Below are 230,686 nucleotides of genomic sequence, written 5' to 3'. Positions count from 1 at the left end.
CAGAAGGAGTTTACAAACCTCTGAACAATGCTTTCTTCGAGGAGTTTATGCTGTACTTGCGCAGCCGCATGGGGGCTCGCCTGATAAAGATGAAAGACACGTTGCGTGACTTTGCAGCCAACCGAAACAAACCCCGTGTAGTTGCCATGCTCTCTGACCAGACACCACTCCGAAGTGAGATCACCTTCTGGACCACCTTTTTGAATCAGGACACTCCTTTTTATGTAGGCGCCGAAAAGCTGGCACGTAAGTTTAATTACCCGGTGCTGTTTTTGGATGTTTACCGTGTTAAAAGAGGCTATTACAGGCTTGCTTTTGAAGTAATTTCAGATGGCAGCCCATTACCGGATACTGGTACCGAATATCCAATAACAGTTGCCTTCGCCCAAAAGTTGGAAGCTGCCATTCGCCGCGCGCCAGCCGACTACCTCTGGACCCACAAGCGTTGGAAACATCGCCGCGAAGCGACAATTACGAGTGCTGAGTCCTGAGTCTCGAGTCATGAGTTTAAAATATACTTTAATTAGCAAAAAACTCATAACTCAGCACTCGAGACTCAGAACTCTTTAAAGGTACTGCTCAATATCCCCGGCACCTTCTCTGAGCACCTCAAAATTGTTTGAGGCGTCCACTACCGTAGAAGCCACGTTGTTGCCATAGCCTCCGTCAATTACCAGATCTACCAGGTTTCTATACTTTTCATAGATCAGCTCCGGGTCAGTGCTGTATTCTACAACCTCGTCTTCGTCGCGGACAGAGGTAGAGATGATGGGGTTGCCCAGTTCGGCTACAAGTGCCAGCGCAATTTTATTGTCGGGTACCCGTATGCCTACCGTCTTCTTTTTAGCAGTCGCATACTTGGGTGCATTGCTGGTAGCGTCCAGCACAAAGGTGAAAGGGCCGGGCAATGCTTTTTTCATTACCTTATAAGTAGGCGTGTCGATCCGGGCGTAATCAGAGATGTGGGTAAGGTCTGAGCAGATAAAGGACAGGTTTACCTTGTCAGGCTTTACGCCCTTGATCTGGCAGACACGTTCTATCGCGCGCGCATTGTGAATGTCGCAGCCTAGCCCGTAAATAGTATCGGTAGGATAAATGATCACGCCGCCTTTGCGAAGAATTTCTGCTGCTTCCCTGATCTTGTTCTCCTGCGGATTATCCGGGTGAATTTTCATGAAGATTGCGTTGGCCATAGTTTTATACTTGTTTTAAAAGTAGCAATTTAAGATAGGCATACTCTTTTACCGGGGCAAACGTTTTCGGAGTGTACATCATACCTTGACTTGCCAATCTGCTCTGGAGCACTGTTTAAGCGGATCAGTAAAGATAATTCGCTCAATCACACACCCACTCATTCACAATTAGCAACATAAGTGTTATTTTTGGGGCTTGAATAACAACCGGCGCGTTGCTTTGTGCTGCTGCGCCTTTACCAACTATGGCTACAACCACTCCTAAAAAAAGAAAAGAGAAAAGTAAACTGATACCGGGGCTTATTGTGCTGTTCCTGTTCCTGTTTGTCAGTTTTTCCTATTACGCCTACCAGATCGTGTACACCCCCAACGTAGACACCAAAGGCCAGGAAACTTATGTGCATATCCCGACCGGAGCCACCTACTCACAGGCGCTTGATTCGGTAGAAGCAACCGGTACCATCATCGACAAGTTATCGCTGCGCTTTATGGCCAAGCTCATGGACTATGACAAACTGGTAAAGCCAGGCCGTTACAAGCTCGAAAATGGCTGGGGCAACCGCCAACTGATCGGGGTGCTGCGCCTCGGGGAGCAGGATCCGGTAAAACTGACATTTACAAACATCCGCCTGCGCAGCCAACTGGCCGAAAAGCTGGCTGCCGAAGTAGAGCCGGAGCAGAGTGAGCTGGACAGCCTGCTCAATGACCAGGCCTACCTGCAGACACTCGGGTTTGATACCGCCAACGTGGTAAGTATGTTTGTCCCGAATACCTACGAGGTATACTGGACCATAACAGCGCCGGAACTGATGCAGCGCATGAAGACCGAGTATGATAAGTTCTGGACAGCCGAGCGCAAAGCCAAAGCCGAGAAGCTGGGGCTGTCGCAAAAGGAAGTGTCTACCTTGGCTTCCATTGTGCAGGCTGAAACCATCAAGAACGACGAAAAGCCACGTGTGGCAGGCGTATACCTGAACCGCCTGGAAAAAGGGATGTTGCTGCAGGCTGACCCGACCGTGGTGTTCGCCGTGCGTGATTTTACCATCCGTCGGGTACTCAACAAACACCTGGTATTCGATTCTCCTTACAATACCTATAAGTATAAAGGCCTTCCTCCGGGCCCGATCAACATGCCGAACATATCCAGCATCGACGCGGTGCTGAATCCGGAGCAGCACGACTATATCTACTTCTGCGCAAAAGAAGATTTTTCCGGATACCATAGTTTTGCCGTAACACAGGCACAGCACCTGGATAATGCCCGCCGCTACCAGCGCGCCCTTACGGAAAGAAACATCTTAAAGTAATTGTTGATTGTTAATTGATGATTGTTTTTTCTCCTGCTTTGCTACATGAGGTACAAGCATTGTTTAAGTATAACTGAGAGAGCAATCAATGATCAACAATCAACAACCAACAATCAGCAATTAACATGTTCGAATCAGAGGTACAGATACGCGTGCGGTATGCGGAAACCGACCAGATGGGTTATGTATACTACGGCAATTACGGCGCCTACTACGAGGTAGCCCGTACGGAGGTGTTCAGAAAGCTGGGCATACATTACAAGGAGATGGAAGCGACCGGTACCATGATGCCGGTGCTGGAGCTCAAATGCAAGTACATCCGGCCGGCAAAGTACGACGATCTGCTCACGATAAAGCTGTTGCTTAAGCACAAGCCGCACGGTACCCGTATAAAGTTTGAGTACGAAGTATACAACGAGGAGCAGACGCTGCTGAACGTAGGCGAAACCACAATGGTGTTTGTCGATATGAAGACAGGCAGACCTACAGCAGTGCCGGAGCTGATTCACCAGAAGTTGGACGCGTATTTTACCGAATGAGGCTAAACCAGCAATACCTGAAGCGCCGCCGTGCGTACCGCAAATTTATCGTGTTCCTGAAGAAATGGCGTTTTAACAACGGGCAATCTTCGGTGTACGAGGTAGCGGACGTTCTGTTGGGCGAGCTCCGGCTCGATTCTGTTACCAAGCGGGCTTCGTACATGGCCTTCAACTTTACGCTGGCCATCTTCCCGACCATCATTTTCCTTTTTACGCTGATCCCCTACATCCCCAGCATCCTGTCGCTGGATTTGGGGGAGAGTATCCTGAGCTTTCTTTCGGATTTTCTGCCGGAGGAGATGTATACCGTAGCTTACGGAACGATCGACGACATTGTGAACAAACCACGCGGGGGCTTGCTATCGTTTGGTTTTTTGTTTGCGCTTATACTTTCCACCAACGGCATCATGTCGCTGATGGACGCATTCGATAAGAAGTATCATACCTTTTACAAGCGCACCTACTTCAAAAAAAGACTGATCGCGACGTTGCTCACAGTAGCCTTGTCATTTATACTTCTGCTGGCGGTTTCGGCCATTTTCTTCGGGCAATGGATACTGGATGTGCTGGTGTTTTACGAGGTGGTGACCGAGACCTATACTTATACTTTGATCGTGATCCTGAAGTATATCGCGATCATCCTGCTGTTCCTGCTTGCCACTGCGCTCATCTATTATTATGTGCCGGCTATCCAGGACAAGTGGCCTTTTATTTCGGCAGGAGCGGTAGTGGCTACCGGGCTTATTTTTCTGGTGTCGATGGTGTTTTCGCTCTACATCAGTGCTTTCGATACTTACAACAAATTCTATGGCTCCATCGGCGCGCTGATCGGTCTGATGATCTGGCTCGATTTTATTTCGATGATCCTCATACTGGGCTTTGAAATCAATGTAAGCATCGACACCGTCACCAAGCGCCTTACCCGTAAAAGCATCCGCACCAGCGCGAAAGTAACCAAGTAATATCTGGCATACTGCCCTGTTAGGGTAAGAGTACGAAAGAGAAGCTAAGATTCATACTTTGGAAGGTATAAACCGGCAGTCAGGTAAATTTCCAGCAGTGAAGTAGTAATGGAAAAGGAAAAGCTATACTGCAGCTTGTGTTAGACTGCTGCTTTTGCTGCAGGTAAAATAAATGGTTAAAAATTTTCTCTTTGACATTCAAATGGTTGTAGATTATACTGCAAAACTGGCGAAAAATATTATCGTATAGTTTTGAAAATTCAGTCGGGCACTATACTTTTGTGCAAGATTAATTAGAGAGTTGGCGGAGTGGTCGAACGCGGCGGTCTTGAAAACCGTTGACTGTAACAGGTCCGGGGGTTCGAATCCCTCACTCTCTGCTGGTAGCGATACTACAGAAAAAAGCCTGCAAACGATAAGTTTGCAGGCTTTTTGTTTTAAGTAGCTTGTCGCTTTCGCAAAAGCCGCAAGCCACGAAGCACCATCCGGTGCTTCGTGCTAAATTCTCCTCTTATACTTAGTAAGCTATACGAAAGCCTGTTGATGTTGCTCCTGCCGCTTCGGTTATAACTTGAACTGCAGGGTTACATAGTAATTTCGCGCATCTGACGGGATAATGCCAGGGCCGGGATAAGCTGTAGCACGACGCGTGAAGTAGCGGTTATCGGTCAGGTTATTGATACCAGATTCCAACGTGAGGCGCTTGTAAGTATAGCTTCCTGACAAATCCATTACCCAGTAAGCCGGAATCTCACCAAACACAGCGGTTAAGTCTATATCTCCCGGGTTACTACCTGTGTTTTCTGCATCGGTATACTGGCTGGAAGTGTAGGCGTACTGGTAAGACAGCTTGAAGTTTTTTTGCCTGAAAGACAAACCAGTCTTGGCAATGAACGCAGGTGCCAGTTCCACTTTATTACCATCGATGGCTTTGTTCGGGCTGGTATACCTAGTGTCTACCAGCGTCAAGTTGGAGAAGGCAGAGAGCCCGGTACGATGCTGCTTTCCGTAGATCAGCTTCAGGATATCAACTTCGGCAAATGTCTCTATACCTCGGTTACGTGCCTTGCCTATGTTTTGGCGTAGCAGGTAAGTTCTGTACATAACAGTATCTTTTTCCGATTTCAGCCCTATGCGGTTATCATACATCAGGTTAAAAATACTAAAGTCGAAGTTGATCACGTCTGCAATACCACCGCGCACACCCAGATCAGTACTATATCCCTTCTCGTCCTGAAGATAAGGGTCAACCTGTATGTTGGAGTTCACGATCCGCATATCGTTGAAGTTGATCGCGCGGTAGTTCTGAGAATAGTTGCCGTATACTTCAAGGTGATCGGTTTGCTTGTAACTAACTCCCAATCCGAACAGCACCAGCCCGCGCGTATTGGTGCGGCTTTCCGGTATACGCTCCTCGTACAGGATATTACCCGCCTGGTCTTTGCTGATCACATCGTAGCGACCTTCTGCTTTGGTTTTGATCCACTCGTAGCGGACACCCGGCGTTATACTTAGCTTTGGAGTGATGTTGAAAATGTTCTCTGCAAATACAGACAGGTTGCGGCTTGGGTAGTCGTAGTCAGAAATGTCGGGGTTGCCGTTGTCGGGATAGTACCTGAAATCAGCGTCGGATCCGGCAGAGCCATAGCCTTGTTTCTGATCGGTAAAGCCGTGGTAATAGCGCGTACCCACCAGAAGGGTAGAGAAACTGCCCAGCAGGTCGTAGCGGTGAATCAGGCGCGTTTCGTTGCCAAAGTTGCGGAACTTGTCCTGCAACAGCAGGCGCTCCTCCATCGGGTCAGGCCGGTTGATCTTCTCCAGGTATCCCAAGGCATCGCGCTGTGCCACCAAGCCGAAATTGCGCACGTTCAGCTTGGTGCGCTCGCTCAGGCGGTAGTCCAGCGTCAGGGCCAGTAGATTCCAGTTCACCTTAAACCAGTTGCGCTCCCGCACCGATTGCCGTGCATCCTGCTTAAAGGCCGCATCCGTCAATCCGCCCGGCTGCTGCGCCAGGTAATCCATGTAGGTATAATCAAAGCCGATCTCCAGTCTGTCGTTTGGCTTGTAATGTATAGAGCTGAAAGCTGTGTGAGCGTTAAATTCAGAATTGTCGCGCCAGCCATCGCCGCGTTTGTATTGGTAGTAGCCGTAGTAATGAAACTTGCCTTTGCTGCCGCCTATGCTGTTAAAGGTGTTCAGAAAACCCCAGGAGCCGACGGTCTGGCGGCTAGTCAGCTCGAATGGCTTGTCTTCGGGGCCTTCCTTCATCACAAAGTTGATCATGCCGCCGAACTGCGTGCCATACTGCAGCGATGCCGCACCGCGCACTACCTCGATCCGGTCCAGCGCCTCGGTAGGAGGGGTGTAGTAACTTTCGGGGTAGCCAAGTGCATCGGCAGAAATGTCGTAGCCGTTCTGGCGGGTATTGAAGTTGGAGGTACGGTTCGGGCTGAGGCCGCGTCCTCCGATGCCGAGCTGCAGACCGGCACCGTCGCTCTCCCAGATATTAAGGCCGGCTACCTTGGCAAACACCTGGCGGCTGTTGTTGGTGGCTTTGTTGGCTGTGATGTCGTTTAGCACCACCACTTCGCTCTTTTTGCCTTCGTAAATGGCAGCTCCTTCCACGGAGTTCAGGCGGGTAATGCCAAAGGTCTTCTCGCGCTCCCCTTTTACTTTTACCTCGCTTAGCTTTCCTTCCAATGGCTTCAGATCGAAGTGCAAGGTTACATTGGCATTGCTGATGGTTACCTGCTGCGTTGCGCTGCCCAGCCCCAGGCTATAAGCTGTTAAGGTATAAGTGCCGGAGGCTAAGCCACTGATCGTATAGTTGCCCCTGGCATCCGCTTTCGTGATGCTTCCGTTGTTGGTAAGCAGCACTTCGGCAAGCGGAACAGGTTGTTTTGAATTGGCATTCGAGATAGTGCCGGAGATACTATAGGTTTGAGCCAGTGTGAGTTGCAGGCTGCCTATTACAAGTATAAATGTGAGCAGTAAGCGCATGTTTATTCTTTTTGCCCCACAGCTTCGGGCTGCAGTGCTTTTTCTTCAAAAGGTAATATCCAGTATTTGGGCAGGAAGCTTTCTTCTTCGGCTGCCAGGTTTGTCTGCGGGTTAATCAGGAGCCTGCTGCCACGGCCGTTCATGCTGACGTATGCTTCGGCGCGTACCTGCGGAGCAGGCATGCCTTTGGCTTTAAAGTCATCGCGCAGCATGTGGGCAAACTGCAGCAGCATGTCCGGCTGGGTGGCCATCATCTTTTCCTGGTTCACCGTCAGGTAATCCCGGTTGTGGATCTCTGTTTCCCGTCCGGTTCGCGGATCGCGCACATAAAAGAAGGCAGTCCCTGTTTTTTCCATCAGCATCACGCGCCACGAAAAACGGTAGCCCTGCTCGGTCCAGAATAGCTTATCCGGGTAAAGTAGAAAGCGCCAGGGCACCAGCACCTGCAACACAAAATGCACAGCCAGCAGCGTAAGCAGTATGCTTTGTACTGGTCTGAAAACGGGTGCAAAGATCGTGTTTTCCGGCGACTTTACCCTTGCAATGCTGCGCAATAGATTAAGGATCTTTTCATGAAAGCCAGCAGAGAAGAATACCAGCGTGCTTAGCATCATGATATAAGGGAACATGCCGATCTGGAACAGCACTGCCGTAAGTACATGAAAAACAACAACAGTAAGGTACGCCAGTGGCCTGCTTTTGCGCCAGCTCAGGAAGAAGGGGATGGTCAGGTCGTAAAAAGCGCCGAACCAGCAGAAAACGTACGCCACCCATACTTTATCCAGCAACGGCCCGATAAGGGGCAGGTGCGTGTGCGCCGGCAGCCAGAAGCGCAGCGGCATGGCCTCCAACAGCCAATCGGTGTTAAGTTTAGCTACGCCCGCATAAAAGTATACCAGGCCGAGTTGCAGCTGAAAGATCAGCACCGTCCAGCGCGGTAACTGGCTCACCCAGAGCTGCGGCCTGCGCAGCACATCCAGGGAGAAGTGGCGGTGCGCCGGCACCAGCATCATCAGCAGGGCCACTATACTTACAAAGTAGTAGTGGTTCAGGTAATTGGTTTTGTCGATGAGCTCGACATAGGTAAAACTGAGGAAGAACAGCGTAGCCGACCAGCGGTAAAACAGCCCGAGCATGATTCCCAAAGCCGAAAGGGCCATCAGCCCAAACAAGGTATACATCCCTGTTTCGCCCAATGGTTTTACCCATTCAAAGCCATAGTAGGGGAAGTATACTTTCGGCATCACATACAGATCGTACACCCAGCCTTTCGCCATAAAGCGTACGATACTGCCCAGCATCATCCCTCCGAAGATGATGCGGAATACAGCCAGCGGAGCGGCAGATACCGGGGCAGTTACGTATGACTTCAGCTGTTGCAGCATAATTTATACTTCCGGAGTAGATGCGGGTTAATCGCCGTCGTTATCGGTGTAAGTGATGGTTACACCCAGTGCGGCTGGCATGTCCGTTTTCGTCAGGATGATGAGTTTCTGCAGTTCTTCATACACTTTGCTTACAGCCTGCGGGTTGCTGGTCACAGCCTGGGATAAGGGCCCTTGCACGGCAGCTACAGCAGCCAGGGTAGCATCGTACTGCTGCGCGATAGCCGCCGAAAGGGTTTGGTTGTTATACTTGGCGCCCACGTGGTCCAGGTAATCGTCCAGTCCCGGGCCGTTGACGCCTGTGGCAGACTGCCCTAGGAAGATCGCCTTCTGAGCTTTCAGGTTTCTTTCCAGCAGCGCCAGCGAGGTGCCACTGTAATATGCTTCTACTTTGTCTGGCAGCGGCGTGCCAGCATTCGTTTTGCCTGCCGGGATACCTACTTTGTAGCGCTTGGTAATGTCGATGTCTGAGTTGAGCTGGTTAACCAGGTTGCCTGCCGAGCTGCCTACTGCTGTGCCTGCCGCTTCCTTGAAGGTTTTAGTGGCAGTTCCGGTGCTCCAACCAGTATAGGTAGCCTCTGTCTGCTGCTTGATCAGGGCTGCTACATCCTGCAGGTATTTTTTACGGTTGGCAGCACTGGCTGCAGTGGTATACTGGTCAACTACCGCGGCTTCGCTGGCCTGCCCGTAGAGCAGGTAATCGAGCGCCGGAAACCCTTTTGCCGATAAGTTTGTCGAAGCCTTCAGATCATAGGTGCCTGCTGTAATGTTGCTCTCGATCTGGGTAGTGGTGGTTGGGTAAATGTTCAGGTTGTTTCGAAGCATCTGCTCATCGGCCGGCCCGAACTCATAAACACTTACATCCTGCCAGGCCAGGTACGCTTCCTGGTATTCCTTTCGGGCATCAGCCAGTGTCGTAACGGATGGAGTGGTCGTGAAAACGCTTATGGCCGTTGTCATCTCGCCTACTTCTTTGTTAAAAGCCTGATAGCCGGGCACGATCAGGTTATCGGCATAATTGTTCAGCATGGCCTGGCGGTCATAATCTGAGCTTGGGCCTGACTCGTTGTCGGAGTTACAGCTTGCCAGCAGGGCAAGGCAGGCCAGTGCCGAAAGCGAATATTGTTTTATCTTCATCATGCTTTATAGTATGAAAAGAGCAGCAGCCAGGGCATATAGTATGCCGTAGCTGCTGCTGAGGTTATCTTTTATTTATTCGTAAAGGCGCAGCCACTACAGCTGAGATTTGATGCTATCCATGCCATAAGCTGCGCTCAGGATGTCTATTGCAGCTGAAATGTCAGCGCCGGTAGTGTTGTAAAGGTTGGTGCCGATTTTGGCCAGCACTTCGTTGTACTGTGCGTCGGTTAGCTTACGATCCGTCTTGAATTTAAGGCCCATTACAAAACCGATTGCCTCTGACAGGTAGTGGCTCTTTTTAGCCTGATCTGCCTGGTTCGTCTTCGCTGCGTTCAGTTCATGTATAGCCGAAGCCACTACAAGGCGCTCCCACTCTGTGCGGATGGTCGCGATGGCGGCGTCTTTGCCTTTCATGTCTTTTGCCGAGATAGCCGCACGTCCTTTCAGGAAAGCATCCATCAAAGCTTTGTTGCTGCCCAGGGCGGCATTTACCTGGTTGCTGTAGTTAGCCCAGTATTTCAGGTTGTTCAGGTTGGTCGGGAAGTCGGCAGGAGCGCCGAAATAACCAAAAGCCTCGTCAAAATGATGCTCCATTTTAGTGCCTTCGCCTTCGGTAACGGTGGCGTTATCAACGGCTGCACCTGTTTTATCGGCTGTCAGGTAAACGTCAACTGCTTGGTAGTAGAAAACAGCTCCCATCATGCCTTTTGAGATCACTTGTCCCAGTTCTACACCGTTGGCATCTACCAGGTACGGCTTGTTATCTGCTGTGGTAAGTATACCGGCTTTACCTTTCAGGGCAGGGGTGCCGGCCGATAGGCTCGCATTGGCAACCGCATCAAACAGACCTTCGAATACCGGCTGAGCCGATACAACGGTTTTATCTTTCAGCTGCTTGCCAGAAGTATTCAGCGCCGGATCAGTGAACGGTGCGTTTGCGTTCGCATACATGTTCTTTAGTTTCTGCGCATTCAGGACCTTGCCGTTATTGCCGGTCTTGATATACGTATCCAGTTCTGACAACATACTTATCCGGGCAGTCTGGCCGGAATAATTCACATTTTCGAAGTTGTAAGTGGTTGGTACGTTATAGGAAGCCGTTTCTTCTTTATCGTCGGAGCAGGAAGAGAAAAGCGTGCATGCCGCAAGAGCTGCCATTGCAAGCGTTCTGAACTTAGGTGTTGAAAGCATATGGTGTAGAGGATCTTTTTATTTAGACTGATTATAAATATGCTGCAAAGCTAATAGGCAGTTCCAAGTCGGGCAAGAATTATTTAGAATAATTTTAAATAAAGTTCATGCCCCCTTTATAAGTAGCTGTGACACTTACTGCTGAAGTGTTTGCATGGTTGCTATAGTAGAAGGGAAGGCTGTATGATAATGTTCTAAAGCTTAGGCGTGGCATCTGGCGAGTTGAATAAAAAAACCGCTCCAGTAAGTAGAGCGGTTTTTACAGGTGCCAACAGGCTTTGGTTATACTTTGCTTCAGCTTGTGTCGCTGCGCTTTGTAGGGGCAGCTAGTTTTGTTTCTTCTGCTGGTGCCTGAAATATAGAACCAGCAGTGTAAGAAATGTTAAAAAGATGAAAAGATAAACCAGTTTCATACTTTCAATTTGATCTTACCGATTGAAGGTGCTGGTAAATGCAGCTTATACTTAATCAGGTCTGTTGCTCAAAAAACAGGTATACCGCCCGGTAAGTTGTTAACGGGCTGATACGGTTGTATCCGCATTTTCTGTTTGCTTTTGCAGTTTGCTGTGTTTGCGGCCGTACAGGAAATAGATCGCGATACCGATAGCCATCCACACGATTAAACGCATCCAGGTATCAAAACCGAGGTTAACCATCATGTATCCGCAAATCAGAATACCTAAAATGGGTACAAGCGGTACAAAAGGTGTTTTGAACGGACGGTTCAGGTGCGGAGAGGTACGGCGCAGCATGATGATGCCTGCGCAAACAATAACGAACGCCAGCAGGGTGCCTATACTTACCAGTTCGCCCAGCAAACCGATCGGGAAGATACCGGCAATAACAGCAGCAATAACGCCTGTGATGATAGTGGCCACGTAAGGCGTGTTAAAGCGTGGATGCACTTTACCAAACAAAGCCGGCAACAAGCCGTCGCGTGACATTGCGTAGAAGATGCGGGGCTGTCCCATCAGCATTACCAGCACCACAGAGGCTAAACCGGCTATAGCGCCTATGCCCGTAAAGAAGTATAGCCACTTAAGCGCAGGACCTGCAGCTGTAAGCGCCACAAGTACCGGATCCGGAACGTTCAGGTTCTCATAAGAAGTAAGACCGGTAAGCACCAGCGACATCAAAATATAAAGTATCGTGCAAATGCCAAGGGAAGCAAGCATGCCGATCGGCATGTCTTTTTGTGGATTTTTGGCCTCCTGGGCTGCAGTACTTACGGCGTCGAAACCAATGTAAGAGAAGAACACGATAGCTGCACCCTGCACGATGCCGCTCCAGCCGAAACGCGTGGTGCCGTTTGGCAGGATCTCCATTTTAGGGATAAACGGCTCCCAATTCGCAGCATTCACATACTGAAAACCGAAGGCGATTACCAGCAACACAATTGCGATCTTCACAACCACGATCACGTTGTTTAGCTTGGCAGATTCATGTATGCCAATTATCAGCAAAGCAGTCAGAGCAAGGATCAGGATAACAGCAGGCAGGTTGACAATGGCCCCTGTCGTAGTAATAGACGAGCCATCGTAAGCCAAGGGCGCGCTGGCAATTGCTTCCGGTATGTGTATGCCCAGCGATTTGATCAGGCTCACAAAGTTACCGCTCCAACCAACAGCCACTGTAGCCGCACTGAACAGGTACTCAAGTATCAGGTCCCAGCCAATGATCCAGGCAATGAATTCGCCCAGTGTAGCATAGCCATAGGTATAGGCGCTACCGGCAACCGGTATCATGGACGCAAATTCGGCATAACACAAGCCGGCAAACAAACAACCCAAGCCTGCAATAATAAAGGAGAAAACAATAGCCGGACCAGCAGCATTGGCTGCAGCCGTACCGGTGAGTACGAAAATACCTGCTCCAATAATTGCCCCGATGCCCAGCATGGTCAGGTTGCCGGCACCAAGCGTTCTCTTGAGCGTGTGTTCGCCGCTCTCCGATTCGTTGATAAGTTTATCGACTGATTTAGTCGCAAATAGGTTTTTAGCCATTTTAAAGGTGTTATGAGGTAAATAAATTAGCACAGCCATCAGGCTGCAGCGATCAAAATGCCTGTAGCAAGTTCAGGCGTACCAACATAAAAATGGCTAGGGAGCGTTGGGCAGTATCCGGTATTGTTCAGATAAAGAAGAAAAGCCAAGTATGGCTTTTGTAGGCTTCAGCGCCTGGTAAAATAAAATGGACAAGAGCAGGCCGCAGGCCAGCAGCAGGAGCGGAGCTTCCAGTTCTGGAACGGCGGCGGCTGCGTAAGGAGCAGTTGGCTCTGCCCAGGCTACCGGCGTTCCCTGCTCCTGCTGTTTTAACTCTTCTGTAGCATCAAGGTAATTGAAGTTGTATGCCTCAGGCAGTGCCTGGCCTGGTGTGAAAGAAACAGAAAAGCATAGCAAGGCTGCCCACAATTGTAGGAGAAGTACAGTCGCTATGCTTTTTACCTGATTCAAACTTCTTGTATCAATCTTGTGACACTAAAGGTGATTCTGCTTTATGAAGCCTGCTGTTCCGGTAACCATAGGCAAAATAGATGATGAGGCCAAGGAAGAGCCACGCCAGAAAACGGCTCCAGTTCGTGATGCCCAACTCCGTCATCAGGTACAAATTAGTGAGCAGGCCCAGCACCGGTATCAGGGAAAGATTGCGGGTAAAGGTAAGCACCGTCATAACAGCAGCAACGATGATAAAGCCTATCAACGGCAGTTTGTGCTGGAAAACCTCCCAGCCACCTTCCATACTCAGGAATGAGCTCACCTCCGCTCCGTTGTAGCTGAAAAGCAGTGCTACGATCGCCAGTACGATCAGCGGCAGCGTATACTTTCCGTTGATGTAAGGCACGCGGAAGCCTCTGTTTGTTGCGGCAGTATTTTCCCGTCTTTGGTCGAGCAGCAGTATGCCGCCGCACACCAGCACAAAAGCAAACAGCGTTCCGATACTTGTCAGGTCAGTTACCTCGGTCAGGTTCATGAACAGGGCAGGTACAGCTACTACAAACCCTGTTACGATGGTAGCAAAAGAGGGAGTTCTGTACTTTGGATGGATGCGGGAGAAAACGCTTGGCAGCAAACCGTCACGGCTCATTGTCATCCAGATACGGGGCTGCCCGTACTGAAACACCAGCAGCACACTGGCCATGGCTACAATGGCGCTCATGGCTACAATGCCGGCTATCATGTCCAGGTTCACTCTCGAGAAAACGTAGGCCAGCGGGTCACCTACAGCCAACTCGCTGTAAGGAACCATACCCGTAAGCACTAGGGCCAGTATCACATAGAGAACAGTACAAATGATGAGTGCATAGATCATGGCACGGGGCAGGTCGCGCTGCGGATTCTCACATTCTTCGGCCGTGGTAGAGATGGCGTCAAAACCAATATAGGCGAAGAAAACCGCCGATACCCCTTTCAGGATACCTGATATGCCATTCGGCGCAAAAGGGGACCAGTTGTCGGTGTTCACGTAAAACGCACCAACCGTTATCACCAGAAGTATAACTACAAGCTTGAGCAGCACCAGCAGGTTTGCAGTGCGCTTCGATTCTTTGATACCAATGTATACCAGGTAGGTAATCAGCACCGTAATGCCCAGCGCCGGAATGTCGGCAACCAGTTTGATGCCTCCTATGGCAGGAGCCTTCAGCCATGCCTGGTAAGCTTCCTGTATATTGCCCGGCAGGCTGGACAATGCCTGGCCTTGGGCGAGCGCTTCCATGGCTGTTGTATAGCCACGCGAGGCACTCAGAAAGTCCATTGTCAGGTATTCGGGTATGCCAATGCCAACCCCCTGCAACACGGCCGTAAAGTAATCAGACCAGGAAATGGCAACGGCGATGTTACCGATCGCATACTCCATGAGCAGGTCCCATCCGATGATCCAGGCCACCAGTTCTCCAAAAGAGGCATACGCATAGGTATAAGCGCTCCCTGACACAGGTATGGAAGAGGCAAACTGAGCGTAACACAAGGCCGAGAAACCGCAGGCAATGGCTGTAAAGATAAACAGCAGCGATACCCCCGGTCCGCCTGCCGCACTTGCATTGCCGATGGTACTGAAGATGCCAGCACCTATGATGGCGGCAATACCAAAAGAAACCAAATCCTTCAGTTGGAGGGTGCGCACCAGGTTGGTGCCATGTACGTTGTCTTCCGGGTTAAAATCTGCAAGCAGTGCTGCGGCACTTTTACGACGGGTGAGGTTCTGAAATAGGTTGCGCATATAAAGCTTTTATAAAGCTGTTTCTTCGTTTGAGTAATGAGGCTGTTCCAATGTTTCAGGTGGGGTATTGCCAGCAGTATCCTGACTGAATACATTGGCCGCCCACTTCGGAAAAATTATAGCACCGATCACCAAATATAAGTAATAAGTTAATAAACGGTACAGCAACACGACAATAGCGGTAAAACTGCCAATAAAAGTGCCAAAAAAAGCCGGGAAAGCGATTTCGGCAAAGCCTGCTCCGCCCGGTGTTATCGAAACGAACAGTACGATCTTGTAAATAAGGTTGCGTGCAAAAATAATCAGCTGATCGAACAGGGCAATATCTGCGAAGGCAGCGATCAGGCAGCCGATAATGATGTAGCGTGCCGTCCAGACGAATGCCGTGGAGATGCCCGCATGCAACCAGTACGAAAGATTTTTGGTGCGCATGTGCATCGAAGCGATCATCAGCTCGTTTGCATGCCTGAACAGGGTTCTTTTCCAGCGCTGGAACGGTTTCAGATGCCCGATCCTCATCAGTAGCCTTTTAACAGCCCGCGGGTTGATGAACAGGGCATACGACATCAAAAAGGCATAGCAGGCAATGAGCAGGTAAGAAACCACAAAGGCTACCATTATACTTTCGCGGAGCGTTTCGTTCAACCCTTCCATTTCGGGCAGTACCTGACCATGCGTAAACAGCAGCACCGGGGGTACTGCCAGCACAAAGTATAAATTATCCAGCATGGCTGTTACCATTACCTGCGCGATCGATCTGCCCAGCGGGATTTTCTCTTTAAACAGGATATAAGAGGCGATGGTAGTGCCTCCCACCACCGAGGGCAACGCGCAGGACGCAAACTCCCACAGCATGATCACATTGAAGCTCTGTTTCCAGCTCAGCACCTTGTCTGTTACGTACCGGATGCGGTACATGTAGCCAAAATCCCGCACAAAGAGCACCAGCAGCGCCATGCCAATCCAGAAGAGGTTTGCCTGCAGCAACGTCTCGAGCTGGCCGGGCTCGTAGTTTTTATACAGCATATAGCCAACTACGCCCAGGCCAAGCAGTATCGGCAGGATGATCTTCCTGGCAGAGAATTTTTCCTGCAGCTGTTCTTTTGTTAAAGCCATATGCGCTGTTTGTTAATGGTTATACTTTTACCCGCTTTAGCTCAGGCAACTGTACAGGCATGATGATGAGGGGCACTTTCTCTACTTTTACAGAGCTGGTATCCAGGCCAAACCACTTGCTTTCGGAGCTGGTAAACTGCTTGATGTTGAAGTACCACTCCATGATAATACGCTTTAAAAGCGGAAGATCGTTCTCAAATGACAGAAACTTCTCCAGCACCACAAACCTGAAGTCACCGATAAGGTGTTGTTTGTTCAGGGAAGGATAGCGGCTGGTAATGTCCACTTCGCCGTTCTGCACCAGTTCTTCCACCACTTTCCGGAAGAAGAGGTTAATGCGCTGCTGCACCCGGAAACCCAGCCTGAAATCGACGCGGAACACGTTGCCTTCGGCCAGTTTGCGCACTTTATACTCTGTGGTGTAAGGCTCATCGGTAGTTTCCACGTGTACGAACCAGTAAATATCCGCACGCTTGGGCCGCTTCTGGAAGATCGAGTAGATCACTTTTGTCTCGATCTCCTTCGGGTGCGGCGCACTGCTCATAAACACCAGGTGCGTGGTGTACTTGGGGATGGTCTCATCGGCACTGAGTGCCTGCAGGGCCGGAAGGTAATCTTTCAGGCGCACGTATTCGGTAAGGCTGCGCTTGATCTGGAAGGCATTTATCCAGATGTACATAATGGTAAGCAGCAAACCGCCGATCAGCAGCGACACCCAGCCGCCGTGCGGGAACTTGCTCAGGTTGGCAACCAGGAAAGCGGCTTCAATGGCCACATAAACAGCGAGGAACAGGCTCACGAACGTCTTTGATTTATACTTCGTGAAGATGTAGTAGCTCATCAGGATGGTAGTCGACAGCATGGCCATGGTGATGGCCAGCCCGTAAGCTGCCTCCATGTGCTCCGATTCCCGGAAGTATAGCACAATGCCCACACAGCCCAGCCACAGCAGCCAGTTTATACTTGGTACATACAACTGCCCCTTCATGTTGGTAGGGTATACCAGCTTAACACGCGGCCACAAATTTAGCCGGATGGCCTCGCTGATCAGGGTGAAGGAGCCGGAAATAAGTGCCTGGCTGGCAATGATGGCGGCAATGGTTGCAATGGCTATCCCGAAAAGGAGGAACCAGCCCGGCATGATGCCATAAAACGGGTTCTCTTTCAGCAGCCTGCCTTCCTGTGTCATCAGCCAGGCTCCCTGGCCCAGGTAGTTCAGCAGCAGGCAGGTCTTCACAAAGGTCCAGCTCAGGCGGATGTTCGGGCGGCCGCAATGGCCCAGGTCCGAGTACAAGGCCTCTGCACCTGTTGTGCACAGGAACACAGCGCCCAGCAGCCAGAAACCATTCGGGTAATTTACCAGCAGGTCATAGGCAAAGTATGGGTTCAGTGCCTGCAGGATCTCCGGATGATCGATCACAGAAATGGCGCCCAGCGAACCCAACATGGTAAACCACAGGAACATGATAGGACCGAAGGCTTTGCCCACTATCTCGGTGCCAAAGCTCTGCATCAGGAAGATGGCCGTAAGTATGGCAATGACAATGGGAACCGTCGGGATGCCCGGGTAAAGTATACGTAGCCCCTCAATGGCTGAAGAAACCGAAATAGGAGGGGTGATGATCCCATCGGCAAGGAGGGCAGCGCCTCCTATCATGGCAGGTACGATCAGCCAGCCAGCCCGGCGCCGGATCAGGGTGTAAAGCGAGAAAACGCCTCCCTCGCCGTTGTTATCAGCCTGCAGCGTCAGCAGCACATACTTTATGGTGGTCTGTAACGTTAATGTCCAGAAAACGCAGGAAATGCCGCCGTACACCAGTGTTGCAGAGATCGGGGCGTTTCCGATAACGGCTTTCATTACGTACAGCGGCGATGTGCCGATGTCGCCGTAAATGATGCCAAGAGAAATCAGCAAGCCGGCTGTAGATACAGCACTGGCCTTTGTGTTGCTACTCATGTAAATAAGAATAAAATAAAAGCTGCCTCACCTGGAGCGGGGCAGTATTAAAGTATGAAGATGCCGGGTGGTTAAACTTAGAGTCTGGCCTTGAAACGCTGCTTTGCAATCGTGAAAATTGGAGGCAGCAACGAAATAACAATGATACCAAGCACCAGCAGCGAGAAGTGACGTTTCACCGCTGGCAGGTTGCCAAACATATAGCCGATCATCAGGAAAAACACTACCCACAGCAGCGCTCCGATCACATTGAAGTATAAAAACCGCTTGTAGTTCATTTTGCCCATGCCTGCCACAAAGGGCGCGAACGTACGCACGATTGGTATAAAGCGGGCATAGATGATGGTGCGGCCACCGTAACGGTCGTAGAAATGCTCAGCCTGTTGCAGGTGCGATTGCCGCAGAAACCAATAGTCTTTTGCATATACCCTGCTGCCGAACTTGATACCTGTCATGTAGTTGAAGGAATCGCCCAGAATGGCAGCCGTAATAAGCAAGCCCAGAAGGAACGGCACGTTCAGCCCGGAAGCAGGTATGGCTGCCAGTGCACCCAACGCAAACAGCAGCGAATCGCCGGGCAGGAAAGGCGTTACCACAAGCCCTGTCTCACAAAAAACAATCAGAAAAAGGATAAGGTAGATCCAGTTTTCGTACTCCTGCAGCAACTCTACCAGGTGCTGGTCAATATGAAGTATAAAACTGATCAGGTGCTGTATAAGCTCCATAAAAGTAATTAAGTAAAATAAATGAATGATGGAAGTATGATCAGAAGTGTTGACGGCCAGCCTGTTCGAGGAAAGCTGAAGGCACAACAACTTCGGATACAAAAAGAGTTTACAAACGATGACGAAGGCTAGGGACCTTTGGTGAGTATGGAATGCAGGGCGCTCTCACAAGAGAAAAAATTACAGAAAGCAGGTATGGCTTCCGATATAAAGTGTCTTGTATACTGCGGCTGTAGAGATGGCTGTAGCTGAGGCGTATACAGATCTTTATGAAGCTGTAGCACAGCCTGCGGGGTTCCGGCAGTTATTTCGCCGGCGCTCAGCGTAAAGGGTGCCGGATCATTGTCAGCAAGATACGCCTGCCGTACTGCTTCCGAAGCAGCAGTTTCTGTTACAACAGGCATCGCTAAAGCTGCCAGGCTACACAGGAAGAAAGTTAATAACAAGCCCCACTTTTGCAGCAAACGTGTCTCTGTCGTTTTCATCACAACAAAGGAATATAGTTGTAGTTTGTAAAACAATAGGTTAGCAAAAGATTATTTTCAGGATAATGCGGTTGAGGGCTAGATGTTGCTTTTCAGTTTTAGGTTTGCGCAGCCAATTAGCGAGGCGTAGTTAAGCTTAAGGACTACACTTTGTTATTGGCTGCTATAGTAGATGTCATCTAAGTCTAGTTAGAGTGAAAGCTCCCCATACTTACTTTTGCACTTCCTTGATCTTTATCAATGTATCAATTGCTAACTTTAATTTGTTTGCCACATATTCTTCATTAAAATCATTGACGATAAACTCTTTGCTGTCATTTGTCAGGAGAATAAGGCGGAACATAGACGAAACCGCTGAACCATGTTTTACTCTTTCGGTTTTTAACTTACAGACTTCTCCGAAGTGAAATACTATAGGTTTACGGATCTTTTTTAGGAGGGCGTTTGTAGGCGTGAAAACAAACAGCTTATCGTGTAGATTTACCTCTACCTGGTTTTCAGCCTTGATAATATCATAGAAGGCATACCCAATAACAGCAAACCACACAAACAAGACATAGTAGTTTACTTCCTCAGGTGTAAAAAACCATGCTACTGCAGGAGCAAGAAGTACTGCTAAGAGCAAATAATTAGCCCAAAGACTGCTCTTGTTCTGCAGTATAAAGCCATCCTTTGTTTTTAAGATACCGCCCTTCAGGTTTTTTCTTTCGAGCAAAGTGAAAATACCATTAACTACTTTTTCCTCTCGATTCATAGATGTAAATGCATACAACTTATATATAAAGTAGTTCTGTGATGGATTCAGGTCATCCTCTATTTAGGACTTCGGAAATTGCATGTTCAGTGCCGTCCCAACAAATGTTTTGTGCCTTGGTAATATAGCAACTACCTTAAATAGGTGAGAGATGTAGGGTACTATAGCCTCAAATATCTGCCTCAATATAATATTGCAGGTTCTCTTTGGTGATGATATCCAGCGGTAAGTACTTGATGGGGTTGTTTTTCTTTTTGAAGACCAGGTGATCTGCCAATCCATAAATACCCCAGTAGCCTTGCCCTTTCGGGTTCTGGTTGATCAGGAAGTCGATGGTTTCGCTGTTGAGGAAGTGCAGGTTCTTCTCGATAAGGTCGTAGCCGATGAGCCGCACATGGGTTATTTGCCGTTTCTGCAGGTAGGTGGCTACAATATTGGCTTTCGAGTTCGTAACAAAAATCCCTTTGATTTGGGTCTCCTCTTCAAAAAGACTGTCTAACTGCTGGGCTATAGTATGTTGTGCGGTGGCTTTCAGATCCTTCTGTATTACGGTATAAAAGCCTTCTTGCCCGTGAGACGAGAAGTAGTCTACAAACCCTTGTTCTTTGTGGATCAGGTGCGTGGAGTTCTGGATATCCTCTTCGATGTGGGCTACCACAAAGGTTGCTTTCTCGCGGCAGCCGTAGTGCATCAGTTTTCCTGCCAGCACGCCGCTCTGGTATGAGTCCTGGCCGATGTACATCAGGGGCTCGTAGGCAGGGATGTGTGTGTTGAACTGCACAAAGGGCACCTTGCTGCTCTTCCATTTGTTCAGGAAAGCCAGCGACTCGCGGTAAAAGATCGGAGCCACCAGGATGCCGTCGAAAGCTAATTCCTCCACCTTGCCAGCTGCCCGGGTAAAAGATGCTGCGTCAAGAGAGTCGTAGATAAAGTGTGTTACCCGGATGCCGTAGCGCTTGAGTTCTTCCTCTGCCTTGTCGATGCCGCTCTTTGGGGCCTGCCAGTAGCTGTCGGCCTTGGGGTCGGGTATGATGGCGGCGATGTGGTATACCTTGTTGTTAACAAGTGTTCTTGCCAGCAGGTTTGGCTCGTAATTCAGTTCCTCAGCAATTTTTGTAACACGCTGTCGTACATCTTCTGCTACCCTGCCCCGGTTATGAAGCACACGGTCTACAGTGCCGGTCGATACATTCGCTCTCTCCGCAATATCCTTTATCCTGACGATCTGTTTTGTCACGTTATTGGTAAGTTAAGAAATCTGCTGTTTCACTGCGCGTGCATACTTTCCTCTAAACCCTTACTGGCAGTGAGCTAATGACCACAAATCTACTTAATTATCTTTTAATCTTACTTACCTGCACCGGCCGTCTGCAACAGGAACAAACATCTTGTTGGATTAATTATACTGCAGTAGCCATTGAGTGCAACGTTGAAAAATATTTGCGTGTTCGAACACATTTTTTTGTCATGTTCTTTGGAGAATGATTTTTTTCCTGCTAAGTTTACTTACGATTCATCATTTTATGATGTGGGTTATTAAGGTGTATTTTACCTGCAGGCATTGCTGCTAATTCGTCCGTTAGCAGTTATGCCTAAAAGGTAAAATTTTCTCCCTTCCTCGCTTCTCCCGAAGCTGTTTTTTCTCCTCTCTATATTTTGTTTTTACAGAGTATCAGTTGTTTGCTGTAGCATACTCATTTTGCTTGTTCCCCTTTTGCATTAACTGCACTGCATACACTTCCTTTTTAATTGTCTGAACCGTCGATAGCGTTATTCTAAGAAGAGGCACGTCGTGTAGGGAAGTATGACCTGTTTTGAATTGAGCACCAAAGCTTGCGTGTGTTTGAGGGGACGTGCACGCAAGAGCGGAAGTATAAATGCATTTGTACTTGCAGCTGCGTTAGCTCGAATCCTTTATACTTTGATAGATGAAGTATGGTGTTAGCCTTTCCCGAAAAGACCTTTTAGCTTATCAACCCATTTGGGGTCTTCTACCTCGTTTTGCAGCAGAAAGCCGTAGGGGTGAAGCTTCTGGACATGCTGGCTCACAATACGAACAACAGCAAACAGGGGCTCGAACAGGATCATGCCCGGAATGCCCCAGATCATTTCGCCGAGCACAATGGCTATGATGGTGAATATCGGGCTCAGGTTCAGCTTCGAGCCCATCACCAGCGGCTCAATGATGTTGTTGTCGATTACCTGGGCTGCTACAAGTATGGCAAAGGTAGGCAGCACCATACTCGGGGAACCGCTGATCATGGCCACAATTAACGGAAACACGGCGCCGACAAAGGCACCCACATACGGTATAATTGTGGGCAGTACCGCAATTATACTTACCAGCACGGCATTTTTCAGGCCCAGGACAGAGAGGCCGATGCTGTAAAAAATGGCCAGGAACAGCATCGACATGAGCCTACCGACCAGGTACTGCGCTGCCACCTGCTTTATTTCATTTACAACCTGTTGGGCTTCCGGCCTGTTTTCCGGCGACACCAAGCGCAACGTAAATTCTTCAAACTTTTCGCGCTTCCACATCAGGAAGAACATGTAAAGCACTACCAGCACAAAAGCGCTTACCAGGCCCAAGGTACCACTGAGCACGGTCGTAAAATACTTGTTAGCCGACTGAGATAATGAGCTGATCTGCTCCCGGACGAAGGTGATCTGTTGCTGTGGCGATGCACCATACTTGTGCTGTATCCACTGCTGCAGGGTGTCAAGCAGCTGTTCCAGCTTTTTCTGGATCTGGGGCAGGTCTTCTGAAAAACTGACAAGCTGTGCTGCAATAACAGCGGCTATAGCTGCCAGAAAAAGCATAAAGATCAGAATACACAGCAACGTAGCTACCCCACGGCCAATGCCCCACTGCTCGAGTTTGCGGCTTACTGGGGTCATCAGCATAGAAAGCAACGCAGCAAAGCCAAGCGGAATGAAAAAGATCCGGCCATAGTACAGGGCGATTACTAACAGAATTCCGAACAGAAGTATGGCGCTGGCGCGATAGATAGAGATACTCTTCATAAGGGCTATCAAGGGTTGATTTTGCTGCAGCTATACTTCTGCTTCAGCAATGGGTAAGTATAGATTGCCTCTAATACATACTTTGTGTCCTGTTGGTTGTGATGGTGCACACCTGCACCTGGTATACTGGGTTAGAAAAGAGTTATCTCTAATCGGTAGGGCAGGAGGTACAACTACAGATTTTCTTCAGAATCGGGTAGTAGAATAACCCTGTTGATCCCATGCACTATGAAAATACCACTACTATTGCTGTTGTTCCTGTCCGTTGCTCCGGCGCGGGCACAATATTCGGAGCTAAAAGCTCAGGATTCACTAAGTCTTCCAACCGCCACTGCCGCAGCAGATACCAATACGTTGCTGCTGGAGGTAAAGCACAACCTGCACCCGCTGGTGCGCAAGTCTATCATGCCTAGCGTGCTTATTGGGCTGGGGCTGATGCACCTGGATGATGAAGGCTTTTTTGAAGGCAGCCGGGGAGTACGCAATGTGGTACAGCGGAACTACAGTAACTTTAGCACGCGTGCCGATGATCATACGCGTTTTGTGCCGGTATTAATGGCGGCAGGTCTGAACATAGCCGGCGTAAAGGGAGAACATCATGTGGTCGATCAGGTATTTCTGGTAGGTATGACCTATCTGCTAAACCGCACCCTGAGCAATAATCTCAAGAGCCTGACAGCCATTAAACGCCCCGGCAATGGTACAGAAGACGCCTTTCCCTCAGAACATACCAGCAGTGCTTTCGCTTACGCTACTTTTTTTCATAAAGAGTATGGGCGCCGGAGTGTGTGGTACAGCGTTGCCGGGTATTCTTTTGCCACCGCCACAGGCGTGATGCGCATCCTGAACGACAGGCACTGGCTCTCGGATGTGCTGGCCGGTGCAGGTATAGGCATTCTGTCTGCGGAGGTTGTTTACCTGGTTTACCCTGTGCTGCAGCGTAAAATCATCAGCAATTACAAAGAGAAGCACGGCTTCAGCATAACGCCTTTCTACAGCCAGGCAGCCGGCGGCCTTGCCCTGCTGTACCGGCTGCCATAAAAAAGCCCTGCCGGCAGTGATCAATCAAAACACTACCGGCAGGGCGCAGCTTTAGGTTATACTATAGACTATATTCCTTTCGGATACTTCACAATCACACCGTTGCCTTTTTTACCTCCTTCGCTGGCAATGTATAGTTCGCCGTTAGCGCCAAAAGTCATTCCTTCAGGTTGCGAGAGCAGGTTTTTGTCCAGGGTGGTCGTTTTTTGTATCCGGCCCAGTTCATCTAATGTATGCAGGCGCGAGTTTGCGGCATCCAGCACGTATAACTCACCGGAGGTTGGGTGCTTCTCCAGGGAAGATGGCTGCAGGACATCATACTTGCTCTTCTGCTTTTTCTTGCCAGCGGATGCTAATTGTTCCTGCGTAAGCGGAATGGTAATGGCCGGCTTGGACTCCATTTTTTTGTCTGCCAGCGTGAAAGCGTAAATGCCTTTATTTTCTCCTAGTTTGCTGTCGAAACCTTTGCAGGCGATCAGCAGGCGGTCGTTCTCTTCGTCGTAGGCGAGGCCTTCGGCATCCTGGGTAGCAGCCAGTACCGTTTTGTGCTCCTTTACAGCAGGGCTACTGTTCCTGAAATCTGCTACTTCAAAGAGGGTACCGTCGCTGCGAAGTATAAAAGCATCCTTGCCTGCCACAGCAATGCCTTCGTAGTCGCCGGGGCCGGCAAAATCGATTTTCTGTACCACTTGTTTTTTGCCCAGGTCATAGAGGTGAATGGCGCCTTCCTCGTCCTGCACACAAGCGATCAGGTCATCAGAGAGCAAGGCGATGCCCGATACTTCGCGCAGGTTACCCGGTAATTCCCAGCGGGCCTCCGGTTCGGTCAGGGGGCTGTTTGCTGCGCTGCCCGGGCTGCCGACAGGAATCAAGGATGCGGTTTCGGAAGTAGTGCCTGCTGTTGCTGTCGTTTGCTCCTGCAGCAGGGTGCCTTTGTTATCGAAGCGGAGCAACACATCCTGGTTGTTATCCTCCAGCTCCACTACATAGGTAGCTGTTTTGTTTTCGTGCACGCGGTAGGCTTCCTCTACCTTAAAGCTGCCATACTGCGTCTGCAGCAAACTACGGATCGGCTCAGGCAGGTAGCGTTCCTCCAGCTCCTCGCTGTAGGTAAGCAGTTTGCCGTCGGCGCTGAATAGGGCGGTACGCTCATGGCCGCTGATCTTGAATTCAGCTTCAAAATTGCCTTGCTCTTCTTCCCATTCCACATGCTTTACACCTGGATACAGCTCTGTAAATTGTATCTGAACAGGCTCCGGAACCTTTACGTTGTCCCAGATGGGCTCACACGCACTCCCGGCCAGTAGCGTGGCTAGTGTCATTGCATAAAAATATGTCTTCTTCATCGTTTCAGTTTTTTGTACTTCTGCAAGTATACTTCCCGATTCTGAAGAAATTCTGTAGCTGCTTATTTTGAGGAAGATGCCGTGTTGAAGCGGATACAGATACTATGCACGCCATCGGTGTAAGTATAAGTTGGTGTCATTTGATACATGGCGCAGATGCGGCTTACCAGCGCCAGGCCTATGCCAAGCGAGCCGGCATTGTTGCTGCCGCTCATAAAGCGCCCGAACAGCTGTTCTGCAGACCCCTGAGGTGCCTCGCCTGTGTTGCGGATGCAGCACTGCGCCGGCGTAAGGGTAACTTCGATGGTGCCACCTTCCTGGTTGTGGCGGATGGCGTTGAGCAACAGGTTGGAAAGCAGTACCTCGGCCAAGCCACGGTTCATGTGCACAAAAACAGGCTCCAGTTGGGGAGGCAGCAAGGTTAGCCCGTGCATGTCCACCATCTCCTGCAATTGCTCCAACTGTTTTTCTATCAGCTCGTGCAAAGGTACTTCCTCGTTTTCCCGGAACTCCCGGTTCTCAATGCGGGTAAGCAGGATCAGGGACTTGTTGAGGCGGGCCAGCCTGCTGACAGAAGTGTGCATTTCTTCGAGCATGCGGGCCTGTGGCGGCGTCAGGTTGCCGGTCTGCATGAAGAGCTCCAGTTTGCTGTTGACAATGGCCAGGGGCGTTTGTATTTCATGCGAAACATTCTCGGTAAATTCCTTCAGGTTGAGGTAATCCGAATGGATCTTGTCCGTCATGGACTGCAGCACTTCGTTCAGCTCCTGAAACTCGGTGGTGTTGGAGGGCCTGAGCTTAAGCGGGTCGTGCCTGGCCAGGCTGTAGCGCTTTATCTTGCCCAGCGTATCGTAGAAATGCCGCCAGGTATGCTTGTTGACGTAATAATTTACAAAAGCCAGCCCCAGGAGCAACATCAGAAAGATCCAGGTCATAGCCAGAACGGTACTTTCAAACAGGTCATCAAAATCCATCAGCGATTTGAGGATGGTGTACTGGTAGTACTTCCCGTTCTGCTGCGTGGTGAAAGTGAGGCGGCGGTAGGGGATATGCTCCTCGTCGTAAGCGCTGTAGAGCAGCGTATCGGAAATGGCTTCGAGCACTGGGCTGGCATCGGTCACCTGCTTTACAAGTATGGCTTCGGATATGCCCGAGGTAACGTTGGGCAGGCGGTTGTTCTGCCGGATGTAAGCCAAAATGTTTTCCTTATCGGTAAAAAGCTGGTCGTCCACCTCATCGTAGATCTCGACCTGCATGATCTTGTAGTAGCCGAAACCACCCACGAAAAACACTACCACCGACACCAGCAGGTAATACAAACTTGTTTTGGTAAGTATCCTCATTAGCTGCTGAATTTATAGCCTATGCCGTACACCGTCTGGATGTAATCTTCGCCACCGGCTTCTAGCAGCTTGCGGCGCAGGTTCTTGATGTGTGTGTATACAAAGTCCAGCGAGTCCAGCGCTTCTATGTGGTCGCCCCACAGGTGTTCGGCAATGGAATCTTTGGTAAGCACCCGGTTGCGGTTGGTAATAAAGTATAGCAGCAGATCGTACTCTTTTTTGGTAAGCGTCAGCTTCCGGCCATGTACCTGCGCTTCCGCCGATTCGGGGAACACCTCCAGGTCGCCGGCACGCAGGGTTTTCTGCCCATTAAACTGTCGTCGCCTGATCACAGATTTCAACCGCGCGTTCAGCTCCGACAGGTGGAAGGGCTTGGTCAGGTAATCATCGGCGCCCAGCTCCAGCCCTGTTATTTTATCATCCAAAGCATTTTTTGCCGATATAATGATAATGCCGGTTTCGGGCGTGTTCTCCTTCAGCATCCGTACGATCTCAAGGCCATTGCCGTGGGGCAATGTCAGATCGACCAGCACACAGGTATAAGGCAGGTCTGCCACTTTCAGCTTTGCTTCCCTGAGGTCGTATGCCACATCGCAGGTATAGCCTTCCTGCTGCAGGTAGGTAACAATAGAGGCGTTCAGTGCCTGCTCATCTTCAATAATCAGTATTTTCATAGGCTATACTTCCGGGCGTGTGCAACTTAGCGGCAGATTCTGTAGGAAATCTGTTGGCACAGACCGCCTGCACCGGTTAAGTAGAACAGGGAATAGGAAGGATAGGTTACGGGGATAGGGATATTGAATAACTGAATTTTGAATGAGTGATTGTGTGAATAAGTGAATCAGGTAAAAAGTAGAGAGGTATAAAAGTAGAGAAGTATAAAACAGATCCTGTAAATCCTGATTCAGACAATCAACAATCAACAATCAGCAATTCAACAATAAAACCATTCACTCAATCGCTCATTTACTCATTCAAAATTTAAAAAGGCTGAACTCAGCCGGCCACAGCCAGAGCACGAGCAACCCGCCGGTAATGGAGATGCCAAAGAGAACAGCTATGCGCCTGAACAGGGCTTTGCCGCCGAGCATGCCAACCAGAACACCTTTAAAGGCGATGTTGGAGAGTGCAGCCGTCAGAACGATGCGCCAGCCGTTGTGTATTTCAATGCTTTTAGCATTCATCAGTCTAGCCGTTGAAAGCGTGATGGCATCTACATCGGTAAGGCCGGAAATGATGGCAACCAGGTAAAGGCCGCTGCTGCCCAGGTAATCTTTGGCAGCCGCCGTGGCAAGTATAACAGCGGCATAAATGGCCCCGAAAACCAGCGCGGTTTTAAGCTGGGCAGGGTTGCCTTGTTCGGGCATCCGTTCCTCCCCGTTCCGGTTAAAGAAGAAGATCACAGCTGTTACGATTGCCATCAGCAGGAAAACAGCGCCCAGCGGAGGACCAACCCTGGCGATGGTGGCAGGCGCCACTACCGATAATTCTATGATGATGCGGAGCAAAGAAACCGTAGAAGCAATAAAGATCACAAGCGCTGCCAGGGCACTGTTGCCATCGTCTTTTTTAGAGCGGCGCGCATAACTCACGGTGGTAGCTGTACTGGAGATCAGGCCGCCCAGCACCCCGCCTAGAAAAGTGCCGGCCTTTTCTCCGAACAATTTATAGGCATAGTAACCTGCCAGGCCAATGCCCACGATGAGCACCACCATCAGCCAGATGTTGTGTGGGTTAAGTACTTTGTAGGGGCCAAAATCACGGTCGGGCAACACCGGCAAGATCACCAGCGAAACGATGACAAACTGCATACCGGCAGCAAGGTCTTTTTCCCCAATCCGCTCTACAAACTGATGCAGTGGCTCTTTCAGATGCAGCAGCACCGCGACGGTGGCCCCAACGGTTACAGCTATTGTCGTCTGCCCATCCACCAGGTAGGCGCCTACTGCAAACATAAGCAGGGCAGCGGCCTCCGTGGTTTGCCCTGCATCTACGGGAGGGGTTTTGCTCTTAAGTACGTTGGCTACAACCATGATACCCGCCAGGCTGATCAGGCCTGCCGCTACTACCCAGCCACCATATTCCTGTGCCAGCATACCGCTGAGCGTTCCAAACAGTGTAATCAGGGGAAAGGTGCGGATACCTGCAACCCGGGTATTGTCACGCTGGCGCTGTAAGCCGACCAGCAGGCCAAGCCCTAATGATATTGCAAGTGTCTGGAAAAGGTCGTGCTCCATAGATTCTTCCTAATATAAGCAAGGAGCAGGCAATTGCAAAGGGCTATAAAGTATAAAAGTATGGCGTTGGCCATACTTTTATACTATGCTGTAGTTAGCTGTCGATTCTTTTATTGGAAACTAAGTGTTCCGGCGATCTCTTTCAGATTAACCTCTGCCAGTTTAGCTTGGTATTGGGCATTGGTGAAACGAACAGTGGCATTAACAAAATTAAGCTGTGCATCTCTGAATTCTACAGGAGCAATACTTCCCAGGCGGTACTTTTCCAGCGTAATGTCAAGGTTTTGCTTGGCTATTTTCTGATTCTTTTCTTCCAGTTTCACAAGCGATAAACTGGTAAGATAGGTCTGGTAAGCGGCTGTTAGCTGAGCATTTATACTTTGGTTTAGCTGTGCCAGTTCTAACTCCGCATTTTTAGTAGAGATCATGGCATTCTCTTCGCTACGGCGCTGCAGAAAGCCGTTAAAAATATTAACAGAAGCCGTTACTCCGTAATTTAATCCGTTACCCGTTGATAAGGTGGTAAACCCAAGCGCTGACTCGCTCCGGTTGAAGTTATAACCTGTATTAAGGCTAAGTCTTGGGAGACGGTTAGCTTTTACCTGTTTCAGGTCCAGGTCGGCCACGCGCTTGTTAATAACGGCAGCCTGCAAGGCCGGATTCTGCTGAGCGGCTCTCTCTGATAACTGGGCCAGCACCAGTTGTTCATCAATTTCAATGGTATCCACTACACGAAAGCGCTGGCTCACGTCGCGTGCTAAAAGTTCATTTAGTTGCGTTTGGGTGTTTTGGTAGATCTCGTTTAGCTGCAGCGTTCGGGTTGTATCAGTGTTGTAATCTACTTGTGCATTCAGTACCTCCAGGCGGGCTGCTTTGCCAATTTCAAATCTGTTCTGGGCAGTTTGAACGCGCAGGCGTGAAATAACCATTGTGGTATCCAATGCTCTTAACTGTTGCTGTTGCTGTACCAGGTTATAATATACACTGATCACGTCAGCAACGCGGGCAAGTACGGTTTGCTGCAGGTTAGCTTCGCCTAATTTTTGGAACTCCTTCAGTTGCTCATAACGGGCAAACATACCCATGCCGTCAAAAATGGTCCAGTTCAGGCTGACGCCATAGTTCAGGTTAGAGCCTTTGGCACCATTGCGCTCTACTTTTGCACCGCTTTCGCGGGTCTGGGAGCTGTTCTGTATGGTATTGTTCTGCGAGAGATTACCGGTCACAACGGGCAGCATGCCGGCATTGGCTCGGTTTGCATTGTTCTTATCTATCTCCAGGTCGTTGGCAACCAGCTTTATGTCATAGTTCCGCTCTAAGGCAATTTTAACAGCATTTTCCAGCGTCAGGACTTCCTGAGCATTGGTCTTGCCACTTGTAAGTACAATCGACAGGACCAGCGCAAACAGGAGGGCAATTTTATACTTCATATAAGTATGAAAAAGATATGTTCAGTTAATTAAATACTTGCCTTTTCGTAGGCTTCGATCTCTTCGAACTCAGGATGGTGCTTGCGCTCTCTCGACCACATGGAGTAAATGGCCGGGATTACAAACAGCGTCAGAATCAGGGAGAACATGGTGCCACCAACAATCACAATACCCATACCCATGCGGCTCTGAGCAGCGGCACCCAGGGCAAGCGCAATTGGCAGGGCACCCAGTGCAATGGCCAAGCTTGTCATCAGGATTGGGCGCAGGCGGGCCTCCGAAGCCTCCAGGATGGCCTCTATTTTCGGCTTGCCCTGTTCCCGGAGCTGGTTGGCAAACTCCACAATCAATATACCGTTCTTCGTCACAAGCCCTATGAGCATGATCGTACCGATCTGGCTGAAGATGTTCCAGGTCTGGCCAAACAGCCACAGCGACAGCATGGCACCGGCCACCGCCATTGGTACGGTAAGTATAATGATGAGCGGATCTACAAAGCTTTCGAACTGAGCTGCAAGTATGAGGTAAATCAAAAGAAGGGCAAGGCCAAAGGCAAACATCGTGTTCGATCCACTTTCCACGAAGTCGCGCGACTCGCCACCCAGGTCGGTAGAGAAAGATTCGTCCAGTACTTTTTCCTTGATGCGGTCCATGGCCTCGATGCCGTCGCCAATACTCATGCCCGGTGACAGACCGGCCGAAATGGTAGCCGACATGTAACGGTTGTTGTGGTAAAGCTGCGGCGGGCTGCTGCGCTCGGTCATGGTTACCAGGTTATCCAGCTGCACAAGTTTGCCGTCTTTGCTGCGCACATAAAGCGAAGTCAGGTCAAGCGGATCGTCACGGTCCGGACGGTCAAACTGGCCCATCACCTGGTACTGGCGGCCGTTCATCAGGAAGTAGCCAAAGCGCTGGCCGCTCAGCGACAGCTGCAGTGTTTGCGCCACGTCAATAACCGATACACCCAGGCTTTGTGCCTTTTCGCGGTCTATAGAGATGTTGATCTCCGGCTTGTTGAATTTCAGGTTGACGTCTACGTTCGAGAAAGTAGGGTCATTGCTCGCTTCTTCCATAAACGCCGGTATTTTTTCCTCCAGTTTCTGGAAGTTTGGCGCCTGAATGATGTACTGAATCGGTTGGCCGCCACGGCGGTTTACAGAAATGGTGGGCTGCTGCGTTACCATGATCCGGCCTTCAGAATATTTCCGTGTCACCTTTGTCAGGTAGTCGGCTACTTCCTTTTGAGAGCGCTCGCGTTCGCCCGGCTGTTTCAGGGCAATCCGCATCATACCGTTGTTCACAGAGCCTGCACCGCCCCAGCCAGGAGACGTAATCACCAGGTTTACCGCTTTTTCAGGTACCGAATCGTTTACGAGCTGCGTCAGCTCCTGCATAAAGCGGTCGGTGTACTCGTAAGAAGAACCTTCCGGCGCATTTACCATCACGCGCAGCATGCTTCTGTCATCGTAAGGGGCTGTCTCTTTCTGAAGGATCGTATAAAATAAGCCGATCAGCACCAGGCACAGCATAATGATCGGGAAACTCAGCCATCTGCGCTTCATAAAACCACTCAGGGCGCTGGCGTAGCTGGCATTCATTTGCTGGAAGTATGGCTCCGTGAAGTTGTAGAACCTGGTTTTCTTGTGACCGCCCCCTTTCATCAGGTAAGCGTTCAGCATTGGGGTGAGCGTAAGCGATACAAAGGCCGATATGAGTACCGCGGCCCCGATCACCACACCAAATTCACGGAACAAACGGCCTACGAAGCCCTCCAGGAAGATTACAGGTAAGAACACGGCAGCCAGCGTAATGGAGATCGAAATTACTGCCAGGAAGATCTCATTGGAACCTTTGATAGCCGCCTGGATCGGCGACATGCCTTCTTCCACTTTCTTAAAGATGTTCTCGGTTACCACAATACCGTCGTCTACCACCAGACCGGTTGCCAGCACGATCGCCAGCAGCGTAAGCACGTTCACCGAGAAGCCGCAGAGATACATGATAAAGAAAGTGGCAATCAGCGACACCGGAATATCGATAAGCGGACGGAAAGCAATGCTCCAGTCGCGGAAGAACAGGTAAATGATAAGTATAACCAGCACCAGCGCGATCAGAATGGTTTCGGCAACTTCTGTAACGGACTGCTTGATAAAGATGGTGTTATCCATCACAATATCCAGTTGCAGGTCTTGTGGCAGGTCTTTCTTCAGTTTCTCGAACTGCTCATAAAAGGCATCGGAGATATCGAGGTAGTTGGTGCCCGGCTGCGGAATAATAGCAAGGCCTACCATTGGCTGGCCTGATTCGCTCATTTTTGTTTCCAGGTTTTCAGGGCCAAGCTCTGCTGTGCCCAGGTCGCTGAAACGAATGATCTTGTTGCCGTCTGACTTTACGATCAGGTTGTTGAATTGCTCGGCAGTAGACAGGTTGCCCAGTGTTTTTACGACCAGCTCGGTGTTTTCGCCGCTGATCTTACCGGATGGAAGCTCCACGTTTTCGCGGTTAAGCGCGGTACGCACGTCGCCAACAGTCAGGCCATAGGAGGCAAGCTTCACCGGGTCGAGCCAGAGGCGCATGGCATAGCGTTTCTGCCCCCAGATCTGCACGCTACTCACACCCGGAATGGTCTGCAAACGCTGCGAGATCACGTTTTCGGCGTAATCGCTTAGTTGCAGCTGGTCGCGGCTGGCGCTGCGAACCGTCATGGTAATGATCGGCTCCGAGTCGGCGTCGGCCTTGGCAACTACCGGTGGCGCGTCAATATCCTGCGGCAGGTTTCTTACCGCCTGCGATACTTTGTCGCGCACGTCGTTGGCTGCCTCTTCCAGGTCTTTGTCGAGGTTAAACTCGATGTTGATGTTGCTCCGGCCCTGGTTACTCGACGAGGAAATGTTGCGGATACCATCGATGGAGTTGATGGCTTTCTCGAGTGGCTCCGTTATCTGCGACTCAATGATATCGGCGTTGGCACCCGAGTAGCTGGTGCTAACCGATACAATGGCCGGGTCGATGGACGGATACTCGCGTACCCCCAGAAAGCTATACCCGATAAAGCCGAATAAGATCAGCATCAGGTTTATAACGATCGTGAAAACGGGACGCTTTATACTTGTGGTGGATAAACTCATACTTCTCGCGCTTTATCTACTAATTCTTTCCAACTGCTTTATTGCCAACAGCTACTTTAACAGGGCTACCTTCTTTCAACGTCATGATACCTGTAGTCAGCACCGTATCGCCGGGCTGCAGGCCAGATGTGATCAGTACATCCTTTTCGGTACGGGTAGTCGTTTCTACCATTGTTTCTTTGGCTTTACCGCCTTTGGCTACAAATACTTTCTTGCCGTTTTGTACAGGTATAATGGCTTCACTCGGTATAAGCAGGGCGTCAGATATAACAGCCAGCGGCAACTCAATGTTCGCAAATGAGCCTGGCAACAGCTCACCACCCGGGTTAGCGGCACGGGCACGCAATTGCAGCGTACGGCTGCTGGCTTCTATACCCGGCTCTATAGCATAAACGGTGGCGGTATATTTTTTGTCAGAGCCGGCTACCGTAAAGCTCAGCTGTGTTTTTTTCTTAACTTGTGAGGCATACTTTTCCGGCACGGCGAAGGTGATTTTAACAGGATCCGTGCTTACCAGGTTGGCTACCACTGTTTCCGGTGAAAGGTAGCTGCCTTCCGAAACAGAGCGCAAACCAATGCGGCCTGAGAACGGCGCCCGGATCGTTGTTTTGGCTAATTGTGCCTGTATCAGTTGTGTTTGTGCCTGGGCAGATTTAAGCTCGGCGCGGGCAACATCGTATTCTTCCTGGCTGATTGCCTCCTTTTTCAGGAGCAGGCCAGCACGGCGCTCGTTTTCAGCGGCAAGGCTCTGGCGGGTCTGAGCCTGTGCCAGTTGGGCACGCAGTTCAGAATCATCGATCTTCAGCAATACTTGTCCTTTGCTTACTTTGCTTCCCTCTTCAAAAGAAATAGAGCGTACCAACCCGGAAACCTGTCCGCGAATGGCTACCTGCTCGTTTGCTTCGATAGAGCCGGTAACAGCAAGCGAGTTGGAAAATGCTTGTGGCTGCACCACTACGCCATCTACACGCATGGCTGGCATTGCACCGCCTTTACCAGGTCCTCCTGGCCTACCACCCGGTCCGCCGGCTCCTTCGCTCTTGTTCTGCTTTATGCGGTAAGCTATCAAGGCACCAAATCCGAGTATAAGTATGGTGTAGACGATGTATTTAATCTTCATTTGTGTTTTGTGTTTTTAGAGTAGTAGTGTATCGTAAGCCGGATTTAAAGTAAAACCTTTTATCTTGACCAGCACCTCCACAGTTGGAGTGCGGAAATAATCAATGTTTTACCTTTTGCCTTCGTTCCCTTTTCAGTCGTAAAAGTTGCAGTTTACCTGCTCTTTTTGTGCCTGGTAAGGCAGGCAAAGTCGGTTAATTTGACTGTGCCACCTGGTAAAGGTTTAATTGTATTTTATTTCAGGTTGTAAAGGCAGGGGTTTATTTTAAAAATCATTTTTTAACTGCCTGAAAGGCAACACGGAAATGATTGTAAAGTTTGCTTGCTAACTTCCGGATTATTGATTTTTTCTCCTGTTTTCCATGAAAGACCTGCAGCTCTAAGCTGCAGGTAGTGCTCCGACACCTTTACACCGCAAGCGGCCGTAAAAGCTTTTTCGATCAGGCACAGGCAGGCGTAAACATCATGGGTTTAAAGTTATAACGTTATCAGGTTATATTGAAACCAGGACATGTGATTCTCTACTAACAGGTACTATTGCAAGACAAACAACATCTTTGTGGCGTTAAAATGTTACTTAGGAAAAGACTGAAACTATGAGTGAAGGCAAAAAGAACTTTTTTGAGGATGTGTACCAGGTGGTTAAACTGATCCCGAAAGGGCGGGTAACCTCTTATGGTGCCATTGCCAGCTACTTAGGCTCGAAAGGATCTGCCCGCATGGTAGGCTGGGCTCTTATTGCCTCACACCCAATGACCCAGATACCGGCGCACCGGGTCGTGAACCGCATAGGCATGCTCACGGGCAAGCAGCACTTCGACGAGCCCAACGCCATGCGCGACCGGCTGGAGCAGGAGGGGGTGAAGGTAGAAAACGACCAGGTAGTGAATTTTGAAAAGCTGTTCTGGGATCCGGCAAAGGAGCTGTTGTGAGTTAGAGAGTTGGGGAGTTAGAGGGTTAAAAAGTTAATATTTGATGCTTTATAGGCAGGATAATCTGATAGCTGGTTTACCCCGCCTTTTTGAGGCATCAGTTAAAAACTTCAAGATCCTTCTTTATCTTCGTAGCCCATTCCTTTTGCCTGGCGATATTGTTCCCCCCGCGTGTTTCCCGGTCGTAAAATGCCTGGTAATCGTTCATAGCCTTGTTTACCTGGATCAACATCTCCTCTGCCTTCGCCTTTTGCTCCTCGGGTTCTTTCATGGTGTTAAGCTCTAGTTCCAGGGTCTCGGCATAGATGTGTGCTATGTCAAAATGCAGCTGTTCGTGCGCCAAAGTATAGGCGTCTTTGTAGGAATCTTTTACCCACAACTCATTTCTGAATGCCATCGCAAAGGCATCGTAGGTTATCTTGCCCGTCCAGAAATTCACTTTCTTCACCCGCAGGTTGATGGTTACTGCGATCTGAGCACCTTTCGACCTGTCAGAAAAGTTAGGGGTACCTTTAAAATCCTGCCAGCTTAATTTCCGTTGCGGGCTATAGATCAAGGTGTCGCTCACATGGCAAAAACCACTTGTGGATACGATCAGACAGAACAAAAGCAGAAGAATACCTTTCATATACTATATATACAAGCTATCGGTGCTGTACTATACATTTATCATACCAATTAATAACGAAAACTGCAGCAGCAGGTAATATGGCCGGTTTAAGTATAAAGCAGAAGCGTACCGATGCCGGCAGTCGGCTATACTTTTTATTCTTTACGTTATTGGGCAAGTATAAATTGCTGCTTGCGTCCTAAGTATAGCCAACTGTCTAAAAGCTGCTGCAGCCGAAGCAGTTAAAGTACAGAAATCGTACCTTTGCAAGATGGAAGTTAAGCTGAATCAGGCTCAGGTGCTGGAGGTAAGAGCATGGAGCCTGCCTGATGTCCGGGAAATTACTAAAAACCGATTGCTGTTGCACGTGCTCTTCTGGGCTGTGTACGTGTGCTTCTTCGGTTTGCTCTACGGCAGCTACATCGACGATTACTACAACGCCTTTATGGTTGAGTTTATCGAGCTGCCCTTCAAAATGACGCTGGTATACTTTAACATGTACTTCCTGATGCCGCAATACCTGCTGCAGAAGCGCTACATGGAGTTTGCCGTCTACCTGTCGCTGATGATGCTGGCCATTGGTACGCTGATGCAGTTTGTGCTGCTGCCCGTGCTCATACACCCGCTCATCTGCCCCACCACCTGCACCGAAGACAACCTGACGCTTTACCGCTTTGTCAAAAACATCGTGAACCTGGGCTACCTGGTGTCTATTTCGGCTGTGGTATACCTGCTCAAGAACTGGTACCGGCACCAGCAGGCGGCGCAAAACCTGGCGCAGGACAAGCTGGAAGCCGAGCTTAAATTCCTCAAAGGCCAGATCCATCCGCACTTCCTCTTCAACACACTCAACAGCCTGTACTCGCTCTCGCTCAAGAAATCGGACAAGGCGCCGGAAGTGGTGCTGAAGCTGTCGGGGCTGATGGACTACATGCTCTACGATGCCGCTGCTGCCAAAGTGCCCCTCGAAAAAGAGCTGAGCTACATCCAGAACTACATTGCCCTGGAGCGCATCCGCTACGGCAATCGCGTGGACATTTCTTATACCGAATCCGGAAGTATGGCTGGCAGGCAGATCGCGCCCATGATGCTGTTGCCCTTCGTGGAGAATGCCTTTAAGCACGGCGTAAGCACCGAAACCGAAAATGCCTGGATCAGGATAGATGTAAAAGTGCAGCAGGACATGCTGGTGGTGTTGGTAGAAAACTGTAAGTGCCACGATAAAGCCAGCAGCAGTAACCGCGACATGGCCTCCGGTATTGGCCTGAAGAATGTGCGTCGTCGCCTGGAGCTGCTCTACGAAGGGCGTTATACGCTGGAAGTAGAGGATGAGCCGGACAGTTACGGGGTGCGCCTGGAGCTGAACCTGCAGGATGAAGTATAAAACTGAACGAATAGACAGATGAAAATAAGATGCCTGATCGTGGATGACGAGCCCCTGGCGCTGGATGTGCTGGAGACCTTTATCGAGCGTCTGGACAGCCTGGAGTTGGTGTGCCGCTGCAACAATGCCGTGGAAGCCTACAACTGCCTGCAAACCGAGCAGATCGACCTGATCTTCCTAGATATCCAGATGCCCAAGCTCAGTGGCCTTGAATTCCTGAAGTCTATCCCGAATCCTCCCAAAGTTATTTTCACCACCGCCTACCGCGACTATGCCGTGGAAGGCTTCGAGCTGAATGCCGTAGATTACCTGCTCAAGCCCATTGCCTTCGACCGCTTCCTGAAAGCCGTGGCCAAAGTACAGCAGCCGGAACCCAAAGCAGCGCCTGTCGCTCTAGCCGCTCCACTTGCCATAGAACCCGCAGGTACCAGCTTTAAAGATGCCTTCATTTACCTGAAAGCCGACAAGAAAATGGTGAAGGTCATGCTGGCCGACATCCTCTACATCGAGAGCCTGAAAGACTATATCCGGGTGAAGACGGAAACAAAAGAGATCATCTCGTATCAGAAGATCTCCTTTCTGGAAGAGAAGCTCCCCGCCGGCAAATTCCTGCGCATACATCGCTCTTTTATCGTTTCACTCGATAAGATACAGGCGTTCTCTGCCACCGCCGTCGACATTGGAAAAACCGAGATTCCGATTGGCCGCTTCTATAAAAACGATGTGTTGCAGGTGCTGGGCCAGAACAACCTGCTCGAAACGTAGTTTCGAGAATTATGAATTCCGAATTAAGAATTACGAATGGTGGTTATATAGATGGGAGTTCGCAACAATGCTTATATTTTGCAAAAGGAAACAAAGAACTATAGCCGCCAGATCGAAGTATAGTTTCCTGCCCGGCTTCCCATTTGTAATTCGTCATTATTAATTCGTAATTAATTAAAGTGGAAATCTCCAAGAAGAAGCAATTTTACTCTATTGCTACCTGCCTCCGCAAATACCTGCACGCCTACGACCGAGAAACCAAGCTGCCGGTGCTCTACGAAGACCTGGTGCACTACACCGACTCCTTCCCCTACTACGACAAAAAAGGGCACGACACGCTTTGGGAAACTGTGATGTTTGACCAGCAGTCGCAGGCGGAACTAAACCGCGGCCTGACCCAGATCTACGCCCTGCTCAAAACGGACGGCGATATGTCGGTGATGGAGCACCTGTACGTGTCGCGGGTAGATTACTGCACCTTCGGCAATTCCAACCCCTTCCGGGTGCAGATCATGAACCAGCTCAACGACAACTACGACTACTTTTATGTGAAGCGGGCCGATGCCTCACGTATCTATGGGCTGGAGCTGGAGTATATTCTGTCGCCGAACCGTATCAACTACCTGGTAGACGGCGACACGCTTATTGAAGAGCACATTGCCGGCATTCCGGGCGATATCTTTATCAAGGAGTTTCTGAACCGGCCCGGCTCCAACAAGGTGCGAATTGCCAAAGAGTTTGTAAAGTTTAACGAGCGCTGCTTTGTGCGCCTGCTCGGCGATATGCGCTCTTACAACTATGTAGTAGACATTACCCCGGATTTTGAGGACGAGCAGTACCGGGTGCGCCCCATTGACTTCGACCAACAGTCGTACGAAGGGAAAAAGAGCATGTACCTGCCCCAGTTCTTCAAAGACAACAACCTGATTGTGGAGCTGGTGCTGAAGCTGCTGAAGCCTGAAACCGTGAGGCAGTACCAGAATGAGGAGCGCACGCTCATCTTCAGGCGTCTGCGCACGGCCCGCTACCGCCTCAAAGACCTCATCGACTGCATGCGGAAAGACACCATCTCTACGCCCGAGAAAGTTAACCAACTAAAAGCGGAGCTGGCTAAACATCATAACTCTGACGAGTTCCTGAAATGCAAATGCATGGGGGACCTGGTAAGGTTAAATCTGAAAACGGTGCTGTTGAAAGCAAAGATCCGGTAAGGTTGTTATTTCGAGCAGCGCGAGAAATCTGAATCAGTTTTATAGCTGAAGTTTATACTTGCAGCTGGCAAGCCTATTGCTATCGTAGTTACTTCTGTTCCTCAGTCTTACTCATCTATACTTTCACAGTTAGCTTTGGCGCGCTCGCGGCCGCGGGGCCCCGTTTCTCTGCATCGCCGCTGTGTATCTTTCCTTTGCTACCCTTCGGTCGCAATGCCTTATCAGGCACCGGAAACCTACAAGGCGGCTCAACAGAGAAACTGCTACTGACACTGCTTAGCTGACGACCATGCAACAGGAACCCATTTGTAGGGACAGGTTGCGACCTGTCCGTGCTATACCTGCAGCTATGAAACTCATACTTTAAGTATAGCAAAAGCAGAGATTCCCCTCTTGAGAGGGGTAGGGGTGTGTTTATACTTTAGCACGATCAAAATCTCTCGCCACGGCGCTAATGCTCTGCCATTTCCTGTCCCTTCGGGCCAGTTGAGTCACAGACTCAACGTTACTACTTAGTCACGAATCTGGAGATTCGCGCCAGAAATAGTAAAGCACAGCACTGCTCTCTTTTTTAGGAGGGAAGGAAAGATAAAACCTCCTACAGCCGCTCCAGATTCGTTCTGGTCCGCTCGTTTGGCGCCAGGTTGCCGGTGTTTACAGTGGAGGCCGGTTCGAACAACAGCACCTCCGCTTCCTCGTTGGCTACCGGCCGGTGCTCTACGCCACGGGGCACGATCAGGAACTCGCCTGGGTGCAGTGTAACAGTTTTGTCGCGGAACTCCATATCGAAGCTGCCTTTTACCACCAGGAAGAACTCGTCTTCGTGCTCGTGGTGGTGCCACTCAAAAGGACCTTTGAACTTAGCTAGTTTAACTTGTTGCCCATTCAGTTCGCCGGCTATGCGCGGGTTCCAGTGGTCGGGTATCTGATCAAATTTAGCAGCGAGGTTTACTTTATCTATACTTTCCATAAGTGCTCATGCTTTGAAGGTGATAATATCATCTAATTTTATTTGGACTGATTCTAAACAAGCCTTACTTTTGTAGCATACTTTAGAAGCAGCCTCAGCGAAGATAGAAGAGAAGATGCAAGCAGCAACCGAATTACGCGAAATTTATATTACTCCTGCCGGCGCAGTATACCAGTGCGACCGTAAAAACCGCCTGATGGTAGATTTTGCTGGCACTCTTTCAGTACTTAAGATAGATACGTTTTTGCGCCTGAAACATGCTATCGACAAAATAGACCTGCAGGCCATGGTAACCAGCACCGACCGCTCTTCTGATGTAGAGATCATCTCGGTTTTAGGAACCGACAAAGTATACGTGCTAACAATGCCGGAATTACATGCTTTTAAAGAGCTGCTGGCGGGAGCCCGGTTTGTGCTGGAGCTCAACAGCATGCTGCACGAGTGCCTGAACGCTGAGCTGGCGTAACAGCAGGTAAAGCACACAGATAGTCTATGCACAGCCACCAGCTGTGCATTTTTTATTTAGACTTTTTCCATATTTTAAAACTGGTTCGCTATCGTAAAACCTATTCCTTAAATTAAGGGTAACAAGAAAAGGAGCTCTGTTTCTGAGCCATTAATTAACCGACTAAAACACCCTATACTTTATGAAGGATTTACTTAGGCTACGAACCTCTCTTACAGAAGAGATAGAAAAAGTGCTGAACGACCAGATCAAGATGGAAGCAGAATCTTCGGCAATGTATTTGGCCATGTCTGCGTGGTGCGACCGCAATGGTTTCGATTTCAGTGCCGGGTACTTTAAAAAGCAGTCGGATGAAGAGCGTGAGCACATGCTGCGCCTGTTCAAGTATGTTTCGGACATGGGCGGCAGAGCCATTTCGCCGGATGTGATCAATACGCCTGTCGAGTTTGAATCATTCAGAGCCGTGTTTGAGCAGGCATTGATGCAGGAAATTGCAGTAACGCAGTCATTTAACCGCATGGCCGACCGCTGCCAGAAGGTAAAAGATTATGTGACGTTCTCTTTCCTGCAGTGGTTTCTGAAAGAGCAGATCGAGGAAGAATACATAGCCCGCCGTGCCCTGGAACTGTTTGAAGTGATCGGGGAAGAAGGAACCGGCCTGTATGAAATAGACAAGCGCGTTCCGAAGATCACGTATGAAAACACGTACGAAGATTAAGTATAAGTATAAAGTATGAAAGAAAAGCCTTTGGAGTTATTCCAAAGGCTTTTCTTTTTTATCTGTTTTGAGGATGTGCTCCCGGAAGGCCTGCTGCGCCTGTTGTTCGGTCACCTCGTGTAGCCAGGCATTGTCCGGCTGAAAGCTCATGACAGGGGCAAAATCGCAGCGGTCGGTGCATTCGGTTTTTACGACTTCTACCTGCCCCTTTAGGCCCATTTCCTTGATCATTGTTCTGAAAAGCTTGCCAATATCTTTGCCGCCTTTCTTTTTGCACTTGCTACCCGTGCATACATAGATGACCTTATCGGGTGCTTTAAAGGTTTTGCTCATGTAGTTATTCTCTCCGTTGCTGTTCCTTTAAGTGGAAAAGCTGTCAAATAGTTTCAAGTAGGCAGTATAGCAGAGGGCTGTGTACTTTCCAGGTGCAAAATACAAAGCCCGCTTGGCTGGTGCTAAGCGGGCTTTGAAGTGTAAACAGGATGGGGTTCTTATACTATAGCGCTGCCGGTTTTGCTTTTGGCAATTCCTTGCGCGGCATTTTCTTGTCGCGCATAGCGGTGTGGTACACAAACGTTGCCACGATCACGGAAGCCTGCTTCAGGTCGTCGGCCTGCAGGCGGTCGTAGCTGTCCTGGTTGGTGTGGTGCGTACGCGTGCCGTAGTCGATCGGGTCCTGGATGAACTGGAAGCCTGGCAGACCTAGTGCGTCAAAAGACAAGTGGTCGGTACCGCCGGTGTTGCGCAGGGTTACGGTTTTGGCATCCATATCGTGGAACGGAGCGAGCCAGGCTTCGAAGATCGGTGCTGCGGCTTCGTTGCCCTGTGCGTAGATACCTCTGATGCGGCCGGTGCCGTTGTCCAGGTTATAGTAAGCAGAGAATTTCTCGTGGTCTTTTGTCAGCTTCATGGTAGCCGGGTCGCCGAGGTTCTTCTTCACATAGCCTCTGGAGCCGTGCAGACCCTGCTCCTCTGATCCCCACAGGCCAATGCGGATGGTGCGCTTCGGCTTCACGCCTAGTTCCTGAAGTATGCGCATGGCTTCCATCATTACGGCTACACCGGCAGCGTTGTCGGTGGCGCCGGTAGAGCCGTGCCAGGAATCGATGTGAGCACCTACCATCACTATTTCGTTCTTCAGTTTGCGGTCGGTGCCTGGTATCTCAGCAATCACGTTGTAGCCTTTCAGGTCGTCTTCTAGGAATCTGGTTTTTGTTTCCATTTCCAGTTCCACTTTCTGGCCGGCCTGCAGCAGGCGCACAATGCGGCCGTAGTCTTCCAAGCCCATTTCCAGTTCCGGCAAACCAGGCTTGGCATCTTTGGCGTAAGGGGCACCGTTGCTGGTAAAGTGCGTGCCGTGCATGCCGCCGCGGCCACTGGAGTTAAGTATGGCTACGGCTCCTTCGGCTTTCACCATTTCCGCTACTTTGGCACGAAGCGCCATCATGGCACGCCATTCTTCTGATCTTCTGTTCTGGCCTCCGTTAGCGTTCTGCTCGGCTGGTGCAGCCATTTTTGTCAAATCCTCTTCGGAGTGACGGCGGGCATCGGCTTCGAAAGTAGTTTTTGCTTCACGCGATAGTGGCGTCAGCACGATCTTGCCCTGCAGCTGACCTTTATACTTGGCCAGGTCCTCTTCCTTCTCCACGTTCACCAGCACCGCCTGCGCTTTTACAAGACCATTGGTGCCCGGCGTCCATGCTTTCGGTGTTGCAATGATCTGCTGGTAGTAAGGAGCGGTCATGGCGATGTAGGACTTTTCATACTCCCAGCCTTTACCGAACTCGCCCCATTCTTCTACGCGGGCATTTTTCAGGCCCCAGGCTTCCAGTTTGTTTTTGGTCCATTCGTTGGCACGCTTCAGGCCGCTGGAGCCGGAGAGGCGGGAACCGTTCACGTCGGTCAGGTAAAAGGCCGTTTCCATTACTTTGGAGTTCTGCAGGCCTTCCTGCTTGATGCGTTCCACCATCTGCTGGTCTAAAGGCTCTTGCTGGGCCTGTGCCGCAACGGCAAATTGCAGCAGGAACGCTAGTAAGAGTACTGGTTTTCTGGTCATAGAGGATTAGTTTGTGGTTAGGTAAAAGCTTTTGCCTTGGATTGTTTATTGAGGGTAAGGTTTAATCATGGTATACATACTTAGCTATACTTTAGAGTATAAATTAGTCTAAGCTGGCTTGCCCGATTACTAGTTTGATCTGGCCGTCCTGCCGCTTCGGGTACGTTACCGTGGCAGGTTTACCCGCGATAACAGTGGTTCCCATTTCTTTGGAACCGATGTAAGAGTTGCCGTCTCTACCCATTTTTCCTGTTTTGCCTGCCCCGCTCAGGATCTGGACAGAACGTGCTTCTCTTTTCAGACCGGGACGTGGCGTGTGATTAAAATTCAGCACAAAGTCGTCGGTGCTATAATATAACTCAGGGTAAGGTTGCCGCCATCGCCACCCGCGCCGCCAGGCGTGCCGGCCTCCCCATTGGTGCCGGTGCTTACCTGATCCGTTTTATGTACAGTGTAGGTTTTGCCGCTGGAGTCAGTTACTTGATGTGACGTCGTATAGGTTCTGGGTTTAGATCCGGGTTTGCCTGTGTAGCCTTTCCCGCCGCTTCCGCCGCGCGTGTCAATCACGAGACTGCCCAATGCCTCAAAATGAATGTCAATGTCCAGGTTGCCGCCATTTTCGCCGTCTGCACCAGCGGCTTCGCGGTTCCCGTGTGCACCATCAGCACCTTTAGATGTGATCGTGCAGTTGTTGCCTACATAGGCTACTTTCACGCCAAGCATTCCTGTTGTACCTGGAGCAAAGCGGATAGTGGCTTTATCGTGAAGAATAAGCGTATCTACTACCAGAGTATTTTTGGGGCCGACCTGGTATACTTCTCCTGCTTGTAGCTCAAGCCGCGGGAGCGGTTGTACCTGGCCATAAGTACGGCTGCCGAACAAAATTGAAAGCAGCAGGAACGCGGAGCGTAGTATCGGCTTCTTTTTCATAGGGATTTAGGTCATAGTGAAGGTGAAAATTTTCCCTGGGAGGTTGCTTTTACTTAAAGTATAAATCAGGAGAGGTACCGTTAATTTACAGCTGGTTTGGCATTGATAAGCTCTACCTGGCCATTCTGGCTTTTTGTCGTTTCAGAATACAGAACAACTCCGTTCACACTTCGGTAGCCTCCTTTACCGGGCTTGCCTGTAGCTCCTCTTCTGCCGGCTGTATTCAGAATGATGATACTGTTGGTCTTCCTTTTGTCCTGGTTGAAAATAGGTATAAAATTATTTGCGCTGTACATAAGCCGCACGTTTCCTCCGTTGCCGCTGTTACCGCCGTCAGTGGCATCGGTGCCATTGGTGCCAGCTTGCCCGGGTACCGTTACAGTTATAGTTTGTTTCTTCCCACTGGAGTCAGTAACAGTTCTCGTTTCTGTTTTGTCTTGGGTGCCGGGTTTGCCATTTCGGCCATTTGCCCCCGCGCCGCCATTTCCTCCCCTCGTGTCTATCGTTAGCTTGCCAAGGCTGTCAAAGTGGATGGCAAGGTCTAAGTTACCCCCGTGCTCCCCGTCGCCTCCGGGGTTTAGGTCTTTTCCATTTATACCATTGGCCCCTCTGGAGATAATCACACAATTGCTGCCAATAATAGCTACTTTGGCCTCCAGTATGCCGTCTCTTCCTGGTGAAAATTTTATGGTTGCCTTGTCGTGCATCACAAGTGTATCTACCCTCAGTATGTTTTCCGGGCCTACCACATACGTCTTTTTCTCCTGTACTTCCAGTTTCGGAAGATATGCCTGCTGCTGCGCTGAGGCAGTTTGAGTAGAGAATGTGAAGGCAATCAGCGTGCTGATAACTGCCAATGCGTAGATGCTTTTTTGCATGGTCTGTAGGTGCTGTGGTGGTGAGAGAAAGCTTGCCTATACATTCGAGCAGTTGCAGCGGCTAAGCTCACCTAAGTATAAGTATAAAAGTTCTTAAATCCTATATAGGAAAGTATAAATACAATAGGTGGCTCCTGTTTGATAATTTATATAACTCTGCCGCCTGTACTTTAAACCATTGCCTTTATATTTAGTCTAGATTCTCACTTAAAACCATCAAACTAACTCTTTACCGAACATGAACCTGACGAAAACCAAACCACAGAAGCGATTGGCTGTCGCTTTACTGGGCTTGCTGCTGTTGGGAGGCTCTCCGGCGCCTGCTGCCTTTGCGCAGGGTGGCCAGGACCTAAACCTCTCGTACCAGCGCCCACCGCAAGCCATTGCCGACATCATCGATGCGCCTGCCACGCCATCGGTAAGTATAAATTCCAAAGGCGACCTGATGTTGCTGCTCGAGCGACCGGGCTACCCAAGTATAGAAGAGCTGGCGCAGCCGGAAAGCCGTTTGGCAGGCCTGCGCATCAACCCGGCTACCAACGGGCAAAGCCGCGCTTCTTTTGTAAGCAACATCAAACTGAAGCAGGTAAAAGGAGGAGAGGAGACGCAGCTAAAGGGCCTGCCCCAGAATGCCCGCCTGTCGTACATTACCTGGTCGCCGGATGAGAAGTATATCGCCTTCACCAACACCGTAGCCAACGGCATCGAACTGTGGATTGCCGATATCAGCAGCAAGCAAGCCAAAAAGCTAACCGAAGCCAAAGTAAACGATGCCTACAACGGCAGCCCGTTTTCCTGGACCTCCGACAGCAAAACACTGGTGGTAAAGTTTGTGGATGAGAACCGCGGCGACATGCCGAAACCTGCACTGGCTCCCGCTGGCCCGACCATTCAGCAGAACATTGGCAAAGTAAAGCCATCCCGTACCTACCAGGACCTGCTCAAAAACCGCTACGACGAGCAGCTGTTCGATTACTTTATGCAGACCCAGCTGAAGCTGGTAGCAGTAGATGGCAAGCAGGAGAATGTGGGCAAGCCGGGTATCGTGAAGAGTGTGGAAGTATCGCCGGACGGGCAGTACCTGCTGGTGGAGACCATTCAGAAACCCTATTCATACCTGGTGCCGTCTTATTACTTCCCGTACAACGTGGAAGTATGGAGCCGCGATGGCAAAGTAGTAAAGCAACTGGCGCAGCTGCCTTTAGCTGAAGATATTCCGATCGCCTTTGATGCCGTAGCCAAAGGCCCGCGAGATTACAGCTGGCGCCCTGATAAGCCTGCTACGCTGTACTGGGCGGAAGCACAGGATGGTGGCGATGCGAACAAGGAAGTAGCCGTACGCGACATTGTTTATACCCTGGGAGCACCTTTCTCCGGTAAACCAGCTCAACTGGCTTCTACCAAATATCGCTACAGAGGTGTGCAGTGGGGCGATGACCTGGCGCTGGTAAACGAGCGCTGGTGGAAAACCCGCATGGAGCGTGTAAGCATGGTTGACCCATCTAAACCAGCCAAAGCGACGGTGCTGATCGAGCGCTCGTACGAAGATGGCTACAACGATCCGGGCACGCCTGTGTTCACCAAGAATAAGTATGGCCGCAGCGTGCTGTTAACAGACAAGAAAGGCCAGAACATCTACATGATATCGGAAGGCGGATCGCCGCAGGGTAACCGTCCGTTCCTGAGCGAATTCAACCTCAAGTCGAAGAAGGCCAACATCCTGTTCCGTTCCGAAGCGCCATACTACGAGCGCCCTGTGGACATCATCGACCTGAGCAAAAAACAGATCATCACGAGAAGAGAGTCTGAGAAAGATGCTCCAAACTACTTCGTGCGTGACCTGGGCAAAAAGCAACTGACACAGGTAACCACTTTCCCGCACCCTACGCCTCAGCTGGAAGGCGTGCAGAAAGAACTGCTGCAGTACGAGCGTAACGATGGCGTGAAACTGAATGCTGTTTTATACTTGCCAAAGGATTACAAGAAAGGCGACAAGCCACTGCCAATGCTGATGTGGGCGTACCCACGTGAGTTTAAGAATGCAGCTACTGCCGGGCAGGTAAAAAGCTCGCCTTACGAATTTACACGCATCAGCTCCGGTTCGCCGCTGTTCTGGGTAACACAAGGCTACGCCGTACTCGATAGAACCGATATGCCGATTGTAGGAGAAGGCGACGCGCAGCCAAACGATACCTATGTAGAGCAGCTGGTAGCCAGCGCCAAAGCTGCTATCGACAAAGTGGTAGGTATGGGCGTAGTGGATCCGAAGCGTATTGCAGTAGGCGGTCACTCGTACGGTGCGTTTATGACGGCAAACCTGCTGGCGCACTCGGATCTGTTTGCTGCCGGCATTGCCCGCAGCGGTGCCTACAACCGTACGCTGACGCCATTTGGTTTCCAGCAGGAAGAGCGCTCTTACTGGGAGGCGCCGGAAGTATACTTCAAGATGTCGCCGTTCTCTTACGCGCACAAAGTAAAAACTCCGATCCTGCTGATCCACGGAGAGGCCGATAACAACTCCGGTACTTTTCCGATCCAGAGCGAGCGTTTCTACAATGCCCTGAAAGGCCACGGTGCTACCACGCGCCTGGTGTTCCTGCCGCACGAAAGCCACGGTTATACCGGCAAAGAATCCATCCTGCACATGCTGTGGGAAATGGATACCTGGCTGAACACTTACGTGAAGAACCGTCAGGTGCAGTAAGTATAAACCTGATCTTTTATAAAACGCCCCGGCTATACTTTAGCCGGGGCGTTTTTTTATCCCTCGGCTCAGTGGTAACAGTTATACCAATGCCCGTTCAAACTTATAAGCAGATTCCCTCCCTGGGGCCAAGTCGTTTCATTCTACTATTTGCTGGGGCGGATCTGCGATCAGTGATTTTTTATGCTGTCGGATTTGTACTCCGACTGGGGCAGAGGCCCATATATAGTACGACATGAGCGAGGACGCTCGCGCTATGAACGCTAATTTAGTAGAATGACCCTGCTCGCTGGAGGGCTCAGGCAAGCAACCTATAGCGGTAAGTATAGTATGTATGAGGTATTATACAGGCAATCAAACTTCTAGAACAATGATAGATAAAAAACAGCTGCTTGGCTATCCGGCAGTGCTGGTCGGCCTGGCGCTGACCGGATGTGGTGCTTCTACTACCACTACTGCCCCTACAGCCGAAATCACTACTACTGCACCCACTACCGAAAAAGTAGAAATGAAGAACATGGGTCGTGGCCTTGAGCTGGCCAACATGGACACCACAGTAGACCCCTGTACCGATTTCTACCAGTATGCGAATGGCGGATGGGTTAAGAACAATCCCATACCTGCCTCCGAAAGCCGCTGGGGATCTTTTAATGAACTGGCCGAGCGCAACAACGCAGTGCTGCGGCAACTGCTGGCAGAAGCTGCCTCCAGCACCAATGCAGCCAAAGGAACACCAGCGCAATTAGTAGGCGATTTTTATGCCGCCGGCATGGACTCTGTCGCTGTAAACAAAGCGGGCATTTCGCCCATCAAGTCCGAACTCGACAAAGTGGCTGCCATCAAAACAGCAGACGGGCTGGTGAAAACCATCGCTGATTTCAAGACCAAAGGCATAGGCGGTTTCTTTACGATGTATGTGGGGCAGGATGACAAGGTGAGCACTCAGTACATGTTACAGGCCACACAGGGAGGGCTCGGGCTACCCGACCGCGATTATTACCTGAAAGAAGACGAGCGCTCCAAAAACATCCGGGCCGAGTACCTGAAGCATCTGCAAAACATGTTCCAGTTGCTGGGAGACAACACCACCACGGCGCAGAAAAAGGCACAGACGGTAATGCGCCTGGAAACACGCTTGGCTAAAGCTTCTAAAACACGCGTAGAGCTTCGCGACCCGCAGGCCAACTACAACAAAATGACGGTTCAGGCTTTTGCCAGTCAGAACCCTAACCTGAAGGTAAAACAGTTGCTGAGCGGCGTCGGAGCGGAAGCTTCCAAAGAGCTTATAGTAGGTCAGCCTGCTTTCTTTAAAGAACTGAATGCTATGATGAAGACTGTGCCGCTGGCTGACTGGAAAGCCTATGCCCAGTGGCACCTGGCACGAACTACGGCACCGTATCTGAGCCAGGAGTTTGTAGAAGAGAACTTCAACTTTTATGGCAAGGTGCTGAGCGGAGCCAAAGAAATGCAGCCGCGCTGGAAGCGAGTGCTGCGCGCTACCGACCAAGGTATGGGCGAAGCCTTAGGCCAGCTTTATGTGCAGAAAACCTTCTCGCCGGAGGCAAAGCAGAAGGCGCTGGAGATGGTAAATAACCTGCAGGTGGCCTTTAAAGAGCACGTAAACAAACTGGACTGGATGAGCGGGGATACCAAGAAACGAGCCCTGGAAAAACTTAACGCTTTTGCCGTAAAGATCGGCTATCCGGATAAATGGAAAGACTACAAAGGCCTTGAGATCAGCCGTGATTCGTATGCTGCCAACGTAATGCGTGCCAGCGAGTACGAGTTCCAGGATAACATCAGCAAACTGGGAAAACCGGTAGACCGCACCGAGTGGTTTATGTCGCCGCCAACCGTAAATGCCTACTACAATCCTACCATGAACGAAATTGTGTTCCCGGCCGGTATCCTGCAGCCGCCTTTCTTCGATCCAGAGGCTGACGATGCGGTGAACTACGGCGGCATGGGTGCTGTGATCGGCCACGAGTTAACCCACGGTTTTGATGACCAGGGCGCGCAGTATGATTTTGAAGGAAACCTGAAAGACTGGTGGACCAAAGAGGACCTGTCAAAGTTTACGGAGCGTGCTACTGCCGTTGCCTCGCAATACGATCAGTACACCGTGCTCGATAACCTGCATGTAAACGGCCGCCTGACACTAGGTGAGAACATCGCTGACATTGGCGGATTGAACATCGCTTTTACTGCTTTGCAGAAAGCCCTTCAGAAGAACAACCCCGGTAAGATCGCGGGCTTTACTCCGGAGCAGCGTTTCTTCCTGGCCTGGGCCCAGATCTGGCGCGTAAACATGCGCGACGAAGCCCAGAACCAGCAGATACTCACAGACCCGCACTCGCCGGGCAAGTTCCGCACCAACGGCCCTGTATCTAATATGCCGCAGTTCTACGAAGCGTTTGGCTGCCAGCCAGGCGACGAAATGCACCGTGCTGATAACAGCCGCATTAAGATCTGGTAAGTATAGCATCATCCAAAATAGAAAAGGCGCTGCATAAAGCAGCGCCTTTTCTATTTTAAAGCAACGTATAGCTTATTGGTTGGTGATTTTTATCTTGTGCTGTACGATATTTTTTGGCCAGTTCTGGGCAGCGTCCACAGGCTCTTCAGCGATCTTATTTACCACATCCATACCTTCAATTACTTCACCAAAAACAGTGTACTGCTGGTCCAGGCTGGGCTCGCCGCCTACGGTAGTATACGTCTTGATCTGCTCCGGTGTATACTTCATCTTGTTCTGCGCTTCATAGGCTTTTAGCTCTTCCGGAGAGATAACTTCGCCCTGCACGATGTAAAAGTTGTGTGAAGAAGATTCCTTTTCAGGATTGCGCTCGTCGCCGTAGCGCGCCATGGCCAGGGCACCTCGCTTGTGGTAATGCTTTGGGTTGAACTCCTGCGGAATTTTATAGCCACCCTGCTTCATGGTGCGGTTATCCGAATCGCCGCCCTGTATGGCAAAGCCCTTTACAACACGGTAAAACTCGCCCTGATCGTAAAAACCGGCTTTGGCCAGCCGCACAAAGTTGGCACGGTGCAGCGGTGTGTCTTTGTACAGGCGTACTTTGATATCGCCATGCCGGGTGCTGATCACGGCTATGCTGTCGGGGTGCTCTTTGCCGTAGGCTGTAAGTACTTCTACTGCGTTTTCTGATGTAAGCGGCTCCAATGTTGGCTCCTCTTTTGCTGCCTCGGCGTCCGTTGCCTGTTCATCGCCAGACTTGTTGCAGGAGGCAAGTAGTAACACGCAGACAGTCAGAGCCATTATAAGTTTTGAAGAAAATAGCAGAAACTGATTTTTCATAAGCTATAAGGGTTAGGTTTAATTATTATATAGTAAAAACGTATTGCTTTTATTAATGTTCTATTTATTATTAGAATCAGTATAGTTGATGGTTTTGTATTTTTCTAATTAGTGTCTTTTTGAGAGCGACCAAATACCTATCTCCCCGTATACTCCTGAACCATCACGTGATATACTTATTCCATTAAAACTCACGGTCAGGTGTTGCCTGTTCCGGGTTTTGCTCTCTACTGTAACAAGGTTGCTGATCAATGTCCTAACACAGGGTGTTTACGACAGTGCTGGATTTCGCTTTTAAAGTATTTCAATGCTTAAATATACTAATATTTTGGATATGTAATACATAATCAATATATTAGAACTGACGTCACTAATTGTTCCTGTTAATCACTTTCCTTAAACAACTAAAACCATTATGAAACACACCTTACCTGTAAAGAGCGTACTTCGTTCTGTTTTGTTCGGAGCAGCCCTCACCACCGCTGCCTGCACCTTCACTGCCTGCGACAGCGACACAGAAGAAGCCCTAAGCCCAACTGATTCGGTTCAGGCGATGTCTGAGAATGGAGCCATTATCAATGGCAAGTACATTGTTGTATTTAAGCAAGATGGTAACCAGCGCCTGGATGGTACGGCCACGTATTCGGAGCGTGTCGGCATGGCGCGCCAGATCGGCCAGGACATCCTGAAAGCGAACGGCATTGCTGAAGCTAAAGTGGAGCAGGCGTACGGAAAAGCAATAGTAGGTATGGCTGCCACACTAACTCCTGAGGAAGTAGAAGTGCTGCGCCGCGACTCCCGCATTGCCTACATCGAACCGGATAGGATCGTAACGCTGGCCAAGCCGGGATCAGGCGGTGGTGGTACGACAGGCCAGGAAGTGCCTTATGGTATTTCGCGCGTTGGGTATGCCAGCGGAGCCGGTAAAACAGCCTGGGTAATTGATACGGGCATCGACCTGGACCACCCGGACCTGAACGTAGATGCATCGCGCAGCATGACGGTGTTCACATCCGGTCGCGATAATACGCCAGACGATGGTAACGGCCATGGCTCGCACGTAGCAGGTACCATTGCCGCCAAAAACAACTCCACCGGTGTAATTGGCGTTGCCTACGACGCCACAGTAGTAGCCGTGAAGGTACTCGACTCGCGTGGTAGCGGCTCTTATTCCGGCGTAATTGCGGGGGTAGATTATGTGGCTGCCAATGGCAAAGCCGGCGATGTTGCCAACATGAGCTTGGGCGGGCCGGTTTCTCAGGCCCTGGATGATGCCGTAATTGCTGCTGCAGGCAAAGGTATCTACTTTGCGCTGGCTGCCGGTAACGATGGCGTGCATGCGAAAGACTCCTCACCGGCACGTGCCAACCACAACAACATCTTCACGGTTTCGGCCATGGACGCCAACAACCGATTTGCGTCTTTCTCTAACTATGGCAACCCGCCGGTAGATTTCTGCGCTCCAGGCGTAAGTATAAAATCTGCCTGGAAAGGTGGCGCTTACAACACCATCAGCGGTACGTCCATGGCATCTCCGCACGTAGCAGGCGTGCTGCTGCTGACAGGCGGAAGACCTAACACCGACGGATACGTGACTGGCGATAAAGACAGCACCCCGGATCCGATCGCACATAACTAACCGTTGATTAGTTTAAGGTAAATAAAAAAGGGCAGCTCCAGGGCTGCCCTTTTTGTTTATAGTTGCTTGCGCATGATGTAATCGTTCATCCAGTACGGGCCGATGGCAATGTTCTCTTCCTGGTGCACGCTGTAGCCGCAGCGCTCGTAAAACTGCTTTGCTTTGTTGTGGCGGTTCACGTTCAGGTCCAGCAGGCGGGCGCCCCGGTTGGCAACTTCCTGCTCCACGGCATCGAGTAAAATTTTGCCCAGGCCTTTGCCCTGGCAGGAGGGCAGCAGATAAATTTTGTTCAGTTTGTATACTTTTTCCTCCGGATCTTTCACCGAGAAAGCGGCAAAGCCAATGGGCTCCTCCTGCAGGTAAAGCAGCAGAAACGTTTGTCCCTCTGCCATCTGCTGGCGCAGCGCTTCCTCGGTATAAATCACGCTGAACATGTAATCGATCTGATCTTTAGAAAGTATACTGCTGTAGGTCGGCTCCCAGATAGCTTCTGCCAGTGCTTTAATGGTGGGCACATCGGCAAAGCCGGCTTCGCGTATGTTGTACTTTATACTCATGGTGGTGCAGGTATAGGTACTGCAAGTTAACGGCTGCAAGTATAAATGCCAACGCTGCCTGTACTTTCCTCTTTCGGCAGAAATGATAACTTTGTATGTATAGCCTTTTAACTATAAATAAGCAGACGTATGAAAGCAATATACCTGGAGGCCATCAACGCGCCTTTTACGCTGATCGAAAAAGAGCAGCCAACAGCCGGACCTGGTGAAGCCGTGGTACAGGTGAAAGCCGCTGCGCTCAACCACCGCGATGTGTGGATACAGTATGGCCGTTACTTCACCAAAGACTACCCTGCTATACTTGGCTCGGATGGGGCCGGTGTGGTAACCGAAGTAGGAGAGGGCGTAGATAAAAGCTGGCTGGGCAAGGAAGTGGTGATTGACCCGTCGACGGACTGGGGCGATAACCCGGAAGCACACAGCAAGGATTACAAGGTGCTGGGCATGCCGCAGGACGGTACGTTTGCCGAATATGTGAAAGTACGCGCCACCAACCTGCACGAAAAACCGGAACACCTGAGCTTTGAGGAGGCTGCTGCGCTGCCACTGGCCGGCGTTACAGCTTACCGCGCCATGTTTACCAAGTGTGCATTACTGGCAGGTGAGCGTGTGCTGGTAACCGGTGCCGGCGGTGGCGTGGCGTTATTTGCGGTGCAGTTTGCCGTGGCGGCCGGCGCCGAAGTATGGGTAACCTCCGGCTCGGACGAGAAGATCGAAAAAGCAAAAGCCCTGGGTGCTACCGGTGGCATCAACTATAAAAAAGAGAACTGGGGCAAAGAGCTGAAAGCGCAGGTAGCAGGCTTTGATGTAAGTATAGACGGTGCTGCCGGCGAAGGTTTTGTGCAGTTGGTGAAACTGGCAAAGCCGGGCGGACGCATCGGCATTTACGGGGGCACTACCGGTATGATCGGGCAACTGAACCCGGCAGAGATATTCTGGAAGCAACTGGCTATACATGGCAGTACCATGGGCACCAACCAGGATTTTGCCGACATGATGGCCTTCGTGCGCGACACCAAAGTAAAGCCGGTGGTAGACATCGTTTTTCCGCTGGAAGAAACCGAGCAGGCCATGCGCTACATGGAAGCCGGCAAGCAGTTCGGTAAAATTGTGGTGAAGGTAGGATAGGGTAGGGTATACTTTGGCTATACTTGCTAAGTCATCATCTTTACCTCTCCTGTCATCTCGACGAAAGGAGAGATCTGGATCTGAGTTTCAACAGATTTCTCACTGTGTTCGAAATGACAGTTATATTATAGTTGAGCTTAATTTAAGCTATGAGAATAGACATAATCCAAAAAGGTTCTAAATATACTTTCTACAGGCACGATATAGAAGAACCTTTATTCACAGGGCGCTACAGGTCCTTTTTCTTTAAAGAGGAATATACTGAAGTATTTAATCAGGGGGGAGAGTTAGTTGCAGTTATAAAGTTCGGAAATAGTATCTGGTTCCCTGGTTTTAATAGAAAGTCTAAGTCAACTTATATCATTGATTTTATTGAACAGCAAACAGCAGTAGAAGTAACAATCCAAAACTATACTAAAGGATACTGGACATTTGAATATAAAGGTCATAAGTACGACTTCTACCGACATAGAGGGCACGAGAGGTCACTTTTCAAAGATGAGAGGCAAGTGGCACGTTATGATAAAAGGTCGGTAAACCTCTTTGAAAATGACCGAGCGTATGTGATTGCAAACAACGACGAGGACGAACTACTTCTCCTTTGCCTCTTCCTTGCATATGACATGGGGGAATACAATGATGCAGAGATATCTGTAGATTTGGGTCACATAGCGGAAGGGGTAAAGAAGATAGACCATAATTGGCGTCCTTGGAAATAGAAGAACTTATCTCAACAAGAGCTAAAACATATTAAAGCATGTCTTAGCCAAGCCTGTAACAAAGTATAAACTTCAACCACCCCAACAAAAAAGCCGCTGCTATACTTTAGCAGCGGCTTTTTATACTTCAGTAAGTATAAATTATTGGTTCTGACCGAGCAGGTTCAGCATGAAAGCATATTGCAGGGCAGTTTCCTTGTAGCGCTGGAAACGGCCGGAAGCACCGCCGTGGCCGGCTTCCATGTTGGTGTGCAGTAGCAGCATGTTGTTATCGGTCTTCATTTCGCGCAGCTTGGCTACCCATTTGGCAGGCTCAAAATACTGCACCTGCGAGTCGTGGAGGCCGGTGGTTACGAGCATGTTCGGGTAGGCTTTTTTCTCTACGTTGTCGTACGGCGAGTAAGACAGCATGTAGTCGTAGTACTGCTTTTGAGCCGGGTTGCCCCACTCGTCAAACTCACCGGTTGTCAGCGGAATGCTGGTGTCGAGCATGGTAGTTACCACATCCACGAACGGCACGCCTGCCAGCACGCCTTTGAACAGGTCAGGGCGCATGTTCACCACGGCACCCATCAGCAGGCCGCCGGCGCTGCCGCCCTGGGCAAACAACTTATCCGGGTTGGTATACTTCTGGCTGATCAGGTATTCGGCAGCCGCAATGTAGTCGGTGAAGGTGTTCTTCTTTTTCAGCATCTTACCGTCTTCGTACCACTGACGGCCCATGTCCTGACCGCCACGGATGTGGGCGATAGCAAATACAAAGCCTCTATCCAGCAAACTCAGGCGCACGGAGTTGAAGGTTGGGTTGGTGCTGATACCGTACGAGCCATAGGCATAAAGCAGGGTAGGGTTGTTGCCGTTCTGCTGCAGGCCTTTGCGGTACACCAGCGAGATCGGGATTTTAGTACCGTCAGTGGCGGTAGCGTAAATACGCTTGGCCTCGTAGTTGTCTTTGTTAAAGTCGCCTACCACTTCCTGCTCTTTCAGAAGCGTTTTCTGCTTCGTCTGCATGTTAAAGTCGTAGGTTGAGTTTGGTGTGGTGAGCGACGTATACTCGTAGCGTAACTTCTGGCTATCGAATTCCGGGTTAACGCCGATGTAAGCCGTGTAAGCCTCTTCGCCGAAGTCAACATAGTAATCGGTCTTCGGATCGTTCCATTTCTTCACACGCAGCTCATTAAGGCCGTTCTTGCGCTCCTGCAGCACCAGGTAATCCTTGAAGATCTCGATGCCTTCCAGCAGCACGTCAGAGCGGTGCGGAATTACTTCTTTCCAGTTGGCTTTGCCTGTTTTGGTAACCGGCGTCTGCATCAGCTTGAAGTTGGTGGCGCCATCCTTGTTAGTTACAATATAGAAGTTGTTGCCAAAGTGATCGACGCTGTACTCCAGGTTACGCTCGCGCGGCTGTATGATCTTAAAGCTGGCATTCGGAGTATTGGCATCTACAAAGCGATACTCGTTTGATACCGTGCTGTTAGAGCCTATGATGATGTACTTCTCAGACTTGGTTTTGGTAACGAAGGTGCTGAAAGTCTCATCTGCCTCATGGTATACTTCCTTGTCCTGCGAGGTAGGTGTGCCCAAGGTATGGCGGAAAATTTTGAACGAACGCAACGCCGGGTCCTTCATGGTATAGAACACGGTTTTGTTGTCGTTGGCCCAAACGGCAGAACCCGTGGTGTTCGGAATCTGGTCTTTCAGCAGTTGGCCGGTGCTCAGGTCTTTGAAGCGGATGGTATACTTGCGGCGGCTCACGGTATCTTCACCAAAAGCAACCAGCTTGTTGTTCGGGCTCACGTCCATGCCGGCTGCAGCATAATAGCTTTTGCCTTCGGCACGCTCGTTGGCGTTCACCATGATCTCTTCCTTGGCATCCAGGGTGCCTTTTTTACGGGCATAGATCGGGTACTCCTTGCCTGTCTCGAAACGGGTGTAGTAGTAATAGCCGTTCTTTTTATAAGGCACCGATTCGTCTGTCTGCTTGATACGCCCTACAATTTCTTTGAAGAGTTTTTCCTGCAGCTCCTCGGTATTGGCGAGCATTTGCTTGGTATAGTCGTTCTCGGCATTCAGGTAGGCAATCACCTCCGGGTTCTCACGCTCGTTTAGCCAATAGTAATTATCGATGCGGGTGTCGCCGTGCATGGTCAGCTCCTTTGGCTGTTTTTTGGCAACGGGTGGTTGCGGCTGCGCAGGCTTGGTTTCGGGTGCCTGTACCGTTGTTGTTTGTTCGGCGGTGGCAGTAGAGGTGTCGGTGGTTTTGCTGGTAGAGCAGCCAACGCCCAGTACCATCCAGGCTGAAAGTAGCGTGACCGCGCCGGCTACTTTCGGTTTCAGTTTTTCCATAGTATGAATCTTGAAGTATAGTATAATTATTGAGTTACATCTAACAGGTATGGCCGGCAATAGCAGGCACAATTATACTTTAGAAAGCTAGGTAAAATTAGCGATCAAACAAAATTTGAAAATACTCGGCATGCAGCGTACTTTTTGCTATCTTAGGGACAAGTACTAAAACGATAATTTACAAACTATGGCTACGCAAGCAGAATTTGAAAGTGCAGTAGAAAGAACAAAAACTTTAACCGAGCGCCCTTCCAATGATGTGCTGTTGCAGTTGTACGCACTGTTCAAGCAGGCAACAGAAGGCGATGTAAATACCGAACGTCCGGGAGGCTTCGATTTTAAGAACATCATGAAGTGGGATGCCTGGGCCAGGTTGAAAGGCAAAAATCAGGAAGAAGCGCGTGCCGAGTACGTGCAGCTGGTAAACAAACTGGCAGGGCAGTAGTCCGCCACTTTCTCGTTGGTTAAAAGCCTGCTGAAACAGCAGGCTTTTTTTATGCGCTCATACTTTAACTCTGCTATTGTCTCGTGGTGTCAGATGCAATGGAAAGAAGTATAAAAAGAGTGTATCAGATTAGGCTTGAATGGTGTTCAAAAAAATGTTAAAATAGTTACATAAACAAAAAAGTCTCGTATACAGCTTATTACGAGCTTACTATATAGGTAAGCCTTGTGCCATAACTCTCTTTCCTGTCCATTTAACTGCTGTATACTATGAGAAACTATTACCCTCTTGCGGGAATTATTATGATGCTCCTGATGCTCCCGCAGGCCCTCTTCGGACAGACTACCGTAAGGGGCACCGTTACCGATGCCAGTTCCGGAAATACATTACCCGGCGTAAGTGTTGTGGTGGTAGGAACTACGGTTGGTACCACAACAGATGGTACGGGAAGTTACACGATCCAATTGCCTGAAACAACTGGCAAGCTTCAGTTTTCCTTTCTGGGCTACGAGTCTCGTACCTACGATGTAACTGCTGCTACCACTACCCTGAATGTCCGGCTTCAGGAGAAGATCACGAGCCTGAGCGAAGTGGTGGTAACGGGCCTTGCCACCACGGTAAAACGAGCCAATGCAGCCAACGCCGTTGCTACCATCAACTCCAAAGAAATTTCCGGCATCACCACTCCTCAAACCATGGATGCGGCTATCAGTGGCAAGCTGGTAGGTGCCAACGTGGTGTCTAACTCGGGTGCGCCGGGCGGTGGCATCGCCATAAAGCTGCGCGGCATTACTTCTGTGTTTGGCGAAGCGCAGCCGCTTTACGTGGTAGATGGGGTCATTCTCGATAACTCGTCTATTTCTGCAGGCCTTAATGCGGTAACTGCCGCAGCGGCAGGTGGTAACCCTTCCTCCAATCAGGACAACGCCTCTAACCGCATCGCCGACCTTAACCCCGATGATATAGAAAGTATAGAAGTGTTGAAAGGTGCTTCGGCAGCGGCTATTTACGGTTCCCTGGCCTCTGCGGGTGTGGTGATCATCACTACAAAGCGGGGGGCTACAGGTAAAACCCAGGTTAATTTCGCACAGGATATCGGCGTTGCTACGGTATCGAACCTGCTGGGCGTTCGCACCTTCACGGAGGAACGTGTAAGAGATACGTATGGCGCCAGTGCCGTGCCGTTGTTTCTTGAAGCCCAAAGAACAGGCCAGATCTTCGATTACGAAGAAGAACTGTACGGAAACAACGGAATGCTATACAACACCCGCCTGAACGTGAGCGGCGGTAACGAAAGAACCCGCTTCTTTGTGGGTGGATTGCTGCAGGATGAAGAGGGTATCGTAAAACATACGGGCTACAACAAAAAATCCCTTCGCTTTAACCTCGACCATACTTTATCCGACCGTTTCGACTTCAGCCTGAGCACCAACTACATCAACTCCTCAGCCGACCGGGGCCTGACGAACAACGATAACGCCGGTGTTTCCTATGGCGTGTCGCTTTCTTCTACCCCAAGTTTTGCGTACCTGTTCCCGGACGAGTTCGGCGTTTATCCGGATAACCCCTTTGCTGCATCCAACTTCCTGCAGACCCGTGACCTGGTAACGAACAACGAGAGTAACGATCGGTTTTTGGGCGGCTTAACCATCAATGCCATGCTGTATGAAACCGATATGAGCACTACCAAACTGGTGCTGCGCTCCGGCATAGACTTTTATAACCTGCGCACCAGGGCGATCTTCCCCAATACGCTCCAATTTCAGTCTGAAGGCAGGGGTACAGGCGGTGCGTCTATACAGGGCAACAATTATAACCTGAATACCAACTTTGCTGCTTTCCTGGTGAACAATCTTTCGGTATCGGATAACTCGCTAAACTTTACAACCACCATTGGCGCTACCCGCGAAAATTTTAACCAGGATCAGGTGTTGAATGTGGCCACAAAACTGATCGGCAACCAAACTAACCTGGACCAGGCCGGTGCAGTGGAAGTTAACCAGAACCGGATTAAAGAGCGTAACAAGGGCCTGTTTTTCCAGGAAGAAATGAACTACAGAGACAGGATCATCGCTACAGCCGGCCTGCGCCTGGATAAGTCTTCAAACAACGCCGACGTGAACGACTTTGAGGCGTTCCCTAAATTTTCGCTTGCCGTTAACCTGGGCAACTTCGATTTCTGGCAGTGGGAAAGTATAAACCTGTTCAAGTTACGGGCTGCCTACGGAGAATCAGGCGGGTTCCCGCCTTTTGGGGCCAAGTATAGTTCGCTGGTAGCTTTCAACACTGGTGGCCAGGCCGGTTTGCTGCCCTTTACGCAACGCGGAAATGAGAATATCCAACAAGAGCGACAGAAAGAGCTGGAAGGTGGCCTGGACGTAAGTGTACTTGACAGCAAAGTGATATTTGAGGGGACAATATACCAGAAAACAGTATCAGACCTCATCCTGATCCAGAACCTGCCACAATCCAGCGGTTACCTGACCCAGGCTGTGAACGGCGGCGAACTGCGCAACCGCGGCATAGAACTGGCAGTGACCGTAAGGCCTGTAGAAACGGATTTCCTCAAGTGGGAGTCGCGCACCAGTTATTGGGTTAACCGCTCTGAAATGACAGAACTGGACATTCCGCCGTTTGCATTAGGTGGATTTGGCAATACGCTGGGAACGTTCTTTATCGAGGAAGGCGAATCGGTTACGCAGATAAAAGGTATAAAAGGAGATGAAGGCGTGCAGAAACTGGGCGATGCAGCCCCGGACTTCCAGATGAATTTCCATAATTTCCTGACCATAAAAAACAACCTGAGCTTCTCGTTCCTGTTCCATTGGAAAAAAGGCGGCGACAACATCAACCTGACCCAATTGCTGACCGACCTGGGCGGCACTTCGCCAGACTATGACGACGATGACGACGGCGACGGTGAAACCAATGCTGAGGAGCGTGTTGGGGCGCTGGGTGTAACCGCAGAACCTTTTGTGCAGAATGCTTCTTACCTGCGCCTGCGCGAGATCGGTTTATACTATACCATACCGGCTACGGCATTGCAAAGTGTGTTCGGAACGGTAGTGCGCGATGCACGGATAGGCGTTTCAGCGAATAACCTCTTTACCATAACCGATTATGATAGCTACGACCCGGAGGTATCCAACTTTGGTGGCAATGGCCTGTCGACAGGTGTGGAAGTAACGCCATTTCCTGCTTCCAGAAGAATGTTCTTCCACTTAGCCATCGGGTTTTAACATTTAAGCAACGCAATTATGAAAAGATACAGCAACCTGTTTCGACACCTGAAAGCACTGGTGTACCTGGTGTTAGTGCTGGCGCTGCCTGCCTGCGAGATCGATGAGTTCGACGACCCGAACAACCCTACCATCAAAACAGATGATGCAACTATAGCGGACCTGAACAACCTGGTGGTTGGCACAGAGGCGGGCATGCGCAACATCATCGGAACATACTATGACAATGTGGGCGTCATCGGACGGGAACATTACCGTTTCTCCGGGGCCGATCCCCGCTTTACCTCCGACCTGTTGGGAGCAGGAAATGCCGTGCTGGATAACAATACGTTTTACACTACCAACCCCTGGTCGGCCAGGTACCGCGTGGTGCAGAATACCAATATCCTGATCGAAGCTACCAATAATGCCAACCCGGAGCTTGTTTCAGAAGAGCTGAAGCAAGGTTACCTGGGTTTTGCCAAAACTATTCAGGCCCACGAACTACTCATGAACCTGAACATGATGAACGAGAATGGCATCCGGCTGGATGTAGCGGACTTTAACAACCTGGGGCCTATAGTAGACAGAGAAGCCTCGCTTGCAGCCATTGCCGGTTTGCTGGAAGAAGCGAAAGGGCACCTGGAGGCTGCTGGCGCTACCTTTGCCTTTACATTGTCTGGTGGTTTTGCCGGCTTTAACACTCCTGCAACTTTCCTGCAGTTTAACCGGGCACTGGCTGCCAGGGTAGCCGTTTACAGAAACCAGTTTGCAGAGGCGCTCACTTTCCTGGAAGGTTCTTTCCTCGACCTGAACGGAGACTTCAACAAGGGGGTATACTATGTGTTCAGCACTGCCTCCGGCGATCAGCTTAACACGCTATACTTTGCCCCCAATGCTACCGGTGAGGTGCGCATTGCCCAACCAGACTTTATCAAAGATGCTGAGCCCGGTGATGACCGTTTGTCGAAAGTATCGAAGCGTACGGCGCCTGCAACGCAAAGCGGACTGACCGGAGACTATGATGTGGCGCTTTACAAAACCAATACCGATCCGGTGCCGATCATCCGGAACGAAGAGTTGATCCTGATCTATGCGGAAGCCAAAATACAGACGAACCAGTTGCCCGATGCGGTAACGGCCCTGAACAGGATCAGGACAGGCCATGGTTTGCGACCTTATACAGGCGCTCTAACTCGTGATGCTTTGATAAACGAAATGCTGCGCCAACGCCGCTACTCGCTCTACTTTGAGGGGCATCGCTGGATAGACATGCGCCGGTACAACAAGCTAAACGAGCTGCCTATAGACCGTGCAGGCGATGATGTGTGGGTAAACTTCCCGATACCGTTTGCAGAAGAGGGCATCTAAGAAGTATAGATGAGGATACAGAAAATAAAAGAGGGAGCCTGTAAGCTCCCTCTTTTTATTCTTGCTGCCAGATGTAGCCGCAGTCATAACATTTATACTTGCGGCTTACGAAGGGTACCGGGAACCCAAGCAGCAGGTACGAGATCGAGAACACTGTTTTGGAGAATTTCTCTTCAGCTACATGCTCCGAGCCGCAGTTGGGGCAGGTGAGTTGCTGTACGTGCTCCTGCATGGGCGGGGCAAGCTCGATGTTATCGTCGAGGATGTACTCGCTGGTGCCGCCCTGTATGCGGGCAAGTATAGCCCGGGCTTCGTCGGCGTCGCCCTCTGTTACCTTCAGCTTTACGCCGCCAACCGCTACCGAGTAAAATGGCTGCACCGCAACAATGTGCTCATCGCCTAGAAAACAGGGAATGCCCTCTGCTTCCAGACGCCCTTTCACGATGTGGGCTTCTGTTGGCTCGTTAAATGTTGCGATGGTAACCAGGCGCTCTGCCATGTGTTTAAAAGTATAAATGTACGTACTCCGGCTGCCTGAGCTTATTTTTTAGGAGGAAGATCGAAAGCCTGGGCATCGTGCTCAAAATGGCCTTTGTGCGAGCCATCGCAGAAAGGCTTGTTTTTAGAAAGACCGCAGCGGCAGATCGAAACCAGTTCTCTTCCGCCTAAGCCGTACACGTTGCCATTCTTGTCCACAATTTCAAAGTCGCCCTCTATGCGCAGGGAGCCATTGCTGTTAACGGTGATTTTTGTTTTTGACATGTAAGTATAAATGAAGTATAAACAAATGTAGTGTTTTCTGGGGTTAGTTGCCAGCCCGTTTTAACAGACACCGGAAAGCCATAAAAAGCAAAACCGGCTTCAGAATCTGTCCGAAGCCGGTTTTGCTTTTATTGATCTTGATTACTTTTAGTTGCTGTAGAGGTACTTAAAGGTCTCTACCTGGCCTTTCGGGTTTGTTACCGTCTGGCTCAGTGGGTAGCCGCGCTCGTCGTATTTGTAGCTATACTTGTAGGTATACGTTTTCTTGCTGCCGTGAACCACGGTGCTGGCGCTGATGACGTTGTTCGGGCTGCTGGCTACACCCGGCTCCGAGATCTCATGGAACGGGTTGAGGTTTGAGTCAAACGAATAGGTAGTAGTGGAGTACAGTTTACCGTCACCTTTTTCGTCTATGATGTACTGCTTCTCCTGGCTGTAGTTGCCGTTTGGCAGCACTTCATACGTGATGTATGACTTTGCTTTGCTGTCTTTGTCGGTTTCGCTGCCGTCAAACACGATTTTTTTCTCCAGTTTCTTGTCGGAAGAATACTCGTATGTGGCGTACGAGCTGTATTCCATGTTGCCGCCGGTGTAGTAGGCCGATGTTGTCTTAGTCAAATCGCCTTTCTGGTTGTAGGTATACTGTTGTTCAGCTAAAAGTGCGTTGCTGCTGGCAAGCAGGGTGCTGGCTTTGTATAGTCTGCCTTTGTTGTCGCGGTCAAACTTCTCGAAGGTTTCCAGCTCGCCGGTTTCTTTGTTGTAATGGTTGATCTGGGACAGTTGTTTGCCGGAGAACTTGTAAGAAGTTACCTCTGCCGAGTCTACCATCACATGGGAGATCATGCCTTGTTCAAGCGTAGGATCTACCGTTTCATTCTCCTGTTTCTCGCAAGAGGAAAGTGCCACCACGCCGAAAAAAAGCATAGCAGGCAAAATTCTGTTTTTCAATTTCATTTGGCTAAAAGTTGAAATAGTGAAAAATAAACTGTCCAGTGCCTTTAATCTGGAAGTCTCACAAAGAACGGGATTGAAGAATAAAAAATTGCACTTGCTGTGAAATAATTACAAAATAATTTAATGATTGTGCGAGTTAAAATGCAATATTTAAAGTATAAAACTCTGATATATAGTTTTGTGCGCTGTTTTGCTGTTGTAATGGTTTAACGATTAAAAATTTAAAAATGCAAATAATATAGGATTTTGCATATCTTGTGTCATGGGCCTCATGTTAGTTCAGAGCGGCGCTTTGGGCAATCTTCAGCAGTTCGTCGCCTGCATCGATGTCGTGGCGCAGATGCTCCTGCAGGTTCACAGTTACGCGCAGCGCTTTCAGTCCCTGCACACCCTGCATCTCTTCCAGGTCCAGGTGTTCGATCTCTTCGCCCACATACCCTTCCGATTGCAAAAACTCGATGTAACGCATGTACTCCTGTGCCTCTTTTGGCTGGGTGTACACAATGGCAATTTTGCCGGGCTGCGTCAGGCGCTCTTCGGTGCCCAGTACGGTAGCCTTGTCGATGCGTTTCTTGATGATCTCGTAACGGATGTTGTCGGCACCTTCCACATCAAACTTCTTTTCATCCATCCGGAACCGGATCGAGATAGGGTTGCTGTGTACAAGTATAAGCTGCGTGATCTCGAGCGGCAACTTCAGGTCGGCGCGCAGGTTCTGGATGCGGCGGGCAATTTCGCAGGTTAGCATCAGTTGCCACAGGCGCATGTTTTTCAGGTAGATGGGTTCAAACTGCCCGGTGTTCAGCAGCGAAGAGCCGATGTAAATATCGTACTCCAGCCCGTCTGTTCTATACTTTTCAAAGTAGTGCGGAAAGATCTGCTGCGCCTTTTCCTCTTCCCGGTCAAGGAAGTTGGATATGCTTTCGTTAATCCTGTAAAGGCTCTCTTCGTAGGCTTTGCGCTTGTTGTAAACAGCGCCGCTTGGGTTGTTCACGGCCCTGCGGTAGTTTTCGATGGCTTCGGTGGTGGAAGGGTAGCGCTTCTGGAAATGGTCGAAAAGCGGCTCTATTTCCGAACGCAGGAAGTCGAGTACAAGCGCCTCGTCGCCGGAGGCCAGTTCGTGCACAATGTTTTGCGACAGCTTATCGATCTTGAAGGTGAGCTCATCCAGTATTGACAGGGGCAGGTTGTCTTTTGCCGACAGGATAACTTCCTTGGCCAGTACCAGTTGCTCCAGCAGATCGCCTTGTATGGCTTTGTTGCGCTCCGAAGCCGAGCTCCGGATGTCAGATACGCCGTAGAGCGGGTAAATATCCCGGAACACGATCGGCTCTATTTCAGAGCTGACGTTGCGCTCCATTTTCTCCAGCAGGTTGATGGCTGCCTGTGTAAAACGCCATTCCACAATCGGGTGGATGGCAGTATACTTTTCTTTGATGATGTTCTGGATACTGCTGCGCAACTCGTCGAGGCTGCGGTTCATGGCCAGGGCAAAGAGCGGCAGGATCTCTTTCAGCCGGATAGTAGAAAGTGCATTCAGCTCGCCCGGAATAGGCGTGGCCAGTTCCAGCAGGCCAATGATTTTGCCTTCGTACTGCAGGGGTGCAATGATCAGGTTACGAACTCCGGCCTCAAGTAGCTGCTTTTCAATACGAGTTGGCGTACCAAAGCTTTCCAGGTCTTCGACCACAATGGTATGCCCATCGCGTATGACTGCCTGGTAAACTGATTCTTCCAGGTCCTTTTGCTTGATGTCGCAGGTGTTGGTGAGCACCAGCCCGTGCCAGATCCGGCGGGCGTAGCTGGAGTCAAACTCCTGAAGGGCCGGGCACGAAGCTAGTCCCAGGCGTAGCGAAGGCAGCTCAAAAAGTACGCGCAGCTTCTGCTGCAGGCTCAGAAATCCCTCCTCTGAACTTACCGAGTCCTTGTCGAGCAGGTCGTAGCGCAGCGAGGAGATGGTTTCTTCGTTGGTCACGTCCGTGAAGTCATAGATGGCAAAGCCTGTGAATTCGAAGTCCTCCGGTGGTAGTTTTTGCATCCAGAGGTCCAGGTCGTTGTAGCGGTTTATCAGGAAATTGATCTCCTGTGGGGTCAGCTTTTTGAGCTCGCCTCGGGCCTTCACATCCATAAACTTCTGCTCGATGCTAAGCTTGTAGTGGCGCTCCAGGCCGGTGAACTTATCTTTTATAGTAAAAATGAAAGGCTCGTCTACGGTAAAGTTGGCGTTGTAGAATTTTTCCAGAATATGGGTGTACGCCGAAAGCGTCAGCCTAAAGAGCAACGTCTTCAGATCGAGGTTCAGTTTTTCGCTTAGGTTGCCCCCGCGCAGCAACCGCAACTCCTCCAGCCGGGGAGTCGCATAGAAGCTCTGAAAGTGGTAGGGGATCACGGCCGCACGCAGGTCGTTTTCCCAGAGCGCGCTCGGGAAAATGTCTTCCATCAGGATATCCACCGTATCGATGTACTTTTCGATCAGGGAGAGGTCCTGGGTGGGTTCCAGTAGCTCAGGTTTCTGACGTAACAGGTTTGCCAGTTCTTTTACCCGGGTTGCGTTGCATTCCGGGTCGCTTTTGATCTTGCTTTCCCAGTACGAAATCAGCGGAGACAAACTCAGTGTACACTTAAATGGAAATTCTTCCACACTCAGTGTGATCTTGTCCCTGTCAGGTATAGAAACAACGGATTCAATGAAGTTGCCTCTTTTGTTGCTCATAAGTGCTTGCTTAGGTTAAGTTCGGGAGTATAACTTGTACGGTATTTTCCCCTGTGGCGGGCCGCTATACTTTGCTTTTAAGCTTAAACGGAAATTACAGGCAAAGGATAGTGCAATTTTGATGCGCTTTACGCTTGCAGGCAAAGTTGCTGCTAAAGAAAGAATAGTACTTCCGAACCTGTGGTTATACGCAGTAAGTATAGATTTGGCATAATATTTATTGCTGTGTGCTGTTATAGAGTATAACACAGTACAGGAAACGTATGAAAAAGATCACGAAATGGGCTTTAACGCTGATGCTGGCAGCTTTTGCCCTTGGAGCACAGGCCCAGTCCAAGTTAAAACTGGAGCAGGACCTGGCCGACCTGCGGGCCTGGATGAGAACCAAAGCCAACCAGGGCGACAGCCTGACACGCGCAGAATGGCCCCACATCAAAAGCGAGTACACGACCAGAACGCAACACCAGGAACGTAACTCCGGCCAGCTTTCCGACAAGTCGAAGCAGGAGTACAGCGAGCTGAAGTCGGGTTACCGGCAGCTGGAGCAGAAAAACGAAGAACGCTACGGCGACCCGCTGAACCGCGAAACAGCCGCAAGATGGGAGCGCACCCTGGCCGGCACCAGCAACATTCGAGGTATTAAATCTCATCAGATGCGCGATGCCTTTATTCGCTTCATGGATTCGGTGCGGGCACAGCGCAGTAACTGGAGCCTCCGCGACTGGGATTATGCCGAGCATGTATACCTGCAACTGAGCGACCGCAAGCAGCAGGTGCTCGACAACATGACTACCGGGGATAAAATGAAAGTGGCCGCCCTGCAGGTAGAGTTCAACACCCTGCGCACGAGCCGCGATGTAAAAGAGCGGTACAACGAAAGCCGCCAGCAACGGTAAGCACAAAGTATAAAAACAGCAGCGGCTCCTGTGATTTACAGGAGCCGCTGCTGTTTTAAAGGGATGATTACGGAATCAGAGCCTTTTAAATACCATGGCGCCACCCAGGGTTAGAGGTCTTAAGGATAAGAAGCTTCCGGTTATGCCGTTTATTTCATAACAGGTTTTTTCATTGCTTTCTATATTTTCTAACTGCAGGTAACTGGTTTCAGCGTCGATGTGCTCTACTTCATCGCATTGCGGCATTGTGTTTGAAATAGTAAATTTTTCGGTTTCCAATGCTTCTTCCTGATAATATTGGTAGCAAATACCTTCCGCAGTAAAAACCAATTTCCAGTTCGTATCCTCTTCTGACAGCCACGTGCCAACAATCCTTTCCATTTGTTTTTCAGAACTATCCTGCTGCGCAGGTTGGCCTGCCTCTGCTGTGAGCTGATGTACAGAATCCGGTTTGTTTTTATCTGCAGTTGCTGGTGTTACTTTCTGAGCTAGTGGCGCCTCAGTGTTTGCCTCAGGCTGCTTCTCGCTGCATGCTGTAATTATCAGGCTTAGCAAAATGATACAATGGAGTAGCGGGTTTTTCATTCTTAAATAATAGTGATTAGCTAATATAAGAATGTTAGCCCGGTTGTAAAGCACTTAAGCCGTAGAATGGGCGAAAAAAGCCGCGGGCTTGTAGCAAGTGCTACAAGCCCGCGGTTGCTTAAATAGTACAGTATGTTAAATCGCATTCTTGCCTTTGGTGCCGCCCGACTCGTCTTTGTTTTCATGTCTGCCCTGCGGTCCTTTATCCTTTTTCTGATCCGGCAAGTGGCTGTTCTGGTGCTTGCCTTGTTTCTCTTTATCGTTCCAGCTGGCTTTGTCACGGCCTTGGTTATGTCCTTTTGTCATAGCTTCTGATTTTTAGTTATACCCTTAAAGTACGAACCGTTTGGCACAGGGTTGATTTTAGTATAAAAGGAACATCTCCTGAGCAGCTGCTTCACGGGCAAGTATAAACCGCCGGACCAAAGCTGAAGCCGCACCTGTCCAAAGGGAAAAGAAAGGCATTGCCAAGTATAAAAGCCGATTAAAAGGTAGTGTACTGATACTGAAAGAAGTATAATTCAGTCTGGCGAAGAGGCCGGTTATCTTTGAGAAGATTTCAGAAACGGCAGCAGGTTCTCAGCAAAAATGCTTTACTTTTGTAGCCGGCTTTTACATCAATTATACTTTTACCATGCACATTGCAATCGTCGGCAACATTGGCGCCGGCAAAACAACCTTGGCCACTAAGCTGTCGCAGCACTTTAAGTGGGACCTGTACCTGGAGGCAGTAGAGAACAACCCGTACCTGAAGGATTTTTACGAGGACATGGAGCGCTGGGCTTTCCACCTGCAGGTGTTCTTCCTGAACAGCCGCTTTAACCAGGTGCAGCAGATTCAGGCAAAAGACGGGCACGTGATCCAGGACCGTACCATTTACGAAGACGCCTTTATCTTTGCCAAGAACCTGCACCAGTCGGGCCTGATGACCACCCGCGACTATGATAATTATTTCGCGCTTTTCCAGTCGATGATCAGCATGGTAAAAGCGCCTGACCTGATGATTTACCTGAAGGCGGACCTGCCCAAACTGATAGGACAAATCGAAAAACGTAACCGCGATTACGAGAACAACATCAGCATTAACTACCTGCGCAACCTCAACGAGCATTACAACTCCTGGATGAGCGAGTACAACCAGGGCAAACTGCTGGTAATCGACGTGAACAACCTGGATTTTGTAGCCAATCCGGAAGATTTGGGTAGCATTATCGAGAAAATTCAGGTAGAGCTTTTCGGCCTTTTTTAAGCTTTTTTACTACACCATAACATAAGCCGTTGCCAGCCCTTAGCAGGAGTGGCAACGGCTTTTTGGTTTCCGGATTTAAGGCTATATTTCTGATTAAAATACAAAGGCTCAACTATAGAAGTATACATGGACGAGATAGTACAGCGTAAACGTAAGGCAGAGAACCTGTTGGATGAATTGGCTTCCGTGCTCAGGCATGACGATAGGCTGGTAGCGGATGGCAAACTGCTGAAAAATAAAGTAGTGGAGCTGGGGCTGCAACCGGACTCTTCGCTGCTAAAGCGTCTGTTGTCTCACCCGGACCTGAAAAGCCACTTTTTCCAGGAAGTGGAAGGTATGCTTGTGTTCGATAAGGTAAAGTTTCAGCAGTTTGTCAGCAGCAAGTCTTTTCTGCCGGATAGTTATACTTCGTTCAAAAACAAGATCGGCCTTAGCTCGGATGGCAATTACCTGAAAGAGGCGCGGGAAGTGGTGCTGTCGTGGCCGTACAAGGATTGCTTGCTGGAAGGCAGCCAGACAAAAGAAGACCGTCGCCGGAACGAGGTGTTCTGGAACGCCACACTGGCACCCAACCAGGTAGACCGGCTGCTGGCTCCCAAGGTGCTGACTAACTTTAAAAAGTATACTTCCAAAGGAGAGGAGCCGGTTACAAGTATAGCTGCTACCGATAACTTCATCCTACGGGGCAACAACCTGCTGGCGTTGCACAGTCTGCGGCCCGTGTATGCTGGAAAGGTAAAGCTCATCTACATCGACCCGCCTTACAACACCGGCAACGATAGCTTCCGCTACAACGACAGCTTCAATCACTCCACTTGGCTTACCTTCATGAAGAACCGCTTAGAAGTGGCAAAGGAACTGCTGCGTCCGGACGGATTTATACTTCTGCAGATCGACAACAACGAGGAAAGTTACCTGAAGGTGCTCTGCGACGAGGTGTTTGGTCGCGAGAATTACCGCAACTCCATCATCGTTAAAAAAGGCACTAAAAACCTGCAACTGCAGTTCGAGACGATACAAAAACTCAATGCCGGCTTCGATACCATACTTTTATACTCAAAGCGCGAAGAGGTAAAACTGCCGAACCTGTTCAAGGAGCTGAAAGGCGCCACCACCAGCGCCTGGAACAACCACTGGCGCGGCACCGACCGCCCCACCATGCGCTTTGAGCTGCTGGGCGTTGAGCCGGAAATGGGGCAGTGGCGCTGGGAACGCAACCGCTCCGAGGCAGCTGTTGCCAACTATGCTCTACTTTGCGGCTATATTCGTCAGCACGAAGGTACAGACACAGAGATTACCGATAGCCTGATCGATACTTATTACCAGCGCTACCTGCAGGAGCAGGGTATATTGGAGGCCGGTGAGTTTGAGCTGATTCGCCTGAGCAAAACCGGGAAACCGGAGCATTATATTCCGCCACGCATGCAGGTGCTGCTCTCCGAAAACTGGATGGACCTGAGTGTAGCCGGCCGCCTTACCAAATTCGAACACGAAAAGAACGAGGAAATTCTGCGCCGGGCCATCGAGTGGCTTACCAAAGAGGGCGACCTGGTACTAGACTTTTTCCTGGGCAGTGGCTCTACGGCAGCCGTGGCGCACAAACTAAAGCGGCAGTATATCGGTATCGAGCAAATGAACTATGGCAAGGAAGACGCGACCAACCGGCTGCAGCAGGTGATCAAAGGCGATGACAAAGGCATATCCCCGGAAGTAGGCTGGAAAGGAGGCGGCAGCTTTGTGTATGCCGAACTGGCCAAGCTGAACCAGCACTGGGTGGAACGCATTGCTGAGGCTGAAGAAAATGAGCTGGATGAACTGCTGAAGGAGCTGGAACTCAACCCTTTTCTGCATTATTCAGTACAGCCAGAAATGTTGAAAAACCATGCAACGGAATTTGCACAGCTCGAGCCGGAAATTAAACGGCAGGTGCTGTACGCGCTGCTGGACAACAACCAGCTGTACATCAACCTGACGGAGACGGCGGATGCGGATTTGAATGTAACAGAGGAGGATAAACGGCTGAATAAAATGTTCTACCATGTAACATAACAGCCTATGCCGCTCAGCAAACCGCTTGGCCACGACGATGAAAGTGGCTTTTCGTTCGTGAAAGAGATCCTGCAGGACGATCCGACCTGCGCCATCAACTTCGACAGGCTGCAGCGGCACCCCGAAAAAGGCTACATCATTTTTGAGTTCCTGCTTTGCGACGAGAAGCAGCCGAAAGTAAATCCTTATACTTCACACCCGAGCAAGTACTGGCATAAAAACAGCCAGAAATTTATCAGTTTGTACCGTGTAGCGCAGGACCTGCAGGCGACTTTGTACCTGGTGAATTACAGCAAAAAAGGTACGGCCAACGAAGACAAGGTAAAAGTGATCAAGGTGGAAGACCTGACGGCGGAGGGCATCGCCAAAGAAACCGTGTGGGACACCACCCGGAGCAACTTCGCCAAGTGGTTCCGGAAATTAAACAGAGAGTGTTGTCAATAATGCAATCACTGAAAGAGAGATTAGACGTGGTCCTGCTGCAAAACGGGGCCGATTTTTATAAGACCCAGGTACCGGAGGTAATTTACCGAAACCTGCGGCAGCGTTATGGCCAGCGGCCATACCAGCAGGAGGCCTTCGGGCGCTTTGCCTTTTATATGGATGAGTATAGAACTGAGCGCTGGGAGCCGCTGCAGTTGCTGTTCCACATGGCGACGGGCAGCGGCAAAACGCTCGTTATGGCAGGGCTTATCCTTTACCTCTACGAGCAGGGCTACCGCAATTTCCTGTTCTTTGTCAACAGCACCAACATCATCGAGAAAACACGCGAAAACTTTCTCAATGCCGCTTCCTCCAAGTATCTTTTTGCCGATAGTCTGAATATTAATGGCCGGCAGGTACGACTGAAGGAGGTGGAAAATTTCCAGGGAGCTAACCCGGAGGATATCAACATTGTGTTCTCGACCATACAGGGGTTGCACAGCCGCCTGGCTACACCGCGCGAAAACAGCCTTACGTTTGATGATTTTGAAGAGCAAAAGCTGGTGCTGATCTCGGATGAGGCCCACCACATCAACGCCGAAACCAAGAAGCGCAGCGAACTTAATGCGGAGGAGAAGGAAGAACTGGTGTCGTGGGAAAGTACGGTAAACAAAATTTTTCAGGCGCACCCGGAGAACCTGCTGCTCGAGTTTACAGCCACCGCCGACCTGGCACATCCCGAGATCGGCAAGAAATACCACCAGAAGCTGCTCTTCGATTACCCGCTGAAGGAGTTCCGCCGCGATGGCTACTCCAAAGAGGTGAACGTGCTGCAGGCCGACCTGCCTGCTGTTGAGCGGGCGCTGCAGGCCGTGGTGCTGAGCCAATACCGCCGCAAGCTGTTTGAGAAGTATAAAAAACCAATTAAGCCGGTGGTACTCTTCAAATCCAAAACCATCAAAGACAGTCATACTTTCCGGGAGGAGTTTGAGCAAAGTATAAAGTACCTGAAAGCAGCCGATCTGGAGCGTTTGCGAGTTAATGCTGCCCGGCAGGCCGGCGATCAGCAGCAGTTGTTCGATAACAGCGGGAGCCTTGCCCTGCACCAGGCTTTTTTATACTTCCGCGACAACGGCATCACGCTGGAGAATCTGGTTGCAGAACTAAAAGGTGACTTTGCCCCAGAGCATCTGATCTCGGTGAACAGCAAGGAAGAAAGCGAACAAAAACAGCTGGCCATTAACTCGCTGGAGGATGAAAGCAACTTGTACCGTGCAGTGTTCGCGGTTGATAAGTTGAACGAAGGCTGGGACGTGCTCAACCTCTTCGATATCGTGCGTCTTTACGATACCCGCGACACCAAAAACGGAAAGCCCGGGAAAACCACCATGTCCGAAGCCCAACTGATCGGCCGCGGCGCCCGTTATTGCCCGTTTATACTTTCTCCGTATCAGCCCGTGGACAAGCGCAAGTATGACGAGGAGCCGGAGCATGAGCTGAAAATCTTTGAAGAACTATACTACCACAGTGCCTATAACCCCCGCTATGTGCAGGAGCTGCATACGGCGCTGGAAGAGATCGGATTGAAGAGCAGGGAAGGAGAGGAGCAAAAGCCCCGGAAAGCAGGTACAGAAAAGTACAAACAGGAGCTTGAGGCCAAAGCATCTGGTTTGCCGGCCTCTGTGCGGGCGCAGGTATACCAGGTGCAGCTGCATACCGGTCATACTGCTATTTCCCAGGCTTTCGGAAATGGTGCGGCAACGACGGCAGCTTCTGTGGTTAAAATATATCGGCTCCCGGACCTCGGCGGGCATGTGCTTCGCAAAGCCATGAGTAGGTTATACTTCTACCAGTTTTCTTCACTGCAAAGGCACCTGCCATACCTTAGGTCAGGCTCAGAATTCATGCAGTCAGAAGAATATCTGGGAGGCGTGCAAGTGGAGGTAGCAGGATTGCCGGAGCAGGTAGAGCAGCTTTCGCAGGAAGACAAGCTGTACGTTGCTCTGCAGGTGCTGGAAAGTATAGCCCGTGCCCTGAGCGCAACTGTAAAAAGTAAAGCCGAAAATACACTTGTAACAGCGGGTTAAAGTATAGACTGAGGGGAAGCTGGCAATTCAAAGAGCTTCCTCCCGGCATACTTTCATACTTTGCCTAGGCTGCAGTGCGTTTCTGTTATACTTGCTTTATCCCCTTCACAAATTTTCCTATCTTCCGTCCTGTATCTGAACCCAAGTATACCAACCATGATGAAACCAAGCCATATTCTTTTTGCTTCTGCTGTGGCGGCAATGTCCGTTGGCTGCGCAAGCAACAAAGCAAACGAAGCTATGACCGCTGAAGCAGTTCAGACCGAAGCCGCACCCGTTGACCTGCAGCAGAAACTGAACATGTATACCACCGTACGCCTGACATCAGACCTGAGCAGCCTTACCCCGAAAGAGCGCCAGATGATCCCGTTGCTGATCGAGGCCGGCAAGATCATGGACGAGCTGTTCTGGTACGAGGCCTATGGCAATGGCGACTCCCTGTTGACGGCGCTTGATAACGAAGCAGCAAAGCAGTTTGTAAAGATCAACTATGGTCCCTGGGATCGCCTTAATAACAATGAGCCTTTTATACCAGGTGTAGGCCCTAAGCCGGACGCTGCCAACTTCTACCCGCACGACATGACGAAGCAGGAGTTTGAGCAGGCCAACCTGAAGGACAAAGCCAGCCAGTATACGTTCCTGCGCCGCGACGCCAATGGCAAACTGATCACGGTGCCTTACCATGTGCAGTTTAAGGGGCAGGTACAGCGTGCTTCGGCCCTGCTGCGGCAAGCTGCTGCTTTAGCCGATGATGCGGGCCTGAAAAAGTACCTGAACCTGCGTGCCGAAGCACTGCTTACCGACAACTACCAGCCAAGCGATCTTGCCTGGATGGACATGAAAACCAACCGCATCGACGTGGTGATCGGACCGATCGAAACGTACGAAGACGCCCTGTTCGGCTACAAAGCAGCGCATGAGGCCTATGTGCTGATCAAAGACATGGACTGGAGCAAGCGCCTGGAGAAGTATGCTGCATTCTTACCGGAACTGCAGCGCGGCCTGCCGGTAGCAGCCAACTATAAAAAAGAAACACCCGGCACCGACTCGGACCTGAATGCTTACGATGTAGTATACTACGCCGGCGACTGCAACGCAGGGGGTAAAACCATCGCCATCAACCTGCCCAACGACGAGGAAGTACAACTAAAGAAAGGCACGCGCCGCCTGCAACTCAAAAACGCCATGCGGGCCAAGTTCGACAAGATCATGGTGCCGATTGCGGATGAGCTGATTGCCGATGATCAGAAAAAGCACATCACCTTCGATGCCTTCTTTGCCAACACCATGTTCCACGAGGTGGCGCACGGCCTGGGCATTAAGAACACCATCAACGGTAAAGGCACGGTTCGCGATGCCTTGAAAGAGCATGGCTCTGCACTGGAAGAGGGCAAAGCCGACATCCTGGGGTTGTACATGATCACGCAGCTGCACGGAAAAGGGGAGGTTGCCGGTAGCCTGGAAGATTACTATACTACGTTTATGGCAGGTTTGGCCCGCTCGGTACGTTTCGGGGCTGCCAGTGCGCACGGCAAGGCCAACATGGTCTGCTTCAATTACTTTAAAGAGAAAGGTGCTTTCCAGCGCGACGAGCAAACAGGCAAGTACCGGGTAGATTATGCCAAAATGCGCGAAGCCATGAATGGCTTATCGGAACTGATCCTGACGCTGCAGGGCAACGGCGACTATGCCGGTGTAGGCAAACTGCTGAACGAGCAGGGCCAAATCGGCACGCAGCTGCAGTCTGACCTAGACCGCCTCAGCCGCAAAAACATACCTGTTGACATTGTTTTTGAGCAGGGGGTAGAGGTACTTGGGCTTCGATAAGAGCTACCAAGTGGAGATCCTAAACTGGAAAAGTAAAGGCTGGACAGGCCGCGATGTCGAACTTTTTACAGCCGATCAGCCTGTTGGCAAACTGACTTTTGAAGGCTGGAGTGGCTACGATTCAAACTATACAACAGGCAATACGATCATCTCTTTTAAAAGCAAAAGTTGGTTCGACCAAAGCATCAGCATACAATACAACGGGGAAGAAGTTGGTACGGCATCAGTCTCTTCGCTCACAGGCAAAGCAAAGCTGCACCTACTTACCGGTGAACTTTACACCATGAAGTGCAGTCCGTTTTCTTATAACAGAACAGTGCAGGGAGCAGCCGGAGAAACGCTGATAAGCTTTAAACAGAGAACCTGGGGGCGTAACAAGGGTACCATAGAAGTAGCCGATAACCTTCCCGACCTTACAAAAGAAGTTCTGGTAAGTACAAGCCTGCACCTGAAAGCAGTTGCCGAGCAACAGGTAGCGATTATGGTAGCCATCTTTATGCCGATCGTCGTAAATTTTCTAAACAGGTAAATTAAAGCTAGCATCCATACGGAAGAAAGCCCGGCCAGAAGGCTGGGCTTTCTTGTTTTTACAGCTCTGTTCTTGGCCAGAGTTAAATGAATATTCTACTCGATACGAAAATTTACTTGCTGGCTTTCAAATAGATAAAGTATTTGGGATATTTAATTTAATAAGTTTGGCATAACACTTGAAAATAGTCTTTCCGTCAGGCGCTGATTGCACTCAAAAAAAGAAAGTAGGAGGGAGTAGGCGCCTGGTTGTATCATGAAATTTTTATGGTTATGAAAAATGCTAGAACTTTTACCGCACTCTTAATAGCAGTTGTTTTTCTGTTTGGATCTCTGGCTGCAGGTGCGCAGACAACTACTAAAAAGCCGATCAGCCGCACTGTAAAAGGTGGTGTGATAGGGGCAGTGGCAGGCGGTGTTGCCGGTGGTCTGATCGGCAAAAGGAAAGATAAAACTGCAAAAGGTGCCATTATAGGTGCCGCTGTCGGAGGCGCTGCCGGTGCGGTTATTGGCCGCTACATGGACAAGCAGGCTGAGGAACTGCAGCGCGAGCTGGCAAATGCCAAAGTAGAGCGCGTGGGAGAGGGCATCAAAATCACGTTTGATTCCGGTATCCTGTTCAACACGAACTCTGACCAGTTGAGCTATACAGCCCAAAGCAATATTGCAGACTTGGCCAAGACGCTGAACAAGTATAAAGATACCAATGTGATTGTAGAAGGGCACACAGACGCCCGTGGTACTGCACAGTATAACCAGAGCCTGTCTGAGCGCAGAGCTTACTCAGTGTTCAATCAGCTGTCTTCTAACAAGGTGAGTGCAGCCCGCATTAACACACAGGGGTATGGTGAATCCATGCCGGTGGCAAGCAACGCCACTGTTTCGGGCATGCAGCAGAACCGCCGGGTAGAGGTTGCTATTTTTGCAAACGAGAAGCTAAAGAAAACTGCCGAAAAAGGACAAATCTAATTTAGGCTGCTTAAGCTCTAAGCCAGCTGTACTGAAAAGTGCAGCTGGCTTTTTATTTTAAGGGTACATCTTGTGTTATATAGTAAAATGAAATATATGGTAACCTAATGCGTTAGTTGGGAGTATTTAGTCATTCTAACCCGCTAAAAATCAACCATTTAAAATTTTACTATTCCATGAAAAGCTTTTATGATTTCAACACAAGCAGCCCACAGGAGCGGCAGGAGCGAAACAAGCTTTACCCTGAGCTTGCAAAATTTCACATCGCCTTACGCGAAGAACTTAGCGAGGAAGAATACAATGAGTTTTATAATTCTGAAAAGGAAGCTATAAAACCTCACATGCTGAATAACACAACCACCACACGTCAATGGATACAGATTTAAAGAAGCAATACACGAATTGAGAAAGGGAAATCAGCTAATTGATTTCCCTTTTTTATTGCTATTACTTTAGTGTTGTTTAGAGCTAAGCAAGAAATCTGTTGTAGCAGAAGTTTAATAATTTGCGATGCCAAGCCTTTGCTTCGTAGCTATCTTTCTTCCTCAGTCTTACTTGCCTTTAGTTTCATAGTTAACTCTGGTGCGCTCAGGGCCGCGGGGCCTCGTCCTTGGGCATCGCGCTGGGAGCTTTTCCTTTGCTCCTATCGTCGCAATATCGCTATCGCGATACCGGAAAAACTCGCATAGGCGCTCAACCCAAGGACTGGAAACCAATTCGATAGCTGCTAGCTATGCAACTAGAACCAGATCCCCCTTTGAAGGGGGTAGGGGGATGACTGCAGCAGATATGAAACTATACCTGCAGTATAGCAGTGTCAGAACTCCCCGCCATAGACTACTGAGAACGCGAGTTCGAAGGTAGCGAGCGTAGCTCTGAGAGGTAGGGGGGGAACTCAGAACTCAGAACTCGTGACTCGGAACTCGGAACTTATTATCACAAACTCTTTAACACCAGTTCCGCCCCCTCTTCACCAACCAGCGAGCCAATAGCAACGCCCATGCCGCTGAGCCGGATAGAGCAGCTTAAGCGTTCCGACACTTGCTGTACGATCGTGGTCTTTTCAGCGCCAAAGCCCATGATGCCGCTCCAGCGGTGCTCCACCTCGAAAGGTGTATCCGGAAGTATAACTTCTTTCAGCAGGTATTCTAGTTTGTTCTGCACCAGCTCTGTGAGCCCGAATTCTGTTGTTTCTTCCGTCAGAAAATCCAGGTTGCGGCCGCCGCCGAACAACACGCGGTTGCCGATGTTGCGGAAGTAGTAATACCCTTTGTCGTAGTGAAAAGTGCCTTTGATCTTCAGATCAGGTATCGGTTTGGTAATGAGTACCTGCGCACGGGCTGGCACAATGGACAATGCAGGCAAAAGTTGCCGGGCAAAGCCGTTTGTTGCTACCAGCGCTGCACGGGCCTCTATGGGCAAGCCTTTGTCAGTAATAGCAGTTACTTTCTTTCCATCATCCTGCAATTCCAGCACTTCCAGGCCATTCAGCACCAGCACCCCCAGCGACTGTACTTTCTGCGTCAGGGCCAGGATCATTTTGCCGGTGTCTATCTGGCCTTCGGCCGTACTTTCGATCAGGTGGCGTACGTGCTTGAAGCCAAAGGAGCCGATCTTGTTGTCGGCCAGGCGGTAAATATCCGGCTCGCCAACTATGCCTTGCAGGTGGCGGTTCAGGTATGGGATACGTTCGAGGCACTCCTCGTAGAGTTGCTCTTGGTGGTCTTCAAAGAGTTCATAGCCACTCCAGCGTTGATAATCGATCACAGCGTCTCCCAGGTTTTTGCGAAGGCGCTGCAGTCCTTTCCAACGACGCTCCACCAGTCCGAAAACCTGTTCTTCGGTATGGTGCGCTAAGTCTTCCAGCAACTCGGACGGGCTGCCAAAGCAGGCAAAACCCGCATTCTTGGAGCTGGCGCCAGTTGGCAAAAGTCCCCGCTCCACTACTACCACCTTCAGCGTAGGCTGTGTTGTTTTCAGGTGCAGGGCTGCATTCAGGCCAACAATGCCGCTGCCAATCACAAGCACATCAATGTTGCTGAAGTATGTTTCCTTTTCCCAGAAGCTAAGCTGCATCATTCTTCGTCTTCGCGCACGTAATCGTGTTTGTAGTTACGGGCTGTTGTTTCGTCTATCACCTCAAACCAGGTCAGCATGATCTCGCGCTCCCCTTTGTTAAAGCCTTTCACAAAAAGTCCTTCCGGTGTTTCGTAAATGGAGTAGTTGTGGCGGCCAAACGGGTACAGGTTGTTGCTTTTTAAGGTGGTAGCCTGTGTCAGGTCTGCCTGCCGTCCGTCTGTCGTTTTTACTATGAATTTGTTTTTATCTGTCATGAAGTACAGTCTTCTTCTAAAATCTGATCCAAGATAGCACTTATCTCTGTAGCATGGCTCAGTACTACGAGGTGTCCAGCATTTTTTATCTTGATGATATTGGGATGCTCGCGCATAGGCAGAATACGATCAGCAGTTCCGTGGATCATAACCGCATTCTCGTAATGATCCGGCTGGTGCCAGGTCAGCAGTTGGCCAAGTGCCCAGCGCAGAAAATGCGGTTCTGTTTCCAGGATCACCTCCTTGAGAAGTATTTTCTCGGCTTGTGTAGCTGCTCCGAAAAGTACAGGGGCTATAAAATGGAAACGCTTCATCAGCGGTACCGGGATGAGCTCGTGCAGGCGTAGTGCACCCATTGCACGGTAGTACCAGGGCAACGACTGGCTGCTGGCCATACTGGAAATAAGTATGGTTTTGCGCGGATGCAGGAATTTGGCCAACTCTATGGCTACCACGCCGCCAAACGACATGCCCACCAGGATTGGGTTTGGCTCCGGTATCTGTTCAGCCAGTCGCCGGGCATAATCAGAGAGTGGCTCTTCCTCTTTCGGCTGTATCCACCGCACATGGGCAATGTTCCGGCACTTAAGCTGCAGGTACTGAAACATCCGCTCATCGGCACCCAGGCCGCTGATAAAGTATACTTTGCTCATACTTTGGTCTTATCTGGTGGGGCTGTGTGCCTGCTATGGCCACAGCTCCACCAAAATTATGTACGAATATACCTGTATCAACGAACTTTTGTACCTGTTGTTAATCCCCCAGCATACTTAGCAGCTTTTCGTTGGTCAGGTTATAGTCTGTCAGGTTGTTTTCAGCCACAGAGGCTAGCCAGCTTTTGCCGAAATCTACTTTGGGTTTCTGAAAACGGATGTAATCTACCCGCACGGCAAGATCCGGGTTGCCGAGGTGGTCGAACGTGGAGTTGTTGTAGGTAAAGGTATCGCCGAATTTAATCTTATTATCTACCGCATAGGAGTTGGTGTAGCCGATAAGGCCGACCTGCAGCGTCTGGGGCATGTCCACGTTGTAGAAGCGCTCCTGCACGGTCCAACTTTTATCGCCATCATACTTGTAGAGAAGTATAAACGAAGGTCCTACGCGCACCAGCCGCATTTCAATCCAGTCGAGTTTGGCAGGCCGCAGTTTAAGGGAGGAGTTGCTACGTATCGTTTTCTTTGTTTCGATCACAGGTTTACCCAGTTCTTCAGCAATGCCGGTGGTCATGAAGAGCCAGTTCTCTTCGCCCCGTTTCCAGGTGTCTTTGCCACCCTGCTTGGGTGCCCGCGCCATCAGCCCCGCCAGCGACCACTGCGTTTGCGGCACCTCACCCTTCCGGCCCGATACTTTCATGCGTGCCCGCAAGTCAAAATCTCCGGTTATTTCTTTGAACATAAAGGGTGCCTGCTGATCGGAGAACCAGCCGGAGGTGCCGGGTTCGAAGTATAAATGGCCCTTGCTGGTGCCGCTCACATCCTGTTTCAGCAGTTTATTCGGCCAGCCTTCTACTTCATGAAAGTTTTTCCATCCTTCGGTAAGGCTCGTGCTGTTAAATTCATCATTTAGCGCCGGAAGGTTAGGGGTAGGAGCAGGGGCGCTCATCATCTGGGCAGTAGCCGGCGTAGCTAAAGCTACTACCATGGCGGCTTGTAAGATCATCTTTTTCATAGGCTTATTTTATACTTGTTGATTCATGTGTAAAAGCTGTTGTTCACGCGCAGCAAATCGGGTAGCACTTGTGAGCAACTGTGGTAAAGCAAGCAGACGAGAAGGTGAAAAGAGGTAAGAATTATAATCTTTTACCCTTTCAGGCAGTTTGGGCGAGTTTGCCGGCGTTGCGGCGGAAGTCGGTTGGGGTGGTGCCGGTTGCTTTTTTGAAGGCCGTATTAAAGGACACTTTGTTGTTGAAGCCGCTGCTGTAGGCTACACCGATAATGGTGGTTTCAGGTTGATGGAGCAGCAGGCTTTTAGCCTCTTCAATGCGGTAGCTGTTGACAAAGTCGGAGAAGTTCTGGCCTACCCCCTCATTGATTACCTGAGAGAGCAGGTGCGTACTTAAGTTTAGTTGCTGCGCCAGTTTAGTAAGGCTGAAGTCACTGTCGAGGTAAGGCTGGTGTTGCTGCATGTGCTGGCGAAGCTTTTGCAGTACATCCCTGGTAACCGATGCAGGCAAGGCTGCGCGTTTTGCCGGAACTGCTACCGATAACTGCGCCTGCTCGGCGGCAAAAAGGCTGTCGCGGGTGAGGCAAACGTACGCAAGCGAATACATGCTGACAGCCATCAAAAACTTGAGACCATAGCACAGCACCGAGTAATAGCTCATGCCCAGGAACAGGCTAACCTGGTAGATGCAGAAAAAGGCAGAGAAGATACCGAAAGCAGCTAGCACCCGTTTCAGCCAGGGCATAGCCTCCGTCGGACTGCGCCGCTGCAGCAGTTGATACGAAGTATAAGTATAAATCAGCAACGAGGCCATCATCAGTATACTTGCCACGATAACAGCGGGAGGCAAGTATGGTACTGCATCAGGTATGTTTACAGGCACCATGCACGCAGCTTTAAATTCGGCACTCTGTAAAAACATAGGGAGATGAAGCAACATGTGCACGGCAAATGGCAGCAAATGCAGGAGCTTATACTTTGCCGGAACAGGTTTTCCGGTGGCTGCCGCAACATAAAAGTATAGCAACGGCCCATACAAAAAAGCAACGCTGACAGTTATTCCTGCCAGGTGCGGCACATATACCAGCAACTCCTCATAAGCGAGGTAAATGTATCCCAGGTTCACACTGAATACTAAAATCAAAGCGGCTAAGGCACGGTTAGCCACAGCGTTTCCTCGTTTTAGCCGAAATAGTACGGCTGCTAAGAGCAGTCCTTGTACAGCTCCTAAGGCAAAAGTAAATGTGAGGATGTGGATGATAGTAGCCATTATGATGAAAAGATACTAAATGTTAGGCAAATTTTCATAAATATTGCTTGCTGTTGATTAGACCTTTTATGGTACACAGTTCATGCGCAAAGAAAAAGCCCGCAGTAGTATTGCGGGCTTTGAGGATGACTGTTTTTGGTTGCGTTTACTCCTGCACCTGCTTAAACTTATTCCCGAAGAAATAGAACACCGGTATCCCCAAACTAACTATAATAAGCCCCGGCCAGGTATAATCCGGGCGGTAGATGAGCAGGATAATGCAGATTGCTGAGGCAAGTATAACATACATGGCCGGCAGCAGGGGATAGCCCCATGCTTTGTAAGGGCGTGGCAGGTCCGGGCGCTTTACACGCAACACAAATACCCCGATAATGGTCAGGATGTAGAACAGCATGACGGCAAAGATCACGTAATCGAGCAGGTTGCCGTAGGTGCCGGACAGGCAGAGCAGGCAGGCCCAGAGGCACTGCAGCCACAAGGCAGCAGCCGGTACGCCGTTCTTGTTCAGGCGGCCCATTTTCTCGAAGAACAAGCCGTCTTTGGCAATGGCATAGTATACCCGGGCTCCCGAAAGTATAGCTCCGTTGTTACAGCCAAACGTCGAGATCATGATCAGGATAGCTATGGCCACTGTAGCCGGGTAACCCCCGATTACATTTGCTACAGCCGTAGCCACCAGGCCGCCGGAAGCATGAGTTATACCTTGTGCCATTGCGCTGGTGGCATTCGGGTCGCCGTTAAGGGGCAATACCAGCAGGTACACCAGGTTGATGATCAGGTATAAACCCATTACAATGGCGCTGCCGATCACCATGCTGAGTACAATGGTTCGCTTCGGGTTCACGATCTCATCGCCGGAAAAGCCGATGTTATTCCAGGAGTCGGCGGAGAAAAGCGCTCCTACCATGGCAATGCCCATAGCCGTTACCAGCGCCATGCCCACGGGAGGCAGGTTGCCGGTGCCGGTTGCGGCGGCTGCCGATCCCCAGAAATCAGAAAAATTGGCCTGCACCGCGGTGTCGTTCACACCAAACAGCAGTCCGAAAAGTATAAGCCCGAACAAAGCGATTAGTTTGGTGCTGCCAAAGATGTTCTGGATCAGTTTTCCGCTTTTTACGCCCCGGGAGTTGATATAAGTCAGGTACACAATGCTGACGATCGCCAGCAACTGCACCGAAGTGAATTTAAACTTACCTATAGCAAAAAGAATGTTGCTGTCGCTGAACCAGGGAATGATAACGCCCGTGAAGCTGGCAAAAGCCACCGCTACCGCTGCAATCACGCCGGTCTGTATTACCAGGAACAAGGTCCAGCCATACAGGAAGGCCACCATCTTGTTGTAAGCCTCTTTCAGGTACACGTATTGGCCGCCTACCTTCGGAAACATCGACGAGAGTTCGCCATAGCTGATGGCGCCCACCATGGTCAGAAAGCCGGAAAGCACCCAAACCAGCAAAACGTTGCCCGGCGTTACAACTTCTTTTGAAATTCCGGCGGTAACCATAAAAATACCGGACCCGATCATCCCGCCAGTTACAATCATGATCGCATCGAACAGCGTGATCTCACGCTTGAAGCCTTTCTCGCTGTCCTGCTCTTCTTTTTTAGATGCTTCTGTAGTTTCCTGCATATCAAATCACACTATGATATGGCAAAGGTAAGGGTATTTTCCTGAGCAGGGGCAGGTTAGGGTGTTTCATGCTTAAGTAGATGAAATAAGGCTATAGTTATATAATTATGTTGTTGGCCGGCAGGATTTCTAGGATAAAAAATTTTCAGGCTGTTCGTCCGCAAAGCGAAGAAGTTCACGGACAAAAACAGGTGGTTGGTATAATACAGTAGTGTATTAAGTAACAGTACCTTGCAATACAAAGTACTATAGAGTAACTTTGACACATAAAATAAATGTTTTACCAACTTAATTATAAAGTCATGAAAATCTTAGTTCTTCTTTCCGCTTCTTTATTTGGTTTTGGTTTTGCGGTTCAAAGCACAGTCGGTGTTGCTGAGCAACCTGTTCGTGCTGCTGAGAAGGTAGTAGTGGTTGAGCCGATAGAGGCTCCGGTAATAGATGTGCTGCTGGATACACTGGAAATTACAGCAGAAGCCCCTGCCAGCATAGCTAAAGCAGAAGCCCCTGACACAGGTGTGTTGCTGGATACAGTAGAGATTACTGCTGTTGCTCCAAGTGCTCTTGCAGCTAACGTGCGCTAGGCTGGCTGCTAACAGCAGCAGCCTGGTCCGTTAGCGGCACTCAGCCAGCCAGGATTCCGCCGCTTTCCGATCTTCAAAAGCGGACATCTGAAGGGGAGGGCTTATCCGCATCGCCAGGTCGCGTGCTGAAAGGCGGCTGAACATATTCTCCGAGAATACGTGGGCAAAATAACGGAGACCGGCTGCCGTAACTTTAGGAAGCCACTCAAACTCCAGCCAGTCATTGGCTTCTTCCCAATCGCCGGTTACTTCGGTTTTATCGTTGAGCAACTTGGGGCAAGGATGTGCCTGTATCAGTTCCAGGTAAGCTTTAGCAGCAGTAACTACATCGTCGGCAGTTATGTGGCCATGCCACTTGGCTTCTATGTAATCCTTCTTTTGTTGCAGCGTCACAAAAACATCACCCTCTTCGTGGCGGAGCTCCAGCGGCTCTGATATATGCAATGCAGTTTCCCTCATACCCTTTTCTTTCCATCTCGTGAATACTAAGCCTTAACAACACTCCTTAATGGATGTTCGGTTGTTAAATGGCTGGCAATTAGGCTGTTTATGTTATGCCTGTTGCATAAACAGCAAATTAGGTATAAAGCCTGTTAGTAGAAGTGAGTTACTGCTTTTTTGAGTAAAGGTGCCTAAAGCAAGGGTGAAATGAAGTAAATCAAAGCTGGCAGGAAGGTAAGAGTAGAGGAGAGGGTAAAAGCAACATCAACATTCTACAAGCAACGCAGCAAGTATAAAGCCATCCTGTATCAGAGCTCTCTGATGCGCCTGATCATACATATCAAAAGCTACTCGTTCACCCGTATAGCCAATGCCTGTGCCTGCACCGGGTCCGATTCCTTGGTAGGTCCTGAGAACCATGCCTCAACCTGCTGTCCTTCGCGCAAGTGTTCCAGTTTAACAGTTCCTCCGCTTTGGTTCTCGATCAGCGTATGTTGATCGATACGGATACTGGCTCTTGGTATCTGAATATCATTGCCTTCAACAGATTGTACCATCACCACTGCTACAGAATTTTCGCCCTTTTTGGTGGTCGTCTTTTTCAGGTTTGTAATGTTGCCCCGGATGTCCGGTAATGTGTCTGGCATACGTTTTGGGGTTTCGCGCTGGCAGCTAAAAAGCAGCGCTACAAACAGGTACAACAGGCCCGCATATTTTTTCATAGTATTTTGTTTCTTTCGAGTCTCTCAGTTAATGGTTCTGTTCAGAAAATCGTGCAGTGGCTTTACAGCTTTAAAGAATGGCAGCAATCGGTCTGTAAAACCAGGCGTGCATACTTCCTCATCTGTAAAATAGTGAAGCGCCAGAAAGCCTTTGTGTTTCAGCAGGTCGATGGCAGGGTGCGTACTTGTGTAGCCTTTAGGTGCCATACTTAGTTTTTCGCCCTGAAGCATGCCGTACTGTTTTCTGAAATCTTCTGCCTGAACGATTGCTTCCAACTCACCGGGGGAGTAATCAATTTCCTGCCGTATCAGCTCGAGTTGTTTTGGGCCAGGGCTGCGCATACCGCCCCCAACCCTCGATTTTCCGCCGGGCTCCAGCACCAGTATGTAGTTGGCATAAGCCGAATGCCGACCGCCTTTCGACATACCTGCCCCGATTCGGCCTTTATACGGTGGTTCTCCCTTTTTGGAGAAGTCGTTCTTGTTAATCCGGAAAACACTTTCCTGTGCCGTTACACCGTGCAGCGACGGATCTAAGGTAACAAGTTCTGTAAGCGTGTGCTCTACTATCTCCACAAAGTATTGTCTTGCCTGCAGGTAGTGTTCCCGGTGCAGGTCCATCCATTGCTTGCTGTTGTTGCGCTGCAACTCCCTTAAGAAGCTGAGTATAAAATCCGGGTGCATCATTTGGGCAGTAAAAGCTTAGGAGTAAAGCGTTGTTCTCAGATACTTCTTCAGAATGTATACATCCTGAATACAGCACAGATCAAGTATAAATAGGATACTGCATAAAGAAGCCCCATGTTGCAGAAGCGGTGCTGCTGCAACATAGGGCTTTGCTCTGGTAGCGTATGGGTGCTCGCTTAAGCTACTTTCATAAAGGCGTCTGTCAGAGATTTGCGTATGCGCACCTCCGCAGCATAGTGAGAGAGATAGTCGCCTTTTCGGCAGATGGAAGTACGGGGCTCCTGCAATAACACAACTTTAGCGCGTTTTCCTACCGTAATCAGCCCAACACCTTTTTGTTGGCAGATCTGCAAGAGTTTATCGGCCAGGCTGTTGTTGCGAAAGCTCATGCTGCTGATCGATATGCCGAGCCATCGTTCGTTGGCCGGCTGCTTTTTTACCGCATCCACTGCTTTTTCAAGCTCTTTATTCAAGCTGCGTACTTCCAGCAAAGTGTGGATAATGAACCCGGTAACAGCAGCAAGCAGCGGCATGATCCATAGCAGCGCCCAGTGCCCCGAGAGGTAACCCAGTGCGGCAGTGCCGGCAAGCACTACGACAGCTGTTATGTAGCGTAACTTGCTTAACCCCTTCTTTTTATAATTGTTGAGTAGCGCAGCTAATTTGTTGGAATGACTGGTGCTGAGGGTGGCAGCAAAAAAAGCGCCATCGTTCTTTTTGAGGGAAAAAAGGCCATTTACCTCTTGTCCGTGCTTTGTCTGCTCCTGTTTTCCGACATAGAGATCGGATACGAGGTACTGTTTCCTGTAATAAGAACTCAGGTAGTCATACGCAAAGTCCTCAATTTTGCTTTCCCTCTGGCTTAGCATAGCACGTTAGTATTTTATGGAGAAACAAGTTCTAACTAAATTCTACCCGCGGGCGGATAGTACTTGTAAACGGAACAGGAACTATAGGTATTGTACTTTTTGATTACATAAGAGGCTTTTGCAAACATAGCAAACTTGCAATTCAAGTCCTATAGCTCTCTTCAAAATTTAACTAAATTTTCTTCTGGGGCTTTAAACGGATTTTTAAAGAGCAAGGATACTGTTATTTTGCTGTATTTACGGAGAAGTATACCTGGAGATACTAAATTTAAAAGAGATTATTTTGCTGTTGGTCTGGTAAAGTTGTCTTTCTGTCTGTTACATAGGCAGCACCTATATTATAGCTCGATCAAATTTAATAGCTTTACACTTGCAGCTTTGTGCTGTATTTACATCGATAAGCCTCTATTCTAACCAGAAACTATGTTCATACGCCGCTCTGTTTTGCTTCTTTTCCTGACCTTGTGCCTGGCAACACAAAGCTTTGCACAGGCACCGGCTAAACCATCTGCAGCTAAAATTCTGCAGGACCTCAAGAAGCTGAATGTACTCGGTAGTGCGCTCTACATTGCAGCGCACCCCGACGATGAAAACACCCGCCTGATTGCCTACCTGTCCAATGAAGAATTGTACAACACCGCCTACCTTTCTGTTACCCGCGGGGATGGCGGGCAGAATCTTATCGGCCCGGAGATAAGGGAAGGACTAGGTATCATCCGGACACAGGAGTTGCTGCAGGCCCGCCGTACCGATGGTGGCAAGCAGTTCTTTACCCGGGCAAACGACTTTGGCTTTTCTAAAAGCCCCGACGAGACATTCACCATCTGGAACAAGGAACAGGTGCTGGCCGATATGGTGTGGGTGATCCGCAAGTTCAGGCCGGATGTGCTGATCACGCGCTTCTCCCCGAAACCAAGCGAAACGCACGGCCACCATACTGCTTCGGCTATACTTGCCGGTGAGGCTTTTGAGGCCGCCGCAGACCCCAAGCGTTTCCCAGAGCAACTGAAGTATGTGGAAGTATGGCAACCCAAGCGTTTGCTTTGGAACACAGGCGTGTGGTCGTTCAGAAGCCAGAAGGAGTTTGAGGATTATGGATCGCAGTTACTTAAAATAGACGTAGGAGGCTACAACCCCTTGCAGGGCAAATCATACCCGGAGATAGCTGCCGAAAGCCGCAGCATGCACAAGAGCCAGGGCTTTGGCGCCAGCGGTGCACGCGGCAGCGCCATCGAATACCTGGAACACACCAAGGGAGAGCGCGCCAAAGCGGAGCTTTTCGAGGGTGTTAACACGAGCTGGAGCCGCGTAAAAGGTGGCGAGAAAGTGGCAAAATTGCTGCAGAAAGCCATTCAGAGCTACAACCCGGAGAATCCGTCGGGTACTGTGCCAGCGTTGGTGGCTGTAAAAAAGGAAATGGAAAAGCTGCCGGAGAGCTACTGGAAGCAGGTTAAACTGCAGGAGCTGGACGAAGTAATAAAACATGCACTGGGGCTGTACCTGGAGGTTGCCGCCACCGACTACGCTGCTACGCCCGGCGAGCAGGTGAAGCTGCAGGTAGAGGCCATCAACCGTTCTTCGGTGCCGGTTACGCTGCAAAGTATAACGTATGGGTTTGCCTCCAAAGACACCACCTTGCGCACACAGCTGCAAAACAACCTTGACCTGTCGTTTACACAATCTGTACAATTACCAAGGTCTGTGCCTTACTCACAGCCTTACTGGCTTCGCAAACCCGGCACGCTGGGTATGTTTGCCGTGGAAAACCAGCAGGAGGTAGGTTTGCCGGAGAACACACCGGCTGCGCCTGTTCGCTTTAGTCTTATGATTGCCGGGCAGCCGTTCGAATACACAGTGCCGGTGGTATACAAGCGCACCGACCCGGTAGAAGGCGAAGTATACCGTCCGTTTGAGGTGACGCCGCCCGTGTTTGTGAACCTGGTGGAGAAAGTATACATGTTTGCCGACCAGGAGCCAAAGCAGGTGCAGGTGCTTGTTAAATCAGGGAAGCCGCAAGTAGCAGGAACAGTGAAGCTGGCTTTGCCGCAAGGATGGCGCTCAGAGCCTGCCTCCATCGCCTTTGATCTGAAAGCAAAAGGAGCCGAGCAGATGGTCAGGTTTATGGTATACCCGCCGAAAGAACAACAGGAGGCAGAACTGAAGGCAATCGCCACCGTTGCCGGTAACACCTACGACAAAGGCCTCAACACCATCTCTTATGCCCATATTCCTGCCCAAACTACCTTCCCGGATGCTACGGCCAAGGTAGTGAAACTGGATCTGAAGAAGAAAGGGGAGAAGGTAGGTTACGTGATGGGAGCCGGCGATGAAGTGCCAACCAGCCTGCAGCAGATCGGCTACCAGGTAACTATTCTGAAAGACACGGATATGAACGAGCACACCCTGAAGAAGTTTGATGCCATCATACTTGGGGTGCGCGCCTACAACACCGTCGACCGCCTGCGGCACCACCAGGCAACGCTGATGGAGTACGTGAAAGAGGGAGGCAACCTGATTGTGCAGTATAACACCAACCATGCGCTGGTGTTGCAGAATGTGGCCCCTTATCCTCTCAAATTATCCCGTGAACGTGTTACCGTGGAAGATGCAGCCGTGCGCCTCTTAAAGCCCAATCATCAGGTGCTCAATACGCCGAATAAAATCACCGGGAAAGATTTTGAAGGCTGGGTACAGGAGCGTGGTTTATACTTCCCGAGCGAGTGGAGCAAGGAGTTCGAAGCCATACTTTCTTCCAACGACCCGGGCGAACCGGCACGGGATGGCGGTTTGTTGGTAGCACCTTACGGCAAAGGAAATTACATTTATACCGGCTACTCCTGGTTCAGGCAATTGCCGGCGGGTGTACCGGGCGCTTACAGGCTGTTTGCCAACCTGATTTCGCTGGGCAAGGGCAGCGCGGGTGCTTCTACCGGCAATAACACAACCACCACCACCACGAAGGCAGCAAGCGCGCATTAGCATTAAAGGCAAGTATGGAAATATTGGAAGAAACGAAAAAAGCAAAAGCTCAGGAAGACATCGACAAGCCGCCCTTCTTTAAAAGCTGGGCCGGCATGTACTGGCTGGTGCTGGGAAACCTGGCCTTCCTGATCGTGTTGTTCTACATCATCACCAAAATCTACGAATGAGATTACTCGACTGGATCGTATTGCTCGGCACCCTGGGCTTTATCGTGATCTATGGCGTCTGGAAAACGCGCGGCAGCAAAGACATTGAAGGCTACCTGAAAGGCGACAACAGCATGAAATGGTGGACCATCGGGCTTTCCATCATGGCTACGCAGGCCAGTGCCATCACGTTCCTTTCCACACCCGGGCAGGCTTACGAAGACGGGATGCGCTTTGTGCAGTTCTACTTTGGCCTCCCGATCGCGATGGTGATCATTTCCATCACAGTTATCCCTATTTTCTACAGGCTGAATGTCTATACCGCCTACGAGTTTCTGGAAAACCGATTTGACCTGAAAACGCGCTCCCTGGCAGCGCTGCTTTTCCTGATACAGCGCGGACTGGCAGCGGGTATCACCATTTATGCGCCGGCCATCATCCTATCCACCATACTTGGCTGGAACCTGACTGTAACCAACATTTTTATTGGCGTGCTGGTGATCATCTACACGATGTCGGGTGGTACCAAGGCGGTAAGTGTAACCCAGAAGCAGCAAATGGCTGTGATGATGGGCGGCATGCTGATCGCTGGTTTTATGGTGGTGCGTTACCTGCCTGCTGATGTAAGCTTTGGCGATGCAGTAGCCGTGGCCGGTAAAATGGGCAAGATGAATGTGGTAGACTTTTCCTGGGACTGGAAAACAAGCTGGGACGACCGCTATAACTTCTGGTCAGGCTTGACGGGTGGTTTGTTCCTGGCACTTTCCTACTTTGGCACCGACCAGAGCCAGGTAGCACGTTACCTGTCCGGTAAATCGATTGCTGAAAGCCGGCTGGGTTTGCTGTTTAACGGCCTGCTCAAGATCCCAATGCAGTTCATGATCCTGTTCATCGGGGTGATGGTCTTTGTGTTCTACCAGTTCAACCAGCCGCCGGTTTTCTTTAACGAAGCAGTGAGAAACAAGGTACAGGCCACAGCCTATGCCGACGACATGCGCCAGCTGGAGGAAAAGCATGCCACGGTGTTCGGGCAGAAACAGGAAGCGGTGAAAGGGCTGGTGGTAGCGCTGCGTACGGACGATGAAGCTGCCATTGCTGCTGCCGAGAGCAAAGTTGACATGCTGACCACTGCCACAAAGGAGGTGCGCAGCGATGTAAAAGACCTGATAACCAAAGCTGCCCCCGATGCGGAAACAAGGGATACGGATTATGTTTTTATCTCCTTTGTGATGAAGTATCTACCGGCAGGGTTGGTTGGCTTGCTGCTGGCGGTCATCTTCTCTGCAGCGATGTCGTCGGTTTCCTCGGAGCTGAATGCCCTTGCCTCTACTACGGTTATTGATATCTACAAGCGCTCTGTCAGACAAGAAGGCTCGGACAAACATTACGTGAATGCTTCCAAGCTTTTCACGGTAGCATGGGGCATCATTGCCATACTTTTCGCCACGTTTGCCTCTTTGCTCGACAACCTGATCCAGGCTGTAAACATCATCGGCTCCATTTTTTACGGTACCATCCTGGGCATCTTCCTGGTGGCTTTCTACTTTAAGTACATTCGGGGGCATGCCGTGTTTATCGCGGCGCTGCTGGCAGAGGCGGTGGTGCTGTACTGTTTTATGTACACCGATATAGCCTTCCTGTGGTTCAATGTGATCGGCTGTGCGCTGGTTATACTTTTCGGTTTTATCGCACAGGCCCTGATCGGGGAAAAGCCGAAAGAAATACAGCAAGAAGTCTAAGTTTCAGCTTTCAGGTGGGTTTATACTTCAACTATGAAACTTGTACTTTGAAGTATAGCTGTAGCCAAGTCCCCTCTCCTCAGAGGAGAGGGTTAGGGTGAGGTGACTACCTATATGATAGAACCTATACGTTGAAGTATAGCTCGTACATAGTTCCCCGCCTTAGATAAGGAGGGGTTAGGGGTGGTTGGACAACAGCAGCTATGAAAGTATAACTTCAAAGTTAGAAGCTGTGGAATTCCTCTATTGAGAGGGGTAGGGGTGTGTTTATACTTCTAGCCCCCGCCGTTCCTGTCCCTGCGGGCTAGTTGAGTCGGAGACTCAACACCACTGGCTAGTCACGAATCTGGAGATTCGCGCCAGTAAAATTTAGAACTTACCAGTATGTCTCCTAAGTGAGGTGAGTAAAAAACTGTGCTTCTTTTAATCCTGCAGATCCTGTCGCTGACACAAACCTCAACCCACCGTCACCAAGGCGCTCGCAGGAGTTGCGCACGCTACGAGGTCTGGGCCAGTTGCCCCTATACTCTGTCATCATTTTCAGACATGGGAATATTTCCCGCTCCAGAAATTGTAAAACCAGTCTCTACTTCCCTCTCCCCGTGTGGTATCATACTTCCGAAGCTCTAGGCTTACGGCCAACGACAATGTACACCAGGCTGCCGCCGGCAGAAATGTATTCTCCCTTCAGGAGCTTCTGCTTCAGGTTAAATTTGTTGTAGATGAGCTTCTGCCAGTAGTCATCAAATTTTTCTTTGCTACCGCCACCAGCCATAAAGTAGTTCAGGTTGTCCTCGTAATTATAGCCCATGGCATCAGATTCGATCCAGTTGAGCATTTGCTCTACGCGCAGCATCTTTTCCTGGCTGTCGTACGGCGGGATGATGGAAAGGGCTTTGTCAGAGATCCATACTTTGATGTCGCGCAGGCCGGCTTTCTGGAACAGGTCGGGTACCACATCGCCCAAAGAGTTAAAGCCTTCGCCGAGTCGTTTCTTTCCTTTTTCAATGCGGAGCTTTACCTCGAGCACATCCAGTGTACTTTCCACATCAAAGTCTGTCTCGCCGTAGCGGTCGAACATGAGGTTGGGTACCAGGTTGTTCGGCTCCAGGGCCATCACCCAGCCATCGGGCCTGGTGATGCGGATCATTTCCTGTATTACCCGTTGCGGGTCTTTCACGTGGATCAGCAGCGTCTGGCAAAGAGTAAGATCGGCCAGGTTGTCGGGGAGTGGGATATCAGAAGCGTTGCCCACCCTGAAATCGAAATGAATGTTTTTACGATGGTGTAAGCTGTGCGCCCGCTGCGTTGCCTCCTCGATGTATTCCGACTCAAAATCTACGCCGTAGACGGTGGCGCCATCGTGCAGATAGCGCGAAAACTTAAAGCCCATCATGCCCTTGCCACAGCCAATGTCTACCAGGGCCTGGCAGTACTCCAGGTTCAGGCGGCGGGCCAGCAGCTCCAGGTAATCATCGTTCCACCAGTATTCGCGGGCCGGGCCTAAATGTTCCTCTGAATGTTTCCTCTCGTCGTGTTCTTCCAGCATTATACTTGGGTTATAAAAAGAAAGCCTCTGCCAGAGCAGAGGCTTTCCATAAGATCAAAAGCTACGAAAGCTTTATTTCATTTTCTTCCACTCGGCTATGGCCTTTTCATTCATACGCACATAGTCGTCGTTGTTTTCTTTTTTCGCTAAAGCCATCGACTGCTCGGCAGTTTTTACAGCGCCTTTGTAGTCTTTCATCTTGGCCTGGATCTTAGCCTGCGTGTGCAGGTTCCAGAACTTCGGATCGCTGGCATTGGCTTTCTTCATCCAATCCAGGGCCTGCTTCATGTCTTTGTTGTTGTCGTAGTAGTAAGAAGCGGCGGCAGCGTACATGCCCGGTTTTACATCCTTTCCGTTTATCACATTTTGCTGTATCTGGGCCATTACTTTGCTGTCCACGTCTGTCTCCACTTTGAAGCTGGCAATGGTTTTATCCCATAGCAGCTCTACGTCCGCAGCGTTGCTTTTCAGGTTGGCAAAGTTAATAGTGAACGACTCCACAGCTCTTGGGTTCGTCTCCGGCTTTACCTTGAAACGCAGCTGCTCCTCTTCCTGCTTGTAGTCTTTGCCGCCATCACCCCAAAGTTTGGTGTTTTTATTCAGGATAATGGTCCATTCAGCTTTGCCAGGAATAGTATACAGAGCGTACTCTCCGGCAGGTACTTTAGTACCATTGATCGTTACCTCATCGCCAAACTTGATGATGGTAGCCGCGTTGGCTCCGGTGCGCCACATTTTATCGTAAGGTACCACATCGCCACCGAAAATAGTGCGGCCTTTTACAGACGGGCGTGAGTAGGTTACAGACACATCTGTTAAGCCTACTTTCTGGGTTACTGTTGAGGCAGGGCTGGCAGCAGGCGTTGCGATCTGGGCCTGAACAGAGCCGGCACCCAACATAAGTGCAGCTGAAAGAGCGAAGCCTATAAAGGTTTTCTTCATGGTTTTATTCAATTATAGTTAGTTGTAAATCTTCTGTAATATTACTGAAAATATTGGTTTTAAAGAATATAAGCGGTTGCTAAAAACAGCACGTTACCAGTGCTCAGAAGCTTCGGCCTATACTTAAACCGAAGCGTGGTATAAGCCCGGGGCCGGGAGCTGTCTGTTCATTCTCCGGCGATACAAAAGGGGTAGCCGCCACGCGCACGACCAAACCTCCGTCCGGTGTATGGTACCGGAACCCGATCCGGGCAAAGAACATGTTGTGCAGCAGTTCCGGGTCTTCGGTAAAACGGCGGGTATAACCCAGGCCAAACTCCAGGTGCTTTTGGCGCCGGCCCACCATGCCCAAAGCCTCTACCGGTACGATTGGGTAAACAGAGGGTTCGTCCTTCATAAAGAAAAGGTTCGTGCCAACACCCACTCGCAGCGCTGCTTTTAGCAGGGATTGCTGGAACACAATGCGGTCGTAGTTCAGGGAGTAGACGTCGCCGTTGCCGCCTACTTCTCCATAAACAGCGTTGTAGGCGCTTATGGGTTGGGTCAGGTACTGAGCTGACAGCGAGAGAGGAAGTAGCAGAAACAGAAGAAAGTAGATGTACCGCATTATTTGTTTATAGTTACATGTGAGTGGATGAAGGCACAGGCCTGCGTTATACTTGCATTTATACTTTGCTAAAGTAGTAAGGACTTCCTACAAGATTAGCAGGTGCCCGGATATGAAAAATCCTGCCAGTGCCATACTAACAGGATTCTTTTAAGTTTATACTTTATGCGTTAGCTCAGCTCAAACTGAAGCCGGAGCAGGTTGGCATAAAGGCCCTGTTCGTTCATAGAAAGCTCCTCGTGCGATCCTGCTTCCACGATCTCGCCGCCATCAATCACCAGGATCCGGTCTACTTTGCGGATGGTGGCCAGGCGGTGCGCGATCACGATGGTGGTACGGTTCTGCATCAGTTCGTCCATGGCCTGCTGCACCAGGTGCTCCGATTCGGAGTCCAGAGAACTGGTAGCTTCATCCAGTACAAGTATAGCCGGGTTCTTGAGGATAGCACGGGCAATGGCAATGCGCTGGCGCTGTCCGCCGGAAAGCTTGATGCCGCGCTCTCCAACCAGGGTTTCGAGGCCCTCCGGGAAGGACTGAATGAATTGGTAGGCGTTGGCTTTCTGAGCCGCCGCGATGATCTCCTCCTCCGTTGCTTCCGGACGCCCGTAGGCTATGTTCTCGCGGATGCTGCCACCAAACAGCAACACCTCCTGCGGCACGATGCCGATGTTGGCACGGAGCGTAGTCAGGTCCATCTCACGGATGTCCTGTCCATCAACCGAAATGCTACCGGCACTCACATCGTAAAAGCGCATGAGCAGCTGGATGATGGTTGATTTACCTGCGCCACTCGGGCCCACCAGCGCGATCTTTTCCCCGGAACGGATGCCAAAGTTAATATCGCGCAGCACCTGTATGTCCGGGCGGGTAGGGTAGGAGAAAGCCACCTGGCGGTAAGCAATATCGCCTTTCACCCTTAGAATGTCGCGCAATTCCGGAAGCCTGTTATCGGTTGGTTCTTCCTGTTCGCCGAGTATTTCCAGGATACGCTCTGTGGCGCCAAGCGAAGCCTGTACTTTGCCGTACAGTTCGCCAAGACCACCTACCGATGCCCCGATAAATACCGTGTAGATGATGAAGGAAATGAGCTCGCCAATGGTCAGATCGCCGTTTTGTACCAGCGTGGCACCGTACCAGATCACCAGGATGATGCCCCCGAATAAACCTACAATGATGAAGGTGATGAAAGCGCCACGATAGTACGAAGCAGAAAGGGCAGTGCGCACCGCTCTGCCTAGCGAAGCTTTGTAGCGGCCTACCTCAAACATCTCGTTGGTAAATGCCTTAACGGTGTTGATGGCCTGCAGCGTCTCTTCCACGATCACGTTGGTGTTGGCCAGCTCGTCCTGCGTCTTTTTAGACAAGGTCTTGATCCTGCGGCCGAACACCAGCGCCAGGCCTACCAGCACCGGGAACGTAGCCAGCATGAACAGCGACAGCTTGATGGAGGTCCACATGATGATGCCGATGCCCACGATCAGGGTGGTAGTCTGGCGGAAGAGCTCTGCCAGTGTGATTGAGAAAGCGTCCTGCACCTGGCCTACATCGGTAGTAATGCGGCTTGTGATTTCACCTACGCGGCGCTTCTCGAAGAAGGAAATAGGCAGCTGCACAAATTTGCTGTACAGGTCGCGGCGAATATCGGCCACTGCATTTTCGCTTACCTGCGCAAAGAAGTACACCCGGAAAAAAGAGAAAATACCCTGCAGCAGAATAATGCCAAACAACCCCAGGGCAATCATGTTGATGTCTTTCAGGAACCAGTCGGCATTGCCGGTGGAGGAATCTACCAGTTTACCGGTAAAAAGGGGGAAGACCATGAAGGTTAAGCTGGAAAGCACCAGAAACCCCAGGCCAACTATAAACTTGAATTTGTAGGGTAGTACGTAGCTGAAAATCCGGAGACCACGACGAAAGCTCTCTTTGCTGATCTTCTTTCTGCCTTCTTTGTCTTGCTCTCCGTTCTGCCCGAATCCGCGTCTTGCCATTAATGAAACTGTAGTTTGTACTTGTCTGCGATTGCAGGAGGCCTGCCGCCGCTACGGTGTTGTGGAGGTATAACAGCTATACTGTCTGAAAGATGCCACATCACCGAAAAATCTCACAAAGGTAAGGAATCTGGTGGATTTGCTGACAATAGCAGGGTTGTCATTTCGTATAACTGTTATGGATTGATAGAACGCCAGTGTTATTTGTCATTTCGAGCACAGCGAGAAATCTGTTTAATTATACTTATAGCTGGAGTTTACATTTTGCGCAGGCAAGCCTTCGCTTCGTAGCTACTGCTGTTCCTCAGTCTTACTAGCTACTCGTTTCATCTTATACTTTGGTGCGCTCACGGCCGCGGGGCCTCGTCCTCGGGCATCGCGCTGTCTATTGAAGCTGCTCCTCGCTCCGCTGCGGGCTGCTGAGCAAGCTCAGCACCGCAACAATAGAAGGCGCTCAACCCAAGGACTGGAAACAGTTCGATAGCTGCTGACTATGCAACTGGAACCCATTGTAGGGACAGGTCGTGACCTGTCTGTGCTGTAGCTATGAAACTTATACTTAATGTATAGCAACAGGCAGTAAAATTCCCGTCTTGAGAGGGGTAGGGGTGTGTTTATACTTTAGCTAATTAAGATTTCCCCAGTTATCGGAATGTTGGTAGAAGCAGCAAGTATAAAGCTCCCTCTCCTGTTCTTAGGAGAGGGCCGGGGAGAGGTAAAACCAACTCGCGACTCAGCTCTCGCGACTCAGAACTCTCTTGGAAATTGCCATCAAACCAACAAACGCCAGAAAACCGTTCAGGATTAAAACCTCCGTGCCGAACTCATAACCGAAGAACCAGTCTTTGGAGTTGTAGCTGATGATGTAGGTAAGGATGGGTGCTGCTATGCAAACAAACGGTACCAGCCTGTCGCGGACATTACGTTTGGTGTAAAGCCCGAAGGCATAAAGCCCCAGCAAAGGCCCGTAGGTATAGCCTACCACTATAAACAGGGTCGTGATCAGGCTTTCGCTGTTGAGCATCCGAAAAGCAAAGATCACGAGCACCATCACCACCGAGAAGCCAAAGTGCACAAAGTAACGCAGGCGCACCCGCTCGTGCTCGCTCCGTTCTTTAAAGTTCAGGAAATCTACACAAAAGGAGGTTGTAAGGGCTGCCAGGGCAGAGTCCGCAGATGCGTAGGTGATGGCGATGATGCCAAGTATAAAAGCAACGGCTGCAAAGTATGGGAAATGGTTTAGCGCCAGGAACGGGTACACGTCGTCGCCTTTAGCCGGCAGTGCAATGCCTTTCTGGCCTGCATAGGTGTAGAGCAGAGCGCCTAACGACAGAAAAAGTACGTTCACGATCACAAGAATCACGCTGAACCAGAACATGTTCTTCTGGGCCTCCCCAATGTTTTTGCAGCTCAGGTTCTTCTGCATCATGTCCTGGTCCAGGCCGGTCATCACAATGGTGATAAAAGCGCCGGAGAGTACCTGCTTCAGGAAATAGTTGCCTGCCTTAAAATCCCAGACAAAAACCTTCGAATACGGGCTGGCAGTAACGGTGTTCACCATGCCCTGAAAGGAGAGGTTAAGCTCATCCGAGATAAGAATGATGGTGCTGATCACGGCCAGCATCATGGCTGCGGTCTGGAACGTGTCGGTCCAGATGATGGTTTTCATGCCGCCCCGGAACGTATAGATCCAGATCAGCAGGATGGTGATGATAACGGATACAGAAAAGGGAATGCCCAGATCGTCGAAAACGGCCAGTTGCAGCACACCTGCCACCAGGAACAAGCGAATGGCAGCGCTTAAGGTGCGGGAAAGCAGGAAAAAAGCAGCCCCCGTTTTGTAGGACCAGAAGCCCAGGCGTTGCTCCAGGTAAGTATAAATCGAAACCAGGTTGAGCCGGTAATACAGCGGCATGAGCACCAAGGCAATCACGACATAGCCAAGCAGGTAGCCCAGCACCAGTTGCAGGTAAGAGAACTGCGCCTTCTCAACCATGCCGGGTATCGACACAAACGTAATCCCTGACAGGGTAGTACCGATCATGCCGAACGCCACCACATACCACGGCGACTTGCGGTTGGCCAGGAAAAAAGTATCGGAATCGGTGTTCTTACCTGTGATGTAAGAGATCAGGATCAGGATGGAAAAATACCCTAAGATCAGGTAAATGATAAGCGTTGAAGACATAAAGTCGGTCTATCTGTTAACCGGCCTTACCGGGCCGGCAGCACAAAGATAGAGATAGGAAAACCATGACTCCAAAGGTAGCTCCTGTAACTGGTTGCAGCAGGGAGTTACTGGAGGTCTTTGAACAGGACCGGCTCGCCGATAGCAGGCAAACGGAGGCCCTGCAGCAACCCTCCGGCAGCCAATTGCTCCAGAACGCGTACCGGTTCCCCGGGCGGCTCGTCTGACAGGTCAAACGTGCCGTAGTGCATCGGGATAAAAGTGCCGCCGCGGAGCAGGTTGTACGCTTTAACTGCCTCATGCGGGTTCAGGTGACTCTGCTGCATCATAAACGAAGGCTTGTAGGCCCCGACCGGCATAATGCACACATCCATCGGTCCGAAAATCTCCTGAATCTCCTCGAAGTGCCCGTTAAACCCGGTGTCGCCGGCAAAGTAGAGCAGCATGTTATCGGTTTTCAGCACAAAGCTTCCCCAAAGCACCTTGTTCATGTCGAAAGCGCCGCGGCGGTGCCAGTGCGAGGCAGGCATAAAGTATACTTCCACGCCTGCTGGTGTCAGGTCATACTTCTGAAACCAGCCAGCTTCCTGGTAGGGCAGGTGCGGCTCTATGTCGCGGAGCAGTTTGCCAGCCTCCAGGGGTGCCAGTGCTTTTACCTGCGGGTTATGGCTGAAGGTGGTCCGGATGGATTTCTTATCTAAATGATCGAAATGGGCGTGCGAGAGCAGCAGAAAATCTATGTTCTGAATCTGCTCGGGCGGGCAGGGGAGCCCCACACGGCGTTTGATCATGGGAAGGTCGTAATAGATCGGGTCAGTCAGGAACGTAACGCCGTTCAGGCGGATCAGGAAGGTAGCATGCCCCAGCCACACCAGCATATCTTCGCTGGAGTTCAGGAAATCGCAATTCTCTACCACGGCAGGCACGTACTGGTCTTTCTTTTTTTCTTCGCGCTGCGGATTTTTAGACAGGCGCCACTTGATCACTTTGCTGAACTCGGGCAGGTATAATTCATCGCCGTTGGCAAATACACCACCAATTACCTTGTTGCCTCTGTAGCCTTGTTTTATGGTATGGAGTCTTTCGTTCCGGATATGCCTTATGTGCCTTTTCTGCTGCGCCATGTACGTACGTTAGGTTGCGAAATATAACAGCATAACGCATGTTCTGTTAAAAGAGGTTCTGCTGTGCCGTAAGTTTTAGCTGCGAGTATAAAGAAAAAAGCGCTTTTTCACTGCTGAAAAAGCGCTTTTGCTATTGGATGATTTTCTGTTAGTACCCGAACGGATGGTGCTGGTAGCCTCCAAAACCCGGATTGCCGAACGGGCTGTAATACGGAGATGCGCCGTAGGTATAGCGCAGGCCTCCGGTCACGGTAAAGCGCTCTGTTATCTTGTAAGTTGCCCGGATGTCGACACCCTGGCGACCGGGGCTGTAAAAGCTATTGTAGTAAGGGTTAGCGCCTGGTGCGTTGGAAAAGTCTTTCCAGAGGTAGCCGCTCACCAGCAAACGCTCATTTACCAGGTACTCGCCACCAACACCCATGATGTAATGGCTGCTGGCGTTGCTGCGAAGCATCATCGTGCCTCCTTCAGGTGTGCGCACCGCATACTGATAAGGTGAAACTGCCATGTATGTCATGCTGACAAAAGCTCTGAAACGATCGGTTACCTGGTAACGCACCGACGGCTCCACATAAGAAGCGCTGCCGTAACCATTGCTGAAGCTGGTACCCAGCGAAAGGTTATAGTTCAGCCGGGGACCAGTGAAGGCAACCGGTTTCTTCACTACTGTTTCCTCTTCAACAGCTGGTTTTACCACAGTTTGTGACGGGGCAACCGCAGGCATTGGATCCAGACTCGGTTTCACCTGTCCCTCCGACGACTGCGCCATAGCCTGTCCGGCCCAAAGCATACCGCAGGCAAGTATAGTTGTAAATATCTTCTTCACTGGAAATTAGTTAGCTTATCAAAGTTACGTCCCGAATGCCTAATAAACAACTGAGACCCAAAGTGTCTGTACTTTTATAACAACGCCCGCCGGTGCTTTTTGTTTTAGCTGGCTTTAGGACCGAGCCAGGCTTTCCGGAAAGCCTGCATTTCCGGCGTTACTTGTTTGCCAGTTGCTTCAAACAATACTACTTCCAGGGTCGGTACTTCGTCCAGTTTCAGGGTAGCGGTTCTGGTTTCGCCTAAACGTTTAAAGGTAACAGGTATGCTGTCGCCGGGTTTGTGCTTGCTCAGAATTTTCTTCAGGTCTTTGGCGCTGCGTAGCTTTTGTCCATCCAGGGTCAGCAGCACATCTTGGCGATCTAAGCCTGCCTCATACAAGGCTGTGCCGACTACGGTGCCGGATGTAAGGGTAGCGCCTTCTTTGCCATACTCTACAGAAACGGGACCAATAGCAGCCTTGCCCGGATCTGACTTGCGCAGCTCCAGGCCAGCCTGGGCTAGCAGCGGTGCAAGGTCGGGCAGGTGGCTGCCGTAAATGTTTTCTTTGAAGAAGCGCTCTGCAAAGGCAGCGTCTTTGGTCACTTCGGCCAGCGTCTGTTGCAGGTCGGGCAACGTATACGGTTTTTCCGGTTTGCCATACTTGCGCCAGAGTGCCTGCATGTAGTTGTCAAGCGTGGTGTTATAGTCGCGGCGCAAGGTCAGGTCCAGCGTGAGGCCTGTAACCAGCCCATAAGTATAGTAAGAGATAAACGTGTTGTGGCGGTTCACAGGGTCAACGGAGCGGGCGGCGTCTACGAATGGTGCCTGCAGGCTCATCTCCATCAGGCTATGGTACTTGCGCCCTGGCGAGAGCAGCACGTAGTTCAGGTCACCGGCCAGGTCAGCAGCATACTTCTTCTGGTCATAAATACCGCTGCGGGTCATGATCAGGTCGCCGTAATAGCTTGTAAAGCCTTCTGCCAGCCACAATGCCTCCGACATATTTGCCTCCTGGAAGTTGAACGGCTCCAGGCTTTTCGGGCGGATACGCTCCACATTCCAAGCGTGGAAATACTCATGCGATACCGTGTTCAGCAACGGTCCCATGGCCGAAGCAAGGGTACGGGAGCCGGTAACGATCGTGGAGTTGCGGTGCTCCATGCCGTCGCCGTTAGCCTGTGGCATGTAGCAGGCAATAAAGGTATAGCGGCCGAAATCGTAATTCGGCAGCTCCCCGAACACAGCCCGTTGCTCCGCTACGATGTTCTTTGTTTTGGCAACATATTCCTCGAACTGGGCTTTGGTGCCCTGGTGGTGCAGCGCTACCTGTATCGTTTTGGTTTTGTTTTTCTCGTTGATGGTCCACTCGGCCAGTTCAAAATTGCTGAGTTCAGTGGGGCTGTCCATCAGGTACTGGAAATCCGGTGCCGAGTAGGTGGTGCCGGATTCCGGCTTAAGTTGTGTGGCGATCTTCCAGTTTTTCCCCTGCGGCAGGTTGAAGGTGACACGCGCCGGTGCCTTTTCAAAGCCTTTGGCATGCATGAGCGTGGCCGGCATGTTCAGGTGGGCGTGCGTTTCGTCGATGCCGGCATAGGTGCCGTCGGTGTGGTCGCCAAACAAAGTATAGTTTATCGTTACCGTGCCCTTGTGCCCGGTCACATTCCATTGGTGCGGGCTGGTGCGTGATATAGGTAATTTTTTGCCTTGGGCATCGGTGGCCTGCACGCTGTACACATTCTTGGCAAACTCGTGCAGCGCGTAGCGGCCCGGCGAGCTGCGGCTCATCAGCACGGCCAACGTATCGGAGGTAATCCCCGAGAAAGTAGCACTGATCTGTGCCTCGTGGTGTACGGCATTGGGGAAAGAAAGCTGGTAGTTCACCTGCTGTTGTGCCAGTGCGGAGTTTGCAAAAGCCAGGAGCCCCAAGCCAAGCAAGGTATAGATTTTCTTATACATGAAGGATCGTCGTAGTTAGATTCCTAAATATAGGAATACTACTGTATTAGACCAACTATACTTCTATTGCTTTCCGGTATACTTTGGCCTGCACCATGCCGCCGTAAAAACTAGCTGCGTATACTTCCTGCAAGTATAACCGGTCAAACTGTGCCTTGAAATCCGGAAGCTGCGTGGCTTTTACATCGCTCAGCACTCCGAAGAAAACATACATACTTTTGAGCAACAGGTGCTGCCAGAGCGGTGCAGGCGAGGTAACCGGCCAGAAATCTGCAAATAGCCAGAGTCCTCCCGGTATCAGTGCGGTATGCAGTCGGTGCATCAGATCGTGCAGGCGTGGTGCTGGAAAAAGATCAAGCAGGAAAGGGGTGAGGACCACATCGAACTGTTCGTGGGCTTTGAGCACATCTTCGGTGCCAAGCCGGAACTCGACAGCAGTGTTTTTTATACTTGCTTTAGTTCGTTCTTGCGCTTTCCGGAGCATGTTGGGCGAAGCTTCCAGGTATAAAATCTGCAGTTCTTTACCCGATCGCAATAGTTGCTCCAGCAGCCAGCCGCTTCCTCCGCCAATCAGCAGCATGCGGGCCTTAGCCGGTACAAAAGGCAGCAGCGCCAACTGGGCCAGCTCCAGCGCGCTTCCGAATACAAGCCGGGAAAGCGGGTCGTAAAAGGAAGATACCCGGTCGAAGCCGCTGTCGGGGAGTTGAGGCAAAGTATAAGTTTTTAGCTAAGGCTGCAAAAGTATAAATCAGCGGTCGTAATGGTCTTCCACCACCCCTTTTAATTTTTCGAAGATATAGTCGGTCAGCTGCTTGCGGATGCTGGTCGTATTACCTTTGAAAACCTCCCTGAATTCTTCGGCTTTGCCGTCGTACAGCATCGAAACAAACATGGTGCCTACCGGCTTTTCAGCGCTTTCGGAGCCGCCCGGGCCGGCAAGGCCTGTGGTGGCAATGCTGATATCTGCATCGAGTTGTTTTTTCAGGCCCATCACCATTTCGTTTGTTACCTGCTGCGATTCGGCAGTATACAGGTCCAGCGTATCCTGTTTCACGTTCAATAGCTTCTTTTTTGCTTCCGGCTGGTACACCACCATGCTTCCTTTCAGTACATCGCTGCTGCCTTTGGCTTTTACAAATTCAGAGGCCAGCATGCCAGCCGTACAGCTCTCGGCAAAAGCCACTGTCAGGCCTTTGTCGCGCAGGTTTATCATCAGTTCATTTAACTCGGTTTGGTTCATAAGGGAGTTCTGTAAATGCGCTTATCTTACTCCGATCTGCAGTTATGGGTTGTGCTGTAGCGGGAAGGTTTCTAGGATGCTGTATACCGGGTGCGGCGATTTAAGCTCCGAGCGCCACAGCGAGATCGAGTCCACAGGCAGCTGCATTTCCTGGTCCGGTACGATGACGGGTAGGTTTTTAGGGGCAGGCTTGTCTTTGCGGAAACGGGCAACCGTAACATGCGGAATGGCTTTCTGTTCTTTGGGGGGCTCTGGTGCCAGTACGCGCGTCAGCTCCTGGCTTAGTTGCTCGTAGGGTTGGCTCTGCCGGAACCGGGCCCACACCAGGCGCGGCGACCGAAGCTTAGGGCCGGGCTCCAGTTGCTCCAACACCAGCGTGAAAGGCTGGTGTTGCATGGCTACCTCTTTGATAGCCTGGCTTATGGCGGGAAGCTGTTCCTGCGGCACATTGCCGATAAAGTATAGCGTAAGGTGCAGGTTCTGTTCGGGCACAAACCGGATGGAAGAATGCTGATACTGGTGCACTTGCTGGCTCAGGTACGTATGCAGCGCAGCAGGCAGCGTGACGGCTACAAACAGGCGGATGTGGTTTTCCATGGCGAGGTTTTAAAAGGCGTAACAGTACTACTTCACGCAGATTTACGTAAGGGATTGGCAGCAGTACGCAATAAAACGTAATACTAGTAAGATACCTGCATACGTGTATGATCCGAGTAGTCTATAAAAAGATAGCGGCGGCTTTCGCCCTGTTTACAGCAGAGCTGTTGCTCGTCTGGGGAGTTTTCCTTGTGAGCATCATCGCTTTTCTGTACGTCAGCCAGGCCGTGCTGGGCGGCGGGCCCCTGGAGTTCGACGAAGCGGCGTTCGATTATGCCGATGACATGAAGCATCCGGTTCTGAATACCTTTATCAAAGGAATCACCTTTTTTGCCTCGCGCCAGTTCCTCACGCCGGCGGCGCTGCTGCTGGTGGGCTATTTTGTGTTTATCCGCAAGCACCGCTGGTATTCCCTGAAGGTGCCGGTAGTAGCCCTGGGCAGTATCACACTCAATGTTATCCTCAAGTATTTCTTTGACAGGCCGCGCCCGCTTTTACCTGTAGTTGATGCATCCGGGCTAAGTTTCCCGAGCGGCCACTCGATGGTAGCGGCATCCTTTTACGGATTGCTCATTTACCTGGTCTGGCACAACGTACAACCCCGGGGTCTACGCAATTTCCTGGTGGGCTTTCTGATCGTATTTGTACTGCTGATAGGTTTCAGTCGGATCTACCTGCGGGTGCATTATGCTACCGATGTGGTGGCTGGTTTTGCGGCAGGCTTTTTCTGGGTAATTATCAGTATATCAGTGCTAAGGAGAATGGAGCGTTTCTCGCGCAAAGAGATCGATCCGGTGGTGGAAGAAGAGCCTGAGGAAGTAAATAAATAAATTTTTTTAGCAGAGTATTGCAGATAAAAAAATCTGTTATACCTTTGCAATCCCAATCAACGAGGGTTAAAGGGTTTGGGGAATTACATTTTGAAGTAGTACCAGCTGCGCACGTGGCGAAACTGGTAGACGTGCAGGTCTCAGAAGCCTGTGCCTTCGGGTGTGGGAGTTCGAATCTCCCCGTGCGCACACTTTCTTAATGTAAAAAGGCCAGCTGAAAAGCTGGCCTTTTTTATTTTGTGGCGCCTAGTAAAATACCTGCCACTCCCCAACTTCCTGCTTCTGTTTAAAGCCCTGCAGCATCCAGCGCCGGTTAACGGGAATTTTCTCCTTCAGGATCAGCACTGCATTTTGTTTCAGCAGCTTTTGCAAGGCCGCTTCGCCACCCGGTTTTTGCAGCTCCAGGTACACATGTTGCCAGCGGTCGTCTCTTTCAAACTGCGTTTCGCGCTGCAGTTTTTTGTTCGTGTCGTACACGGTTACCAGGTCGCGGTTGAGGTGGAAGGCAAGCGAAGGGAGCAGGTTGTCGTACACGATCAGCGGGCGCTTGCTCAGGCCTTTGCTTTTCAAAAATGCAGCTACTTCGGAACCGCTTTTATACTTACCGGGGTTGCGCTCCAGCAGGTGTGTGGAGTAGGGCAGGAGCAGCAACGTGAAAACAAGCGAAACATAAAGCAGCTTGATAACCGGCCCATGCATGCTTTTAAGTATGACAAGTATAAAAACGAGTATCAGCAACGGCAACAGGTATGCCCACGTTGGAAGCACCACCCCAACAGGTAGCCATGGCGCCACCAGCAAGGCTACAGCCAGCACCACAAAGTATAAGGTACCCCACCGCAACACCATTTTCTTTGTACCCGGCTCCAGCAGCGGCAGCAAACCTGCTGTAAATAATGCTTGCCCGGCAAACAGGGGCAGGATGTAAAGGATGAGCTTGGAACCGGAAAACGAGAAAAAGATCAGCGGAATGAGTACCCAAAAGAGAAACAGCCTTTTCTGAGATGCAGGTAGCAGTTTGATCTTCCGGATGTTGAACAGCAGGATGGCAGACCAGGGCAAACTGAGCACAGGCGCCAGCACCAGGTAAAACCACCAGGGCTTGGAACGGCTGAAAGCCTCCGGATTGACAAATCGCTGCACGGTATGCTTCAGCAGAAAGTAATCGACAAACTGCCTGTCCTGGAGCATGAGGTACACGTACCAGGAGCCGCCGATCAGTAGAAACAACAGCAAGGCCGTTACGGCAGGTAAAAAGCTTTTTTGTCTCGGAACAGCAGGTGGCGGGTTGTAGGCAAGGGCCACCAGCACCGGGAAAATCAGCCCTACCGGTCCCTTGGTCAGGAAGGCCAGCGCCAGCAGCGTACTAAAAAAGTATAGCCACCCTGCTTTCCTGTCTTTCTTATACTTTATCCATGCCCAGATGGCAGCCAGTTCAAAGGTTGTCAGGAAAGAGTCGGTGGTGAGGTTGCGGGCCGAAATGAGCACAGCCAGTGTGGTGATGTAGATAACCAGTGCCGTAAAAGCAGTTCGCCTGTCCTGGAAAATTAACTGGCCCAGCAGGTATACCAACAGCGCCTGCAACACCAAGGATACCTGCAGAAAGAAACGGGCACCAAACGGATTGAACCCAAACAGCTCCATACCAAAGGCTGTGATGATGTAGGTAGCAGTTGGTTTGTGGTAATGAAGTATACCCAGCAGGCGCGGGTGCAGCCAATGCTGCGACAGGAGCATTTCACGGCTTATTTCAGCATAGCGTGCCTCACTGGTTTCAATCACACCCCAGCTGCCCAGGTTGTAGAGCGATAATGCGAACAGAAGCAAAAGCAACAGCCCGACAGTGCGGGGCTGGTACAGGATGTCTTTCACTGCCATACTCGGTTAAGAGGTAGCCGACTGGGCCACACGGCTGCTGCGCAGGCCCAGCATCAGGTTGCGGGTGTACACAACAATACCGAATATCTGCCCGATGAACAACACCGGATCCAGCCGGAAAATGGCATACGAAATTATCATCAGGCTGCCGATCAGGCTGATGAGCCAGAAGCCGTTCGGAATAACCGACTGCTGCAGCCGTTCGGAATGATACCATTGATACACAAAACGCAGCGTGAAGATGACCTGCCCCAAACCGCCCCACGCAATGAGTGCCCCGGAGATCCTGCTGTGCTCCAGTATGTAGGCGAAGCTGTGCGTATCGCTGAACAGCATCCAGAACAAGCCAAAGAACGGGAATGTAATGGCGATGCTCTGCACAAGCCAGGGCAGGCGATCCCACTGCTGCTTGAGCTTGAGGTTGCGCAGGTAAATAAAGTACGAGATCAGTTGCCCGCCTATGATCACCAAGTCGTCGCGAAGAACGCCGTACACCATCAGCAGCATGGAGGCAAGTATACTTGCGGTCCAGAACGAAGTAGGCGACAGCACCCGGCCTGCCCTCTCGGATTGTATCCACTGCACCAGCAACCGTGCCGAGAAAAGTACCTGGGCCAGCAAGCCGATACTGTAGATGAGAAGATCAGCTTTGTGCATGCAGCGTAGGTTTATGTTCCAGTTTTTCTGCAACCTGATACCGGATGTAACGCTTGCGCATCCACCGGAAAGCAAACGTATCGTTCAGGGGACCCCAGAGGCGGTTGAACAAGTGGTACTTAGAATAACCGGCGTAACGCTCGAAATGCTGCACCGGTACCTGTTTTACCCGCCCCCCCTGCAACTGGATGAGGGCCGGCAGAAAGCGGTGCATGCCGTCAAAGAAAGGCACGCGCTTGGCATAGGCCGCATCCACGATCTTGAGCGGGCAACCGGTGTCTTCAATGCCATCCTGGATCATGTATCGGCGGAAAGCGTTGGCAATGCGGGAGGATATCTTCTTGATGAAAGTGTCCTTGCGCTTGGTGCGGATGCCGTTCACCATCTGGAAGTCAGGCAAATGCTCGAAGAACAGCAGGAAGTCCAGCGGTGAAGTTTGCAGGTCAGAATCGATGTAGCCGATGTAGGGGCTGCTGATGGCATCGATCCCGGCTTTGATCGCGGTGCTCAGGCCATAGTTCCGGTCGAGAGAAAGGTAACTGTAGCCGTTTTTCTTCTGGCAGATCGCCCGGATCTGAGCCAGGCTGTTGTCTGTGGAGCCATCGTTTACAAAAAGCACCTGCGTTACAACGGGCGACTGTTGCAGAAAGGCATCCATGGCTTCGCAGAAGCGGGTGAGGCAGCCTTCTTCGTTAAAAACAGGTACAATAATGGTTAATTCCGCACTGTTCATAGTATAATTTGAAATAGTATGTATACTGGAAAAGTTAAATAAAGCGTATGTTTACTTATGTAATATTTTGGGTTAAGCGGCTTCTGTAGCTGCTAACTCGGTTTTTGCCAGACACGTACATCAATTTTGTATGAAGCCGATTACACAACGATTTGTGCGCCTGCTGGCCCTGCTTTCAGTTGAGCTGGTGCTGATCTGGGCCGTGTTCTTCATCTGCATTGCTCTATTTGTCCTGATGGCGCACGAAGTCTTTATTCAAAAAGACAATTCCCTGGATACGGCCCTGTTTGCCTTTGCCCGGAGCCATACATCGCCTGAGGTTACCCGCTTGATGCGGTTCATCTCTTTTTTTGCTTCTGCCGAGTACCTGATGGTAGTGCCGGCGCTGGTGGTGCTCGGCTTTTCGTGGTTTGAGCACATGCGCTGGTACGGCCTCAAAGTTCTGCTGATCTCGCTTACCAGCTCTGTTCTGAACCAGGTACTGAAACGGGCTTTTGAACGTCCAAGACCTGAAACAGCCATGCTGGAGCAGTCCGGGCTAAGCTTTCCGAGCGGCCACGCCATGATCGGTGGTGCCTTTTATGGCGTGCTCATTTACATCGTCTGGCAAACGGTGCGCTCTCCCTTCTGGCGCTGGTTGTACACCGTGCTGCTCACGGTGCTGATCCTGCTCATTGGCTACAGCCGTATTTACCTCAACGTGCACTATGCCACGGATGTGGTAGCCGGTTACGCCATTGGCATACTCTGGCTCATCGCTTCTGTGTACCTCATGCGCAAACTCGAGAAAGTATACCTAGCCCGCTATGGCCGTGCCGATATCGATCCGCCTCCTCAGGAGAAAGCTTAGTCAGACAGCTACCGCATACTGCTGCTGGTAATACTGGTAGTACCAGTTCACAAATTGCCGCAAACCTTCCTCCAGGGATGTGTCCGGCCGGAAGCCGGTCGCCTTTATCAAATCCTCCACATCGGCGTAGGTTGTTTTCACATCACCGGGTTGCATCGGGTGTAACTCGATGAGGGCTTTCTTGCCGAGCAGCCGCTCCAGTATGGCCAGCAGTTCGAGCAGGTGCACCGGCTTGTGGTTGCCAATGTTGTAAAGTTTATAAGGCGGTTTCGTTGTGCCTTTCCTGGATACCTTCCGCGGTGCTGTGTCTACCAGTTTCACTATGGCTGCTACCACGTCGTCTACAAAGGTGAAGTCGCGGTGCATGTCGCCGTTGTTGAACACCCGGATAGGAGAGCCCTCCAGAATGGCTTTGGTAAAGCTGAAGGTTGCCATGTCGGGCCTGCCCCAGGGGCCATAAACCGTGAAAAAGCGCAGCCCCGTAGTAGGAATCTGGTAAAGGTGCGCGTAGCTGTAGGCCATTACTTCGTTCGCCTTCTTCGTGGCAGCATAAAAGGACACCGGCTCGTCGGTTGGGTCATCAACATGAAACGGCACTTCCTGACCGGCGCCATAAACCGAACTCGATGAAGCAAAGAGCAAATGCTTTGGCTTATACTTGCGGCAGGCTTCCAGCAGGTTGGCAAAGCCCACCAGGTTGCTGGCCACGTAAACCTGCGGGTTATCTATACTATAGCGCACGCCTGCCTGTGCCGCCAGCTGCACTACCACATCGAATTTATACTTCCGGAAAAGGCTCTCCAGGCCCTGGTCGTCTGTCAGATCCAGCTGCACGAATTGCAGGTTCTGATAAGCTGTGCTTGTCGTAACGGAGCCATACGTTATACTTTGCTTGCTGAAGCCCTGCTGCGCCAGGCGGCTATACTTTAGCTCCGGCTCATAGTAGCTGTTGATCGCATCCAGACCCATCAGTTGGTGGTTGCTCTGTCTGAATGCCTGCATCAGGTGATGGCCTATGAAGCCGGCACTACCGGTTATCAGTATGCGCTTTGTACTCATCTGTTTGTAACAATTGACTGGGTGCTGAAACTGATACTTTGTCCGCTACAAATCTGTCAGTTGCCGAAAAGCAGTATCCGCCTGTAACGTCCTCGATTATACGGTAGTTCTTTGAAAATTAACATGGGAAAATTGTATTTATTATGACAATAGTTGAATTGTAAAATCGTTTCCTGACATCTTGCCTCTGCAAGCACTTTGATTTATACTTGTTAGCTGTTATCTTGAATCTCGTTCTCAAAGCGTTGATTTTCACCCTAACCATTCACTCACCATCATGCACCCGTTCCTGAAAAAGCCTATCCTTTTCTTCAGCGGCACCCTGCTCGCCATTGCAAGTTTCGCCCAGCAACCAGACCAGACCGACCAGGCACTGACCCGGCTGAGGCAGGAGCGGGAGCGAGTAGTTGCATCCAAAGAACTCTCTGCTTCGGACAAGGCCAACCAGATGATGAAGTTAGGACTGTGGCAGGAGGCTGCCCAGGTGCTGGCTTCGGCGGGACAAAGCCCGCAGGTAAAATTGGCCAAAGCCCGCCTGGCGATGCTGCAGCATGAGTATAAAACCGCTGATGCGCTGGTAACGGAGGTGTTGAAAAAATCGCCGAAGCTGCGGGAGGCATTGCTGCTGAAGAGCCGGCTACAGGTGCAGGCATGGGAACTGCCAAAGGCGCTGGCAACGGCAGAACAGTTGCTGCAGGCTAATCCGAAAGACGAAGATGCTGCCCTGGCGGTAGGCCGAATCCTGATGCTGCAGAAGAAGTACAATGAGGCGCTTGCCTGGGCAGTAAAGGTACAGCGCTGGAACCCGAAAAACGCCGAAGCTTACCTGCTGGAGTCGGATGTGCTGTTCTGGGACCAGAAGCCGGAGCAGGCCGAGAAACCATTGGTAACCAGCCTGACGCTGGAGCCTTTTAATGCCGATGCCCGCTTTAACTACGGGTATGCCATCTGGCGCCGTGTAGACGCAACGCAGCTGAATGCCATGGCAGCTCAGTGGGAGTTGGCGCTTGCCCTGAACCCGCTGCATTATGTAACACACTGGCATTGGGGCAACGGCCATACCAACCTCACCTATGCCGACTACATTCACCCCACCGATGAGCAGGTGCGTGCTGCCCTGCAGCCTGCCGACAAGTTGATCTCCCAAAACAAAGTACAGGAGGCGCTTGCAACAGCCCAGAAAGTACAGCAACAATACCCGGAGTCGGTGCTGCCGGCAATGCTGCGCGGTTCTGCCTACTACATGGCCTTCGACATGGACCGGCACATGCGCCTTGATTCTGCGCAGGCTATCTTCCAGCGTATACTTGCCAGAAAGAAACACTATGGCCCTGCCCACAACGCGCTGGCTGCCGTCATCAAGCAGAAGCAACTGCCTTATCTGGCCGCTTACGACTCGCTGAACCAGGTGATCCAGCGTACGGTGATCAAAGACCCGGTGAATTTTGCCAAGGTATTCCCAGATGTGAACTACTACCCGGGCGAAACGGTGCAGAAAATGGTGTGGTCGCAGCTTTACGAGAGCATCGTATACTTCCCGTTCCTGTCAAAACAAGGAGAGAAGTTCGTGATCCCACCGCTGCACATCGATTTGGCCATCGCCATGAACTCGCCTTACTTCCGGCAGGCGACTACCTTTGATAACCGCCAGTGGATGGACATCCGCGGCGTAGGCAGCGGCGCAGCCGCCATCGAGTACGCGATACGCGGATCGTTCCTGGAGCGCAACGTGGTGCTGCACGAGTACGTGCACCTGTACCACGGGCGGGTGTTCACCGACGAAGAAAACCGGGCGGTGCGCCGACTCTACAATAATGCTATGAAAGAGGGCCGCACCCTCGACTATTATTCTGCAAACAACGAGCACGAGTACCTGGCCCAGACCTACCCGGCATACTTCGAGCCAGTAAAAGTGCATCCGCTCAACCACAAATCCATCAACACGACTGCCGATCTGAAAGCCAAAGACCCGGACCTGTATGTTTTCTTGGACAAGCTGGTGCAGCGGCAGCGGGCATACCTGGCAGGCGATAAACAGGCCATGGCCAGCAACTGGGCGCAGGTATACCTGAACCTGGCTAACCAGGCACAGGCAAAGCACGAGTACACCAAATCTACTGCCCTGCTGGACACCGCCCTTACCTGGGATGCCAACTACATTCCGGCCATGATGGCCTATGCCTCTGCAAAACAGGAACAGAATGCTTTCTCGGAGGCAAAAGACTGGCTGGAGAAAGGCAAAAAGCTGAACCCGAACTATGCTCCCGTGTATGTGGCGGAGGCACAGCTGCTGGAAAGTATGCGCCGCGACGGCAAACTATCGCAACGCGAGGCAGTGGAGAAGCAAGCCATACTATACGATAAAGCCCTGGCATTGGAAGACGACCTGCTCACACGTGCCCGCATTAACCAGAGCTACCGGGAGTTTTACGCCTCGTATGGCAGGGTGCCGGAAGCCATTGCAGTGGCAGAAGCTTATTTAAAAGATGCCCCAACCATATCTACCTACCTGCGCGACCGCCGGGATGAAGCGGTAGCCTTTGCAAATTGGCTGAAAGGCACAACCGGAACAACCCCGCAAACAATAGAAGTACTGGCAAGGCTGGTGGCTCAGAAACCTCAAAATTACGAACTGCGCCAGCAGTATGCCGATGTGCTGGCCGCCCAGGGCAAGTACAAGGATGCTATCGCTACGCTGGAGGAAGCACAGCGCATCCTGGCAGCTGCCGGCTCTGCCCGTCCGGATTTTATGGTACGCCTTGCTGATTACCAGTTGCAGTTAGGCAACAAAGATGCTGCGAAAGCCGCCGTGCAGCCGATCCTGGAGGGGAAAAGCAAACTGCGCAACGAGCCGTACCGGCTTGCCCTGGTATATGCCGGACTGGGTGAACCGGCAAAAGCATCCGAAGAGCTGCAGAAACTGCCACCTTCCGAAACACCTGCCGTTTCCGGTAAGGTATTGTATGCTACCGGCAAAGTATGGGAAGCTAAAAAAGAAGTGAAAAAAGCGCGCAAAGCCTACGAAGCAGCGCTGAAGTCGAACCCGTACCAGCTGGAAGCCCGGCTAAGTCTGGCGCAGCTGATGGAGCAGGAAGGCAAAAAAGGCAAAGCAGAGAAACTTCGGGCAGAAGGAGATCAGTTGGTACTTAAGCCATAATTTGTTTAATTTGAGCACCAACTAATCAACCTAACCTAAACAACATTACTCTTATGCGATTATTTTACCTGCTCAGGCTCTGCCTTGTCCTTTTTGTTGCGGGCCTGGTATCATGCCGTACTGCTTCCAGCGACAAAGACGGAGCAACTGCCATGGCTAACCCTGCCGAGGTAGCAACAACTACTGTTTACCTCGTGCGCCACGCCGAAAAAGATATCTCCGATCCGGCCAACCAGGACCCGGACCTGACAGAGACCGGCAAAGCAAGGGCAGAGGCACTGCGCGAACTGCTGAAAGGCCAGGAGGTGAACGCCCTGTATGCTACCAAGTACATCCGCACGCAAAACACCCTGAAGCCACTTGCTGACGAGCGAAAACTGGACGTGATCCGGTACGAAGCGCATGATTTCATAGGTCTGTTTGAGAAGATCAAGCAGCAGCATCCGGGTCAGGTCGTGGTAGTGGCTGGCCACTCCAATACCATTTTGCCTTTGGTAGAAGCTTTCGGTGCTGAGCGCCCGATACCGGAAATCGCGGACAATCAGTATGATTACCTGTTCAAGGTGCAGCTAAACGGAAGCGATAAAGCCACAGTGGAAATGAGCCAGTTTGGCAGCCCCAGCAACTAAGCTTCAGTCAGAAAAAGTATAACAAGAAAGCCCTCGCCAGTAAAGGTGGGGCTTTTTTTATACTTTGACTACCTGTGTGTGCGCCAACTTGTCGTGGAAGGTCTCTTTAAATGTGAGCGGAGAGGAAGAGAGCATGCGCATGATAAACACAAACACGCTGATAACCTTGGCAAAATAACGGATCGAAGCACATTTAAAGGAAATGCGTTTGCCAAGCGTGCTCGTAACGCGCAACCCCAGTAAGTGCTTGCCGGCCGTAGTTTGCCAGATAGAGCTTTCCAGACCTGCAAAGTATAACCAGCCGAGCAGAAATTGTAATAACCTTTCCGGCTTCAGGAGCATGGCCGTTTCATCGCTGCTGATGGTAAAATATTCCATGACGCCAATAATACTGGCGAGCAGAAGTATATCCAGCGCAAACGCCACGATCCTTGTGCCGAAGTCGGCAAGGTGTGCCTTTGATTCCGTTTGGGGCGCAGAATATTGCATGCAGGTACAATGGTATTAAAGAAGTATTCCATTGTATACTTTGCTGGCACGCGTAGGTTGCGGTTTTGAGGTAACTAAATCAGAAAAGCGACAGCTGGGCGGGTGTTTCCTTCAAAACTCCTTCGTGGCGCAGCAGCCATTCTTTGCGCCACAAGCCCCCGGCGTAACCGGTCAGGCTGCCGTCGCTGCCGATTACCCTGTGGCAAGGCACTACAATGCTGATGGGGTTTTTGCCGTTTGCAGCGCCAACTGCCCGTATCGCTTTTTCGCCGGAAACGGCACGCGCAATATGCATATAAGAACAGGTAGTGCCGTAGGCAACCGTCTGCAGTTTTTCCCATACTTGCCGCTGAAAGGCCGTACCCTGTGGCAGAAGCGGCAGGTCAAACGTCTTGCGTGTGCCCTGGAAATATTCCTCCAGTTGCTGCACACAGGTTTCGAGCGTGGCAGGCAACTCTTTGTCGGAAGCGCCTGCTCTTTCACAGAAAAGGATGGAGCTGATACCGGCCTCGGTTCCGGTTATCCGGAGGTTACCGATCGGTGAGTAAAAGTAAGTAGTATAGGTAGTTGCGTCCATGTACTAAAGATAGGGCATGTGCAGCAAAAAGTAAACAAAAAGCCAGCCTTATAAGGGCTGGCTTTTCTGCTGCTAAAGTAGGGGGTTTAGCGCTTGATAATACGCTTGGTTACAGTACCGGCAGCTGTTTCGATCTTGTAGTAATAGGTGGCATCCGGCAGGCCGCTCAGGTTTACTTCAAGCGTGTGCTTGCCCCTGGTTTGCTGCTCGCTAAGGAGCGTGCGGAGTATGGTTCCTCTGCCATCTACCAGCGTGATGGTTACGTTCCCTTCTTTTGCTACCGTATAGTTAATCGTTTGGGTAGAGCTGCTTGGGTTCGGGTAAACGGCGGTGGCGTCTTTTGCTTTTTCCCCTTTGTTCTTTTTAGAAACATCCCAAAGTATAAACCGGGCAGGGCGCATGAGCTGGCGGTGCTTCAACTGTTGCTCAAAACGCTTGCCTCGCTTTTCCGGCTGGTTGCCTTCCGGGGCGGTTTCATACTTAGCCACAATCGCTTTGATATCCGCATCCCAGCGGGTGCGGTCACTGGCAATAGCTGCATTCATTCTATCCAGCTGCGGTTTATACCTGCTGGCGATGGTGCCGGCCGCCGCATATACCTGGCGAGCTTTTTCGTGCTGGGCTTTCAGGGCAGCTTTTTGCTCTACTGTCAGAGGAGTTCCAGAGGCTTCACGCTCTGCTTTCAGGCTTTTTTGCAGTTCCTTTGTTTCTGCTTTGATCTGTTGCAGCGAGGTACGCAGTTTTTCAAGTTCGGCTTTGTCCTGGGCAGAGATCTGCGTTTCCAGTTTCATGCGCTGCTTGCGCAATACCGGCAACACGTTCTCCCGCATGTAGGTTTTCAGCTCCTTGCGCAGTTCGGGGTTTCTTTGCCCTTTGCCACCTGCCAGGGCAGGTGCGATTACAGCTAGCAGGCACACCAGCAGTACTAAATGTTTCAGCTGATTCATGTTCATGGCAGTGACGTTTTATATCTCTAAGACTGCCGCAAACGCTTTAGGTTTAAGCATCTGTATAGGTTTTTTTATACAGAAATCCCGATTGCACCTGAATTCTATACTTACCACTGACTAACCAAAGAACGCCGGTTATACTTCAGCGTCCTGTTGGTGCCTGTAGACCAGCGTGCCGGCTATGATGTCGTGGAGCGCCTGCTTTCTGGCTGTAAAAGCGGCCATAATAAAGCCTATCAGCAGGATAAGCGAGGACGGAATCTTGGCAAAGAAGCGGCCTGTTGCATGCAGGAAGCTCAGGCGATATCCCCCGGTATCTGTCACGAAAATGCCCATCATCTGTTTGCCAAGGGTAGCCTGGTATTTTGAGCTCTCCATGCCTGCGTAGTAAAACCAGCCCAACAAAACCGAAATGCCATTCAGCACAAGCTCTGTGGTCAGTTCATCTTTGCCGCCAAGGTAATGCAGTCGGATGAAAAAGAACGGGATGGATGAGACAATGAAAATGATGAGGCTGTCGAGCAGGTAAGCGATCAACCGGATCCAGAATCCGGCATAAGGCAAGTCAAGGGTAGTGGGTTCTTGGCGTGGAGATAGCTCCATATTCTTTTTTTATACTTGTAACACTAAAGTATAATGTTACCACTTACAAAACTTACAAGCAAACAAAAAGGCCACCGACAGGAACATCAGTGGCCTTAATGGTAAAGGATCAGCAGGTTATTTTTTGGCTATTGACTTCGGAGCTGGTGTAAATTTTTCCACCTTGTTCTTTACCGGCTCCACGCTTCGCAGGTATTTGTAGATGGCGCGCAGGTCTTCTTCCGCCATGCCGCCGTACATGCTCCACGGCATAACGGTGTTAAAGGCATCCGGTGTTAATTTCTGGGCTGTTGCCTCTGGTTTAGCAGCGCTCTTAAAGCGTTGCACAAAGGCCTGCTCTGTCCAGTTGCCTATACCTGTTTCCTTATCGGGGGTAATGTTGGCTGAGCGTAAGGTAGCACCACTAGGAAACTTGAATTCGGCGCCACCGGCCAGGAACTTGCCTTCAGCATCTCCCTCCGGCGTATGGCATCCGGTGCAGCCCGCAATCGTGAACAGGTACTTGCCTGTAGCAACGGAGTCGTTCAGGGCAGGCTTACTAACCGGCGTATGCTTGCCTGGCATGGTACGCATGATCAGGTTCACCGGGAAATCGATCTGCGATTGCTTTACCGAATTCTTTACCGGAGCCAGCGTACGGACATAGGCTATAATGGCGTGCAGGTCATCTTCAGCCATCTGGTTATAAGCCATGTAGGGCATCAGCGGGAACAGGGGCTCTCCGTCTCTGCTCACCCCTGAGGTAATAGCCCGGTAAATCTCTCCGTCCGTCCAGTTTCCCAGGCCTGTTTCTTTATCAGAAGTGATGTTTTTAGCATAGAGAACACCCGGAAAGCCCATGCTATGGTCAAACATGTCACCGCCCTTGCCAGCTGTGCCTGCTATAGGAGGAGCAGAAAACCGGCTCCAGTCGCGGGTGGAGTGGCAATCGATGCAGACAGCAACGTGGTTGGCCAGGTACTCGCCCCGCTTTACCTGGTCTGTAGTACGGTTAAGGGTAATTGCCGGAGCCTTATCGACTTTCGGAAAAGTATACCGGACAAATAGAATGCCCGAAGCGGCTATAATAGCCAAAACGACCACCACGATAAGGATGATCCTGAATGCTTTTTTCATGGTTTTGTAAGATGTTAAAGTAGACGGCGTATTAATAATGAAATATTTTATTGTGTAATACTAATAAAAATTATACTTTCTCCAAATTAATATTAGGCAAACACTATACTTTTTTAGTCAGAGAGCGATTTTGATAGGCAGAAGCCAACAAAAAAGCCGCAGAGGTTTTCTGCGGCTTTTTTGTTGGCTGATTTGTACTTTGTTAGGCCTACTGAAAAGTATCCCTGCTGTCTACAATCTTCACATCTTTCACATTCAGTTTATAGTTGGCAACTGCTTCGTCTTCGGCAAGCACTTCTTTCGGCAGGCCTTCTTTCACCAGGTTAGAGTAGCTCATAGGCGAAGGTGTGTTGTTGAGCAGGGCCTGGCGCAACGGCTCGGCTTCGCTGTCGTCGGTTACAATCGTAACAAACATGTTTTCTACCTGCCAGTACTTCTTCACGGCGTCGTTTACCTGCTGCACCGTCATGTTCGCCAGCAACCGGTCCATCTCCTCAATGTAATTCTGGCGGCCGTAAAAGCGCGAATCCATCAGGAAGCCTAGTTGTTTTTCAGGCGTCTGAATGTAGAGCTTCATGTAGGAGCGCAGGAACTTGCGGGTCAGCTCAAACTCTTCCGGCGTCATGCCATTCCGGATCAGGTTGTCTATTTCGCGTACGGCCAGGCGCAGCGCGAAGTGTGCGTGCCCCACAGTGATATCTTGTAGTTCCGGGTACTGCTGCTTCAGGCTTTCGGCAATCTGTACTGGGCGTATCCAGAGGGCAAAGTAGTTGGAGGTACGCGGCACGCCCGGGTTTGGCAACTGAAAGCTGCCGCCCTGATCGTACCACTCGATGTAGGAGTAATCGCCGTAGTTCATGGAGCGGGTGGTGCGCAGCTTGTCGTATAGTTTGCCGTAGCTTTTGCGGTGCTCGCCCAGGAAGGAATTGGCTACCATCAAAGCGGCAAACTCATCGGAAGAGCGTGTTATGGGCAGCGGCATACCTGTAAAGATGGCAGAGCCCAGCGCGTTGCTTTTCTGGATGATTTCTACCTGCACACCATCCGGCTGGTTGGGTTTGCCTGCTGCCGGAATGGAAGGCTGCACATCCGATAGCTGCGCCACATCGTTCCTGAGCTGGTTAAGGAACTCCGGCGTGTAGTTGCCGGCAATCCCAACCATCACGTTGTTGCGCGTAAAGTAGTTGCGGTAGTGGTTTCGTACATCCTCCAGCGTGATGTTTTTCACACCTGCCGAGGTGCCTTCGGGCTTGTGCTGGTAGTTGGTGCCCCGAAACAGCAGGTCTTCCAGCGCTTTTTTGCTGTACTCTTCGTCCGAAGAAGCGCGTACCACCTGGTCCACGTAATTCTGCTGGTTCGAGATCACGCGCTTAAAATCTTCCTCGGCAAAGGCCGGCCTAAGGATAACGCTTTGCAGAACCGGGTAGAACTCCTTCAAAAAGTCCTGGTGAACGGCAAAGGTCAGGGTGGTCACTTCCTTATCCACGTTGGCACCGTAGGCAGCTGCCATCGGGAACAGTTTGTCCTTTATCTGCGAGATGGTCATGTCCTGGGTGCCACCTTCGGTCAGTAGTTGCGCAGTGGTATAGGTCAGGCCTTCTTTGCCTTTCGGGTCTACCATAGAGCCGTTCTTGAACATCAGCTTTACGATGATCTTGTTCGACTCCGGCTGGCGCAGCTCCACGATCTTACCTTGGCCGAAAGCGGTATTAGGGTCGAAAGGCGTTTTGGCAACAGGCGGGGTACTTGTCTGGGATACCTGCGGTTGTTTGGTGCAGGCAGCGACCAGCAACGCGACAGGCAGTATGTATGCAGCTAATTTTCTCATGCTATAGCTCGTCATTTTCATGTTGATCTTAGATTACAAACCCTTATTTAACCGGAGAGGTGTTGCCTGGCCCAATGGTGCCGATGGTTAAGGTCTGGTTCACAAAGTATTTCTTCGCCACATCCATCAGGTCTTTGGCCGTGATGCTGTCGTACAAGCTGTAGGTGTTGTTCAGCGACTCCGGGTTGCCGGTAAGCCAAATAAAGCGGGACAGGGAGTTTGCGATGGCGTCGGGGCTGTCCATGCTCATGGCAAAGCTATACTTGATGCGCGACTTCGTTTCCGCTATCTTTTTATCGTCGATCGGTTGGGTCTTGGCCTCGTTCAGCACGCGCGTGATCTCATCTTTTACATACTGCATGTCTTCTGCCTTCACCACGGAGGCAGCAATCGAGATCAGGTTCGGGTCGCGGGAAAACTGCGGGCCGCCGCCGATGAAGCGGGCTTTCTGCTCATCTACAACCAGTTTGCGGTACAGGTCGGAGTTTTCTGAGAACAAAATGGTGGTGAGTATGCTGAGGGCCGGAAGCTCCTTGCTCCTGTCGTTGAAGGCAGGGCCTTTGTAATTCAGGCTAAGGTAGGGCGGAAAGCCGGCCTGTTTCACGTGGGCATACCGTGTCTGGAACTGCCGGGGCTCTGTCGGGATCTCAGGCTTGTAATTGCCGCGTTTCCAGGTGCCGAAATATTGCTGCGCCAGCTGGTTCACGCGCTCCGGTGTTACATCGCCAACGACGATGATGGTAGAATATTCCGGACGGTAAAAACGGTCGAAGAACTCCAGGGAATAATCGTATTGGTTGGGCATGTCTACCACGTCTTCAAAGAAGCCCATGGTCGTGTGCGCGTACGTGTGTTTGGTAAAGGCGGTGCTCACCACTTTCTCATACAATTGCTGGTAAGGGCTGGCCGAGTTCTTGGTGTACTCGCCTTTCACAGCGCCGGCTTCGGTCTTGAACTCGTGTACCGGGTACTTCAGGTTCTGGAAACGATCAGCTTCTATCTCGAACATCTTCTCCAGCATGTTGGAGTTGCCCGTCATGTGGTACAGGGTGCGGTCGATGGACGTGTTGGCGTTGGCGGCAGCGCCCATTTCCTGCATGATGTTGTTGTAGGCGTCTGCTGAGTACTTATCGGTGCCCCGGAACATCATGTGCTCGAAAAAGTGTGCAAACCCGGTTTTGCCTTTCTCCACCTCCTCGCGGGAGCCTGCCCTTACCACAATGTAGAAAGCAGCCAGACCGGGGCTGTTGTAAGGAACCGTCACCACGTTCAGCCCATTGGGCAGCTTTTTCTGGTGAATAGGGTAGGGCAGGATTTTGTTACTTTGGCTGCTCTGTGCCATTGCCGCAGAAAAAGCAAAGGCGAAAAGCAGCAGCGCTACAAGTTTTTTTCTCATGATCATCAATGGGTTTAACAGGACACGCACGCCTATGCTCCGGAGCGTGCTGCCTAAAGATAGCCAATTTTATACTTTGTGTTTGCTTAAACAGCTCTCAGGCATATGCAACATAAATACGTTCAGCTGCTTTTCCGGCTGAGACAGGTATAAAAGCGAAGCGGGAGTATGGCATTGGCTGCCATACTCCCGCTTCAAAGTATACAATGAATTACTGCTTGTTCAGCTATACATAGGTTTCTTTCTTTTCCGGCAGGCCGCTTTCCAGTTCCGGGTTAGTAGATTCTACCAGGCCCACTTCCGGCTCCGGGTTAAACTCTCCTTCCCAACGGGCTACCACAGCGGTTGCCAAGCAGTTACCGGTCACGTTTACCGAGGTACGGGCCATGTCCATCAGCTCATCTATACCCAGGATAGCGAAGATCGGCCATACCGGCAGGTTGAAGGATGCTACCGTTCCCAAAAGTATAACCAGTGATGCTCTTGGTACACCGGCCACGCCTTTGCTTGTCAGCATCAGCGTGAACACCATCAGCAACTGCTGTCCCCAGGTTAGGTCAATGCCTGCAGCCTGCGCCACAAAAACAGAAGCCAGCGACAAGTATAGGGTGGTGCCGTCGAGGTTAAAGCTATAGCCGGTTGGCATAACAAAGGCTACTATACGGCGCGGAACGCCCAGCTTTTCCATTTCTTCCATGGCGCGTGGCAAGGCAGCCTCCGAGCTGGTAGTGGCAAACGCAATAGAAACCGGCCCGGAAATAGCTTTCAGGAAGCGTTTAACCGGTACACGAGCGATCAGGGCTACCGGCAGCAGCACCACTAATAAAAATACAAGCAGCGCAATATACAGCGTGGCCAGTAGCTGGAACAGGTTCACCAGGATACCAAAGCCCATGTGGCCGGTCGTATAGGCAATCGCAGCGCCTACACCAACCGGTGCAAAGTACATGATGATGTTGGTGAACTTGAACATCGTTTCGGAGAGGCTTTCGCAAAAGTCGAGCATCGGCTTACGCTTTTTCTCTGTTACCATGGCCAGGCCAATGGCAAACAGTACGCTGAACACCACGATCTGCAGTACCTGGCCTTCCGCAATGGATTTGGCAATGTTTTCCGGGAACACGTGCAGGATGATATCCGAAGCGGTCTGCTTGGCAGGCGCCTGAATTTCTTCTGTTTCTGCAATGCCCTGCATGTTAATGCCTTCACCGGCTTTGGTGATGTTGATGGCAGCCAGACCAATGAAAAGGGCCAGCGTTGTTACGATCTCAAAGTATAAAATGGCCTTCCAGCCCATGCTGCCCACCTGTTTCAGGTTAGAGTGGCCAGCAATCCCTACTACCAGCGTAGCAAAAATAAGTGGGGCAATGATCGTCTTGATCAGTTTGAGGAAGACCTTGCTGAGCACGTTCAGGTTGGTGGCAAACTGCGGGAAGTCATACCCGATCTCGGCACCCACCACCATACTGATCAGGATCCAGGTGGTAAGGGAACGCTTCTGAATGCCATAAAGCAGCAAAACGCCAATACCGGCCCAACGTACAGCCATTAGCACTTCGGCAGGTAGCGCAATGATGTTGTACTGCTGTAAAACTGTTAAAATAGCTGCCAGGGTTATGGTAATTAGCGTGGCGAGCGGGATAAAAGGTTTCTTCATAAGAACTAGGGTAATGTCTGTTTGCCCGAAGGTCTGCTGCGTATTGTGTGATCGTTAAAGCTGAAGCCCAAGGCAACCACCGGTGTGCGCCCTGAGTAGGCATTCCTTAATAAATATTTAACAAATATAGTTGGTTATCGCACATCTGCAATAAAGGCGGGCGCTTAAAAACGGAACTTAGCAGAATACCGGGTCCGTATGTTGCTGAATAACAGTGCCAGATTAATGGAAGATCGCAGCCGCAGGCTATAGGTTATTTGCGTTAAAAAGCACAACTTATACCCGCATACACGCAAACCGCATCTACTCTTACAAGCTATGTTAAACTGGCGTATCGAAGCCCTGCACCTTAAACTGAAGTATCCGTTGCAGGCAGGCAGCAGCGCAGGCAGCGAAAAAACAAACTTTCTGCTGCAGGTAACCGATGGCACCTACAGCGGCTTCGGTGAAGCCGCACCCTGTATCCGGTTCGGAGAGACAAACGAGCTTTTGCTGCAGCAATACCAGGTGCTCCTGATGGCAGGTTTGCCCTCCATAACGTCAATGGAAGATTTGCTGCAGTTGCTGCTCGAGCATACGCCCGTTAATTCCCTGCGCTTTGCCATTGAATCGGCATACCTGCACTTTTTCTGCCAGCATAAAGGGATTGCCATCCACCAGTTGCTCGGGCAGTCGCCGCCCAAACCGCATGCCACCTGCTATACACTTCCTTTTCTGGAGCCCGGAAGTATCAAAGACTTCATCCGGGTAAACAACCTGAACCGTTTCCGAAGCCTGAAGGTGAACGTGAGCCCGGGGCTGGCCGAAGAACTGGTAAGAGAAGTGATGCTGGCCAGCAGCCGGCCACTCGTGCTCGACGGTAACGAAAGCTGGCACGACCCCGAAGAACTGCTGCACTTCCTGGAGTGGCTTGACCCCAAACAGGTGCTGTTTGTAGAGCAGCCCATGCCTGCTTCCAGTGTAGTAGCTTATGCACACCTCAAAGGCAACAGCCCTGTTCCTTTGGTAGCCGATGAATCCATAATTGATGAAGCCGACTTTGAATTGCTGCGGGAGCAGTTCCATGGCGTGAACATCAAACTGATGAAGGCAGGCGGTTACGTAAATACGGTACGATTATTGGCGGAAGCCCGAAAGCACGGGATGATGACCATGCTCGGGTGCACGACCGAAACAACGCTGGGGATATGGTCTGGTATGCAGCTGTGCCATGCGTTTGATTTTACCAGCCTGGATGGTTTCCTGCTGCTGGAAGACGAGCCTTTTAAACTGGTGCGGGAAGAAAACGGAATCCTGTACCTGAAATAATATCTGCCTAAGCGCCATTTCGCTTGCCTGCTGAAATAATTTTATACTTCAGGAAACAATTTTAAAAAATTTCTGTTAATGTGTTTGTACATTAAATGTATGTACATATATTTGCAGTGGAATTGAATTACTCAAAAGGAATGAAAATAGAAGACGAGATCAAACAGGGTACTTTTAAAAACCCGTACCAGAAGGCCTACATCAACCTGGTGTATACTTCCGGTTGGCTGCAGCAGCAGCAAAGTGTGCTCTTCAAGCCTTTTGGTATAACCCTGCCGCAGTTTAATATCCTGCGCATTCTGCGGGGGCAATATCCGAAGCCTGCTACAATCAGCCTCCTGATCGAGCGCATGCTGGATAAAACGTCCAACGCTTCGCGCATCGTCGATAAGCTGGAGGCCAAAGGGCTGGTAACGCGCAAGCAGTGCCCCGAAGACAGACGCACCGTTGATGTGCTGATCACGGAGCAGGGACTGGAACTGCTGGCAAAGATGGATAACCAGGAGGGGGGTACCGGTACTGGCATCACAAACCTGACAGAAGAGGAGGCGCAGGAACTAAGCCGCCTGCTCGACAAGATCAGAGACTAAGAATTTATACTTGTAAACTATAACCTACTATAATCAACCAATTTAAGATGAAGAAGACTGCTATTTTAGCTTCCCTTGCTGCAGCGCTGATGTTTACAGCCTATGCCGGCAACACACCAAAATCTACTACTGCCGTTGCTACTGAGGTAAGTGCACCTGCTAAAGGCCGTGCCTACAACGTGGAAGTAGCAAAAAGCGATGTGAAGTGGCATGCCAAAAAAGTTACCGGCGAGCACATGGGCAACATCGCTCTGAAAAGCGGCCAGATGACAATTGACAAGAATAAAGTGACTGGCGGTACTTTCGTGATCGACATGAACTCCATTACCTGCACCGACATCAAAGACGCTGAGTACAACGGCAAACTGATCGGTCACCTGAAGTCTGACGATTTCTTCAGTGTTGAAAAGCACCCGACTGCTACTTTCCAGATCACGAGCGTAACTCCGATCGCAAAAGCTGCTGCAGGCAAGCCTAACTACAACGTAAAAGGCAACCTGACCATCAAAGGCATCACCAACCCAATCGAATTCCCGGCTACTATCGCTGTTAAAGGTGGCGTTGCTACTGCTAAAGCCGATGTAACTGTAAACCGTGCCAAGTATGACGTGCGCTATGGTTCAAACAGCTTCTTCGATGGCCTGGGCGACAAAGCGATCTACGACGATTTCACTATCTCGCTGAACGTTTCTGCCAAGCAATAAGCAAAGCATAAAGTCAGTATCATTAAGTTTCGATTTCCGCTCCGCTCCTGCACCCAGGGCCGGAGCGGTTTTCGTTTCAGGGTATCGGAAATTGTGCCGGTATACTTACCTTTAGAGCATTGATCAACCAAGCAAACCATGAACCGCTTTTTATCACTCTTAAAAACGAAATTATACGTTGCCGTAAGTATGGCCCTGCTGCTTTTTGCCTCTGGCTGTGAGCCGGAGCAGCCGGACGCTCAGCAGATCATAGACCAGGCCATTGCGGCACATGGCGGCGAGAAGTATAACAAGGGGGTGATCACGTTCCGGCTGCGCGACCGACAGTACCGCGTGCTGCGCGATGGCGGCGCTTATGTATACAGCCGTACCTTCCAGGACTCCACCGGCCAGCGCGTGCACGATGTGCTGCGCAACAGCGGCTTTTCTAGAACCATAAACGACGCAGCAGCTGAGGTGACCGACGAAAAGAAACAAGCCTACAGCAACTCGATCAACTCGGTTGTATACTTTGCCCTGCTGCCGTATGCCCTGAACGATGCGGCTGTGCGCAAACAGTACCTCGGAGAAGCAACTGTAAAAGGCCAGCCGTACCATAAAATTAAAGTGACCTTTGCGCAGGAAGGCGGCGGACAGGATTATCAGGATGAGTACGTGTATTGGTTCCACCAGCAAAACCATACCATGGATTACCTGGCCTATTCTTTCAAAGAAGATGGCGGCGGCACCCGTTTCCGGGAAGCGGTAAACCCACGCACCGTAGGCGGCATCCGCTTCCAGGACTACATCAACTATACTACCAAAGAGCAGGCACCGCTGGAGCGCTACGATGAACTGTTCGAAGCCGGAAAGCTGGAGAAAATTTCAGATATCAACCTAGAGGAGATACAGGTATCAAAGCTGCCAACTATGTAATTTTGAAGAAGTGAATATTCAGTTATGCACTCATTCACTCATTCAAAATTCAACTATTCCACCACAAACTCCCGTGGCAGCTCCACCGGCAGCGGCTTGTTGCGGCTGCGGATCTGCTCCAGGAAATCGTCGAGCTGGTCTTTGTACTCCATATGATAATCCTCGTGCAGGTTCTTGCGAATGAGCTGCATGGTTCGCAGCAGCAGGCGGGCCGTGGAAGTATAAAATACCTTGTAGTAGCTGTCGAACTGGCCGGTATAGTTGTCGAAGATGAGGTGCAGCAGGTACAGGTGCAGGTCTACCTCCAGCTTCGGGTCTTTGGTGATGCGCTTGAAGCGGGCAATTTCCTTGGCCGCCTTGCGCAGTGATTTTGCCAGCGCCTTGCTCAGCGTACGGCCACTGGCGTTGATCATGAGCGCGTGAATGGTGTCAGTGCTCCGGTCGTATACTTCCTCCAGGCTTGTTTCTTCCAGCTCGTAGCTTAACAGGTCGTAGAGTTCTGCATCGCGGCGTACGGCTTTCAGAATGATCGCTTCTTTTTCTTTCTCGCTTAGTCGTTGTACAGCCTTTTTGAAGGCGGCAGATGGAGCAGGCATCGGGTAAAGTATAAAATAACAAAGTATAAATCTGTCGCAAAGGTACGCATTTCAGGGTTTTATCTAAATCCGGGGCAACCGTAATGATAGAGCTTGCCCAGGCTGCAATAAAAAAGGCGCTGAGAGTATCAGCGCCTTTTTCTGTTATTGTTGCGGGGTTGCCTTCAGGTTCTCGTCGAAATACTGCGTGATCTTGCGCATCAGGTGCACCCGGTCTTTGCCGCGCACGTTGTGTGGGTGGCCCGGGTAAACAAAGTAATCGAGCAGCACGCCTTCGTCCACGGCTTTTTTCAGGAAGGCCAGGCTGTGCTGCCACACCACCACGTCATCCACAGTACCGTGTATCATCAGCAGTTTCCCTTTCAGGTTTGGTACAAAGTTGAGCAGGTTGGCATTTTTGTAGCCTTCCGTGTTCTGCTCCGGCGAGTCCATGTAGCGCTCGGTGTACATGATCTCATAGTAGTTCCAGTCGATCACCGGGCCGCCGGCTACCGCCACTTTAAACGTCTCCGGCGATTTCAGCATGATGGTAGTGGTCATAAAACCGCCATAGCTCCAGCCGTGTATGCCCATGCGGGATTCATCCACATAAGGCAGCGACGACAGGTACTTTACACCTTGTAGCTGGTCGGCCATCTCCACAGTGCCCATCTGACGGAAGGTCGCTTGTTCGAAAGCAAGGCCTCGGCCCGAAGAGCCGCGCGAGTCCATCGAGAACACAATGTAGCCTTTCTGCGCCATCAGGTGCATCCACAGGTTGGCGCCCGACAGCCAGTTGTTGGTGATCAGCTGCAGGTGCGGGCCACCGTAGAGGTACACCACCACCGGGTATTTCTTGTTCTTATCGAAGTTCGGCGGCGTGATCATGCGGGTATACAGCTCGGTGCCGTCGTCTGCTTTGATCGAGCTTACCGTGGTCTCGCCTAAGGTATACTCAGCCAGAGGGTTTTTAGCAGTCAGCAGCGTCTGGCGTACTTTGCCTTCGTTGCTCAGCACTACAATTTTGCGCGGGGTAGCAGGGTTGCTGTAGTTATCGAGCAGGTACTTGCCATCAGTGCTGAGGGTAGCAGCATGCACGCCTTTGTCCTGCGACAGGCGCTTTGCTCTGGCGTTAGCCAGCGATACTTTGTAAATATGGCGCTCCAGCGGGCTTTCGGCAGTTGAAGTAAAGTATAACTCTTTGCCATCTTTGCTGAAGCCGTGTATATCAGTTACCATCCAGTTGCCTTTGGTAAGAGGGTGGATGAGTTTGCCGTTGGTGTCGTACAAGTAAAGATGGTCAAAGCCGGTGCGCTCGCTGATCCACACAAACTGGTTTGACTTTCCGGGTACAAAGTATAAACCGTGCTCCGGCTCCACATACTTCTCGTGCTTCTCTTCAAACAGGGTCTTTACAAACTCGCCGGTCGCCGCATTGTACTGGTTCAGCTTCATGTGGTTCTGGTCGCGGTTTACGATGGCTACATAAATGTGCTTTTCGTCCGGACTCCAGGTAATGTTGGTCAGGTACTGTTCGGCTGGCTCGCCTGTTTTCAGGTAAGTCGTTTTTTTAGAGTTGAGGTTGTACACACCTACCGTTACATGGTGGCTTTTGCCGCCGGCCATCGGATATTTAATATTGTTCACCTGAGCCGGAAGCGGAGCGATATCGACCAGCGGGTAGTCGGTGACCATGGTCTGGTCCATGCGGTAGAACGCCAGGTTGTTGCCACTTGGCGACCAGAACGTGCCTTTGCTGATGCCGAACTCGGAGCGGTGAGCTGCCTGCCCGTTCACAATAGCTTCGTTGGCCTCGCTGGTAACAGCCACATCCGCAGCACCCGTGGTGGATACGAACAGGTTATTGCCTTTGGTGTAGGCCACGCGCTGCTTTGTAGGGTCAAGCTCTACGTTCTGGGCTTCCACCGCGTAGGAGGCCACTTGTTTTGCTTTTCCTGAGTTCAGGTCGTAGCGGTACACGTTGTTCTGCAGATTCACTACAAAGATGTTGCCTGACACCCACTCGATCACCGGAAAGCTTTTAACAGGCTGGGCTCCGGCGGCCTCCAGGGCACTGCTCAGTTTGTCCAGTGTCAGGAGGGTAGTTTGTTTGCTACTGGTAGCCTTGCCGCGCACCAGGTCGTTATCTTTAACAAAAGTATACTCATCGGTTCCGGCCACCCAGGTAAGCTGTCGCAGGTTTTCAGGCTGAAGGGCCGGGTTAATAACGGCATCCTCCATGGACAACAGTTTGCCCTGCGCCTGCAACTGCAGGGAAGCCAGCACCAACAGCGCAAACAAGGTCAGCCTTCTGGCTTGGTAGTATAGGTTCATATTATTGGGTAAGAAGTGGTTGTTAAACAAAGTATAAGATCGAACCGCAGCAAGAACGGGAGCGGTATGCGTCCGGGGCAAAAATAAAGCCTTTAAGTGAGATAAACTGAGAAATGATCAATTTGTCTGTTTCAGCCTTACCTCATTTTATGTGCTCTCCAGGGAATCTAGCAAGTGTAAGTTTTGTTTTAAATTATACTTTTCAGAGGGCCGGACAGAGCAGAGAATCAGCGGTTATACTTCCGGATTTCCTTCATTAAGTCCGCTAATTTTAGTAATTTTGTGCTATGAATATTGGAACAGAAATTCTACATCAGGAAGATATTGCCGTACTGGAAGAGTCTACAGATCTGCGAAACCTGGTCGTTTACAACGACGATGTAAACACCTTCGACCACGTGATCGAAACGCTGATCAAAGTATGCCGCCATACAGCAGAACAGGCAGAGCAATGCACGCTGCTGATTCATTATAAAGGAAAATGCACGGTGAAAGTGGGAGCTTACGAGGAGTTGGAGGGCATGTGTACCGCCCTGCACGACCGCTCGCTTTCCGCCAACATCGAGTAAGCAAAGGGAGGTTGAATGAATTTTCCATCGAAACTGATTGAAAATGCCGTGGAGGAGCTGGCCAAGCTGCCCGGCGTAGGGAGAAAGACTGCCCTGCGACTGGCGCTGCACCTGCTCAAAGCGGAGTCAGAAGATACGTTCTTGCTGGCGGAGGCGCTTGTGAAAATGCGCACCGAAGTAAAGAACTGCAAGCAGTGCCATAACATTTCCGATACCGACATCTGCAGCATCTGCGCCAACCCGCTGCGCGACCGCAGCCTGCTGTGCGTGGTAAGCGATACCCGCGATGTGATCGCCATCGAGAACACGGCGCAGTACAAAGGCCTGTACCATGTACTGGGTGGGGTAATCTCGCCGATCGAGGGAATTGGTCCGTCGGACCTGCACATCGATTCGCTGCTGGAGCGCCTGCCGAACTCGGAGGTGAAAGAAGTGGTGCTGGCCATCAGCCCGACCATGGAAGGCGATACCACCGCCTTTTACCTGACACGCAAGCTCCGCGACCACAACCTGCGCATTACCACCATTGCCCGTGGTGTGCCGGTAGGAGGGGAGCTGGAATATACCGATGAGATCACACTAGGCCGAAGCATTGTAGACCGCACTTCCTACGGAAGAAGCTAGTTTATACTTTGTTCAAGCATTTAAAAGGACACGCAGCCATGCGTGTCCTTTTTTGTTTCGCTGTATGCTGTATGCCTGCCAAAGCTGATTTATACTTTTATACTTTTTAATTCCGTGGCTTCTTCCCAATTTAGCCCGTAAAACAGCACTTTCCAGAGAGGGGTTTCAGTCACACTGGTGGCAAGTCTGTTATAGAATAAGTAACTTTGGCGGTTAAACGACAAACCACATGCACGAGACAGAAGAGGTGAGCAATATATTATCAGACAGGATCTCTGCTCTATCAGAGTCCCAGACGATAGCAATGGCAAAGAAAGCCCGTGAGCTGGCAGCACAGGGGCACGATGTGATAAATCTAAGCTTTGGCGAACCTGACTTTCAGACGCCCCAGTACATAAAGGATGCCGCTAAAAAAGCCATCGACGAGGGTTTTACATTTTATACCCCGGTAGCCGGTTACCCGGAACTGCGGCAGGCCATCGCCGACAAGTTCAAGCGCGACAATAACCTGGACTATAAGCCCGAAAACATCGTGGTTTCCACCGGTGCCAAACAGTCTATTGCCAATGCCATACTTTGCCTGGTGAACCCCGGAGACGAGGTGATCATTTTCTCGCCTTACTGGGTGTCGTACGAAGAGATCGTGAAGCTGGCAGAAGGGGTGTCGGTACCGTTGATGGGCCGCCTGGAAAACGAGTACAAGGTAACGCCGGAGCAACTGGAGAACGCCATCACGAGCAACACAAAAGTGGTGATGTACTCTTCGCCCTGCAACCCGACCGGTTCTGTGTTCGATGAGGAAGAACTGCTTGCCCTTGCCCGGGTGCTGCAGAAACATCCGCAGGTTTACGTGATAGCCGACGAAATTTACGAGTACATCAACTTCGAAGGCAGGCACGCCAGCATGGCCGGCTTCGACTTTATCAAAGATCGCGTGATCACGATAAATGGCTTCTCGAAAGGATATGCCATGACAGGCTGGCGCGTGGGCTACCTGGCAGCCCACAAAGACATTGCTGCTGCCTGCGATAAAATGCAGAGCCAGATCACATCCGGTACCAATTCTATTGCCCAGAAGGCGGCTTTTGCTGCTTTGCAGGGAGGCAAAGCATCGGCAGAAGAAATGCGCGAGGCTTACCGCCGCCGCCGTAACCTGGTGCTGGACCTGATGAACGATATTCCCGGATTTAAAACTTATGTGCCAGCCGGTGCCTTTTACATTTTCCCGGATGTGAGTTACTACTTCGGCAAGAGCTACAATGGCAAAACTATCAACACGGCCCTTGACCTGAGCATGTTCCTGCTGACCGATGCGTTTGTGGCCTTGGTAAGCGGCGAAGCATTCGGTGCACCGCAATGCATCCGTTTCTCTTTCGCCACCTCCGACGAGAAGTTGGCAGAGGCATTACGCCGCATCAAAACCAGCCTGGCAAAGCTTCAATAATGAATCAGATTACAAGTATAGAAGATATCTTTTCGGCCTTTAACCGGCTGACCGTGCTTATTGTGGGCGATGTGATGATCGACTCCTATTTGTGGGGCAAGACAACGCGCATTTCGCCGGAGGCACCGGTGCCCATTGTAAACGTGGTGAAGCGTGAAAAGCGCCTGGGCGGGGCTGCCAACGTGGCCCTGAACGTGCAGGCGCTGGGGGCCACACCGCTGCTGTGCTCTGTGGTAGGCCAGGACAAGGACGGAGGCGACTTTCTGCGCCTGATGGAGGAGAAGGAGCTGTCTACGGAAGGCATTGTGCAAAGCCCGGAGCGGGTAACCACCATCAAGCACCGCATTATTGCCGGGGCACAGCAACTGCTGCGCGTTGACTCGGAGATAGAAACCAACCTGACCGACTACGAAGAAAAATATTTAGAAGAGCGCTTTGTGCAGTTGCTGGAGCGTGCCGATGTGGTTGTGTTTGAGGACTATGACAAAGGCGTTTTCTCTGAGAAAAACATCCAGCGCTTCATAGAGCTGGCAGCAGCGCGCAACATCCCGACTGTGGTAGACCCGAAGAAAAAGAACTTCCTGAGCTATGTGGGCTGCACACTCTTCAAACCAAACCTGAAAGAGCTGAAAGAAGGCCTGAAGCTGGACTTTGCAGACGAAAACCTGCAGGCTTTTGAAGAAGCGGTAGAGGAACTGCAGCATCGGCTGCAAACAGGCCAGATACTTGTTACCTTATCAGAGCGGGGTGTTTTTGTAGCTGAAAATAGCGTAAGAACCTACATTGCTGCGCACCGCCGTTCTATTTCCGACGTGTCTGGTGCCGGCGACACGGTAATAAGTATAGCTGCGCTTTGCCTTGCCCTCAATACTTCTATGCCTTTCCTGGCCGGGCTCAGCAACCTGGGCGGCGGCCTGGTATGCGAGCAGGTGGGGGTTGTGCCCGTAAACAGGGAGCGGCTTTTCGAAGAGGCACAGCACATCCGGCTGTACGAAACACATGAACACAGAATCGCTTAACAGGTTTCTGTATGGTAGTAAGCTGCTGGCCTATGCCATTATGCGGCGTACTAGCTATGTGCTCACGATCGTATCGGTAGCATTGCTCCTGTATGCGCACGGCATGGTACAGTACCCTGTCAGGATTCAGACGGTTTTTCATGTTATCAATGGTATACTGGGCGTATTTGTGCTCATTTACCTGCTGCGGATACTTTATACTTTCGAAAGAGTAAAGTTTCTGAGGCGCACCTGGTTCGAAGGCCTTCTGATGGCGATCATCTTCGGGGGCATCGGTTTCCCTGCCATACTTGATGTGCTCTCGCCAAATGCCATGCGCCAGCGTATGGCTGCTCTATGGAGAAACTGGAAGTTGCTGACTCGGGTAACGGTGTATACTTCGGCAGCTTTGCTGGCTTTCGGTACGGTCATGTTCTATTTTAACACGCTCTCGCATCTGAACTTTGGAAAGGCTCTGATCACAGCCTTCTTTCAATCAACCACAACCCGGTCTGCGGGCTTCCATACAGTAGATATTTCGGATGTTTCGGCGCCTGCTCTGCTTATCTGCAAGGGAGGCCTCAGGGCAATGCAGTCATTACAGATAAAAACAGGTTGAACTGATCAGTAACTGAATAACCGGTAATCCTTATACTTTATGAACACAGAAACACTGAACAGGGCACTCTACGGTACAAAGCTGACGGCTTACGCCATTATGAGGCGTACTACGTACCTGCTTACGGTGCTTTCGGTAGGCCTGCTGGTTTATGCCCATGGCGTGGTGGAGGACCCTAAGAAACTACAGTTGCTCTTCTATATCATCGATGGCATCCTGGCGGTATTCGTGTTTATTTATCTGCTGCGAATTCTTTACAATTTCGAAAGAGTAAAGTTTCTGAGGCGCACCTGGTTTGAGGGAGTGCTGATGGCGATCATTCTCATAAACCAGGTTGGCACTTACTTATTGGGTATTCCGGTGGTGTATAATGTGTTCGGCAGCATCGGTATCGCGCTCTCGGTGGATCTGTACCGGGTACTGGTGTCGCTGTACATGTTGGTGCTGCTCATCATCGAGCTGCTGGAAACCAAAGTACACCAGAAAACCATCCAGCTGAAACCTGGCGTTACCTTTATCCTGAGCTTTGTGCTTCTTATACTGGTAGGGGCAGGGCTTTTCATGCTGCCCAAGATGACCAATGCACCGGAAGGCATGCGGCTGATCGATGCTGTTTTTATGGCAACCAGTGCAGCCTGCGTTACAGGCTTATCTGTTGTTGATCCGGGCACCTACTTTACCTTTGGCGGACAGATAGTTTTATTATCCCTAATCCAGCTAGGTGGTTTAGGCATTTTAACATTTGCTACCTTCTTTGCAACGCTGATGCGTCAGGGTGTGGCCCTGAGGCAGCACGTAGCCATGCAACAGATACTGGAGGCCGAAACCCTATACACTACAAAAGGTCTGCTGCGAAAGTTAATCTACCTAACATTCCTGATCGAAGGCATCGGGGCGGTTTTTGTGTTCTTTACCTGGGGGCCTGAGGTGAAGTTTGCAGATATGGGCAGCAAGATCTTTTATTCATTGTTTCATGCAATATCTGCTTTTTGCAATGCGGGGTTTTCGCTCTACCCGGAGGGACTTTATACCGTACCGGTACGTTTTTCTTACCTGTTGCACCTTGTGGTCGCAGGGCTGATCATTTTTGGCGGTATTGGTTTTCCTACCATCCTGGATGTGTTTTCACCCAAGGCCATGCGCATGCGTATGGAGGCGCCCTGGAGAAACTGGAAATTGCTGACGCGTGTAACCATCTATACTTCGGCAGCATTGATCGCGTTGGGTACGGTTGGGTTCTTCCTGTTGGAATACTCAAATACCCTGGCACACCTTAATTTTGCTGAGGCACTTATCACCGCTTTCTTTCAGTCCGTTACAACCCGTACCGCCGGTTTTAACACGGTGGATATTTCAGCATTGTCGGTGCCGACATTGCTTATGTTCCTGTTTCTGATGTTTATCGGGGCCTCACCCGGTTCTACAGGCGGCGGTATCAAAACCACTACCTTTGTTGTGATCCTGCTGGCTGTGATAACCACGATCCGGAACAAGCGCTACATGGAGATTGGTCGCCGTACTATATCCCACGCAGCAGCTTACAAAGCTTTTTCGGTGTTTGCATTTGCCGCATTGATTAATATGCTTTTTATCTTCATGCTTTCTATCTCAGATTCGGAATATGGCCTGATCCAGCTGGCAGTGGAACAAGTGTCGGCGTTTGCTACAGTGGGTCTGAGCACTGGCATTACAGCGGGCATATCCGACTTTGGTAAGTCTATCCTTGTCCTGTCGATGTACCTGGGCAGGGTAGGTACCCTCACACTGGCGCTGGCGCTAAGTACCCGTCCGCCTTCCACCGATTACAAATACCCGGAAACACCGATTGTGGTGGGATAACTTTTACAGTTATCAGTAAGCAGTTAACAGTAAGTAGTGATCAATTAGCAGTAATCGGTTTTGATTAAGTATAAACAAGAAAGCCGGCCCCTTGGGGCCGGCTTTCTTGTTTTATTTGGTACAGTAAAGTATAAACTGCTTACTGCTTACTGTTAACTGTTCACTGTAAAGCTGTATTCTTTTACCGTTTGTACAAAGCATTTTACTTTTTCAGGGTCTGTGTCCGGGTACACGCCGTGGCCGAGGTTGGCAATGTGGCGCTGCGGACCGAATTCCTTCAGCATTTTAATAGTTTCGTGCTGGATGGTATCGAACGAGCTGTAGAGCAGGCATGGGTCCATGTTGCCTTGCAGCGTTTTGTTCGGGCCAACCTGTGCTCTGGATTTGCTGATCTCCATGTTCCAGTCCAGGCCGATGGTTTCGCAGTTCAGATTGGCGAAATCTTCCAGGGCAAAGAAAGCGCCTTTGGCAAACACCGTTACCGGTACATTACGGATAGCGTTGCATATCTCGCTGATGTATGGCAGGGAGAACTCGTGGTAGTGCGCCGGAGAAAGTATACCTGCCCAGGAATCGAATACCTGGATAAGGTTGGCACCTGCCTCTACCTGCGCTTTCAGGTAAGCGATGGTGGTGTCGGTGATCATGCGGAGCAACTGGTGCGCCAGCTGCGGGTTGGTATACAACATACCGCGCGCATGCGAAAACGTTTTAGAGCCGCTTCCTTCCACCATGTAAGCAAGTATGGTCCAGGGAGCACCGGCAAAACCGATCAGCGGCACACGTCCGTTTAAGGCTTTTTTGGTGATCTTAATGGCGTCGAGCACATAGTGCAGGTGTTCGTGCGGGTCAGCTACGCGCAGGTTTTTCAGGTCTTCTTCGGTGCGTACGGTCTTTGGGAACCATGGGCCACGTTTCTCCACCATCTCGTAAGTACAACCCATCGCTTCCGGCACCACCAGGATGTCCGAGAAAATGATGGCTGCGTCTACATCCAGAATATCAACCGGTTGTATGGTTACTTCAGCAGCAAGTTCCGGTGTTTCCACCAGTTCTTTAAAACCGCTCAGGCTTTCGCGTACAGCTCTGTATTCAGGTAAAATGCGTCCCGCCTGGCGCATCAGCCACACCGGGGTGCGTTCGGTAACTTCGCCTTTGGCGGCTCTTAAAAGCAGATCGTTCTTCAGTTGCATGGCGCAAAGATACGTTAAAATGCCAATTGTCAGAAGATGATTGTTATCATCAAACTTCAGGGTGTGTTTACTTGATAAAGGAGAGAGGGGTTTGGGAGTGTAAAAGTATAACGTACCAAATATCCTACTGCTCCGAAAAAAACAACGCTGAAATAGCCGACACGATAAAGTTAACGCCGATCGAAAGCACAATGAAACCCATGATACGGGACAGTGCAGACAAACCGGCCTTGCCCATGAAACCGGTAAGCTGGTGCGAGAAGCGCAGGATGATGTAAGATAAAACAGCAAGCAAAATAATGCCGATCAGGATAAGCACCATGTCGAGGTAAGACAGGGTGGTGGTAAACAAACCGATACTTACGGCAATGGCACCTGGGCCGGAAAGCATCGGCATGGCCAGCGGCGTGAACGAAATATCTTCTTTGTGTTGGGCTTCCTCTACCACATCCGGTGATACTTTCTTTTTGCTTCCGCCGGGTGTCAGCAGGTCAAAACCAGCTTTCATGATCATGAGGCCGCCGGCAATACGCAGGTCGTGTATGCGGATGCCGAAGAAGTTGAGCACGTACTGCCCGGCCAGGAAAAACACGGCAAGTATACCCACCATGTATAAACAAGCTTTAAGGGCCTGCTGGTTACGTTGAGCGGGGGTGTCGTACTGCGTTAGCGTCAGGAACACGGGCATGGCTCCGAAAGGGTTAACAACAGAGAAAAGGGCAGAAAGCGTGGCAAGTATAATTTCCATGGGCAATGCGTACGAAGGCGACCCCTCGTAAGGTTTAAAAAAGTATAGTTTTCAATATATAGTTTATCTGCAGCAATTGCAACGCTTCAACGGAAGCAGGTGCCGGAAAGTATGGTTGCACCGGAGGAAATGCCAAGTATAATCATCCTCTTTTATGAAGGATACGTTTCTGCTTGCGTTGGCTAAATGGTTGCAGATTAGCCAACTGTCATTCTGTAAGAAACCTGATAGAAGGGAGTTTAAGCTGTTACTACTGGCGGGGGTAGGGGCCCTCTTTTAACAAGATCCCCCGAATCAAGTTCGGGATTTTCAACTTTCAGGATGACAAAAAGGCTAGGCTAGTGCCGTTCTCATACTTTATCTTTATCTGGTGCTGCCTTTTGCTTTTTTACTTTCGTCTAAAAACTTAATGCGTAATTTTGGGAAGAACATTACCCTTAGCGATCATACTATGAAAGGAGAAGTAAAGCTCGGCATACTGGGCGGCGGTCAGCTGGGCCGTATGCTGATTCAGGCCGGACTCGATTTTAATATTTATACTCTGGTGCTGGACCCGGACGAGAATGCGCCCTGCAAAGACGTGTGCAACGAGTTTTACGTGGGCAGCTTCCGCGATTTCGACACCGTGTACGAGTTTGGCAAGAACTGCGACATCCTCACCATCGAGATAGAGCACGTAAACGCCGACGCCCTCGAAAAGCTCGAGCAGGAGGGGGTGAAAGTATACCCTGATGCCAAAACCGTACGCACCATCCAAGACAAAGGGCTGCAGAAGGAGTTTTACAAGAAGCACTCCATACCTACCGCTGATTTCCGAATCTTGAAAGATGCTGAGGAACTGGCAGCTAATACCGATTTCCTGCCAGCTTTCCAGAAGCTGCGTCGCGAGGGCTATGACGGCCGCGGTGTTACCAGGTTGCAGAGTGATTCAGATATAAGTAAAGGATTTACGGAACCATCGGTGCTGGAGAAGCTGGTGGATTTTGAGAAAGAGATTTCCGTGATCGTAGCCCGCAATGCCAGCGGACAGGTAATGGCCTTCCCGGTAGTGGAGCTGAGCTTCCATCCGGAGCATAACCTCGTGGATTTGCTTTTCGCCCCGGCCAATGTGGCGTACAAACTACAGCGCCACGCTATTGAAATTGCTACCCGCGTGATCGAGTCCTTCAACATGGTAGGCATACTTGCCGTGGAAATGTTCCTGACCCGCGACGGGCAGATCCTGGTAAACGAAGTAGCGCCACGTCCGCACAACAGCGGCCACCACACCATCAAGGCGAATTATACTTCGCAGTACGAGCAGCACCTGCGCGCCATACTTGACCTGCCGTTGGGCTCAACTGAAATACAAAGCGCAGCCGTAATGCTGAACCTGCTGGGCGAGCCCGGCTACGACGGAGAAGCCAAGTACGAAGGCCTGCAGGAAGCCCTGGCCGTTCCGGGCGTATACATCCATTTGTACGGTAAAAAGTATACCCGGCCAGCGCGCAAGATGGGGCACATTACCGTATTAGGGCAAAGTATAGAAGAGGCACAGCAGCGTGCCGAACAGATCAGAAACGTAATCAAAGTAAAAGCATAAGTATGGCCAACGAAACCACAACCACACAGCCCTTGGTAGGCATCATCATGGGCAGCCAGTCTGACCTGAGAGTGATGAACGCCGCTTCCGAGATTCTGGAGACCTTAGGGGTACCTTATGAGCTGACCATCGTATCGGCGCACCGCACGCCGCACCGCATGTTCGAGTATGCCGAGAACGCCCGCAAGCGCGGCCTGAAGGTGATCATAGCAGGAGCCGGTGGCGCAGCGCATTTGCCCGGTATGGTGGCTTCGCTTACCACGCTGCCTGTTATCGGGGTGCCTGTTAAATCTTCTAACTCCATCGATGGCTGGGATTCGGTACTGTCCATACTTCAGATGCCGGGTGGCATACCGGTAGCAACTGTTGCCTTAGACGGAGCGCTGAACGCAGGTATACTTGCCGCTGAGATTGTCAGCACGTTTAACGCTGCGGTGGCCGACAAACTGGACAAGTATAAAATCAGCCTGAAAGATAAAGTAATGCGCTCGGTAGAGGAGCTGAAAAGAGGGGATAGGGATCTAGATTAAGGTATCTCTGAATTTTAAAAAAGGCCGCAGCGGACAAAGATTGCTGTGGCCTTTTTTAATTTTTCTGAAGATCAACAGCCTCTATCATTTTATATAGGAAATGAAACTCTTGATTATTGTGAAGAACATTTATCTCGTTCAAAGTTCGTAATTGCAATAGTTTATTAGAAGCACTTACTCGTTTGAGCATAGGGACAATATTATCTAGATATCTATTATAAAAGTTTTTAATATCTTCTAATTGGTTTGGTATTTTATATCCAGATTTTCCTTTTATACTCGTGATAATAATACCTTGATCTCTTAAGTAGCTAATATGTTGTCTAATTTGTTCTTTCGAGATATCTATTGAAAACCTGTTTAATCGTTCTACTAATTCATGAGTTTCTACCAATTTATTAGGTGATACTTTAAAGATTTGGAGCAAATAACTAAGGATTTCATATGCCTCAAGATTTTGTCGGTTCGAAAAGTTATTTAAAAAGGCAGTAGTCTCATCAACAGCGATAGAAGCAATTTTAGAGTCTAAGTCCTTATCTGGCTGTGATGAAGAGATGTAGTTATAGCTCTGGTAAGGAAAATGAATTACATTTAGTTTGTCAGATATGAGATCTAGCAATTCATTGGATCTTACGTGGGAATGACTGGCACAATATATTTTACCTACACATCCAGAAATGAAATCTGCTAATTGAAGTAAGGGCTCTTCAGTTTTGTCGTCTGCTAATTGATAATACCTGTCCTGCTCAAATAAATTTCTCTGAACTAAATTCTCGTTAATATAATTAGTCAAACTTATTCTAAACTCAGGATAACCAATATTATCCGCATAGATATGGAACTTCTTAAAGGCTTTCGTGAAATTTCCTAAAAGAAGGTTTTGGAAATATTTATAAAAGCTTTCTTTGATTTTTAGCCCATCGCTATTTATCTGTTTTTTATCTACAACTAATGAAAGAACTAAAAAATCTAATTCTCTTAATTCTTTAAGAATATTAAGTCTTTTGTTGAAGCCCGCTTCGTTGTTTTTGATTCTACTCGACTTTATAATGCCAGATTGAAAATAAATGGTTGCTATTTTCTCTCTTATCTTTCTTGCTGCATTAATGTTCTCACCTTTAATTGCAAGTGCACTATAAATGAAATGTGAAGTGTTACCTTGTTTTTCAACATCTAAATGATTGGTGCCAAATTCATCAACAAAGACATAAACTTCTTCCATATTAGGCTTATTATAAGTTTAATTAAATTTAGAAGATTTAAATATAATTATAATTAATAGAAATTATTGGGATTGTTTAAAACAAAAAAGCCCCCGCTGAAACCAGCGGGGGCTTTTATATAATTGCGTTATTATATTACTTGTTACCGTCTACTTCTTCGTAGTCTACATCGGTTACGCCACCATCAGCAGGTGCGCCTTGCGGGCCACCCTGCGGACCGCCAGCATGGCCGTTGCCACCCGCTTCAGCGCCCGGAGCACCCTGTGCAGCATACATCTCCTGAGAGGCAGCCTGCCATGCGTTGTTCAGGTTCTCGATAGCGCGGTCGATACCAGCAATGTCTTTTGAACCGTGAGCAGTTCTAAGCTCGCCCAGCGCATTCTCGATGTTCGACTTATTGCCAGCAGATAGCTTATCGCCATACTCTTTCAACTGTTTCTCGGTCTGGAAGATCATAGAGTCAGCTGCGTTCAGCTTCTCGATCTCTTCCTTCGCTCGCTTATCAGATTCAGCGTTGGCTTCAGCTTCCTTACGCATACGCTCGATTTCCTGCTCTGTCAAGCCAGAAGAAGCCTCAATACGGATCTTCTGCTCTTTGCCAGTAGCCTTATCTTTAGCGGTTACGTGCAGGATACCGTTGGCATCGATGTCGAAAATAACTTCGATCTGCGGAACACCACGTGGAGCTGGTGGAATACCATCCAGGTGGAATCTACCAATGGTACGGTTGTCGCGGGCCATCGGGCGCTCGCCCTGCAGTACGTGGATCTCCACAGACGGCTGGTTATCAGAAGCAGTAGAGAAAGTCTCAGACTTCTTCGTAGGAATGGTTGTGTTAGACTCGATCAGTTTGGTCATCACACCACCCATTGTTTCGATACCCAGTGAAAGCGGCGTTACATCCAGTAGAAGTACGTCTTTTACTTCACCTGTCAGTACACCACCTTGGATCGCAGCACCAATCGCTACTACCTCATCCGGGTTCACACCTTTAGAAGGCTTCTTGCCGAAGAATTTCTCCACTTCTTCCTGCACTCTCGGGATACGGGTAGAACCACCTACCAGGATCACCTCGTCGATGTCAGAAGTTGAAAGACCGGCATCCTGGAGTGCTTTCTTGCACGGATCCATAGAGCGGCGGATCAGGTCGTCTGTTAACTGCTCGAACTTGGCGCGAGAAAGTTTGCGCACTAAGTGTTTCGGAATACCATTTACCGGCATGATGTAAGGCAGGTTGATCTCTGTCTCGTTAGAAGAAGAAAGCTCAATCTTTGCCTTTTCAGCAGCTTCTTTCAGACGCTGCAATGCCATTGGGTCTTTGCGCAGGTCGATGTTCTCGTCTTTGATAAACTCTTCTGCCAGCCAGTTAATGATCTTCTGGTCGAAGTCATCACCACCTAGGTGTGTGTCACCGTTGGTAGATAGTACCTCGAATACGCCATCACCCAGCTCAAGTATAGAGATATCGAATGTACCACCACCTAAGTCAAATACTGCGATCTTCTGATCTTTATGCTTTTTGTCCAGGCCATAAGCAAGTGCTGCTGCTGTAGGCTCGTTGATGATACGCTTCACATCAAGACCAGCAATCTGGCCGGCTTCTTTCGTAGCCTGACGCTGTGCGTCGTTGAAGTAAGCCGGTACAGTGATAACCGCTTCTGTTACAGTTGTGCCCAAATAGTCTTCAGCAGTAGCCTTCATTTTCTGAAGTACCATCGCCGAGATTTCCTGCGGTGTATACTGACGGTCGCCAATTTCTACACGTACGGTGTTGTTACCACCCTGGATCACTTTGTAAGATACCTGCTTCGACTCTTCGCTTACCTCATTATAGCTGTGGCCCATGAAGCGCTTGATAGAAGCAATGGTGTTGTGAGGGTTTGTGATCGCCTGACGTTTGGCCGGATCACCCACTTTACGCTCACCGTTTCCGTTATCCAGGAAAGCAACGATAGACGGAGTTGTGCGGCGGCCTTCGCTGTTAGGAATAACCACTGGCTCGTTACCTTCCATTACGGCAACGCAGGAGTTGGTTGTACCTAAGTCAATACCAATTATTTTTCCCATTCTATAGTTTTATTTATAGTTTCAATTCCAATTTTTAACCGTTGACTCTACTATAACAAGCCTTGTGCCAAGCGCTGAACGGTTAGTTTTCTATGTCATTCTGTCACGCCTGCGTGCTATACTTTATATTTTGTCCGGTTCAATCGAAAACTTCTGCGCCAGACACGACATATTTTCAACAAGCACGTTCTGTGTTTTACTGCAGCAGCAGCGGAGGGTTACGTAAGTGAGAAGCAAAGCCTGTTGCATTATCAGAGTTATACATCTTTTATAGCTGATGTTTATACTTATGGCAAGCAAGCCTTTGCTATCGTTGCTTCCTGTATACCTAAGTCCTACTTATCTATAGTTTCATTTTATACTTTGGTGCGCTCACGGCCGCGGGGCCTCGTCCTCGGGTTGAGCGCTGGGAGCTTTTCCTTTGCTCCTGCGTCGCAATGTTGCTCACGCAACACCGGAAAAACTCGCATAGGCGCCCAACCCAAGGACTGCTGTTGACACTGCTTAGCTGGCGGCTATGCAACTGGATCCCATTGTAGGGACAGGTCGCGACCTGTCCGTGCTATAGCTGCAGCTATGAAACTCATACTTTGAAAGTATAGCAACAACCAGATTCCCCTCCTTAGACAAGGGGGTTAGGGTTGGTTGGACCAGAGCAACTATAAAAGTATAACTCCAGCTACACCAAAGGCCAAATTCCCCTCTCGGGAGGAGTGCAGGGGTGGGTTTATACTTGCTGTATAAGATTTCTCACTATCGTTCGAAATGACAAGCGTGTGGCAAGTATAAATTCTCTTTCTGAGCAAAAGCATTTAGACCAGCAAGAGGTTACACCAAAAACAAAAAGGCCCTCCATGACAGAGGACCTTTTCAACGTATTTGGCTATTCGTTATACTTACCTGGCAATTACCAGTTTCTCAGTAGATGTTTTTCCATCTGCACTGATGCGGTAGAGATATGTGCCGCCTGGCAGACTACTGCCATCGAACTTGAGGCTGTGCTTGCCAGCGCTTTGGGGCTCTGCCACCAACGTCTGGATCTTCTTGCCCATCAGATCAAAAACTTCTACAGTTACATAACCATCTTTTGCAACGGCATAGCTGATTGTAGTAGTCTCCGAGAACGGGTTAGGATAGGAGAAGGTCTTTGTCCATTCCGGAGCCGCCGCTGTTGCAGCAGAGGTGCTGGAGGTAGAAGCAACCGGCTGTGCGTTCGAATTCCAGCTGGTGTGAGTGCGGGTAACGATCACAGCAAACTCGGCGCGGGTTACGTTCTGCAGCGGCTTGAACGTAGCTTCCAGTGTCGGGAACAGGTCCAGCGGACCCTGCTTTACAGTATAGTAAGCATTGATCAGTCCCATCTCCAGCGCCACACTTACGTAACCTTCCAGGCCAGCAGGTATATCAGCCGCATCTTTGATCGGAATATCTTTTCCATCAACGTTCACCGTTACTGCTTTGCCATTGCGCTCCAGCGCGAACTTCTGCAGACCAAGGCTTTGTACCAGGGAGTAGGATAAACTTGCCCTGCTCACGTTTCCGGTCGGGTTAAATTTGCCTGTTCCTGCTGCGGTCATCACGCCGTTATACTCGTGCAGTCTGTCTTTCAGCGCTGCACCCTTGGCCGTTACCGATTCTGCCAACAGTACTTCATTACCTTTGACATCGCCAAAAGTGATGGTGCCATTGGTAGGCATATATTGGCGTGCGCCTTGCCCCATCATTAAGTAATCAGCTAGCTGGATGCGCTTCAACATATCATCTGGTTTAAAGCCACCGCTCAAACCGTCCATCAGGCGGGCACTTACGGCCATGCGGATCGAAGCTTCTGCCGGGTGTCCAACTACATCTGTTAACCCGCTAGTGCCGGTTAAGCGCATAATGGTTAGTTTGCCGGAGATAGTTTCAGGTACGGCTACACCTTCCAGTCCCTCTGCTTTCAGCGTCCAGGTGCCGGGCTTTGGTGCGGCTACTGCTACACTGCGGTCCATGTACAGGGCAAATGCTACCGGTATGCCAGATCTGTATTCTGTACCGTCCGGACCTGTCAGGATCAGGTTGACAGGGTTGCCTGTTTCTGCCACACCAGCTGCAATGATCTTTGCCTCTATGCCTGTAGTACCTTCTGCCACCACAAAGGTCTTCTGGTTGTTGGCTGGCAGCAGCGGGTTGTAATCAATTGTGAAAGCTTCTGTATCTGTTGCTTTGTTGATGTTGCTATTGAAGCTTCTGGTCATGTTCAGGGTAGCGCCAAAGTTGGTGTTACGGAAAATATGATCGACGGCAGCATAGGCATTTACGTAACCGGCGCCTACTTCCCACGACTCGCGGTTAGGCATGTTGGTAGCTGTTTTCTGAAGTATGGCTTTTACCTGCGCCGGAGTCAGTGCCGGGTTAGCCTCCAGCATCAGGGCCACAATACCCGAGGTATGCGGGGTTGCCATAGAGGTGCCGCTCATGTGGGTATAGTAGGGCAGGTGCGCCGGGGCAAGGGTTTCGGCGTCCTGCTGCGCCGACAGTGAAGATACAGGGGCCAGCACTCTTGTCGACACAATGTCAACGCCCGGAGCGATCACGGTTGGTCTGTTTTCATAAGTCCAGGTTTCGCCGTCGATGGTAAAGGTGCCTTTTTCGTCTTTCACGCCTCTGGAGGAAAAATCTGCCAGCTGGCCATACTTGTCGCCCGCACCAATCGAGATTACCCATGGCGCGATGGCATACGGGTTGTGCGTATCGGAGCCCGGACCATCGTTGCCGGCCGCGAATACAGACACAATGCCACGGTCATAAGCTTTTTTGGAAGCAACGTTTACCGGGTTGGTCGGATCAAAATCGCCGCTGGTGCCCCAGGAGTTGGAGATCACACGGATGTTGTACTCATACTGGTGGGTAAGGGCATAGTCATATCCACCAATTGCATCAAGTATAAACAAGGCGGCACCTGAACCATAGCCGATCAGGTGGGCACCGGGCGCTACGCCTTCGTACAGACCACCAGATTTAGAGCCATTACCGCCTACGCTACCGGCGCAGTGTGTGCCGTGGCCGGAGTTGGTGTCGGTGTTCGGTACGTTCTCCACCCAGGTTACAGGCAGCATGGCATCCACGGCATTCAGGTTGGTAGAGCCCATCACGTTCTGCACCAGGTGCGTTCCGAGTTTAATGTCGTCGTGTGTGCCGTCCACACCACTGTCGTTGATCATCACACCCACGCCTTTGCCGGATACCGGAATACCCTTGTTGCGGGCGATCATTTCCTTGTCTGTGCGCAGCCTTCTTACACCTGTCAGGTGGGTGCCGTTGTAGTTGTAGTAGGTCAGCTTTTTGTTCAGGAACACAGATTTAACTTCAGGGCTTTTGGAGAGGGCGTCTACTTGTGCTGCCGTAGCGAGCACGCCAACGATCGGGAGGGATTTCAAGGCAATGCCTTTCGTGATGCCAAGGTTGTTCAGTACGTTAAGCTGTGTTGGAGTAGGAGCCCCGTCGCCGTTAAAGGTAACGATAACCTCTGCCGGGAGCGTGTTTGCCTGAAGCACCTGCAGCAGTTCCTTGTCGAGGGTTGCCTGTGCCAGCACGCTATTGACAAAAAGCAGCATAGCGGCCATGAAGTATAAAAGTTGTTTCATAAGGTGAGATGTGTTAAAGGTGTTACATAGACAAAGTGATCGTAATAGGTAAAAAGGGTGAAAACGATAATGGTAAAAGCGTTTCACAGAATTGTATAGGATACATTCTGTGAACAGATGAGTAAGAAAGTAGTATTGTAAGTTTTTGGTACTTTATGACTTTTACTTTAATGTGAATCGGGATGTTGCAGCATGTTATTGTTTGTTTTTACAGCGTTTAAACATTATTTGGAGGGTCTTTTGTTGAATTATTCCAAGGTAAACAAGTTCAATACAGAAGTTGCGTTTGAGTTAAAAGTATAATTATTCATATTTATACTTTTTATGTTCTTAGTTGGAAGAAAAAAAGAAGGTGCAATTTAGATGGAATAAAGCATTGTGTGATTCTCTGCCCGGTTTCCATAATTATGAGGCAGTAAGAGAGGGATTTTGAACAAAACCATTGTTCTGAGCCATTTAAAGGTTCTGAAAAAATAAAAAATAAAATTTTTTTCGAAAAACTTCAGTCGTTTCCTGGCTGATGGCTGCTGTTTTCAAGCCTCAACCTATAGTATGTTTCCTTCAACCTTGCTGTAAACCTGGTTCAGGTTCATGACTTTAGCCGGAGCAGCTATTGCTTTTCTTCCCAAACTTTACTAAATCATTACCCCAAACAAACTAACCTCTTAAACTAATACTTACCTTTTCATGAAAAGAACCTTTTACAGAACGGGTACGGCAGCTTGCCTGATGTTCGCGCTGGCGCTGGCTTCTCCGGAAGTCGTAGCGCAGAAGCAAAAGGCAACCACAAAGCAGTCGAAGAAAGACGCTGCTGCCACGTTCGATCCAAAACTTTACAACGGCCTTACCTGGCGCTCGATCGGGCCTTACCGGGGTGGCCGCTCGGCTACCGTAACCGGTGTGCCGGGTAAACCAAACCTGTATTACTTCGGCTCCGTGGGGGGCGGAGTTTGGCGTACCACCGACGGCGGCTCCACCTGGGAGAACATCTCGGATGGTTTCTTCGGCGGCTCGATTGGGGCAGTGGCCGTGAGCGAGGCTGATCCGAATGTACTGTATGTGGGAGAGGGCGAGAAGACCGTGCGCGGCAACGTATCGTCTGGTTTCGGGATGTGGAAATCGGTGGATGCCGGCAAATCCTGGAAGCACATTGGCCTGAAAGACACAAGACACATCGGTCGTGTCCGCATACACCCGCAGAACCCGGATGTTGTTTTTGTTGCCGCAATGGGCGATCTGTATAAATCCAGTGAAGAGCGCGGCGTTTATAAAAGTACGGACGGCGGCAAAACCTGGAAGAAAACGCTGTTTGCCAACAAAGACGCCGGCGCTGTCGATCTGACCTTCGATCCGTCTAACCCACGCATACTTTACGCTACCACCTGGAACGTGCGCCGTAACCCGTACAGCCTGTCTTCCGGCGGGCCTGGCTCGGGTATCTGGAAAAGTACAGACGGCGGCGATACCTGGAAAGAAATTTCCCGTAACGAGGGCCTGCCAAAAGGTACATTGGGGATTATTGGCGTAACCGTGTCACCTGTAAATTCTGACAGAGTATACGCGTTGGTAGAAGCAGAAGAGGGCGGCCTTTTCCGCTCGGACAATGCCGGACTTACCTGGACGAAAGTAAACGACGACCGCAACATACGCCAGCGCGCCTGGTACTACACCCGCGTGTATGCCGACCCGAAAGACGTGGACGTGGTGTATGTGATGAACGTGTCTTACCACCGGTCTAAAGACGGCGGCAAGACCTTTACTGCTGCCAACGCCCCGCACGGCGATCACCACGACCTTTGGATCGCACCGGAGAACCCGTCGCGCATGATCATTGCCGATGACGGTGGCGCACAGGTAACAGCCGACGGCGGCATGAACTGGAGCACCTACCACAACCAGCCAACCGGACAGTTTTACCGTGTGGTAACCGACAACCATTTCCCTTACCGCATTTACGGCGCGCAGCAGGATAACTCTACCGTACGTATCTCCCACCGCTCGAATGGTTATAGTATAACCGAAGACGATTGGGAAGAAACAGCCGGTGCAGAAAGTGCCCACCTTGCCGTTGACCCGAAGAACCCGGATATTGTGTACGGCGGTAACTACGGCGGCTTCTTGTCAAGAGTAGACCACAGCAATGGGCAGGAGCGCGTAATCAACGTATGGCCGGACAACCCGATGGGCCATGGCGCAGAAGGTATGAAGTACAGGTTCCAGTGGAACTTCCCGATCATGTTCTCACCGAACGATCCGAAGAAACTCTACACCACGTCCAACCACGTGCACGTTACTCACAACGAAGGCCAGTCCTGGGAAACCATCAGCCCGGATTTGACGCGCAACGATCCTTCTAAATTAGGGCCGTCCGGTGGCCCGATCACCAAGGACAACACTAGCGTGGAGTACTACGGTACCATCTTCGCGATCAACGAGTCGCCGGTGGAGCCTGGTGTGATCTGGACAGGTTCTGACGACGGCCTGGTACACGTGAGCCGCGACAATGGCAAGACCTGGAACAAGGTAACGCCGAAAGGCATGCCGGAGTGGATCCAGATCAACAGCATTGAGGCGCACCCGACGCAAAAAGGAGCAGCTTATATAGCGGCTACCATGTATAAGTCCGGCGACTTCCGTCCGTACCTGTACAAGACAACTAACTACGGCAAAACCTGGGACAAGATCACCAAAGGGATTGACGACAACCACTTTACCCGCGTAGTGCGCGCCGATCCGAAGCGCCAGGGCTTGCTGTATGCCGGTACGGAGTATGGCATGTATGTTTCGTTCAATGATGGCGAGAACTGGCAGCCGTTCCAGATGAACCTGCCGATCGTTTCGATCACAGACCTGACCATCAAGAACGACAACCTGATCGCTGCCACGCAAGGCCGCAGCTTCTGGATCATCGACGACCTGACCCCGCTGCACCAGTTGAACAAAAGTATAGCTGGCAGCAAATTCCACCTGTACAAGCCGATGGACAGCTACCGCATGGACGGAGGCAGCAGAGGCACGTCTAAAACGGCCGGCGAGAACCACCCAGGTGGCGTGATGGTGCATTACTACATGCCACAGAAACCGGATTCGGCTACGGTGGTAAAGCTGGAGATCATGGACCAGAACGGCAAGCTGATCCGCAGCTACGCCAGCAATGCCAAAGAAAAGAGCGATAAGCTGACTGCGAAGGAGGGCCTGAACCGCTTTGTGTGGGACATGCGCTATCCGGAGGCAAGCAAGTTTGATGGCCTTATACTTTGGGGTGGCGGCACGCAGGGGCCGAGAGCTATACCGGGTACCTACAAAGCGAAGCTGACCGTGAACAAAGACAGCCAGGAAACGACGTTTGCTATACTTCCGGATCCGCGCACCAAAGCCACACCGGAAGACCGTGCGGCGCAGTTTTCTTTCCTGATGGAGGTGAGCCAAAAGCTGACCGAAACCCATAATGCTATCAAGGATATCCGGGCAATGCGCGCACAGCTGAACACGCTGAAAGGTAACCTGAAAGGGCAGGACAACTACAAAGATGTAGTGGAGTCTGCCAGTGCTATCGATAAAAAGATCACAAAAATCGAAGAGGCACTGTACCAGACCAAGAACCGCAGTGGTCAGGATCCGCTTAACTTCCCGATCCGCCTGAACAACAAACTGGCGAACCTGGTAGGGCAGGTAAGCACCGGTGATTTCCGTCCGACCGATCAGGCATATGCGTTCAAAAAAGAGATCACAGCCCAGATCGACGAGCAACTGAACCTGTTCAAGCAGGTACAAACACAGGATGTTCCGGCGCTGAACAAGCTTGTGAAGGAGAAAGGCGTGGAGGCCATATCTGTAAAGAAAGCGGAAGCTGCACCGGCAACCGGCTCTTTATAGTAGAAGCGCTTCATAACAAAAAAGCCCCGCCAGTACTGGCGGGGCTTTTTTATTGCAGTAAAATACTTTCAGCAAACAGAATAAAAGGATGTGCCACCTGTGCAGGTTTCAGCAGGAGAAGGGGTATGCTTAGTTGTCTCTTTCTATGATAGACAGGAGCAAGTATAAAAAAGCCTTTAACTGATAAAGGATGGTGTCCTGCATGGCAAAGGTTTATCAATTCAACTCAATTATCACCACGGTATTAAACCAAACTGTCGATTTCGAATCTATAGTTTGTAGACCATGTGATTTATATCTGATTAATTACAAGAGTGTTAATCGGGCTGAAAGGTTGCACGAGGTAAACGAAATTTAATACAAGTTTGAACACCAATATTGAGGAGCGTGCTTTGCTTCTTTGCTGTTTATGTAAGATATTGAACAGCCGGAGCAGCATGCATGTACTTCCTGTATTTACTATAAGTACTGGCTTTTACCTTATCCAGAAAGAAATTGAGCACTATAACCACCAAGCAGAAGGTGAAGACCATCACCGAAAAGCTGCGCAACTTCAGGGTGTACCACCGCTACCTGGGGTTGGCGATCGGGTTGCTGGTGCTGATCAGTAGCCTGACGGGTATGCTGCTTGCCTGGAAAAAGGATGTGGATCTACTGCAACCGCCAACACAAAAGGGCGCAACCACCGACCTGCAGCAGTGGATCTCCCATCATGAAATGGCTGCTCTTTCTATTGCAGCCCTGGACTCGGCTGTTGCCGTGAAGAATAATCCGATAGACCGTATTGAGGCCCGCCTGGACAAAGGCATTGTGAAAACCATTTTTCTGGAGGGAAGCTGGGAAGTACAACTCGATGCCGGCACCGGCAAGGTACTTTCTGTGGCCCAGCGCCACTCCGACTGGATCGAGAAAGTGCATGACGGCTCCATTATCAGCGACTTTTTTAAAGTTTTAAGCATGAATGTGCTGGGGCTGGGGCTGCTTATACTTTCGGTTACGGGCTTCTTCCTTTGGTTTTATCCGAAGAAAATAAGACAATTAAAACAGGAATAGAACTTTACGCTTTCATGAAAAAATTACTGGGGCTTTTGCCCTTGTCTTTGTTGCTGGGCCACCTAAGTTTGGCACAAAGTATAAAAGTAGTGGATAAAACTACGCTGGAGCCTTTAACCGGCGTTACCATCACGGCCGAAGCCGGCAGCACGCAGACTGATGCCAAAGGCCGCGCCGATCTCTCACAACTTCTCCCCGCAAGCACACAGATCAGATTAAACTATGTGGGTTATCAGCCGCTGGTGCTGACAGCTGCACAGTTACAGCAACAGCAATATCAGGTAAACATGGTGCAGCAGAGCCACAACCTGGGCGAGGTAGTGGTATCGGCAGGGCGGTTTGCCACGCAAAAACAATTGGTGCCGCAGCAGGTGGAGGTGCTTAGCCGCAGAGAACTGAACTTTATGAGCCAGCCTACCACAGCCGATGTGATCCAGCAAAGCGGTAAGGTGCTGGTGCAGAAAAGCCAGATGGGAGGGGGCAGCCCGATCATCCGGGGTTTTGAAGCGAATAAGGTGCTGCTGGTAGTGGACGGCGTGCGCATGAACAATGCCATTTACCGCGGCGGGCACCTGCAAAACATCATTACACTGGATAACAGCGTGCTGCAACGTGCCGAAGTAGTGTTCGGACCAAGCTCTGTAATCTATGGTTCGGATGCGTTGGGCGGTGTGCTGCACTTCCATACGGTGCAGCCAAAACTGGCAGAAGAAGGTAGCAAAAAGCTGGTCAGCGGAAGCGCCTTTACCCGGTACGCTTCTGCTCCGGACGAAAAAACCATACATGCCCAGGTAAACTACGGCCGCAGCAAATGGGCCAGCCTGACAAGTATAACTGCTTCTAATTTTGGCAACCTGCGCCAGGGCGAGAACCGGCAGGATAGCTATGGTGAACTGGGGGTGCGCAACTACTATGCGGCCCGCATCGGCAACCGCGATACCATGCTCGTAAACCCCGACCCGAGGGTGCAGCGCCCGACAGGCTACAAGCAGTACGATCTGTTGCAGAAAGTGCTTTTCAAGCCATCAGAAAGTATAAGTCATACCTTAAACCTGCAGCTTAGTACCAGCTCCGATATTCCGCGCTACGACCGCCTGACCGATTTTTCGGGAGGCAAGCTGAAGTTCGGGCAGTGGTATTACGGTCCGCAACAACGTTTGCTCGGCGCCTATACGTTGGGTCTAACTGGAGCTACAAAACTTTATGATGAGGCAAAGGTAATAGCCGCTTACCAGTGGCTGGAGGAAAGCCGCAACGACCGTCGCTTCGGCAAAGACTGGCTTTCGCACCGCATAGAGCAGGTACAGGTATACAGCCTGAATGCAGATTTTACCAAAAGTATAACGGCACATCGGCTGCAGTATGGCCTGGAAGCAACCTATAATGGCGTAAACTCAGAAGCCAACGAAGAGAACATTGTTACAGGTCAGCACAGGCCGCTGTTTACCCGCTACCCGGATGGGGGCTCCAGCATGCACAGCGCAGCCGCCTACGTTACCCATACCTGGGACATAGCTCCGTGGCTGGTGCTGAACGAAGGGCTACGTTATAACTATGTAGGCCTGGATGCCACGTTCGAAGACAAAACATACTTCCCTTTTCTGGAGGATAAACTGAAGCAGCGAAACCATGCTGTATCGGGTAATGTAGGGGCCGTGTTGCTGCCGGGCAGTGGCTGGCGTTTTGCTTTGCTTGGTTCTACCGGCTTTCGCGCTCCGAACGTAGATGACCTGAGTAAAGTATTCGATTCAACACCGGGTAACGTTATTGTGCCAAACCCAAGCCTGGCGCCGGAGCATACATATAACCTGGAAGTAAGTGCTTCAAAAACGATACAAGACCGCCTGCACCTGGAAGTGGTGGGTTACCGCACCTGGTACCGCAATGCCATCACAACGCAGCCTTTTGTTTTCAACGGGCAGGATTCCATTGATTACGACGGGCAACTGAGCCAGGTAACCGCAAACGTAAATGCCGGCAAAGCATCGTTGTATGGCTACAGCGCCAGCCTGCAGGCCGACGTGACAGGTTACCTGAGCCTGAGTTCCTCACTGAACTATACCTATGGCCGCATCCATACCGAGGGCAACGATATTCCGCTGGACCACATCCCGCCGCTGTTCGGAAAGACAAGTATAAACCTGCAGCTAAAGCGCGTGCGTGCCGAATTCTTCATGCTCTACCATGGTGCCAAAAAGCTGGCAGACTACAACCCGAACGGCGAAGACAACCTGCAGTATGCCACACCACAGGGTATGCCCGCCTGGCACACCTTTAACCTGCGCACTGCCTACCAGCTCACGCCAAACCTGCAGTTCCAGGCAGCGGTGGAAAACATTGCTGACCGTTACTATCGCGTGTTCGCCTCCGGCATCAGCGCTCCTGGCAGAAATGTGGTTCTGACTCTAAGAGGGAAGTTCTAGAGGTATTTAAAAACAGTAGCCAACTATTATGTAAAGAGCCGAAGCAGGTAATGTTTCGGCTCTTTTGTTTTTATTCCCTTCTCTGTTCACTTAAAATTAAAGTCAATTGACCCTCAAGCGTTAGTTGTTCATGTAAAATAGAGCTTACAAAAAGTAAAGTATGTTTTACATAAAGCAGGTTTTCTTTACATTTGGTGTGTACTTCAAGAAATAAGACCATGAAAACACGTTATCTTTTTCCCAACCGATATAAGATCATCGGTTGGATATTACTTATCCCATCCACCCTGCTCGGCCTCCTGATGGTGCTCTTCGATTACAGCTTCTTCAAGCTGAATGCTACCGTTTTTGCTTTGTATGACGGAGGGTTGTTTGAGCCCAATAAGTTTCTAACCTTAACGAAAACTGACCTTGCTGATGAGCTCATTGGTGCGATGGTGATCATAGGCGGCTTGCTGGCTGCTTTTTCAGAGGAGAAAGACGAAGACGAGTATATCGCCAAGATCAGGCTGGAGTCACTGTTGTGGGCAACATACATCAACTATGGTTTCCTGCTTTTTTCGTTGTTGTTTATCTATGGGGCGGGCTTTTACCAGATCATGATCTTTAACATGTTCACGTTGCTGTTCATTTTCCTGGTCCGCTTCAACTTTATACTTCACCGCACCTCCAAATCTTTCGCATGAAGAATACTTTAAAAGTGGAACGGGCCATACATAACCTGACACAGGAGGAGCTTGCAAAAAAGATAGGCGTAAGCCGGCAAACAATCAATGCCATGGAGGCAAACAAGTATGTACCCTCTACTGTGCTGGCACTTAAAATTGCACGCGTGTTTAGCAAGTCGGTGGAAGATATATTTTCGCTGGAGGACCAGGATTGATTATGCCGGATCTAGTTTATTCTCCCATTGCATATTCAATGCCGCCCCAGATGTGCTGCAGAAACAACGGCTCTGAGTAGCTTTCGGAAGTATGGCCAAGGGCTGTGTAAAAAGCCCGGCCTCCTTCAAATTCGTGGTACCAGGCAATCGGATGGTTGTCGCCGTTCTTTCCTCCTTCATAGGTTTTCTCGTCCAGTTTTGCCAGCACTTTTACATCCGGGTTCATGTTTTTGAAATTGTACCACTCGTCTGTTCGTTCCCAATGGTCGGGGAGATGGGTGGTGGAAGGATGGCTTTTATCTAAGACATTTATACTTGCCTGCTGTATGTGCGGGTGGCTTTCGAAGTATGCCCCGACCAGTTTGTTATACCAGGGCCAGTCGTACTCGGTATCGGAAGCAGCGTGTATGCCCGCAAAACCGCCGCCTCCACGGATATACTTTTCGAAAGCAGCCTGCTGGCTGGCGTTAAGCACATCCTGTGTGGTACTCAGGAAAACGACCGCTTTATACTTTGACAGGGAATCCTCTGTGAAATAGGCTGCATTTTCAGTAGCTGTTACCCGTACACCGGGTTCCTGTGCCAGTTTATGTATGGCAGCTATGCCGGCAGGTATAGATTCGTGCCGGAACCCGCTCGTTTTAGAAAAAACAAGCAAGTGAGCGGGCGAGGAGTTCTGATCAGCGACAGCAACTGAATCAGACTCGGTACAAGAAGCGAAAGCACAAAGCAGAAACAGCAATAGCAGGATATTTTTCATAGGTCGGGTCTTGGGCTGTAATTTATACTTCTATTTTAGTTTGAGAGCCAAGTCAGGTATACTTTCTGCAACAAGATCAGGTTCAACATTCCACGGGTCAAACACGGTGCGTTTGTTCCGTTGCACCCAGGCTGCATGAAGGCCGGCACTTTTGGCACCGATCACGTCCCAGGGGTTGCTCGACACAAGCCAGGTATCCTGAACAGGCGTGTTCAGGCGCTTGGCAAGGTGCTGATATACCTGCGGATGTGGCTTGAATTGCCGGACATCATCTACGCTGATCACGTTTTCCAGATATTGCAGCAGCCCTGCATTTTCCAATAATTTGCGCACGTTCTTTTCCAGTCCGTTTGAAAAAGCTACGAGCCGGTGCCCCTGGCTTTTGAGTTGCTCCAAACCGGCAGCTGCATCCGCAAAAGCAGGCAGGTGCTGGTACTGCTTCATCAGGTGCTCCTGCTGCTCTTGTGTAATGCTTGCGTCAAAGGTGGTTATACAATAGGAGAGTGCTTGCCTGGTGCAGATCTCGAAGTTTTCATACCTGTTCATCAGCCCTTTCCGGAAGGCATACTCCAGCTGTTTCTCCCGCCAGAGCTTTGCAAACGATGCTGCCTGTTCCCCGATCAGTTCTGTCAGGTGCCTGTCTATCTGGTGCGGGTTTGCCAGGGTGCCGTATACATCAAAACCAATAGCCTTTCCCATGTTTTTATACTTAAATGAAGTATACTTTTATACTTCATTTCCTGGTACGGAGATAGTGGCGTACCAGGATTTATACTTGCCCGATGAGGTTGACTTTATCAGAAAAGACGAAATGTAAAAGAGACAGGCTTCTCCAATTTTGTCATTTTCTAGAATGATACACTCCAATGTTATCACCCTATTCTAAAATAGCGGGTAAATCATTAGCTTTAGAGACGCAATCTAAACCATACTAATCACCCTATTTCTATACAATGCAAAAACGTATACTTTCGGTAGCACTGCTGGTAGCTCTTGGAGGAGCCGTGCAGGCTCAGAAGAAAACGAAACAACCGGCGGCAACACCCGCCAAAGCCAGGCTGGAAGCCTTTCAGAAAAGGCAGCAACTAGACCAAAACTCGTTAGCAGCAAACCTGAAACTGCGCAACGTGGGGCCAACCGTAATGAGTGGCCGTATCACCGATATCGACGTTTCGCCTAAAGATCCTACTACTTTCTATGCAGCTTATGCTTCGGGCGGGCTTTGGAAAACTACGAATAACGGGCAGTCGTTTGAACCGCTTTTTGATGAGCAGGCCGTGATGACCATCGGCGACATTGCCATCGACTGGAACAACAACGAAACCATCTGGATCGGTACCGGCGAGGCGAACTCCAGCCGCTCTTCTTACTCGGGTGTGGGCGTTTACAAGAGCACCGACGGCGGCAAAACCTGGCAGCACATGGGTCTAGACGATACGCACCACATCGGCAAGATCATCGTGCACCCAACCGACCCGAACACCGTTTGGGTAGCGGCGCTGGGCCACTTATACTCGCCAAACAAAGACCGTGGCGTTTACAAAACTACAGATGGCGGTAAAACCTGGAAAAAAACGCTGTACATAGACGACAACACCGGCGCCATCGACCTGCAGGTTGATCCGAAGAACCCGAACAATGTGTATGCGGCCCTGTGGCACCGCGAGCGCCGTGCCTGGGATTTTGTGGAAGGCGGAAAATCATCCGGCATCCATAAATCTACTGACGGTGGTAATACCTGGACCGATATCACCAAGGCCGGTAGTGGTTTTCCGGACAATGAGAATGTAGGCCGCATTGGTCTGAGCCTGTTTCCTGGCAACCCGAACATCTTGTATGCTTTGCTGGATAACTATGACCGTCGTCCGGTAGAGAAGAAAGGGGATAAGCCTGAAATGCTGGATAATGACCTGTTTGCGGGCATGTCGGCAGAAGAGTTTCAGAAGCTGGACGACAAGAGCCTGAATGCCTTTCTGGACCAGAACCGTTTCCCGCGCGATTATACTGCCAAAAGCCTGAAGGCGATGGTAAAGAGCGGTGAACTGAAGCCTTCTGCACTATCTGATTATATCATCGATCCGCTGGCCGAGCGCCATGCTACCGAAGTAAAAGGTGCCGAAGTATACCGCACCGACGATGGCGGCAAAACCTGGAAGAAAACCCACGACAGCTACATTGATGACCTGTACTCCAGCTACGGCTATTACTTTGGTGTAGTACGTGTGGCTCCTCACAACCCAGATAAGATCTATATACTGGGTGTTCCGATCCTTACATCAGATGATGGAGGAAAGAGCTTCCGCAGCATTGAAGGCGATAACGTCCACTCCGACCACCAAGCACTGTGGGTGAGCCCTGACAAGCCGGGTTACCTGGTGAATGGCAACGATGGCGGTATCAACATCAGCTATGACGATGGCAAGACGTGGTTCTATGCCAACAACCCGTCGGTAGGGCAGTTCTATTCTATTGCGGTTGATATGGCCAAGCCTTACAATGTGTACGGTGGTTTGCAGGACAACGGCACCTGGGTTGGCCCAAGCAACTACAAGTATAGCCTGGACTGGACCAGCCGCGGCAAGTACCCGTATGAGCGCATCGGTGGTGGCGATGGCATGATGGTGCAGGTAGACTGGCGCGATAACAACATTGTGTATAACGGATCGCAGTACGGCAACTATACCCGCCTGAACAAGGCAACCGGCGAGCGTGTGTTCATCAAACCTACGCATAAACTGGGCGAAACGCCGCTGCGCTTTAACTGGGAATCGCCGATCTTGCTGAGCCGCCACAACCAGGATGTGCTATACTTCGGATCGAACAAATTCCACCGCTCCATGAAGAAGGGCGAGGACATGCAAACCCTTTCCGGCGACCTGACCAACGGCGGCCGAAAAGGCGATGTGGGCTATGGTACACTTACAACAATAGACGAGTCGCCGTTGCGTTTCGGGTTGCTGTATACCGGCTCCGATGATGGCGTGATCCAGACGTCAAAAGATGGCGGATATACCTGGGTACGTATTTCGGACAAGCTGCCAAAAGACCTGTGGGTATCTACGGTAGTGGCGTCAAACCACAAGCAGGATCGCGTTTATACTTCGCTGAACGGTTACCGCTACGATGACTTTACACCGTACTTGTATGTGAGCGAAGACAACGGCAAGAAGTGGGAGCGCATTGGCGGCAACCTGCCAACCGAGGCCATCAACGTGGTAAAAGAAGACCCTAAGAACCCGAACCTGCTGTATGTAGGCACCGACCACGGCCTGTACTTCTCGCTGGACAGAGGCAAGACCTTTATGGCCATGAGCAATGGTATGCCTGCCGTTTCCGTGCATGATTTAGTTGTTCATCCACGTGAGAACGACCTGGTAGTAGCCACACACGGCCGCTCTATCTACATTGCGCCTGTAAAGCACCTGCAGCAACTAACGCCGGAACTGATGAAGGAAAGCCTGCAGATCTTCGCTTTTGAGCCTGTAAACTACAACGAAGGTTGGGGCAACAAGCGCGGTGCCTGGAGCGAAGCAAATGAGCCGGAACTGGTTGTACCGTTCTATACTTCAGCAGCCGGCAATACTACCATCCGCATTAAAACCGAAAAAGGGCAGCTGGTGAAAGAGCTGAAAGACCAGAGCGAAAAAGGCCTGAACTATGTGAGCTACAACCTGTCGGTAGACGAGGCCAACGCCAAGGCTTATGAGACAGCGCTGAACGCTTCTAAAAAAGAGGGCGATGAACCTATAAAAGTTACTCCAGCCGATAACAAGGTAATTTATCTGCAGCCTGGTAAGTATACCGTAGAGGTAGAAAGCAACGGCACCAAAAAGACGCAGGAATTCACCATCAAAGCTCCTGAAAAGAGAAGCAGAGGGTAATTTATACTTGTGTAACATTATGTACAAAGGCAGCCGTTTAGGCTGCCTTTGTTGTTTATATAAATTTTGTTCTAAGTTGTATAGCTTGCTGTAAGCCAGAAGACTATAGATCTTGTACTTGCCTCTTTCTAATCTCACCTATTCTCCTATCTTTGTTCTAACGCTTCACCATTCCACTGTATGAAAAAACTTCTATCGCTTCTCCTTCTCCTGCAGGTTTTCATAACCATCGCTATCGCGCAGCAAATGCCTCCTATACTTCCGCTAAAGGAAAGGGCCGCTCTGGAAGACAAGCTCCTGCAGGAGCGCCTCGATAACCTGTTGCCTACCCTCATGCGCAAACAAGGTATAGACATGTGGCTGATCATCGCCCGGGAGTATAACGAAGACCCGGTTATTAAAACCATGTTGCCTGCTACCTGGCTGGCAGCCCGCAGAAGAACGATCCTGCTGTTTTACGATCAGGGAGCTGACAAAGGGGTGGAGCGGCTGGCTGTTGCACGCTATGATATCGGCAACCTGTTTAAAGGTGCCTGGGACCCGGAGAAGGAGCCGGACCAATGGAAGCGACTGGCTGCACTTATTTCCGAGCGGAACCCGAAAAAGATCGGCCTTAACTTTTCCCCTCACTTTGGCCACGCCGATGGACTGGCCAAAAACGAGTATGACAACCTGGTGAAGTACCTGGACAAGCCGCAGCAGAAACGGGTGGTGTCGGCAGAAAAACTGGCCGTAGATTGGCTACAAATACGAACGGATTCTGAGCTGGAGCTGTATGAGCAGATCAGCCAGATCGGGCATAACATCATTGCCGAAGGTTTTTCCGAACAGGTAATCAAGCCGGGTACTACTACCACAGACGACGTGATGTGGTGGTTCCGAGAACGCGTTGCGGAGCTGAAACTGGAAGCATGGTTCCACCCGACGGTGGATGTGCAAAGAGCGAACCCCGGAGCCGGTGACTCGCAGCGGTCTTTTGCGCAGCGTCCGGCACAGGAAGTTATCCTGTCCGGCGACCTGGTGCACGTAGACTTTGGCATAACTTACCTGAAACTGAACACCGATGTACAGCAACTGGCTTACGTACTCAAACCCGGAGAAACCGATGCCCCCGATTACCTGAAGAAAGCGCTGGCGACCGGCAACCGCCTGCAGGACATCCTGACCACGAACATGACGCTGGGCAGAACAGGAAATGAGGCGTTGAAAGCTGCCTTAGCGCAAGCAAAAAAAGAGAACATCGAAGCCAGCATTTATTCGCACCCTATTGGCTACCACGGCCACGGAGCAGGACCAGCCATCGGCATGTGGGACATGCAACAGGGCGTGCCCGGCACCGGCGATTACCCACTGCAGCCCAACACAGTTTTTTCCATCGAACTGAATGCGAAAGTCAACCTGCCGGAATGGAACAACAAAGAGATCCGAGTGATGCTGGAAGAGGAGGCTGTGCTGACGCCAACTGGTATGCGCTACATCAATGGCAGGCAAAAAGAGCTGCTTCTGATCCCTCGCCAAAACAAAAGTGGTACTTACCTGGCGCAGTAAGCAATATAACTACTAAGTATACACCTCTGTCAGTTCTACCAGGAGAATTGACAGAGGTGTAGTTTTTTTGAGAATTACCTGTAAACGCAGGTACAGCTTTCCCTGGCTTAGTCCAGGTGCTTTTTCAGGAAGGCGATGGCAAGTTTGTGTGCGTCCGCAGAAGCCTCTTTGTTATACTTGGGATTGCTGGGGTTGGCAAAGGCGTGCACAGCGTCGTACATCTTGATGGTAACCTCCTTGTTTGCCGCTTTCATCTTCTGCTCAAAATCCTGCACAATCTCGGGCGTAATGGATTTGTCCTTGCTGGCAAATATGCCCAGTACCGGTGCTTCGAGTTTTTTCAGCCGCTCCTCGTCCCGCTCCGGCATGCCGTAATACACGACGCAAGCCTCTGCCTGGTCGCCTGCCAGCAGCGCCGCCTGCAACGACCAGCTCCCGCCAAAGCACCAGCCAATGGTAGCGATGTCTGCCTCCTTGCCAACATACTGAATAGCCCCGTTAATGATCGCCATTGCACGTTTGTTATCTACGGCCTGCACATACTTCCGGGCCTGTTCGTTATCGGTTGCAATTTTGCCATCGTACAGGTCGAGGGCCAGTACGTTTACGTTGCCCAGTTCTTTGCCCAGCCGCTCAGCTTCCTGCTTGATGTAATCGTTCAGGCCCCACCACTCGTGAAACACAAACAAATACTCGTCTGTCTTTTTCGGGGCTTTTATCTCGTAAGCCATGCCTGTTTTGCCATCCGGCGTTTTGAAGGTAACCTTCTTTCCGGCTTTGTTCTGCAGCGTAAAAGGCAGCGGATTTTCGTGCTTATCCCGGAAAGATTTGTCGTTAGCGAGCATGGCAAACTGGGCTGGTGCATCTGAAGCATCAGCGGCAGGTTTAACACAACAGGACATCTTTTCCTGGGCAGTAGCCCACTGCAGCGACAGCAGGCACAATACGAGCAACAAGGCGGCTTTTTTCATGGGTTTATACTTGTGGTTTATGCAAAACGATGAAGACAAACGACATGGGATCAAGATTTATACTTCCCTGTTCACTTGGTTTTCGCGGCTGATGTGCTTCTCCTTCTCTCTGGGTTTGGAGCGATGACGGCTGCGCCGTTTCACGTAAACCGCAGACGAGCCTTTGTCATCTTCTTTCCGGATCGTGAAAAGCTCTTTATGCGCTTTTATAAGTTGGATCAGTTGGCTGTAGCCGAAGGTGCGGGAGTCGAAGGCAGGATCGAGTTGCCGCAGGCTCGACCCGATTGCGCCCAGGTGTGCCCAGCCGTCCTCGCCTTCAGCCATTGAGAAGGCTTCCTTCAGCATAGGCACCGGGTTTGGACGTGGGTTTTCGCTTCCGTTTGGCTGGCTCTTGTCTGCCTCGGCTATTTTCCCTTCATCAATATCATCGACCAGGTTTTCAGTATAGATAAAAATGTTGCAGGCATTTACGAAAGGCTTGGGCGTTTTGCGCTGGCCAATGCCCATCACAAAAATACCGGCTTCCCGGATGCGCGTGGCAAGACGGGTATAATCGCTGTCCGAAGACACAATGCAGAAACCGTCTACCAGCTTGCTGTGCAAAAGGTCCATTGCGTCGATGATCAGTGCGCTGTCGGTGGCGTTTTTGCCGATCGTGTACCGGAATTGCTGGATCGGCTGTATGGCATGGTTGTTCAGGCAATCCTTCCAGCCGTTCATCTGTGGGGTGGTCCAGTCGCCGTAAATGCGCCGGATGGTGGTTTGACCGTATTTCCCTGCTTCGGCCAGCAGTTTTACAATCAGGGTTGGTTGCGCATTGTCGCCATCTATAAGCATGGTCATGCGGTGGTTCTTTCTATTCTGGTAGGTTTCTTTCATGGTTAACGTTCGGCAGCTGCGGGGTTGCAGGCCGTAAAAAGATGATATAGTTAGTTTCTTATACTTCTCTTTTCCGGATGAGTTGTGCAGGCAGCTGCCGCAACCCAACCAGCTGCAGAAAGGAATTTGTATTTGCCTATGATTCAGGATATATTGGGATCAGAATAATAATTTTGATTTTTATAGCTGAAGTGCTTTGGCACATCTTAATTCTCGTAATAACGTTGATCAACAGCTCATACTATGAAGTGGATTTTTTTACTATCAGCAATGCTTGTTATGGCAGCTAATACAGCTAAGGCACAGGTTTACAAAGCAGAAGAGCCCCTGGCTCATACATACTCCATCGTGGCCCGCGACCCTAAAACAGGGGAGATGGCAGTAGGGGTGCAAAGCCATTGGTTTTCGGTAGGCACAGCAGTGCCCTGGGCAGAAGCCGGTGTCGGCGTGGTAGCTACCCAGTCTTTCACAAACAAATCTTTTGGCATGCGTGGGCTGGAGCTCCTGAAGAATGGAAAATCGCCGCAGGAGGCCCTGGATATTTTATTGGCCGACGATGAAGGGCGTGAAGTGCGCCAGGTCTCGATCATGGATGCGCAGGGCAGAGTGGCAACCCATACCGGCAAGCAGTGCATCCGATATGCCGGGCACGTAACAGGCAAAGATTTTTCGGTGCAGGCCAACATGATGCTGACCGACAAAGTATGGCCGGCCATGGCCAAGGCCTTTGAGCAAAGTGTCGGCAAACCACTGGCCGAGCGCGTGCTGCTAGCCATGGAAGCCGCCGAGCGCGAAGGCGGCGACATCCGGGGCAAACAGTCGGCAGCGCTGGTGGTAGTGCGCGGCAAGGCAAGCGGTCAGCCATGGGACGACAAACTCATTGACCTGCGCGTGGATGACCACGAAAAACCACTTGAGGAGCTGGCGCGCCTGCTGAAAGTATACCGCGCCTACGAACACATGAACAACGGCGACCTGGCTGTAGAAAAAGGGGAGATGGAGAAAGCCATGCAGGAGTATGGCAAAGCCGAGACCATGTTCCCGAACAACCTGGAGATGAAATACTGGCACGCGATCGGGCTTGCTAACAACGGCGATGTGAACGGAGCCATCAAGCTGCTTCGGGATGTATACAAAAAAGACAAAAACTGGAAAGAGCTTACCACCCGCCTGCCAGAGGTTGGCCTGCTGACCCTGCCGCCACAGGACCTGCAGAAAGTGCTGGATGTGAAGTAGGAGAGGAGTTCTGAGTCGCGAGTGCTGAGTCTCGAGTAGGGTTTACCTCCCCCTGCCCCCTCCTAAAAACAGGAGAGGGGGTTTGATATTTTATTTTTCGGCTGTCATCTTGACTACTCTTGAGGAGGGAGCCGAAAAGAGCCAGCGTAGCTGTGAGAGATCTGGAACTGGTAAAGTATACACCCACCCCTGCACCCCTCCCAGGAGGGGAATTGGCCTTTGGTGTAGGTAAGGCTATACTTCGAAGTATAAGTTTCATAGCTGCAGGTATAGTGCGGACAGGTCGCGACCTGTCCCTACAATGGTTGAAGTTCCATAACCGCTTACGAAGCTGTGTCGTTTCCAGTCCTTGGGCTGAGCGCCTATGCGAGTTTTTCCGGTATCGCGCCAGCGATATTGTGACGCAGGAGCAAAGGAAAAGCTCCCAGCGCGATGCCCGAGGACGAGGCCCCGCGGCCTTGAGCGCACCAATAGCAGCTATAAAACTATAGGTTAATTAGACTGGGGAAAGGAGGCCGCTACGAAGCAAAGGCTTGTCAAAAACAAGTATAAACCTCAGCTATAGCATAAGTCCTCTTGTTACCACTCGGAATAACATTAGCAGAAAGTATAATGAAACACCTTTAACACGTTCCAACGGCACAACATCGTGCTTACTTTAAAATCATTTGCTATATTAAAGGCCGCAAACACTAAACTAAACTTTAACAACACTCACCCTAACACATGTTACTTAAAAACAAACTACGCAACCTGTTGGCAGGTGCGGCCCTGGTAGTGGCAATGCCGGCGATGGCCCAGCAAAACCCCGCTGCTGATTCTGTTACCATCCGCAAGATTTACGACAATGCGCTTACCAGCTACAAAAGCTACGAGGACCTCCGCTACCTGACCAAAAACATTGGTGCTCGTCTGAGCGGTTCGCCGCAGGCTGCCGCTGCCGTAGACTGGAGCAAAAAAGTGATGGAAGATATGGGCCTTGACCGTGTGTACCTGCAGGAAGTAATGGTGCCGCATTGGGTGCGTGGTGAGAAAGAGGTTGGCCGTATTGAAGGTAAGAAAAAGCAGGATGTGGCTATTGCGGCTCTTGGCAGCTCGGTTGGCACCGGCAAAAAAGGCCTGAGAGCAGAAGTAGTGGAAGTGCACAGTTTGGAGGAACTGAAGAACAAAGACGTGAAGGGCAAGATCGTTTTCTTTAACCGCCCTTTCGACAACAAGCACATACAAACGGGTACTGCTTACGGCGGCGCCGTTGACCAGCGTGGCGGAGGCCCGGTTGCTGCTGCAAAGCAGGGTGCCGTTGGCGTAATTGTACGTTCCATGACAAACGATTACCAGGATGTGGCCCATACAGGTAATACCAAATACCAGGAAGGCGTGGAGAAAATTCCGGCAGCTGCCATCAGCACAAATGGGGCAGAAATGCTCAGCAAAATGCTGAAAGATGATGCCAAGCTGAAATTCTTCATGCGCATGAACTGCGAAACACAGCCTGATGTAAAGTCTTACAATGTGATCGGGGAGATAAAAGGAACCGAAAAGCCAGAAGAAATCATCGTTGTAGGTGGGCACCTGGACTCGTGGGATCTGGGCGAAGGCGCACATGACGATGGCACGGGCTGTATGCAGTCGATCGAGGTGCTGCGTCTCTTCAAAGACATGGGTATTAAGCCGAAAAGAACGATACGCGCCGTAATGTTCATGAACGAAGAGAACGGTTTGCGCGGCGGCCTGAAGTATGCAGAAGAGGCCAAAGCCAAAGGAGAGAAGCACATCGCAGCCATCGAGTCTGATGCGGGTGGCTTTACACCGCGTGGCTTTGGTATTGATGGCAATGACGGGCAGTATTCAAAAGTGCTTACCTGGAAAAACCTGTTGGCTCCTTACGGCTTACACGATCTAACCCGAGGTGGCGGTGGTGCTGACATTGGCCCGTTGAAAGGACAGGGCACGGTAGCCCTGATTGGTTTCCGCCCGGACTCCCAGCGTTACTTTGATTACCACCATACCGTAATCGATACGTTTGAGCAGGTAAACCGTCGCGAAATGCAGTTGGGTGCTGCCTCTATGGCTTCGCTGGTATACCTGATCTCAGAATACGGGTTATAATTTGGGAATTTGGAAATTCGAAAATGTGAAGATTTGAAAATAGTCTTCGGGTTATAAAGTATAAAAGCCTGCTTTGGTTAATTCAGAGCAGGCTTTTTGCTTATTAGCATTATTGATAAAGATTACGGAAGCAGCAAAGAACTATCGCCGTAGCTCAGGAAGCGGTAATCGTTTTCCAGTGCATGGCGGTATACCTGTTTCCAGTTTTCGCCTATAAGAGCAGCGACTAACAGCAGCAGGGTGCTCTCCGGTTGGTGAAAATTGGTTACCAAACCACTACAAACTTTAAAAGTATAACCCGGCGCGATGATGATCTGCGTGCTGGCGTGCAGGTGGTCGGTGTGGTGGCGGTCCATGCACGTCAGTAGTGCTTCAAAGGCCTCGGCAGTGGCAGGTGGCGTGGTGGTTTCGTAAGGCAGCCACTGGGTAATGTGTAGTTCCTCCGGCTTCAGGTCCGGTTGTTGCAGCAGCAGGGTGCCTAGCCAGTAGAGGCTTTCGAGGCTGCGCATGCTGGTGGTGCCAACCGGGATGATCGGGTTGCCCAGGTGCTGCAGCAGTTGCTCCACTACCTGCCTGGAGACCATCAGCTGCTCGGTGTGCATTTCGTGGTCCTGCATGGTGCCGGCTTTAACCGGCTTAAATGTGCCGGCGCCCACGTGCAACGTCAGGTAAGTGCTATCTATACTTTGCTCTTTAAGGCGGTCCATCACCTTGTCGGTAAAATGCAGACCGGCAGTAGGAGCAGCTACGGCTCCCTGGTGATGCGCATAAATTGTCTGGTAACGGGTGCGGTCTTCGGGAGTCAGGTCGCGGTTGAGGTAAGGGGGCAAAGGCAGTTTGCCGCATCGCTCCAAAACTTCTGCAAAGGTCAGCTCTGCCGGTTCCCAGGTAAAACGGATCAGGAAGTGTCCTTCCTGCTGCGCCTCCCGCTCGGCTGTGATCACGCCGCCTTCAAAGTATAATTTTACGGGTCCGCTCTTCCAGCGCTTATTATTGCCTACCAGGCACTTCCAGGTGCAGCTTCCGGTTTGTTGCATGGCCAGCTGTACTTCGCGCTGTGGCTTTACTGGCTCCAGGCAAAATATCTCGATGATGCCGCCTGTCTCTTTCTGAAAAAGCAAACGTGCCTGCACTACTTTGGTGTTGTTAAAAACCAGGAGCGAATGCGGCGGAAGCAGCTGCGGCAAATCCGTAAAACGATAGTCGGTGATGGTGCCGGCCTTGTAGTGCAGCAACTTCGACTGGTCACGCTCGGGTAAGGGGAACTTGGCTATTCTTTCATCTGGCAGCTCGTACACAAAATCCTTGATGGCCAGTTGTTTCGGGTTGAAGGTCATGGGGTACTAAAAATCAGCACGTTGCGGGTGCTCTATACTTAAAATTTATACTTGCCTGGTTGTCTCTTCCGAAGTGGCTTCTTCCAGGTCGTTCAATTCCAGCTCCAGGGCGTTTACCGATATCTGTATCTCGCGCAGCGCCAGTGCCAGCGAAAACATCATCAGGATCAGGCTCAGCCCGAAAGTATACTTACCCAACGTGTTGTAACCGGCAAAGAGCAGGAACATGCAGAACACACAGCCGAAGATGCTCGAAATGCCAAAGGCCTGCATGTTGCGGATCAGGATCAGGCGCTTGCGCAGGTTCTCCATCTGCCCGTAAACCAAAGTGCTCTGGGTAGAAGCATAACGGCTTTTCAGGCTGCGGATAAGGCTTGCCAGCGCCAGGAAACGGTTGGTGTATGCCAGCAGCAACAGCGAAATAGCCGGAAAGAGCAGGGCAGGGGTGGTCAGTGTGATTTCCATGGCAAGGCAGCAGGTATTTTCTTACTTGATGTCTTTGAGGAAATCCTCGTCCAGCGGCTCGTCTTCGTCGTCTTCGGTTGTAGCTTCAAAGTCGATCTCCTGCAACAGCTCCAGTCCTTCGAGCATCAGTTCGTCAAGCTCTTCTTTCGAAGACGCATCCAAAGTACGCTCAAACAAACCCAGTATTAGTTCGCGTTGCTCGTTCACGAAGATCTCGTGGTATAGGCTGTCGAAAAGGGCAATCTTTTTCTGGATGATCTTATCGATCTCGCGGGTGTTTTTGGCATGCAGGGCCTCTTTCAGGAGCTCCAATACGTCCCGGGCGCCCTCGTTGTCAGCCAGCCGTGAATATGCCTTGATAAAAGCGATGGCTACCCCCAGGCGCACCATCTCAAAGAGGTAGCTCAGCTCTTCTGACGGCTTGCCTTTGTCCAGGCGCGATGCCTTGAAAACCTGTTCAAATTTCTGGTAAACAGCAGCAGCCGATGTGTCGAACAGTTTTGGTTCTTCGGGTGCAAAGGCTGTGTCAAGAAGTAATTCAAAGCTTCTGGCGCTCATATCGGTTCATACTTTAAGGCTGCAAAGGTACTATTTTATACTTTCTTTCACTATGGCTTGTTGGCTTACAATCGATTATAGTTCAGCCGGAGCAGGCTCTGCATTTCTCAGACCGTTTCTTGACTTCGCCACAGGAAAAAAAACATACTGTCCGGCTTTGCTGAACCTACTGGTTAGGGCGCAAAGCCTGCAGCCAATCTGCAGCATCAGAAGCATCTGCTCTTTCCCCTTACTTATGCTGCAACAGACAGACAGCGCCTGCTGTAATTCGCCAAGAAAAATTTATTATTCCTATATAAATATAGAAGTGTAAATAGGAATATTTATAATATATTCATGTATATATATGGGTTTTGCAGAAAAGCGTCAATTGTATTGTTTCACAATAAAAATCATGTTTATTTTAACTTGTTTTAAATAGAAAAGACGTGTAAGTGCTTTATAGTTAGTAAATGAGCAGCTTGTGTAATCTGAAAAGTATCATCCGCTTTGGATAAAAATGTAGTTCTTAAAAACACGTGAGGCAATCCGGTAAGGATGTGAATTGAATTTGAAGGTTGAATAAGTGCAATATCAAGTTGAAAAAGTTTTTGTGCGGCAGGTTTGACTGCAAAAGAAATGATCGAGAGGATATTAAGGACAAACAAGCCAGCGCAGGGCTGGAAAAGGAATTAGAAAAGCATACAAATAGAATAATGAGTGTACTACTAACCCGTACTATATGAGAATAAACTTTACTCGAAAACTTACCTTATTGTTTGCAATTAGTCTGCTGGGGATGTTACAGTTGGTAACAACCCATAGCCTGTTTGCGCAGGGTAATAGTGTTCCGGTTATTAAGATAGATCTTACCGGAAAGCCGAATGGTATCTGGGACTCCAGAGATCCTAAGACGGATGTAAGCAGGAGAGGCCAGATCTGTGGTGTTGACAAAAACGTCAACTGTATCCAGTTCGAGATCACGCTTGATAAAAATGCAGGCGGGCTGGAACTGGAGCTTGCTTCAGGGCCAGAACCTTCCGGATCCATGTTTTACCAACTGGGCGGTTGTAATGGCCGGTCAGCTGCTGTAGGAGAGCCCATCTGCGTGGAAGGCGTGGGGCCGCACATCATTACCTTGTGTATGCCCGGCAATGCCTACAACGATTTTATTGTTAAATCTATCGCGGCCTTTAACCCGCAGCCGGATATATCGGTAACAGGCGGCTGCTCGGCCTATCTCAATGCCCCGGTTGCCTTCGATCCTGCTTCCATCACCTGGCGGGACATCACTGGTAAAGGCATTTATGAAAAGTACCTGAGCTTTCCGGACGGCAACAAAGCCAGAGCGCTTGTTACACCTGGTACAGATGCTCCGGCTTATGTAGACTATGAAGTATGCGGCAGATCGGTAGCTTCGCCTTGCTCCACGCTGCCTTACTGCGATGTGGTACGCGTATATTTTTACCCGAAACCGGAAGTAACTGTTGGCCCGACACCGGCAATTATCTGTCCGGGTGGCAGCAGTGTGGTACTGACCGGAAACGTGACCGGCGGCGACGGAAAGTTTGAATACATCTGGAGGAACAGCGCCGGCAACATAGTGGGCGATGCCCTGAATTATACCGCTACGGCTGTAGGAACCTACACGCTTGAGGTAAGAACTACAAACAGCAGCATCAACTGCCAGCAGTTTTTGGCGACAGTAAATGTGGTAAGCAACCTGACGGTGAATGCCGGGCCGGACCAACTGGTGTGTTCTACCAGCCCGGTGCAGCTGGCTGGTACTGTTACTGCGGCCACAGGTGGTACATGGAGCGGCGGTGCCGGCACGTTCTCTGACAGAAACAGCCTCAATGCAATCTATACCCCAACAGCGGCAGAGGTTAGTGCCGGTTCGGTAAAGCTCACCCTTACATCAACAGGTAACGGGTCGTGTAGCCCGGTGAAGGATGAGGTGCTGATCTCTTTTTATACTTTGGACGTGAGCCTGACGGGCACGCCGGTGATCTGTAATGGCACCAGGGGTACTGTAACGGCAAGCGCTTCCGGTGCACAGGGTGCGGTATCGTACCTGTGGAATACAGGCGAGACAACCGCTACCATCTCCAACAAAGTAGCTGGTACATATACCGTAACGGTAAAAGATGCCAAGGGATGTTCTGTGGTGAGATCATTTACGGTAACAGAAGTAAACGGCCCTTCTGATTTTGCTGCCACGGTGAAATCAGCAACCTGTGGGGGTGCCAATGGAAGTATTACGGTAGGTGCGGTAACGGGCGGTACGGCTCCTTATACGTACAGCAAAGACGGGACTACTTTCCAGGCTTCTACCTCCTTTACCGGATTAGCGGCAGGCTCGCATAACATTACCGTGAAGGACGCCAATGGCTGTACGTTCGCGAAGGGCTATACCATTACCAACATCGCCGGACCTACGGCGGTAACGGCTACGGCGCAGCCGGCCAGCTGTAACAATAATGATGGCAGCATAGCAGTGGGTACAGTTACCGGCGGTACGGCGCCATATACCTACTCCATCAACGGCACGACCTTCCAGAGCGGTACTACTTTTAATGGGTTGGCTTCCGGTACTTACACGGTGACGGCCAAAGATGTAAATGGCTGCGTCGTTACTGCTTCAGTAACAATAACCAAAGCGCTTCTCACCGACTTTACTGCCACAGCTTCTTCATCTACCTGCGGGAACAGCAACGGAAGCATTACAGTGAGCAGTGTAGCCGGAGGGGTTGCTCCTTATACGTACAGCAAAGACGGTGCGACTTTCCAGGCGTCCTCTACGCTGAGTGGCTTAACAGCAGGCACACACACCATTACCGTGAAAGATGCCAAAGGCTGTACGTTTGCCAAGCAGGTAACCATTACGAATGTTGCCGGCCCATCGAACATCACGGCCAGCCTGAAGTCCACGACGTGCGGAGCCAGCAACGGTGAGATCACGGTTACAGCAACCACTGGCGGAACGGCTCCTTATACCTATAGTATAAACGGGACTACGTTCCAGGCTTCTGCTTCTTTTACTGGCCTTGCGGCAGGCTCTTACAACCTTACGGTGAAGGATGCCAACGGCTGTACTTTTGCAAAGGCTTTCACTATCACCAACATTGCCGGACCTACAGTAGTGGCGGCTACGGCACAAACTGCCAGCTGCGCCAACAACGACGGAAGTATAACAGTGGGTACAGTGACCGGTGGTACGGCACCTTATACCTACTCCATCAATGGTACTTCCTTCCAGAGCGGCACCAGCTTTACGGCACTGGCTTCCGGAAGCTATACGGTTACTGCTAAGGATGCCAACGGCTGCGTGGTTACTACTTCGGTTACAGTGGCCAAGACGATGCCAACAGGCTTTACAGCGGCTGCTACTTCTTCCAGCTGTGGAAACAGCAACGGAAGTATAACGGTGAGTGCAGTTGTGGGCGGCACGGCTCCTTATACTTATAGCAAGAATGGCACAACCTTCCAGACATCGGCAACCTTCACGGGCTTAACCGCCGGTACACACACCATCACGGTAAAAGATGCCAGGGGCTGTACCTTTGCCAAAGAAGTAACCCTGAGCAATGTGCCGGGTCCGTCTGATCTGGTAACCTCTGTGAAATCATCTACCTGCGGCAACAGAAACGGGCAGGTTACGGTGAGCGCTGTTACGGGCGGCACATCACCTTACACGTACTCTATTGACGGCACTACTTACCAGGCATCCAATTCGTTTGCTTCGCTGCTTGCCGGAGACTACCAGGTTAGGGTAAAAGATGCCAACGGCTGTATCTATACAGAGGCTGTAACCATTCAAAACATTGCTGGTCCTGCCTTTACTGCCACAGCACAGGCTTCAACCTGCGGCAGCAGCAACGGTCAGATCGCTGTTTCTGTAACAGGGGGAACGGCTCCTTATACCTACAGCAAGGATGGCACTACTTTCCAAACGGCTTCCACCTTTACAAACCTGGCAGCTGGGACTTATACGATCACTGTGAAAGACGCCAACGGCTGTGTGAAGACTTCATCTGTAGCCGTAAGCAACGTGGCTGGCCCAAGCAACCTGACACTGGCAACTACCGCCAGCACCTGCGGCAGCAGCAACGGCAGTATCAGCGTAGCGGGTACAACAGGCGGCACGGCTCCTTATACTTATAGTATAGATGGTACCACTTTCCAGAGTGCAACTACTTTCGGAGCATTAGCAGCCCGCGAGTATACGGTTACGGTGAAGGATGCCAACGGCTGTACTTACTCTAAAAAAGTTACCGTAGCCAACACCGGCGGACCAACTGACCTGACAACTTCTGTGAAATCGGCTACCTGTGGTGCCAGCAACGGAGAGGTTACCGTTAGCGGCTTAACGGGCGGAACAGCTCCTTATACCTACAGCAAAGACGGCGCTACCTTCCAAGCTTCTGCTTCCTTTGCAGCGCTTGCAGCAGGAACTTACACCATTACGGTGAAAGATGCCAACGGCTGTACGTTTGTAAAGCAGACGACTGTAAACAACATTGCCGGTCCTTCTGACTTTACTGCTAGCCTGCAGACATCCAGCTGCGGAGGCCAAAATGCCAGCATCAGAGTAACTGCTGTAGCGGGTGGCACGGCTCCGTACACTTACAGCAAGGATGGCGCAACGTTCCAGACATCTGATACTTTCTCAGCGCTGCTTGCGGGTACTTATACCATCACGGTGAAAGATGCCAATGGCTGCGTGTTCACGAAAGAAGTAGAAGTAAAAGATGTAGCGGGCCCTTCAGGGTTTACCCTTGCAGCAAACGCTGCTACCTGCGGTGCCAGCAACGGAAGTATAGCTGTGAGCGCTGTAACAGGCGGCACGGCTCCTTATACTTACAGCAGAAACGGTACAACCTTCCAAACGGCTTCTACCTTTACGGGTCTGGCGGAAGGCACTTATACGATTACCGTGAAAGATGCCAATGGCTGTACATTCGTTAAGGAGATAGCTGTTACAAACATAGCCGGTCCGACTGGTCTTACTGCGAACACTACTTCTTCTACCTGCGGTGCAAGCAACGGAGAGGTTATCGTTAGCGGCGTAACAGGCGGAACAGCCCCTTATACCTACAGCAAGGATGGCGTGAACTTCCAGGCTTCTATGACCTTCACCGGTCTGGCAGCAGGCTCGCATACTATCACAGTGAAGGATGCTAACGGCTGTACCTTTGCTAAGGCTATTACCATCACTAACATTGCCGGACCATCGGCTGTTGCGGCTTCGGCGCAAGCAGCCAGCTGCGCCAACAACGACGGAAGTATAACGGCAGGTACGGTAACCGGTGGAACAGCTCCTTATACTTACTCGATCAACGGTACTTCTTTCCAGAGCAGCACCAGCTTCAACAGCTTGGCATCGGGTACTTACACCGTAACGGCCAAAGACGCCAACGGCTGTACGGTAACCACTTCGGTAACGGTGACTAAAAATGTGCCGACCAACTTTGCCAGCACAACTGCTGCATCTACCTGCGGCCAGAGCAACGGCAGCATAACAGTGGGTACGGTAACCGGCGGTTTTGCTCCTTATACTTACAGCAAAGACGGTACAAACTTCCAGGCTTCAACTACGCTGACAGGCCTGGCTGTAGGCACCCACACCATTACCATTAAAGATGCCAAAGGCTGTACTTACAGCAAGCAGGTAACGGTAAGCAACATCGCTGGTCCTTCTAACTTTGCTGCTTCTGTAAAGTCCTCTACATGCGGCAACAGCAACGGTGAACTGACGGTAACATCAGTAACCGGCGGCACGGCTCCTTATACTTATTCCATCAATGGTACTTCTTTCCAGGCGTCGGCTACCTTCACAGGTCTGGCTGCCGGAACACATGCCATCACGGTAAAAGACGCCAATGGCTGTACCTTTGTGAAAGATGTTGCGGTAAACAATGTGGCCGGACCTGTCTTCACAGCAACGGCGCAGGCAACTACCTGCGGCCGCAGCAACGGCAGCATCACAATGAGTGGCGTAACGGGTGGTACGGCACCTTATACGTACAGCAAGGACGGCACCTCGTTCCAGACTTCAGCCACATTCTCAGGATTAACAGCCGGCAGCTTCACTATTTCGGTGAAAGATGCTAACGGTTGCGTGGCCACGGAAGAGGTAGAAGTAAAAGACATTGCCGGACCTGATAACCTGACGCTGGCCAGTGCCTCTTCTACCTGCGGTGCCAGCAACGGAAGTATAACCGTAAGTGCAGTAGCGGGTGGTACGGCTCCTTATACCTATAGTATAGATGGCAAAACGTTCCAGACAGCTGCTACTTTCGGGTCGGTGCTGGCAGGCGAGTATACCCTTACCGTGAAAGATGCCAACGGTTGTACATTTGCGAAAGCAGTAGCGGTAGAAAACATAGCAGGCCCGACAGCTTTGACAGCAAATGCTACTTCTGCTACCTGCGGCGCTGCCAACGGTGGCCTGAACATTACCGGCGTTACCGGCGGTACGGCTCCTTATTCCTACAGCAAGGATGGCGTAAACTTCCAGGCTTCTACAACCTTCACTAACCTGGCAGCAGGTAATCACACTATCACGGTAAAAGATGCCAATGGCTGTACAGTGTCTAAGGCCTTTGCTGTATCCAATGTGGGCGGACCAACAGCAGTTACTGCTTCCGCAACCAGACCGGCTACCTGCGCCGACAACGACGGAAGTATAACCGTAGGTGCCGTAAGCGGCGGAACAGCTCCTTATACTTACTCGATTAACGGTACCACCTTCCAGGCCGGAACTACTTTTAACGGACTGGCTTCAGGGGCTTACACCCTAACGGCTAAAGACGCCAACGGCTGTACCGTGACTACTTCCGTTACAGTTACGAAGAATGTACCAACCAATTTCGCCAGCAACAGCACTGCTTCTACCTGCGGCCGAAGCGACGGGCAGGTAACGATCAGCGGCATAACGGGTGGTACGGCTCCTTATACCTACAGCAAAGACGCTTCTAACTTCCAGGCTTCGGCTTCGTTCACAGGGTTGGCTGCGGGTACTTATACCATCACTGTAAAGGATGCCAACGGTTGCACGTTTGCCAAAGAGGTGGCTGTCAGCAATGTGGCAGGACCTGCTTTCACAGTAAAAGCAAAAGCCACTACCTGCGGCGCTGCAAACGGTACGATCACGGTGAGCGGTACTACCGGCGGTGTTGGCCCTTATACTTACAGCAAAGACGGAGTTACCTTCCAGGCATCCACTGTATTTGAAAACCTGCTGGCTGGCAACTACACCATTACGGTGAAAGACGCCAACGGCTGTTTGGGTACAAACGCTGTCGTAGTAGAAGACGTGGCAGGGCCGAATAATCTGGTGCTGGCAGGCGCTTCATCGACCTGCGGTAACAGCAATGCCAGCATCAGCGTGAGCGAAGTGCAGGGCGGTACGGCTCCTTATTCGTACAGCAAAGACGGTACTACCTTCCAGGCTTCGGCTACATTTGCAGGGCTGGCTGCTGGTAAGCACACCATCACGGTGAAAGATGCCAACGGCTGTACCTTCGCCAAAGAAATAGAAATAGAGAACATCGCCGGACCGGCCAACCTGACACTGGCTACTGCTTCATCTACCTGCGGCAGCAATAACGGCCAGATCAGCGTGACAGGAGTAGAAGGCGGTACAGCTCCTTTTACCTACTCCATCAACGGTACCAGCTTCCAGACAGAGACACGTTTCGGAGCAGTGCTGGCAGGCGAGTACACGGTTACCGTGAAAGATGCGAAAGGCTGTACCTTCAGCAAGAAGGTAACAGTAAATAACATCGCCGGCCCGACTGAACTGACAGCTACTACCAAAGCAACTACCTGCGGCGATGCCAACGGCGAACTGACGGTAAGTGGCGTAACGGGCGGTACGGCTCCTTACAGCTACAGCAAGGATGGCGTGAATTTCCAGGCTGCGGCAACCTTTACAGAGCTTGCAGCGGGCAGCCATACTATTACAGTAAAAGATGCCAACGGCTGTACGGTTACCAAAGCCTTCACGGTGTCTAACATAGGTGGGCCTACGGCAGTGGCAGCTACATCGCAGCCAGCCAGCTGCACAGACAACGACGGAAGTATATCGGCAGGTGCCGTAACAGGTGGCACGGCTCCTTATACTTACTCCATCAACGGTGCTGCTTTCCAGGCAGGTACCAGCTTCAGCGGGTTAGCTTCCGGTGCTTACACCCTAACGGCTAAAGACGCTAATGGCTGTACCGTGACTACCACCGTAACGATCAGCAAGAACATCCCTACAACTTTCGCGAGCACAACTACTGCCTCTACCTGTGGCGGTAAAAACGCTACGATCACGGTTGGCGCGGTAACAGGTGGCTTTGCTCCTTATACTTATAGTAAAGATGGTGTGAACTATCAGGCGTCGGGAACATTAACCGACCTGGCTGCAGGTAGCCATACGATCTGGGTGAAAGATGCCAAAGGTTGTAGCGTAAGCCGTCAGGTGCAGGTAAGCGACGTTGCTGGCCCGTCTGAGCTGGCAGTTGCAGTGAAGTCAACTACCTGCGGTAACAGCAACGGTGAGTTCAGCATCAGCCGTGTAACGGGTGGTACAGCTCCTTATACATATAGTATAGACGGCACAAACTTCCAGAGCGCAGCTACCTTCAATACACTGGCTGCCGGCAATTACCAGGTAACGGTGAAAGATGCCAACGGCTGTACGTATGTACAAACGGTAACGCTGAGTGATATTCCCGGCCCGTCTGATTTTACAGCAACGGCACAGGCATCCAGCTGCGGACGTGCGAATGGCAGTGTTACGGTTAGCGCTGTGGCGGGAGGAACTGCTCCTTACAGCTACAGCAAAGACGGTACTACCTTCCAGGCTTCAGCTACTTTAACAGGCCTGCTTGCCGGTAAACATACAATCACTGTAAAAGATGCCAACGGCTGCGTGATGTCGAAAGTAGTGGAGGTGGAAGATGTGACCGGGCCAACAGGACTGACGCTGGCCAGCACTTCGTCTACCTGTGGCGGCAGCAACGGCAGCATCAGCGTGACAGGAGTAGCAGGTGGTACGGCTCCTTATACGTACTCCATCAACGGTACCAGCTTCCAGGCTGCTACTAAATTTGAGGGAGTAAAGGCCGGAACCTATACGTTGACAGTGAAAGACGCCAACGGCTGTACTTTCTCTAAAGAAGTGAAAGTAGATAACATCGCCGGTCCTGCAGATCTGGTAGCTTCTGCTAAAGCGTCTACCTGCGGTGCTGCTAACGGTGCACTGACTATAAGCGGCGTAACGGGCGGTACGGCTCCTTACAGCTACAGCAAGGATGGCGTGAACTTCCAGGCTGCGGCAACCTTTACAGAGCTTGCAGCGGGCAGCCATACCATCACAGTAAAAGATGCCAACGGCTGTACGTTCGCCAAAGCCTTCACGGTGTCTGATGTTGCTGGTCCTTCAGCGGTAGCGGCAAACGCTCAGGCTGCCACTTGTGCCGATAACGACGGAAGTATAACAGTAGGCACCGTAACCGGTGGCACTGCTCCTTATACCTACTCGATCAATGGCAACAACTTCCAGACAGGCACCACCTTCGCGGCTTTAGCTTCAGGAGAGTATACCCTGACGGTGAAAGACGCCAACGGATGTGAAGTGAGCACAACGGTGAAAGTTGATAAAACCGGCCCGGGCAGCTTTGTGGCCTCAGCCGGCAGCTCTACCTGCGGAAGAGAGAACGGAAGTATAACCGTTACCTCTGTCAACGGTGGAAAAGCTCCTTATACGTACAGCCTGAACGGTGGTGCCTTCCAGAGCGCAGCTTCCTTCTCAGGGCTGGCAGCAGCAGAGTATACCGTAACAGTGAAAGACGCAAACGGCTGTACTCACACCCAAACCATTGAAGTAACCGATGTAGCCGGTCCGTCTGACCTGGTAGCCTCAGCTCAGTCCACAACCTGTGGTAACAGCAACGGCCAGATCAGTGTGACGGGGGTAACAGGCGGTACCGCTCCTTATACTTATTCGATCAATGGCACCGCATTCCAGTCGTCTGCTGCTTTCACAGCACTTGCGGCCGGAGAGTACCAGGTAACCGTGAAAGATGCCAACGGCTGTATTTTCGCCAAGGCAGTGATCGTAACGAACACCAACGGACCGGAGGGAGTTGCCTTAACAGCTCAGTCTGCAACGTGTGGAAGCAGCAACGGTCAGGTGGTAGTAAGTAATGTAACGGGCGGTACAAGTCCTTACACGTACAGCAAAGACGGCTCTACGTTCCAGGCTTCCGCTACGCTAACCGGTATGGCAGCTGGTACTTATACCATCACGGTAAAAGATGCCAATGGCTGTACCTTTGCCAAGCAGGTAGTGATCGGGAACATAGACGGCCCTACCGGATTTGACGTGGCTTCAACCAAAGCTACCTGCGGCGAAAACAACGGTACCATTACCGTAAGCGGCGCAGCCGGTGGAACAGCTCCTTATACCTACTCCATCAACGGCACCGACTTCCAGGCTACAGGTAACTTTACAGCTGTGGCAGCAGGCGAGTATACTGTAACTGTGAAGGATGCCAACGGCTGCACGATCACCAGAAAAGTGGTGGTAGAGAACCTGAAAGGACCGGCAGGACTTACAGCTGCTGCTACGGAATCTTCCTGCACGACGAACAACGGTACCGTAACCGTGAGTGGTGTAACCGGTGGCGTGGCTCCTTATACTTATTCGTTGGGTGGCAACAACTACCAGGCGGCCGCTACCTTTACTGGGCTGGCTCCGGGCGAGTACGAAGTATACGCCAAAGACGCCAGCGGCTGTCGCACAAAAGCAACCGTTACAGTCGGCGTGAAAGGTCCTAAGGAGGCTGTAGCAACGGCAACTGCTGCTAGCTGCGGCGTAAGCAACGGCTCTCTCACCATCTCATCGGTAACAGGCGGTACCCAACCGCTTAGCTACAGCATCAACGGTACTACTTTCCAGGCTTCGGCCACGTTCCGAAACCTTGCCGCCGGCAGCTACACCGTTACCATCAAGGATGCGGAAGGATGTACCATTACGCTGCAGCAGCAAGTGGAGAACAACGGAGGCCCGGAAAGCTTCACGGCTACCGGCACCGACGCCAGCTGCGGAGATAAAAATGGCAGGATCTCGATTAGCCAGGTAGTGGGTGGAACAGCCCCTTATACTTACTCGATCGACGGAAACAACTACCAGGCCGCAGCAGAATTTACGGCTCTGGCAGAGGGTACTTACCAGGTGGCAGTTAAAGACGCCAAAGGCTGTATCGCTATCGAAACCGTTACCCTTCAGAACAGCGCACCTATCACTAACCTGAAAGCTACTGCCGAACCGGGTGCTTGCGGCCAGGCTACGGGTCAGGTTGTAGTAGGCGAAGTGAGTGGTGGTACCGCTCCTTATACTTACTCGCTGGATGGTAAAAATTTCTCGGCTGCTACCACCATAACAGGTGTGGCGCCAGGCGATTATACCCTGGTAGTAAAAGATGCCAAAGGCTGTACTTATACTACAGCTGTGAAGATGGAGGCAACCACGCCGGTCGTTGTAAAGGTAACGCCACAGGCTAAAGCCTCTGCAACAGCAGCTACCGGCCGCGCCGCGGTAACAACCATCAGCGGTGGTACGGGCCCTTATACTTACCAGCTCAACAACGGCAACTTTACTTCTGATTCGGTTTTCACGAACCTGGCAGGTGGTACTTATACACTGGTAGCAAAAGACAGCAAAGGCTGTACAGCACAAACCACCTTTACCATCGAAACAGAAGTGGAGGTTACTCCTGAGAATCCTGAAAACCCAGAGAACCCGGAAGATCCGGAACATGAAACAGGTAAGCTGGATATCCCGAACGGTTTCACGCCGAACGGAGACGGCATCAACGATCGCTGGGTATTGAAGAACCTCTCGTTGCTCTACCCTAACTGTAAAGTAACGGTGTACAACCGTTGGGGAAGCCTTGTATTTGAAGCGGTAGGTTACAAGACAGAGTGGGATGGAACGCATAACGGTAAGCGACTGCCAGACGGCACCTACTACTGCATCATTGAGTTCGGCAACTCCGAAGCGCCACTTAAGAGATCAGTGACCATCATGCGTTAAGTTTCGCTTTTAACCCATCAGTTTTATGAAAAATTATATTCTTATCATATGCTTTCTGATTCTGGGCCCGGTTGCCGTGGCCCAGCAGAAAGCCCTGTACAGCCAGTACATGACCAATTATTACCTGCTGAACCCGGCCGTTTCGGGCTTCGAGAAAGACTGGAACTTTAAAGCAGGCTTTCGTAACCAGTGGGTGGGGTTTGAGGGCGCGCCTAAAACTTTTTACCTTAGCGGCGAAACAGCCCTGTTCAAACAGCAGTTGCGACGCAGGAGAGCCCAGCCCTACCACGGGGCCGGGGGCTACGCCTACACCGACAACACCGGCCCAACCACCCGTACCGGCATGTTGCTATCGTATGCGTACCATGTGCCGCTGAACCGGAAAGTATACTTGTCTTCCGGACTGTTTGCAGGGTTCCAGCAGTTCCGTTTCGACCCGAACAAGATACAACTGGCCGATGGCTCCAATGAGCGCGACCCGGTTACCAACGCAGGCCGTATCGATGCTTTTATGCCGGACCTGAGCGTGGGTACTTTGCTGCATTCGGAGGAGTTCTTTGTAGGTGCTTCCCTGTTTCAGGCCCTGGGCAATAAGATCAACGAGGTAGAAGGTTCTGAGGAGCCCAGCCGCCTGTCGCGCCACTGGTACCTGTCAGCAGGTTACAGGTTTGATGTAAACAGAAAGCTTACTGTGGAGCCGTCTTTCTTGCTGAAGTATGTAAATCCGGCGCCGGTGCAGGTAGACATCAACGTGAAAGGTATCTACAGCCTGGATAAAAGCAGACGCAAAGACAAGTATGACGACCAGGTATGGGCGGGCCTGTCGTACCGTACTCAGGATGCGCTGGTAGGTATGGCGGGCATCCAGATGCTGGAGCAATACCAGCTTAGCTATTCGTATGACATCACGGTTTCCCGTATGCGCCACCACAGCGCCGGCTCGCACGAGATCACGTTCGGTTACAGGTTGAAGCAATAGTATACTTCATACTTGCTCTGGCAAGTGGTATAAAAGAGAAAGGCCAGCGCAAATGCGTTGGCCTTTCTCTTTTTGTTAAAGTTTGACTTCGCGATGTTTCAAGTGAGTTTTATAACGTTCAAAGATGTCCCTGTTGCATGTTCTCACCATTGCTATCACGTTAAGCTTTTGTGTTCGACTTGTTCTGGCGCAAGCGTCTGCCTGCGCCAGTCTACTATTGCTGTTCCGGACATCCTTGTCCGGAACTTTCTCTGCTGCGGACTTCCAAGTCCCCGGCAGAAAGTTTTTGGACTTGGAAGTCCGAAAGAGCAGTACTAATTTAATTATAGTGCGAACGAGGACGCTCGCGCCATGAACTGATGTTTTATGGAATGACAAGACCTGCTGCAGGTAGGGGAATCTGCCTGTAGATTTAGTAATTCTGGTGCGTACTAATTAACATACATTTGTAGAAACTAAAACATAGGGGTCAAGGAGCAGGAGGTACTTAAACCAGAAGAGCCAGCGCAACTGCGCCGGCTCTTCTGGTTTGTAAAACTATACTTTATACTTACTCGTGTGCGTCTTCGGCGGCGCGGGCTGAGCCACCGTTGATCAGCTGACCAAAGAAGATACTGTTCAGGAACAGTTTGTTGGTACCGTACCAGAAAGCGCGGAAGTTCGGGTTATCTGTCATGGCGATCACTTTGCCACTGCCCAAAGACGAAACTGTAATGGCTGCGCTGTTCTGCAGTTGCTTCAGGTTTGGCTTGGAGATGTAACCGCTCAGCAATGGCTTAGAAGTATAAACCAGCGGATTGGCAAACGGGCTCTTAGATGGCTCCATGAAGTAGGTGTTGTCGCGGAAAACAGGCAGTTTGCTGTTGTAGTAACCGTAGCCAAGCGGGTGTGTCAGGTCGAGGTTGGCCTCGAAGATAGCGCCACCGATAACCTGAGCACCGTTTTTATTGCTCATGGTGGCGTAAGGCAGGCGGGTAGTGTCGTTCTTGGCACCGTCTTTAAATGCCATGTTACCGATCTTGTTATCTGCCAGCCATTTTGCAGCACCACCTAGGGCTACCAGTGTACCGCCATTCTGTACCCAGCTACGGAGCTTGTTCTTGCCAGCCTCTGATATATCGCCATAGTTGCCATCGGCCATTACTAGCACGTTATACTTGCTAATGCCGCTACGGTTCAGAGTCTCCAACGACATCATGGTAGGCGTCATGTTGAAGCGATGGTCCAGCAGGTGCCAGGCTTCACCCATGTCGTTGCTGTTCACGCCACCGCCAATCAGCATGGCAATTTTAGGTTGGTTAAGCGGCAGGAACATCGGGCTGCCCAGTTTTATACCTTTCGGGTTGAAGCCGGTGCTCATGTTGTAAATAGTAAGGCCGTTTTCGGCAGCAACTTTGGTTAAAAGCTGGTGAAGTTGCTCCGGATTCTGTTGCTGTCCGTTCACCGGAATCATGATGGTGCCGTAGTCAAACTCTCTGCCGTCGCCAGTAGAGAATTTATCGGTTGCCACACGGGCCTGCACGCTGTTCTGGAACAGGGTATTCAGGGCGCGAGGCGCATAGTAACCGTACCACTCAAATACGTAAGCATAATCGCTTTTACCGCCTATAACTTCGCCTTTCGGCATTGCAAGTTCGGTTACGCGCTCGCCCAGCTGGCTGCTCTTCAGGCTCTTCATGTTGGCGTGCTCCAGGTTAAAGGCCAGCGGGAAAGTCCAGGCAGAAATGTCGTAGAACAGGCTGTCCTGAAACTTGGTGCGGCGCTCGAACATGGCTTCGATCAGCTTGTACTGCGGCTGGTTTGTAGGCACGATGTAAGCATTCTCCGGCGTATAGGTCACGTTATCTACCTTGAAAGATTCCTTCGGACGGTATACTTCGATCTGGTGCTGTTTGATGATCTCAGCCAGGTGGTAAGCGCGTGTCTTATCTTTTTCGGAGCCGAATACATAGGCGGCATAAGGTGCTTTACGGGCAACCTGCGCAGCTTCCTTGTAGAAATCACGCTGATGGGCCAGCAGCTCCTCGCGCATGTTCTGCACCGCCTCTAACGTAGAAAGGGTAGTGGTAAACTGGTTACGGATGGTGAACGGGAAAGACAAGACGCCGTTGGTGCTCTCCTGTGCATGTCCGCGTGAGCTGGCCTGCTCGAAAAGTATACCTACTGCGCCGTTTACATCCGGGTAAGTAGAGCCTTTGCCATAATAGAAGTCGTCGTAGCTTTCTTCGGTGTAATAAAACGAGCCAATTTTATCCAAAGCCTTGGCATGGAAGCCGCCGATCTTCTGCGTCAGTTTAAAGTTGTTAGCAGGAGTAAGCGGGTGGTTACGGCTTGGAATACCTGGCTGGAAGAAGAACGTAGCGTTGGTGCCCATTTCGTGGTGGTCAGTCAGTACGTTTGGCTTCCACTCATGGAACTTCGCCAATCGGCCTTTAGACTCCGGGTGCTGCAGCGGTAACCAATCGCGGTTCAGGTCGAACCAGTAGTGGTTGGTACGGCCACGTGGCCAGGCTTCGCTGAATTCTTCACTGTTAGGGTCAGTAACCAGGTTCTTGCCGCGGTGCGTGTTTACCCAGCTGGCAAAGCGGTTCATTCCATCCGGGTTGATGGAAGGATCCACCAGTATAACTGTTTCGCTTAGTAGCTTCTCAATCTCCGGGCCTTGTGCTGCAGCCAGGTGGTATACAGCCAGCAAAGAGGCGTTGCTGCCGCTTGGCTCGTTACCGTGCACGCTGTAGCCCATCCAAAGTACTGCAGGCATTTTCTTGACATCGAGGTTGCCGGAAGTGCTCGGATCTGTCAGCTTTTTGTGTTGTTCTTTTATACTCTGGATGTTCTTGTGGTTCTCAGGCGAGGTGATGGTAAGCAGGTATAACGGCCTGTTTTCGTGGGTGCGGCCATACTCTTCCATGGTAATGCGGTCCGATACCTGGTCCATCTGGCGCATGAACATTACCAGTTGGTCGTGGCTGGCGTGCCATTCGCCTACCTCGTAGCCAAGTATGGCTTTGGGTGTAGGAATGTCGGGGTTATAGGTTACCTCTTTGGGCAGGTAATACCCCAGATCTGCCTGCGCTACTACAGGCTGGCTGAATAGTGCCAGCGCCGCCACAGCGAATGCGTAAAGTTTTTTCATTTTGTAATAGTTTAAGGTAAGCAGGTTAAAGTCAGAGTTACTGCAATATGTGTTTTTACAGAGGCTTTTGCAAATACAGGTAGTGTAAGCCGTGAATTACCTTGGTGCACAACGATATGAAAGTCTAAATTCTGCTTTAAAGGTAGAGTTAAGACTTTGTACAATAGTAGAGTACGCTTTGCAGTTGCTTCTTTTACGCGTTGTTAATTAAACTTCGGTCTTGATTTTGGAAGTACTTCACGCTGCATTTTTCGGCGCGTTCCGGAACTAACAAAGTATAAAGCAAAGCCTGAGAGGATAGTGATCATGCCGGCAATGGAAAATACCCGTAGCAGCAGATTGCCGAAGTTGTCGCGGCCCTGGTAATCCATGGTGTGCAGCATCCACAGAAAGTCGAAAACCCGCCATTTGTTGTTCCGGAACTTGGTCACCTCGCCACGTTCTGCGGCTACATACACAGTGGTGTTGGTCGGGTGATCCATGGTAACGGCCCAGGCAGGCAAAGGACTTTCGCGGTACTCATGGTGTCCGTTCATGTTCTCTACAGTCAGGTATTCTACCTGTTTTACTTTAGCCTTATCACTAAAGCTTTTCTGCGCCATCTGCACAGCTTCCTGCTTGGTGAGCGGTGCGCGCAGCTGGCCCGTTGACGCAACAGCTAATTGTATCTGTTCATGTGCATGGCCATCTGAGGCCGTAAGATAGCTAACCTGGTATACTGGTTCACCTAGTACGTCTACCAGCTTCACCGATTTTACTTCTTGTGCCTGGGGTAACTGGGCCAGCACCTGTGTTGGAGAAGTGAGCTCCATCCCTTTCTTAAAGTAAGTAGCGTGTTTCCGCTGGTGGTCTCCGTGGATTTCGTCGATGTCGCTCCAACTAAAGTATAAACCGCCTGCTGTCCAGAGTACGAACTGGAGCCCTGTAAACAAGCCTAGGTAACGGTGCGCTTTGCGGATGCGGAGGTGTGTTTTTCTACTCATATTGTCAATAAGCCAATTTGTAAAGTATACAATATTGATGAATAAAAAAACACTATACGCTCAAAGGATTAAATAATATCTATAAAAGAATAAATACTTTATAAACATTTCAGTGCAATTTTTAATTTTTTGAAGCAAAAAATTGTAGCCATGCTGTAACCTTAAATCCTTAAACCTGTACATACCTATTATTAAATTATAACTATTGTAAGAATAATTTTAATAGTGGTAGCCAAAGGTAAATATCCATCTCTATATCCGTGCCCGGATATGTACAAGCTGATGCTTCCTTTAAGGGTGCATCGCCTGAAATCTTCTCTGTCTCCACCTTTTTATTGAACCTGGGTAAGCTGCTACAATTAAGTAGTAAAGACTACCTGCAAAAGTGTGAAACTCTCTTCATCTCCTGCTACAAAGGAGCGCCCATTTGTCAAAAGCCAAAAAGTATGGCTTGGTAACACAACCCTGAAACATGCTTTAATCCAAACCCAAGGTGCACCAGCCCGGGCACCCTGCAAAACCTTTAACCCTAAGTGTATGAAAAAGAATTTTACCCAATTGATTTTTTCAAAGATTAGTAAAAAGCAATATATAGTTGCTTTTGCCAGTTTGTTGATGGTGCTATTGTCGCAGGTGACGATGGCGCAGACAATTAACCCTACCAATGGTTTAAATCCTAGCTGTGCTACAATGGGACAAAGTTTCGTCCTTACAATTAATGGTACTGGGTTTAGTACCGGTGCGAATAACGTTATGGTTCAAGCATCCGTGGTGAACAGTGGTGTTACTACAGTAGTAACTGAAATACTTGGAACATCGAATAATGGAACACAGATTACTATTACAATACCAGCCAATTCTCCTATAGTGAGTTCGGCAAGAACATTAGAATTAAGAGTAGCGAATAGAAGCGGTAACAGCTCAAATTTCTCTTTTAATGGTTCAGCGCCTGCATCATTAACAATCAATGGGGCAACCAATGTTGGAGAAATTTCTGGCTTAAATACATTGTGTGCTGGTACAAAAGGGGTGGTTTACTCAGTTGCGCCTGTTAATGGTGCTCAAAGCTATTCCTGGACTTTACCAACTGGTGCAACTGTTGTATCAGGAGCCAATACAAATAGGATAACCGTAGACTTTGCTAATAATGCAACCTCAGGTACAGTGACTGTAGCCGCCAGAAATGCCTGTAACACGGCCGGTACAACATCAACCTTGAACATTAACATAAATCCTTTACCTGCGGCTCCCAACACTATCTCAGCATCGCGATGCGGCACCGGTACTGTAACTTTAAGTGCGCAAGGAGCTCCTACCGGGGGTAGTTACCGCTGGTATACAGTAGCGACAGGAGGTACTGCAATTAGTGGCGCAACTGCAGCAACATACTCTCCAAGCTTAGCTTCGACCACTACTTATTATGTATCTACAGTTAGTGCAGCTGGCTGCGAGAGTGCAACAAGAACCGCCGTTACAGCAACTATTAACCCACTGCCAACAGTAAGTATAACTACAAATTTAGCCTCTGAATACTGTACGACTGATCAGACTATCGTATTAGCTGGTTCTCCTTCCGGTGCTGGCGGTTCTTTCCGTATTCTTAAAGATGGCATAGAAGTAGCCACAGGTGCTGCCTTTAATCCAGGTACTTTGGGAGCCGGAACTTATGTTATTGAATACAGTTACACAGATGGTAACACTTGTACAAATACAGCTACAAAGTCCGTCAGAGTAAAACAACAGCCTGTTATCACTGTAAGTAGCAATTTAGAAATTTGTGCCGGACAGTCTGCAACACTTACCGCAAGTGGCGCCGATAGTTATATTTGGTCTCCAGCTACAGGACTTAGTAGCACATCTGGTGCTAATGTAACTGCCTCACCAACACAAACTACTACTTACACTGTAATAGGAGTAACAGAGGGTTGTCAGTCTGTAGCAAAAACAGTAACGGTGACAGTAAACCCTTTGCCTGATGTAGAAATTACATTGAGAGGACCAGCAGTGTTTTGCCCTGAGAATTATGTTGACCTTGTAGCAGTAAATAATCCCAACTATAGTTATCAGTGGTTTAGATTGAACGATAGTGGCAGCAGTACTGCGGTAGCGGCTTCAGCGGAAGGCCCTTATGTGTATCAGGCTACTCAAACCGGTAATTATTATGTAACAATTACAACAGACAAAGGCTGTGTGTTGTCTTCAGAAACGGTTGCCGTAAAAGTGGCAAATGTTCCTACTAAAGCTACATTCAGTATTACTGGTGCAACTACTTTCTGTGAAGGAGGCTCTGTAAGGTTCAGTGCAAACCAATCGCCTACTTCTGAGCCTTATACATATCAATGGCAGAAAAGTACAGATGGTAATGTGTTTGATGATATAGAAGGAGCTCTGGCAAGTACCTATACCGCTAATGCTTCAGGCTTTTACCGCGTACTTGTAAGTAACACAGCAGAATCAAGCGAAGAAGTTGAGAAATGTACTAAGATTTCCGATGCAGTAGAAGTAACTGTGATCCTTCAGCCAACTGCCCAAATTTTGGGAGGCAACCAAACTGTATGTACGGATCCGGATGGTGTGACTTCTTTCTTCATAGAGGGCGTGTATACCGGTGGTGTAAGGTCATGGTCCACAAATAAAGGTGGCTGGAACATAGTTGAAGTTACTGATCCGGAAACAGGAAAGACTTCAGTGCGTGTTGATGTGGCTGCAGGTAACCCTGCAACTAGCGCAGTTGTAACTTTAAAATCTTCTAACTCAACCAGCGCATGTACTACAGCTTTAAGCAGTATTACGCTTTCAGTACAACCAATTCCAAATACAACTATAACAGCAAACAGATCTACAACATTATGTAAAGGTGAAGCTGTTGTACTTACCGCAAATCCTGGAACAGGAAATTATGTTTGGAGTACAGGTGAAACTACCCGCTCTATCACAGTTTTTGAGGCTGGTTCCTACACTGTTAAAGTTACCAACAGCTACGGTTGTGATATAACCTCTGCGCCAACGGCTGTAACTGTTAATGAACTGCCAGTGGTAAGTATAGTTTCTGATTTAAAAGCATCCTATTGCAAATCAGAGGCTGCTGTTACATTAGCAGGTTCTCCTGCAAGTGGTACATTCCGTATTCTCAGAGGTACGACTGTCGTCGTAACCAATGCTACAGAGTTAAATCCTGGAACGTTGGCAGCCGGGACCTACATTGTAGAGTATAGTTACACAGATGGCAATACTTGTACTAACAAGGTGTCTAAGCAAGTAACTATTAATGCACTCCCAGTAGTAAACATTGTACAGCCATCATTAACATCTTACTGTCTTAATCATGAGGCAATTACCCTGGCTGGTAACTATAATAGCGGCAATTTTACGATAAATGGACAGGCAGCGACAGTATTTAACCCGAGCACTCTAGGAGTGGGTACACATACTGTTACATATTCTTACACTGACGGCAACAGCTGTACAAATACAGTTTCAAAATCAGTTACAGTAACACCACTGCCAGCCAAGCCAACTATCTCGAACCTGAAGGCAACTTACTACACCGGTGATGCGCCGGTTATTATGCAGGTATCGCCTTCCTCAGCAACCGGTGGAACTTTCACAGTCAGAAATGCTTCGGGACAGACTGTTTCAACAAGTTCGACTTTCTCTCCATGTACTCTAGGAGTGGGTACTTATAATGTAACTTATACTTACACATCAGGTGGTTGCAGCAATACCTCTGATCCTGTAACGGTAAGAATAATTCAGTCTATTTACAAAGCCGTTGTTACCTCATCTATGAAGCCATTCTGTAGAGGTGATAACGTGACGCATACTGTGCGTGTATGGCGTGATGCGGAGGTAATCTATCCTTACCTTACAAATGCTGCCGGCGATCCGGTTCGTGCAGATGGCTCTCTTGTTGGCCCTCAGGAATTACCTGTTGCTAACCCTGCTTATCCGTTCCCTGCCAATACACCGGATATAATAAAACAATATTCCTGGAGATATTTTGATCCGATTGTTAAAGGAGGGGTTGAGGTAACCAGTGGTATTACATACCAATGGACAAAGAACCAGGAACCAGAGATAGGCGAAGACAAAAAAACTTTTACAAATGCAGGCTTATCCTCGCTTGATTATTACGGAGCTTATGTAACGGTAGGAGGTGGCAGTTGCGGACCTAACTTTAGTGAACGTATCTCTAGCCGGGCGTATACGGCAGAGCAGGCTGACTATACCATTGCTCTAAGCGCAACGCCAAACCCTGTTTGCCAAGGACAACCGGTAACCTTTACTGCGACGTTGGATGGAGATTTCCCTTGGGCTTCGTCTAATCTGCAACTAAACTGGCTGGTAAATGGTGTTGTTCAGCATACTACTGCTTACACTGGTGATAACGCAGCGCTGCAATGGACTGTAGCAACCCTGAAAGACGGAGATGCGGTATCAATCGATTTCAACACCGACATAGAGGGATTTGACAAAACCAGCAAATGTCGGGATCGTTCGAATTCAAATGTTATAGAGATTGACGTAAACGACATTGTTACAGCAACAGCTACACCTAAAACGCCAACGATTTGTGCAGGTGCTTCAGAAGTGTTCTCATTTGTTGTAAACGCAACAGGTACAAATGAAATGTCTTACAACTGGACTGTAGGTACAGCACCAAATGCTAAAACTTACACCACAACTACTCCAAGCCTGACTATTACAGCTGATAACAGCTTTGCGCCAGGTACTTATCCGGTGAGTGTTTTACTTTCTAATACCTGTGAGACCATCAACATGGATCTTGGTTCGCTGACCATAAAGGCTGCACCGCAGTTGTTTACTCTGTCAGGCAACGGATCATACTGTACCAGCTCCAACCCGGATGGTGTTGAGGTGACCTTGAACGGCTCTGAAATAGGCGTTAACTACCAGCTGATGCTAGGTTCTAACCCTATAGGTGCACCAATGGCTGGTACAGGAAACGCGCTTAATTTTGGTAAACAACCATCAGGAACCTACAGTATAGTGGCAACTTTTCCAAATACTGTTAGCTGCCCAACTACAATGACCGGGCGAGCTTTGATTTCAGCAATACCTCCAACAGTTAAAGCAGGAGAGCTTAAGGTAACCTGGAATCCAGCTGGTACTGAGTGGACAGTGGAAGCCTTGCAGTACAGCCCTTATGGTGAGACTGCAAAGTATGAGTGGTTTACTCGTACCCGCGCAACTCCAGAAAATCCATGGGTACTTAACAGCAGCAGTACGACCAGCACGCTGATTGTAGAAAATCCGCCGCTAGACCTTGAAATTATGGCTAGAATAACAAGAATGGATGATATCTGCGAAGTATATGAGTTGAACAACATTGGTGTAACTCCACTGCCGGTAGAACTCATCTACCTAAAAGCTGAAAAGCAAGGTAAAGATGTACGCGTAGAGTGGGCCACCGCTTCTGAGGACGACAACAAAGGCTTCGAGGTTCAGGTGTCGCAGGACGGCAAGACCTTCAGAACGCTGAGCTTTGTAGCTTCTAAAGACAGCGACTCCAGAATCAAGCAGGTGTACGAATATCTTGACACTGAAAACGGCAAGTATGGCACACGCTACTACCGCCTGAAGCAGATCGACAACGACGGTGATTTCGAGTACTTTGGCGCCAAAGCCATAACTTTCGAGGTGGTAGCCAACAAGATCAAAGTATATCCGAACCCATTTGAGTCGGAGATGGAACTGAGCATAGACGCTGAAGTAGCAGGGGAGGTGGAAATAACTGTTACCAGCTCTATTGGTCAGCAAATACTGCAGCGCACTATGCGGGTAGAGAAAGGCGTGAACGTAGAGAAAATGATCCTCGATCCGTCGCTGCCACGCGGTATGTACATCGTAACCACACGCATGGGTGATCTGACAAGTAATTTCAAACTGCTTAAAAAATAAGCTATTAGGGTTTAAAGCAGAAAGCGCTGGGTATTTTACCCGGCGCTTTTGCTTTATAGAAGTATATCAAAGTATAACTGCTTACAATACCTTCACTTTTATACTTGTTGGCTGCTGAGGCGAGTGGTATACTTTGTGCGTTGCCTTGATGAAGTCTTCTTCGTTCGCTTTGAAGATGTTATCCACATACTTCTGTGGGTTGCGGTCTACCAGCGGGAACCAGGTGCTTTGTACCTGCACCATGATGCGGTGTCCTTTCTTGAAAGTATACAGCACGTCCTGCAGTTCCACGTTTACCGGCGTTACCTGGTTTGGAGTAAACGGTTCCGGTTTTTCGAAGCTGTTGCGGAAGCGGCCACGGAATACTTCGCTGCGCACCATAGCCTGGTAGCCACCCATCGGCTTGTTGGGCTGGTGCGGATTGGCTTTAGCTGAGTCTGGATATACGTCGATCAGTTTTACTACCCAGTCGGCATCGGTTCCGGTGGTGGCTACTTTTAGCTGTGCCAGTAACTCACCTGCCAGGGTAATGTCTTCAGTCAGCACATCGGTATGGAAGGTAAGCACATCGGGGCGACGGGCAGCAAAGCGTTGATCGTCGGACATGTACTCGCGCGTCATGCCGGTGGCGGTGGCCTCAGTAAACGGAACCGGTTTGGCCGGATCGCTGATAAACTCGCTGGCCTCGGCAGCACCTGCTTTCGGAGCCTCAAAGCTGAGCTTGCCGTTGGCATGGAAGTATAAGGTTTTCTCCTGTACATTTTTCGGAGGCCATACTTCAAACTCGCGCCACTTGTTGTTACCTCCTTCAAACATAACTGCTTCCGGCAGTTTTACCTCAGATTTTGAGTTGCCTTTCAGGTAATGGCTGAAGAATTTTGCCTCCACATTCTCCTGGTACCAGGGCGAGTTTGGCTGGCCAAAGTGTACGCCACCCAGGCTGGAGCCGTCGGTGCGAGCCCAGCCACCGTGTACCCACGGGCCCATCACCAGCATGTTGGTAAGCTTCGGATTGTTCTTTTCAATGGTCTGGTAAATCTTCAGCGGGCCGTACAGGTCTTCAGCATCGTACCAGCCACCAACTGTCATTATAGCCGGGCCTTTGATGTTTTTTAGGTGCGGCAGCAGGTTACGATCCTGCCAGAACTTATCGTAGTTCGGGTGCTCTACCATGTCGTTCCAGAAAGCTACGTTGTTTTTGTAGTACTTCTCGTTAGCATTCTTCAGCGGGCCCATGCGCAGGAAGAACTCATAACCATCCGGCGTGCCGTGGTTGAAACCCGGGTTGCGCTTGGTAGTTGGCTCCGGGCGCGGCAGGCCGAAGCTGGCCAGGAAGTTAAAAGCATGCGGCAGAAAAGTGGCGCCGTTGTGGTGAAAATCATCCCAGAACCAGTCGGCAATAGGAGCCTGCGGCGATACTGCCTTCAGTGCTTTGTGATTGCTCATCAGGCCGGCAGCGGCATAAAAGCCCGGGTAAGAAATACCCCACTGGCCTACACGTCCATTGTCGTTATCCAGTTTTTTGGTCAGCCACTCAATGGTATCGAACGTGTCGGTGCTCTCGTCGATGTCGTTCTTGCCTTTTTTGTTGGGCACGTGCGGCGTCATGTTCACAAACGTGCCTTCCGACATGTACGTGCCGCGCACATCCTGGTACACAAATATGTACCCGTCCTGCACCATCGTTCGGCTTGGGCCAAGCGATGTCTTGTAGTCTTCGCCGTAGGGGCCTACCGAGTAAGGCGTACGGTTCATCATGATCGGATACTTCTTCGACTTGTCTTTGGGCGAGTACACGATGGTGTACAGCTTCTTGCCGTCGCGCATGGGTACCTGGTACTCTGCCTTGGTGTAGTGCTCGCGAATGTAGAGCGAATCCTGATTTACCCGTTGGGCCATGGCCGCAGAAGAGGCCAGGAATAGCCCAAATAGCAGCACCAGCGGCCGGAGCAGGGATAAAGGTTTGTTCATATTATTTGTTTTAAGGTTAGGTGGAGTAAAGTTGGTGCTCAAATTAAGGATATTGCTGCAATATCGAAAAGATGGTGCGACAAAGAAGTATAAATGCCCGTAAAGAGGAAGCAGCTTGCCTGCCGCAAAATAGCAGGTGCCGGATTGAAGTATAGCGATATTGAAAGTATAACATGATCAGAGAAGCGGAGCCGGAAGACCTGGAGGAAGTTTATGAACTGTGGCTGGAACTGATGCGCTACCACCAGAGCCATCATGTTATGTTTGCCATCAACCCCAGAAAAGTAGAGCTGCAGAAAGACGAACTGCTGAGCCGGATACGGGGCAAACGCTCCCGAATTCTTGTGTTCGAGCAGGACGGCGAGCTGGTTGGGATGATCAATGTAAGTATGCGTGATGCATCGGAAGTATTTAAACTGCACCGGAAAGGCTACATTGCCGAAACGGTGGTGCAGGATAAATACCGCGGGTCAGGTATAGGCGAGGAGTTGTTTGGAGCCGCAAAAAAGTGGCTGCTGGACATGGGCGCAGACCATATAGAAGCGCAGGTATCGGTGCAGAATCCAGGTGCGCAGCGTTTCTGGCAGGCGCAGGGCTTTTCGCCTTCTACCCAGCACATCATACTTGACTTGAGGGAAGAGAAAAGAAAATAGCTTACTCCTCCGGCAGGTGCCGCATAACTAGGAATGAAAAAGGAGCCCACAAGGCTGCCTCTGCGCCAATGGCTTTCAGCCCGCCGTTCGTCCAGCTGTTGCAGGTCTTGAAAAGGTGGAACTTGCCGTGAGCCTCATAAAAGTTGTCGGTATCGTAATAGCCGTGGTCGGGTATAAGTAGAAACTGTCCGTTTTGTTGCTGAAAAGTTTTCAGGATATAGTTGACAAGCGCTTCGTATTGCTGCGGCGTAAGTACAAGCGGGCGCTGCTTTTTGTTTGGTTTCAGCGGGGCAGGAATATATTCGACGTGCATGGCTGTGCGTGTGGGCCAGAACAGTGAGGTGATGGCTGTGGTCAGGGTCAGGTCAGACCATTCGGGGGTTTCCATGTAAAACTGCCGGTCGCCCCAGCCAAAACTTACGTGGGTAAAACTGCTGTCAGCGCCGGCATAGTCCTGCAGGTGTAGTTTGCTGCGCCAGTCGATGTACGGTGTATTTACAGGCAAAACCCAGTCGGTATGAACGCCGTTATCAGTCACGAACACTTCTATGCCTTCGGTTGCCTGTGCATAGCTGTTGTTTACAGACAAGGTGCCCAGGAGCAGTGCCACAATCAAGTATAAAGCTGTCATAGTTCCTAACACAGCCAGGAAGTACATCGCGCCCCGGCCTGCTTTTCTCCAGTATTGGTACATAGTTATAAATACGCACGTTGTGGCACGTTTGTCTTAAGCATAGTTTGGTATGATAAGTCTGGGGGAGCAGGTTGTAGTCTGGAGCAGGCTTTGAATCATACAGGGAAGCGCGGCTATACTTCTTCTGCACCAGCCTATTGCCAGACTCAGCATTTTTCAGCAGATTGTGACATATTAACAAACCTTGATTTATACTTACTCAACCCTGAAGAACATGATAAAACTGAAGCGATTCTTCGCTTTTTGCCTGGTGCTGCTCAGTATGCAGGTAGCCATGGCACAGCAACAACAGGCTATCCAGACACCGGCCCAATTTCTAGGATATCAGCTCGGCGAGCAGTTCACTACCCACGACCGCATTGTAGCCTATGTAAATTACCTGGCAACCCAGGCGCCCAACCGCATTAAGGTGCAGGAGTATGGCCGCACGTACGAAGGACGGCCCCTGCTGATGGCCTTTGTCGGGAACGATGAGAACCTGCAGCGCCTGGAGCAGATCCGGGAGAATAACCTTCGGCAGGCAGGCCTGCTGAGCGGGCAGGTGCAGGGCAACCAGCCGGCTGTGGTGTGGCTCAGCTATAACGTCCACGGCAACGAGTCGGTATCGTCGGAGTCGGTGCTGCAGGTGCTCTACGACCTGGTAGATCCTAACAACGCACAGACCAAACAGTGGCTGCAGAACTCCCTGGTGATCATCGATCCATGTGTAAACCCCGACGGACGCGAGCGTTACGTGCAGTGGTACAAGCAGACGCAGAACCAGGGCGGCAACGCCAATCCCTATGCATGGGAGCACAACGAGCCATGGCCGGGCGGCAGACCAAACCATTACTACTTCGACCTGAACCGCGACTGGGCCTGGCAAACGCAAATCGAATCGAAGCAGCGCCTGGTACAGTACAACAACTGGCTGCCGCAGGTGCACGCCGACTTCCACGAGATGGGTACCGAATCGCCTTACTACTTCTCGCCTGCAGCCAAGCCTTTCCATGAAAGTATAACGCCGTGGCAGCGCCAGTTTCAGAACATCATCGGCGATTACAACCGCCAGTACTTCGATAAGAATAACTGGCTATACTTTACCCGCGAGAATTTCGACCTGTTTTACCCAAGCTACGGCGATACCTGGCCTACCTATAACGGGGGCATTGGCATGACCTACGAACAGGGAGGTTCTGGCCGCGCCGGTCTGGCTTACAAAAAGCAGGACGGCGATACCCTGACGCTGAAAGACCGTATCGCGCACCACCATGCCGCCAGCCTGGCTACCATGCAGGCAACCTCCGAAAAAGCAGATCAGCTGAAACAGGAGTTCCGCAAATACTATGAAAATGGAATAAAGAAGCCGGAAGGCGATTATAAAGCCTTCGTGATAAAAGCTGACAGCCGCAATGCCGGCAGTCTCAAAGTGCTTACCGAATACCTCGACCGCCAGCACATAAAGTATGGCTATGCCGGGAAGAAATCTTCTGCCAGAGGATTTAACTACGCCACCGGCAAGCAGGAAAGTGTAAAGATCGGGGAGAATGACCTGGTGATAAGTATGTACCAGCCAAAGTCTACACTGGTGAAGGTGCTTTTTGAGCCAACATCTAACCTGGAAGATTCCCTGACCTACGACATTACCTCCTGGGCTATGCCGTATGCCTTTGGCTTGCAGGCGTATGCGGTCCGCAGCAAGGTAGAGGCCCGGGCAACCCAGCCGGCTGCCAAAACTGCCAACACCATTTCCACAGAAAGACCTTACGCCTACCTGGCTCGCTGGAACAGCCTGCAGGATGTGAAATTCCTGACTGAGTTGATGAAGCAGAAGGTAAAAGTGCGGATGGCCGAAAAACCGTTCGAAACCGATAACCAGAAGTATGACGCCGGTACCCTCATCATCACCCGCACGGGCAATGAGGGCCTGGGTAACAACCTCGATGCCACGGTGCGTGCGCTTGCCGAGAAACATGGCGTAGCCATTACAGCTACCACAACCGGATTTGTGAGCAGCGGCGCTGACTTTGGCTCTGGGAGCGTGCGTTACCTGAAAATGCCGCGTGTGGCGGTAATGTCCGGCGAGGGCGTGTCGCCTTACGCTTTCGGCGAGATCTGGCATTATTTCGAGCAGCAGATTGGCTATCCGGTTACCGTTTTGGGAACGAGCTACTTTGGAAACGTGCCGCTGCACGAGTTCGATGTGCTGATTCTGCCAGCCGGTTCTTACGACCGTGTGCTGAATGAGAAAACACTGGAACAGGTGAAAAACTGGGTGAAAGGCGGCGGAAAACTGATCGCGATGGAAACCGCCGCAGGCTTCCTGGCGGGTAAAAAAGATTTCGAGCTACAGAAGAAGGATGGAGAGGCTGCAGTAGCGGAAAAAACAAAAGGCAAAGACCAGAAAGAAGATCCTTATGCGTTGCTGAAAACCTACGGCGAACGCGAACGGGAAGCATTGTCGGAAGAGGTGCAGGGTAGTGTGTTCCGCGTAGCGCTGGATAAAACACACCCGCTGGCTTTTGGCTACGGCGATACCTACTATGCGCTGGTGCGTACCTCCGACGTGTTCGGCTACATGAAAGATGGCTGGAACGTGGGTGTGCTGAAAAAAGGAAACTATGCCACCGGCTTTGTGGGAGCCAAGGCCAAAGCCAAACTGCAGGACGCCCTCATACTTGGTGCTCAGGGCATGGGTCGTGGACAGGTCGTATACCTGGCTGATAATCCTTTGTTCCGTGGTTTCTGGCACAATGGCAAACTGCTGTTCGGAAACGCCGTGTTCCTGGTGGGGCAATAACCAGGTTTATACTTTCATACAAAGCCTACGGTACCTGTGCCGGAGGCTTTGTTTTTACACCAACCTGTACAAAACCTTAGGCAGCTCTTTCTTCTCAAAGTATAAATTGTATCTTCGGGCTATAAAACAAGACACTACAAACCTGGTTTATTTTAAAAACTGAAACTATGAATCCTGTTATTACTTACCCGGGCACGGATGAATATCCGGAAGGAATGAAAAATTACATCGAGGCTGCCAAAGCGGAAGATTTACTGAGCGGCTTGGCTGCCAGCCAGGAGTACATCATCAACTTTATGCTGGGGCTTGACGAGGAAAGATTGTCGCACCGCTATGCGCCGGGCAAATGGTCGATTAAAGAGCTGATGGTGCATATGATGGATGCAGAACGCATTTTTGCGTACCGCGCCCTGCGCTTTGCCCGCCAGGATAAAACCGACCTTGCTGGCTTCGACGAAAACCAGTACGTTGGTCCTTCCAAGGCAGATAAGAGAACCATTACATCTATACTGGCCGAATATGCTGCGGTGCGCCAGGCAACCATCGAGCTATTCAAGAACTTCGATACAGAAATGCTCAACCAGACGGGCACTGCCAACAACAACCGCGTGTCGGTGCGCGCGCTTGGCTATGCCATACTTGGCCACGAGATCCATCACCTCAACATCATCCGCCAGCGGTACATGGAGTCGTAAGGCTTTGAAATTTTATACTTGCTGAAGAGCCTGCCGGGTGCAGGTTACCGCAAAAGAACTCTCCGTTCCACAACATTTGCTTAGCCTTCTGACACCCTCAACAGCCTGATGAACATATCCCGCAGAAACGTAGGTTTGCTTGTAGCGCCGATGTTAGCAGCTACGGTCTGGTGGCTGACACCGGGGCTGGTGCACGAGGCCAAGGTGGTGGCAACCATCATGGCCTTCTGCCTGGTGTTCTGGATCACGGAGGTGATTCCGCTCTCGATGACCGCTTTTCTGGGGGTGCTGCTGGCTGTTATGCTGGGTATTGCCAAAATAGATACCGCTTTTCAGAACCTGGGCCACCCGATCATCCTGCTCTTTATCGGCAGTTTCCTGCTGGCACGCTCCATGACGCGGCACGGGCTCGACAAGCGGCTAGCCTTGTTTATACTTTCCCGGCGCTTCTTTCAGAAAAGCCTGTTCCGCCTGTTTCTCGGGTTCTCCCTTATTTCGTACTTGTTGTCGATGTGGGTGAGCAATTCTGTTACAGTAGCCATGTTGCTGCCTTTAACCATAGGGGTGGTGCAGCTCATCAGCAAGCCAGGCCAAGAAAAAAAGCCGGATTCATACTTCCTGTTGGGTATTGCTTACAGCGCATCCATTGGCGGTATCAGCACCATCATTGGCTCTCCGCCCAACCTGATCGGGGTAAATTATCTGGCAAAAGAAGGTATCCGGATCGATTTTCTGCAATGGATGCTAATTGCCCTGCCGATATCGCTGCTGATGTACGGGGTGATGCTGGTGTACATCCGTTACTTCCTCCGCAAATGCGGCTACAGCTCGTCGGTAGTGGAGGCTTATGTGAAAGAGCAGAGTAAAGAGCAGCCGCCTATGTCGAAAGGGGAGAAGGTGACCATGGGCGTTTTTCTGCTGGCAGTTATACTTTGGCTTTCACCGGGTATATTCAACCTGCTTGGCCTTAAGGCCGCTTATACGTTCCTGAACACGTATTTTGCCGAAAGTACGGTTGCTGTACTGGCCGCGCTGCTGCTTTTTCTGATTCCGCCGGGAAACGAGAACGAAGGCAACGGCACGATAACCGCAGATGACCTGCTGCGCATCGACTGGGATACGATTCTGTTGTTCGGTGGTGGCATGGCGCTGGGCCAGTTGGTGATTACCTCCGGACTGGCAGATGAGATTGGCGGCGCTATCACTTATCTGGTGGGGCCGGAGCAAAAGGTACTGCTCATCTTTGTGCTTATAGCGGGTGTGCTCTTGCTTACCGAGATCAGCTCCAACACTGCCATTGCCATTACGTTTGTGCCGATTATCATAGGGGTGCTGCTGCAATTACAGATTCCGTTGCTTTACCCGGTTATTGGTGCTGTAATTGCTTGTAGCTTTGCTTTTATGCTGCCCGTAGCAACTCCACCAAATGCAATTGTCTTTGGCAGCAGGCGTGTGCCTATCTCGTCGATGGTAAAAGCCGGCGCATACCTGAATGCAGCCGGTGCTATTGTAATTACGCTCTGTATGCTGCTCTACATGTACCTGTAACTACAGGTTTATACTTCCTGTGCTAAATGGCGGGCGTTTTCTCTTATTAAATGGCCGTTCCTGCTTATTTTCTTATCTTCAGCGGTTCAATTACAGACATCAATGCAAAATCGTAAACCATTCCGGATATTTCTGGCCATCCTCTGCTTTGTCTTCGCCGGTTTAAAAATCAAAGATATTATCGTAGGGGAGTATACCTGGATCGATGTGTTCATTCTGGTGGCCTTTCTGGGCTTTGGCATCATGTATCTGCTGGCGCTGAGGAAAGGGAAGGAGTAAGCTAAACCCCTATAAATAGGAAAAACCTGAAAGTCAACAAGTATCTTGGTAGATCGCTTAAGACTTTCAGGCTTTCAACTTTTAGCCAAAGGTATTAGTTTATACGCCGTAGTTTTGCTAAGGTTACTGATTATCAGAAAAAAAGAAAAATATTTTCTGGTATGAGGAGACTGAGTAATGGCTAACTATACCGGGTCCACATCCGCCACTATCCGGAGTCCTTTAAAATCGGGGAGGAGCTTGAGTTGGTGAATAGCCTGGGCGAGCTGCATTTTGGCTCCGCGCAGGTTGCCGCCCTCCCGTGGCAGTTTGATATGTATCTCGTTCAGAAACAGATTCCGGATTTTAAAAATGTACGGTACTTCCGGCCCCAGCACCTGCTGCTTGCCTAAGCGGTCTGTCAGGTCCTTGGCAAGCACAATAGCGGCATTCTCGGAGGTACGTTCGTCCTCGTGCTTCACAGTTACCCGGATCATGCGGGTAAAAGGCGGATAGCCAAAGCGCATGCGCTCCTCAATCTCGTGCTCGTACAGGGCCTGGTAATCGTTGCTGTATACTTTCCGGAAGATAGCCTGCAGCGGGTCGCGCGTCTGGATGATCACTGCACCCGGTTTACCCTTACGACCTGCACGCCCGCTCACCTGCACAAACAGCTGGTAAGCCCGCTCGTGCGCCCGGAAATCGGGGAAGTTGATGATGGTGTCGGCATTTAGAATACCTACCAGGCTCACATTCTCGAAGTCAAGGCCTTTGGTAACCATCTGCGTGCCGACCAGGATATTGGTCTTTCCGCTCTCAAAATCGGCGATGATCTGCTGGTAACTGTTTTTCTTCTTGGTGGTGTCCAGGTCCATGCGCTGTACTTCGGCGTTGGGCAGCAGCAGTTTCAGCTCATCTTCTACCTTCTCGGTACCAAAACCCATACTTTTAAGGGTGGTAGCACCGCAGGCCGGGCAATCGGAAGGCATGCGCTCGTGGTAGCCGCAGTAGTGGCAGCGCAGCTCGTTATTATACTTGTGGTAAGAGAGGCTCACGGCGCAGTGTTTGCACTTGGGTATCCAGGAGCACTCATCGCAGGAGATAAACGGCGCATAACCGCGGCGGTTCTGGAACAGAATGACCTGCTCGTGTCGGTGCAGCCGTTCTTCAATTGCGTGAACGAGTTTACCTGAAAAATGGCTGTGCATGGTCTTGCGACGCTGCTCGTCGCGTGTGTCCACCAGCTCAATATCAGGTAACTGCGCTTCGCCGAAGCGTTTGGTCATACTTACCAGTCCCCAGCGGCCGGTCTTGCAGTTATAGTAGGTTTCTACGGAGGGCGTAGCCGAACCCAGCAGGGTTTTAGCGCCCTGCAGGTGCGCCATCATCAGGGCTGTTTCGCGGGCGTTGTAGCGCGGTGCTGGCTCGTATTGCTTGTAACTGGCCTCGTGCTCCTCATCAATAATAATGAGCGAAAGGTTATGAAACGGCAGAAAGATGGAAGATCGAACGCCCACTACTACCTGGAATTTGCCCGACAATATGCCCTGCCATACTTCGGCCCGCTCGTTGTCCGAGAATTTGGAATGATACACGCCCAGCTTATCGCCAAACACCTTCATCAGGCGCTGCACGATCTGGGCCGTCAGCGCGATCTCAGGCAACAAGTATAAAACCTGTCCGCCGCCTTCCAGGGCGTGCTTGATCAGGTCGATGTATACTTCGGTTTTGCCGCTGCCTGTAATGCCGTGCAGCAGCACTGTGTCTTTTTCTTTGAAAAGGCCCAGGATCTCGTCCTTTGCCTGCAATTGATGCTCCGACAGCGCCATCGGCAGCTGCATAGCCCCTGTGTCAACCGGAAAGCGCGAAACGATCTGGTCGAACTGCTCCAGCACGCCTTTTTTGATCAGGGCGTTGATGGAGGAGAGGGAAAGGTGCGGATTGCCGGTGAGAGCGTTCTTCTCCAGGCCGATGTGGTTAAGGTGCACGTCCTGGTGCACCGGTATCTTTTGCAGGTAATTGAGCAGAACGTCGAGCTGCTTGGGCTTGGGTGTCAGCTGCTCAAAAAGCTCTTCCAGCATGCCTTCTTCCTGCACAAAGTGCTCCGACAAGCGCACTTTCTTCACCACCTTCGGCGCATACTTGTCGCTGATCTGCTCGAATATGATGATCGCTTCTTTCTGGATCAGCGATTTGATGTACTTGTGATAGCTTTTGCCCTGGAGCAGGTTGCCCACCTCGGTAAAGGTCAGTGCCTGGTTGTGCTGCAGGGCGTAAATGATCTTGGCCTCCTGCGCCGACATTGGAATGTCGTCTTCCTCCGGGTTGTAGTGCGGGTGCAATTGTATCCGCGATTCGCTGCTCAGCTTCAGCGCCGAGGGCAAAGCCGCATTGATCACTTCGCCCAGCGTGCACATGTAGTAATCGGCTATCCACTTAAACAGCTTGAGCTGCGGCGCCGTCACAATGGGTTTGTCGTCCAGCACATCCAGGATATACTTGGCCTGGTATTCGGCCGGCGCATTTTCGTGGATGTCAGCGACGATGCAGCTGAGTACTTTCTTGGCTCCGAACTGCACAATTACCCGCGCGCCTACCAGCACCTCGTCGTTCATCTCGAAGGGGATGCGGTAAGTATACAGCTTTGGCAACGGCAGGGGCAGGATCACGTCGGCAAACAACGTAACGCGCTCTACAGCCGGCTCCGGCGGGAAATTGAAGTTTAACAGTTCAGACAAGGGTACTACGATCAGTTAGGCAATTACAAAGGTCGCAAAAAAAGCCGACTGTTGTAACTGCGTAGTTATACAAAACAGAGGAGTCTTCTTTTCTCTTATCAGGAAAGTATAAGCAGTTAGGAGCCCTTTTGCTGAACCTTATCGTAGTTTATGGCGGTAAAATAGTTGGTTGGCAGATTGTTCGGATGAGGTGATACTTTGTGATGATTCGCCATTCTAACCATACTTAATTATATCAGAATGAATTTAGCTGGAAATACAGTATTGATCACGGGCGGAGCCTCGGGAATTGGGTTGGCGCTGGCAGAACGGTTTTTGAAAGCAGGAAGCCAAGTGATCGTGTGCGGCAGGAGAGAGGAGAAGCTGCAGGAGGCACAGCGGTTGCACCCGGGCCTGCAGACAAAAGTATCCGACGTGGCCAGCGAGGCCGACCGGATAGCCTTGTTTGAGTGGGCGACACGCGAGTTTCCGAAACTGAATGTGCTGGTGAACAACGCCGGTATACAGCGGCGGGGCAATTTTACCGAAGACACCGCCTCGTGGGAGGAACGCCGGCAGGAAATTGCTATCAACGTGGAGGCACCCATACACTTATCGGCCCTCTTTATCCCGCACCTGAAGCAGCAGAAGGCAGCCGCCATCATCAACGTTTCTTCCGGACTGGCTTTTACACCGGGTACGTTTGCTTCGGTTTACAGCGCTACCAAGGCAGCCGTTCACTCTTTCACCATGTCTTTGCGACACGATCTGTCAGAAACCAATGTGCGCGTAATCGAAATTGTGCCTCCTGCTGTGAACACTGATCTGGGTGGCGAGGGCATCCACACCATGGGAGCGCCAGTGGAGGAATTTGCAGACAGCATCACAGAGCGTATGGCAGCTGGTGAGCTCGAGATTGGCTACGGACGCTCTGAAAAGGCAAGAAAAGCCTCCAGAGAAGAAATAGACGAGATGTTCCGGATGATGAACAGCCGCACCTAAGGCAGTGTAGCGATACTTAAAACTCGATAAATCAGTCGTACACACCTAAGAACGCCCTCGCTCGCCTCCGGCGAGTGTGCGCTATTCCTCGGCCTCCGGCCGCTGAGATGTATAGTTTATACTTTGCTCTTCGGGATTTGCATTCCCGAAGCACTTAACAGAAGGATTTGCAATCTGTCTTTCAGCCTTAGCTCAGCAGCTGGCAAAGAATAAAACAGGATGGCAAATCCGAAAGAGCAGATTGGTTTATACTTTATACTTCAGCCTACATTTTTATACTTGTAACGTGGCGGGACGCCACCCGATAACTCACACTCGCGGGACGCGAGCGAGGGCTTTTGTGTAGGCTATGCGTAAACCAACTGATATAGATATACTTTACTTAGTGCCGAAGTATAAAATAGACAGGAGCGAAGCCGTGACTCCGCTCCTGTCTATTTTATCAGAACTATACTTTACAGCGACGGAAATTTGCTTTCCTGTTTGTTACGGCCCTGTAGTTGCTGCAGCGCTTCGGCAGCCGTTTGTACCGGCAGCTGACAGGTTTTGTTATAGCACACGTACACAGTGGTTTTGCCATTGATCGGCACCCGGTCCTGCAGCAGCGGCAGATCGCTTTTGTTCTCAGTACCAACCAGGATCATGTTGGGGATATAGAACACGCTGAACTCAGAACGCATTTCCGGCGCCTGTCTGCCTACGATGGCAACCTCGGCAGTGGGCGAGAGCTTGTGGAAGTATAAACTTGCCCAGTTGCTCAGGAACGAAGGCTCCTTCAACAGCAAATCCTTTACCCTGGCCAGCATACTATCGGAGAGTTGCTGGTAATGCTCTTCGTCAAAGTATAAACCAAGGAAGTGCAGGTTAGTCGCCATCACCGAGTTGGAGGAAGGAACTACGTTGTCCAATATTTCCTTTTTGCGTGCGATCAGTTTCTCGGAGCTGTTATCGGTAAAGAAGAACAGACCTTCCTGCTCATCAAAGAAATGAGCTAACGTATAATTGGTTAATTGTTTTGCTTCCTCCAGCCATTTCTCTTCAAAGGTCACTTCATACAGCCGTATCAGAGCACGTATCAGAAGCGCATAATCTTCCAGAAAACCATCAATGGTGGCTTTTTCCTGCTTGTAGTTATGGAACAGCTTGTCGCCCTGCTTCATTTTACTCAGCAGGAACTCTGCATTGCGAACAGCCAGGTGCAGATAATGCTTGTTGCCGAAAGTATAGTAGGCGTCTGCCAAGCCGCGGAGCATCAGCGCATTCCAGGAGCACAGGATCTTGTCATCCAGGCTGGGGCGTACACGTTGCGCCCGTATTTCCATCAGCTTTTCCTTCCAGTTGGCAACCATCTCCTGCAGCACTTCTAGTTCCAGCTCGTTTTCTTCTGCAAACTTTTCGTCGGAAATTCGACGGTGGAGGATGTTGCGCCCGTGCTCAAAGTTGCCGGCAGCCGTAACGTGGTAGTATTTGGAGAATAGCGGCTCCTCATCTCCCAGGATGTCCTGCAGCTCGTCTTTAGTGAAAGTATAAAATCTGCCTTCTTCGCCCTCACTGTCGGCGTCCAGCGAAGAATAAAAGCCATACTCCGGGCTCATGAGTTCCCGCTCTACAAACGTGATGGTTTCGCCTACCACATCCTTGTACAGCGGATCTTTGGTTACCTGGTAGGCCTCTGCATACATGCTTACGAGCTGCCCGTTGTCGTAAAGCATCTTTTCGAAGTGCGGAACAAGCCACTCGGCATCCACGGAGTACCGGGCAAAGCCGCCTCCGATCTGGTCGTAAATGCCGCCATAGGCCATCTCGCGGAGCGTAAGCTCTACCTGGTGCAAGGCCTCTTTCTCGCCCGTGTAGCTGTAGTAACGCAGCAGAAATAGGTAATTGGTGGGCATCGGAAATTTGGGAGCACCTTCAAGGCCCCCCAGCTTCTTGTCGAAGCGCTTGCTGAGGCTTTTGTAGATGAGCTTCAGGTCGTCCTCGTGTACCTCGGGGTTGCTTTTGATAAGGCCATACTTCTCCAACTCACTTTGGTTTAGGTGCGCCGCAAACTGCTCTGCCGATTCCTGTAGTTCCTCCCGGTTTTGTTTGTAGGCATTGGCAACATTTTCCAGGAGTTTTACCCATTGCTGCGGCGGGAAGTACGTGCCCCCAAAAAATGGCTTTGCCTCTGAGGTAAGAAACACATTCATGGGCCAGCCTCCCTGCACACCCATGGCCTGCAGCGCATCCATGTATAAGGCGTCTACATCCGGGCGCTCTTCCCGGTCTACCTTTATGCAGACGAAGTACTTATTCATCACTTCCGCAATCTTCCTGTTCTCAAAGGACTGATGCTCCATTACATGGCACCAGTGGCAGGCGGCGTAACCTATACTTACAAGTATGGGCTTCTCTTCCTGTCTGGCTTTCTGCAATGCCTCCTCACCCCAGGGGTACCATTCTACGGGGTTGTAGGCGTGCTGCAGCAGGTAAGGGCTGCTCTCCTGTATCAGTCGGTTTGCTTTTTTCTCCTGAGCCATAGTTTGCGGTGTTGTGTAAAGGCGCTATGGTATAACTACGGCTAAGAAAGCAAAAAAGTGTTCCGTAGCGGCTCAGGCAGTAAGTTGCCGGAGGAGGAGTTGTGTTTCTTCGGTGCAGTCAATCTGGTACTTTTGTTCCAGTTGCTGCAGGTGCTGCAGGGTGCGTTGTAAAAAAGATTGGTGGGCCGCCGTGTCCGGGTGAAAAGGCCTATGCGCCAGAGCACTTCTGATTTTAGCCCACTCTTCCAGGAAATCCTGAAACTCTTTATCGAAGTAGGCTGCTGCAAACTTCTGCCAGATGTAGTCTTCGGCTGTTTCCGTCGGATGGATCATGTCCTGCTTGTAAAAACGGTAATCGCGCAGGTCGTCCATCATGATCTCGTACGCCGGGAAGTATAGCACATCCGGGTGCAATTCGGTAAGCTGGTGGCAAACTACCCGCAAGGTCGATTTGCTTACACTGTTCAGGGGTAATGTTTCTTTGATGTGCCGCACCGGGCTTACCGTGAGCAGTATTTGGAGGGAAGGGTTCAGCTGTTTCAGCACTGGGTACATGCTTTCAAAAGCGTTTACAATCTCTTCTGTTGAAAGTATAAACCTGGTAAAGTTCCTGGCCGGCAATTTATGGCAATTGGCAACTACGTTGCCCGTGCTGTTTAGCCGGTAGCCTATAGCCGTGCCAAGTGTAAGTATAAGCAGCGATGCCTGCTGCAACTGCTCCCGGGTTTGCGATAGCTTTTGTTCTATTAGGGAAAGCAGTTCGTTTCTGTCGGGAGAGGAGAGGGAGGAGTGCAGGTCGTAGGCATACCAGATGCCGTTGTTCTCGACCAGGTGTTGTTCAAAATTATAGGGCTTTCCGGCAGCGGCTTCCAGCAAAAGGCATGCAGACAAAGGGTTGAAGATGGTGCCAAACGGGTTGACAAGCGCATCTGCTTTGTTGTCGCGCAGTTTATTGCCAATAACTTCGGCAAAGCAGGAGCCGATGGTTACCAGCTTTGAGCGGAGCGATAAGGAGATGGCAGCAGGTTTAACCTGTACTTCGGTGCGGAACATAATTATGTATACTTGCTTAACTTTACTTTAACTGACGCGCAGCCTCCCTAAGTTACGCCTTCTGCCCTAAGTATAAGAAGTAAAGGGGCAAAAAAAAGCGTCCTGCTGGTGGGCAGGACGCTAAGAAGGTAGTAGATTCTTCTAGTATCGTATTATTCACCGATTACGTTGAAACGTATCTGGTGCTTCACTTCTTTGTGCAGGTTCAGCGTAGCAGTGTACTCGCCGGCTGTTTTAACATCCTGGTCAAAAGAGATACGCTTGCGGTCTACATCAAAACCTTTCGCTTTAAGGGCTTCAGACAGTTGGTTGGTAGTTACAGAACCGAAGATCTTTCCTGTTTCACCAACTTTAGCCGGAAGGTCCAGCGTGATGTCGCCGATGCTGTTAGCCAGCTCCTGCGCATCGTTTCTAAGTTTATCTGCTTTGTGCGCAGCCTGACGGATGTTTTCAGCTACTACTTTCTTGCTTGATTTGTCAGCAAGAACAGCAAGACCCTGAGGGATCAGGTAATTACGGCCATAACCTGGCTTTACATCAACGATATCGTTTTTGTAGCCAAGACCTTTAACGTCATCTTTAAGTATTACTTCCATTGGTCAATCCCTCCTTATTTTAAAGAATCTGTTACATAAGGTAAAATAGCAAGGTGTCTTGCTCTGGCAACGGCCTGAGATACTTTGCGCTGAAATTTCAGGCTTGTACCTGTTAATCTTCTTGGAAGGATTTTGCCTTGCTCGTTTACAAACTTCAATAAGAAGTTGCCATCTTTATAGTCGATGTACTTGATACCGCTCTTCTTGAAACGGCAGTACTTCTGACGGTTTTCCTGCTTGTGTACTTTTTCGTTAACTAAGCTCATTATCCTTTAACCTCCTCTTTTTTAGCTTGTGATTTGAACTCGCCTTTTCTTCTGCGCTCGTTGTAAGCCATAGCGTGCTTATCAAGGGCAGTAGTTAAGAAGCGAACAACTTTCTCGTCGCGGCGATAAGCCAGCTCAAGTACATCAATTACAGTAGATGGAGCCTTAAACTCGATGAGGTGGTAGAAACCAGTAGATTTCTTCTGGATTGGGTAAGCAAGCTTACGCAGGCCCCAGTTCTCTTCGTGGATAATGTCGGCGCTATTTTCCTTAAGCACCTGTCTGAACTTCTCGACCGTTTCTTGCATCTGAGTCTCGTTAAGCAACGGAGTCAGGATGAAGACCGTTTCGTAATTTTTTAATTCCATTTGGTTATGAGAATTTTTGATTTTAGGGTGCAAAGATAGAAGAGTAGTAGTTGTAAAGCAACTGGTTGTGTGTTTTTTTATTTAAGAGAAGGGGAGCAGTGGGAGAGAAGCTTGCAATAGCGACAGAATATATTAATATTAAGTACAACTAATGTTAAGAAGAAAAAAATAAACTGAAATATACAAAACCAAATAGGTAATAGTTCAAATTAGTCGCTGATTTAAGCACCTAAATGCTGTCCTTAATTGAGATAAAATCTCTAATTAATTGTACTTAAATAAGTGAAGTAGTCCTGAAAAAATCTGTTCTGTTATTTATATTAGTTCTAAATAAATGCCCTGAATTTAATTTAAATGCAGTTTTTCTGCCAAAAACGGGGTGTTTAAAGCTTGTATTGTGTTGTAAGCCAAAAATAAACTTAATCTGTTTGATTAATGGAATTCGGGTAGTAGATTTGTGCCCGTAAAGTAATTCCACCATTATACTAAACACAAGTTATCTTGGCTATGATTAGCTGTATACCTAAAACTAAACACAAAGTTTTCATTGCCTTCTTGTTTTCCCTGTTTGTCTCTTTTGGGGCATGGGCACAAGGTGCTAGCGAACAGGCGGATATTGGGCAGAAAGGAGTAGTGCCAGGTGCCACACAGGGTGCTGCGGCGGCTGCCAGCACAGGAGGTTTGCCTGTAGACAATACAGCTATAGTTGATGCAGGTGAATCCCTGTTTAAAAACAACTGTGCTGTTTGCCACTCTGCCGGTGATGATGTTATAGTAGGTCCTGGTCTGAAAGGTGTAAACGAAAGAAGAAAGCAGCCTTGGCTAGTTAAATGGATCAAGAACTCTCAGTCTCTTATCCAGGCAGGCGACGCTGAAGCAGTAGCAGTTTATAACCAGTACAACAAGCAGGCGATGCCTTCTTTTGCTTTCTCTGACGAGGAGGTTGTTTCTATCCTTACCTATATTAAGGCTTCTGAGTCTGCAGCAACTGCTGTTCCGACAACAGTAGCGGGTCCGGAAACTGCTCCAGGTGAGAACGTAGGTACAGAAGCTATCGGTGCTGTAGGTAACTACCTGGATATAGTATTGGTAGTTCTGATCGTGGTGCTGATCGTACTGATCGTGACGCTGTTGCTGATCACTTCGTTGCTGAAGAATTACCTGAACAAAAACAGACAATTAGATGAGTACGATGCAGAAGTAGTTAACCAGCGCTTCGACTTCTCTAAAATATATAAGTCTAAAGCAGTTCGCACCCTGGTAGTGCTGATCTTTGTAGTTGTGCTGCTGGATCTGTCTTTGGATAAAGTAATGGGTATTGGTGTGCAGCAGGGGTATGCGCCAAAGCAGCCGATCGCCTTCTCGCACAAAATACACGCTGGTGATCACCAGATCAACTGTAACTATTGCCATACTACTGTTTATGAGAGCAAGAGTGCCAGTATCCCTTCTGCAAACATCTGTATGAACTGCCACAGCCAGATCAAGAAGGAGTCTCCTGAAATTCAGAAGATTTACAGAGCCATTGAGCGTAATAAACCAATCGAGTGGGTGCGTATCCACAACCTGCCTGATCTTGCATATTTCAACCACTCTCAGCACACGCAGGTGGCTGGAGTAGAATGCCAGACATGCCATGGTCCAATCCAGGAAATGGACGTTGTATACCAGTTCTCTCCATTAACTATGGGCTGGTGTATTGATTGCCACCGCGAAACTCCTCTGAACACAGAAGGAAACGCTTACTATGATAACCTGGTGGAATTGCATGAGCAGAGTTCAAAAGGTGCCTTTACGGTATCTTCTAATGGTGGTACTGAGTGTTCTAAATGTCACTATTAATCAATATCTATTTTAGTTAAGTATTCGAGTTTTCTAGATATAATATGCAAGACAGAATAAAGTACTGGAGAGGAATTGAGGAGTTAGAAAACACTCCTGAGTTCGCTAAGCATGCTCATAACGAGTTTCCAGAGTTCCTTCCGTTAAATGAAACCCAAGGTGAAAGCCAGTCTTCTGAGGTTACCGCACCGAGAAGAGACTTCCTGAAGCTTCTTGGATTTGGTTTGGCGGCTGCAACACTGGCATCTTGCGAAGCGCCAGTAAGAAAAGCAATCCCTTACCTGAACAAGCCAGTAGATGTAGAGCCAGGTGTAGCTAACTGGTATGCTTCTACTTACTTCTCTCACGGCGACTATAACAGCATTCTTGTTAAGACACGTGAAGGTCGTCCGATCAAGATTGAGCCAAACCCGAGCTCAGGTGTAACTCCACTTGGAACAAGCCCAAGAGCACAGGCTTCTGTTCTGAATGTGTACGACAACAACAGACTGCGTACACCGCTTATCAAAGGCAAAGAAGCGAAGTGGGAGCAGGTAGACCGTGAGATCACATCGAAGCTGAACGGTATCAACGGCAAAGTTGCGATCGTTTCTTCTACCGTAATCAGCCCGTCTACAAAGCAACTGATCGATGAGTTCGGTGGCCGTTTCGGTAATTTCGAGCACGTAGTATACGATGCAAACTCTGCTTCTGCGCTGTTAGGTGCAAACGGTGGTGTTGTTCCTGGCTACGACTTCAGCAAAGCCAACATCATTGTTGGTATCAATGCTGACTTCCTTGGGTCATGGATCGCACCAACTCCATTTGCGAAGCAGTACATCAAAAACAGAAAAGTAAATCCGGATAAGAAAGAAATGTCTCGTCACTACCAGTTCGAGACCATGCTTTCACTGACAGGTGCAAACGCCGACGTGCGTGTGCCTATCAAGCCATCCGAAGAAGCAGCTGTTGTAACAGCTCTTTATAACAGCATAACAGGTCAGGGTGGCAGCGCGCCGGCTAACTTCGATAAGAAGGCTTTCGCCGCTGTTGTAAAAGACCTGAATGCAAATAAAGGCAAAGCCCTTGTCGTGTCTGGATCTAACGATCCGGCAGTACAGACGCTGGTAACTGCTATCAACCAGGCACTGGGTGCAGAAGGCGCTACCATCAATGCAGCGGCACCATACTTTGTAAAGCAGGGTAACGATGCGCAGATGATTCGCCTGATCAACGAGATGAACGCTGGTACAGTTGGTGCTGTGTTCTTCTACAACGCGAACCCTGCTTACGATCATCCGCTTGCTGACAAAGTGGTTAGCGGCCTGAAGAAAGTAGGTCTTAAAGTGTCGTTTGCCGAGCGCGTAGATGAGACTGCTGCTTTGGTTGATTACGTGACGCCAGACAACAACTACCTGGAGTCCTGGAATGATTACGAGCCGCAGAGAGGCTTCCTGAGCCTTGCGCAGCCGGTAATCAGCCCAATCTTCACTACCCGTCAGATGCAGGACAGCCTTCTGACCTGGAGCGGTAGCAAAACAACATTCTACGATTACATCCGCAATAACTGGAGAAAAATTGCCACTGGCGATTTCAATAAGTTCTGGGAGAAAGCAGTTCACGATGGTGTGTTGGAAAACGGCACTAGCCTGTTGAAAACAAATCCAGCTGCTGCAAACACCCTGACTGCTGCTGCTGCTGCAAGCTCATTGAGCGGTAGACGTGCTGCTTCCGGTATCGAGGCGGTGCTGTATGAAAAGATCCAGATCGGACCTGGTTATGAAGCGAATAACCCATGGTTACAGGAAATGGGTGACCCAATCTCTAAAGCAACATGGGGTAACTATGTAGCCATGCCACGCAAAATGGCAGAGGAGATGGGGCTTACACAGGATACAGTAGTGAAAGTAACTACGGCAAATGGCAAAACCATTGAGCTTCCGGTGCTGGTTCAGCCAGGCCAGGCGCAGGGTACTGTAAGCATTGCCATGGGTTACGGTCGCGAGCTGGATTCTATGCCAGTAGTGAAAGGTTTGGGTGCCAATGCATTCCCGATCGCTACGGTAGCAAACAACAGTGTGATCTTCAGCAGCCCTGTTAAAATAGAAAAAACAGACGCTATTTCTCCGATTGCGCAAATGCAGACGCACCACACGATCATGGATCGTCTGGTTGTGCAGGAGAACACATTAGCTAAGTATAAAGAGAATCCTAAAGAAGTAACAGAGTACGTTCGCTTGACAACCCATGATGGTCCTGTTAAGCCTGCTACAATCTCTCTTTGGGAAGATTACGAGTACAAGAATCACCACTGGGGTATGGTTATCGACCTTAACTCCTGTATTGGTTGCGGTGCTTGTACACTGAGCTGCCATATCGAGAACAACGTTCCTGTGGTTGGTAAAGCAGAGGTAATCAACCGTCGTGACATGCACTGGCTGCGTATCGACAGATACTACAGCGCTGTAGAGCACGAAGAAGGAGATTACCAGACAATGGAAGATCCGGCTGAAAACCCTTCTGTGATCTTCCAGCCAATGCTGTGCCAGCACTGTAACCACGCTCCATGTGAAACAGTTTGCCCGGTAGCTGCTACCATGCACAGTTCAGAAGGTATCAACCAGATGGTGTACAACCGTTGCGTAGGTACCCGCTATTGCGCAAACAACTGCCCTTACAAAGTGCGTCGCTTCAACTGGTTCGCCTACGCCAACAACGACAAGTTCGACTACAACATGAACAACGATCTTGGCAAGATGGTGTTGAACCCGGATGTAACCGTACGCTCAAGAGGTGTGATGGAGAAGTGCTCTTTCTGCGTTCAGCGTGTGCAGCTTGGTAAACTGGAAGCAAAACGTGAGAACAGAAGACCGAAAGACGGAGAAATCGTTACGGCCTGTGCCCAGTCTTGCCCAACAGACGCCATCGTATTCGGTGATATGCTTGATCCGGAGAGCCGTATATCTCAGATATTGGTTCGTGAGCAAGGTGAACGTGCCTTCCATGTACTGGAAGAAATAAACACGCAGCCAAACGTAACGTACCTGACTAAAATTAGAAACTTAGCTTAAAATTAAATATCGATAGCGTTATGCAGCATGTATCTCCGATAAGAGAGCCTCTTGTAACCGGGGGGAAAACATACCACGACATCACCGAAGATGTCTGCAGACAGGTGGAGGCAAAGCCCAACGCACGTTGGGCCGCTGCCCTTGCTGTGGCTCTGGTTGGTTTAGCTATTTTTATCTACTCAGTATACCGTACCCTGTGGTTCGGTATAGGGGAGTGGGGCCTTAACAGAACAGTAGGTTGGGCATGGGACATCACCAACTTCGTGTGGTGGGTAGGTATCGGTCACGCCGGTACGCTGATCTCAGCGATCCTCTTGCTGTTCCGTCAGAAGTGGAGAACTTCCATTAACCGCGCAGCGGAAGCGATGACGATCTTCGCCGTAATCTGCGCCGCGATGTTCCCTGTATTGCACATGGGACGTCCCTGGTTAGCTTACTGGGTACTTCCACTTCCAAACACATTTGGTTCGCTTTGGGTTAACTTTAACTCACCGCTCCTTTGGGACGTGTTCGCGATCTCAACTTATTTCTCAGTTTCGCTGGTTTTCTGGTACATCGGTCTGATTCCTGACTTTGCTACCATCCGTGACCGCGCCACAGGCCCGATTGCAAGAAGAGTATACGCTGCTCTGTCGTTCAACTGGACTGGTTCTGCTAAAGCATGGTCCCGTTACGAAACAGTATCCCTGATCCTGGCAGGTCTTGCTACACCACTGGTACTTTCGGTACACACGATCGTATCCATGGACTTTGCAACGTCTGTAATCCCAGGCTGGCACACGACTATCTTCCCTCCATACTTTGTGGCAGGTGCGATCTTCTCAGGTTTTGCAATGGTATTGACTCTGATGATCATTACCCGCAAAACGTTCAAACTGGAAGATTACATCACACTGGAGCACGTGGAGTCGATGAACAAAGTAATCATCCTGACAGGCTCAATTGTGGGTGTGGCTTATATTACTGAGTTCTTCATCGCCTGGTACTCACAGGTAGAGTATGAGCAGTACGCGTTCATCAACCGTGCTACAGGTCCTTACTGGTGGGCTTACTGGTCAATGATGACTTGTAACGTAATTACACCACAGCTTTTCTGGTTCAGAAAGATCAGAAGAAGCCTGACTGCAACCTTCATCATCTCGATCTTCGTGAACATTGGTATGTGGTTCGAGCGTTTCGTAATCATTGTTACCTCCCTTCACAGAGATTACCTGCCATCTTCCTGGGCAATGTTCTCTCCAACTATCATAGACATCGGCGTTTATGTAGGTACAATCGGTCTTTTCTTCACCTTGTTCCTGCTGTTCGCTAAATTCTTCCCGGTTGTGAACATGGCCGAAGTGAAGGCAATCTTGAAATCTTCTTCTGGTGTACACCACCACAAACATGCTACCATGCATGGCACTGAAAAGGAACTGAGCACTACTAATACACATCATAGCAATGACTAAAAAATTCGTTCTAGGTATCTACGATGATGAAGATGTCCTGCTGCAGGCCATCGAGAACGTCCGGGCTGCCGGTACAAACATATATGACGTATTTTCCCCATATCCTGTACACGGTATCGATGATGTATTAGGTATCAAGCGCTCTAGACTGCCAATCGTGGCGTTCTTCTGCGGATTGTTCGGAACATCTTTCGCGCTGTGGATGCAAATCTGGATGTTGGGCTTTGACTGGCCAATGATCATTGGTGGTAAGCCACACATCGCTTTACCGGCTTTCATTCCGGTTACATTCGAGTTAACAGTACTTTGTGCTGCCTTCGGTATGGTGATCACATTCTTTATTGTATCACGTCTGAGACCAAGCATAAAGGTGAATGTTTTCGACAAGCGTTCTACAGATGACAAGTTTGTAATGGCTATCGAGGTAAAAGAAGGAGTAACAGATCTTTCTGCTTTAACAGGCCTGCTACGCTCTAACGGTGCTATCGAAGTTAATCAGAAGGAGGTAATCAAATAATGAAAAGAATAGCAACAATCGGATTAAAAGCCTCTGCCGTACTTTTCTCAGCTGCAGTTCTGGTAGCGTGTAGCAACGAACAGGATCCAGGACTCGAGTACGCACCTGATATGTATGAGTCAATTCCGTTGGAACCGTACAAGCAGGTAAAAGACAACAAGTTTAACCCAGGAGGCATGAACATGCGTGAGCCGGCAAAAGGAACGGTGGCGCGTGGCAAAATGGGCTATAACCTTTACCTGTCTCAGGATACAGCAGAAGTAGCTGGTGTGGAGTTAAAAAACCCGCTGGCGAAAAATGAAGCCAACCTGGCAGAAGGTAAAGTTCTTTATTCCCGCTTCTGCGCTCCATGCCACGGTGAACAGGGCGATGGTCAGGGCTTAGTTGGACAAAAATTCAAAGGTGTGCCTTCTTATTCTTCAGGTCGTGTGGCTACGCTTCCTGAAGGACATATATTCCACGTGATCACAAACGGCAGAGGCCGTATGATGCCACACGGATCTCAGGTGAACCCAGAGGAACGTTGGAAAATCGTGATGTATGTACAGCAGCTTCAGACAGGGCAAGCAAGTGCTCCTGCTCCAGCTGAAGGAGAGGCATCCCAAGAAGCTTCCGGACAACCAGGAACAGAAAATCCACAAACCGGAGCTCCCCAAAAATAACTAAGTCTAAGGCGTAATTTAAAAGGATAATGACAGAAGAAAGACTCATCATTTCCAGAAAAACAACAAACAAGTTTTTCTTGATGATAGCTATAGGTGTTGTTTTACTTATAGTAGGTATTATTGCCATGGCTGCAGGAGGGGGAGGAGAGCATCATGCTGCTGCTGGCGAGCATGGTGAAGCTGCGGCTACTGCCCACGAAGCAGTATCTTGGTCAAAAAGATTATTTGTAAACCTGTGGTTTAACAATGTTTACTTTACAGGTATTGCCATCACAGGTTTGTTCTTTGTAGCAGTACAGTATGTAGCGTATGCTGGATGGTCTGTACTTATTAAGCGTGTACCGGAAGCATTAGGATATTATCTTCCTTTTGGAGGTGCCGTGATGCTGATTGTATTCCTGTTTGGTTCTCATGACATTTTCCATTGGACACATGAGTACCTGTACGATGTAAACGATCCACGTTACGATCCGATCATTGCAGGTAAGGCTCCATTCCTGAATACAGTGTTCTTCCTGATCAGAATGGTAGCATACTTTGTACTTTGGATCCTGTTCTTTAACTGGCTGAGAAGAAACTCCATCAATGAAGATCTGCATGGAGGAACAAGCTACTACCACAAGAGCATCCGCATTTCAGCCATGTTCCTGGTTGTATTTGGCGTAACTTCATCACTTTCAGCTTGGGACTGGGTATTATCAGTTGATACACACTGGTTCTCTACCATGTTTGGCTGGTATGTGTTTGCAAGCTGGTTCATCTCTGGTTTAGCTGCTACAACTTTAACAGTAATCATCCTGAAGCAGAACGGTTATCTGAAAATGGTTAACTCAAACCACCTGCACGATTTAGGTAAGTTTGTGTTCGCTTTCTCAATTTTCTGGACATACATCTGGTTCTCTCAGTTTATGCTGATCTGGTATGCAAACATTCCGGAAGAATCAATCTACTTCCTGGAAAGACTGGGCGGTAACGAGGGTAAGTTTATGCCTATCTTCTTTATCAACCTGATCATAAACTTTGTGTTCCCTTTCCTTGTTTTGATGACAAGAGATGCAAAGCGCCAAATGATCATGCTGAAGATCGTAACCATCGCTATCCTGTTCGGTCACTGGCTGGACTTCTACCTGATGATCATGCCAGGTACGCTGCGTACAGGTGCAGGCTTCGGATTTATTGAAATCGGTACAGCGCTGACATTCCTAGGAGTATTCCTGTTAACTTTCACGAAAGGTCTTACAAAAGCATCTCTTGTGCCTGTTAACCATCCGTTCCTGGAGGAGAGTGTTCACCATCATGTTTAGATCATACTAAAAACGTTATATAATGATTACGTTCGCTATAGTTTTATCCGTAATATTATTACTGGTCATACTGTTCCTGTTATTCAGGATCGGTACGCTGGCATCGATCTTCAGGGGATCTACCAAGCGTGCTATAGGTACGACCAAGACAAGTAACAGAGTAAATGGAACGCTTCTCCTTTTGTTCCTAATTGGTGGTGGAGCCGCATTCTTCTGGTCTTTTGCCGACTCATGGGATACCATGAACCAGCCTCTGGCTTCTGTTCACGGCGAGTGGACAGACAGCCTGTTCTGGACAACGATGATCATCATCGGTATCGTTTTCGTGATCACGCAGGTTCTTCTGTTCTTTTACTCCTATAAGTATCAGCATAAAGATGACAAGCGCGCTTACTATTACCCACACAACAACAAACTGGAAATTGTTTGGACAATGATTCCAGCCGTTGTGATGGCACTGCTGGTATTTGCTGGCTGGAAAACATGGACAAAGATTACAAGTGAAGCTCCAGAAGACGCAGTTGTAGTGGAAGTAATGGGCAAGCAGTTTAACTGGATGGTTCGCTACCCTGGTCCGGACGGAAAACTGGGAACTGCCAATTACAAGCTGATCGACGCTACAAACGAGTTTGGTGTTGACTTCAGTGACAAAAACTCAATGGATGACTTCATGCCACGTGAGATCCACGTGCCAAAAGGCAAGCCAGTGTTGCTGAAGATCCGCTCAAGAGACGTTATCCACAGCGTATTCCTTCCTCACTTCCGATTGAAGATGGATGCTGTACCTGGAATGCCTACTAAGTTCTGGTTCGTTCCAACTAAAACAACAGCTGAAATGCAGAATGAGACAGGCAACCCTGACTTCAAGTATGAGCTGGCCTGTACCGAGATTTGCGGTCGCGGTCACTTTGCAATGCGCTTTATACTTGTTGTTGATGAGCCTGAGGATTACGAAGCATGGCTTGCAACTCAGAAGCCATTCATCCAGGAAAATCCAGACCTTCTTGCAAAATTCTCAACCGATTCTCAGAAGCAACTTGTTGTAGAGAAGAAGGAGGAAAAGGCTGAAGAAGTTAAAACAGAGTTGTAGCAATTAAATATTTTCGTCAATGTCTACTACAGATATATCAATTAGTAAGGATGTACATCACGCTCATGAAGAGCATGATCATCATCATGACCAAAACTTTTTTGAGAAGTACATCTTTAGCCAGGACCACAAAGTAATTGCAAAGCAATTCCTGTTTGCAGGTATCTTCTGGGGTTTTGTAGGTGGCTTTTTATCGATTCTTTTCCGTCTGCAGTTAGGTTGGCCAGAAGCAACTTTCACTTTCCTGGAGCCGATCCTGGGCAAGTGGGTTGAAAACGGTAAACTTGATCCGGAGTTTTACCTGGCATTGGTTACCATGCACGGTACCATCATGGTATTCTTCGTACTTACAGCTGGTCTGAGCGGTACTTTCTCCAACTTTCTTATTCCGCTGCAGATCGGTGCCCGTGATATGGCATCCGGCTTCATGAACATGCTTTCGTTCTGGATCTTCTTCCTGTCCAGCATTGTAATGTTTGCTTCCCTGTTCATCGAAACAGGTCCTGCAGGTGGTGGTTGGACAGTTTACCCGCCACTGAGTGCCTTACCACAAGCTATTTCAGGTTCCGGTACAGGTATGACGATGTGGCTGATCTCAATGGCGCTGTTTATTGTATCTCAGTTGTTAGGTGGTGTTAACTATATCACTACTGTGATCAACCTGAGAACAAAAGGCATGTCCATGACGAAGCTTCCGCTTACCATCTGGGCGTTCTTCCTGACAGCGATCCTTGGTCTTCTTTCATTCCCGGTGCTGTTTTCAGCTGCCCTGTTGCTGATCTTCGACCGTAGCTTCGGTACAAGCTTCTACCTATCTGATATCTTTATCGCCGGTGAGGCGCTTTCTAACACAGGTGGTAGCCCGATCCTGTTCCAGCACTTGTTCTGGTTCCTGGGTCACCCGGAAGTATACATCGTGATTCTGCCAACGTTCGGTATCGTATCAGAAGTAATCACTACAAATTCACGTAAGCCTATTTTCGGTTACCGTGCTATGATTGGCTCAATGTTGGGTATCTCCCTGTTGTCATTCGTTGTATGGGCGCACCACATGTTCGTAACAGGTATGAACCCGTTCCTGGGATCTGTGTTCATGTTCCTTACGTTGATCATTGCCGTACCATCTGCAGTAAAAGTATTTAACTGGATTGCAACACTGTGGAGAGGTAATATTCGCTTCACAACATCGATGATGTTTGCAATTGCCTTCGTGTCACTGTTTATCTCTGGCGGTCTGACAGGTATTATCCTTGGTAACTCAGCACTGGATATTCAGCTACATGACACATACTTCGTGATTGCGCACTTCCACCTTGTAATGGGTGCTGCAGCATTCTTCGGTATGTTCACAGGTATCTACCACTGGTTCCCTAAGATGTTCGGCCGTATGATGGACGAGAAGATGGGTTACGTGCATTTCTGGTTAACCTTCCTGTCTGCGTACCTGGTGTTCATGCCAATGCACTACATCGGTATTGCCGGATTCCCAAGAAGATATTATTCCTGGACAGGTTTCGAGGCGTTCAATACGTTTACAGATATGAACACCTTTATCAGCTTAGCGGCTATCATGGGCTTTACTGCACAGTTCGTCTTCCTGTTCAACTTTATTTACAGCATCTTCAAAGGCCGAAGGGCTACAGCTAACCCATGGCACTCCAACACGCTGGAGTGGACAACGCCGGTAAATCCCGGACACGGCAACTGGCCAGGTGAGATACCTGCTGTTTACCGTTGGCCTTACGATTATAGCAAACCAGGTGCAGCAGAGGATTACATCCCTCAGACAGTACCATATTCTCAGACGCAGTCTTCAAACCTGCCGTATGAGAAAGACTTAGAATAGTATCATTAATGGCTAATAAATCTTTTCCATACAAAAGGTTTAGAAATATTGGAGTAGTTACAGTAATTGCTGTATACTTCTTGATATTGGTTGGAGGAATCGTGCGAAGCACCGGCTCTGGAATGGGATGCCCAGACTGGCCTAAGTGCTTTGGCAGTTGGGTTCCTCCAACTGATATTAGCCAGCTTCCTGATGATTATCTGGAAGTATATAAGCAGAAGAGGATAGAGAAGAACCAAAAGCTTGCCGGATACCTGGATAACCTGGGGTTTGAAGAAGTATCTGCAGCCATCTTTTCACATCCGAACCAATACATTGAAACAGAATTCAATGTAACAAAGACCTGGATAGAGTATGTGAACAGGCTGGTAGGTGTAGCAATAGGAATCCTGATCTTTCTTACCGTTCTATATGCTGTTCCTTATCTGAAGAAAGATAAAACAGTATTTTACCTTTCCCTTATCAGCTTCATACTTGTTGTCATACAGGGATGGCTGGGCTCCATTGTTGTTTCCACTAATCTGCTTCCTGTTACCATTACCATCCACATGGCTTTGGCGCTGGTACTTGTAGCGGTGCTGCAATATGCTGTCGCCCGTTCACAGGAACATACCTTCACGTCCAGGTTTGAGTACAGCCGCAAGTTGAATCTTTTGATTGTACTTGTTACGACGCTTACTTTTTTCCAGATACTTATCGGTACGCAGGTGCGAGAGGATATTGACCTGATTGCCTTTATGATGAAAGGCGAGAACAGGGAATTATGGGTAGAAAAGCTGGGACTTGATTTTTATGTGCACCGCTCTTTTTCTATCGCTCTACTAGCCATCAATGCATATTTGGCTTATTTGCTTTACAAACTAAAAGACCTACAAATCAGCAGATATGTCAACTTGATGTTGGTCATTCTGGGATTGGAGATTATCTTTGGTGTTGTAATGGCTTATTTTGCAATACCTCCGGTTTTACAGCCGCTTCACCTGACCCTCGCAACACTCCTTTTTGGAGTGCAATTTTTGATTTTTATTGTTTATCATTACGCCTCTCATAAGGCGGCTAAAATGCCAGTGGCTGTTCATAACTAATGTATACACAAAAGTCTGACTCGCTGCTGTCTCTAACCTTTATGGTACATAAAGCTGGGGCATACTTTAGGTTGTTGAAGTTCAGGTTAAGTATCGTGGTAGCGTTTTCGAGCGCAATCGGCTACATACTTGGACATCCGCACTCATCCTATGCAAACATATTGATGGTAATGCTGGGAGGTATGCTGGTAACAGGCTCTGCTAATATCATAAACCAGATCATAGAAAAAGATCTGGATAAACTGATGAAGCGAACAGCGAAACGCCCACTACCAACCGGGCAGGTAACAGTAACAGAAGCTGCAGTATACTGTGCTATACTCGGTATTTCCGGAATAGCATTGCTGGCATACTATTTCAATGTTTTAACGGCAGCCATTTCACTGCTCTCACTTATACTTTACGGGTTTGTTTATACGCCTATGAAGCGTATCAGCCCGATCAGTGTTTTTATCGGAGCTTTTCCTGGTGCTTTTCCTCCCCTGATCGGTTGGGTTGCGGCAACAGGTTCGCTGGATATTGAAGCATGGATCTTATTCGGCATACAGTTTATCTGGCAGTTCCCGCATTTCTGGGCAATTGCCTGGGTATTGGATGATGATTATAAGAAGGCCGGTTTTAAGATGCTGCCAATGGCAGGTGGGAAAAACCTGAAAACAGCCTTTCAGATCATGATTTATACCTTGCTGCTGATCCCGTTAAGCTTGTTGCCTTTGCAGTTCGGTATGACCGGAACAACTTCCGCCATGATCGCAGTGGTATGCGGCGTGTTATTTTTAGCTCAGACATTTTACCTCATGCGCACCTGCTCTAAAAAGGCAGCCATGAGTATCATGTTCGGGTCTTTTTTGTATCTGCCGATCGTGCAGATAGCTTTTGTTTTAGATAAAGTAAATTTATAATAATGGTAGCTAATTTAGTAGAAGAGGAAACCAGTAATGGAGGAACACATCCATTAAAGTTTGCGCTGTGGTTGATTATTATTAGTATTATTATGATGTTTGCAGCCTTTACGAGTGCCTATATAGTAAGGCGCGCAGAAGGCAACTGGCTGGAGTATGATCTGCCAAGTATATTGATCGTAAACACGGTCGTGATCATACTTAGCAGCGTAACAATGCAAATGGCATATAATGCTGCGAACAAGAATAACCTATCGTTGCTGAAAGTAATGCTGCTGCTTACACTTGGCCTTGGTACTGCTTTCCTGATCGGACAGTGGAATGCATGGGCTGATCTGGTAAACAACAACATATACTTTGGCGGACAAGGTAGTAACCCTTCGGGCTCATTTCTGTATGTATTAACCGGCGTGCATGGTTTTCACCTGATCACCGGGCTTATTTTTATAATTTTAGTACTTACAGCAAGCTTTAAGTATAAAGTGCACTCCAAAAAGATGCTGCGTATTCAGTTATGCACACTGTACTGGCACTTTCTGGGAGGACTTTGGATATATTTGTATATCTTTTTGAGAGTAAATCACTAAACACGTTTTTTTCAATACATAAACTATGTCTACTTCAACTACGCTGGAAGCACCTAAATCAGGTACATGGGATGGCGGTAATGAGCCATTAAAAGCGAGCTATGGAAAACTCATGATGTGGTTCTTCCTGCTTTCTGATGCGTTTACATTTGGTGCATTTCTGATCGTTTACGGTTTATCACGTCACAAGCACATGCCTTATACAGGCGAGGCGGAGGCTTTCACGTTCTCTACAGAATGGTGGCCAATCCCGGAAAAAGTGTTTAACGCTTTCCCTGGATTCCATGGCGTTGATCTTCCGCTGGCATTCGTTGCCTTGATGACAATGATTCTGATCCTGAGCTCGGTAACGATGGTACTTGCCGTGGAAGCCGGTCATCGAATGGATAAAAACGACGTGCAGAAGTGGTTGCTTTGGACGATCCTTTTTGGTGGTACTTTCCTGGGTTGCCAGGCATGGGAGTGGGCTCACTTTATTACCGGTACTGACGAGGGAATGGTGCTTGCTGACGGTACCCGTATTTTCGGCGCTAACCTGACGATGAACCAGTACGGCCCGCCGTTGTTTGCCGATCTGTTCTTCTTCATTACTGGTTTCCACGGTACGCACGTATTTAGTGGGGTAGTGCTTCTGATCATGATCTTCATCAACACCGTAAACGGCGTATACCACAAGCGTGGACATTACGAAATGGTGGAGAAAGTTGGTCTGTACTGGCACTTTGTAGACCTGGTTTGGGTATTCGTATTTACCTTCTTCTACCTGATCTAATTAAAGGATATAAAATAAAAAATAAACTGAAGCAAAGCTCCGGTGTGTAAAAGCAACGGAGCTAATGCGGAAAATAAAGACACTGCAATACTATGGCAATGCATTCTGATCACGCACATGACTTCAACCAGACAGGTGAGATTCCAAAACCACAAACAAAGGTTATCTGGAAAACATTTGCGATCCTGGTAGGTCTTACAGCACTTGAATTCGTTTTTGCTTTCTTCATGGAAGCAGGTACGCTGCGTAACATGATCTTCATTATCCTGACGATCTTCAAGGCGTTTTATATCGTAGCTGAGTTCATGCACTTAAAGCATGAAACAAAAGCTCTCATCTGGTCTGTGCTAATTCCAATGGCACTGGTTGTATGGCTGATGGTAGCACTTATTTCTGAAGGAAGTTATTACTTCGATTCGGTTACGAATTACTTTAAATAAGCATTTATCATGAGTACTAAAAAGGCACTAATATTAGGCATCCTACTATTAGTGCCTCTTCTTATTTTTATATTTATAGGTACTTTTGGTGAACACCACTTCACGCTGAAGACTTATTTCCCTAAAGTAGATGATACCGGGGAAGTAGTTAGGAATGCTTCCGGTGACACCGTATTTCACAAGGTACCTGACTTCACGCTGACTTCACAGCAGGGGAAACCAGTTGCACAAAACGACCTGTTGGAAGGGGTTTATGTGGCCAACTTCTTTTTTGCTACCTGCCCCAGTATCTGCAAAGACATGTCGTCGCAAATGGTGCGCGTGCAGGAGGCTTTCCAAAACAACTCATCCGTTAAGCTTGTTTCTTTTTCGGTAAATCCTGAACACGATACTCCACAAGTATTACAGGAATATGCGGAGAGGTATAACGCTGATCCGAAGATGTGGTATTTCCTGACCGGTGAGCGAAGCAAAATCTATGATTTGGCAATTAAAGGATTTTATTTGCCTGTACAGGCGGTGCCGGGAGAAGAGGATTTCATACACAGCGAAAAGTTTATGCTTGTAGACAAGTACAAACGTGTACGTGGCATTTATGATGGCACTGACCCGGATGATGTAGACAGACTTATACTTGAAATAAACGTTCTTTTGGATGAATACAGTAAAAGCAAATAGCACAGCAGCGAGTAAGGATAAGAAATACCTGGTACTCATTGCCATTTTATCTGTACTGATACCAGTCGTGGTAGCGATGCTGTTCTTTATGCCTAAAGAAGGTTCGGACAAAGTAGACGTTTCTTTCCTGCCAACACTGCATGCTATTCTGAATTCGATGACAGCCATTGCGCTGGTTATCGGATATATCAATATCCGGCGCGGCAATATCCGGAACCACAGAGCGGCCATGCTTACGGCTTTCGGGCTTTCAGCTATTTTCCTGGTTTCGTATGTTACCTACCACTTTTTAGGCGAGCGGACTATATATGGGGGAGAGGGTGCGCTTAAGTACTTTTATTACTTTGTCCTGCTGACCCATATTGTGCTGGCGGTGGTGATAGTGCCGCTGGTGTTGCTATCGGTATACTTTGCCCTGACAGATCAAGTAAAAAGGCACCGCCGTATCTCCCGCTTGACTTTCCCAATCTGGCTTTATGTAGCCGTGACAGGAGTTCTGGTATACATCCTGATTTCGCCGTATTACGTTTGAATGAAGTAGAAAGTATAAATGTTGTGAATGTGATGAAAAAGCAACTTCAAAAAATATTGGCCGGTATGATGCTGGCGCTCGCGCTTGTTTTTGCTTCAACAGATGCTTATAGCCAGTGCGCCATGTGCCGTGCTACCGTAGAGTCTAACGTAGGTACAGGAAGCAAAGTGCCGGAGTCGAACGTTGGGTCTGGTTTGAATACGGGTATACTCTACCTGATGGCAATACCGTATATCCTGGTGGGTACTATAGGCTTTTTATGGTATAAAAACAACCGGAAGAAGAATGGCTGATCGCTCCAAGATTACAGCCATACTTACTGCCAAATGCCCGCGCTGCCGTGAAGGCGAAGTGTTCAAGTACTCTGCCTTCAATCTTCCTAAATTCGATCGAATGCACGAGGATTGCCCGGTTTGTGGGTTACACTACGAGGTAGAAGTAGGTTTTTTCTGGGGCGCTATGTACATCAGCTATAGCTTTTCGGTCGGGATCGTGTTAGCAGTAGGTATATTACTTTATTACCTGGCAAACGATCCGCCAACCTGGGTGTATCTGGCTGTAGTTTCTGCTTGCGTCATTATCCTGACCCCGATCCTGTTCCGGTATGCCCGTATTCTGATGCTGCACTTTTTCAGCGGCGTTAAATACGACCCATCTTTCAGCAAGCACTAACCTGCGTATATTTTATAGTAGTAATCCATCGTTTTAGTTAAATTCGTGGATAATCTCATACGTTTTGATCAGGAAGGTTGCGCCTCTTTTTCTTTTACTTGTTGCATTGCTGTGCTTTGTGGCTACAGCGGTGCTTTATTTTAACTTTCCCGAAAGAAAACAAGACAAGATAGCTGCCGTTGATGTTGAGCATATAATAGAGCATGTTAACGAAAGTATAGCCGAAGCAAATGCAGACGCTAAGCAGGTCGGCAAACAGCTGTTAGACCAAACCCTTACCTTTTCCTCGCTTCTCCGGCAGACAAAATACCCCACCTTCGTTTATAAAAGGGATCGACTGCTTTTCTGGTCTGATAATACCATTACGCCAGAGCCAGGCCTTGTGCCGATCGTTTCGGAACCAACCACAATTGCAAACAGTTACGGCACGTTTATCCTGGTGCAACACCGCGTGCCGGGTTATACCATTGCGGTATATGTTCCGCTACAGACAAATTACCGGCTTCGGAATAATTATGTCACCTCCAAGCTGCAGGAGCATATTTTTGGGGAGCACCATGCCAAACTGGTGCTCGACGAACATGCACAACTTCCTCAGGTTCGCACAGCAACCAATCGCTTCCTTTTCGCGCTGGACATAGATTCTGACAAGGCCGGTACAGGATCACAGGCTGATACCCTGATGTTCCTTTTACTTGGCGCAGGCATAATCTTCTATGTGCTGTTTGCCCTAAGCTGGAGTAACCGCTTGTTCCGGAAGAAAAAGTATAACCTAGGCATTTCCTTGTTGCTGTTCTTACTGGTGCTGCTTCGTGTACTGCTGCTGGTGTTTAACCTGCCTTATGCTATTGCCGAAATCGAGTTATTCAACCCAAGGCTCTATGCTTCCTCTTTCTGGTCGCCCTCCATTGGCGATCTGGGGTTAAATATGGTGCTGCTGGCTACCGTATCCTGGTCTGCGCTTTACCTGTTCCGCAAGCACAACGTACTGGCACAAATAAAGTATCTGCCAAAACAACAGCGTCAATACCTGCAGGCTGGTTGTATGCTGGCGCTTTATCTGTTGCTGTTGGTGCTGTTCATGTTTTACTATGGCATATACCATAACACCCCAATGGCACTCGACATAACCCAGTCATTGGATTTCGACAGGTATAAAATTGTTATACTTGGTATCATGGTGATCCAGACGGCGTCGCTCTCTGTGTTCGCATACATCCTGGCTTCTGTGGTTGCGGTATTGCAGCAGTGGGAAGACAAGCTGTGGCCCATTCAGCTTCTAAGTGCTGTTGCCGCTGTACTGTTGCTTTCTGCGGTTGTGCTTGCCCCTCATCTGATCGGTATTGTATTGATCGGGTTGTTCTTCTGGCTGGTAATCCTTTTCTCGCAGCGTCAGAACACGATCAACTTCCCGTACCGGACTTACCTCTTTTTATTTCTGGTCATTATTGTGAGTGCGCTTACAGGGGCAACTTCTCTATTTGTGCATTACCAGAACGAACTGAAAGTATACAAACAAAAGTTCGCTTTCAGTCTGCTGCAGGAAAACGATGTGTACGGGGAATACCTGCTGGATGAAGTAGCAAAGAAAATATCAGTCGACGAACTGATTCAGGCAAAAATGAGAGGGCCTTATGTGGATGCCCTTTTTATCAAACAAAAGATAGTACGGCAGTACCTGCACAACTACTTCGACAAGTATGATACGAACGTGTTGCTCTTCGACAGTGAAGGTCGTTCGCTCGAAAGTGCTGATACGACAGCCGCCACGCTGCAGGACCTCCGGATGAAGTATGATACACCGAAGACGCGTACCGAACGGAAGAACCTGTTTCTGGTAAAAGATCCGGTCAGATACAATGAACGTACTTACCTGAAGCTGATCGATGTACCCGTAAGCAAGCACATGAAAGGGACTGTTGTGCTGCAACTCTCGCTGAAAAGGCTGCAGCCAAACAGCCTGGTGCCTGAGCTACTGACCGAGGAAGGTAGCAGTCAGCCCTTAAGGACCGATAGGCTCAGCTACGCGATCTATCAAAACAACAAGCTGGTATTTAATGAAGGTGATTTCGACTACGCTTCTAACTTCGACAAAGCGTTGTTGGAGAACGAGGAGCTTTTCCAGCAAGGGCTGACGCAGGGCGGCTTTCACCATTTAGGTGTTCTGGATGATAACGGGGAGTTGCTGGTTATTACTACAGAGCAGTATGGCGGGCGTGAAATCCTATCCAACTTCTCGTTCCTGTTCCTGGTCATTACTACAGGTTTTATACTTTTGGCCGTATTGGTCTTATTACTGGAGCGCCACCGCCTGAAGCAGTTCCGGCCTAATTTCAGTACTAAAATCCAGCTCTTCCTGAACTTTGGTATTCTGCTACCCCTTTTACTTGTAAGTATAACAACAGCAAGTCTGGTGACAAGTTCTTACAAAAAAGACCTTTTACGATCTTACGAACAGCGGGGAAAGGCAATTCAGGAGAGCCTGGGCAGGCAGATTACCCCGGAGTTGCTGCAAGACAAGGAAAGACTGTTGCGAAGGGTAAAGGAAATCGCTGCAATTGCCGAGGCCGATATAAACCTGTATAACCGCAATGGAATGCTGCTGGCAACGAGCCAGCCGCTGTTGTTTGATGCCGGGCTGTTGTCGCAGCTGGTAAACCCGAAAGCCTTTGCTACTATTTCGGAGCGGCAGGCACTGCGTGCATTGCTCTCCGAACAAACAGGCAACCTGATCTTTAACACCCTCTACCTGCCGTTGCACCAGGGCAACGACTCGGGCAAGCTTACAGGGTATCTGGGAATTCCGTTCTTCGATTCGGAGAAGCAGCTGGACCTGAAACTGATCGAGCTCACCACCACCACCATGAACATTTTTACCGTTATGTTCATCCTGTTTATGGTGCTCACTTTCTTTGCCTCCCGTGCCCTTACCGTACCGTTGCGCCTGCTGGCAGACAAACTCAAACGTACTTCCCTGACGGGTAAGAACGAGATGCTGGCCTACGAAGGTGCCGATGAGATCGGGTTGCTGGTGAACGAGTACAACCGCATGCTGCT

The 230,686-nt window shown here is 50.0% G+C and carries 179 protein-coding genes and 2 tRNA genes (2 of these 181 cut by a window edge); 86 read left to right on the top strand and 95 right to left on the bottom strand.

The window, feature by feature from the left end:
• Positions 1-491 carry the 3' portion of a lysophospholipid acyltransferase family protein gene (locus MJ611_RS01415; RefSeq protein WP_250427570.1) on the top strand. It extends 427 nt beyond the left edge of the window, so 491 of the gene's 918 nt are visible here — the last part of the coding sequence; the start codon falls outside the window, past its left edge; its stop codon occupies positions 489-491.
• A gap of 75 nt (positions 492-566) precedes the next feature.
• Here the strand turns inward: MJ611_RS01415 and MJ611_RS01410 are convergent, their stop codons facing one another.
• Complete coding sequence (locus MJ611_RS01410; RefSeq protein ID WP_250427569.1) at positions 567-1,193, bottom strand: L-threonylcarbamoyladenylate synthase; 627 nt, start codon at positions 1,191-1,193, stop codon at positions 567-569.
• Between the two features lie 245 nt (positions 1,194-1,438).
• On the opposite strand from MJ611_RS01410, the gene mltG reads away from it, so the two are divergent.
• The 4 genes from mltG (at position 1,439) to MJ611_RS01390 (ending at position 4,381) form a co-directional block, all read left to right on the top strand.
• Positions 1,439-2,500 (top strand): endolytic transglycosylase MltG, encoded by a 1,062-nt coding sequence (gene mltG, locus MJ611_RS01405; RefSeq protein ID WP_250427567.1) that lies wholly within the window; start codon positions 1,439-1,441, stop codon positions 2,498-2,500.
• 125 nt (positions 2,501-2,625) lie between these two features.
• Positions 2,626-3,039 (top strand): acyl-CoA thioesterase, encoded by a 414-nt coding sequence (locus MJ611_RS01400; protein ID WP_250427565.1) that lies wholly within the window; start codon positions 2,626-2,628, stop codon positions 3,037-3,039.
• Entirely contained in the window at positions 3,036-4,001 is a 966-nt protein-coding gene (locus tag MJ611_RS01395) for a YihY/virulence factor BrkB family protein (protein WP_250427560.1), read from the top strand. The genes MJ611_RS01400 and MJ611_RS01395 overlap by 4 nt, the downstream gene beginning before the upstream one ends.
• Before the next feature lie 295 nt (positions 4,002-4,296).
• Positions 4,297-4,381: transfer RNA gene (locus MJ611_RS01390), tRNA-Ser, on the top strand.
• 184 nt (positions 4,382-4,565) lie between these two features.
• Here the strand turns inward: MJ611_RS01390 and MJ611_RS01385 are convergent.
• From MJ611_RS01385 to MJ611_RS01320, 14 genes are all read right to left on the bottom strand, one after another.
• A complete protein-coding gene (locus tag MJ611_RS01385) occupies positions 4,566-7,001 on the bottom strand; it encodes a TonB-dependent receptor (protein ID WP_250427559.1) in 2,436 nt (811 codons plus the stop codon).
• A 2-nt stretch (positions 7,002-7,003) separates the two neighbouring features.
• Positions 7,004-8,386 (bottom strand): HTTM domain-containing protein, encoded by a 1,383-nt coding sequence (locus tag MJ611_RS01380; RefSeq protein WP_250427558.1) that lies wholly within the window; start codon positions 8,384-8,386, stop codon positions 7,004-7,006.
• A gap of 27 nt (positions 8,387-8,413) precedes the next feature.
• Positions 8,414-9,526, bottom strand: coding sequence for an imelysin family protein (locus MJ611_RS01375; RefSeq protein ID WP_250427557.1), 1,113 nt, complete (start codon positions 9,524-9,526; stop codon positions 8,414-8,416).
• Positions 9,527-9,619: 93 nt separating this feature from the next.
• Entirely contained in the window at positions 9,620-10,717 is a 1,098-nt protein-coding gene (locus tag MJ611_RS01370) for a DUF4856 domain-containing protein (protein ID WP_250427556.1), read from the bottom strand.
• A 512-nt stretch (positions 10,718-11,229) separates the two neighbouring features.
• Positions 11,230-12,720, bottom strand: a complete 1,491-nt coding sequence (locus MJ611_RS01365; protein ID WP_250427555.1) for an amino acid permease — start codon at positions 12,718-12,720, stop codon at positions 11,230-11,232.
• Between the two features lie 96 nt (positions 12,721-12,816).
• Positions 12,817-13,170: a hypothetical protein gene (locus tag MJ611_RS01360; protein ID WP_250427554.1), complete on the bottom strand. Its 354-nt coding sequence runs from the start codon at positions 13,168-13,170 to the stop codon at positions 12,817-12,819.
• 10 nt (positions 13,171-13,180) lie between these two features.
• Positions 13,181-14,935: an amino acid permease gene (locus MJ611_RS01355; RefSeq protein ID WP_250427553.1), complete on the bottom strand. Its 1,755-nt coding sequence runs from the start codon at positions 14,933-14,935 to the stop codon at positions 13,181-13,183.
• 9 nt (positions 14,936-14,944) lie between these two features.
• Positions 14,945-16,051: a lysylphosphatidylglycerol synthase transmembrane domain-containing protein gene (locus MJ611_RS01350; RefSeq protein WP_250427552.1), complete on the bottom strand. Its 1,107-nt coding sequence runs from the start codon at positions 16,049-16,051 to the stop codon at positions 14,945-14,947.
• A gap of 19 nt (positions 16,052-16,070) precedes the next feature.
• Positions 16,071-18,008 carry a KUP/HAK/KT family potassium transporter gene (locus tag MJ611_RS01345; RefSeq protein ID WP_250427551.1) on the bottom strand — a complete coding sequence of 646 codons (1,938 nt, stop codon included), beginning with the start codon at positions 18,006-18,008 and terminating at the stop codon, positions 16,071-16,073.
• A gap of 77 nt (positions 18,009-18,085) precedes the next feature.
• On the bottom strand, positions 18,086-18,733 hold the full coding sequence (locus MJ611_RS01340) for a DedA family protein (RefSeq protein ID WP_250427550.1): 648 nt from the start codon (positions 18,731-18,733) through the stop codon (positions 18,086-18,088).
• A gap of 128 nt (positions 18,734-18,861) precedes the next feature.
• On the bottom strand, positions 18,862-19,218 hold the full coding sequence (locus MJ611_RS01335; RefSeq protein WP_250427549.1) for a hypothetical protein: 357 nt from the start codon (positions 19,216-19,218) through the stop codon (positions 18,862-18,864).
• A gap of 211 nt (positions 19,219-19,429) precedes the next feature.
• Positions 19,430-19,972, bottom strand: coding sequence for a hypothetical protein (locus MJ611_RS01330; protein WP_250427548.1), 543 nt, complete (start codon positions 19,970-19,972; stop codon positions 19,430-19,432).
• A gap of 169 nt (positions 19,973-20,141) precedes the next feature.
• The gene (locus MJ611_RS01325) at positions 20,142-21,209 is read right to left on the bottom strand and encodes a LacI family DNA-binding transcriptional regulator (protein ID WP_250427547.1); all 1,068 of its coding nucleotides are present in this window, start codon (positions 21,207-21,209) and stop codon (positions 20,142-20,144) included.
• A gap of 704 nt (positions 21,210-21,913) precedes the next feature.
• Entirely contained in the window at positions 21,914-22,999 is a 1,086-nt protein-coding gene (locus MJ611_RS01320) for an AI-2E family transporter (protein ID WP_250427546.1), read from the bottom strand.
• A 228-nt stretch (positions 23,000-23,227) separates the two neighbouring features.
• Here MJ611_RS01320 and MJ611_RS01315 point away from each other — a divergent pair, with 228 nt between their 5' ends.
• Positions 23,228-24,040, top strand: a complete 813-nt coding sequence (locus tag MJ611_RS01315) for a phosphatase PAP2 family protein (protein WP_250427545.1) — start codon at positions 23,228-23,230, stop codon at positions 24,038-24,040.
• A 68-nt stretch (positions 24,041-24,108) separates the two neighbouring features.
• Here the strand turns inward: MJ611_RS01315 and MJ611_RS01310 are convergent, their stop codons facing one another.
• The 7 genes from MJ611_RS01310 to MJ611_RS01280 all read right to left on the bottom strand — a co-directional run bounded on the left by MJ611_RS01310 (position 24,109) and on the right by MJ611_RS01280 (position 34,644).
• Entirely contained in the window at positions 24,109-25,386 is a 1,278-nt protein-coding gene (locus MJ611_RS01310; protein ID WP_250427544.1) for an SdiA-regulated domain-containing protein, read from the bottom strand.
• A gap of 62 nt (positions 25,387-25,448) precedes the next feature.
• The gene (locus MJ611_RS01305) at positions 25,449-26,729 is read right to left on the bottom strand and encodes a sensor histidine kinase (protein WP_250427543.1); all 1,281 of its coding nucleotides are present in this window, start codon (positions 26,727-26,729) and stop codon (positions 25,449-25,451) included.
• Positions 26,729-27,403, bottom strand: a complete 675-nt coding sequence (locus MJ611_RS01300) for a response regulator transcription factor (protein ID WP_250427542.1) — start codon at positions 27,401-27,403, stop codon at positions 26,729-26,731. The genes MJ611_RS01305 and MJ611_RS01300 overlap by 1 nt, the downstream gene beginning before the upstream one ends.
• 300 nt (positions 27,404-27,703) lie before the next feature.
• Positions 27,704-28,966, bottom strand: coding sequence for an MgtC/SapB family protein (locus MJ611_RS01295; RefSeq protein WP_250427541.1), 1,263 nt, complete (start codon positions 28,964-28,966; stop codon positions 27,704-27,706).
• A 110-nt stretch (positions 28,967-29,076) separates the two neighbouring features.
• Positions 29,077-30,396: a TolC family protein gene (locus tag MJ611_RS01290; protein ID WP_250427540.1), complete on the bottom strand. Its 1,320-nt coding sequence runs from the start codon at positions 30,394-30,396 to the stop codon at positions 29,077-29,079.
• A 29-nt stretch (positions 30,397-30,425) separates the two neighbouring features.
• Positions 30,426-33,524, bottom strand: coding sequence for an efflux RND transporter permease subunit (locus MJ611_RS01285; protein WP_250427539.1), 3,099 nt, complete (start codon positions 33,522-33,524; stop codon positions 30,426-30,428).
• A gap of 19 nt (positions 33,525-33,543) precedes the next feature.
• Positions 33,544-34,644: an efflux RND transporter periplasmic adaptor subunit gene (locus MJ611_RS01280; protein ID WP_250427538.1), complete on the bottom strand. Its 1,101-nt coding sequence runs from the start codon at positions 34,642-34,644 to the stop codon at positions 33,544-33,546.
• Positions 34,645-35,239: 595 nt separating this feature from the next.
• Between MJ611_RS01280 and MJ611_RS01275 the strand changes: the two genes are divergently transcribed.
• Entirely contained in the window at positions 35,240-35,575 is a 336-nt protein-coding gene (locus MJ611_RS01275) for an MGMT family protein (protein ID WP_250427537.1), read from the top strand.
• Between the two features lie 97 nt (positions 35,576-35,672).
• On the opposite strand, the gene MJ611_RS01270 is transcribed toward MJ611_RS01275, so the two are convergent.
• Complete coding sequence (locus MJ611_RS01270; RefSeq protein WP_250427536.1) at positions 35,673-36,203, bottom strand: DUF922 domain-containing protein; 531 nt, start codon at positions 36,201-36,203, stop codon at positions 35,673-35,675.
• 253 nt (positions 36,204-36,456) lie between these two features.
• Between MJ611_RS01270 and MJ611_RS01265 the strand changes: the two genes are divergently transcribed.
• From MJ611_RS01265 to MJ611_RS01255, 3 genes are all read left to right on the top strand, one after another.
• Positions 36,457-37,569: a sensor histidine kinase gene (locus tag MJ611_RS01265; RefSeq protein ID WP_250427535.1), complete on the top strand. Its 1,113-nt coding sequence runs from the start codon at positions 36,457-36,459 to the stop codon at positions 37,567-37,569.
• A gap of 18 nt (positions 37,570-37,587) precedes the next feature.
• The gene (locus MJ611_RS01260; protein ID WP_250427534.1) at positions 37,588-38,334 is read left to right on the top strand and encodes a LytR/AlgR family response regulator transcription factor; all 747 of its coding nucleotides are present in this window, start codon (positions 37,588-37,590) and stop codon (positions 38,332-38,334) included.
• Between the two features lie 173 nt (positions 38,335-38,507).
• Positions 38,508-39,545: a hypothetical protein gene (locus MJ611_RS01255; protein WP_250428756.1), complete on the top strand. Its 1,038-nt coding sequence runs from the start codon at positions 38,508-38,510 to the stop codon at positions 39,543-39,545.
• A 598-nt stretch (positions 39,546-40,143) separates the two neighbouring features.
• Here MJ611_RS01255 and MJ611_RS01250 read toward each other — a convergent pair.
• On the bottom strand, positions 40,144-40,515 hold the full coding sequence (locus MJ611_RS01250) for a cupin domain-containing protein (RefSeq protein ID WP_250427533.1): 372 nt from the start codon (positions 40,513-40,515) through the stop codon (positions 40,144-40,146).
• 115 nt (positions 40,516-40,630) lie between these two features.
• Between MJ611_RS01250 and MJ611_RS01245 the strand changes: the two genes are divergently transcribed.
• Positions 40,631-40,981 (top strand): hypothetical protein, encoded by a 351-nt coding sequence (locus MJ611_RS01245; RefSeq protein WP_250427532.1) that lies wholly within the window; start codon positions 40,631-40,633, stop codon positions 40,979-40,981.
• Between the two features lie 181 nt (positions 40,982-41,162).
• Entirely contained in the window at positions 41,163-41,699 is a 537-nt protein-coding gene (locus tag MJ611_RS01240) for a ferritin (protein WP_250427531.1), read from the top strand.
• A gap of 36 nt (positions 41,700-41,735) precedes the next feature.
• Here the strand turns inward: MJ611_RS01240 and MJ611_RS01235 are convergent, their stop codons facing one another.
• The 5 genes from MJ611_RS01235 to MJ611_RS01215 all read right to left on the bottom strand — a co-directional run bounded on the left by MJ611_RS01235 (position 41,736) and on the right by MJ611_RS01215 (position 45,563).
• Positions 41,736-42,032, bottom strand: a complete 297-nt coding sequence (locus tag MJ611_RS01235) for a (2Fe-2S) ferredoxin domain-containing protein (protein ID WP_250427530.1) — start codon at positions 42,030-42,032, stop codon at positions 41,736-41,738.
• A gap of 163 nt (positions 42,033-42,195) precedes the next feature.
• Positions 42,196-43,755 (bottom strand): M28 family metallopeptidase, encoded by a 1,560-nt coding sequence (locus MJ611_RS01230; protein WP_250427529.1) that lies wholly within the window; start codon positions 43,753-43,755, stop codon positions 42,196-42,198.
• 103 nt (positions 43,756-43,858) lie between these two features.
• Positions 43,859-44,089 (bottom strand): hypothetical protein, encoded by a 231-nt coding sequence (locus tag MJ611_RS01225; RefSeq protein WP_250427528.1) that lies wholly within the window; start codon positions 44,087-44,089, stop codon positions 43,859-43,861.
• Complete coding sequence (locus MJ611_RS01220) at positions 44,083-44,685, bottom strand: hypothetical protein (protein ID WP_250427527.1); 603 nt, start codon at positions 44,683-44,685, stop codon at positions 44,083-44,085. Before MJ611_RS01220 ends, MJ611_RS01225 begins: the two co-directional genes overlap by 7 nt.
• Before the next feature lie 80 nt (positions 44,686-44,765).
• Positions 44,766-45,563, bottom strand: a complete 798-nt coding sequence (locus MJ611_RS01215) for a hypothetical protein (protein WP_250427526.1) — start codon at positions 45,561-45,563, stop codon at positions 44,766-44,768.
• Between the two features lie 238 nt (positions 45,564-45,801).
• Here MJ611_RS01215 and MJ611_RS01210 point away from each other — a divergent pair, with 238 nt between their 5' ends.
• Positions 45,802-48,267, top strand: coding sequence for an alpha/beta hydrolase family protein (locus MJ611_RS01210; RefSeq protein WP_250427525.1), 2,466 nt, complete (start codon positions 45,802-45,804; stop codon positions 48,265-48,267).
• A 370-nt stretch (positions 48,268-48,637) separates the two neighbouring features.
• Positions 48,638-50,743 carry a M13 family metallopeptidase gene (locus MJ611_RS01205; RefSeq protein ID WP_250427524.1) on the top strand — a complete coding sequence of 702 codons (2,106 nt, stop codon included), beginning with the start codon at positions 48,638-48,640 and terminating at the stop codon, positions 50,741-50,743.
• A 72-nt stretch (positions 50,744-50,815) separates the two neighbouring features.
• Here MJ611_RS01205 and MJ611_RS01200 read toward each other — a convergent pair whose 3' ends face one another.
• Positions 50,816-51,544 carry a peptidylprolyl isomerase gene (locus MJ611_RS01200; RefSeq protein ID WP_250427523.1) on the bottom strand — a complete coding sequence of 243 codons (729 nt, stop codon included), beginning with the start codon at positions 51,542-51,544 and terminating at the stop codon, positions 50,816-50,818.
• 454 nt (positions 51,545-51,998) lie between these two features.
• On the opposite strand from MJ611_RS01200, the gene MJ611_RS01195 reads away from it, so the two are divergent.
• Positions 51,999-53,222, top strand: coding sequence for a S8 family peptidase (locus MJ611_RS01195; protein WP_250427522.1), 1,224 nt, complete (start codon positions 51,999-52,001; stop codon positions 53,220-53,222).
• A 56-nt stretch (positions 53,223-53,278) separates the two neighbouring features.
• Here MJ611_RS01195 and MJ611_RS01190 read toward each other — a convergent pair whose 3' ends face one another.
• A complete protein-coding gene (locus MJ611_RS01190; protein ID WP_250427521.1) occupies positions 53,279-53,779 on the bottom strand; it encodes a GNAT family N-acetyltransferase in 501 nt (166 codons plus the stop codon).
• Between the two features lie 129 nt (positions 53,780-53,908).
• Here MJ611_RS01190 and MJ611_RS01185 point away from each other — a divergent pair, with 129 nt between their 5' ends.
• Positions 53,909-54,907, top strand: a complete 999-nt coding sequence (locus MJ611_RS01185) for a zinc-binding dehydrogenase (RefSeq protein WP_250427520.1) — start codon at positions 53,909-53,911, stop codon at positions 54,905-54,907.
• Between the two features lie 149 nt (positions 54,908-55,056).
• Entirely contained in the window at positions 55,057-55,626 is a 570-nt protein-coding gene (locus MJ611_RS01180) for a hypothetical protein (RefSeq protein ID WP_250427519.1), read from the top strand.
• Between the two features lie 141 nt (positions 55,627-55,767).
• On the opposite strand, the gene MJ611_RS01175 is transcribed toward MJ611_RS01180, so the two are convergent.
• The gene (locus MJ611_RS01175) at positions 55,768-57,972 is read right to left on the bottom strand and encodes a S9 family peptidase (protein ID WP_250427518.1); all 2,205 of its coding nucleotides are present in this window, start codon (positions 57,970-57,972) and stop codon (positions 55,768-55,770) included.
• Positions 57,973-58,159: 187 nt separating this feature from the next.
• On the opposite strand from MJ611_RS01175, the gene MJ611_RS01170 reads away from it, so the two are divergent.
• The 3 genes from MJ611_RS01170 to MJ611_RS01160 all read left to right on the top strand — a co-directional run bounded on the left by MJ611_RS01170 (position 58,160) and on the right by MJ611_RS01160 (position 63,006).
• Complete coding sequence (locus tag MJ611_RS01170; protein ID WP_250427517.1) at positions 58,160-58,417, top strand: acyl-CoA-binding protein; 258 nt, start codon at positions 58,160-58,162, stop codon at positions 58,415-58,417.
• A gap of 269 nt (positions 58,418-58,686) precedes the next feature.
• The gene (locus MJ611_RS01165) at positions 58,687-61,656 is read left to right on the top strand and encodes a SusC/RagA family TonB-linked outer membrane protein (protein ID WP_250427516.1); all 2,970 of its coding nucleotides are present in this window, start codon (positions 58,687-58,689) and stop codon (positions 61,654-61,656) included.
• Positions 61,657-61,674: 18 nt separating this feature from the next.
• Complete coding sequence (locus tag MJ611_RS01160) at positions 61,675-63,006, top strand: RagB/SusD family nutrient uptake outer membrane protein (protein WP_250427515.1); 1,332 nt, start codon at positions 61,675-61,677, stop codon at positions 63,004-63,006.
• 55 nt (positions 63,007-63,061) lie between these two features.
• Here MJ611_RS01160 and MJ611_RS01155 read toward each other — a convergent pair whose 3' ends face one another.
• The 4 genes from MJ611_RS01155 to MJ611_RS01140 form a co-directional block, all read right to left on the bottom strand.
• Positions 63,062-63,505, bottom strand: coding sequence for a putative signal transducing protein (locus MJ611_RS01155; RefSeq protein WP_250427514.1), 444 nt, complete (start codon positions 63,503-63,505; stop codon positions 63,062-63,064).
• Between the two features lie 41 nt (positions 63,506-63,546).
• Positions 63,547-63,768 (bottom strand): CDGSH iron-sulfur domain-containing protein, encoded by a 222-nt coding sequence (locus tag MJ611_RS01150; protein WP_250427513.1) that lies wholly within the window; start codon positions 63,766-63,768, stop codon positions 63,547-63,549.
• 147 nt (positions 63,769-63,915) lie between these two features.
• Positions 63,916-64,722 (bottom strand): hypothetical protein, encoded by an 807-nt coding sequence (locus MJ611_RS01145; RefSeq protein ID WP_250427512.1) that lies wholly within the window; start codon positions 64,720-64,722, stop codon positions 63,916-63,918.
• A 274-nt stretch (positions 64,723-64,996) separates the two neighbouring features.
• Entirely contained in the window at positions 64,997-67,435 is a 2,439-nt protein-coding gene (locus MJ611_RS01140; RefSeq protein ID WP_250427511.1) for a GAF domain-containing protein, read from the bottom strand.
• A 263-nt stretch (positions 67,436-67,698) separates the two neighbouring features.
• On the opposite strand from MJ611_RS01140, the gene MJ611_RS01135 reads away from it, so the two are divergent.
• On the top strand, positions 67,699-68,331 hold the full coding sequence (locus MJ611_RS01135) for a DUF6565 domain-containing protein (protein WP_250427510.1): 633 nt from the start codon (positions 67,699-67,701) through the stop codon (positions 68,329-68,331).
• A 75-nt stretch (positions 68,332-68,406) separates the two neighbouring features.
• On the opposite strand, the gene MJ611_RS01130 is transcribed toward MJ611_RS01135, so the two are convergent.
• Together MJ611_RS01130 and MJ611_RS01125 are read right to left on the bottom strand one after the other, a co-directional pair.
• Positions 68,407-68,916 carry a hypothetical protein gene (locus MJ611_RS01130; RefSeq protein ID WP_250427509.1) on the bottom strand — a complete coding sequence of 170 codons (510 nt, stop codon included), beginning with the start codon at positions 68,914-68,916 and terminating at the stop codon, positions 68,407-68,409.
• Between the two features lie 135 nt (positions 68,917-69,051).
• Positions 69,052-69,222 carry a hypothetical protein gene (locus MJ611_RS01125; protein WP_250427508.1) on the bottom strand — a complete coding sequence of 57 codons (171 nt, stop codon included), beginning with the start codon at positions 69,220-69,222 and terminating at the stop codon, positions 69,052-69,054.
• Between the two features lie 328 nt (positions 69,223-69,550).
• On the opposite strand from MJ611_RS01125, the gene MJ611_RS01120 reads away from it, so the two are divergent.
• From MJ611_RS01120 to MJ611_RS01085, 8 genes are all read left to right on the top strand, one after another.
• A complete protein-coding gene (locus MJ611_RS01120; protein WP_250427507.1) occupies positions 69,551-70,165 on the top strand; it encodes a deoxynucleoside kinase in 615 nt (204 codons plus the stop codon).
• A 126-nt stretch (positions 70,166-70,291) separates the two neighbouring features.
• Positions 70,292-72,214: a DNA methyltransferase gene (locus MJ611_RS01115; RefSeq protein WP_250427506.1), complete on the top strand. Its 1,923-nt coding sequence runs from the start codon at positions 70,292-70,294 to the stop codon at positions 72,212-72,214.
• 6 nt (positions 72,215-72,220) lie between these two features.
• The gene (locus MJ611_RS01110; RefSeq protein ID WP_250427505.1) at positions 72,221-72,658 is read left to right on the top strand and encodes a hypothetical protein; all 438 of its coding nucleotides are present in this window, start codon (positions 72,221-72,223) and stop codon (positions 72,656-72,658) included.
• Positions 72,658-74,724, top strand: coding sequence for a DEAD/DEAH box helicase family protein (locus tag MJ611_RS01105; RefSeq protein ID WP_250427504.1), 2,067 nt, complete (start codon positions 72,658-72,660; stop codon positions 74,722-74,724). The genes MJ611_RS01110 and MJ611_RS01105 overlap by 1 nt, the downstream gene beginning before the upstream one ends.
• A gap of 156 nt (positions 74,725-74,880) precedes the next feature.
• The gene (locus MJ611_RS01100; protein ID WP_377495536.1) at positions 74,881-76,551 is read left to right on the top strand and encodes a dipeptidyl-peptidase 3 family protein; all 1,671 of its coding nucleotides are present in this window, start codon (positions 74,881-74,883) and stop codon (positions 76,549-76,551) included.
• Positions 76,552-76,561: 10 nt separating this feature from the next.
• Positions 76,562-77,080, top strand: a complete 519-nt coding sequence (locus MJ611_RS01095) for a hypothetical protein (RefSeq protein WP_250427503.1) — start codon at positions 76,562-76,564, stop codon at positions 77,078-77,080.
• A 272-nt stretch (positions 77,081-77,352) separates the two neighbouring features.
• Positions 77,353-78,048 carry an OmpA family protein gene (locus MJ611_RS01090; protein WP_250427502.1) on the top strand — a complete coding sequence of 232 codons (696 nt, stop codon included), beginning with the start codon at positions 77,353-77,355 and terminating at the stop codon, positions 78,046-78,048.
• A gap of 176 nt (positions 78,049-78,224) precedes the next feature.
• Positions 78,225-78,434, top strand: a complete 210-nt coding sequence (locus tag MJ611_RS01085) for a hypothetical protein (RefSeq protein ID WP_250427501.1) — start codon at positions 78,225-78,227, stop codon at positions 78,432-78,434.
• Between the two features lie 550 nt (positions 78,435-78,984).
• On the opposite strand, the gene MJ611_RS01080 is transcribed toward MJ611_RS01085, so the two are convergent.
• From MJ611_RS01080 to MJ611_RS01055, 6 genes are all read right to left on the bottom strand, one after another.
• Positions 78,985-80,127: an NAD(P)/FAD-dependent oxidoreductase gene (locus tag MJ611_RS01080; RefSeq protein WP_250427500.1), complete on the bottom strand. Its 1,143-nt coding sequence runs from the start codon at positions 80,125-80,127 to the stop codon at positions 78,985-78,987.
• Positions 80,124-80,381, bottom strand: coding sequence for a hypothetical protein (locus MJ611_RS01075; RefSeq protein ID WP_250427499.1), 258 nt, complete (start codon positions 80,379-80,381; stop codon positions 80,124-80,126). Before MJ611_RS01075 ends, MJ611_RS01080 begins: the two co-directional genes overlap by 4 nt.
• Positions 80,378-81,034 carry an alpha/beta hydrolase gene (locus tag MJ611_RS01070; protein ID WP_250427498.1) on the bottom strand — a complete coding sequence of 219 codons (657 nt, stop codon included), beginning with the start codon at positions 81,032-81,034 and terminating at the stop codon, positions 80,378-80,380. The genes MJ611_RS01075 and MJ611_RS01070 overlap by 4 nt, the downstream gene beginning before the upstream one ends.
• Before the next feature lie 100 nt (positions 81,035-81,134).
• Positions 81,135-82,049 (bottom strand): DUF1349 domain-containing protein, encoded by a 915-nt coding sequence (locus MJ611_RS01065; protein WP_250427497.1) that lies wholly within the window; start codon positions 82,047-82,049, stop codon positions 81,135-81,137.
• Between the two features lie 139 nt (positions 82,050-82,188).
• Positions 82,189-83,187, bottom strand: coding sequence for an AraC family transcriptional regulator (locus MJ611_RS01060; RefSeq protein ID WP_250427496.1), 999 nt, complete (start codon positions 83,185-83,187; stop codon positions 82,189-82,191).
• Between the two features lie 271 nt (positions 83,188-83,458).
• A complete protein-coding gene (locus MJ611_RS01055; RefSeq protein ID WP_250427495.1) occupies positions 83,459-84,943 on the bottom strand; it encodes an APC family permease in 1,485 nt (494 codons plus the stop codon).
• A 302-nt stretch (positions 84,944-85,245) separates the two neighbouring features.
• Here MJ611_RS01055 and MJ611_RS01050 point away from each other — a divergent pair, with 302 nt between their 5' ends.
• Positions 85,246-85,527, top strand: a complete 282-nt coding sequence (locus MJ611_RS01050; RefSeq protein ID WP_250427494.1) for a hypothetical protein — start codon at positions 85,246-85,248, stop codon at positions 85,525-85,527.
• Between the two features lie 30 nt (positions 85,528-85,557).
• Here MJ611_RS01050 and MJ611_RS01045 read toward each other — a convergent pair whose 3' ends face one another.
• The 4 genes from MJ611_RS01045 to MJ611_RS01030 all read right to left on the bottom strand — a co-directional run bounded on the left by MJ611_RS01045 (position 85,558) and on the right by MJ611_RS01030 (position 88,246).
• A complete protein-coding gene (locus MJ611_RS01045; RefSeq protein WP_250427493.1) occupies positions 85,558-85,986 on the bottom strand; it encodes an STAS/SEC14 domain-containing protein in 429 nt (142 codons plus the stop codon).
• A 329-nt stretch (positions 85,987-86,315) separates the two neighbouring features.
• Entirely contained in the window at positions 86,316-86,690 is a 375-nt protein-coding gene (locus tag MJ611_RS01040; RefSeq protein WP_250427492.1) for a YobA family protein, read from the bottom strand.
• Positions 86,691-86,714: 24 nt separating this feature from the next.
• The gene (locus MJ611_RS01035; protein ID WP_250427491.1) at positions 86,715-87,377 is read right to left on the bottom strand and encodes a DUF2461 domain-containing protein; all 663 of its coding nucleotides are present in this window, start codon (positions 87,375-87,377) and stop codon (positions 86,715-86,717) included.
• A 176-nt stretch (positions 87,378-87,553) separates the two neighbouring features.
• Positions 87,554-88,246 carry a hypothetical protein gene (locus MJ611_RS01030; RefSeq protein ID WP_250427490.1) on the bottom strand — a complete coding sequence of 231 codons (693 nt, stop codon included), beginning with the start codon at positions 88,244-88,246 and terminating at the stop codon, positions 87,554-87,556.
• A 423-nt stretch (positions 88,247-88,669) separates the two neighbouring features.
• Here MJ611_RS01030 and MJ611_RS01025 point away from each other — a divergent pair, with 423 nt between their 5' ends.
• Genes MJ611_RS01025 through MJ611_RS01015 form a run of 3 tightly spaced genes read left to right on the top strand, consistent with a single transcriptional unit; the run spans position 88,670 to position 93,113 of the window.
• Entirely contained in the window at positions 88,670-91,225 is a 2,556-nt protein-coding gene (locus MJ611_RS01025; protein WP_250427489.1) for a PIG-L family deacetylase, read from the top strand.
• A 14-nt stretch (positions 91,226-91,239) separates the two neighbouring features.
• Positions 91,240-91,395: a hypothetical protein gene (locus MJ611_RS01020; RefSeq protein ID WP_250427488.1), complete on the top strand. Its 156-nt coding sequence runs from the start codon at positions 91,240-91,242 to the stop codon at positions 91,393-91,395.
• A complete protein-coding gene (locus MJ611_RS01015) occupies positions 91,392-93,113 on the top strand; it encodes a sodium:solute symporter (RefSeq protein WP_250427487.1) in 1,722 nt (573 codons plus the stop codon). The genes MJ611_RS01020 and MJ611_RS01015 overlap by 4 nt, the downstream gene beginning before the upstream one ends.
• Positions 93,114-93,723: 610 nt before the next feature.
• Here the strand turns inward: MJ611_RS01015 and MJ611_RS01010 are convergent.
• From MJ611_RS01010 to thpR, 11 genes are all read right to left on the bottom strand, one after another.
• Complete coding sequence (locus tag MJ611_RS01010) at positions 93,724-94,662, bottom strand: class I SAM-dependent methyltransferase (protein WP_250427486.1); 939 nt, start codon at positions 94,660-94,662, stop codon at positions 93,724-93,726.
• Between the two features lie 72 nt (positions 94,663-94,734).
• On the bottom strand, positions 94,735-95,604 hold the full coding sequence (locus tag MJ611_RS01005) for a DUF2911 domain-containing protein (protein ID WP_250427485.1): 870 nt from the start codon (positions 95,602-95,604) through the stop codon (positions 94,735-94,737).
• A 103-nt stretch (positions 95,605-95,707) separates the two neighbouring features.
• A complete protein-coding gene (locus MJ611_RS01000; protein ID WP_250427484.1) occupies positions 95,708-96,211 on the bottom strand; it encodes a hypothetical protein in 504 nt (167 codons plus the stop codon).
• Between the two features lie 170 nt (positions 96,212-96,381).
• Positions 96,382-98,199 carry an ABC transporter ATP-binding protein gene (locus tag MJ611_RS00995; RefSeq protein WP_250427483.1) on the bottom strand — a complete coding sequence of 606 codons (1,818 nt, stop codon included), beginning with the start codon at positions 98,197-98,199 and terminating at the stop codon, positions 96,382-96,384.
• Between the two features lie 733 nt (positions 98,200-98,932).
• Positions 98,933-100,387 (bottom strand): sodium:solute symporter, encoded by a 1,455-nt coding sequence (locus MJ611_RS00990; protein ID WP_250427482.1) that lies wholly within the window; start codon positions 100,385-100,387, stop codon positions 98,933-98,935.
• Positions 100,388-100,494: 107 nt separating this feature from the next.
• Complete coding sequence (locus tag MJ611_RS00985) at positions 100,495-101,511, bottom strand: MBL fold metallo-hydrolase (protein ID WP_250427481.1); 1,017 nt, start codon at positions 101,509-101,511, stop codon at positions 100,495-100,497.
• A 148-nt stretch (positions 101,512-101,659) separates the two neighbouring features.
• Entirely contained in the window at positions 101,660-102,337 is a 678-nt protein-coding gene (locus MJ611_RS00980; protein WP_250427480.1) for a hypothetical protein, read from the bottom strand.
• 104 nt (positions 102,338-102,441) lie between these two features.
• Positions 102,442-104,274: a M61 family metallopeptidase gene (locus MJ611_RS00975; RefSeq protein ID WP_250427479.1), complete on the bottom strand. Its 1,833-nt coding sequence runs from the start codon at positions 104,272-104,274 to the stop codon at positions 102,442-102,444.
• Positions 104,275-104,329: 55 nt separating this feature from the next.
• A complete protein-coding gene (locus MJ611_RS00970; RefSeq protein ID WP_250427478.1) occupies positions 104,330-104,986 on the bottom strand; it encodes a class I SAM-dependent methyltransferase in 657 nt (218 codons plus the stop codon).
• Between the two features lie 36 nt (positions 104,987-105,022).
• On the bottom strand, positions 105,023-105,514 hold the full coding sequence (locus MJ611_RS00965; RefSeq protein ID WP_250427477.1) for a CinA family protein: 492 nt from the start codon (positions 105,512-105,514) through the stop codon (positions 105,023-105,025).
• A 42-nt stretch (positions 105,515-105,556) separates the two neighbouring features.
• On the bottom strand, positions 105,557-106,111 hold the full coding sequence (gene thpR / locus MJ611_RS00960) for an RNA 2',3'-cyclic phosphodiesterase (RefSeq protein ID WP_250427476.1): 555 nt from the start codon (positions 106,109-106,111) through the stop codon (positions 105,557-105,559).
• Between the two features lie 107 nt (positions 106,112-106,218).
• Between thpR and MJ611_RS00955 the strand changes: the two genes are divergently transcribed.
• The gene (locus MJ611_RS00955) at positions 106,219-106,941 is read left to right on the top strand and encodes a phosphatase PAP2 family protein (RefSeq protein ID WP_250427475.1); all 723 of its coding nucleotides are present in this window, start codon (positions 106,219-106,221) and stop codon (positions 106,939-106,941) included.
• 107 nt (positions 106,942-107,048) lie between these two features.
• Positions 107,049-107,130 (top strand) — tRNA-Leu (locus tag MJ611_RS00950).
• Positions 107,131-107,187: 57 nt separating this feature from the next.
• Here MJ611_RS00950 and MJ611_RS00945 read toward each other — a convergent pair.
• From MJ611_RS00945 to MJ611_RS00935, 3 genes are read right to left on the bottom strand one after another with little or no spacing between them, the layout of a single operon-like run.
• Positions 107,188-108,819 (bottom strand): glycosyltransferase family 39 protein, encoded by a 1,632-nt coding sequence (locus tag MJ611_RS00945; RefSeq protein WP_250427474.1) that lies wholly within the window; start codon positions 108,817-108,819, stop codon positions 107,188-107,190.
• A 6-nt stretch (positions 108,820-108,825) separates the two neighbouring features.
• The gene (locus MJ611_RS00940) at positions 108,826-109,476 is read right to left on the bottom strand and encodes a lipid-A-disaccharide synthase N-terminal domain-containing protein (RefSeq protein WP_250427473.1); all 651 of its coding nucleotides are present in this window, start codon (positions 109,474-109,476) and stop codon (positions 108,826-108,828) included.
• A complete protein-coding gene (locus MJ611_RS00935; protein ID WP_250427472.1) occupies positions 109,463-110,209 on the bottom strand; it encodes a glycosyltransferase in 747 nt (248 codons plus the stop codon). Before MJ611_RS00935 ends, MJ611_RS00940 begins: the two co-directional genes overlap by 14 nt.
• A gap of 130 nt (positions 110,210-110,339) precedes the next feature.
• On the opposite strand from MJ611_RS00935, the gene MJ611_RS00930 reads away from it, so the two are divergent.
• Positions 110,340-111,059: a phosphatase PAP2 family protein gene (locus MJ611_RS00930; protein ID WP_250427471.1), complete on the top strand. Its 720-nt coding sequence runs from the start codon at positions 110,340-110,342 to the stop codon at positions 111,057-111,059.
• On the opposite strand, the gene MJ611_RS00925 is transcribed toward MJ611_RS00930, so the two are convergent.
• Positions 111,060-112,118 carry an NAD-dependent epimerase/dehydratase family protein gene (locus MJ611_RS00925; RefSeq protein WP_250427470.1) on the bottom strand — a complete coding sequence of 353 codons (1,059 nt, stop codon included), beginning with the start codon at positions 112,116-112,118 and terminating at the stop codon, positions 111,060-111,062.
• A gap of 277 nt (positions 112,119-112,395) precedes the next feature.
• Here MJ611_RS00925 and MJ611_RS00920 point away from each other — a divergent pair, with 277 nt between their 5' ends.
• A complete protein-coding gene (locus MJ611_RS00920; protein WP_250427469.1) occupies positions 112,396-115,275 on the top strand; it encodes a tetratricopeptide repeat protein in 2,880 nt (959 codons plus the stop codon).
• 53 nt (positions 115,276-115,328) lie between these two features.
• Positions 115,329-115,904: a phosphoglycerate mutase family protein gene (locus tag MJ611_RS00915; RefSeq protein WP_250427468.1), complete on the top strand. Its 576-nt coding sequence runs from the start codon at positions 115,329-115,331 to the stop codon at positions 115,902-115,904.
• Positions 115,905-115,961: 57 nt separating this feature from the next.
• Here MJ611_RS00915 and MJ611_RS00910 read toward each other — a convergent pair whose 3' ends face one another.
• From MJ611_RS00910 to MJ611_RS00875, 8 genes are all read right to left on the bottom strand, one after another.
• Positions 115,962-116,393: an RDD family protein gene (locus MJ611_RS00910; protein WP_250427467.1), complete on the bottom strand. Its 432-nt coding sequence runs from the start codon at positions 116,391-116,393 to the stop codon at positions 115,962-115,964.
• Between the two features lie 79 nt (positions 116,394-116,472).
• A complete protein-coding gene (locus tag MJ611_RS00905) occupies positions 116,473-116,970 on the bottom strand; it encodes a methylated-DNA--[protein]-cysteine S-methyltransferase (protein ID WP_250427466.1) in 498 nt (165 codons plus the stop codon).
• An 86-nt stretch (positions 116,971-117,056) separates the two neighbouring features.
• The gene (locus MJ611_RS00900; protein ID WP_250427465.1) at positions 117,057-117,923 is read right to left on the bottom strand and encodes a T9SS type A sorting domain-containing protein; all 867 of its coding nucleotides are present in this window, start codon (positions 117,921-117,923) and stop codon (positions 117,057-117,059) included.
• Positions 117,924-118,055: 132 nt separating this feature from the next.
• Entirely contained in the window at positions 118,056-118,523 is a 468-nt protein-coding gene (locus MJ611_RS00895; protein WP_250427464.1) for an RDD family protein, read from the bottom strand.
• Between the two features lie 117 nt (positions 118,524-118,640).
• Positions 118,641-119,639, bottom strand: a complete 999-nt coding sequence (locus MJ611_RS00890; protein WP_250427463.1) for a c-type cytochrome — start codon at positions 119,637-119,639, stop codon at positions 118,641-118,643.
• A 208-nt stretch (positions 119,640-119,847) separates the two neighbouring features.
• Positions 119,848-121,467: a M16 family metallopeptidase gene (locus MJ611_RS00885; protein ID WP_250427462.1), complete on the bottom strand. Its 1,620-nt coding sequence runs from the start codon at positions 121,465-121,467 to the stop codon at positions 119,848-119,850.
• A 43-nt stretch (positions 121,468-121,510) separates the two neighbouring features.
• The gene (locus tag MJ611_RS00880) at positions 121,511-122,863 is read right to left on the bottom strand and encodes a M16 family metallopeptidase (RefSeq protein WP_250427461.1); all 1,353 of its coding nucleotides are present in this window, start codon (positions 122,861-122,863) and stop codon (positions 121,511-121,513) included.
• A gap of 226 nt (positions 122,864-123,089) precedes the next feature.
• Positions 123,090-124,520, bottom strand: a complete 1,431-nt coding sequence (locus MJ611_RS00875) for a dicarboxylate/amino acid:cation symporter (protein ID WP_250427460.1) — start codon at positions 124,518-124,520, stop codon at positions 123,090-123,092.
• 318 nt (positions 124,521-124,838) lie between these two features.
• On the opposite strand from MJ611_RS00875, the gene MJ611_RS00870 reads away from it, so the two are divergent.
• The 4 genes from MJ611_RS00870 (at position 124,839) to MJ611_RS00855 (ending at position 128,037) form a co-directional block, all read left to right on the top strand.
• Positions 124,839-125,828 (top strand): enolase C-terminal domain-like protein, encoded by a 990-nt coding sequence (locus MJ611_RS00870; RefSeq protein WP_250427459.1) that lies wholly within the window; start codon positions 124,839-124,841, stop codon positions 125,826-125,828.
• A 140-nt stretch (positions 125,829-125,968) separates the two neighbouring features.
• Positions 125,969-126,418: a MarR family winged helix-turn-helix transcriptional regulator gene (locus MJ611_RS00865; protein WP_250427458.1), complete on the top strand. Its 450-nt coding sequence runs from the start codon at positions 125,969-125,971 to the stop codon at positions 126,416-126,418.
• 47 nt (positions 126,419-126,465) lie between these two features.
• A complete protein-coding gene (locus MJ611_RS00860; RefSeq protein ID WP_250427457.1) occupies positions 126,466-127,122 on the top strand; it encodes a YceI family protein in 657 nt (218 codons plus the stop codon).
• A 138-nt stretch (positions 127,123-127,260) separates the two neighbouring features.
• A complete protein-coding gene (locus tag MJ611_RS00855) occupies positions 127,261-128,037 on the top strand; it encodes a DUF6503 family protein (protein WP_250427456.1) in 777 nt (258 codons plus the stop codon).
• A gap of 53 nt (positions 128,038-128,090) precedes the next feature.
• On the opposite strand, the gene MJ611_RS00850 is transcribed toward MJ611_RS00855, so the two are convergent.
• Positions 128,091-128,633, bottom strand: a complete 543-nt coding sequence (locus tag MJ611_RS00850) for a hypothetical protein (protein ID WP_250427455.1) — start codon at positions 128,631-128,633, stop codon at positions 128,091-128,093.
• 144 nt (positions 128,634-128,777) lie between these two features.
• Positions 128,778-130,946 carry a S9 family peptidase gene (locus tag MJ611_RS00845; protein WP_250427454.1) on the bottom strand — a complete coding sequence of 723 codons (2,169 nt, stop codon included), beginning with the start codon at positions 130,944-130,946 and terminating at the stop codon, positions 128,778-128,780.
• A gap of 287 nt (positions 130,947-131,233) precedes the next feature.
• On the opposite strand from MJ611_RS00845, the gene MJ611_RS00840 reads away from it, so the two are divergent.
• The 6 genes from MJ611_RS00840 to MJ611_RS00815 all read left to right on the top strand — a co-directional run bounded on the left by MJ611_RS00840 (position 131,234) and on the right by MJ611_RS00815 (position 137,039).
• Positions 131,234-131,515, top strand: coding sequence for an ATP-dependent Clp protease adaptor ClpS (locus tag MJ611_RS00840; protein ID WP_250427453.1), 282 nt, complete (start codon positions 131,234-131,236; stop codon positions 131,513-131,515).
• Positions 131,516-131,530: 15 nt separating this feature from the next.
• Positions 131,531-132,139, top strand: a complete 609-nt coding sequence (gene recR / locus MJ611_RS00835; protein WP_250427452.1) for a recombination mediator RecR — start codon at positions 131,531-131,533, stop codon at positions 132,137-132,139.
• A gap of 229 nt (positions 132,140-132,368) precedes the next feature.
• Complete coding sequence (locus MJ611_RS00830; RefSeq protein ID WP_250427451.1) at positions 132,369-133,583, top strand: pyridoxal phosphate-dependent aminotransferase; 1,215 nt, start codon at positions 132,369-132,371, stop codon at positions 133,581-133,583.
• Positions 133,583-134,602 (top strand): bifunctional heptose 7-phosphate kinase/heptose 1-phosphate adenyltransferase, encoded by a 1,020-nt coding sequence (locus MJ611_RS00825; protein WP_250427450.1) that lies wholly within the window; start codon positions 133,583-133,585, stop codon positions 134,600-134,602. The genes MJ611_RS00830 and MJ611_RS00825 overlap by 1 nt, the downstream gene beginning before the upstream one ends.
• Complete coding sequence (locus tag MJ611_RS00820; RefSeq protein WP_250427449.1) at positions 134,583-135,200, top strand: potassium transporter TrkG; 618 nt, start codon at positions 134,583-134,585, stop codon at positions 135,198-135,200. Before MJ611_RS00825 ends, MJ611_RS00820 begins: the two co-directional genes overlap by 20 nt.
• A 39-nt stretch (positions 135,201-135,239) precedes the next feature.
• Positions 135,240-137,039 (top strand): TrkH family potassium uptake protein, encoded by a 1,800-nt coding sequence (locus tag MJ611_RS00815; RefSeq protein ID WP_250427448.1) that lies wholly within the window; start codon positions 135,240-135,242, stop codon positions 137,037-137,039.
• Between the two features lie 152 nt (positions 137,040-137,191).
• Here the strand turns inward: MJ611_RS00815 and hemE are convergent, their stop codons facing one another.
• Both hemE and MJ611_RS00805 read right to left on the bottom strand, forming a co-directional pair.
• On the bottom strand, positions 137,192-138,232 hold the full coding sequence (hemE, locus tag MJ611_RS00810) for a uroporphyrinogen decarboxylase (RefSeq protein ID WP_250427447.1): 1,041 nt from the start codon (positions 138,230-138,232) through the stop codon (positions 137,192-137,194).
• A gap of 124 nt (positions 138,233-138,356) precedes the next feature.
• The gene (locus tag MJ611_RS00805; protein ID WP_250427446.1) at positions 138,357-138,980 is read right to left on the bottom strand and encodes a MarC family NAAT transporter; all 624 of its coding nucleotides are present in this window, start codon (positions 138,978-138,980) and stop codon (positions 138,357-138,359) included.
• Positions 138,981-139,431: 451 nt separating this feature from the next.
• On the opposite strand from MJ611_RS00805, the gene MJ611_RS00800 reads away from it, so the two are divergent.
• Both MJ611_RS00800 and purE read left to right on the top strand, forming a co-directional pair.
• The gene (locus tag MJ611_RS00800) at positions 139,432-140,562 is read left to right on the top strand and encodes a 5-(carboxyamino)imidazole ribonucleotide synthase (RefSeq protein ID WP_250427445.1); all 1,131 of its coding nucleotides are present in this window, start codon (positions 139,432-139,434) and stop codon (positions 140,560-140,562) included.
• A 2-nt stretch (positions 140,563-140,564) separates the two neighbouring features.
• A complete protein-coding gene (purE, locus tag MJ611_RS00795) occupies positions 140,565-141,092 on the top strand; it encodes a 5-(carboxyamino)imidazole ribonucleotide mutase (RefSeq protein WP_250427444.1) in 528 nt (175 codons plus the stop codon).
• 55 nt (positions 141,093-141,147) lie between these two features.
• Here the strand turns inward: purE and MJ611_RS00790 are convergent, their stop codons facing one another.
• From MJ611_RS00790 to MJ611_RS00780, 3 genes are all read right to left on the bottom strand, one after another.
• Positions 141,148-142,314, bottom strand: a complete 1,167-nt coding sequence (locus MJ611_RS00790) for a helix-turn-helix domain-containing protein (RefSeq protein ID WP_250427443.1) — start codon at positions 142,312-142,314, stop codon at positions 141,148-141,150.
• A 136-nt stretch (positions 142,315-142,450) separates the two neighbouring features.
• Positions 142,451-144,382 (bottom strand): molecular chaperone DnaK, encoded by a 1,932-nt coding sequence (dnaK, locus tag MJ611_RS00785; protein ID WP_250427442.1) that lies wholly within the window; start codon positions 144,380-144,382, stop codon positions 142,451-142,453.
• Between the two features lie 896 nt (positions 144,383-145,278).
• Positions 145,279-148,008: a S8/S53 family peptidase gene (locus tag MJ611_RS00780; RefSeq protein ID WP_250427441.1), complete on the bottom strand. Its 2,730-nt coding sequence runs from the start codon at positions 148,006-148,008 to the stop codon at positions 145,279-145,281.
• Positions 148,009-148,695: 687 nt separating this feature from the next.
• Here MJ611_RS00780 and MJ611_RS00775 point away from each other — a divergent pair.
• The 5 genes from MJ611_RS00775 (at position 148,696) to MJ611_RS00755 (ending at position 156,243) form a co-directional block, all read left to right on the top strand.
• Positions 148,696-151,884: a WD40/YVTN/BNR-like repeat-containing protein gene (locus MJ611_RS00775; RefSeq protein ID WP_250427440.1), complete on the top strand. Its 3,189-nt coding sequence runs from the start codon at positions 148,696-148,698 to the stop codon at positions 151,882-151,884.
• Positions 151,885-152,379: 495 nt separating this feature from the next.
• Positions 152,380-152,937: a PepSY-associated TM helix domain-containing protein gene (locus tag MJ611_RS00770; RefSeq protein ID WP_250427439.1), complete on the top strand. Its 558-nt coding sequence runs from the start codon at positions 152,380-152,382 to the stop codon at positions 152,935-152,937.
• Between the two features lie 14 nt (positions 152,938-152,951).
• Positions 152,952-155,360 carry a TonB-dependent receptor gene (locus MJ611_RS00765; protein ID WP_250427438.1) on the top strand — a complete coding sequence of 803 codons (2,409 nt, stop codon included), beginning with the start codon at positions 152,952-152,954 and terminating at the stop codon, positions 155,358-155,360.
• Positions 155,361-155,578: 218 nt separating this feature from the next.
• Positions 155,579-156,046 (top strand): hypothetical protein, encoded by a 468-nt coding sequence (locus MJ611_RS00760; protein ID WP_250427437.1) that lies wholly within the window; start codon positions 155,579-155,581, stop codon positions 156,044-156,046.
• Positions 156,043-156,243, top strand: coding sequence for a helix-turn-helix transcriptional regulator (locus MJ611_RS00755; RefSeq protein WP_250427436.1), 201 nt, complete (start codon positions 156,043-156,045; stop codon positions 156,241-156,243). The genes MJ611_RS00760 and MJ611_RS00755 overlap by 4 nt, the downstream gene beginning before the upstream one ends.
• A 16-nt stretch (positions 156,244-156,259) precedes the next feature.
• On the opposite strand, the gene MJ611_RS00750 is transcribed toward MJ611_RS00755, so the two are convergent.
• Complete coding sequence (locus MJ611_RS00750; protein ID WP_377495480.1) at positions 156,260-157,003, bottom strand: ThuA domain-containing protein; 744 nt, start codon at positions 157,001-157,003, stop codon at positions 156,260-156,262.
• 30 nt (positions 157,004-157,033) lie between these two features.
• A complete protein-coding gene (locus tag MJ611_RS00745; RefSeq protein ID WP_250427435.1) occupies positions 157,034-157,702 on the bottom strand; it encodes a haloacid dehalogenase type II in 669 nt (222 codons plus the stop codon).
• A 254-nt stretch (positions 157,703-157,956) separates the two neighbouring features.
• Between MJ611_RS00745 and MJ611_RS00740 the strand changes: the two genes are divergently transcribed.
• Entirely contained in the window at positions 157,957-160,884 is a 2,928-nt protein-coding gene (locus MJ611_RS00740; protein WP_250427434.1) for a WD40/YVTN/BNR-like repeat-containing protein, read from the top strand.
• 180 nt (positions 160,885-161,064) lie between these two features.
• Positions 161,065-162,432, top strand: coding sequence for a M24 family metallopeptidase (locus MJ611_RS00735; protein WP_250427433.1), 1,368 nt, complete (start codon positions 161,065-161,067; stop codon positions 162,430-162,432).
• Between the two features lie 107 nt (positions 162,433-162,539).
• On the opposite strand, the gene MJ611_RS00730 is transcribed toward MJ611_RS00735, so the two are convergent.
• Entirely contained in the window at positions 162,540-163,403 is an 864-nt protein-coding gene (locus MJ611_RS00730; RefSeq protein ID WP_250427432.1) for a dienelactone hydrolase family protein, read from the bottom strand.
• A 57-nt stretch (positions 163,404-163,460) separates the two neighbouring features.
• Positions 163,461-164,282, bottom strand: coding sequence for an NYN domain-containing protein (locus MJ611_RS00725; protein ID WP_250427431.1), 822 nt, complete (start codon positions 164,280-164,282; stop codon positions 163,461-163,463).
• Between the two features lie 279 nt (positions 164,283-164,561).
• On the opposite strand from MJ611_RS00725, the gene MJ611_RS00720 reads away from it, so the two are divergent.
• Complete coding sequence (locus MJ611_RS00720) at positions 164,562-165,518, top strand: DUF1028 domain-containing protein (RefSeq protein WP_377495474.1); 957 nt, start codon at positions 164,562-164,564, stop codon at positions 165,516-165,518.
• Positions 165,519-166,244: 726 nt separating this feature from the next.
• Positions 166,245-167,627 (top strand): M20/M25/M40 family metallo-hydrolase, encoded by a 1,383-nt coding sequence (locus tag MJ611_RS00715; RefSeq protein WP_377495471.1) that lies wholly within the window; start codon positions 166,245-166,247, stop codon positions 167,625-167,627.
• Positions 167,628-167,749: 122 nt separating this feature from the next.
• On the opposite strand, the gene MJ611_RS00710 is transcribed toward MJ611_RS00715, so the two are convergent.
• From MJ611_RS00710 to MJ611_RS00700, 3 genes are read right to left on the bottom strand one after another with little or no spacing between them, the layout of a single operon-like run.
• The gene (locus MJ611_RS00710; protein ID WP_250427429.1) at positions 167,750-168,964 is read right to left on the bottom strand and encodes an S-adenosylmethionine:tRNA ribosyltransferase-isomerase; all 1,215 of its coding nucleotides are present in this window, start codon (positions 168,962-168,964) and stop codon (positions 167,750-167,752) included.
• 45 nt (positions 168,965-169,009) lie between these two features.
• Positions 169,010-169,429: a DUF2721 domain-containing protein gene (locus MJ611_RS00705; RefSeq protein ID WP_250427428.1), complete on the bottom strand. Its 420-nt coding sequence runs from the start codon at positions 169,427-169,429 to the stop codon at positions 169,010-169,012.
• Positions 169,430-169,450: 21 nt separating this feature from the next.
• Positions 169,451-169,987, bottom strand: a complete 537-nt coding sequence (locus MJ611_RS00700; protein ID WP_250427427.1) for a hypothetical protein — start codon at positions 169,985-169,987, stop codon at positions 169,451-169,453.
• A 754-nt stretch (positions 169,988-170,741) separates the two neighbouring features.
• Between MJ611_RS00700 and MJ611_RS00695 the strand changes: the two genes are divergently transcribed.
• Both MJ611_RS00695 and MJ611_RS00690 read left to right on the top strand, forming a co-directional pair.
• The gene (locus MJ611_RS00695) at positions 170,742-182,057 is read left to right on the top strand and encodes a T9SS type B sorting domain-containing protein (RefSeq protein WP_250427426.1); all 11,316 of its coding nucleotides are present in this window, start codon (positions 170,742-170,744) and stop codon (positions 182,055-182,057) included.
• Positions 182,058-182,082: 25 nt separating this feature from the next.
• Positions 182,083-183,036, top strand: coding sequence for a PorP/SprF family type IX secretion system membrane protein (locus MJ611_RS00690; protein WP_250427425.1), 954 nt, complete (start codon positions 182,083-182,085; stop codon positions 183,034-183,036).
• Positions 183,037-183,586: 550 nt separating this feature from the next.
• Here MJ611_RS00690 and MJ611_RS00685 read toward each other — a convergent pair.
• Both MJ611_RS00685 and MJ611_RS00680 read right to left on the bottom strand, forming a co-directional pair.
• Positions 183,587-186,172 carry a M14 metallopeptidase family protein gene (locus tag MJ611_RS00685; protein WP_250427424.1) on the bottom strand — a complete coding sequence of 862 codons (2,586 nt, stop codon included), beginning with the start codon at positions 186,170-186,172 and terminating at the stop codon, positions 183,587-183,589.
• A 203-nt stretch (positions 186,173-186,375) separates the two neighbouring features.
• Positions 186,376-187,155, bottom strand: a complete 780-nt coding sequence (locus MJ611_RS00680) for a PepSY domain-containing protein (RefSeq protein WP_250427423.1) — start codon at positions 187,153-187,155, stop codon at positions 186,376-186,378.
• Positions 187,156-187,692: 537 nt separating this feature from the next.
• Between MJ611_RS00680 and MJ611_RS00675 the strand changes: the two genes are divergently transcribed.
• Positions 187,693-193,077, top strand: a complete 5,385-nt coding sequence (locus tag MJ611_RS00675; protein ID WP_250427422.1) for an Ig-like domain-containing protein — start codon at positions 187,693-187,695, stop codon at positions 193,075-193,077.
• 81 nt (positions 193,078-193,158) lie between these two features.
• Here the strand turns inward: MJ611_RS00675 and MJ611_RS00670 are convergent, their stop codons facing one another.
• Positions 193,159-195,048, bottom strand: coding sequence for a CocE/NonD family hydrolase (locus tag MJ611_RS00670; protein ID WP_377495458.1), 1,890 nt, complete (start codon positions 195,046-195,048; stop codon positions 193,159-193,161).
• Between the two features lie 173 nt (positions 195,049-195,221).
• Between MJ611_RS00670 and MJ611_RS00665 the strand changes: the two genes are divergently transcribed.
• Entirely contained in the window at positions 195,222-195,701 is a 480-nt protein-coding gene (locus tag MJ611_RS00665) for a GNAT family N-acetyltransferase (RefSeq protein WP_250427421.1), read from the top strand.
• A 1-nt stretch (position 195,702) separates the two neighbouring features.
• Here the strand turns inward: MJ611_RS00665 and MJ611_RS00660 are convergent, their stop codons facing one another.
• On the bottom strand, positions 195,703-196,395 hold the full coding sequence (locus tag MJ611_RS00660) for a TIGR02117 family protein (RefSeq protein ID WP_250427420.1): 693 nt from the start codon (positions 196,393-196,395) through the stop codon (positions 195,703-195,705).
• A gap of 214 nt (positions 196,396-196,609) precedes the next feature.
• Between MJ611_RS00660 and MJ611_RS00655 the strand changes: the two genes are divergently transcribed.
• From MJ611_RS00655 to MJ611_RS00640, 4 genes are all read left to right on the top strand, one after another.
• Complete coding sequence (locus tag MJ611_RS00655; RefSeq protein ID WP_250427419.1) at positions 196,610-199,174, top strand: M14 family metallopeptidase; 2,565 nt, start codon at positions 196,610-196,612, stop codon at positions 199,172-199,174.
• Positions 199,175-199,341: 167 nt separating this feature from the next.
• Positions 199,342-199,869 carry a DinB family protein gene (locus MJ611_RS00650; protein WP_250427418.1) on the top strand — a complete coding sequence of 176 codons (528 nt, stop codon included), beginning with the start codon at positions 199,342-199,344 and terminating at the stop codon, positions 199,867-199,869.
• A gap of 108 nt (positions 199,870-199,977) precedes the next feature.
• Complete coding sequence (locus MJ611_RS00645) at positions 199,978-201,417, top strand: SLC13 family permease (protein WP_250427417.1); 1,440 nt, start codon at positions 199,978-199,980, stop codon at positions 201,415-201,417.
• A 102-nt stretch (positions 201,418-201,519) separates the two neighbouring features.
• Positions 201,520-201,696, top strand: coding sequence for a hypothetical protein (locus MJ611_RS00640; RefSeq protein ID WP_250427416.1), 177 nt, complete (start codon positions 201,520-201,522; stop codon positions 201,694-201,696).
• A 185-nt stretch (positions 201,697-201,881) separates the two neighbouring features.
• On the opposite strand, the gene priA is transcribed toward MJ611_RS00640, so the two are convergent.
• On the bottom strand, positions 201,882-204,413 hold the full coding sequence (gene priA, locus MJ611_RS00635; protein ID WP_250427415.1) for a replication restart helicase PriA: 2,532 nt from the start codon (positions 204,411-204,413) through the stop codon (positions 201,882-201,884).
• A gap of 240 nt (positions 204,414-204,653) precedes the next feature.
• Between priA and MJ611_RS00630 the strand changes: the two genes are divergently transcribed.
• Entirely contained in the window at positions 204,654-205,394 is a 741-nt protein-coding gene (locus MJ611_RS00630) for an SDR family oxidoreductase (RefSeq protein ID WP_250427414.1), read from the top strand.
• Between the two features lie 455 nt (positions 205,395-205,849).
• Here MJ611_RS00630 and MJ611_RS00625 read toward each other — a convergent pair whose 3' ends face one another.
• From MJ611_RS00625 to rpsF, 5 genes are all read right to left on the bottom strand, one after another.
• Entirely contained in the window at positions 205,850-207,913 is a 2,064-nt protein-coding gene (locus MJ611_RS00625) for a thioredoxin domain-containing protein (RefSeq protein ID WP_250427413.1), read from the bottom strand.
• Positions 207,914-207,985: 72 nt separating this feature from the next.
• Positions 207,986-208,966, bottom strand: a complete 981-nt coding sequence (locus MJ611_RS00620) for a GSCFA domain-containing protein (protein ID WP_250427412.1) — start codon at positions 208,964-208,966, stop codon at positions 207,986-207,988.
• Positions 208,967-209,118: 152 nt separating this feature from the next.
• Positions 209,119-209,562, bottom strand: coding sequence for a 50S ribosomal protein L9 (gene rplI, locus MJ611_RS00615; RefSeq protein WP_250427411.1), 444 nt, complete (start codon positions 209,560-209,562; stop codon positions 209,119-209,121).
• Positions 209,563-209,576: 14 nt separating this feature from the next.
• Positions 209,577-209,828, bottom strand: a complete 252-nt coding sequence (gene rpsR, locus MJ611_RS00610; protein ID WP_092104663.1) for a 30S ribosomal protein S18 — start codon at positions 209,826-209,828, stop codon at positions 209,577-209,579.
• Positions 209,828-210,196 carry a 30S ribosomal protein S6 gene (rpsF, locus tag MJ611_RS00605; RefSeq protein WP_250427410.1) on the bottom strand — a complete coding sequence of 123 codons (369 nt, stop codon included), beginning with the start codon at positions 210,194-210,196 and terminating at the stop codon, positions 209,828-209,830. Before rpsF ends, rpsR begins: the two co-directional genes overlap by 1 nt.
• A 507-nt stretch (positions 210,197-210,703) precedes the next feature.
• On the opposite strand from rpsF, the gene MJ611_RS00600 reads away from it, so the two are divergent.
• The 18 genes from MJ611_RS00600 to MJ611_RS00515 form a co-directional block, all read left to right on the top strand.
• Positions 210,704-212,038, top strand: coding sequence for a cytochrome c3 family protein (locus tag MJ611_RS00600; RefSeq protein WP_250427409.1), 1,335 nt, complete (start codon positions 210,704-210,706; stop codon positions 212,036-212,038).
• 44 nt (positions 212,039-212,082) lie between these two features.
• Positions 212,083-215,088, top strand: a complete 3,006-nt coding sequence (locus tag MJ611_RS00595; protein ID WP_250427408.1) for a TAT-variant-translocated molybdopterin oxidoreductase — start codon at positions 212,083-212,085, stop codon at positions 215,086-215,088.
• A gap of 20 nt (positions 215,089-215,108) precedes the next feature.
• Positions 215,109-216,539, top strand: coding sequence for an NrfD/PsrC family molybdoenzyme membrane anchor subunit (gene nrfD, locus MJ611_RS00590; RefSeq protein WP_250427407.1), 1,431 nt, complete (start codon positions 215,109-215,111; stop codon positions 216,537-216,539).
• Positions 216,532-217,056, top strand: coding sequence for a DUF3341 domain-containing protein (locus tag MJ611_RS00585; protein WP_250427406.1), 525 nt, complete (start codon positions 216,532-216,534; stop codon positions 217,054-217,056). Before nrfD ends, MJ611_RS00585 begins: the two co-directional genes overlap by 8 nt.
• Positions 217,056-217,718: a c-type cytochrome gene (locus MJ611_RS00580; RefSeq protein WP_250427405.1), complete on the top strand. Its 663-nt coding sequence runs from the start codon at positions 217,056-217,058 to the stop codon at positions 217,716-217,718. The genes MJ611_RS00585 and MJ611_RS00580 overlap by 1 nt, the downstream gene beginning before the upstream one ends.
• Before the next feature lie 29 nt (positions 217,719-217,747).
• Entirely contained in the window at positions 217,748-219,025 is a 1,278-nt protein-coding gene (locus MJ611_RS00575) for a quinol:cytochrome C oxidoreductase (RefSeq protein WP_377495439.1), read from the top strand.
• Between the two features lie 22 nt (positions 219,026-219,047).
• On the top strand, positions 219,048-220,115 hold the full coding sequence (locus MJ611_RS00570; protein ID WP_250427403.1) for a cytochrome c oxidase subunit II: 1,068 nt from the start codon (positions 219,048-219,050) through the stop codon (positions 220,113-220,115).
• Between the two features lie 19 nt (positions 220,116-220,134).
• Positions 220,135-221,961: a cytochrome c oxidase subunit I gene (locus MJ611_RS00565; protein ID WP_250427402.1), complete on the top strand. Its 1,827-nt coding sequence runs from the start codon at positions 220,135-220,137 to the stop codon at positions 221,959-221,961.
• A gap of 8 nt (positions 221,962-221,969) precedes the next feature.
• Entirely contained in the window at positions 221,970-223,046 is a 1,077-nt protein-coding gene (locus tag MJ611_RS00560) for a COX15/CtaA family protein (protein WP_250427401.1), read from the top strand.
• Positions 223,047-223,087: 41 nt separating this feature from the next.
• Entirely contained in the window at positions 223,088-223,948 is an 861-nt protein-coding gene (gene cyoE, locus MJ611_RS00555) for a heme o synthase (RefSeq protein WP_250427400.1), read from the top strand.
• A gap of 2 nt (positions 223,949-223,950) precedes the next feature.
• Positions 223,951-224,535: a cytochrome c oxidase subunit 3 gene (locus MJ611_RS00550; RefSeq protein ID WP_250427399.1), complete on the top strand. Its 585-nt coding sequence runs from the start codon at positions 223,951-223,953 to the stop codon at positions 224,533-224,535.
• Between the two features lie 25 nt (positions 224,536-224,560).
• Entirely contained in the window at positions 224,561-225,307 is a 747-nt protein-coding gene (locus tag MJ611_RS00545; RefSeq protein WP_250427398.1) for a cytochrome c oxidase subunit 3, read from the top strand.
• Between the two features lie 92 nt (positions 225,308-225,399).
• On the top strand, positions 225,400-225,747 hold the full coding sequence (locus tag MJ611_RS00540; protein WP_250427397.1) for a cytochrome C oxidase subunit IV family protein: 348 nt from the start codon (positions 225,400-225,402) through the stop codon (positions 225,745-225,747).
• A 9-nt stretch (positions 225,748-225,756) separates the two neighbouring features.
• Positions 225,757-226,425, top strand: coding sequence for an SCO family protein (locus MJ611_RS00535; protein ID WP_250427396.1), 669 nt, complete (start codon positions 225,757-225,759; stop codon positions 226,423-226,425).
• Positions 226,403-226,957 (top strand): DUF420 domain-containing protein, encoded by a 555-nt coding sequence (locus MJ611_RS00530; protein ID WP_250427395.1) that lies wholly within the window; start codon positions 226,403-226,405, stop codon positions 226,955-226,957. Before MJ611_RS00535 ends, MJ611_RS00530 begins: the two co-directional genes overlap by 23 nt.
• Positions 226,954-227,250: a hypothetical protein gene (locus tag MJ611_RS00525; RefSeq protein ID WP_317233128.1), complete on the top strand. Its 297-nt coding sequence runs from the start codon at positions 226,954-226,956 to the stop codon at positions 227,248-227,250. The genes MJ611_RS00530 and MJ611_RS00525 overlap by 4 nt, the downstream gene beginning before the upstream one ends.
• On the top strand, positions 227,243-227,629 hold the full coding sequence (locus tag MJ611_RS00520) for a DUF983 domain-containing protein (protein WP_250427394.1): 387 nt from the start codon (positions 227,243-227,245) through the stop codon (positions 227,627-227,629). Before MJ611_RS00525 ends, MJ611_RS00520 begins: the two co-directional genes overlap by 8 nt.
• A 118-nt stretch (positions 227,630-227,747) precedes the next feature.
• Positions 227,748-230,686, top strand: partial view of an ATP-binding protein gene (locus MJ611_RS00515; RefSeq protein ID WP_250427393.1) — the 5' portion only. The gene runs 718 nt beyond the window's last position; only the first 2,939 of its 3,657 coding nucleotides appear in the window; the start codon lies at positions 227,748-227,750; its stop codon lies off the right edge, out of view.

Source organism: Pontibacter ruber (genome assembly GCF_023630205.1).
Classification (GTDB): domain Bacteria; phylum Bacteroidota; class Bacteroidia; order Cytophagales; family Hymenobacteraceae; genus Pontibacter; species Pontibacter ruber.
Note: the sequence above shows the minus strand (reverse complement) of the source record. Positions and strands in the feature narration are given on the sequence as shown.

Bases quoted from the DNA above. Each gene is read 5' to 3' on its own strand.
- MJ611_RS00790 (WP_250427443.1), bottom strand. From the start codon at position 142,314: ATGGAAGAAGTTTATGTCTTTGTTGATGAATTTGGCACCAATCATTTA.
- MJ611_RS00875 (WP_250427460.1), bottom strand. From the start codon at position 124,520: ATGAAGAAACCTTTTATCCCGCTCGCCACGCTAATTACCATAACCCTG.
- MJ611_RS01160 (WP_250427515.1), top strand. From the start codon at position 61,675: ATGAAAAGATACAGCAACCTGTTTCGACACCTGAAAGCACTGGTGTAC.
- MJ611_RS01170 (WP_250427517.1), top strand. From the start codon at position 58,160: ATGGCTACGCAAGCAGAATTTGAAAGTGCAGTAGAAAGAACAAAAACT.
- MJ611_RS01000 (WP_250427484.1), bottom strand. From the start codon at position 96,211: ATGCGGTACATCTACTTTCTTCTGTTTCTGCTACTTCCTCTCTCGCTG.
- MJ611_RS01395 (WP_250427560.1), top strand. From the start codon at position 3,036: ATGAGGCTAAACCAGCAATACCTGAAGCGCCGCCGTGCGTACCGCAAA.
- MJ611_RS01075 (WP_250427499.1), bottom strand. From the start codon at position 80,381: ATGACAGATAAAAACAAATTCATAGTAAAAACGACAGACGGACGGCAG.
- MJ611_RS00890 (WP_250427463.1), bottom strand. From the start codon at position 119,639: ATGAAAAAAGCATTCAGGATCATCCTTATCGTGGTGGTCGTTTTGGCT.
- MJ611_RS00900 (WP_250427465.1), bottom strand. From the start codon at position 117,923: ATGAACATGAATCAGCTGAAACATTTAGTACTGCTGGTGTGCCTGCTA.
- MJ611_RS00580 (WP_250427405.1), top strand. From the start codon at position 217,056: ATGAAAAGAATAGCAACAATCGGATTAAAAGCCTCTGCCGTACTTTTC.
- MJ611_RS01040 (WP_250427492.1), bottom strand. From the start codon at position 86,690: ATGAAAAAATATGCGGGCCTGTTGTACCTGTTTGTAGCGCTGCTTTTT.
- MJ611_RS00705 (WP_250427428.1), bottom strand. From the start codon at position 169,429: ATGGAAATCACACTGACCACCCCTGCCCTGCTCTTTCCGGCTATTTCG.
- MJ611_RS00570 (WP_250427403.1), top strand. From the start codon at position 219,048: ATGATTACGTTCGCTATAGTTTTATCCGTAATATTATTACTGGTCATA.
- MJ611_RS00680 (WP_250427423.1), bottom strand. From the start codon at position 187,155: ATGAGTAGAAAAACACACCTCCGCATCCGCAAAGCGCACCGTTACCTA.
- MJ611_RS00550 (WP_250427399.1), top strand. From the start codon at position 223,951: ATGGTAGCTAATTTAGTAGAAGAGGAAACCAGTAATGGAGGAACACAT.
- MJ611_RS00820 (WP_250427449.1), top strand. From the start codon at position 134,583: ATGAACACAGAATCGCTTAACAGGTTTCTGTATGGTAGTAAGCTGCTG.
- MJ611_RS01285 (WP_250427539.1), bottom strand. From the start codon at position 33,524: ATGAGTTTATCCACCACAAGTATAAAGCGTCCCGTTTTCACGATCGTT.
- MJ611_RS00660 (WP_250427420.1), bottom strand. From the start codon at position 196,395: ATGTACCAATACTGGAGAAAAGCAGGCCGGGGCGCGATGTACTTCCTG.
- MJ611_RS01015 (WP_250427487.1), top strand. From the start codon at position 91,392: ATGAGATTACTCGACTGGATCGTATTGCTCGGCACCCTGGGCTTTATC.
- MJ611_RS00735 (WP_250427433.1), top strand. From the start codon at position 161,065: ATGAAAAAACTTCTATCGCTTCTCCTTCTCCTGCAGGTTTTCATAACC.
- MJ611_RS01195 (WP_250427522.1), top strand. From the start codon at position 51,999: ATGAAACACACCTTACCTGTAAAGAGCGTACTTCGTTCTGTTTTGTTC.
- MJ611_RS00620 (WP_250427412.1), bottom strand. From the start codon at position 208,966: ATGTTCCGCACCGAAGTACAGGTTAAACCTGCTGCCATCTCCTTATCG.
- MJ611_RS01135 (WP_250427510.1), top strand. From the start codon at position 67,699: ATGAAAAAGATCACGAAATGGGCTTTAACGCTGATGCTGGCAGCTTTT.
- MJ611_RS00805 (WP_250427446.1), bottom strand. From the start codon at position 138,980: ATGGAAATTATACTTGCCACGCTTTCTGCCCTTTTCTCTGTTGTTAAC.
- MJ611_RS00520 (WP_250427394.1), top strand. From the start codon at position 227,243: ATGGCTGATCGCTCCAAGATTACAGCCATACTTACTGCCAAATGCCCG.
- MJ611_RS00715 (WP_377495471.1), top strand. From the start codon at position 166,245: ATGTTACTTAAAAACAAACTACGCAACCTGTTGGCAGGTGCGGCCCTG.
- MJ611_RS01105 (WP_250427504.1), top strand. From the start codon at position 72,658: ATGCAATCACTGAAAGAGAGATTAGACGTGGTCCTGCTGCAAAACGGG.
- MJ611_RS01250 (WP_250427533.1), bottom strand. From the start codon at position 40,515: ATGGAAAGTATAGATAAAGTAAACCTCGCTGCTAAATTTGATCAGATA.
- MJ611_RS01020 (WP_250427488.1), top strand. From the start codon at position 91,240: ATGGAAATATTGGAAGAAACGAAAAAAGCAAAAGCTCAGGAAGACATC.
- MJ611_RS00945 (WP_250427474.1), bottom strand. From the start codon at position 108,819: ATGGCAGTGAAAGACATCCTGTACCAGCCCCGCACTGTCGGGCTGTTG.
- MJ611_RS00870 (WP_250427459.1), top strand. From the start codon at position 124,839: ATGTTAAACTGGCGTATCGAAGCCCTGCACCTTAAACTGAAGTATCCG.
- MJ611_RS01315 (WP_250427545.1), top strand. From the start codon at position 23,228: ATGAAAATACCACTACTATTGCTGTTGTTCCTGTCCGTTGCTCCGGCG.
- MJ611_RS00565 (WP_250427402.1), top strand. From the start codon at position 220,135: ATGTCTACTACAGATATATCAATTAGTAAGGATGTACATCACGCTCAT.
- MJ611_RS00545 (WP_250427398.1), top strand. From the start codon at position 224,561: ATGTCTACTTCAACTACGCTGGAAGCACCTAAATCAGGTACATGGGAT.
- MJ611_RS01230 (WP_250427529.1), bottom strand. From the start codon at position 43,755: ATGACCAGAAAACCAGTACTCTTACTAGCGTTCCTGCTGCAATTTGCC.
- MJ611_RS00910 (WP_250427467.1), bottom strand. From the start codon at position 116,393: ATGCAATATTCTGCGCCCCAAACGGAATCAAAGGCACACCTTGCCGAC.
- MJ611_RS00815 (WP_250427448.1), top strand. From the start codon at position 135,240: ATGAACACAGAAACACTGAACAGGGCACTCTACGGTACAAAGCTGACG.
- MJ611_RS00905 (WP_250427466.1), bottom strand. From the start codon at position 116,970: ATGGACGCAACTACCTATACTACTTACTTTTACTCACCGATCGGTAAC.
- MJ611_RS01035 (WP_250427491.1), bottom strand. From the start codon at position 87,377: ATGATGCACCCGGATTTTATACTCAGCTTCTTAAGGGAGTTGCAGCGC.
- MJ611_RS00995 (WP_250427483.1), bottom strand. From the start codon at position 98,199: ATGGCAAGACGCGGATTCGGGCAGAACGGAGAGCAAGACAAAGAAGGC.
- MJ611_RS00825 (WP_250427450.1), top strand. From the start codon at position 133,583: ATGAATCAGATTACAAGTATAGAAGATATCTTTTCGGCCTTTAACCGG.
- MJ611_RS01140 (WP_250427511.1), bottom strand. From the start codon at position 67,435: ATGAGCAACAAAAGAGGCAACTTCATTGAATCCGTTGTTTCTATACCT.
- MJ611_RS00625 (WP_250427413.1), bottom strand. From the start codon at position 207,913: ATGGCTCAGGAGAAAAAAGCAAACCGACTGATACAGGAGAGCAGCCCT.
- MJ611_RS01265 (WP_250427535.1), top strand. From the start codon at position 36,457: ATGGAAGTTAAGCTGAATCAGGCTCAGGTGCTGGAGGTAAGAGCATGG.
- purE (WP_250427444.1), top strand. From the start codon at position 140,565: ATGGCCAACGAAACCACAACCACACAGCCCTTGGTAGGCATCATCATG.
- MJ611_RS00685 (WP_250427424.1), bottom strand. From the start codon at position 186,172: ATGAAAAAACTTTACGCATTCGCTGTGGCGGCGCTGGCACTATTCAGC.
- MJ611_RS01045 (WP_250427493.1), bottom strand. From the start codon at position 85,986: ATGAGGGAAACTGCATTGCATATATCAGAGCCGCTGGAGCTCCGCCAC.
- MJ611_RS00985 (WP_250427481.1), bottom strand. From the start codon at position 101,511: ATGGCGCAGCAGAAAAGGCACATAAGGCATATCCGGAACGAAAGACTC.
- MJ611_RS00845 (WP_250427454.1), bottom strand. From the start codon at position 130,946: ATGAACCTATACTACCAAGCCAGAAGGCTGACCTTGTTTGCGCTGTTG.
- MJ611_RS00720 (WP_377495474.1), top strand. From the start codon at position 164,562: ATGGCAGCTAATACAGCTAAGGCACAGGTTTACAAAGCAGAAGAGCCC.
- MJ611_RS00575 (WP_377495439.1), top strand. From the start codon at position 217,748: ATGACAGAAGAAAGACTCATCATTTCCAGAAAAACAACAAACAAGTTT.
- MJ611_RS01280 (WP_250427538.1), bottom strand. From the start codon at position 34,644: ATGAAGATTAAATACATCGTCTACACCATACTTATACTCGGATTTGGT.
- MJ611_RS00990 (WP_250427482.1), bottom strand. From the start codon at position 100,387: ATGTCTTCAACGCTTATCATTTACCTGATCTTAGGGTATTTTTCCATC.
- MJ611_RS00850 (WP_250427455.1), bottom strand. From the start codon at position 128,633: ATGCCTGCTCCATCTGCCGCCTTCAAAAAGGCTGTACAACGACTAAGC.
- MJ611_RS00630 (WP_250427414.1), top strand. From the start codon at position 204,654: ATGAATTTAGCTGGAAATACAGTATTGATCACGGGCGGAGCCTCGGGA.
- MJ611_RS01155 (WP_250427514.1), bottom strand. From the start codon at position 63,505: ATGGCAGAGCGCCTGGTTACCATCGCAACATTTAACGAGCCAACAGAA.
- MJ611_RS00780 (WP_250427441.1), bottom strand. From the start codon at position 148,008: ATGAAACAACTTTTATACTTCATGGCCGCTATGCTGCTTTTTGTCAAT.
- MJ611_RS00665 (WP_250427421.1), top strand. From the start codon at position 195,222: ATGATCAGAGAAGCGGAGCCGGAAGACCTGGAGGAAGTTTATGAACTG.
- MJ611_RS00935 (WP_250427472.1), bottom strand. From the start codon at position 110,209: ATGAACAGTGCGGAATTAACCATTATTGTACCTGTTTTTAACGAAGAA.
- MJ611_RS00765 (WP_250427438.1), top strand. From the start codon at position 152,952: ATGAAAAAATTACTGGGGCTTTTGCCCTTGTCTTTGTTGCTGGGCCAC.
- nrfD (WP_250427407.1), top strand. From the start codon at position 215,109: ATGCAGCATGTATCTCCGATAAGAGAGCCTCTTGTAACCGGGGGGAAA.
- MJ611_RS00585 (WP_250427406.1), top strand. From the start codon at position 216,532: ATGACTAAAAAATTCGTTCTAGGTATCTACGATGATGAAGATGTCCTG.
- MJ611_RS00760 (WP_250427437.1), top strand. From the start codon at position 155,579: ATGAAAACACGTTATCTTTTTCCCAACCGATATAAGATCATCGGTTGG.
- MJ611_RS01375 (WP_250427557.1), bottom strand. From the start codon at position 9,526: ATGATGAAGATAAAACAATATTCGCTTTCGGCACTGGCCTGCCTTGCC.
- MJ611_RS01295 (WP_250427541.1), bottom strand. From the start codon at position 28,966: ATGGAGCACGACCTTTTCCAGACACTTGCAATATCATTAGGGCTTGGC.
- MJ611_RS00775 (WP_250427440.1), top strand. From the start codon at position 148,696: ATGAAAAGAACCTTTTACAGAACGGGTACGGCAGCTTGCCTGATGTTC.
- MJ611_RS00640 (WP_250427416.1), top strand. From the start codon at position 201,520: ATGCAAAATCGTAAACCATTCCGGATATTTCTGGCCATCCTCTGCTTT.
- MJ611_RS00710 (WP_250427429.1), bottom strand. From the start codon at position 168,964: ATGACCTTCAACCCGAAACAACTGGCCATCAAGGATTTTGTGTACGAG.
- MJ611_RS00690 (WP_250427425.1), top strand. From the start codon at position 182,083: ATGAAAAATTATATTCTTATCATATGCTTTCTGATTCTGGGCCCGGTT.
- MJ611_RS00830 (WP_250427451.1), top strand. From the start codon at position 132,369: ATGCACGAGACAGAAGAGGTGAGCAATATATTATCAGACAGGATCTCT.
- MJ611_RS01385 (WP_250427559.1), bottom strand. From the start codon at position 7,001: ATGCGCTTACTGCTCACATTTATACTTGTAATAGGCAGCCTGCAACTC.
- MJ611_RS01320 (WP_250427546.1), bottom strand. From the start codon at position 22,999: ATGAAGAGTATCTCTATCTATCGCGCCAGCGCCATACTTCTGTTCGGA.
- MJ611_RS00745 (WP_250427435.1), bottom strand. From the start codon at position 157,702: ATGGGAAAGGCTATTGGTTTTGATGTATACGGCACCCTGGCAAACCCG.
- MJ611_RS01205 (WP_250427524.1), top strand. From the start codon at position 48,638: ATGATAGATAAAAAACAGCTGCTTGGCTATCCGGCAGTGCTGGTCGGC.
- MJ611_RS01245 (WP_250427532.1), top strand. From the start codon at position 40,631: ATGCAAGCAGCAACCGAATTACGCGAAATTTATATTACTCCTGCCGGC.
- MJ611_RS00740 (WP_250427434.1), top strand. From the start codon at position 157,957: ATGCAAAAACGTATACTTTCGGTAGCACTGCTGGTAGCTCTTGGAGGA.
- MJ611_RS00650 (WP_250427418.1), top strand. From the start codon at position 199,342: ATGAATCCTGTTATTACTTACCCGGGCACGGATGAATATCCGGAAGGA.
- MJ611_RS00840 (WP_250427453.1), top strand. From the start codon at position 131,234: ATGAATATTGGAACAGAAATTCTACATCAGGAAGATATTGCCGTACTG.
- MJ611_RS00645 (WP_250427417.1), top strand. From the start codon at position 199,978: ATGAACATATCCCGCAGAAACGTAGGTTTGCTTGTAGCGCCGATGTTA.
- MJ611_RS01115 (WP_250427506.1), top strand. From the start codon at position 70,292: ATGGACGAGATAGTACAGCGTAAACGTAAGGCAGAGAACCTGTTGGAT.
- recR (WP_250427452.1), top strand. From the start codon at position 131,531: ATGAATTTTCCATCGAAACTGATTGAAAATGCCGTGGAGGAGCTGGCC.
- MJ611_RS00930 (WP_250427471.1), top strand. From the start codon at position 110,340: ATGAAGCCGATTACACAACGATTTGTGCGCCTGCTGGCCCTGCTTTCA.
- MJ611_RS01050 (WP_250427494.1), top strand. From the start codon at position 85,246: ATGAAAATCTTAGTTCTTCTTTCCGCTTCTTTATTTGGTTTTGGTTTT.
- MJ611_RS01370 (WP_250427556.1), bottom strand. From the start codon at position 10,717: ATGCTTTCAACACCTAAGTTCAGAACGCTTGCAATGGCAGCTCTTGCG.
- thpR (WP_250427476.1), bottom strand. From the start codon at position 106,111: ATGGAAAACCACATCCGCCTGTTTGTAGCCGTCACGCTGCCTGCTGCG.
- MJ611_RS01010 (WP_250427486.1), bottom strand. From the start codon at position 94,662: ATGCTGGAAGAACACGACGAGAGGAAACATTCAGAGGAACATTTAGGC.
- MJ611_RS00920 (WP_250427469.1), top strand. From the start codon at position 112,396: ATGCACCCGTTCCTGAAAAAGCCTATCCTTTTCTTCAGCGGCACCCTG.
- MJ611_RS01150 (WP_250427513.1), bottom strand. From the start codon at position 63,768: ATGTCAAAAACAAAAATCACCGTTAACAGCAATGGCTCCCTGCGCATA.
- MJ611_RS01240 (WP_250427531.1), top strand. From the start codon at position 41,163: ATGAAGGATTTACTTAGGCTACGAACCTCTCTTACAGAAGAGATAGAA.
- MJ611_RS01175 (WP_250427518.1), bottom strand. From the start codon at position 57,972: ATGGAAAAACTGAAACCGAAAGTAGCCGGCGCGGTCACGCTACTTTCA.
- hemE (WP_250427447.1), bottom strand. From the start codon at position 138,232: ATGCAACTGAAGAACGATCTGCTTTTAAGAGCCGCCAAAGGCGAAGTT.
- MJ611_RS00675 (WP_250427422.1), top strand. From the start codon at position 187,693: ATGAAAAAGAATTTTACCCAATTGATTTTTTCAAAGATTAGTAAAAAG.
- MJ611_RS01330 (WP_250427548.1), bottom strand. From the start codon at position 19,972: ATGAATCGAGAGGAAAAAGTAGTTAATGGTATTTTCACTTTGCTCGAA.
- MJ611_RS01030 (WP_250427490.1), bottom strand. From the start codon at position 88,246: ATGCTAAGCCAGAGGGAAAGCAAAATTGAGGACTTTGCGTATGACTAC.
- mltG (WP_250427567.1), top strand. From the start codon at position 1,439: ATGGCTACAACCACTCCTAAAAAAAGAAAAGAGAAAAGTAAACTGATA.
- MJ611_RS01345 (WP_250427551.1), bottom strand. From the start codon at position 18,008: ATGAGTAGCAACACAAAGGCCAGTGCTGTATCTACAGCCGGCTTGCTG.
- MJ611_RS00975 (WP_250427479.1), bottom strand. From the start codon at position 104,274: ATGTATAAGAAAATCTATACCTTGCTTGGCTTGGGGCTCCTGGCTTTT.
- MJ611_RS01025 (WP_250427489.1), top strand. From the start codon at position 88,670: ATGTTCATACGCCGCTCTGTTTTGCTTCTTTTCCTGACCTTGTGCCTG.
- MJ611_RS01270 (WP_250427536.1), bottom strand. From the start codon at position 36,203: ATGAAAGGTATTCTTCTGCTTTTGTTCTGTCTGATCGTATCCACAAGT.
- MJ611_RS01300 (WP_250427542.1), bottom strand. From the start codon at position 27,403: ATGAAAATACTGATTATTGAAGATGAGCAGGCACTGAACGCCTCTATT.
- MJ611_RS01335 (WP_250427549.1), bottom strand. From the start codon at position 19,218: ATGAAAACGACAGAGACACGTTTGCTGCAAAAGTGGGGCTTGTTATTA.
- MJ611_RS01005 (WP_250427485.1), bottom strand. From the start codon at position 95,604: ATGAAGAAAACCTTTATAGGCTTCGCTCTTTCAGCTGCACTTATGTTG.
- MJ611_RS00885 (WP_250427462.1), bottom strand. From the start codon at position 121,467: ATGAGAAAATTAGCTGCATACATACTGCCTGTCGCGTTGCTGGTCGCT.
- MJ611_RS01120 (WP_250427507.1), top strand. From the start codon at position 69,551: ATGCACATTGCAATCGTCGGCAACATTGGCGCCGGCAAAACAACCTTG.
- MJ611_RS01310 (WP_250427544.1), bottom strand. From the start codon at position 25,386: ATGAAGAAGACATATTTTTATGCAATGACACTAGCCACGCTACTGGCC.
- MJ611_RS01065 (WP_250427497.1), bottom strand. From the start codon at position 82,049: ATGAAAAAGATGATCTTACAAGCCGCCATGGTAGTAGCTTTAGCTACG.
- MJ611_RS01365 (WP_250427555.1), bottom strand. From the start codon at position 12,720: ATGGCTAAAAACCTATTTGCGACTAAATCAGTCGATAAACTTATCAAC.
- MJ611_RS00800 (WP_250427445.1), top strand. From the start codon at position 139,432: ATGAAAGGAGAAGTAAAGCTCGGCATACTGGGCGGCGGTCAGCTGGGC.
- MJ611_RS00880 (WP_250427461.1), bottom strand. From the start codon at position 122,863: ATGAGAAAAAAACTTGTAGCGCTGCTGCTTTTCGCCTTTGCTTTTTCT.
- MJ611_RS00750 (WP_377495480.1), bottom strand. From the start codon at position 157,003: ATGAAAAATATCCTGCTATTGCTGTTTCTGCTTTGTGCTTTCGCTTCT.
- MJ611_RS01275 (WP_250427537.1), top strand. From the start codon at position 35,240: ATGAGTGAAGGCAAAAAGAACTTTTTTGAGGATGTGTACCAGGTGGTT.
- MJ611_RS00535 (WP_250427396.1), top strand. From the start codon at position 225,757: ATGAGTACTAAAAAGGCACTAATATTAGGCATCCTACTATTAGTGCCT.
- MJ611_RS01340 (WP_250427550.1), bottom strand. From the start codon at position 18,733: ATGGAGCTTATACAGCACCTGATCAGTTTTATACTTCATATTGACCAG.
- MJ611_RS01215 (WP_250427526.1), bottom strand. From the start codon at position 45,563: ATGCAAAAAAGCATCTACGCATTGGCAGTTATCAGCACGCTGATTGCC.
- MJ611_RS01125 (WP_250427508.1), bottom strand. From the start codon at position 69,222: ATGACAAAAGGACATAACCAAGGCCGTGACAAAGCCAGCTGGAACGAT.
- MJ611_RS00560 (WP_250427401.1), top strand. From the start codon at position 221,970: ATGGCTAATAAATCTTTTCCATACAAAAGGTTTAGAAATATTGGAGTA.
- rpsR (WP_092104663.1), bottom strand. From the start codon at position 209,828: ATGAGCTTAGTTAACGAAAAAGTACACAAGCAGGAAAACCGTCAGAAG.
- MJ611_RS00730 (WP_250427432.1), bottom strand. From the start codon at position 163,403: ATGAAAAAAGCCGCCTTGTTGCTCGTATTGTGCCTGCTGTCGCTGCAG.
- MJ611_RS01165 (WP_250427516.1), top strand. From the start codon at position 58,687: ATGAGAAACTATTACCCTCTTGCGGGAATTATTATGATGCTCCTGATG.
- MJ611_RS01090 (WP_250427502.1), top strand. From the start codon at position 77,353: ATGAAAAATGCTAGAACTTTTACCGCACTCTTAATAGCAGTTGTTTTT.
- MJ611_RS01100 (WP_377495536.1), top strand. From the start codon at position 74,881: ATGATGAAACCAAGCCATATTCTTTTTGCTTCTGCTGTGGCGGCAATG.
- MJ611_RS00540 (WP_250427397.1), top strand. From the start codon at position 225,400: ATGGCAATGCATTCTGATCACGCACATGACTTCAACCAGACAGGTGAG.
- MJ611_RS01145 (WP_250427512.1), bottom strand. From the start codon at position 64,722: ATGAAATTGAAAAACAGAATTTTGCCTGCTATGCTTTTTTTCGGCGTG.
- MJ611_RS01085 (WP_250427501.1), top strand. From the start codon at position 78,225: ATGAAAAGCTTTTATGATTTCAACACAAGCAGCCCACAGGAGCGGCAG.
- MJ611_RS01380 (WP_250427558.1), bottom strand. From the start codon at position 8,386: ATGCTGCAACAGCTGAAGTCATACGTAACTGCCCCGGTATCTGCCGCT.
- MJ611_RS00955 (WP_250427475.1), top strand. From the start codon at position 106,219: ATGATCCGAGTAGTCTATAAAAAGATAGCGGCGGCTTTCGCCCTGTTT.
- MJ611_RS01200 (WP_250427523.1), bottom strand. From the start codon at position 51,544: ATGGCTCTGACTGTCTGCGTGTTACTACTTGCCTCCTGCAACAAGTCT.
- MJ611_RS01220 (WP_250427527.1), bottom strand. From the start codon at position 44,685: ATGAAAAAGAAGCCGATACTACGCTCCGCGTTCCTGCTGCTTTCAATT.
- MJ611_RS01210 (WP_250427525.1), top strand. From the start codon at position 45,802: ATGAACCTGACGAAAACCAAACCACAGAAGCGATTGGCTGTCGCTTTA.
- MJ611_RS00915 (WP_250427468.1), top strand. From the start codon at position 115,329: ATGCGATTATTTTACCTGCTCAGGCTCTGCCTTGTCCTTTTTGTTGCG.
- MJ611_RS01190 (WP_250427521.1), bottom strand. From the start codon at position 53,779: ATGAGTATAAAGTACAACATACGCGAAGCCGGCTTTGCCGATGTGCCC.
- MJ611_RS01355 (WP_250427553.1), bottom strand. From the start codon at position 14,935: ATGCGCAACCTATTTCAGAACCTCACCCGTCGTAAAAGTGCCGCAGCA.
- MJ611_RS00600 (WP_250427409.1), top strand. From the start codon at position 210,704: ATGATTAGCTGTATACCTAAAACTAAACACAAAGTTTTCATTGCCTTC.
- MJ611_RS00700 (WP_250427427.1), bottom strand. From the start codon at position 169,987: ATGAGCGCCAGAAGCTTTGAATTACTTCTTGACACAGCCTTTGCACCC.
- MJ611_RS01130 (WP_250427509.1), bottom strand. From the start codon at position 68,916: ATGAAAAACCCGCTACTCCATTGTATCATTTTGCTAAGCCTGATAATT.
- cyoE (WP_250427400.1), top strand. From the start codon at position 223,088: ATGGTACATAAAGCTGGGGCATACTTTAGGTTGTTGAAGTTCAGGTTA.
- MJ611_RS01305 (WP_250427543.1), bottom strand. From the start codon at position 26,729: ATGAGGATACTTACCAAAACAAGTTTGTATTACCTGCTGGTGTCGGTG.
- MJ611_RS01070 (WP_250427498.1), bottom strand. From the start codon at position 81,034: ATGAGCAAAGTATACTTTATCAGCGGCCTGGGTGCCGATGAGCGGATG.
- MJ611_RS01235 (WP_250427530.1), bottom strand. From the start codon at position 42,032: ATGAGCAAAACCTTTAAAGCACCCGATAAGGTCATCTATGTATGCACG.
- MJ611_RS01110 (WP_250427505.1), top strand. From the start codon at position 72,221: ATGCCGCTCAGCAAACCGCTTGGCCACGACGATGAAAGTGGCTTTTCG.
- MJ611_RS00860 (WP_250427457.1), top strand. From the start codon at position 126,466: ATGAAGAAGACTGCTATTTTAGCTTCCCTTGCTGCAGCGCTGATGTTT.
- MJ611_RS00925 (WP_250427470.1), bottom strand. From the start codon at position 112,118: ATGAGTACAAAGCGCATACTGATAACCGGTAGTGCCGGCTTCATAGGC.
- MJ611_RS00965 (WP_250427477.1), bottom strand. From the start codon at position 105,514: ATGAACCAAACCGAGTTAAATGAACTGATGATAAACCTGCGCGACAAA.
- MJ611_RS00655 (WP_250427419.1), top strand. From the start codon at position 196,610: ATGATAAAACTGAAGCGATTCTTCGCTTTTTGCCTGGTGCTGCTCAGT.
- MJ611_RS00595 (WP_250427408.1), top strand. From the start codon at position 212,083: ATGCAAGACAGAATAAAGTACTGGAGAGGAATTGAGGAGTTAGAAAAC.
- MJ611_RS01290 (WP_250427540.1), bottom strand. From the start codon at position 30,396: ATGAAGTATAAAATTGCCCTCCTGTTTGCGCTGGTCCTGTCGATTGTA.
- rpsF (WP_250427410.1), bottom strand. From the start codon at position 210,196: ATGGAATTAAAAAATTACGAAACGGTCTTCATCCTGACTCCGTTGCTT.
- dnaK (WP_250427442.1), bottom strand. From the start codon at position 144,382: ATGGGAAAAATAATTGGTATTGACTTAGGTACAACCAACTCCTGCGTT.
- MJ611_RS00530 (WP_250427395.1), top strand. From the start codon at position 226,403: ATGAATACAGTAAAAGCAAATAGCACAGCAGCGAGTAAGGATAAGAAA.
- MJ611_RS01410 (WP_250427569.1), bottom strand. From the start codon at position 1,193: ATGGCCAACGCAATCTTCATGAAAATTCACCCGGATAATCCGCAGGAG.
- MJ611_RS01185 (WP_250427520.1), top strand. From the start codon at position 53,909: ATGAAAGCAATATACCTGGAGGCCATCAACGCGCCTTTTACGCTGATC.
- MJ611_RS01400 (WP_250427565.1), top strand. From the start codon at position 2,626: ATGTTCGAATCAGAGGTACAGATACGCGTGCGGTATGCGGAAACCGAC.
- MJ611_RS00855 (WP_250427456.1), top strand. From the start codon at position 127,261: ATGAACCGCTTTTTATCACTCTTAAAAACGAAATTATACGTTGCCGTA.
- MJ611_RS00755 (WP_250427436.1), top strand. From the start codon at position 156,043: ATGAAGAATACTTTAAAAGTGGAACGGGCCATACATAACCTGACACAG.
- MJ611_RS00865 (WP_250427458.1), top strand. From the start codon at position 125,969: ATGAAAATAGAAGACGAGATCAAACAGGGTACTTTTAAAAACCCGTAC.
- MJ611_RS00670 (WP_377495458.1), bottom strand. From the start codon at position 195,048: ATGAACAAACCTTTATCCCTGCTCCGGCCGCTGGTGCTGCTATTTGGG.
- MJ611_RS00940 (WP_250427473.1), bottom strand. From the start codon at position 109,476: ATGCACAAAGCTGATCTTCTCATCTACAGTATCGGCTTGCTGGCCCAG.
- MJ611_RS01350 (WP_250427552.1), bottom strand. From the start codon at position 16,051: ATGGCTTTAACAAAAGAACAGCTGCAGGAAAAATTCTCTGCCAGGAAG.
- MJ611_RS01180 (WP_250427519.1), top strand. From the start codon at position 55,057: ATGAGAATAGACATAATCCAAAAAGGTTCTAAATATACTTTCTACAGG.
- MJ611_RS01260 (WP_250427534.1), top strand. From the start codon at position 37,588: ATGAAAATAAGATGCCTGATCGTGGATGACGAGCCCCTGGCGCTGGAT.
- MJ611_RS00895 (WP_250427464.1), bottom strand. From the start codon at position 118,523: ATGGAGCTATCTCCACGCCAAGAACCCACTACCCTTGACTTGCCTTAT.
- MJ611_RS01055 (WP_250427495.1), bottom strand. From the start codon at position 84,943: ATGCAGGAAACTACAGAAGCATCTAAAAAAGAAGAGCAGGACAGCGAG.
- MJ611_RS01080 (WP_250427500.1), bottom strand. From the start codon at position 80,127: ATGATGCAGCTTAGCTTCTGGGAAAAGGAAACATACTTCAGCAACATT.
- MJ611_RS00725 (WP_250427431.1), bottom strand. From the start codon at position 164,282: ATGAAAGAAACCTACCAGAATAGAAAGAACCACCGCATGACCATGCTT.
- rplI (WP_250427411.1), bottom strand. From the start codon at position 209,562: ATGGAAGTAATACTTAAAGATGACGTTAAAGGTCTTGGCTACAAAAAC.